This window comes from Arcobacter sp. YIC-80 (assembly GCF_044841725.1).
GTDB lineage: Bacteria > Campylobacterota > Campylobacteria > Campylobacterales > Arcobacteraceae > Arcobacter_B.
Map to the genome: position 1 here is coordinate 57,092 of NZ_JBJBSI010000002.1, position 230,686 is coordinate 287,777.

Annotated in this window: 225 protein-coding genes and 1 tRNA gene (2 of these 226 cut by a window edge); 100 read left to right on the forward strand and 126 right to left on the reverse strand. The window is 27.9% G+C overall.

Annotated elements, in window-relative coordinates; all coding sequences use genetic code 11:
- Nucleotides 1-1,821, reverse strand: the 5' portion of a protein-coding gene (locus ACH5BK_RS04300; RefSeq protein ID WP_404304784.1) for an HD domain-containing phosphohydrolase. The gene continues 177 nt to the left of window position 1, outside the view; the window shows 1,821 of its 1,998 coding nt (coding positions 1-1,821); its start codon is at nucleotides 1,819-1,821; its stop codon lies off the left edge, out of view.
- Nucleotides 1,822-2,013: 192 nt separating this feature from the next.
- Here ACH5BK_RS04300 and luxS point away from each other — a divergent pair, with 192 nt between their 5' ends.
- From luxS to ACH5BK_RS04315, 3 genes are read left to right on the forward strand one after another with little or no spacing between them, the layout of a single operon-like run.
- Nucleotides 2,014-2,529 (forward strand): S-ribosylhomocysteine lyase, encoded by a 516-nt coding sequence (gene luxS / locus ACH5BK_RS04305; protein ID WP_404304786.1) that lies wholly within the window; start codon nucleotides 2,014-2,016, stop codon nucleotides 2,527-2,529.
- A 3-nt stretch (nucleotides 2,530-2,532) separates the two neighbouring features.
- Nucleotides 2,533-2,976 carry a hypothetical protein gene (locus tag ACH5BK_RS04310; protein ID WP_404304788.1) on the forward strand — a complete coding sequence of 148 codons (444 nt, stop codon included), beginning with the start codon at nucleotides 2,533-2,535 and terminating at the stop codon, nucleotides 2,974-2,976.
- A gap of 2 nt (nucleotides 2,977-2,978) precedes the next feature.
- Nucleotides 2,979-3,716 carry a tRNA (5-methylaminomethyl-2-thiouridine)(34)-methyltransferase MnmD gene (locus ACH5BK_RS04315; RefSeq protein WP_404304790.1) on the forward strand — a complete coding sequence of 246 codons (738 nt, stop codon included), beginning with the start codon at nucleotides 2,979-2,981 and terminating at the stop codon, nucleotides 3,714-3,716.
- A 15-nt stretch (nucleotides 3,717-3,731) separates the two neighbouring features.
- Here the strand turns inward: ACH5BK_RS04315 and ggt are convergent, their stop codons facing one another.
- The 3 genes from ggt to ACH5BK_RS04330 form a co-directional block, all read right to left on the reverse strand.
- On the reverse strand, nucleotides 3,732-5,252 hold the full coding sequence (gene ggt / locus ACH5BK_RS04320) for a gamma-glutamyltransferase (RefSeq protein ID WP_404304792.1): 1,521 nt from the start codon (nucleotides 5,250-5,252) through the stop codon (nucleotides 3,732-3,734).
- Complete coding sequence (locus ACH5BK_RS04325) at nucleotides 5,249-6,325, reverse strand: YbdK family carboxylate-amine ligase (RefSeq protein WP_404304794.1); 1,077 nt, start codon at nucleotides 6,323-6,325, stop codon at nucleotides 5,249-5,251. Before ACH5BK_RS04325 ends, ggt begins: the two co-directional genes overlap by 4 nt.
- 107 nt (nucleotides 6,326-6,432) lie before the next feature.
- A complete protein-coding gene (locus tag ACH5BK_RS04330; protein ID WP_404304796.1) occupies nucleotides 6,433-6,927 on the reverse strand; it encodes a hypothetical protein in 495 nt (164 codons plus the stop codon).
- Between the two features lie 167 nt (nucleotides 6,928-7,094).
- Between ACH5BK_RS04330 and ACH5BK_RS04335 the strand changes: the two genes are divergently transcribed.
- Nucleotides 7,095-7,961 carry an AraC family transcriptional regulator N-terminal domain-containing protein gene (locus ACH5BK_RS04335; RefSeq protein ID WP_404304797.1) on the forward strand — a complete coding sequence of 289 codons (867 nt, stop codon included), beginning with the start codon at nucleotides 7,095-7,097 and terminating at the stop codon, nucleotides 7,959-7,961.
- Between the two features lie 9 nt (nucleotides 7,962-7,970).
- On the opposite strand, the gene ACH5BK_RS04340 is transcribed toward ACH5BK_RS04335, so the two are convergent.
- The 6 genes from ACH5BK_RS04340 to ACH5BK_RS04365 all read right to left on the reverse strand — a co-directional run bounded on the left by ACH5BK_RS04340 (nucleotide 7,971) and on the right by ACH5BK_RS04365 (nucleotide 16,202).
- Nucleotides 7,971-9,107, reverse strand: coding sequence for an iron-containing alcohol dehydrogenase (locus tag ACH5BK_RS04340; protein WP_404304799.1), 1,137 nt, complete (start codon nucleotides 9,105-9,107; stop codon nucleotides 7,971-7,973).
- 95 nt (nucleotides 9,108-9,202) lie between these two features.
- Complete coding sequence (locus ACH5BK_RS04345; protein ID WP_404304802.1) at nucleotides 9,203-10,876, reverse strand: sensor histidine kinase; 1,674 nt, start codon at nucleotides 10,874-10,876, stop codon at nucleotides 9,203-9,205.
- Entirely contained in the window at nucleotides 10,860-12,524 is a 1,665-nt protein-coding gene (locus tag ACH5BK_RS04350) for an ABC transporter substrate-binding protein (RefSeq protein WP_404304804.1), read from the reverse strand. The genes ACH5BK_RS04345 and ACH5BK_RS04350 overlap by 17 nt, the downstream gene beginning before the upstream one ends.
- A complete protein-coding gene (locus ACH5BK_RS04355; protein WP_404304805.1) occupies nucleotides 12,517-13,203 on the reverse strand; it encodes a response regulator transcription factor in 687 nt (228 codons plus the stop codon). Before ACH5BK_RS04355 ends, ACH5BK_RS04350 begins: the two co-directional genes overlap by 8 nt.
- A 33-nt stretch (nucleotides 13,204-13,236) precedes the next feature.
- Entirely contained in the window at nucleotides 13,237-13,791 is a 555-nt protein-coding gene (locus ACH5BK_RS04360) for a hypothetical protein (protein WP_404304807.1), read from the reverse strand.
- A 2-nt stretch (nucleotides 13,792-13,793) separates the two neighbouring features.
- Entirely contained in the window at nucleotides 13,794-16,202 is a 2,409-nt protein-coding gene (locus ACH5BK_RS04365) for a molybdopterin-dependent oxidoreductase (RefSeq protein WP_404304809.1), read from the reverse strand.
- Between the two features lie 193 nt (nucleotides 16,203-16,395).
- Between ACH5BK_RS04365 and ACH5BK_RS04370 the strand changes: the two genes are divergently transcribed.
- Nucleotides 16,396-17,565, forward strand: coding sequence for an Opr family porin (locus ACH5BK_RS04370; RefSeq protein ID WP_404304810.1), 1,170 nt, complete (start codon nucleotides 16,396-16,398; stop codon nucleotides 17,563-17,565).
- A 130-nt stretch (nucleotides 17,566-17,695) separates the two neighbouring features.
- Here the strand turns inward: ACH5BK_RS04370 and ACH5BK_RS04375 are convergent, their stop codons facing one another.
- The 8 genes from ACH5BK_RS04375 to ACH5BK_RS04410 all read right to left on the reverse strand — a co-directional run bounded on the left by ACH5BK_RS04375 (nucleotide 17,696) and on the right by ACH5BK_RS04410 (nucleotide 33,256).
- Entirely contained in the window at nucleotides 17,696-19,810 is a 2,115-nt protein-coding gene (locus tag ACH5BK_RS04375) for an HlyD family efflux transporter periplasmic adaptor subunit (RefSeq protein WP_404304812.1), read from the reverse strand.
- A 1-nt stretch (nucleotide 19,811) separates the two neighbouring features.
- Complete coding sequence (locus ACH5BK_RS04380) at nucleotides 19,812-21,149, reverse strand: efflux RND transporter periplasmic adaptor subunit (RefSeq protein WP_404304814.1); 1,338 nt, start codon at nucleotides 21,147-21,149, stop codon at nucleotides 19,812-19,814.
- Between the two features lie 12 nt (nucleotides 21,150-21,161).
- Nucleotides 21,162-25,586, reverse strand: coding sequence for a DUF4347 domain-containing protein (locus tag ACH5BK_RS04385; protein WP_404304816.1), 4,425 nt, complete (start codon nucleotides 25,584-25,586; stop codon nucleotides 21,162-21,164).
- Nucleotides 25,587-25,595: 9 nt separating this feature from the next.
- Complete coding sequence (locus ACH5BK_RS04390; protein ID WP_404304818.1) at nucleotides 25,596-26,318, reverse strand: efflux RND transporter periplasmic adaptor subunit; 723 nt, start codon at nucleotides 26,316-26,318, stop codon at nucleotides 25,596-25,598.
- On the reverse strand, nucleotides 26,319-28,286 hold the full coding sequence (locus ACH5BK_RS04395; RefSeq protein WP_404304820.1) for a TolC family protein: 1,968 nt from the start codon (nucleotides 28,284-28,286) through the stop codon (nucleotides 26,319-26,321).
- Between the two features lie 112 nt (nucleotides 28,287-28,398).
- The gene (gene metH, locus ACH5BK_RS04400; RefSeq protein ID WP_404304822.1) at nucleotides 28,399-31,878 is read right to left on the reverse strand and encodes a methionine synthase; all 3,480 of its coding nucleotides are present in this window, start codon (nucleotides 31,876-31,878) and stop codon (nucleotides 28,399-28,401) included.
- A 90-nt stretch (nucleotides 31,879-31,968) separates the two neighbouring features.
- Entirely contained in the window at nucleotides 31,969-32,565 is a 597-nt protein-coding gene (locus ACH5BK_RS04405; RefSeq protein ID WP_404304824.1) for an SAM-dependent methyltransferase, read from the reverse strand.
- Nucleotides 32,540-33,256 carry a hypothetical protein gene (locus ACH5BK_RS04410; protein WP_404304826.1) on the reverse strand — a complete coding sequence of 239 codons (717 nt, stop codon included), beginning with the start codon at nucleotides 33,254-33,256 and terminating at the stop codon, nucleotides 32,540-32,542. The genes ACH5BK_RS04405 and ACH5BK_RS04410 overlap by 26 nt, the downstream gene beginning before the upstream one ends.
- A 153-nt stretch (nucleotides 33,257-33,409) precedes the next feature.
- Between ACH5BK_RS04410 and ACH5BK_RS04415 the strand changes: the two genes are divergently transcribed.
- Genes ACH5BK_RS04415 through hisIE form a run of 4 tightly spaced genes read left to right on the forward strand, consistent with a single transcriptional unit; the run spans nucleotide 33,410 to nucleotide 36,465 of the window.
- Nucleotides 33,410-34,330: a branched-chain amino acid transaminase gene (locus ACH5BK_RS04415; RefSeq protein WP_404304828.1), complete on the forward strand. Its 921-nt coding sequence runs from the start codon at nucleotides 33,410-33,412 to the stop codon at nucleotides 34,328-34,330.
- A 42-nt stretch (nucleotides 34,331-34,372) separates the two neighbouring features.
- Nucleotides 34,373-35,455, forward strand: a complete 1,083-nt coding sequence (locus ACH5BK_RS04420) for an SPFH domain-containing protein (RefSeq protein ID WP_404304830.1) — start codon at nucleotides 34,373-34,375, stop codon at nucleotides 35,453-35,455.
- Nucleotides 35,456-35,491: 36 nt separating this feature from the next.
- Nucleotides 35,492-35,773, forward strand: a complete 282-nt coding sequence (locus ACH5BK_RS04425; protein WP_404304832.1) for a hypothetical protein — start codon at nucleotides 35,492-35,494, stop codon at nucleotides 35,771-35,773.
- A gap of 8 nt (nucleotides 35,774-35,781) precedes the next feature.
- Nucleotides 35,782-36,465, forward strand: coding sequence for a bifunctional phosphoribosyl-AMP cyclohydrolase/phosphoribosyl-ATP diphosphatase HisIE (gene hisIE / locus ACH5BK_RS04430; RefSeq protein ID WP_404304834.1), 684 nt, complete (start codon nucleotides 35,782-35,784; stop codon nucleotides 36,463-36,465).
- 1 nt (nucleotide 36,466) lies between these two features.
- Here hisIE and ACH5BK_RS04435 read toward each other — a convergent pair whose 3' ends face one another.
- The 3 genes from ACH5BK_RS04435 to ACH5BK_RS04445 form a co-directional block, all read right to left on the reverse strand.
- Entirely contained in the window at nucleotides 36,467-37,318 is an 852-nt protein-coding gene (locus ACH5BK_RS04435; RefSeq protein WP_404304836.1) for a DUF6597 domain-containing transcriptional factor, read from the reverse strand.
- Between the two features lie 3 nt (nucleotides 37,319-37,321).
- Complete coding sequence (locus tag ACH5BK_RS04440) at nucleotides 37,322-37,861, reverse strand: NAD(P)H-dependent oxidoreductase (protein ID WP_404304838.1); 540 nt, start codon at nucleotides 37,859-37,861, stop codon at nucleotides 37,322-37,324.
- 114 nt (nucleotides 37,862-37,975) lie between these two features.
- Nucleotides 37,976-39,160: a P-loop NTPase gene (locus ACH5BK_RS04445; protein WP_404304840.1), complete on the reverse strand. Its 1,185-nt coding sequence runs from the start codon at nucleotides 39,158-39,160 to the stop codon at nucleotides 37,976-37,978.
- Nucleotides 39,161-39,448: 288 nt separating this feature from the next.
- Here ACH5BK_RS04445 and ACH5BK_RS04450 point away from each other — a divergent pair, with 288 nt between their 5' ends.
- Nucleotides 39,449-41,470 carry a TonB-dependent receptor gene (locus ACH5BK_RS04450; protein WP_404304842.1) on the forward strand — a complete coding sequence of 674 codons (2,022 nt, stop codon included), beginning with the start codon at nucleotides 39,449-39,451 and terminating at the stop codon, nucleotides 41,468-41,470.
- Between the two features lie 141 nt (nucleotides 41,471-41,611).
- Here the strand turns inward: ACH5BK_RS04450 and thiC are convergent, their stop codons facing one another.
- Complete coding sequence (thiC, locus tag ACH5BK_RS04455; RefSeq protein WP_404304844.1) at nucleotides 41,612-42,961, reverse strand: phosphomethylpyrimidine synthase ThiC; 1,350 nt, start codon at nucleotides 42,959-42,961, stop codon at nucleotides 41,612-41,614.
- A gap of 149 nt (nucleotides 42,962-43,110) precedes the next feature.
- On the opposite strand from thiC, the gene ACH5BK_RS04460 reads away from it, so the two are divergent.
- Genes ACH5BK_RS04460 through ACH5BK_RS04475 form a run of 4 tightly spaced genes read left to right on the forward strand, consistent with a single transcriptional unit; the run spans nucleotide 43,111 to nucleotide 46,484 of the window.
- Entirely contained in the window at nucleotides 43,111-43,932 is an 822-nt protein-coding gene (locus ACH5BK_RS04460; RefSeq protein WP_404304846.1) for an HDOD domain-containing protein, read from the forward strand.
- Nucleotides 43,933-43,990: 58 nt separating this feature from the next.
- Nucleotides 43,991-45,109 carry a bifunctional 2-C-methyl-D-erythritol 4-phosphate cytidylyltransferase/2-C-methyl-D-erythritol 2,4-cyclodiphosphate synthase gene (locus ACH5BK_RS04465; RefSeq protein ID WP_404304848.1) on the forward strand — a complete coding sequence of 373 codons (1,119 nt, stop codon included), beginning with the start codon at nucleotides 43,991-43,993 and terminating at the stop codon, nucleotides 45,107-45,109.
- A gap of 3 nt (nucleotides 45,110-45,112) precedes the next feature.
- Nucleotides 45,113-46,003 carry a DNA-binding response regulator gene (locus tag ACH5BK_RS04470; protein ID WP_404304850.1) on the forward strand — a complete coding sequence of 297 codons (891 nt, stop codon included), beginning with the start codon at nucleotides 45,113-45,115 and terminating at the stop codon, nucleotides 46,001-46,003.
- A gap of 7 nt (nucleotides 46,004-46,010) precedes the next feature.
- Nucleotides 46,011-46,484, forward strand: a complete 474-nt coding sequence (locus tag ACH5BK_RS04475) for a phosphatidylglycerophosphatase A (protein ID WP_404304852.1) — start codon at nucleotides 46,011-46,013, stop codon at nucleotides 46,482-46,484.
- A 113-nt stretch (nucleotides 46,485-46,597) separates the two neighbouring features.
- Here ACH5BK_RS04475 and carA read toward each other — a convergent pair whose 3' ends face one another.
- Genes carA through ACH5BK_RS04500 form a run of 5 tightly spaced genes read right to left on the reverse strand, consistent with a single transcriptional unit; the run spans nucleotide 46,598 to nucleotide 51,500 of the window.
- A complete protein-coding gene (gene carA, locus ACH5BK_RS04480) occupies nucleotides 46,598-47,722 on the reverse strand; it encodes a glutamine-hydrolyzing carbamoyl-phosphate synthase small subunit (RefSeq protein ID WP_404304854.1) in 1,125 nt (374 codons plus the stop codon).
- 1 nt (nucleotide 47,723) lies between these two features.
- Nucleotides 47,724-48,275 (reverse strand): DUF507 family protein, encoded by a 552-nt coding sequence (locus ACH5BK_RS04485; RefSeq protein WP_404304856.1) that lies wholly within the window; start codon nucleotides 48,273-48,275, stop codon nucleotides 47,724-47,726.
- 4 nt (nucleotides 48,276-48,279) lie between these two features.
- Entirely contained in the window at nucleotides 48,280-49,530 is a 1,251-nt protein-coding gene (locus ACH5BK_RS04490) for an adenylosuccinate synthase (protein WP_404304858.1), read from the reverse strand.
- A 9-nt stretch (nucleotides 49,531-49,539) separates the two neighbouring features.
- The gene (locus tag ACH5BK_RS04495) at nucleotides 49,540-50,385 is read right to left on the reverse strand and encodes an ATP phosphoribosyltransferase regulatory subunit (protein ID WP_404304860.1); all 846 of its coding nucleotides are present in this window, start codon (nucleotides 50,383-50,385) and stop codon (nucleotides 49,540-49,542) included.
- Nucleotides 50,386-50,390: 5 nt separating this feature from the next.
- Nucleotides 50,391-51,500, reverse strand: a complete 1,110-nt coding sequence (locus ACH5BK_RS04500) for a pyridoxal-phosphate-dependent aminotransferase family protein (RefSeq protein WP_404304862.1) — start codon at nucleotides 51,498-51,500, stop codon at nucleotides 50,391-50,393.
- A 214-nt stretch (nucleotides 51,501-51,714) separates the two neighbouring features.
- On the opposite strand from ACH5BK_RS04500, the gene ACH5BK_RS04505 reads away from it, so the two are divergent.
- From ACH5BK_RS04505 to ACH5BK_RS04520, 4 genes are all read left to right on the forward strand, one after another.
- Nucleotides 51,715-51,903 carry a hypothetical protein gene (locus ACH5BK_RS04505; protein WP_404304864.1) on the forward strand — a complete coding sequence of 63 codons (189 nt, stop codon included), beginning with the start codon at nucleotides 51,715-51,717 and terminating at the stop codon, nucleotides 51,901-51,903.
- A 188-nt stretch (nucleotides 51,904-52,091) separates the two neighbouring features.
- Nucleotides 52,092-52,535, forward strand: a complete 444-nt coding sequence (locus tag ACH5BK_RS04510; RefSeq protein ID WP_404304866.1) for a MarR family winged helix-turn-helix transcriptional regulator — start codon at nucleotides 52,092-52,094, stop codon at nucleotides 52,533-52,535.
- Nucleotides 52,536-52,601: 66 nt separating this feature from the next.
- Nucleotides 52,602-53,141, forward strand: a complete 540-nt coding sequence (locus ACH5BK_RS04515) for a DODA-type extradiol aromatic ring-opening family dioxygenase (protein WP_404304868.1) — start codon at nucleotides 52,602-52,604, stop codon at nucleotides 53,139-53,141.
- 2 nt (nucleotides 53,142-53,143) lie between these two features.
- Nucleotides 53,144-53,848 carry a pirin family protein gene (locus tag ACH5BK_RS04520; RefSeq protein ID WP_404304870.1) on the forward strand — a complete coding sequence of 235 codons (705 nt, stop codon included), beginning with the start codon at nucleotides 53,144-53,146 and terminating at the stop codon, nucleotides 53,846-53,848.
- 38 nt (nucleotides 53,849-53,886) lie between these two features.
- Here the strand turns inward: ACH5BK_RS04520 and ACH5BK_RS04525 are convergent, their stop codons facing one another.
- Nucleotides 53,887-54,597: a peroxiredoxin gene (locus ACH5BK_RS04525; RefSeq protein ID WP_404305274.1), complete on the reverse strand. Its 711-nt coding sequence runs from the start codon at nucleotides 54,595-54,597 to the stop codon at nucleotides 53,887-53,889.
- A gap of 203 nt (nucleotides 54,598-54,800) precedes the next feature.
- On the opposite strand from ACH5BK_RS04525, the gene ACH5BK_RS04530 reads away from it, so the two are divergent.
- Complete coding sequence (locus ACH5BK_RS04530) at nucleotides 54,801-55,835, forward strand: glyceraldehyde 3-phosphate dehydrogenase NAD-binding domain-containing protein (protein WP_404304872.1); 1,035 nt, start codon at nucleotides 54,801-54,803, stop codon at nucleotides 55,833-55,835.
- A gap of 39 nt (nucleotides 55,836-55,874) precedes the next feature.
- Here ACH5BK_RS04530 and purM read toward each other — a convergent pair whose 3' ends face one another.
- Nucleotides 55,875-56,870 carry a phosphoribosylformylglycinamidine cyclo-ligase gene (purM, locus tag ACH5BK_RS04535; RefSeq protein ID WP_404304874.1) on the reverse strand — a complete coding sequence of 332 codons (996 nt, stop codon included), beginning with the start codon at nucleotides 56,868-56,870 and terminating at the stop codon, nucleotides 55,875-55,877.
- Between the two features lie 99 nt (nucleotides 56,871-56,969).
- Between purM and ACH5BK_RS04540 the strand changes: the two genes are divergently transcribed.
- Genes ACH5BK_RS04540 through purT form a run of 5 tightly spaced genes read left to right on the forward strand, consistent with a single transcriptional unit; the run spans nucleotide 56,970 to nucleotide 60,815 of the window.
- Entirely contained in the window at nucleotides 56,970-57,515 is a 546-nt protein-coding gene (locus ACH5BK_RS04540; RefSeq protein ID WP_404304876.1) for a spermidine synthase, read from the forward strand.
- Nucleotides 57,516-57,565: 50 nt separating this feature from the next.
- The gene (gene coaE / locus ACH5BK_RS04545; RefSeq protein ID WP_404304878.1) at nucleotides 57,566-58,159 is read left to right on the forward strand and encodes a dephospho-CoA kinase; all 594 of its coding nucleotides are present in this window, start codon (nucleotides 57,566-57,568) and stop codon (nucleotides 58,157-58,159) included.
- Nucleotides 58,156-58,896: a diaminopimelate epimerase gene (dapF, locus tag ACH5BK_RS04550; RefSeq protein WP_404304880.1), complete on the forward strand. Its 741-nt coding sequence runs from the start codon at nucleotides 58,156-58,158 to the stop codon at nucleotides 58,894-58,896. Before coaE ends, dapF begins: the two co-directional genes overlap by 4 nt.
- Before the next feature lie 3 nt (nucleotides 58,897-58,899).
- Nucleotides 58,900-59,649, forward strand: a complete 750-nt coding sequence (locus ACH5BK_RS04555) for a glucosaminidase domain-containing protein (RefSeq protein WP_404304882.1) — start codon at nucleotides 58,900-58,902, stop codon at nucleotides 59,647-59,649.
- On the forward strand, nucleotides 59,646-60,815 hold the full coding sequence (gene purT / locus ACH5BK_RS04560) for a formate-dependent phosphoribosylglycinamide formyltransferase (protein WP_404304884.1): 1,170 nt from the start codon (nucleotides 59,646-59,648) through the stop codon (nucleotides 60,813-60,815). The genes ACH5BK_RS04555 and purT overlap by 4 nt, the downstream gene beginning before the upstream one ends.
- Before the next feature lie 27 nt (nucleotides 60,816-60,842).
- On the opposite strand, the gene ACH5BK_RS04565 is transcribed toward purT, so the two are convergent.
- The 14 genes from ACH5BK_RS04565 to ACH5BK_RS04630 form a co-directional block, all read right to left on the reverse strand.
- Entirely contained in the window at nucleotides 60,843-61,928 is a 1,086-nt protein-coding gene (locus tag ACH5BK_RS04565) for a hypothetical protein (RefSeq protein WP_404304886.1), read from the reverse strand.
- A 9-nt stretch (nucleotides 61,929-61,937) separates the two neighbouring features.
- Entirely contained in the window at nucleotides 61,938-62,936 is a 999-nt protein-coding gene (locus tag ACH5BK_RS04570; protein WP_404304888.1) for an SH3 domain-containing protein, read from the reverse strand.
- 16 nt (nucleotides 62,937-62,952) lie between these two features.
- On the reverse strand, nucleotides 62,953-65,130 hold the full coding sequence (locus tag ACH5BK_RS04575) for a hypothetical protein (RefSeq protein WP_404304890.1): 2,178 nt from the start codon (nucleotides 65,128-65,130) through the stop codon (nucleotides 62,953-62,955).
- Nucleotide 65,131: 1 nt separating this feature from the next.
- Complete coding sequence (locus ACH5BK_RS04580; protein WP_404304892.1) at nucleotides 65,132-65,617, reverse strand: hypothetical protein; 486 nt, start codon at nucleotides 65,615-65,617, stop codon at nucleotides 65,132-65,134.
- Nucleotides 65,614-66,366, reverse strand: a complete 753-nt coding sequence (locus tag ACH5BK_RS04585) for a hypothetical protein (RefSeq protein WP_404304894.1) — start codon at nucleotides 66,364-66,366, stop codon at nucleotides 65,614-65,616. Before ACH5BK_RS04585 ends, ACH5BK_RS04580 begins: the two co-directional genes overlap by 4 nt.
- Nucleotides 66,354-68,075, reverse strand: coding sequence for a GspE/PulE family protein (locus ACH5BK_RS04590; RefSeq protein ID WP_404304896.1), 1,722 nt, complete (start codon nucleotides 68,073-68,075; stop codon nucleotides 66,354-66,356). The genes ACH5BK_RS04585 and ACH5BK_RS04590 overlap by 13 nt, the downstream gene beginning before the upstream one ends.
- A gap of 9 nt (nucleotides 68,076-68,084) precedes the next feature.
- Nucleotides 68,085-69,101 (reverse strand): hypothetical protein, encoded by a 1,017-nt coding sequence (locus ACH5BK_RS04595; protein WP_404304898.1) that lies wholly within the window; start codon nucleotides 69,099-69,101, stop codon nucleotides 68,085-68,087.
- Between the two features lies 1 nt (nucleotide 69,102).
- Nucleotides 69,103-70,758, reverse strand: a complete 1,656-nt coding sequence (locus ACH5BK_RS04600) for a hypothetical protein (protein ID WP_404304900.1) — start codon at nucleotides 70,756-70,758, stop codon at nucleotides 69,103-69,105.
- Nucleotides 70,759-70,767: 9 nt separating this feature from the next.
- Nucleotides 70,768-74,031, reverse strand: a complete 3,264-nt coding sequence (locus ACH5BK_RS04605) for a hypothetical protein (RefSeq protein ID WP_404304902.1) — start codon at nucleotides 74,029-74,031, stop codon at nucleotides 70,768-70,770.
- 69 nt (nucleotides 74,032-74,100) lie between these two features.
- On the reverse strand, nucleotides 74,101-74,817 hold the full coding sequence (locus ACH5BK_RS04610) for a hypothetical protein (RefSeq protein WP_404304904.1): 717 nt from the start codon (nucleotides 74,815-74,817) through the stop codon (nucleotides 74,101-74,103).
- Nucleotides 74,817-75,575, reverse strand: a complete 759-nt coding sequence (locus ACH5BK_RS04615; protein ID WP_404304906.1) for a hypothetical protein — start codon at nucleotides 75,573-75,575, stop codon at nucleotides 74,817-74,819. The genes ACH5BK_RS04610 and ACH5BK_RS04615 overlap by 1 nt, the downstream gene beginning before the upstream one ends.
- Nucleotides 75,572-76,294: a hypothetical protein gene (locus ACH5BK_RS04620; RefSeq protein WP_404304908.1), complete on the reverse strand. Its 723-nt coding sequence runs from the start codon at nucleotides 76,292-76,294 to the stop codon at nucleotides 75,572-75,574. Before ACH5BK_RS04620 ends, ACH5BK_RS04615 begins: the two co-directional genes overlap by 4 nt.
- Before the next feature lie 106 nt (nucleotides 76,295-76,400).
- Entirely contained in the window at nucleotides 76,401-77,081 is a 681-nt protein-coding gene (locus tag ACH5BK_RS04625) for a hypothetical protein (RefSeq protein WP_404304910.1), read from the reverse strand.
- A gap of 64 nt (nucleotides 77,082-77,145) precedes the next feature.
- Nucleotides 77,146-77,724 carry a hypothetical protein gene (locus ACH5BK_RS04630; RefSeq protein WP_404304912.1) on the reverse strand — a complete coding sequence of 193 codons (579 nt, stop codon included), beginning with the start codon at nucleotides 77,722-77,724 and terminating at the stop codon, nucleotides 77,146-77,148.
- 204 nt (nucleotides 77,725-77,928) lie between these two features.
- On the opposite strand from ACH5BK_RS04630, the gene ACH5BK_RS04635 reads away from it, so the two are divergent.
- Nucleotides 77,929-78,570, forward strand: coding sequence for an HPP family protein (locus ACH5BK_RS04635; protein ID WP_404304914.1), 642 nt, complete (start codon nucleotides 77,929-77,931; stop codon nucleotides 78,568-78,570).
- Nucleotides 78,571-78,605: 35 nt separating this feature from the next.
- On the opposite strand, the gene ACH5BK_RS04640 is transcribed toward ACH5BK_RS04635, so the two are convergent.
- The 3 genes from ACH5BK_RS04640 to mqnP all read right to left on the reverse strand — a co-directional run bounded on the left by ACH5BK_RS04640 (nucleotide 78,606) and on the right by mqnP (nucleotide 80,474).
- Nucleotides 78,606-78,682: transfer RNA gene (locus ACH5BK_RS04640), tRNA-Arg, on the reverse strand.
- Between the two features lie 50 nt (nucleotides 78,683-78,732).
- Complete coding sequence (locus tag ACH5BK_RS04645) at nucleotides 78,733-79,536, reverse strand: GGDEF domain-containing protein (protein WP_404304916.1); 804 nt, start codon at nucleotides 79,534-79,536, stop codon at nucleotides 78,733-78,735.
- 80 nt (nucleotides 79,537-79,616) lie between these two features.
- On the reverse strand, nucleotides 79,617-80,474 hold the full coding sequence (gene mqnP, locus ACH5BK_RS04650; protein ID WP_404304918.1) for a menaquinone biosynthesis prenyltransferase MqnP: 858 nt from the start codon (nucleotides 80,472-80,474) through the stop codon (nucleotides 79,617-79,619).
- Nucleotides 80,475-80,592: 118 nt separating this feature from the next.
- On the opposite strand from mqnP, the gene ACH5BK_RS04655 reads away from it, so the two are divergent.
- The 9 genes from ACH5BK_RS04655 (at nucleotide 80,593) to ACH5BK_RS04695 (ending at nucleotide 88,281) form a co-directional block, all read left to right on the forward strand.
- Nucleotides 80,593-80,790: a hypothetical protein gene (locus tag ACH5BK_RS04655; protein WP_404304920.1), complete on the forward strand. Its 198-nt coding sequence runs from the start codon at nucleotides 80,593-80,595 to the stop codon at nucleotides 80,788-80,790.
- A 31-nt stretch (nucleotides 80,791-80,821) separates the two neighbouring features.
- Nucleotides 80,822-81,697: a tRNA (adenosine(37)-N6)-dimethylallyltransferase MiaA gene (gene miaA, locus ACH5BK_RS04660; protein ID WP_404304922.1), complete on the forward strand. Its 876-nt coding sequence runs from the start codon at nucleotides 80,822-80,824 to the stop codon at nucleotides 81,695-81,697.
- 80 nt (nucleotides 81,698-81,777) lie between these two features.
- Entirely contained in the window at nucleotides 81,778-81,975 is a 198-nt protein-coding gene (gene rpmE, locus ACH5BK_RS04665) for a 50S ribosomal protein L31 (protein ID WP_404304924.1), read from the forward strand.
- A 5-nt stretch (nucleotides 81,976-81,980) separates the two neighbouring features.
- Nucleotides 81,981-82,787, forward strand: a complete 807-nt coding sequence (gene rsmI / locus ACH5BK_RS04670) for a 16S rRNA (cytidine(1402)-2'-O)-methyltransferase (RefSeq protein WP_404304926.1) — start codon at nucleotides 81,981-81,983, stop codon at nucleotides 82,785-82,787.
- A 37-nt stretch (nucleotides 82,788-82,824) separates the two neighbouring features.
- Entirely contained in the window at nucleotides 82,825-83,514 is a 690-nt protein-coding gene (gene rlmB / locus ACH5BK_RS04675) for a 23S rRNA (guanosine(2251)-2'-O)-methyltransferase RlmB (protein ID WP_404304928.1), read from the forward strand.
- Nucleotides 83,515-83,523: 9 nt separating this feature from the next.
- Nucleotides 83,524-84,333 (forward strand): hypothetical protein, encoded by an 810-nt coding sequence (locus tag ACH5BK_RS04680; RefSeq protein ID WP_404304930.1) that lies wholly within the window; start codon nucleotides 83,524-83,526, stop codon nucleotides 84,331-84,333.
- Between the two features lie 4 nt (nucleotides 84,334-84,337).
- Nucleotides 84,338-85,552: an LL-diaminopimelate aminotransferase gene (locus ACH5BK_RS04685; RefSeq protein WP_404304932.1), complete on the forward strand. Its 1,215-nt coding sequence runs from the start codon at nucleotides 84,338-84,340 to the stop codon at nucleotides 85,550-85,552.
- An 8-nt stretch (nucleotides 85,553-85,560) separates the two neighbouring features.
- Nucleotides 85,561-86,823 carry a homoserine dehydrogenase gene (locus tag ACH5BK_RS04690; protein WP_404304934.1) on the forward strand — a complete coding sequence of 421 codons (1,263 nt, stop codon included), beginning with the start codon at nucleotides 85,561-85,563 and terminating at the stop codon, nucleotides 86,821-86,823.
- Between the two features lie 102 nt (nucleotides 86,824-86,925).
- The gene (locus ACH5BK_RS04695; RefSeq protein WP_404304936.1) at nucleotides 86,926-88,281 is read left to right on the forward strand and encodes an MATE family efflux transporter; all 1,356 of its coding nucleotides are present in this window, start codon (nucleotides 86,926-86,928) and stop codon (nucleotides 88,279-88,281) included.
- A 17-nt stretch (nucleotides 88,282-88,298) separates the two neighbouring features.
- Here ACH5BK_RS04695 and ACH5BK_RS04700 read toward each other — a convergent pair whose 3' ends face one another.
- The 11 genes from ACH5BK_RS04700 to ACH5BK_RS04750 all read right to left on the reverse strand — a co-directional run bounded on the left by ACH5BK_RS04700 (nucleotide 88,299) and on the right by ACH5BK_RS04750 (nucleotide 99,695).
- Nucleotides 88,299-88,982: a hypothetical protein gene (locus ACH5BK_RS04700; RefSeq protein ID WP_404304938.1), complete on the reverse strand. Its 684-nt coding sequence runs from the start codon at nucleotides 88,980-88,982 to the stop codon at nucleotides 88,299-88,301.
- A complete protein-coding gene (locus tag ACH5BK_RS04705; RefSeq protein ID WP_404304940.1) occupies nucleotides 88,975-89,796 on the reverse strand; it encodes a DUF692 domain-containing protein in 822 nt (273 codons plus the stop codon). The genes ACH5BK_RS04700 and ACH5BK_RS04705 overlap by 8 nt, the downstream gene beginning before the upstream one ends.
- A gap of 18 nt (nucleotides 89,797-89,814) precedes the next feature.
- Nucleotides 89,815-90,141, reverse strand: coding sequence for a hypothetical protein (locus ACH5BK_RS04710; protein WP_404304942.1), 327 nt, complete (start codon nucleotides 90,139-90,141; stop codon nucleotides 89,815-89,817).
- Nucleotides 90,142-90,170: 29 nt separating this feature from the next.
- A complete protein-coding gene (locus ACH5BK_RS04715; protein WP_404304944.1) occupies nucleotides 90,171-90,749 on the reverse strand; it encodes a YceI family protein in 579 nt (192 codons plus the stop codon).
- A gap of 97 nt (nucleotides 90,750-90,846) precedes the next feature.
- A complete protein-coding gene (locus ACH5BK_RS04720) occupies nucleotides 90,847-93,963 on the reverse strand; it encodes an efflux RND transporter permease subunit (RefSeq protein ID WP_404304946.1) in 3,117 nt (1,038 codons plus the stop codon).
- A gap of 9 nt (nucleotides 93,964-93,972) precedes the next feature.
- On the reverse strand, nucleotides 93,973-94,992 hold the full coding sequence (locus tag ACH5BK_RS04725; protein WP_404304948.1) for an efflux RND transporter periplasmic adaptor subunit: 1,020 nt from the start codon (nucleotides 94,990-94,992) through the stop codon (nucleotides 93,973-93,975).
- Between the two features lie 3 nt (nucleotides 94,993-94,995).
- The gene (locus ACH5BK_RS04730; RefSeq protein ID WP_404304950.1) at nucleotides 94,996-96,192 is read right to left on the reverse strand and encodes a TolC family protein; all 1,197 of its coding nucleotides are present in this window, start codon (nucleotides 96,190-96,192) and stop codon (nucleotides 94,996-94,998) included.
- A complete protein-coding gene (locus tag ACH5BK_RS04735) occupies nucleotides 96,192-96,575 on the reverse strand; it encodes a FixH family protein (protein ID WP_404304952.1) in 384 nt (127 codons plus the stop codon). Before ACH5BK_RS04735 ends, ACH5BK_RS04730 begins: the two co-directional genes overlap by 1 nt.
- 59 nt (nucleotides 96,576-96,634) lie before the next feature.
- Complete coding sequence (locus ACH5BK_RS04740) at nucleotides 96,635-97,717, reverse strand: sensor histidine kinase (protein ID WP_404304954.1); 1,083 nt, start codon at nucleotides 97,715-97,717, stop codon at nucleotides 96,635-96,637.
- Between the two features lie 49 nt (nucleotides 97,718-97,766).
- Entirely contained in the window at nucleotides 97,767-98,426 is a 660-nt protein-coding gene (locus ACH5BK_RS04745; protein WP_404304956.1) for a response regulator transcription factor, read from the reverse strand.
- A 72-nt stretch (nucleotides 98,427-98,498) separates the two neighbouring features.
- Nucleotides 98,499-99,695, reverse strand: a complete 1,197-nt coding sequence (locus tag ACH5BK_RS04750; RefSeq protein WP_404304958.1) for an OprD family outer membrane porin — start codon at nucleotides 99,693-99,695, stop codon at nucleotides 98,499-98,501.
- Nucleotides 99,696-99,827: 132 nt separating this feature from the next.
- Between ACH5BK_RS04750 and ACH5BK_RS04755 the strand changes: the two genes are divergently transcribed.
- Nucleotides 99,828-100,481, forward strand: a complete 654-nt coding sequence (locus ACH5BK_RS04755; protein ID WP_404304960.1) for a response regulator transcription factor — start codon at nucleotides 99,828-99,830, stop codon at nucleotides 100,479-100,481.
- A gap of 250 nt (nucleotides 100,482-100,731) precedes the next feature.
- The gene (locus ACH5BK_RS04760; protein WP_404304962.1) at nucleotides 100,732-101,400 is read left to right on the forward strand and encodes a response regulator transcription factor; all 669 of its coding nucleotides are present in this window, start codon (nucleotides 100,732-100,734) and stop codon (nucleotides 101,398-101,400) included.
- A 7-nt stretch (nucleotides 101,401-101,407) separates the two neighbouring features.
- On the opposite strand, the gene ACH5BK_RS04765 is transcribed toward ACH5BK_RS04760, so the two are convergent.
- A complete protein-coding gene (locus tag ACH5BK_RS04765; RefSeq protein ID WP_404304964.1) occupies nucleotides 101,408-103,585 on the reverse strand; it encodes a heavy metal translocating P-type ATPase in 2,178 nt (725 codons plus the stop codon).
- A 75-nt stretch (nucleotides 103,586-103,660) separates the two neighbouring features.
- Nucleotides 103,661-103,861 (reverse strand): hypothetical protein, encoded by a 201-nt coding sequence (locus ACH5BK_RS04770; protein WP_404304966.1) that lies wholly within the window; start codon nucleotides 103,859-103,861, stop codon nucleotides 103,661-103,663.
- A gap of 195 nt (nucleotides 103,862-104,056) precedes the next feature.
- On the opposite strand from ACH5BK_RS04770, the gene ACH5BK_RS04775 reads away from it, so the two are divergent.
- Nucleotides 104,057-106,465 carry a methyl-accepting chemotaxis protein gene (locus ACH5BK_RS04775; RefSeq protein WP_404304968.1) on the forward strand — a complete coding sequence of 803 codons (2,409 nt, stop codon included), beginning with the start codon at nucleotides 104,057-104,059 and terminating at the stop codon, nucleotides 106,463-106,465.
- 59 nt (nucleotides 106,466-106,524) lie between these two features.
- On the opposite strand, the gene ACH5BK_RS04780 is transcribed toward ACH5BK_RS04775, so the two are convergent.
- From ACH5BK_RS04780 to hisF, 6 genes are all read right to left on the reverse strand, one after another.
- Entirely contained in the window at nucleotides 106,525-106,791 is a 267-nt protein-coding gene (locus ACH5BK_RS04780) for an RNA recognition motif domain-containing protein (RefSeq protein WP_404304970.1), read from the reverse strand.
- A 64-nt stretch (nucleotides 106,792-106,855) separates the two neighbouring features.
- Entirely contained in the window at nucleotides 106,856-108,268 is a 1,413-nt protein-coding gene (gene gltX, locus ACH5BK_RS04785) for a glutamate--tRNA ligase (protein ID WP_404304972.1), read from the reverse strand.
- Between the two features lie 100 nt (nucleotides 108,269-108,368).
- The gene (gene rlmN, locus ACH5BK_RS04790) at nucleotides 108,369-109,451 is read right to left on the reverse strand and encodes a 23S rRNA (adenine(2503)-C(2))-methyltransferase RlmN (RefSeq protein ID WP_404304974.1); all 1,083 of its coding nucleotides are present in this window, start codon (nucleotides 109,449-109,451) and stop codon (nucleotides 108,369-108,371) included.
- A gap of 12 nt (nucleotides 109,452-109,463) precedes the next feature.
- On the reverse strand, nucleotides 109,464-110,000 hold the full coding sequence (locus ACH5BK_RS04795) for a purine-nucleoside phosphorylase (RefSeq protein WP_404304976.1): 537 nt from the start codon (nucleotides 109,998-110,000) through the stop codon (nucleotides 109,464-109,466).
- Nucleotides 110,001-110,687 carry an SIMPL domain-containing protein gene (locus ACH5BK_RS04800; RefSeq protein WP_404304978.1) on the reverse strand — a complete coding sequence of 229 codons (687 nt, stop codon included), beginning with the start codon at nucleotides 110,685-110,687 and terminating at the stop codon, nucleotides 110,001-110,003.
- Between the two features lie 2 nt (nucleotides 110,688-110,689).
- Nucleotides 110,690-111,451, reverse strand: coding sequence for an imidazole glycerol phosphate synthase subunit HisF (gene hisF, locus ACH5BK_RS04805; RefSeq protein WP_404304980.1), 762 nt, complete (start codon nucleotides 111,449-111,451; stop codon nucleotides 110,690-110,692).
- Nucleotides 111,452-111,524: 73 nt separating this feature from the next.
- Here hisF and rsmA point away from each other — a divergent pair, with 73 nt between their 5' ends.
- The 10 genes from rsmA (at nucleotide 111,525) to ACH5BK_RS04855 (ending at nucleotide 122,025) form a co-directional block, all read left to right on the forward strand.
- The gene (rsmA, locus tag ACH5BK_RS04810) at nucleotides 111,525-112,319 is read left to right on the forward strand and encodes a 16S rRNA (adenine(1518)-N(6)/adenine(1519)-N(6))-dimethyltransferase RsmA (protein ID WP_404304982.1); all 795 of its coding nucleotides are present in this window, start codon (nucleotides 111,525-111,527) and stop codon (nucleotides 112,317-112,319) included.
- Nucleotides 112,306-114,222 (forward strand): RNase J family beta-CASP ribonuclease, encoded by a 1,917-nt coding sequence (locus ACH5BK_RS04815; protein ID WP_404304984.1) that lies wholly within the window; start codon nucleotides 112,306-112,308, stop codon nucleotides 114,220-114,222. Before rsmA ends, ACH5BK_RS04815 begins: the two co-directional genes overlap by 14 nt.
- A gap of 23 nt (nucleotides 114,223-114,245) precedes the next feature.
- Nucleotides 114,246-115,205, forward strand: coding sequence for an SIS domain-containing protein (locus ACH5BK_RS04820; protein ID WP_404304986.1), 960 nt, complete (start codon nucleotides 114,246-114,248; stop codon nucleotides 115,203-115,205).
- Nucleotides 115,205-116,029, forward strand: coding sequence for a pseudouridine synthase (locus ACH5BK_RS04825; RefSeq protein ID WP_404304988.1), 825 nt, complete (start codon nucleotides 115,205-115,207; stop codon nucleotides 116,027-116,029). The genes ACH5BK_RS04820 and ACH5BK_RS04825 overlap by 1 nt, the downstream gene beginning before the upstream one ends.
- Entirely contained in the window at nucleotides 116,010-117,194 is a 1,185-nt protein-coding gene (locus ACH5BK_RS04830) for a replication-associated recombination protein A (RefSeq protein WP_404304990.1), read from the forward strand. Before ACH5BK_RS04825 ends, ACH5BK_RS04830 begins: the two co-directional genes overlap by 20 nt.
- Before the next feature lie 2 nt (nucleotides 117,195-117,196).
- Nucleotides 117,197-117,721, forward strand: coding sequence for a protoporphyrinogen oxidase HemJ (gene hemJ / locus ACH5BK_RS04835; protein ID WP_404304992.1), 525 nt, complete (start codon nucleotides 117,197-117,199; stop codon nucleotides 117,719-117,721).
- The gene (locus ACH5BK_RS04840; RefSeq protein WP_404304994.1) at nucleotides 117,721-119,118 is read left to right on the forward strand and encodes a PhoH family protein; all 1,398 of its coding nucleotides are present in this window, start codon (nucleotides 117,721-117,723) and stop codon (nucleotides 119,116-119,118) included. Before hemJ ends, ACH5BK_RS04840 begins: the two co-directional genes overlap by 1 nt.
- A gap of 165 nt (nucleotides 119,119-119,283) precedes the next feature.
- Entirely contained in the window at nucleotides 119,284-119,691 is a 408-nt protein-coding gene (locus tag ACH5BK_RS04845) for a hypothetical protein (protein ID WP_404304996.1), read from the forward strand.
- 1 nt (nucleotide 119,692) lies between these two features.
- Complete coding sequence (locus ACH5BK_RS04850) at nucleotides 119,693-121,294, forward strand: FAD-dependent oxidoreductase (RefSeq protein ID WP_404304998.1); 1,602 nt, start codon at nucleotides 119,693-119,695, stop codon at nucleotides 121,292-121,294.
- Entirely contained in the window at nucleotides 121,291-122,025 is a 735-nt protein-coding gene (locus ACH5BK_RS04855; RefSeq protein WP_404305000.1) for a succinate dehydrogenase/fumarate reductase iron-sulfur subunit, read from the forward strand. Before ACH5BK_RS04850 ends, ACH5BK_RS04855 begins: the two co-directional genes overlap by 4 nt.
- 34 nt (nucleotides 122,026-122,059) lie before the next feature.
- On the opposite strand, the gene ACH5BK_RS04860 is transcribed toward ACH5BK_RS04855, so the two are convergent.
- The 5 genes from ACH5BK_RS04860 to ACH5BK_RS04880 form a co-directional block, all read right to left on the reverse strand.
- Nucleotides 122,060-123,127, reverse strand: a complete 1,068-nt coding sequence (locus ACH5BK_RS04860) for a TRAP transporter substrate-binding protein (protein WP_404305002.1) — start codon at nucleotides 123,125-123,127, stop codon at nucleotides 122,060-122,062.
- Nucleotides 123,128-123,199: 72 nt separating this feature from the next.
- Entirely contained in the window at nucleotides 123,200-123,823 is a 624-nt protein-coding gene (gene bluB, locus ACH5BK_RS04865) for a 5,6-dimethylbenzimidazole synthase (protein WP_404305004.1), read from the reverse strand.
- On the reverse strand, nucleotides 123,823-124,125 hold the full coding sequence (locus ACH5BK_RS04870; protein ID WP_404305006.1) for a hypothetical protein: 303 nt from the start codon (nucleotides 124,123-124,125) through the stop codon (nucleotides 123,823-123,825). Before ACH5BK_RS04870 ends, bluB begins: the two co-directional genes overlap by 1 nt.
- Before the next feature lie 53 nt (nucleotides 124,126-124,178).
- Nucleotides 124,179-125,969, reverse strand: a complete 1,791-nt coding sequence (asnB, locus tag ACH5BK_RS04875; RefSeq protein WP_404305009.1) for an asparagine synthase (glutamine-hydrolyzing) — start codon at nucleotides 125,967-125,969, stop codon at nucleotides 124,179-124,181.
- A 1-nt stretch (nucleotide 125,970) separates the two neighbouring features.
- Nucleotides 125,971-126,921 (reverse strand): AEC family transporter, encoded by a 951-nt coding sequence (locus tag ACH5BK_RS04880; protein WP_404305013.1) that lies wholly within the window; start codon nucleotides 126,919-126,921, stop codon nucleotides 125,971-125,973.
- Between the two features lie 31 nt (nucleotides 126,922-126,952).
- Between ACH5BK_RS04880 and ACH5BK_RS04885 the strand changes: the two genes are divergently transcribed.
- Complete coding sequence (locus ACH5BK_RS04885) at nucleotides 126,953-127,336, forward strand: response regulator (RefSeq protein ID WP_404305016.1); 384 nt, start codon at nucleotides 126,953-126,955, stop codon at nucleotides 127,334-127,336.
- A gap of 9 nt (nucleotides 127,337-127,345) precedes the next feature.
- Here the strand turns inward: ACH5BK_RS04885 and ACH5BK_RS04890 are convergent, their stop codons facing one another.
- A complete protein-coding gene (locus tag ACH5BK_RS04890) occupies nucleotides 127,346-128,947 on the reverse strand; it encodes an inorganic phosphate transporter (RefSeq protein ID WP_404305018.1) in 1,602 nt (533 codons plus the stop codon).
- Between the two features lie 238 nt (nucleotides 128,948-129,185).
- On the opposite strand from ACH5BK_RS04890, the gene ACH5BK_RS04895 reads away from it, so the two are divergent.
- The gene (locus ACH5BK_RS04895; protein ID WP_404305020.1) at nucleotides 129,186-129,401 is read left to right on the forward strand and encodes a hypothetical protein; all 216 of its coding nucleotides are present in this window, start codon (nucleotides 129,186-129,188) and stop codon (nucleotides 129,399-129,401) included.
- Nucleotides 129,402-129,413: 12 nt separating this feature from the next.
- On the opposite strand, the gene ACH5BK_RS04900 is transcribed toward ACH5BK_RS04895, so the two are convergent.
- From ACH5BK_RS04900 to accB, 3 genes are all read right to left on the reverse strand, one after another.
- Entirely contained in the window at nucleotides 129,414-130,919 is a 1,506-nt protein-coding gene (locus tag ACH5BK_RS04900; RefSeq protein WP_404305022.1) for a DEAD/DEAH box helicase, read from the reverse strand.
- Between the two features lie 247 nt (nucleotides 130,920-131,166).
- The gene (locus tag ACH5BK_RS04905; RefSeq protein WP_404305024.1) at nucleotides 131,167-132,519 is read right to left on the reverse strand and encodes an acetyl-CoA carboxylase biotin carboxylase subunit; all 1,353 of its coding nucleotides are present in this window, start codon (nucleotides 132,517-132,519) and stop codon (nucleotides 131,167-131,169) included.
- 13 nt (nucleotides 132,520-132,532) lie between these two features.
- Nucleotides 132,533-132,994 (reverse strand): acetyl-CoA carboxylase biotin carboxyl carrier protein, encoded by a 462-nt coding sequence (accB, locus tag ACH5BK_RS04910; RefSeq protein ID WP_404305026.1) that lies wholly within the window; start codon nucleotides 132,992-132,994, stop codon nucleotides 132,533-132,535.
- A gap of 171 nt (nucleotides 132,995-133,165) precedes the next feature.
- Here accB and ACH5BK_RS04915 point away from each other — a divergent pair, with 171 nt between their 5' ends.
- The 7 genes from ACH5BK_RS04915 (at nucleotide 133,166) to ACH5BK_RS04945 (ending at nucleotide 139,858) form a co-directional block, all read left to right on the forward strand.
- Nucleotides 133,166-133,606, forward strand: coding sequence for a deoxycytidylate deaminase (locus tag ACH5BK_RS04915; protein WP_404305028.1), 441 nt, complete (start codon nucleotides 133,166-133,168; stop codon nucleotides 133,604-133,606).
- Between the two features lie 172 nt (nucleotides 133,607-133,778).
- Nucleotides 133,779-134,204 (forward strand): class I SAM-dependent methyltransferase, encoded by a 426-nt coding sequence (locus ACH5BK_RS04920; protein ID WP_404305276.1) that lies wholly within the window; start codon nucleotides 133,779-133,781, stop codon nucleotides 134,202-134,204.
- An 80-nt stretch (nucleotides 134,205-134,284) separates the two neighbouring features.
- A complete protein-coding gene (locus tag ACH5BK_RS04925; protein ID WP_404305030.1) occupies nucleotides 134,285-135,034 on the forward strand; it encodes a (Fe-S)-binding protein in 750 nt (249 codons plus the stop codon).
- Entirely contained in the window at nucleotides 135,031-136,401 is a 1,371-nt protein-coding gene (locus tag ACH5BK_RS04930) for a lactate utilization protein B (RefSeq protein WP_404305032.1), read from the forward strand. The genes ACH5BK_RS04925 and ACH5BK_RS04930 overlap by 4 nt, the downstream gene beginning before the upstream one ends.
- Nucleotides 136,394-136,984 (forward strand): lactate utilization protein C, encoded by a 591-nt coding sequence (locus ACH5BK_RS04935; RefSeq protein ID WP_404305034.1) that lies wholly within the window; start codon nucleotides 136,394-136,396, stop codon nucleotides 136,982-136,984. Before ACH5BK_RS04930 ends, ACH5BK_RS04935 begins: the two co-directional genes overlap by 8 nt.
- A 28-nt stretch (nucleotides 136,985-137,012) precedes the next feature.
- Entirely contained in the window at nucleotides 137,013-139,205 is a 2,193-nt protein-coding gene (locus tag ACH5BK_RS04940) for an ABC transporter substrate binding protein (RefSeq protein ID WP_404305036.1), read from the forward strand.
- 2 nt (nucleotides 139,206-139,207) lie between these two features.
- Nucleotides 139,208-139,858, forward strand: coding sequence for a response regulator transcription factor (locus ACH5BK_RS04945; protein WP_404305038.1), 651 nt, complete (start codon nucleotides 139,208-139,210; stop codon nucleotides 139,856-139,858).
- On the opposite strand, the gene ACH5BK_RS04950 is transcribed toward ACH5BK_RS04945, so the two are convergent.
- On the reverse strand, nucleotides 139,855-140,373 hold the full coding sequence (locus tag ACH5BK_RS04950; protein ID WP_404305039.1) for a GNAT family N-acetyltransferase: 519 nt from the start codon (nucleotides 140,371-140,373) through the stop codon (nucleotides 139,855-139,857). The two genes, ACH5BK_RS04945 and ACH5BK_RS04950, sit on opposite strands and share 4 nt — an antisense overlap.
- Nucleotides 140,374-140,568: 195 nt before the next feature.
- Between ACH5BK_RS04950 and ACH5BK_RS04955 the strand changes: the two genes are divergently transcribed.
- The 11 genes from ACH5BK_RS04955 (at nucleotide 140,569) to ACH5BK_RS05005 (ending at nucleotide 152,480) form a co-directional block, all read left to right on the forward strand.
- The gene (locus ACH5BK_RS04955; RefSeq protein ID WP_404305041.1) at nucleotides 140,569-141,642 is read left to right on the forward strand and encodes a TRAP transporter substrate-binding protein; all 1,074 of its coding nucleotides are present in this window, start codon (nucleotides 140,569-140,571) and stop codon (nucleotides 141,640-141,642) included.
- A gap of 125 nt (nucleotides 141,643-141,767) precedes the next feature.
- A complete protein-coding gene (locus tag ACH5BK_RS04960) occupies nucleotides 141,768-142,364 on the forward strand; it encodes a TRAP transporter small permease subunit (protein WP_404305043.1) in 597 nt (198 codons plus the stop codon).
- Nucleotides 142,361-143,734: a TRAP transporter large permease subunit gene (locus ACH5BK_RS04965; RefSeq protein WP_404305045.1), complete on the forward strand. Its 1,374-nt coding sequence runs from the start codon at nucleotides 142,361-142,363 to the stop codon at nucleotides 143,732-143,734. Before ACH5BK_RS04960 ends, ACH5BK_RS04965 begins: the two co-directional genes overlap by 4 nt.
- 222 nt (nucleotides 143,735-143,956) lie before the next feature.
- The gene (locus tag ACH5BK_RS04970) at nucleotides 143,957-146,797 is read left to right on the forward strand and encodes an FAD-binding and (Fe-S)-binding domain-containing protein (RefSeq protein ID WP_404305048.1); all 2,841 of its coding nucleotides are present in this window, start codon (nucleotides 143,957-143,959) and stop codon (nucleotides 146,795-146,797) included.
- 71 nt (nucleotides 146,798-146,868) lie between these two features.
- Complete coding sequence (locus ACH5BK_RS04975) at nucleotides 146,869-147,693, forward strand: peptidyl-prolyl cis-trans isomerase (protein ID WP_404305050.1); 825 nt, start codon at nucleotides 146,869-146,871, stop codon at nucleotides 147,691-147,693.
- A 50-nt stretch (nucleotides 147,694-147,743) separates the two neighbouring features.
- The gene (gene gatB, locus ACH5BK_RS04980) at nucleotides 147,744-149,171 is read left to right on the forward strand and encodes an Asp-tRNA(Asn)/Glu-tRNA(Gln) amidotransferase subunit GatB (protein WP_404305278.1); all 1,428 of its coding nucleotides are present in this window, start codon (nucleotides 147,744-147,746) and stop codon (nucleotides 149,169-149,171) included.
- 11 nt (nucleotides 149,172-149,182) lie between these two features.
- Nucleotides 149,183-150,076, forward strand: coding sequence for an NAD(P)H-dependent glycerol-3-phosphate dehydrogenase (locus ACH5BK_RS04985; RefSeq protein ID WP_404305053.1), 894 nt, complete (start codon nucleotides 149,183-149,185; stop codon nucleotides 150,074-150,076).
- A gap of 58 nt (nucleotides 150,077-150,134) precedes the next feature.
- Nucleotides 150,135-150,827, forward strand: coding sequence for a TonB family protein (locus ACH5BK_RS04990; RefSeq protein WP_404305055.1), 693 nt, complete (start codon nucleotides 150,135-150,137; stop codon nucleotides 150,825-150,827).
- Between the two features lie 9 nt (nucleotides 150,828-150,836).
- The gene (locus ACH5BK_RS04995; protein WP_404305057.1) at nucleotides 150,837-151,376 is read left to right on the forward strand and encodes a MotA/TolQ/ExbB proton channel family protein; all 540 of its coding nucleotides are present in this window, start codon (nucleotides 150,837-150,839) and stop codon (nucleotides 151,374-151,376) included.
- Nucleotides 151,360-151,758, forward strand: a complete 399-nt coding sequence (locus tag ACH5BK_RS05000) for an ExbD/TolR family protein (RefSeq protein ID WP_404305060.1) — start codon at nucleotides 151,360-151,362, stop codon at nucleotides 151,756-151,758. Before ACH5BK_RS04995 ends, ACH5BK_RS05000 begins: the two co-directional genes overlap by 17 nt.
- Before the next feature lie 59 nt (nucleotides 151,759-151,817).
- The gene (locus ACH5BK_RS05005) at nucleotides 151,818-152,480 is read left to right on the forward strand and encodes an ABC transporter permease (RefSeq protein WP_404305062.1); all 663 of its coding nucleotides are present in this window, start codon (nucleotides 151,818-151,820) and stop codon (nucleotides 152,478-152,480) included.
- On the opposite strand, the gene ACH5BK_RS05010 is transcribed toward ACH5BK_RS05005, so the two are convergent.
- Nucleotides 152,470-152,817: a winged helix-turn-helix transcriptional regulator gene (locus ACH5BK_RS05010; RefSeq protein WP_404305064.1), complete on the reverse strand. Its 348-nt coding sequence runs from the start codon at nucleotides 152,815-152,817 to the stop codon at nucleotides 152,470-152,472. The two genes, ACH5BK_RS05005 and ACH5BK_RS05010, sit on opposite strands and share 11 nt — an antisense overlap.
- A gap of 111 nt (nucleotides 152,818-152,928) precedes the next feature.
- Between ACH5BK_RS05010 and ACH5BK_RS05015 the strand changes: the two genes are divergently transcribed.
- Genes ACH5BK_RS05015 through ACH5BK_RS05025 form a run of 3 tightly spaced genes read left to right on the forward strand, consistent with a single transcriptional unit; the run spans nucleotide 152,929 to nucleotide 155,537 of the window.
- Nucleotides 152,929-153,918, forward strand: a complete 990-nt coding sequence (locus ACH5BK_RS05015; protein WP_404305065.1) for a YhdH/YhfP family quinone oxidoreductase — start codon at nucleotides 152,929-152,931, stop codon at nucleotides 153,916-153,918.
- 60 nt (nucleotides 153,919-153,978) lie between these two features.
- The gene (locus ACH5BK_RS05020; RefSeq protein WP_404305067.1) at nucleotides 153,979-155,211 is read left to right on the forward strand and encodes a glutamate-5-semialdehyde dehydrogenase; all 1,233 of its coding nucleotides are present in this window, start codon (nucleotides 153,979-153,981) and stop codon (nucleotides 155,209-155,211) included.
- Nucleotides 155,211-155,537 (forward strand): putative quinol monooxygenase, encoded by a 327-nt coding sequence (locus ACH5BK_RS05025; RefSeq protein ID WP_404305069.1) that lies wholly within the window; start codon nucleotides 155,211-155,213, stop codon nucleotides 155,535-155,537. Before ACH5BK_RS05020 ends, ACH5BK_RS05025 begins: the two co-directional genes overlap by 1 nt.
- A gap of 34 nt (nucleotides 155,538-155,571) precedes the next feature.
- On the opposite strand, the gene ACH5BK_RS05030 is transcribed toward ACH5BK_RS05025, so the two are convergent.
- On the reverse strand, nucleotides 155,572-155,973 hold the full coding sequence (locus tag ACH5BK_RS05030; RefSeq protein WP_404305070.1) for a c-type cytochrome: 402 nt from the start codon (nucleotides 155,971-155,973) through the stop codon (nucleotides 155,572-155,574).
- A gap of 3 nt (nucleotides 155,974-155,976) precedes the next feature.
- Nucleotides 155,977-156,606 carry a LysE family translocator gene (locus ACH5BK_RS05035; protein WP_404305072.1) on the reverse strand — a complete coding sequence of 210 codons (630 nt, stop codon included), beginning with the start codon at nucleotides 156,604-156,606 and terminating at the stop codon, nucleotides 155,977-155,979.
- Between the two features lie 116 nt (nucleotides 156,607-156,722).
- Here ACH5BK_RS05035 and ccoG point away from each other — a divergent pair, with 116 nt between their 5' ends.
- The 3 genes from ccoG to ACH5BK_RS05050 all read left to right on the forward strand — a co-directional run bounded on the left by ccoG (nucleotide 156,723) and on the right by ACH5BK_RS05050 (nucleotide 159,271).
- A complete protein-coding gene (gene ccoG, locus ACH5BK_RS05040; RefSeq protein ID WP_404305074.1) occupies nucleotides 156,723-158,063 on the forward strand; it encodes a cytochrome c oxidase accessory protein CcoG in 1,341 nt (446 codons plus the stop codon).
- Nucleotides 158,064-158,214: 151 nt separating this feature from the next.
- On the forward strand, nucleotides 158,215-158,691 hold the full coding sequence (locus ACH5BK_RS05045) for a DUF4190 domain-containing protein (RefSeq protein ID WP_404305076.1): 477 nt from the start codon (nucleotides 158,215-158,217) through the stop codon (nucleotides 158,689-158,691).
- A gap of 16 nt (nucleotides 158,692-158,707) precedes the next feature.
- The gene (locus ACH5BK_RS05050; protein WP_404305078.1) at nucleotides 158,708-159,271 is read left to right on the forward strand and encodes a DUF805 domain-containing protein; all 564 of its coding nucleotides are present in this window, start codon (nucleotides 158,708-158,710) and stop codon (nucleotides 159,269-159,271) included.
- Nucleotides 159,272-159,298: 27 nt separating this feature from the next.
- On the opposite strand, the gene ACH5BK_RS05055 is transcribed toward ACH5BK_RS05050, so the two are convergent.
- Together ACH5BK_RS05055 and ACH5BK_RS05060 are read right to left on the reverse strand one after the other, a co-directional pair.
- On the reverse strand, nucleotides 159,299-160,609 hold the full coding sequence (locus ACH5BK_RS05055) for an ATP-binding protein (protein ID WP_404305080.1): 1,311 nt from the start codon (nucleotides 160,607-160,609) through the stop codon (nucleotides 159,299-159,301).
- Entirely contained in the window at nucleotides 160,602-161,282 is a 681-nt protein-coding gene (locus tag ACH5BK_RS05060; RefSeq protein ID WP_404305082.1) for a response regulator, read from the reverse strand. Before ACH5BK_RS05060 ends, ACH5BK_RS05055 begins: the two co-directional genes overlap by 8 nt.
- Before the next feature lie 41 nt (nucleotides 161,283-161,323).
- On the opposite strand from ACH5BK_RS05060, the gene ACH5BK_RS05065 reads away from it, so the two are divergent.
- From ACH5BK_RS05065 to ACH5BK_RS05080, 4 genes are read left to right on the forward strand one after another with little or no spacing between them, the layout of a single operon-like run.
- On the forward strand, nucleotides 161,324-161,857 hold the full coding sequence (locus ACH5BK_RS05065) for a methylated-DNA--[protein]-cysteine S-methyltransferase (RefSeq protein WP_404305084.1): 534 nt from the start codon (nucleotides 161,324-161,326) through the stop codon (nucleotides 161,855-161,857).
- Nucleotides 161,858-161,868: 11 nt separating this feature from the next.
- Nucleotides 161,869-163,278: a phosphomannomutase/phosphoglucomutase gene (locus ACH5BK_RS05070; protein WP_404305086.1), complete on the forward strand. Its 1,410-nt coding sequence runs from the start codon at nucleotides 161,869-161,871 to the stop codon at nucleotides 163,276-163,278.
- Complete coding sequence (locus ACH5BK_RS05075; protein WP_404305087.1) at nucleotides 163,253-163,978, forward strand: carbon-nitrogen hydrolase family protein; 726 nt, start codon at nucleotides 163,253-163,255, stop codon at nucleotides 163,976-163,978. Before ACH5BK_RS05070 ends, ACH5BK_RS05075 begins: the two co-directional genes overlap by 26 nt.
- On the forward strand, nucleotides 163,971-164,420 hold the full coding sequence (locus tag ACH5BK_RS05080) for a low molecular weight protein-tyrosine-phosphatase (RefSeq protein ID WP_404305089.1): 450 nt from the start codon (nucleotides 163,971-163,973) through the stop codon (nucleotides 164,418-164,420). Before ACH5BK_RS05075 ends, ACH5BK_RS05080 begins: the two co-directional genes overlap by 8 nt.
- Nucleotides 164,421-164,431: 11 nt before the next feature.
- Here ACH5BK_RS05080 and ACH5BK_RS05085 read toward each other — a convergent pair whose 3' ends face one another.
- Nucleotides 164,432-164,641: a hypothetical protein gene (locus tag ACH5BK_RS05085; RefSeq protein WP_404305091.1), complete on the reverse strand. Its 210-nt coding sequence runs from the start codon at nucleotides 164,639-164,641 to the stop codon at nucleotides 164,432-164,434.
- A 162-nt stretch (nucleotides 164,642-164,803) separates the two neighbouring features.
- On the opposite strand from ACH5BK_RS05085, the gene ACH5BK_RS05090 reads away from it, so the two are divergent.
- Entirely contained in the window at nucleotides 164,804-165,301 is a 498-nt protein-coding gene (locus ACH5BK_RS05090; RefSeq protein ID WP_404305093.1) for a transglycosylase SLT domain-containing protein, read from the forward strand.
- Nucleotides 165,302-165,334: 33 nt separating this feature from the next.
- Here ACH5BK_RS05090 and ACH5BK_RS05095 read toward each other — a convergent pair whose 3' ends face one another.
- Entirely contained in the window at nucleotides 165,335-165,832 is a 498-nt protein-coding gene (locus ACH5BK_RS05095) for a hypothetical protein (RefSeq protein ID WP_404305095.1), read from the reverse strand.
- The gene (locus ACH5BK_RS05100) at nucleotides 165,832-166,662 is read right to left on the reverse strand and encodes an OmpA family protein (RefSeq protein ID WP_404305097.1); all 831 of its coding nucleotides are present in this window, start codon (nucleotides 166,660-166,662) and stop codon (nucleotides 165,832-165,834) included. The genes ACH5BK_RS05095 and ACH5BK_RS05100 overlap by 1 nt, the downstream gene beginning before the upstream one ends.
- 192 nt (nucleotides 166,663-166,854) lie before the next feature.
- Between ACH5BK_RS05100 and ACH5BK_RS05105 the strand changes: the two genes are divergently transcribed.
- Nucleotides 166,855-168,075 carry an NAD(P)-dependent oxidoreductase gene (locus ACH5BK_RS05105; RefSeq protein ID WP_404305099.1) on the forward strand — a complete coding sequence of 407 codons (1,221 nt, stop codon included), beginning with the start codon at nucleotides 166,855-166,857 and terminating at the stop codon, nucleotides 168,073-168,075.
- Here the strand turns inward: ACH5BK_RS05105 and ACH5BK_RS05110 are convergent.
- Nucleotides 168,072-168,500 (reverse strand): MarR family winged helix-turn-helix transcriptional regulator, encoded by a 429-nt coding sequence (locus tag ACH5BK_RS05110; RefSeq protein ID WP_404305101.1) that lies wholly within the window; start codon nucleotides 168,498-168,500, stop codon nucleotides 168,072-168,074. The genes ACH5BK_RS05105 and ACH5BK_RS05110 overlap by 4 nt on opposite strands.
- A gap of 66 nt (nucleotides 168,501-168,566) precedes the next feature.
- Here ACH5BK_RS05110 and ACH5BK_RS05115 point away from each other — a divergent pair, with 66 nt between their 5' ends.
- On the forward strand, nucleotides 168,567-168,872 hold the full coding sequence (locus ACH5BK_RS05115; protein WP_404305102.1) for a monooxygenase: 306 nt from the start codon (nucleotides 168,567-168,569) through the stop codon (nucleotides 168,870-168,872).
- Nucleotides 168,873-168,952: 80 nt separating this feature from the next.
- Here the strand turns inward: ACH5BK_RS05115 and ACH5BK_RS05120 are convergent, their stop codons facing one another.
- The 3 genes from ACH5BK_RS05120 to ACH5BK_RS05130 form a co-directional block, all read right to left on the reverse strand.
- Entirely contained in the window at nucleotides 168,953-169,693 is a 741-nt protein-coding gene (locus ACH5BK_RS05120; protein ID WP_404305104.1) for a hypothetical protein, read from the reverse strand.
- A 306-nt stretch (nucleotides 169,694-169,999) separates the two neighbouring features.
- Nucleotides 170,000-170,740 carry a hypothetical protein gene (locus ACH5BK_RS05125; RefSeq protein WP_404305106.1) on the reverse strand — a complete coding sequence of 247 codons (741 nt, stop codon included), beginning with the start codon at nucleotides 170,738-170,740 and terminating at the stop codon, nucleotides 170,000-170,002.
- Between the two features lie 28 nt (nucleotides 170,741-170,768).
- Nucleotides 170,769-172,142 carry a sensor histidine kinase gene (locus ACH5BK_RS05130; protein ID WP_404305108.1) on the reverse strand — a complete coding sequence of 458 codons (1,374 nt, stop codon included), beginning with the start codon at nucleotides 172,140-172,142 and terminating at the stop codon, nucleotides 170,769-170,771.
- 154 nt (nucleotides 172,143-172,296) lie between these two features.
- Between ACH5BK_RS05130 and hcp the strand changes: the two genes are divergently transcribed.
- Nucleotides 172,297-173,622 carry a hydroxylamine reductase gene (gene hcp, locus ACH5BK_RS05135; RefSeq protein WP_404305110.1) on the forward strand — a complete coding sequence of 442 codons (1,326 nt, stop codon included), beginning with the start codon at nucleotides 172,297-172,299 and terminating at the stop codon, nucleotides 173,620-173,622.
- A 24-nt stretch (nucleotides 173,623-173,646) separates the two neighbouring features.
- Here the strand turns inward: hcp and ACH5BK_RS05140 are convergent, their stop codons facing one another.
- The 4 genes from ACH5BK_RS05140 to ACH5BK_RS05155 all read right to left on the reverse strand — a co-directional run bounded on the left by ACH5BK_RS05140 (nucleotide 173,647) and on the right by ACH5BK_RS05155 (nucleotide 176,022).
- Nucleotides 173,647-174,573: an AEC family transporter gene (locus ACH5BK_RS05140; protein ID WP_404305112.1), complete on the reverse strand. Its 927-nt coding sequence runs from the start codon at nucleotides 174,571-174,573 to the stop codon at nucleotides 173,647-173,649.
- Between the two features lie 67 nt (nucleotides 174,574-174,640).
- On the reverse strand, nucleotides 174,641-175,060 hold the full coding sequence (locus ACH5BK_RS05145) for an Hsp20/alpha crystallin family protein (RefSeq protein ID WP_404305114.1): 420 nt from the start codon (nucleotides 175,058-175,060) through the stop codon (nucleotides 174,641-174,643).
- A 120-nt stretch (nucleotides 175,061-175,180) separates the two neighbouring features.
- Nucleotides 175,181-175,567, reverse strand: coding sequence for a VOC family protein (locus tag ACH5BK_RS05150; protein ID WP_404305116.1), 387 nt, complete (start codon nucleotides 175,565-175,567; stop codon nucleotides 175,181-175,183).
- A 191-nt stretch (nucleotides 175,568-175,758) separates the two neighbouring features.
- Nucleotides 175,759-176,022 carry a hypothetical protein gene (locus ACH5BK_RS05155; protein WP_404305118.1) on the reverse strand — a complete coding sequence of 88 codons (264 nt, stop codon included), beginning with the start codon at nucleotides 176,020-176,022 and terminating at the stop codon, nucleotides 175,759-175,761.
- Between the two features lie 110 nt (nucleotides 176,023-176,132).
- Here ACH5BK_RS05155 and ACH5BK_RS05160 point away from each other — a divergent pair, with 110 nt between their 5' ends.
- On the forward strand, nucleotides 176,133-176,624 hold the full coding sequence (locus tag ACH5BK_RS05160) for a hypothetical protein (protein ID WP_404305120.1): 492 nt from the start codon (nucleotides 176,133-176,135) through the stop codon (nucleotides 176,622-176,624).
- Between the two features lie 20 nt (nucleotides 176,625-176,644).
- On the opposite strand, the gene ACH5BK_RS05165 is transcribed toward ACH5BK_RS05160, so the two are convergent.
- The 4 genes from ACH5BK_RS05165 to purB all read right to left on the reverse strand — a co-directional run bounded on the left by ACH5BK_RS05165 (nucleotide 176,645) and on the right by purB (nucleotide 181,762).
- Entirely contained in the window at nucleotides 176,645-176,791 is a 147-nt protein-coding gene (locus ACH5BK_RS05165; RefSeq protein WP_404305122.1) for a hypothetical protein, read from the reverse strand.
- Nucleotides 176,792-176,862: 71 nt separating this feature from the next.
- Nucleotides 176,863-177,894 (reverse strand): ribonucleotide-diphosphate reductase subunit beta, encoded by a 1,032-nt coding sequence (locus ACH5BK_RS05170; protein WP_404305124.1) that lies wholly within the window; start codon nucleotides 177,892-177,894, stop codon nucleotides 176,863-176,865.
- Between the two features lie 77 nt (nucleotides 177,895-177,971).
- Nucleotides 177,972-180,356, reverse strand: a complete 2,385-nt coding sequence (locus ACH5BK_RS05175; protein WP_404305126.1) for a ribonucleoside-diphosphate reductase subunit alpha — start codon at nucleotides 180,354-180,356, stop codon at nucleotides 177,972-177,974.
- 77 nt (nucleotides 180,357-180,433) lie between these two features.
- The gene (gene purB / locus ACH5BK_RS05180) at nucleotides 180,434-181,762 is read right to left on the reverse strand and encodes an adenylosuccinate lyase (protein ID WP_404305128.1); all 1,329 of its coding nucleotides are present in this window, start codon (nucleotides 181,760-181,762) and stop codon (nucleotides 180,434-180,436) included.
- Nucleotides 181,763-181,909: 147 nt separating this feature from the next.
- On the opposite strand from purB, the gene ACH5BK_RS05185 reads away from it, so the two are divergent.
- The gene (locus tag ACH5BK_RS05185; RefSeq protein ID WP_404305130.1) at nucleotides 181,910-182,806 is read left to right on the forward strand and encodes an RluA family pseudouridine synthase; all 897 of its coding nucleotides are present in this window, start codon (nucleotides 181,910-181,912) and stop codon (nucleotides 182,804-182,806) included.
- On the opposite strand, the gene ACH5BK_RS05190 is transcribed toward ACH5BK_RS05185, so the two are convergent.
- The 4 genes from ACH5BK_RS05190 to queF form a co-directional block, all read right to left on the reverse strand.
- Nucleotides 182,803-183,210 carry a YqaA family protein gene (locus ACH5BK_RS05190; RefSeq protein ID WP_404305132.1) on the reverse strand — a complete coding sequence of 136 codons (408 nt, stop codon included), beginning with the start codon at nucleotides 183,208-183,210 and terminating at the stop codon, nucleotides 182,803-182,805. The two genes, ACH5BK_RS05185 and ACH5BK_RS05190, sit on opposite strands and share 4 nt — an antisense overlap.
- A 4-nt stretch (nucleotides 183,211-183,214) precedes the next feature.
- A complete protein-coding gene (locus ACH5BK_RS05195) occupies nucleotides 183,215-184,114 on the reverse strand; it encodes a DMT family transporter (protein ID WP_404305134.1) in 900 nt (299 codons plus the stop codon).
- A 314-nt stretch (nucleotides 184,115-184,428) separates the two neighbouring features.
- Entirely contained in the window at nucleotides 184,429-185,088 is a 660-nt protein-coding gene (locus ACH5BK_RS05200; RefSeq protein ID WP_404305136.1) for a DNA-binding protein, read from the reverse strand.
- Between the two features lie 11 nt (nucleotides 185,089-185,099).
- Complete coding sequence (gene queF, locus ACH5BK_RS05205) at nucleotides 185,100-185,477, reverse strand: preQ(1) synthase (RefSeq protein ID WP_404305280.1); 378 nt, start codon at nucleotides 185,475-185,477, stop codon at nucleotides 185,100-185,102.
- 135 nt (nucleotides 185,478-185,612) lie between these two features.
- On the opposite strand from queF, the gene ACH5BK_RS05210 reads away from it, so the two are divergent.
- On the forward strand, nucleotides 185,613-186,626 hold the full coding sequence (locus tag ACH5BK_RS05210) for an NAD(P)-binding domain-containing protein (RefSeq protein WP_404305138.1): 1,014 nt from the start codon (nucleotides 185,613-185,615) through the stop codon (nucleotides 186,624-186,626).
- A gap of 269 nt (nucleotides 186,627-186,895) precedes the next feature.
- Nucleotides 186,896-189,064 (forward strand): methyl-accepting chemotaxis protein, encoded by a 2,169-nt coding sequence (locus ACH5BK_RS05215; protein ID WP_404305282.1) that lies wholly within the window; start codon nucleotides 186,896-186,898, stop codon nucleotides 189,062-189,064.
- A 38-nt stretch (nucleotides 189,065-189,102) separates the two neighbouring features.
- Here the strand turns inward: ACH5BK_RS05215 and ACH5BK_RS05220 are convergent, their stop codons facing one another.
- The 4 genes from ACH5BK_RS05220 to dnaA form a co-directional block, all read right to left on the reverse strand.
- On the reverse strand, nucleotides 189,103-189,513 hold the full coding sequence (locus tag ACH5BK_RS05220) for a DUF3010 family protein (protein ID WP_404305140.1): 411 nt from the start codon (nucleotides 189,511-189,513) through the stop codon (nucleotides 189,103-189,105).
- A gap of 139 nt (nucleotides 189,514-189,652) precedes the next feature.
- Nucleotides 189,653-191,971 carry a DNA topoisomerase (ATP-hydrolyzing) subunit B gene (gyrB, locus tag ACH5BK_RS05225; RefSeq protein WP_404305142.1) on the reverse strand — a complete coding sequence of 773 codons (2,319 nt, stop codon included), beginning with the start codon at nucleotides 191,969-191,971 and terminating at the stop codon, nucleotides 189,653-189,655.
- Between the two features lie 39 nt (nucleotides 191,972-192,010).
- A complete protein-coding gene (dnaN, locus tag ACH5BK_RS05230) occupies nucleotides 192,011-193,081 on the reverse strand; it encodes a DNA polymerase III subunit beta (RefSeq protein ID WP_404305144.1) in 1,071 nt (356 codons plus the stop codon).
- Between the two features lie 170 nt (nucleotides 193,082-193,251).
- Nucleotides 193,252-194,568, reverse strand: coding sequence for a chromosomal replication initiator protein DnaA (gene dnaA, locus ACH5BK_RS05235; protein WP_404305146.1), 1,317 nt, complete (start codon nucleotides 194,566-194,568; stop codon nucleotides 193,252-193,254).
- A gap of 240 nt (nucleotides 194,569-194,808) precedes the next feature.
- Here dnaA and ruvC point away from each other — a divergent pair, with 240 nt between their 5' ends.
- Together ruvC and purN are read left to right on the forward strand one after the other, a co-directional pair.
- Nucleotides 194,809-195,276: a crossover junction endodeoxyribonuclease RuvC gene (ruvC, locus tag ACH5BK_RS05240; RefSeq protein ID WP_404305148.1), complete on the forward strand. Its 468-nt coding sequence runs from the start codon at nucleotides 194,809-194,811 to the stop codon at nucleotides 195,274-195,276.
- 80 nt (nucleotides 195,277-195,356) lie between these two features.
- On the forward strand, nucleotides 195,357-195,932 hold the full coding sequence (gene purN, locus ACH5BK_RS05245) for a phosphoribosylglycinamide formyltransferase (RefSeq protein ID WP_404305150.1): 576 nt from the start codon (nucleotides 195,357-195,359) through the stop codon (nucleotides 195,930-195,932).
- A 3-nt stretch (nucleotides 195,933-195,935) separates the two neighbouring features.
- On the opposite strand, the gene ACH5BK_RS05250 is transcribed toward purN, so the two are convergent.
- A complete protein-coding gene (locus ACH5BK_RS05250; protein WP_404305152.1) occupies nucleotides 195,936-196,421 on the reverse strand; it encodes a MarR family winged helix-turn-helix transcriptional regulator in 486 nt (161 codons plus the stop codon).
- A gap of 103 nt (nucleotides 196,422-196,524) precedes the next feature.
- Here ACH5BK_RS05250 and ACH5BK_RS05255 point away from each other — a divergent pair, with 103 nt between their 5' ends.
- Nucleotides 196,525-196,845, forward strand: a complete 321-nt coding sequence (locus tag ACH5BK_RS05255) for a DMT family transporter (RefSeq protein WP_404305154.1) — start codon at nucleotides 196,525-196,527, stop codon at nucleotides 196,843-196,845.
- Nucleotides 196,846-196,875: 30 nt separating this feature from the next.
- On the opposite strand, the gene ACH5BK_RS05260 is transcribed toward ACH5BK_RS05255, so the two are convergent.
- A complete protein-coding gene (locus ACH5BK_RS05260) occupies nucleotides 196,876-197,328 on the reverse strand; it encodes a hypothetical protein (RefSeq protein ID WP_404305156.1) in 453 nt (150 codons plus the stop codon).
- 67 nt (nucleotides 197,329-197,395) lie between these two features.
- The gene (locus ACH5BK_RS05265) at nucleotides 197,396-198,007 is read right to left on the reverse strand and encodes a trimeric intracellular cation channel family protein (protein WP_404305158.1); all 612 of its coding nucleotides are present in this window, start codon (nucleotides 198,005-198,007) and stop codon (nucleotides 197,396-197,398) included.
- Nucleotides 198,008-198,141: 134 nt separating this feature from the next.
- Here ACH5BK_RS05265 and ACH5BK_RS05270 point away from each other — a divergent pair, with 134 nt between their 5' ends.
- From ACH5BK_RS05270 to ACH5BK_RS05285, 4 genes are all read left to right on the forward strand, one after another.
- Nucleotides 198,142-198,612, forward strand: coding sequence for an RNA polymerase sigma factor (locus tag ACH5BK_RS05270; RefSeq protein WP_404305160.1), 471 nt, complete (start codon nucleotides 198,142-198,144; stop codon nucleotides 198,610-198,612).
- A complete protein-coding gene (locus tag ACH5BK_RS05275; protein WP_404305162.1) occupies nucleotides 198,609-199,586 on the forward strand; it encodes a FecR family protein in 978 nt (325 codons plus the stop codon). Before ACH5BK_RS05270 ends, ACH5BK_RS05275 begins: the two co-directional genes overlap by 4 nt.
- 97 nt (nucleotides 199,587-199,683) lie before the next feature.
- Complete coding sequence (locus ACH5BK_RS05280; RefSeq protein WP_404305164.1) at nucleotides 199,684-201,984, forward strand: TonB-dependent siderophore receptor; 2,301 nt, start codon at nucleotides 199,684-199,686, stop codon at nucleotides 201,982-201,984.
- 20 nt (nucleotides 201,985-202,004) lie between these two features.
- Entirely contained in the window at nucleotides 202,005-203,087 is a 1,083-nt protein-coding gene (locus ACH5BK_RS05285) for a PepSY-associated TM helix domain-containing protein (protein WP_404305166.1), read from the forward strand.
- A gap of 45 nt (nucleotides 203,088-203,132) precedes the next feature.
- On the opposite strand, the gene ACH5BK_RS05290 is transcribed toward ACH5BK_RS05285, so the two are convergent.
- Nucleotides 203,133-204,050: a glutaminase gene (locus ACH5BK_RS05290; protein WP_404305168.1), complete on the reverse strand. Its 918-nt coding sequence runs from the start codon at nucleotides 204,048-204,050 to the stop codon at nucleotides 203,133-203,135.
- Between the two features lie 192 nt (nucleotides 204,051-204,242).
- Here ACH5BK_RS05290 and typA point away from each other — a divergent pair, with 192 nt between their 5' ends.
- Complete coding sequence (gene typA, locus ACH5BK_RS05295; protein WP_404305170.1) at nucleotides 204,243-206,060, forward strand: translational GTPase TypA; 1,818 nt, start codon at nucleotides 204,243-204,245, stop codon at nucleotides 206,058-206,060.
- A gap of 277 nt (nucleotides 206,061-206,337) precedes the next feature.
- On the opposite strand, the gene ACH5BK_RS05300 is transcribed toward typA, so the two are convergent.
- From ACH5BK_RS05300 to ACH5BK_RS05365, 14 genes are all read right to left on the reverse strand, one after another.
- Nucleotides 206,338-208,557, reverse strand: coding sequence for a PAS domain S-box protein (locus ACH5BK_RS05300; RefSeq protein WP_404305171.1), 2,220 nt, complete (start codon nucleotides 208,555-208,557; stop codon nucleotides 206,338-206,340).
- Nucleotides 208,557-209,507: a substrate-binding domain-containing protein gene (locus ACH5BK_RS05305; RefSeq protein ID WP_404305173.1), complete on the reverse strand. Its 951-nt coding sequence runs from the start codon at nucleotides 209,505-209,507 to the stop codon at nucleotides 208,557-208,559. Before ACH5BK_RS05305 ends, ACH5BK_RS05300 begins: the two co-directional genes overlap by 1 nt.
- Nucleotides 209,508-209,601: 94 nt before the next feature.
- Nucleotides 209,602-211,824, reverse strand: a complete 2,223-nt coding sequence (locus tag ACH5BK_RS05310) for a methyl-accepting chemotaxis protein (protein ID WP_404305175.1) — start codon at nucleotides 211,822-211,824, stop codon at nucleotides 209,602-209,604.
- 11 nt (nucleotides 211,825-211,835) lie between these two features.
- A complete protein-coding gene (locus ACH5BK_RS05315) occupies nucleotides 211,836-212,222 on the reverse strand; it encodes a PAS domain-containing protein (RefSeq protein WP_404305177.1) in 387 nt (128 codons plus the stop codon).
- 81 nt (nucleotides 212,223-212,303) lie between these two features.
- A complete protein-coding gene (locus ACH5BK_RS05320; RefSeq protein WP_404305179.1) occupies nucleotides 212,304-213,266 on the reverse strand; it encodes a metallophosphoesterase in 963 nt (320 codons plus the stop codon).
- Between the two features lie 263 nt (nucleotides 213,267-213,529).
- Nucleotides 213,530-214,831 (reverse strand): aminotransferase class V-fold PLP-dependent enzyme, encoded by a 1,302-nt coding sequence (locus ACH5BK_RS05325; RefSeq protein WP_404305181.1) that lies wholly within the window; start codon nucleotides 214,829-214,831, stop codon nucleotides 213,530-213,532.
- A gap of 100 nt (nucleotides 214,832-214,931) precedes the next feature.
- Nucleotides 214,932-216,026, reverse strand: a complete 1,095-nt coding sequence (locus ACH5BK_RS05330; protein ID WP_404305183.1) for a sulfite reductase — start codon at nucleotides 216,024-216,026, stop codon at nucleotides 214,932-214,934.
- Nucleotides 216,026-217,483 (reverse strand): sulfate adenylyltransferase subunit CysN, encoded by a 1,458-nt coding sequence (gene cysN, locus ACH5BK_RS05335; protein ID WP_404305185.1) that lies wholly within the window; start codon nucleotides 217,481-217,483, stop codon nucleotides 216,026-216,028. The genes ACH5BK_RS05330 and cysN overlap by 1 nt, the downstream gene beginning before the upstream one ends.
- 1 nt (nucleotide 217,484) lies before the next feature.
- Nucleotides 217,485-218,399: a sulfate adenylyltransferase subunit CysD gene (gene cysD, locus ACH5BK_RS05340; RefSeq protein WP_404305187.1), complete on the reverse strand. Its 915-nt coding sequence runs from the start codon at nucleotides 218,397-218,399 to the stop codon at nucleotides 217,485-217,487.
- A 61-nt stretch (nucleotides 218,400-218,460) separates the two neighbouring features.
- Nucleotides 218,461-219,165: a phosphoadenylyl-sulfate reductase gene (locus ACH5BK_RS05345; RefSeq protein ID WP_404305189.1), complete on the reverse strand. Its 705-nt coding sequence runs from the start codon at nucleotides 219,163-219,165 to the stop codon at nucleotides 218,461-218,463.
- An 11-nt stretch (nucleotides 219,166-219,176) separates the two neighbouring features.
- Nucleotides 219,177-219,407, reverse strand: coding sequence for a DUF2061 domain-containing protein (locus tag ACH5BK_RS05350; RefSeq protein WP_404305191.1), 231 nt, complete (start codon nucleotides 219,405-219,407; stop codon nucleotides 219,177-219,179).
- Nucleotides 219,408-219,454: 47 nt separating this feature from the next.
- Nucleotides 219,455-220,387, reverse strand: coding sequence for a cysteine synthase A (gene cysK / locus ACH5BK_RS05355; protein ID WP_404305193.1), 933 nt, complete (start codon nucleotides 220,385-220,387; stop codon nucleotides 219,455-219,457).
- 12 nt (nucleotides 220,388-220,399) lie between these two features.
- On the reverse strand, nucleotides 220,400-220,813 hold the full coding sequence (locus ACH5BK_RS05360; RefSeq protein ID WP_404305195.1) for an RrF2 family transcriptional regulator: 414 nt from the start codon (nucleotides 220,811-220,813) through the stop codon (nucleotides 220,400-220,402).
- Between the two features lie 12 nt (nucleotides 220,814-220,825).
- Nucleotides 220,826-222,094, reverse strand: a complete 1,269-nt coding sequence (locus ACH5BK_RS05365; protein WP_404305197.1) for an O-acetylhomoserine aminocarboxypropyltransferase/cysteine synthase family protein — start codon at nucleotides 222,092-222,094, stop codon at nucleotides 220,826-220,828.
- 371 nt (nucleotides 222,095-222,465) lie between these two features.
- Here ACH5BK_RS05365 and ACH5BK_RS05370 point away from each other — a divergent pair, with 371 nt between their 5' ends.
- The 3 genes from ACH5BK_RS05370 (at nucleotide 222,466) to ACH5BK_RS05380 (ending at nucleotide 225,056) form a co-directional block, all read left to right on the forward strand.
- Nucleotides 222,466-222,792 (forward strand): cupin domain-containing protein, encoded by a 327-nt coding sequence (locus ACH5BK_RS05370; RefSeq protein WP_404305199.1) that lies wholly within the window; start codon nucleotides 222,466-222,468, stop codon nucleotides 222,790-222,792.
- 59 nt (nucleotides 222,793-222,851) lie between these two features.
- Nucleotides 222,852-224,081, forward strand: a complete 1,230-nt coding sequence (locus tag ACH5BK_RS05375) for an NAD(P)/FAD-dependent oxidoreductase (RefSeq protein ID WP_404305201.1) — start codon at nucleotides 222,852-222,854, stop codon at nucleotides 224,079-224,081.
- Between the two features lie 153 nt (nucleotides 224,082-224,234).
- A complete protein-coding gene (locus ACH5BK_RS05380; protein ID WP_404305203.1) occupies nucleotides 224,235-225,056 on the forward strand; it encodes a hypothetical protein in 822 nt (273 codons plus the stop codon).
- Nucleotides 225,057-225,258: 202 nt separating this feature from the next.
- On the opposite strand, the gene ACH5BK_RS05385 is transcribed toward ACH5BK_RS05380, so the two are convergent.
- Nucleotides 225,259-225,576: a DUF86 domain-containing protein gene (locus tag ACH5BK_RS05385; RefSeq protein ID WP_404305205.1), complete on the reverse strand. Its 318-nt coding sequence runs from the start codon at nucleotides 225,574-225,576 to the stop codon at nucleotides 225,259-225,261.
- Nucleotides 225,569-225,883 (reverse strand): nucleotidyltransferase family protein, encoded by a 315-nt coding sequence (locus ACH5BK_RS05390; protein ID WP_404305207.1) that lies wholly within the window; start codon nucleotides 225,881-225,883, stop codon nucleotides 225,569-225,571. Before ACH5BK_RS05390 ends, ACH5BK_RS05385 begins: the two co-directional genes overlap by 8 nt.
- A gap of 388 nt (nucleotides 225,884-226,271) precedes the next feature.
- Between ACH5BK_RS05390 and ACH5BK_RS05395 the strand changes: the two genes are divergently transcribed.
- Entirely contained in the window at nucleotides 226,272-226,733 is a 462-nt protein-coding gene (locus tag ACH5BK_RS05395; protein WP_404305209.1) for a hypothetical protein, read from the forward strand.
- Between the two features lie 18 nt (nucleotides 226,734-226,751).
- Here ACH5BK_RS05395 and ACH5BK_RS05400 read toward each other — a convergent pair whose 3' ends face one another.
- Nucleotides 226,752-227,573, reverse strand: coding sequence for a hypothetical protein (locus ACH5BK_RS05400; protein WP_404305210.1), 822 nt, complete (start codon nucleotides 227,571-227,573; stop codon nucleotides 226,752-226,754).
- 103 nt (nucleotides 227,574-227,676) lie between these two features.
- Nucleotides 227,677-227,868: a hypothetical protein gene (locus ACH5BK_RS05405; RefSeq protein ID WP_404305212.1), complete on the reverse strand. Its 192-nt coding sequence runs from the start codon at nucleotides 227,866-227,868 to the stop codon at nucleotides 227,677-227,679.
- A gap of 66 nt (nucleotides 227,869-227,934) precedes the next feature.
- Here ACH5BK_RS05405 and dksA point away from each other — a divergent pair, with 66 nt between their 5' ends.
- Nucleotides 227,935-228,315 (forward strand): RNA polymerase-binding protein DksA, encoded by a 381-nt coding sequence (gene dksA, locus ACH5BK_RS05410; protein ID WP_404305214.1) that lies wholly within the window; start codon nucleotides 227,935-227,937, stop codon nucleotides 228,313-228,315.
- 64 nt (nucleotides 228,316-228,379) lie between these two features.
- Nucleotides 228,380-229,657, forward strand: a complete 1,278-nt coding sequence (locus tag ACH5BK_RS05415; RefSeq protein WP_404305216.1) for a DASH family cryptochrome — start codon at nucleotides 228,380-228,382, stop codon at nucleotides 229,655-229,657.
- Here ACH5BK_RS05415 and ACH5BK_RS05420 read toward each other — a convergent pair.
- Nucleotides 229,650-230,492 (reverse strand): bacteriohemerythrin, encoded by an 843-nt coding sequence (locus tag ACH5BK_RS05420; RefSeq protein WP_404305218.1) that lies wholly within the window; start codon nucleotides 230,490-230,492, stop codon nucleotides 229,650-229,652. The two genes, ACH5BK_RS05415 and ACH5BK_RS05420, sit on opposite strands and share 8 nt — an antisense overlap.
- Nucleotides 230,493-230,665: 173 nt before the next feature.
- Between ACH5BK_RS05420 and ACH5BK_RS05425 the strand changes: the two genes are divergently transcribed.
- Nucleotides 230,666-230,686: the 5' end (the start) of a hypothetical protein gene (locus ACH5BK_RS05425; protein WP_404305220.1), read on the forward strand. 360 nt of this gene lie beyond the right edge of the window; the window shows 21 of its 381 coding nt (coding positions 1-21); its start codon is at nucleotides 230,666-230,668; its stop codon lies beyond the right edge, outside the window.

Sequence of the window (230,686 nt, forward strand, 5' to 3'; positions counted from 1 at the left end):
ATCTGCTACAGCGGTGATTCTTCCATAAATATGAATTTCTTCACCTTTTAGTTTTCTTGGGTATCCTGAACCATCCCACTTTTCATGATGTTCATGTGCTACTATTGCCGCTGTTTTAAGCAGTGGTCTATCTGAACTTTTTAGCATATCAAAACCTATTTGGGCATGATTTTCCATCACTTCCCACTCTTGAGGAGTCAATTTTCCTGGCTTTTTTAAAATATTATCAGGAATTGCTACTTTCCCTATATCATGCATTGGACTTGCTTGTTTTAGCATTTCTGCTTCATTTGCATCGAAGCCGTATTTTAAAGCTAATAGTTCTGAATATAAAGCAACCCTTCTTACATGATTACCAGTCTCTTTTGATCGGCTTTCACCTATTGACCCCATAGTGAAAATTACATCTTTTTGAATTTGTGCTATTTCTTTTATATGAGTTATATCATGTCTTATAGCATGGTAACCTATATGTTTGTTATTTTCATTATATAAAGGATAGATTTTTGCTTTTACCCAATAGTAGGAACCATCTTTTTTTAAGTTTTTTACTTCACCCTTCCAAGACTCTTTTCTTTTTAGTTGTCTCCACATTTGAACAAAGGCTTCTTTAGGCATATCTGGATGTCTTACTATATTGTGAGGTTTACCTAAAAGTTCTTCTTTTGAGTACCCACTTATTTTACAAAAGGCTTTACTTACTTTAGTGATTCTACCACTTAAATCTGTTGTTGAAAAGATTACATTATCATCATAAGCTTTAAGTAGTTCACTTAATTTTCCTTTTTGAGTATATGCTCTTAAGATAAAATAAAAAAGTATTCCTAAAATCAAAAATGCCGAAACTCTTATAAAGTAACTATCTTTTATAGCAGGATAAATAAAAGGGGTATTATTATAAGTTACTATCCATGCTGATAGCTCTTTTGTAACATTTTGAAGGATAGGATAAAAAGATATCACTTTAAAGTCATGTTTTTTATCCTTTGAAATAAGAGAAAATGCTTTTCCTAGTGCTATTTTTTCACGTATTTGCTCTCTTAATTCTGAAATTCTTTCATCAAAATAACTAATTTTATCCATTTGGCTATGTGTTTTTGAAAGTGTTAATAAATAATTTCTATGCTCAGCACTTGGTTCATAGTTCAACACAATATCATTTCTTGACCACATTTTAGAACTAAATATTTTTTTATTTACTAAAAAATGTGAATGTATTTCACTCAATTTATTCAAATTTTCTTGAAGTATTTCACTTGGGTATGATATTTCTATTGCACCTATATGTTTGTTGTTATCATCAAAAATAGGATAAACATTTCTAAAAGCATGAGCTGTTCTTCCTTGGGAAAAACCTCTTATAATCTCTTTTGTTTTATTTACTTTTACAAAATCATGTCTTATATTTGTTAAATCATCACCATATTTGAAGGGTTTGTGCATTCTTAAAAATACTTTATTATTAGGAAAAACAAAGTGATACTGTAAAAGACCTTGTTTTCTAAACTTTTCATACCTATTTTCTAATATCTTGTGTAATTGCGTTCTTAATTCATCAACTCTTTTTGTGTCTTTACTTTGCCATGCTTCACTTAAAATCTTTTTTAAATTTTTTGTTTGCATAGTAGTTTCATAAATTACATCTGCTTTTTGTGATTGTGTAGTAAGAAAAACTTTATAGTTTACTTCAAGTTTGTGCATATTATGATATAAAGAATAATCAATTTTGCTTTGTGTGTTTTTTTGTGTTATATAAAATACAACTAAGTTTAATCCTATAAAAGATAATAATAGTATGTACTTCATTTTTTTAATGCTCATTTTACCAAATCCCTAATTTCAGGCCTAAATTGCTAAATTATACAATAAAGAGCATTACTTTCTTCTTTTATTATAAGATTATATAATAAACACTATATTATAATTTTTTAAATCAACTACTACTTACAAAACTTTTGATACAATCACTCTTTAGAAAATTGAATAATTTATAATAAATAAAAAGGAAAAAACATGCCATTATTAGATAGTTTTAGAGTTGACCATACTATTATGCCAGCACCTGCTGTTAGAGTTGCAAAGACAATGAAGTCACCATCAGGTGATATTATCACTGTATTTGATTTAAGATTCTGTGTTCCAAATGAAAAGATGTTAGGAGAAAAAGGTATTCACACTTTAGAGCACCTTTTTGCTGGATTTATTAGAGAGCATTTAAACTCTGATACAGTTGAGATTATTGATGTATCACCTATGGGTTGTAGAACTGGTTTTTATATGAGTTTATTAGGTTCTCCATCAGAAGAGCAAGTTGGTAAAGCTTGGAGAGCAGCTATGGAAGATGTATTAAAAGTTGAAACTCAAAATGACATCCCTGAACTAAACGAATACCAATGTGGTACATACAAAATGCACTCACTTGAAGAAGCAAAACAAATCGCACAAGATATTTTAGATAGCGAAATTGGTGTTATGTCAAACAAAGAGTTATTTTTATCAGAAGAGAAACTAAACTCACTAGGAAACTAAGTTTTGAGTAAAAAGCTAGAGCTTTTCAAAGAGTTATTTGCTGATTATCCAAATATCGCTATTTTACATGTGGATAACTCTTTGGATTTAGTAACAAATACCCTAGAGCAAGTAAGAGAAAAAAACGACGGAAACATCAAATACATCAAGTTTGAAGATGAAACCTCAGCAAAACTTAGAGCAACAGCTAGAGAGTATGAGTATGTAATCTTAGGGGATATTTTATCTTACTGTCCAAACAAAGATAAAATCTTAAAGCTTATGTATAAGGCTATTGAAAACTCAGGAAATATCATCATCTTAGAGAAAAAGACAAATGATAATCTTCATGAGCTTTTAGAGCTTATAGAAAATACTGGTTTTCAAGCTGTAAATAACATCGATTTATTTGATGAATACAACACAATCACAGCAAAAAAAATGCACCATTGGGACAACGGACTATAAATTTGCAAGAAATAGTAAGCACAATAGATGGGTCAAACACCCTATTCTCAAAAAAATACAATCAGCACTATCATAATATAGATGATGGTGCTGTAAATGAAGCTTTATCAAAACACGTAATTCCAACTTTACAGTTTCAAAAAAACAAAAAAGAGTTAAATATCTTAGATATTTGTTTTGGTTTAGGCTACAACACTTTTACTACTTTACACCATATAAAAAAGAATAAACTTTCACATAAAGTAAATATCTACTCACCAGAACTTGATGGAGATTTAGTAAAATCTTTGGAAAACTTTGAGTTTCCACAAGAGTTTGAGGAAATAAAACACATCATCAAAGAAGTAAGCCTTAACAACTTTTATGAAGATGAAGATATAAAAATAGAGGTTTTTATAGGTGATGCAAGAGAATATATCCAAAGTTTTGAAGATGGTTTTTTTGATATAGTTTACCAAGACGCTTTTTCAAGTGAAGTAAATATGGAGCTTTGGACAAAAGAGTATTTTGATGATATTTTTAGAATCTCAAAACAAGACTCTATTTTATCTACTTATGCTATAGCAACTCCAATAAGGCTATCACTTTATGAAGCTGGTTACCTTATCTATCAACATATTCCAGTAAAAAGAAAGATTACTTTAGCTTTTAAACAAAGCCAAGATGATATTGGGAAATACATAGATATGGAACTAAAAAAGCAAAGAAATAAAGAAGCAAAAGCTATTTACGATAAATAGCTTTTGTTTTTAGTCTTAATCGACTTTTATTACAGCAGCACCACGTCTGCTATCACATCCACCATTTAGGTTTCCATCTACAGCTTGAACTCCACCAAAGAATACATTTAAATCATCGAAGTATTGAAGTTTATAGTGTTTTTCTAACTCATCTCTTATAGCTTGTGAACAATCAGGCTCCATACAAACACTTCCTTTTTCAAAGTGAATTCTAGGACTGTTTATACTCTCATCCAAGCTTTTACCATAATCAAGATTATTTACCATAGTTTGTGTTATGGCTGAACGTATTCTATTACTTCCTGCGCTTCCTAGTATAAGTTCTGGTTTTCCATCTTTTAGTACTGCTGTTGGTGCCATCATAGATGGAAGTCTAAGACCTTCTTCCCATGCAAACCAACCATGTGGATTTAAGTCTTCTTCTCCCATCATGTTATTTAGCATGATTCCAGAACTTGGTATTACATGACCTGAGCCCTCGCCATTTGTAGTAGTAACAGATACGGCATTTCCTAGCTCATCTATTACTGATAAGTGCGTTGTATTTCCCCATAGATTAAGTCTACTATGCATAGTTGTACAGTAGTTTTTGATAAGTCTATCGTTTTGTAAAATATCTTTTAATTTTTCATCATGTAAAAACTCATCTACATGCTCACGTCTAAAATCACTTGTAGTATTAAAAGCTTCAATCATTCCTTTTACATACTCAAAACTTCTAAAATCTTTTAGGTCATACTTCTCTAAGATTTTCATAGTAAAAGCTATAAGTATTCCTCCGCCACTTGGTGGTGGGTTTGTAACTATTTCATAACCTTTATAGTTAAAATCAATAGGTTCTCTTTTGATACATTGATAGTTTTTTAAATCTTCTTTTAAAATAAGCCCGTCATTTTCTTTCATGATTTTCTCTATCTCATCAGCTACAACACCCTCATAGAAAACTTTACTTCCCTCTTTTGCAAATGCTTCTAAGAAGTCTGCATAAGCTGGATTCTTAAACAAATGTGTTTCATCAATAAGATTTTTATCATCTATTCCGTACACATCCATAGAGGATTTAGTAGATGTGAAAATTGGATCTAAAAGCTTCACAAAACTTGCTTGCATAGAAGATAGATATACACCCTGCCTTGCGTACTTTACTGCTGGTTTGATTATCTCAGATAAAGGAAGTGTTCCTTTATCTTTATGAACTTGGTATATTCCTTCCACAAGTCCAGGAATAGCTACACTTCCTGCACCTATATGAAACTCTTGAACAGCTGCTCCAAAATCCACATATATTGGATAAAACTCTGGTTCTTCTACTCTTTTTTTTGGAACTTGTACAAAAAAATCATAAAGTTCAGGCTTTTTGCCTTTTTCAAGTCCAAGAAGAAATCCCCCTCCTCCAAGACTTGTAAATAAAGGTTCTGTTAATGGCGCAGCAAGCATTACAGCAAGTGCAGCATCATAGGCATTTCCCCCTTGTTTTAAAATATCAGCTCCTGCTTGGGCTGAATTTGTATCTCCTGCTGAGACTACACCTTTCATTTAATCACTCCTATTTTTTCAACTTCTTTTAAATCATTTGTATTTTCATAAGCTTCTATCATATCTTGGGCTATTGAATTTTGACTTACTATTTTTTTTGCTTTATCCATAAACTCATCATTTATGATTTGTTTGCTGTAAAGTTCTTCTATTAGTTCATTTAAAACTTCTCTTATATTTTTTTTGTGTTTTTTATATATAAAATTTGCATTCATTGAATATCTTGAAGCTTTCCACATATTCTGTTTTAAAACTTGCATTGGTTCATAAGATATATCTTTTTTTTGTGATAGCTTACAAATACCTCTAAATAAACCAATCATTACTTCTAATCTATCAAAATCATGTATTGCATCACAAACTCTAAACTCTATAGTTTTAAAAGTTGGTTGAATTCTTACATCCCACCATACGTCTTTTTCACTTTGTATTACTTCTGAATCATAAAGAATATTATATACACTTTTCATTTGTTCATAAGACTCAAAATATTCTGGGATAGAAGCCTTTGGTAATCTATCAAAAATTTTTGTTCTATAAGAGTGAATACCTGTATCAATTCCATTTGAATAAACAGAAGATGCAGATAAAGCTACAAATAAAGGCATATAAACCAATGAAAAGTTGTAAGCTTTTAATGCCTTATCAAAGTTTTTGAATCCAACATGAACGTGTAGACCACAAATTGAAAAATCATCTAAAAGTATTTGATGTTCTTGGGATAATTCTTGATATCTTTTATTGGAAGACAACTCTAAATGTTCTTGTTTTAATGCACTTGAACCACTAGATTGAAGTATTAAGTCTTTTTTTTGTGCAAGAGAATTAAGCTCTGCAATAATTTCTTTAAAATAAGTCATTAAATCTGAAAGCTTATTAAATATAGGTGTATTTATTTCAATCATGCACTGTAAAAATTCTGAAGTTATATTATTTTTAAAATTTTCAGATATATTTTCTTTGAAATAATCATATTCATTTGCACAACTTAAATCATTTTTATTTAAAATTCTAATCTCTAATTCTGCACCTAAAGAAAATATGTAGCCGTTTGTAAATTTATCAAATATCAAGTTGCACCAACTTTTATACTAGTATTGTTTACTTTTAATACTAACATAAAAATTATGCAAAGAAAACAAAAATTAATTAAAATCTTTGTTTTTAGAAAGATTTTTTATTAATCAGTAAGATTATCTAAGATATATTTTTCTAAATCTCTTTTTGAGATTTCTTCTTTTAAAGACCTTTCAAAAATTTCTTCGATTTTTTTTGAGTACTCTTCATAAGGGAAAAAAGGGAAGTGCAACTTCCATGATCTCTTAATTAATAAGATTGTAATTGAATCTCTCATTTTTGCTCTAAAAAAATTAAAACCAATAAAAATTAAAGCTGTAATAACCATAGCTCCAATAATTGATACATGAGAATCAATTTTTGCTAATGATTTATGAGTTAATAAAGAAATAGGGACAATTATAGATAAAACAATAGATAAATAAACCATATATGCTCTTGATAATCTAAGTCTAAATCCTAATTTTGCTGGATCAACATGCATACCTTCATTAAACTGTCTATTTGAAATAAGTAAATCTCTTAAAAGTATTGGTTGTTTTGACGTGATATAAATATAGTCTAAAATCTTTTCTTTAAATGTTCTTTTTTTAGGCATTAATTTTCCCTATAAAATTTTATATATATTTTATCTAATAAAAGATAATAATGCGTTAATTTAATTTTTCATATTATTGTTTTTTGTAGAAATAAACATAAAAACAAGCTATATATTTGATTTTTTGATATTTTTTTATAGTATAATACATAAAAAGTGATTTTAAAATGAATAGTGAAATTATAGAAAAAGCTAATAAACTTATAAAACTTGAATCAACAGTGACTCAAACTTTTTTAGATGATGTAAAACTATTTAAAACTTCTAATTTTACAAAAAGAGGTCCTTTAACTTATGATTTTTGTTTAGTTATAGTTCTTCAAGGAAAAAAAATAGGATACTTACCTAATAAAACTTTTATTTATGATTCTAAAAACTATCTTGTAATACCTACAACTTTACCTTTTGAGTGTGAAACTTATGCAAGTGAAGAAGAACCTTTTACTTGTATTTTAGTTAATATAAATAAAACTATTATGAATGATATAATCACAAATATATCAAATAAAGAAGCCCAGAATTGTAAAGAGATAAAACAAGCTGTATTTAGTGACAAGGTTACAAAACCTATAGAATCAGTTATTCTTAGACTTTTACAAGCCTTACAAAGTAAAGAAGAGTCTAAGATTTTAGGAGAATCTTTACTTAAAGAGCTATTTTATAGAATTGCTACAGGTCAAAATGCTTATTTTTTACATAAGATGTTTTTATCTTCAAAAAATGAAGCAAAAATTGCTAAATCTTTAAAGACTATCCATGATAATTTCAACAAACATTTAGATATCCCAACATTAGCAAAATATGAAGATATGAGTGTTTCTTCTTTTCATAATCATTTTAAACAAATAACTACTTATTCTCCTTTACAATATATAAAAAAAATTAGATTAAATAAAGCAAAAGATTTAATACAAAAAGAAAATTTACAAGTTAATAATACTGCTTATGCCGTAGGATATGAAAGTATTTCTCAATTTTCAAGAGATTTCAAAAGTTATTATGGATATTCTCCTAAAGAGGCTAAAGCTCTTTAGGATAGATATTTATTTCATTGCCATTTTTAATATTTCTTCACTTTTTTCAAGTGTAATATTTCCATTTTCTCCAATTGCTGTCATACCATGATTTTCAAGTGCTGTAATGATATTTGAAAGTACTTTATCATCTATATTATAATCATTTAAATTTGTTGAAATACCTAAACTTTCATACATATTTTCAATTGTTACTATAGTTTTTTCTACATCATTTTTAATGCCAAATACTTCTTCTCCCATTTGAAGAAGTTTTTCTTTTTTGTCTTCTATCATAACTCTAAATAATTGAGGTTGAACAACAGCTAAACTTCTTGCATGATCTAAGCCATAAAAAGCAGTAAGTTCATGTCCTATCATGTGCGTTGCCCAATCTTGTGGTACACCTGAACCAATAAAACCATTTAAAGCTTGATTTGCTAAAAGCATTAAGTTTTCTTGCCAAATATATTCATGTCTATCTGACCAAGTTGAAGCTAATTTAACTAGTCCTTTTAAGATAGTTTGAGAATATCCATCATGAAGTAAAGAGTTATTTGGATAAGTTACATATTGTTCACAAGTATGTACAAAAGCATCAACTAACCCATTTGCTAGTTGTCTATCATCTAGTGTACTCATAACACTTGGATCTAACACTGCAAATTTAGGATAAGAATATGGTGAATAGAAAAATCTTTTTTCATTTGTAGCTTTTTTAGAAAGAACTGCTGCTGCATTTGATTCACTTCCTGTTGCAGGTAAAGTCAATACAACTCCTAAAGGTAAAGCTTTTGATACTTGAGCACTTCCATCTAAAAAGTCCCAAGCATCACCATCATATAAAGAAGCTGCAATTAAATATTTACAGCCATCAATAACAGAACCACCACCCACAGCTAAAACAAAATCAATATTTTTTTCTTTTACTAATTGTACTGCTTTATTCATTGTTTCATAAGTAGGGTTTGGTTCAACACCACTAAATTCAAACCAAGTATAAGATTCTAAAGCCTTTGATACCTCATCATAAACTCCATTTTTTTTAATAGAACCACCACCATAAACTACTAATATTTTTTGGTCTTTTGAAATATGATCTGTTATTTTTTTAATTTGACCTTTTCCAAATTCAATTGCTGTTGGATTATGATACGTATATTGCATTTTAATTCCTTTTATTTTTTATTACTTGCATTATAAAAGAAATTTATACTAATTTGAATAGTAAATTCTGCAAATTTCATGCTAATTTCTACAAATTAACTTTTAGCAACCTTTATAGTAAATAAAGCTCCTTTTTCACAATTTCTTATATTTATAAAGCCATTCATATTCCGCTCAATAATATTTTTTGCCATATAAAGCCCTATTCCTGTACCTTGTGTTTTATGTCTTGTTGTAAAATATGGGTCAAAAATTTTATCTAATATCTTTTCATCTACTCCACCTGCATTGTCTTTAATTTTCACAATAGCATAGTTTGCACCATTTTTAATCTCTATATTAATATGAGGATCTTCAACTTTTCTCTCTAAAATAATATCTTTTGCATTACTTATTACATTTAAAACTACTTGTGAGTATTCATTTTTATAGCCTAAAACTTTTGAGTCTTCTATCACATTAAAATCTAACTGTATATTGTGATATTTTAAAGATGATTCAACTATAAAATAAGCCTCCTCACACGCTTTTTGTATTGAGAATAACTCTTTTTCACCTTGTGGCTTAAAGAAATTTTGAAAGTCATTGATTGTTTGAGACATATATGCAGTTAATTTATTAGCTTCTTTTATCTTTTTATCTAAATACTCTTTTGTGAACTTATCAAAATCATAAGTTACTTTCATATTTAGATGTATTGCAGATACTTCTGCTAAAGGTTGTCTCCATTGATGAGCAATATTTCCTATCATCTCACCCATTGCAGCTAATTTACTTTGTTGAATTAATATTTCTTCTTGTTTAAGTCTTTGATTAATTTCTTTTTGAATTTTTTCTTCTAAATTATCAATCATATCATTAATCATATTTTTCATTTCATTTAAAGCTTTATTGTTTGTATCTTTAGATAATCTTGTACCTAAATTTCCACTTTTTATATCTTCTAATACTTTTGTCGCATTTTTAATTAAAGCTTCATTTTGTTCAATATTATTTCTAATATATGAAACATTTTTGTTAATAATTGTAGCCATTTGTCTAAATTCATCTTTAGTATCAATTTCTATTTTATTAACTTTTGTTGTTTTATCATTTAGATATTTAAAGAAATCATTTAAACCATTTTGCACACTATATATTGACTTCAAAATATTACTTGTTACAAGCCAACCTATAATAATCGCAAAAATCAAAATTAAACTCATACTACCTAAAACTTCTAGTTTTATAGCCTTAGACTGTTTTACAGCTTCACTATATGCAATAGTTGCATTACTCAAAGAGTTTTTTTGTAAACTTAATAATTTATCAACTAAAATATCAAATTGTTCTTTGCTTACAGTAGTTACATTTATATAAGCTCCCTCTTCAAAACCTTCTTCTAAATATTGTTTTGTTATAAAGATATGTTCTTTATAACTTTCCCACATTTCATGCAATTCAAGACTATATTCTTTAACATTTACAAAGTTTCTATCAAGATTCAAAAATATTGTATTTAAATCTCTTTGTATTATTTTTCTAATCTCTTTATTTGGAGCCATTACTAAAGATTGGTTTAACTGACGTAAACTATAAAGAGGTGTAATAATCTTATTTTGAAGTGCTAAAACTGCTTGTGATTTACTATGAACTAATTTTAAAGTATCTTTATTTTCTTCACTAACACTAATTGATTTATAACCTAAAATAGCTATTGAAATACATAAGATTACAAATAGTATTCCCAATTTTGTTTTAATATTTATTGTTTTAATTAGCTTTATCATATTTTATTCTTTTTGGTTTTATAGGTTTTTTTAGTTCTTTACTATACTCTTTCTCATCTCTAATAGACCAATGATTATTACTTAATTCTATTTCCCATAAAGGGATAATACCACCTTCATAAGGTTTATAAATAACTTCTTTATTTACAGCTAATACTTTATTTAAAGAGGGTACTCTAAGAGTATAAGCTTTATTTCTTGCTCTATATAATATATTTTTAACAACTTCTTTATACTCTTTTGTTCCAATTTTAGTTATGAATAACTTTTGAATATACTCTTGCATTTTTTTATCTTCTGGGATAGTAGACCAAACACTCCCATTTTCATATATAAAAAAAACTGTCCAAGGATTTTGATAGTACCAGTCATCATCACCCCAAATAAGTAAATCCCAATTGTTAGTATTTTTATTTTTACTTGTAGATAATAATTGCTTATAAATATCTTTTTCACTAGAAGTTATTGTATAGTTAAACTCTACTCCATACTTTTTAAGTTGAAATTCTATTCCTTTAAATAAAAACATAAATCTATCTTGTGTAAAAATATTTAACTTTAGATTATTTAGCAAAGTTTTCAACTCTTCTTGTGAAAACTTTTTATTTTCTTCTTTAAAATCTTTTGCTACTTCTTTTACAACCTGATAATTTATAGAAGCAGTAAAAGGAGAAATTTTACCTTCATTTTTATATACAAAGTTTAAAAGGTTTTCTTGATTTAAAGCCTGATTTAAAGCTATTCTTACATCTTGATTTAATAACTTTTTATTCCCATTTATAAGATTGAAAAATATAACAAAATTATCTGTTGACTTTGAAACTATAAGTTTCGAATACTCAGATAAAATAACTTCTAATTTTTTGTTAAAAGGTATAGGCATTAAATCAAGTCTGCCCTCATGTTTTGTAATATCATGTATAGCTTGGTTTACATCTAATTGAGTATAAACTGTTATTTTCTTGATTTTTGGATAGTTTTTATTCCAATAATAAGGGTTTGCTTCAAGTTCTAATTTATTTGTTTGAGTATCACCTCTTGCATAACCACTTTTTAAAATATAAGGGCCCATACCAAAGTCACCAGGAACTCTATTTGCTGTACCTGTTTCTTCCCCTACAGGGTTTACTTTTTTAATATACTCTTTTGTATAAAAATATACTCTTGCTAAATCTGTTAAAAACATTTCATATTTTTGTTTTAAAACAATTTTTATTTTACTTTCACTTATTTTAAAAACATTAAAATCAATCTTATCAATATTTGTATATAAAAAAGGATTTTTTCTAAAAAACTCTAAATTATAAATTACATCATCTATTGTAAAATTTTCTCCATTTTGAAACTTTAGATTTTTTCTTAACTCAAAAATATACGTAAAATCATCTATTCGTTTATGAGATTTAGCTAAATCATAAACCCACCCTTTTTCATTATCATAAGATCTAATTAATCCTGAGTTTGTAGCTTTTGCGATATATGAGTATGGAATAGAAGGAAGGAATATATTTATATGTGATTTAGGATGTAATCTTACTGCTTTATTTAAAGAAGAATTATCTTCTCTAAACTCTAACTTATCGACAAGATGAGAAGAAGCAAAAACAATATTTATGCTCATAAAAAAAAATATTAGATATTTAAACAAATCTATATCCTGTTCCTGATAAATTAAAAATAATATCTGTTGGAAGTTTTTTTCTTAAGTTTCTTACTAAAGATCTTAGGGCACTATCAGTCATGATATCATCACCCCAAACTTTTTCTTGTAGTTCCTCATAACTTGTAATTCTATTTTGATTAGATATTAATACTTCAAAAAAAAGCATTTCTTTTTTATTTAATAAGATATTTTCACCTTTATACTTAAGTTCTTTTCTATCATAATCATAAGTATAATCTTCATCTGTTTTTAATGTTATTGTTTTATTTAAGTCTAAAAGTTTAGTACATTGTTCTAATGCTTCGAATAAAGGTTCCAATTCTATTGGTTTAACTAAGTATTTTTCCATGTGAAGCTCAACTGCATCAAGCAAGTACTTTTTGTCAGTGTGAGCTGTAATCATAACTATAGGAATAGATCTATTAGTTTGTCTTACTTTTTTGACAAAATCTATTCCATTTAAATTGGGCATGTGAATATCGCTTAAAATAATATCTGGACTTTTTTGCTCATATAATTCTAAAGCTTCTTTTCCATCTGATGCTTCAATTACTTCTTTTACATAATATTGTAAGCTATCAGCGATATTTCTTCTAATACCCTCTTCATCTTCTGCATAAAGAATTTTTAAACCTTGTAATTTCTCTAATAACTCTTTTTGCATGCAAATTCCTTTTTTGTTTATTATAACAAAAAATTAATGTTTTGCTTTTACAAATCCATCAGAAGCATTAGCTTTTAAGTATCTTAAAAGGTATGTTGCTTCTTCTTCATCTAATTTAGCAAAACCTTTCATTGTTCCAAAAATAGCTCCCCATTCCATCATTGAGTGATGAGATACCTCAGGTCCAGCATGACATTGTGTACACATTTCAAAATAGAATTCTTCGTGCTCACCCCATACATCAAGTAAATCATTTGATACTAACTCTTTACTTAAAGTACCAACTAATTGAACTTTATTAGAACCTTTGTTTAATACTTTAAAACCTTTATTTATTTTAGCTACTAAAAGCTCTTTTGAAGATGATGAATAAACTTTATCACCTTTTCTAAATCCTTCAATAGAAACTTTTACTTCTTTTCCCATATCTTTTAAAACTTTTACAGGAACACCTACATAAACATTTGCTGTTTTTCCATTTGCTTTGATTTGTGTATCTTGATAGATAAACATATTTTTTGCACTTACTTGGGAAATTGCCCCAAGTAAGATTAATAATACTGTGATATTTCTAAATAATGCTTTCATAATTATGCTCCTATAATTTTTGGTGGGTTATAAGCAACATTTGGTGTAATTGTTCCAGCTTTTCTAATACTTACAAGTACTGTATTTGCTGTAGTTGCTTGCGCCATTTGTGATGTTGGTCTTGATGATGTTAATACATTTACTTGACCAGAATTACATCTTGTTTTATTTTTTGTTGCATCTTCAGGAGAATACCAAGCACCCTCTTCAATAGCTACAACTCCATCTCTAATAGTATTTGTTACAATAACACCAGCAAGAACACTTCCTCTATCGTTATAAACTTCTACTACTTCACCATCTCTAACACCGAATTTTTTAGCATCATTTGGTGAAATTCTAACTGGTTCTCTACCTTGTACTTTATGTACATTTTGCACCCAAGTATTATCTAACTGTGAGTGAATTCTATATGTTGGGTGAGGAGAAACTAAATGTAGTGGATATTTTTTCACTAATTTTTTATTTCCTAACCATTCTGCTGGTTCAAACCACATTGGGTGACCTTTAAAGTCATCATATCCATAAGAAGCGAATTTCTCAGAATAAATTTGAATTTTTCCAGTTTCAGTTTTAAGTGCATTGTTAACAGGATCTTTTCTAAATGCCTCATGTCTAACAAATTTTCTAGCACTATCAGGAATATCATATTTGATAACTCCATCTTTCCAGAATTGTTCAAAAGTAATTCCCATTTCTCTTTTTGCTGATGATCTTTTAAATAATCTTTTTAACCATTCCATAGGAGTTCTTCCTCTTGAGAACCTTTTTCCTTTACCAAATTGTTCTGCTAATAAAGTAAAGATTTCATAGTCATCTTTTGATTCATATCTAGCATCTACAATTTTTTTCATTGCATAGATTCTATCTGCTGAGTAAGACATAGCTCCTGCGATATCATCTCTTTCCATTGTTGTTGTTGCAGGTAAAACAATATCAGCCATTTTTGCTGTTGGTGTCCACCATGGTTCAACTACTACAACAGTATCTAATGTTCTCATAGCTTCAATTAATTCATTTACATGAGGTTGGTGACCAATTGGAGAACCACCTGCACTTAACATAAATTCAACTTTAGGATATTTAATAACTTTACCTTTGTAAGTTACTGTTTGTCCTGGTTTAGTGATTAAGTCACTCATTCTTGAAGCAGGAATAGCAATTTTTACTTTATCTCCTCCACCTTGACTCATACCACCAACAGTGTTTTTACCAGAGTTTGCATCTCCACCACCTTCATAGTGCATAGAGAATCCAAATCCACCACCTGGAAGACCAATTTGACCAATCATTGAAGCTAAAGTAATAATAGACCAGTCTACTTGTTCACCATGATGTGCTCTTTGTAATGACCAGTTACCTGCAATAAATGTTCTATTAGAAACCATAATATCAGCAAGTTGTTCAATAGTTTTTGCTGGTACTTCTGTAAGTTTCTCTGCCCATTTAGTAGTTTTATCAATACCATCTGTTTTACCAAGTAAATATGGTAAGAATTTATCAAAACCATGAGTATATTTTTTAATGAATTTACTATCATATTTTTTTGATTTATATAAGTAATTCATCATACCCATCATCATAGCAACATCTGAACCTGGTCTGATTTTAATCCAATCAGCTTTAAACTCTTGTGCTGACATAGTATAAATTGGGTCAATTGAAATAAATTTAATTCCTGCTTTTTTATACTCTTCATAAGCATCATAACATCTATGATTTGGAACTGTATAACCCGCTCTATTTGTTTTATACATATCACAACCCCAAAGAATCATAACTTTAGTGTTTTTAATAATTTGTTCATGTGCTGTTTGGATAGAATAAACTTCCATATCACCAACAATTGATGGGTTTACTTGTCCTGCTGCACCATTTGAATACTCACCAGATGTTCTTACAGCTCCACCAATTTGGTTGAAGAATCTACCTGCTAAAGCATTTGGTTTAAATGCACCTGGATGAGCCCAACCACCATAAGATGCGTTATATAGTGCTTCATTTCCACCTTTAGCTTGAGCTTTTTTAATAGATTTAGCTACTAATTTAATAGCTTCATCCCATGAAACTCTTACAAACTCTTCTTTTCCTCTTAAGTCACCTCTTCCTTTACCTTCAAGGAAACTTTTTCTTACTACTGGATATTTTACTCTTGAATCTGTACTATTTCTATCAGCTAAACTTTTAACCATTACAGTTGGGTTAGCATCTGAATCAAGTTGAGATGTTATATCTACAATTTTCCCATCTCTTACATGTGCATGGAATGCACCAAAGTGAGACGCACTTGGAATCTTTTTTGTTCTACTTGCAAACTCTTTTGCGAATGCACCAGTTGCAGTACTACTAGCAGCAATTGCTGCTGAGGCAGCTGCACCAACTTTTAAAAAGCTTCTTCTTGAATTGTTCATCTTCAATCCTTTATTTGATTTATACTGAAATTGTAGCAACAAAAAAGAGCAAAAAAATCGAATTTAATGTAAAAAATTTTCGATTTTTTTGCTCTTTTTTTTTATTAAACTTTCAATCACACAAAAACGAACCAGTATTCAGTTATATATATATGGTTCTACTTGTATATGAAAGTTTTAAAAAGGATTAACAATGAAAAACTTAAAAATAAGTATGATTGCTGCGTTAGCAGTAGGGGCGTGTTCTGTTTCTTATGCAGATTCTTTACAAGATGCATTAACAAATGGTAAAGTAAGTGGGGAAATTACTACAACTTATGAGCAAAGAGATATGGATAAAACAGAGAGTACGTATTATCAAAATACTGGCTATGCTGTTGGTTCATTTGCTTTAAAATATGAAACAGACACTTGGAATAACTTAAGTTTAACATCTAAGTTTAGAGCATATAAAACACTTTTTGAAGATGATGATAATTCAACTACATCACATGGAACAAACGCAGGTGACGCGTCTGAAAGATTTTATGAAGATGGTAAAAATAGAACTGTAGAAGCAGAAGAATTTTTCTTAACATATACTCCTACAAATAATATAACTGTAAAAGCTGGTAGACAATTTATTTCTTCTAACTGGGTTAATAAAACTCAAGATGCAGTAAAAATTGATGCAGCATTTGGAGATACTTCACTTGAAGCTATCTGGTCATTAAGACATGGTAGAGTTTATTCAAGAGATTATAGACCAATGAGTAAATTTAATGATGATAAAGGTGTTTACCAATTTACTTTATCTCATAAAATCAATGATATGATTTCTGTAAGTGCTTATGATGCAATGTATCCAGATGTAAGAGATATTATTGGTGGAAAAGTTAATTTAAAACTTGATAATGTTTCATTAAATGCACACTATGCTACAAGTAAAGAAGATAAAAACACTGTAAAAGACTCAAACTTTTTACATATAACAGCTAGTACATCAATTGCAGGATTTAAACCTTATGCTGGTTATGCAAAAGTTGATGACGATGCCGCATTCCCAGGTTATGCAGGTGAAAATTCTGGTGAAACTAATGTACCATTTGAAGAAGGTGATTACTTCTATAGTAAAGGTGCTGAAACACTATATGTAGGTGTTAGTAAATCGTTTGGTGATTTAAGTGCAACTTTACTTTATGGAATGACTGAATATATTAGTGGTACAAAAAAATTAGATATGGATGAAACTACATTATGGTTAGGATATCCATTAACAAAAGATTTAAAAGCTAATTTAGGTTATACAATAGTAAATGAAACTAGTACAGCACCTCATGGTGACTATAATCAGTTAAATGCTACTTTAACTTATAGTTTCTAGTATATATTCCTCCTTGGAGGAATATATCAGTTAGGTTATAGAACTGCCCCTGTGTCACTTCTCCTTACCCTTATTATGACAAGAGTTTTTTTGTTGATTTCTCTTTCATCAGGGGTAGTTCTATAACCTACTAAAAACCACTTTCTCTGATCAAAATAGAAAGCACTTTTATATATGCTTTTTTTATAATACTTTGAGGTTTTGCCTCAACAACTAAAACCCCTTTTTGCATAAAATCATAATCTTTTTCTAAATTTAAGGCTTTTGCATATACTTTATAATAAGATTTTTCAGCTCTTAATGTATTTTCTTTTGTTTTTGATACAGCAATATCTCCACCATATAAAGAACTTAAAGCTTTGTGATCTATAAAAGATGATGAGATATTAGAGACTTTTACAAATTTTACATCTATGTTTTTTGCATAGTTATCAAATATAAATTTTCCTTTTGCTTTATTTTTAATATATGAATAATCTTCTTCTTTACAATATGCAATAACCTCAAAAGAGTTTGGATTATATATATTTAATAAAGCGTTTTTAGGGTTTATCCAAAGACCTTCATGTAATTGAAAATTTTTTGATACAATACCACTAAAAGGAGCTCTTATTTCAAGGGATTTAGAGATTTTATTTAAGGCTTTTTCTTGTTTAGCAAGTCTTAAAAGTTCTTCTTCTAAAATAAATCTATTCTCTAAAAACTCTTTATTCCCTGCCATTTTATTTAGTTTTACTTTTACTAACTGCTTTTTTAATAAAATTTGTTTTAATTTATACTCATTTTCAAAAGAATGAAGCTTAATAAGTAAGTCTCCTTTATTTACTTTTTCTTTATTTTTTATATAAATCTTTTCAATTTTTGCTTTTATTGGTGAGTAAATTTGACTATAATCTTTTGCTTCAAGGACAGAAGGCATATTAATTTTAGTATTCCAAGGGTATATTAGTAAAAAAACAAACCCTATAAAGATAATAAGACTTACTATATTTCGCATATTTAAACTCACTTCATTAATTTTTTTAAACCAAATTTTTAGTTCATTATAGATTGGTAAGATTATAAACCATATAATTTCTACAATAAAAAGAATAATACCTAAAACTTTAAAAGTAAAATAGTACACCAAAATAGCAATACCTAAAAATAAAAAGAATCTATAAATCCATGTGGCAATACCATAAATAATAAAAAACCTTTGTTTAGACAAGGGTAGATATTCAGGTACTTTTTCATTTGAACCTAAGATATATCTTCTTAAAAACCATCTTGACATAGCAAAAGCTCTTGGTTGAAGATTTTTTGTATTTGTAATATCTGATAATACATAATAACCATCAAACCTCAAAAAAGGACTTATATTGATAAGCAAAGATGTTACTAAACTTGTTGTAGCAACAACAAAAGCAATAGTTTTAAATATTCCATCAGGAAGAAATGACCATAAAAATATACAAATTAATGCTAAATATAACTCAACTTTTACACCTGCTAAAACAATTTGTAGTCTTTTTTTCTTAGGTTTAAGTCTCCATGAATTTGTAGTATCTGTATATAAAACAGGGAAAAGTACTAAAAATGCAACTCCCATAGTAGGAACTCTAACTTTATTTCTTTTAGCCGTAAAAGCATGACCTAATTCATGTAAGCTTTTTACAAAAATAACTGACAATAAATAGTAAAACATTCCCTCATAAGAAAATAAATAAGAAAAAGTATTAATAAACTCTTCATAATCTCTTAAAGCTAATAAAACTCCTATAAAACCTAAAAAAAGAATAATATTACTATAAAAATTTGTATAAAAAAATTCCACTTTATTAAGATTTTTTTCTAAAAATTTATCACATTTAAATAGAGGTATTCTAATAAATAAGTAATTTTTTAAAAGCCATTTTAAAGTACTTGTTTTTCCTTGATTATAAGAAGAATAAAGAAAAGAAATATCATCTTTTGTATTAGTTTTTAAGAGATTATTCTTTTTTAAATAATCAATAAATATAAATAAATTCTCTTCATCTATATCATAATCATTTTTTTTTAGTATTTCTAAAAATATTTTTATCTCTTCATTACTTTGCCATAAACTAATAAGCTTAAAAGTATCATAAGAAATATTAAAATATGTCTCTTGTATTGGATCAAAAATAAGCCAGTTTTTCTCTCCATTTTCACTAACACCAGCTTCTAATAATTGTAATTCTTCTCTTATAAAAGGTAGCTTTGTGTTTTTTTGTTCTAACAACTTACCAACCTACATATTGTCTTAGAGCTGTTATTGGCTTTTTAAATAAATAGAAAAATAGTGTTACCTCATCTGAATATATTTTTGCTGTTCCCCTTATACCAATCATTGGCATTTTTTCCATATTTAAATTATCAAAAGATGCAATAACCTTATATGCTAAAACATCTTCTTGGGTAAATTCAGGTTCATAAGAGATATAATCTACTTTTGCTTTTACTGAATTTAAAGGGTCATTATCAAAAAAAGCTTTAACTAAAGCATTTTTTTCTATAAATATAGCCTCACCTGTAGGTATCATGATTTTTAATTCTATCATATTTCTATTGGCTATCATTATAATTTTTTCACCTACTACAACTGGTTTTCCACTCCATTGACTAGGATTATTTACAATAGCAATACCATCTTTTTTTGAATAAATTTTTGTTTTTTCTAATTGCTTTTTTGTATATTCAACTTCAACTTTTTTTAATTCTACTTGTGCTTTGAGTTCGGATATTTTCTTCTTTTGATTTATATCGTAAAAGCTTGCTTGAGAGGAAGTATAAAGCTGTGCTTGGGCAATATCTAGTGCTTTTTTAGCTAATTCATATTCATTTAAATATTTTATATCATCTAATAAAACTAATAAATCACCTTTTTTTACCTCTTCATTGGGTTTTACTTTTATTTCTTTCACTGCTGTATCTAAAGAAGATGTCACAATAAAAGGATCTTTAGCAACAACTTCCAAAGGGGCTAAAACAGATAGTTTTATAGGGATAAACATACATAAAACAAATATCAAAAATATGTATTTAAAATATCCTTTTGAAAATCCAACTTTTTTTAGTTTTGATTTAAAGCTATTTTTTCTTACTGCATAAAAAAAGTATGCATAAGAAGAAGATAGATGAGCAAGTACTTCAAGATGTTTTTTTTCATAACTTTCATTATTTAATAAAATCATATAAAACTGTATTGAAGCATCATCTTTTTCTATTTTAATCGGTACAAAAACTATATTTTTATAATCATACTCAGTTAAAACTTCTCTTTCATAAGAATCAAGTTGTTTTTGCTTATCTATTTCATGTAAAGTATCATTTATATCTTTTGTTTTATTTACAATACTTTCTAATACTTGAACAAATATTGAATTAGGATTAACTGTTGAAACATCAGATATTGCTTCAACTTTCAAACTATTTTTTAAATCAGGAGCAAAAAATACTGCAACTTTATTTGGTACTAATTTTTTTATTTCATTTACTACTAAATATCTTAGTTCTTCATAGTTTTGTGCATTTCTACAATTATGCTCAATTTGAAGTAAGTTAGCAACATTTAATTTCAAACTCTTTTACCTTTATACATCTTCACTATTAAATAACTGAGAAATTTTTTTACCATAAGATTCTATCTCATTGCTTTGTTTTGCTAACTGTGAAGAAAACCCTGTATCTTGCTCATTTAAAGTAATTTCTATTGGCTTGTCTTTTAAGGCTGATACATCAATTTTTATATTTAGTATTCTAATTTTATTATCAAAGTCATAAGCTTTTATAATAAACTCCATATTATCAGTTAAAGCACCTTTTAAAACTCCACTTTTTTCATCAAAAACTATAGTACTTGGTAGTTTTTCTCCATTTCCTAAAAGAACTTCATAAACTCGTGCTTGTTTTATATCTACAATTTTTAGCTCTAAGTAGTTATTTACATAAGTAAAATCTTCTATGCTTAAACCCAAAGTATCATAAGCTTCTTTTTGTTGTGAAGCAAAGTTTGTTTCCCCTCTTGTATCAAGTGTTATTTCAATTGATCTTAAAATATTAAAACTATTTTCACTTGTAAAGGCTTGTGTTTCATCTATTGTCTGAAAATCTGTATATCCTTTTCCTGTAGAATCTAATTTTTGAAAGTCTTGATTAAATCTATCTTTGCTTTGATTATCTGTAAAAGGATTATCTTTTATAACTCCAACTTCTTCAACTCTTTGAGAATTATCTGCTACTTCTATATTTTCTACAACTGTTGGGTTTTCTATTTCTCTTGGTTTTTCAAAAGTAGGTTCTATTACTTTTGGTGGGCCCAATACATCAATTTGATAAGTTCTTGAAGCTAAAGCTTTTAAAGAAGAAGAATCATAAGTAATTATTGTAACCTCAAAAACACCTATTTCTAAAGGGTTCCCACTAATTAAACCAGATATTTTATCAAAAGTTATTCCAGTAGGAAGACCTGTTGCCTCATAAACTAAGTTATCACTATTATCAACATCTGTAAATAAAAATGCTATTTCTTGTGTATAAGGTTGTCCATAAGTAATAATAGAATCTATATTCTCATTTGAAACTATAGGAGCATCATTTTGTCCTCCAATATTTATAGTAATAGATTGGATATCTTTTTGGTTTTCATTATCTGAAACTTCAATATTATATACAATTCTTACAGACTCATTTTCTCCTAAGAAATCTAGCTTATCCTCACTTATTGTATATTGCCAAGTTATTGTTCCACTATTTGTTCCCTCACCAGTATTTGTAACACTAAAAGCATTTAATAAATCTATTTGCTGTTGTGTTGTTAAAATAAATGTTGTAACTCCATCAGCTCTATAGGCAGTAACAGAATCAAAATAATCACTAATACTTATATTATTTGTTAAATCTAAATCATTAAAATTCAATGTCCCTGTATCTGTATAAATTGAGCTTTCTTGTATATTTCCTGTTGTTTGACTTCCAGTTATTTCAGGATTATCATTACTTCCAGTTATTGTTATTTCTACATCTTGAGTTGAAGTTTGTCCTTGGTTATCTGTAATAGTAATAGTAAAAACTGCTTTTATAGTTTCTGACTTGGCTAAAAAGTTTATATCATTTTCACTAATTGTATAATCCCAAGTAATTGTTCCATTATTAGTATTTGAAGAAAGATTTGAAATAGAAAAGGCATTTTCAATAGCTTGCCTTTGTGTGGCACTTAAAGTAAGAGCTGAATTATCACTTTTAGTGGCATTTATATCTTTCACACTAAACGTTCCTATTGGTTTATCATCCTCATCAATATCAGTGAAATTTATAGAGCCACTATCATTTAAAGTTGTACCTTCTTGTATTTGACCATCTACATCAACTACTGAAATTAAAGGAACATCATTTTCACCAACAATTAAAATAGTTATATCATGACTAGAAGAAGCTCCTGTTTCATCTGTAACTTTAATAGTAAAAGTTAAAGTTATTTCATCTCCTTGACTTAAAAAATCTAATTGATTTTCACTTAATGAATAGTTCCATTGAACATCTGCATTATTAGAGTTGGGGTTTAAGTTTGTGATGGAAAAGGCATTTTCAAGAATTGTTTGATTTGAGGCACTTATACTAATTGGATTACCATTTATATCAACTGAACTTATGCTTGATAAAGTCTCACTTGCTACTGGTCTATTTGTTTTATCAATATCAGTAAATTTTATTGAACCACTATCACTTAAGCTTGAACCCTCTGATATACGACCATTATCATCTACTACTTGAATTTGAGGTTGATCATTTGTTCCTTTTATACTTATAGTTATATTTTGTTGTTTAACACTTCCATTACCATCATTTATTTCAATGGTAAAAACAGCTGTTATAACTTCCCCTTGAGCTAGAAAAGCTATGTCATTTTGATTTATTGTAAAATCCCAATTAACTGAACCAAGATTTGTATTAGAAGAAGCAGAAGTAATTGAAAAGGCATTTATAATAGCTTGTTCTTCTTGTGAATTTAAACTATATCCATTTATACTTGTACCTGCTAAAGAAGCCGTAGGTGTATCTGTTGTATCTGGATCTACAAAATTTATTACACCATTTTGAGTTAAAACACCTTTATCAACAACTTCTCCTGTAACACTTGAAGCATTTACAGAAGGTTCATCATTTGTACCTTCAATATTTATTGTAATTACTTGATTTACACTTGCACCATTGTTATCTGTAACTTGTATTGTAAACTGGGCAATTATACTCTCACCTTTTGCTAAAAAATTCAAATTATTATTTGAAATAGAATAACTCCAATTAAAAGTTTCACTATTGTCAGTTCCAGTACTATTTGTAAAATTAAAAGCATTAATAATTTCATTTCTCTGACTTGCACTTAAAACTAAAGGTGTTGAACCATCACTTTGATATGCTTGTATTGTGTTGATTGTGTAACTTGCTGATAAAGTATCATTTAAATCTTTATCACTTGCATTTATATCTCCTGAAACAGAAGTTACACCATCTTCTTTTAAGTTTTCCAAAGCATCTGCACTATCAATAACAGGAGCATCATTTACTCCAACTACTTCTAAAACTGTTTTTGAAATATTACTATCATTTACACCATCATTTACTTTCCAAGAAAGAGTTCTTTGATTAAATAATGTTTCAGGAGAATCATTTGTAGAGTAAAACCTTATTCCTTTTAAAGCATTTTTATACTGCTCTATTGTTGCTGTTCCATTTAAGCTTAATATTCCAGTATTACTATTATAAGATGAAGATATATTTCCATAAAGAGTATTATCATCATTAGTAAAAGATAAAATATCCCCCGTAGTTAATCCTGAGGAAATAGCTATTTCTGCACTTTCTAAAGTAGTTCCATCATCATTTAAAATAACAAGATTTGTTAATTGAGAAGGAGTTCCTCCTTCTGTATAAGAAAAAGTCGTAATATCAGAACCACCTATTTTAATCTCTGCAACTTCAACAGGTAAAGATAAGCCAGAACCTCTAAGAGAATTAAACTCTACTCTATAATATCTATAAACTTCACTATTTGTAAATTGTGTTTTTACAGAAGCTTCTTGTCTATCTAAGGGAGGGTTTAAATCTCCTGATGCAATTAAACTAAAATTTGTGTTATCATTTGAACCGTAAATAGCAAACCTAGTAGGATCATGATCTATAGGGCCATTTGAAGTTATAATAGAGATTGAATCAACTATAAAAAAACCACCTGCATCAAAACTAAAATTACTACCTGCTCCTGGTTGAAAGAAGTATGAAGTATTTAAATCTCCATCAAAGGCATTTTGTGCAATACCTTTTGAAAAATCACTTGCTGGAATAGAATCAATATTACTTGAAGTTGAAAGAAAAGGTGCATTATTTGCTAAAAGAGTCTCATAATTATCTACACTAATACTTTCACTTTGTATTTCACCACTTTCGTACTCTAAACTCCAATCTCCTTGTAAAATCTTATTTCCTGTTAAGTCATTTGAAGCGGCAATATCTGCACTTGTTAAAGAAGCTAGTTTATCAACAAACTCTTTTCCTTGATTATTTTGGCCAATTGAACATCCATAAAGTAAGATATCTGCTTCTTTGGATAAACTTTTTGATATATTTTCTAAATCTTGTTTGTAAGTATCTAGGTTTTGAGTATTTAAACTTCCATTTGAAAAAAGAATTTCTCCTTGTTTTCCATGGGAAATAATATGTAAAGTATCTATATCTTTTTTATCTTCTAAAATATTTTGTATTTGTTTTAATGCATCACTTTTATCATCTAAATAGTAAACTTCAATATTATCATCTAGTTGTTCAACTATTTTTTCTTTATTTTTTACATTATTATCAATAAAAGCTATTTGTTTTGATTCAAAAGTAGTTGTTGTTGAATCTTGTGTTTCATTGTTTTCAAAACTATTATTATCTAACACATCTACAGCAGTTGCTACTGCTGCACCATCAAATAAAACTCTTGGTTCTAAGACACTAATTAATGGATTTCGTTTCATAATAACTCTTTATTTTTGTATTTCTACTTGAAATATTGCTGTTGCACTCATCCCTGGTATTATTTTTTCATAAGGCTTAGTTAAAGATACTCTAACTAAAACAGTTTGACTTATAGGATCAACAACTGAACCTATTTCTTTCACAACTGCATTTATAGAAGTTTGTGTTTCATCTATATTTAAAACAACTTTCATATCTTTTTTTAATACAGATAACCATGTTGAAGGAACAAAAGTCTTTGCTTCTAAGTTATCTGTTGAAACTATTTCTAAAATCTGTTCATTTGGTTTTATACTTTGATGTTGAGAAACCTCTCTACTTACAACTCTTCCATTGTAAGGAGCATAAATATTACATCTTTTTACATTTATTGAAGCTATTTTATATTCAGCTTCTTGCTTTCTAAACTCTTCTCTTGCAATATCAACTTCAAATTTACCAATAGATTTAAAACTCTCTAGTTTTTTATTTTTTTTATATTTTAAATAAGCAATATTTTTTTCAATTGCTGCTTTTGATTTTTTTGCTTTATAAATATCACAATTAAGTTTTACTAAAAGTTCACCTTTCTTAAAATAATCACCCTCTATTTTTTTTAAATAAATTATATTTCCAGCAAGTTCACTTGAAATAATTGTTTTATCATAAGATGTAATAACTGCTCGTGAACTTATTTCATCTTGTGCAAAAATATATGTGATTAAAAAAACTATTATAAAAATCTTTTTCATTTAATACTCTTCTTCTATATCCATAACTAAGTTACTTATATAACCAAATGATGTTTTATACCAAACATCTTTGTTACTTGAAACTATTTCTTCAATTTTAATTGTTTTATCTTTTGGAAGTAAATATACAATAGAACTTTGCCATGTTGGTTTTGTTCTAATACTTGCATTTTTAAATGCCTTTCCTATAAAAATAGATTTTTCTATTTTATTTATAGAAGCAAAATCTATCTTTGAACTTTGTTTTTCAAGTTTAATATCAACTGCACTTTTATAAATAAAACCAAGAGGTGTTTCAATCCATTTCCCAAATTTATTTTCAAACTCTCTTAAAACTTTTATTTTTTTATTTTTTAGTAAAACAACTGAAAAAGCACTATTTTTATGTGGTTCTTTTCTTAAATAAACATTTTTTGTTGTTAAGGCTGTTTTTACTAACTTTTCAACTTTTGCTTTTTTAACTTCTTCTTTTTTCTTTTGAGTTTTTTTAGGCTTTTTTTCTTTAATTACACTATTTTTTTCTAAAGTTTCTTTTCCTATATCTTCATAAGTTCCAATAGAAGCAAATACTCTTCCATAACTATTTTGAACATTTGCATAAGAAGATGAATGTCTAAGTAAAGCTAAAATATAGTTTAGTTTTTCTTTTATATAAATCAATCTACTATTCATATTTAGCTTATTTGTAACTTCTGTTAATTTATAAATTTCTTGAGCAACATCTAAATATTTTTTTGAAAGATTATACTCTTTTTTTGATTGTTCAAAGTCAGCTAAAGCCAAATGAACTTGTGACAGTACAGCCATAGAAATAGCTAATTTTTGTTCTTTTGCTAAAGCTATTTTTGTTTTTGCTATTTTGTGACTTGTATTTGCTTTAAAGATATTTAATAAGTTCCATGAAATTGTCGCTCCATAAGAAGTCCAATTGTTATTTAATAAATAGTCATTATTATCATAAGAGATACTTGTATTTAACTTTATTCCTGGAAGCATTTGTAAAATTGCTCTAGTTGTTTCTTTATGAGAAATTCTTTGTTTATATCTACTTTCTAAAACTTCTGGTCTATTTTCCAAAGCCATTATTTCCATTTGTTTTAAACCTAAGTTTATTTTAGGAAGTTCATAATTAGCTTTTATTTCTTGTGCAATAGAGAATTGAGTTCCAGCTTTTAAACCCATAAGTTCTGCAAGCTCTACTTTTGCATTCATTAAGCTTCTCTCTAAGGTTTGAAGTGATCTTAATACTTCAAGTAAATCTCTTTGATAGGCTAAAGACTCCATAGGTGAGTTTATTCTTAGTTTTTTAATTTTATTAGAATCATTTAAAGCTACTTGCACATCTTTCATCATAGGAACTATTTTTTTAAGTAAAGCTTGTGCAGAAGCTGCTTTATAGTATGTACGTCTTACTTCTTGAACAATATTATGAATTACTTTTCTTTCATTTTGTTTTGCCATTAAATATTTATCAGCTTCTTGTTGAGCTTTTACATAAGATAATCCAAAATCTAAAATATTCCAACTAAAAGAAATATCAGCATCAATTTTTTCTTTATCTTGAGATACAGAATATGAAGGATCTCCACTTATTGGGTCAGGAGTTCCATTATCAAAAGAGGTACTTGCAGACGCTGCAAACTCATCTCTTTTGGAATATCCTGCACTTGTAGTTAAATTTGGTAACATATCATAATAAACTAAATCAATTTGCTGCTTAGCTAAAGCTGTTTGCATTAATTTTATTTTATTTCTAACATTATTTTTCAAAGCTTTGTTTATTGCTTCATCAATTGTAATAGGTTTAGTAATTATAGGAGAAATTCTATTTATTAGTTTTAAATCTTTACTAGCTTTTAATGCTATTTCTTCTTTTGTTAAAGGTTGAGGAGTTACGGTACATCCACTAATAAAAAATATTAATATTAGTAAAAAAATTGTAGTTGTTTTTTTCTTAAAAAAACCCATTAAAATCCCCATAGTGTAATTATTTTATATATTTTGCCTTATATAAACTTAAATCCCTATCTAATGGGCTTTTATAAATTATTTTAATATTAAAAAGTAGTAAAACTACTTTTTAAATATTATAATATTTTGCTTCGTGATGTGGTACTACTATTGCACAAGTAGTTTGTTCTGGATGCATTTGGAAAGTTTCACTTAATTCAATACCAAACTTTTCAGGATCTAGTAAATCAAAAATATCTCTATTCATAGCTAAATCCGGACAAGCTGCATATCCAGGAGAATATCTACAACCTACATACTGTTTCATTTGAACATCATTTAATGTTGGTCCTTCTTTTGGAACGATATCTAAATCTAGTCTAATTTGTTTATGTAAAACCTCAGCTAAAGCCTCCGCAAGTTCTACTCCAAGCCCATGAATTTGATAATATTTATTAAACTCACCTTTATTGTAGTACTCTCTTTCATAATCAGCTACTTTAAGCCCTGCACTAGCAAGAGTAAAACCAACAACATCTAATCTATCGTTTGCAAAATAATCTGCAATACATCTAAAAGGTTTTCTTTGCTGTCTTGGAAACTCTAAAATTTTTATTGCTTCATCTAGTGAAGGTTTATTATTTCTTGCTTCTTCTTCTGAATTAAATAAATATTTTTTATCAAAAATATAAAGTTTATTATCATAAGACATACAAGGGTAGTATTCATAAATAGCAATTGGATCAAAAATATTTTTACTAATTAGCTCTTCTTTTAACTCTTCATATAAAGGTTTAACAACATCTTCTTCGTGTTTTAAAAAATCAGTACTACTTTGTTTCCCTCTTTTATATCCCCATCTTTGTCTAAATAAAACCCTATGGTTTATCCATTTAAATACTAATTCTTTATCTACCTCATCACCTGTTTTCGCCACTCTGTCCCAAAGTGGAGGAAATGTAAACTGTGTTGGTTTTGGAAGTTCAATTTCTTCATAAGGAGGTATTTCTACTTCTTTTTTAGCAACTCTATCAGAAGTATCAACCTCTTCTATTAAATCAGCTGCTAAAGCAGTGTTTTCTAAATCTCCCTCTTCTATTCTTTGCATAGAAACAACTCCATCAAAGGCATCTCTACAATAGAAAATTGGACCATCATAGATTGATCTACAATAATCATTTACAAAACCTTTTGTAAGTGCTGCACCACCTAAAAGAACAGGAATATCAATACCTTGTTTTTGAAGTTCTTCTAAGTTTTCTTTCATAACTGCTGTTGATTTAACAAGTAATCCACTCATACCAATAGCTTGTGCTTTATGTTCTTTAACTGCAATAATAAAATCATTTAAATCAGCTTTAATTCCAATATTAATAACTTTAAAACCATTATTTGAAAGAATAATATCAACTAAGTTTTTACCAACATCATGTACATCACCCTTAACAGTTCCTAGAACTAATACTGTTTCACTAGCTTTCTCTTCTTTTGGTAAATATGGATTTAAAGCATCAACTGTTGCTTTCATAGTTTCTGCACTTTGTAATACGAAAGGTAATTGCATTTGACCTGATCCAAATAATTCACCAATAACCTTCATACCATCAATTAACCATTCATTTACAATAATTTCCGGATTAACATCATGTCTTAGCTCTTCTACAAGTGGTAACATTCTATCTTTATCACCATCTAATAAAAGTTTTTTAACCTTATCTATTGGTTCTAGTTTTTGATACTCTTCATCACTTTGCTCTTCCATATCCCCAACATTAGCAAAGTGGTCAATAAAGGCAAATAATGGATCCCCATTTTCTTGATTATTAAAAATTAAATCATCACAAGCTTTTCTATCTTCATCACTTATTTTATTTAGTGGCAAAATATGTTTTACATTTACAATAGCTGTTGTTAATCCGGCTTTTACACAATGGTCTAAATATATAGAATTTAAGTAAATCCTAGCTTTTTGATCAAGTCCAAAAGAAATATTTGAAAGTCCTAAAGTAGTCCCAACTTCTGGATGTCTTATTTGAAACTCTTTAATAGCTTCAAGTGTTTCAATACCTGCTGTTCTATACTCTTCATCTCCTGAACCAATAGTAAAAGTAAGCATATCAAAAACCAAATCATCAGGTTTAAATCCATGTCTATTAACACATAAATCATAGATTCTTTCAGCAACCTCAAGTTTTCTTTCTTTTGTTTTAGCCATTCCAACTTCATCAATTACAAGACATACTAGTGCTGCTCCAAATTTTTTTGCTAATAAACAAATCTCATCAAATTTATCTTCCCCATCTTCGAGGTTAACAGAGTTAATAATTGGTCTTCCACCTATTTGTTTTAAAGCAGCTTCTAATGCAGGTATTTGCGTTGAATCTGGCATTAAAGGAAGTGAAACTTTTTGAGAATACAAAGAGACAACTTTATCCATATCTTCTCTTTCATCCCGTCCAGCAAAACCAACTGATACATCAATTACATGTGCTCCTGCTCTTACTTGCTGTTGCCCTACTGTAAGAGTTCCTTCATAATTATTAGCTTTAAGAAGTTCCCTAAAAGCTTTTGAACCCGTAGCATTTGATCTCTCTCCAATAAGTAAAGGTGCTGGATCTTGTTTTAAAGGTACTGTACTAAAAAGTGAAGCTAAAGAAGCTTTTAAAAAGCCACTTGATTTTCTTGGAACCATGCCTTTTATTCCTGCAACTAATGCTTTTATATGTTCAGGAGTTGTACCACAACAACCACCTAAAAATGAAACCCCATTATAATTTAAAAATTCACTTGTAAGTTCTGTAAACTCTTTTGGTTGCATTGGATAATAAGTTTGTCCTCCTTTATTTTGAGGAAGTCCTGCATTTGAATGAACAGACATAGGAAATTTACAAACTTCACTTAAAGTTTTTACATGTTTTAACACTTGTTTAGGCCCTGTACCACAGTTAAAACCTAGTGATAAAATATTGAAAGGTTCCATTATAGCTGCAATTGTCATTGCATCTGTTCCAATAAGCATAGTACCACTAAGCTCAATAGTTACAGATACCATAATAGGAATATTAGGAGCTACGTCATTTAGAGCATGAAGCCCTGCTTTAATTTGTAGAGGATCTTGACACGTTTCTAATAAGAAAATATCTGTACCACCATCAGCAAGACCTTTAGCCATAATCTTATAACCCTCATACATTTCATCATAGCCTATATGTCCTAAAGAAGGAAGTTTTGTTCCAGGGCCTATTGAACCTAATACAAATCTAGGTTTTTGAGGTGTTGAAAATTTATCACAAGAGTCTTTTACAAGTTGTGCTCCAAGTCTTGATAATTCATAAGAAGTTTCAGGGATTTCATACTCATCTAATACCCAAGGCATTGAACCAAAAGTATTTGTAGTAATTAAATCAGCTCCCGCTTCTAAGTAGGCATCGTGAATACCTGTTAAAACGTCTGGTCTTGTTAAATTTAAAAGCTCATTACACCCTTCTAAATCTACACCTTCATACAACCAATCTTCTTGTTTGATATCAGCAATTTGAAGTTGCGTACCCATTGCACCATCAATTACTAATACTCTATTTTCTATTATACTTTTTATTTTTTCTATCATTCTTCTTCACTTTATTATTTAAAATACTTATAATTATTATTCTTAAAAGTTATAATATACCACTTTATAACTTAGGATAAAATTTCTCTTTTAGTTTTCTACCATTACTCTTATAACGCTAGCTTCACCTTGATGTCCTCTTCCTTCATCAAGAATAGTAACCACTTCTTTTATATCATTTTGATAAAGAGCAAAACCTTTTTTAAAATCATCAACTGTATAAAGAAGTTCTTCATCTTTTGGTCCACCACTATCATAGTTTAACTGCTTTGTTGAGAAAAACTCTCCTACAAAAAGGCCATCTGGCCTTAATGAATCTTGAATTTTTTCAAATAATTTAGCCCTATCTTCTTTATATAAATGTAAGTATGAAGCTACTATTACATCATAAGTTTCTTTTACTTCCCAATCTTTTAAATCAACACAAATAGTTTCAACAGTTACACCCTCTTCTAAAGCTCTAAAGTGAAGCTTTGATAATCCAATATCAGATGCATCTATAGCTGTTACTTCAAAACCTCTTTTTGCTAAAAAAACAGCATTTCTTCCTTCTCCTTCACCTAAACACAATACTTTTGCATTTCTTGGAAAAGTTTTAACTTTTGAAGCTATAAAACTATTTGGTTTTGTACCATAAAGGTAACCTTCTCTTGAAAATTTATTATTCCAAAATTCTTGTTGACTCATTCTTAGAATCCTTTTTTACACTACAATTTGTTGTTATTCTATCAATCAAAGTTATATACCATTTACCATCATCTAGTTTATTCAAATGAAAAACAATTTCAGGTGTTAAGATAACTTTATATGACATAAGATTAATCATTTTAGCTTTATGTAAATCTTCTTTTTTAAAAGCATCTTTTTTAAGCATATTTTTTTCTTCCATTAGTTTTTCTAATTTTGTAAAAGTGTTTGTACTTAAAAAAAGTCCATGATTTGTCCAACCATAATAAGCATCATTATATGGACTACAATTAAAAGTGGCATCTGTTTGTATAATAGGTAATAAAACAGCTTTTTTAGGAACTCTTGAAACTAAATCAGAAAACTCTTCTACTTTTATAATATCACCTTGGACTATATTGTAAAATAGTTTTTGATATGTAAAATCTTCAAAACCATCTACTTTATAAAGATTATATACTCCAAACTTCTGATTTATAAACTTTGTGCTTAAAAGTTGTAAATTATTTTGAGACATTGCATTTATTATCTCATGCACTGTTTTTAACAACTCTTGTGAAACAGCAGGTCTGTCATATACAAAAACTTTTTCTTCAGGTTCTGCTACTTTATTAAAATCTTTAACAGAACATCCTGCTATAAATAGTGCAAGAAAAACACTAACTAAAATACTTTTTATAAATTTATTCATACTAAAAAACTAATCCCAAAATTTTTTTTATAATATACCATAAGTAACTATTTAAACCCCTAAAAGAAACCTTATGTTTAAATTATGACCTAAATTTAATATTATCTTAGCTAGAATATAATCAAAAAATTTTAATCATTAGGAATTTATAAGATGACTGAAGCAAAATATATATGGATGGATGGGAAACTTGTAGACTGGCATGATGCTAAAGTACATGTTCTTTCACATACACTTCATTATGGAAATGGTGCTATTGAAGGTACTAAAGCATATAAAACTCATGATGGTAGATGTGCTATTTTCAAACTTGAAGAACATACAAAAAGACTTATAAACTCAGCTAAAATGACACTTATTGATGTTCCATTTAGTGTTGAGGAATTAAATAAAGCACAAATTGAATTATTACAAAAAAATGAATTAACACAGGGTGCTTATATTAGACCTCTTGTTTACTTAGGTTACGGAGTTATGGGACTTTATCATAAAGAAGCACCTGTAAATGTTTCTATTTCTGCATGGGAATGGGGAGCGTATTTAGGTGAAGAAGGTATGAAAAAAGGTGTAAGAGTAAAAATTGCATCTATGACTAGAAACTCAAATACTTCTGGAATGGGTAAAGCAAAAGCTGTTGCTAATTATTTAAATTCTCAAATGGCAAAAGGTGAAGCTGTTGAATGTGGATATGATGAAGCTTTACTAAGAGATGATCAAGGTTATATAGCAGAAGCTTCTGGTGCTTGTTTCTTCATAGTTAGAGATGGTGTTGTAATTACTCCTCCAAATGATAACTCATTAGAATCAATCACACAAGCTACTGTTATTGATTTAGCAAAAGATTTAGGTTATGAAGTAGTTAGAAGAAGACTTACAAGAGAAGAAGTATATATTGCTGATGAAGCTTTCTTTACAGGAACAGCTGTTGAAGTAACTCCAATTAGAGATATTGATGCAAGAATTATTGGTAGTGGACAAAGAGGTCCTATCACAGAAGCTTTACAAAAAGCATACTTTGATGTTGTTCAAGGTAAAAATGAAAAATACACTAAGTATTTAACATACATTAACTAATCTTAGTTAATATTTTAAAATTTAAATAAAATAAGGGAAAAAATGCCAATAGACAACGACTATTTTAAAAACAGACAACAAAATAATGGTGGTGGTTCTAACAACGGTGGTGGTGGAAACTATCAACCACCTTTTGAGCCGCCAGAATTTTTCAAAAACTTTGGTAAAAAAGCAGGATTTATTTATGTAATTATCATACTTATTACTGCATTATTTATCTTTAAACCATTTGTAATTATTGAATCAGGTCAAGTAGGTATCAAAGTTACAACAGGTAAATATGAAGATAGACCATTAACTCCTGGTTTCCATTTATACATTCCTGTATTCCAAAAAGTTATTGTAGTTGATACAAAAGTAAGACTTATTAACTATAGAAGTGTTGAGCAAATGGGTGGATTTGACCAAAGTATTAGATCAAACCCAGCAATTAATATCTTAGATGCCAGAGGTTTACCTGTTTCTATTGAATTAACTGTTCAATATAGATTAACAGCAGATGGAGCTCCAACTACTATTGCTACATGGGGTCTTGGATGGGAAGATAAGATTGTTGATCCAGTTGTAAGAAATATTGTAAGAAATATTGTTGGTGGATTTAATGCAGAAGAATTACCAACAAGAAGAAATGAAATTGCTACTTTAATTGAAAATGGTATTAGAACTCAAGTTGAAGCCTTAGAGGGAACACCTGTAAGTGTAGAATCTGTTCAATTAAGAGAGATTGTATTACCTGAAAAAATTAAAGAACAAATTGAAAGAGTTCAAATTGCTAACCAAGAATCTGAAAGAGTAAGATACGAAGTATTAAGAGCAAAACAAGAAGCTGAGAAAAAAGCTGCACTTGCAAAAGGTGAGGCTGATAAAAACAGAATTGAAGCACAAGGTAGAGCTGATGCTGTAGCTATTGAAGCAAAAGCACAAGCAGAAGCAAATAAAGTTATTGCTAAATCATTAACTGGTGAATTACTTCAAATGCAACAAATTCAAGTTCAAGGAAAATTCAACGACGCACTTAGAGAAAACAAAGATGCTAAAATTTTCTTAACTCCTGGTGGTTCAACTCCAAATATCTGGGTTGATACTAAAGACAAATCAAGAGATACTGCAATTCACAGTAAATAATAGAGTAGATTTTCTACTCTATTAAAACTAAAAATTATGAAAAAAACAACTTTACTTTTAATACTATTTTTTCTATCAATAAGTACAAGTTTCGCACAAAAAAATAGTCTTAAAAATAAAAAAGAACTACAATTAAATCTTCCTGTACAAGAAGATAGATATTCTAAATATACACAAGAAAAATATGCACCTCCACCAAAACTGGAAAAAAATAAAAAATTAAAAGAAAAAGATATTGATTTTGATATGGATGTTGATGTAAATAAAACTACAAAAGAAGTTGATAAATTAAAACTTGATGTAAGCAAAAAATTTTAGGGGAAAAAATGCAAGCAATAGAAAAAATTGACTGGGAAAAAACTAATGGATTAATTCCTGTAGTAACACAAGATGCAACTACTAACGAAGTTTTAATGTTAGCATATATGAATAAAGAAGCATTAGAATTAACTATCAATACAAATTATGCACACTACTTTAGTAGAACAAAACAAAGAATCTGGAAAAAAGGTGAAAGTTCAAACCATACTCAAGAGATTGTAAATATTATGCTTGATTGTGATAATGATACACTTTTATTAAAAGTAAATCAAGAAGGTGTTGCTTGTCATACAGGAAGAAAATCTTGTTTCTTTACTGATTTACAAACAAATGAAGAAGTCTCTAAAATAGAAGTTGATACTACTGCTGCTTATGGAGTTATTGATACTTTATATCACACAATACTTGAAAGAAAAAATGATGATCCAAATAAATCATACACTTCTAAACTTTTAAATGGCGAAGAGAATTCTATGCTTAAAAAAATAGTTGAAGAGTCAGGTGAGTTTACTTTTGCTATAAAAGACAATGATGAAAAAGAGATTATATATGAAGCAGCAGATATTACATATCATGTATTAGTTGCCCTTGCTTCTAAAAATATAAGTCCTGATAGAGTTAAACAAGAATTAGCTAGAAGATTTGGAATGTCTGGAATTGAAGAAAAAAATTCAAGAACAAAAAAATAGCTTAAAGCTCAAATTTCTTAAAATTTAGTGCTTTTGCCATAGATAATTTATTTTTATAATAACTTTTTGGAGTTTCATTCATAAAAGACTTAAACTCTTTTATGAAATGAGCTTGATCAAAAAAGCCATTATTATAAGCTGTACTTGTAAGATTCTCTATATCTAAAGAGCTTAAAGAGTCTCTTACATTTCTCATTCTGATTATTCTTGTAAAAAGTTTTGCACTTAGACCAACCTCTTTTTTGAAAATTCTTTCTATTTGTTTTTTATTTAAAGCAAACTCTTCACATAAACAATCAATACTAATATTTCCTTTATGCTCATTGATAAAAGATATAATTGAAAAAGTATATTTAGAGTTCTCTTTTTTAGAAGCTTTTAATCTTTTTATTAAAAATCTTTCAATCTCTTCTATTCTTTGCTTATGAGTATTCATATTTACTAATTTTTTATATAAAATATCAAAGTTCCAAAAAGACTCATCATAGTTAATATTTTTATCACATAAAGAGCTTATTTCTTCATCAAAGAATTTATATGCTCCTCCTACTTTAAAACGAATTCCAATGGCATTTAAATATTTTTCAAAAGTAATAAACATTGGATACTTTGATTGCCCATTTAATATTACCTTTGCATCACAATAGATTTTTTTTGAATTTAGTGTTATTTCATAAGGATTGCCAAAATTAATTGTAAAGCCTAAACTTCCATCACTTAAGATTTTATTTGTTTTTTTAGAAGTAAATATATTTTTAACTGTAAAATAATTATAAATATAAGGTTCTAATTCTTTACATGGTTCATAAAGCATAAAACCAATATCTTCTAAATCCTTATTGAAATAACTCATTTGCTAACCTATTAACTCTTTTTTTATTATATTTGAATACTTGTTTAATATCTCTTCTGAAAGTTTATCATAAGCTGCACCATAGAAAAATAAAGGTTTTAACTCTTTCATTCCTAACATTTTTGCTGTATAAAAACAAGAGTTTAAACACTCTTTTACACTTAATCTATCTTCACCTACAAAAGACTCTTCTTTTGCACCCATTGTTGCTATTACTTGAAATTTCTTATCTTTTAGTGCTAAGGGAGTAAAAGCTCCATTTTCATCAATTATATAAGAATATCCATAAGAGAAAACCTTATCAATCCAGTTTTTAAGTGCTGATGGAAGACTATACCAATACATTGGGAACTGAAATACAACTTTTGAAACATCTTTTAAAAGTTCTTGTTCTTTTTGAACATCTATGTCATAGTTTGGATAAAGAGCATTTAAATCTCTATATATAATATTTTCTTGATTTTCTAACTCTTTTTTAAATCTACTATTTAATACAGAATTATCCATATCATCATGGGCTAAAATTATTAATGTTTTGTTCATAAAATCTCCTTTATAAAAGAAGTATATAAAAAGTATAAAAATAAAAATTGTAAAAAAACGACAGAAATTAAAAAAGTATATAAAAAGAGCCTAAGCTCTTTTTATAAAATAGAATTAGTGACAACCACATCCTGTACCACAACTACCACCTGATGATTGTTGAGTTTGTTGTGCTGAACCAGCACCTGAAGCAGCTGTTGAACAAGCACTTACACCAGGAGGTGTAGTTGGCTGAATAGATTCATTTGTTCTATTATCATCAACATTATCTAAGAAAGCAATTACTTTTGCTGCTGCTTCCATATATCTTTTTGCAGAAACTGACTCAGGGTTAAAATAAGTAATTGGTTTACCACCATCCCCACCTTCTCTAATTGCTGGCTCAATTGGTAAATTACCTAATACTTGAGTATTATACTGATCAGCTAAATCTTCACAAGTTCCCATTCCAAAGATGTCTGATTCTGTTTCACAAGATGGACAAATAAATCCACTCATATTTTCAACAATACCAGCTACTGGAATATGTAATTTTTGGAACATATCTAATGATCTTCTTGAATCATCTAATGCTACGTGTTGTGGAGTTGTTACATTGATACCAGCTGCTACTGGAACACTTTGTGCTAAAGTTAATTGAGCATCACCAGTACCTGGAGGCATATCAATAAATAAAATATCTAACTCTTCCCATAAGATATCTCTTAACAGTTGTTGGATAGCTTTCATAATCATAGCCCCTCTCCAAATAACTGCTTGACCTTCGTCCATTAATACACCCATAGACATTACATCTACACCATAAGCATTTAATGGTTTAGCTTTTTCTCCAATAACTTCTACTTCACTTCCTTGTAATCCCATCATTCGAGGAATATTTGGTCCATAAATATCAGCATCTAAGATACCTACTTTTTTACCTTGCATTGAAGCTGCAACAGCTAAGTTTACAGTAGTAGTTGATTTACCAACACCACCTTTACCTGAACTTACCATTACAATCTTTTTAATCTGTGGAGCGATGTTTTTACCACTTACAGAGTTAGAGTTTTGTTTTGGGGCTTGTGGCTTATTGAATCCAAGTCTTACCTCAAGTCCAATAGCGTTAATACAGGCATGAATATCTTTTCTTAATTGATCTTCAACCTCTTGTGCACTTGAAGTTATATCTAGTACAATTGAAGCTGTATTTCCCTCAACTTGAACATCTTTTACAAAACCAAAGTCCATAATAGATTTTTCAAATCCAGGATACTTAACTTTTTCAAGTTCTTTTTTAATCTCTTCTATAGTTGCCATAGAAAAATCCTTTTATAATGTTTTATATTTAATTTTTTGTATTATAATTTAAATAGGATAATTTTTGTCTTAATTAAATTAATATTTCTTTTTTTTTGTGAAAAGTAAAGAAATATTTACTTTTCTAAACACTCGTATTTTATCAAAACTTTTTATAATTGATAGAATTTTAAAAGCTTTATATTTATAGTTTTCAAAATTTCTTATTTTTTTATATCCATTTTTTTTAACTTTTTCGTCTTCTTATTTAGAGAATGATTCTCAAAATTAATAATTCAAGGAAATATAATGATTAAAATATCTGTTGTAACTGCTATTTCACTAGCTTTACTATCTTCACTTAGTGCAAATGAGATGGAGAATAAAGATAATACAAAAAAATTAAAAGATGTAAATATTGTAGATAAAATGTATGAGGATTATGCTTCAAAAAATCCAACTTCTGCAATGAAAACAAATCTTGAATGGCTTGAAGTTCCACAAGCTGTATCAATGGTTACAAATACTGAAATTCAAGATAAAGGTGCAACAAAACTTGTTGAAGCATTAGATGGTGTAGCTGGGATAACAAATACATTAGGAGAAGGAAGTAGAGATCAATTTGTAATTAGAGGTTTTGATTCATTAAATGATACATATAAAGATGGATTAAGAGATGATGCAAATTTACAATCATATAGAAGTTTAGCAAATATTGATCATGTAGAAGTTATAAAGGGACCAGCAGGTGCATTATACGGTAGAGGTTCAGCTGGTGGGATTATTAATCTTGTAACAAAAAGAGCCAAAGGTGAAGAGTTCACAAAACTTGCTTTAAGTCTTGGAAGTGAAAATAAAATTGTTTCTCAAATTGACTTCTCTACAGCAATATCAGATAAACTTTTTGCAAGAATAAATCTTGAAAGAAGACAAGGAGATTCCTATGTAAATCATGTAGATTTTGAAGATTACTTTATTGCGCCTACTTTTAGATATAAATTTAATGATAAAAATACATTTGACTTTGATGTTGAATACTCAAAACAAGAATTAGTTCCATATAGAGGTGTTCCATCAAAAGATGGCAAAGCAGTTAATGTTTCGGAAGATACATTTTATGGTAGTAAAAATGATTATCAAGAATCTACTAGCTTAAAAACAACACTTAATCACGAAACAGTTTTTAATGATAATTTAAAACTGAATAATAGAGCATCATATACAAGATTTCAATTAGAACAAAGTGGAACAAGACAAGGAACAGTAACAGGAAATACAGTTACTCAAACAGTTAATAACTTTGAATATGACCCAAGAACTTCAAAAACTGTCCAATCAGAATTAACTTGGGATACAAATAATAATCAATTGCTTGTTGGAGTTGATTACAATGAAATGGATATTGAGCTGAAATATGCAAAAGGAAATTTAGTAGATAAAAATATTTATACTCCTAATGCAAGCAATGTATTAAACCCAGGATTTAATCCTTGGAGATATAATGAAACAAAAAGTACAGGATATTATCTTCAAAATGTGTACAATTTTGGTAGTTTATCTTTAATTGGTGGATTAAGACATGATAGAACAAAATTAATGCAACAAAAAATAGGTAATGCTAAAGAACATTTAGATGATAAAAAAACAAGTTATAGATTAGGTGCTGTGTATAAAATAACACCTGATATTTCTACTTATGTAACTTATGCAAAATCTTGGCAACTTCCTTATGGTGGAATTTATATCAATCCAAAACTTTCTCAATTTTTCTCTACAAAACTTAAAGAAGCTGGAGCTAAAGCTTATTTATTAGATGATGCTCTTATGATAAATGCTTCAATATTCAGAATTAATCAAGAACAACCTCAAACTAATACAAGTGGAGATATTATTAAAAAAATTAAAGCAGAACATACAGGTTTTGAACTTGAAATTAGAGGTCAAATTACAGATAAATTAAGTATTTCTTCTGGATATACGTACTTAGATGCAAAAGATGTTAACAATAAAAAAAGTCCAAATGATGTAGCTGATCAATTATTTTCTATAAGTACAGCATATCAAGCAACACCAAACTTTAGGCTTGGAGGGATGATTAAGTATGTAGGAAATAGATTTGCTGGAAATAATGAAGCTGTAGAATTAAGTGATTATACAACTGTAAATTTAATGAGTGCATATAACTATAAAAAACATCAAATCCAATTAAATGCAAATAATATTTTTGATGAAAAATATATCTTAGGTGCAACAGGAGGAAAATCAGGTAAAAACCAATTGGGATATGGAGAGCCTAGAAGTTTTATGCTTACTTATAAATATACATTTTAATCTAAAATGTTAAAAAGAGTGAAATTTCACTCTTTTTATCTAGCATTTCATCAGAGCATTCGGCTCAATTACGAAATCAAAGATTTCTATTTCGCATCGAATCCTCATAAATGCCGAAAAAAGTGAAACTGTTCACTTTTTTTATCCGGCATTTACCATCGCATCGCCATGATCAGCTACAATTTTTTGTGTGATTTTATATGAACAAAACTTTGGTCCACACATAGAACAAAACTCTGCTTCTTTAAATACATCTTGAGGAAGAGTTTCATCGTGGTACTCTTTTGCTCTTTCTGGATCTAAACATAATTCAAATTGTTTATTCCAGTCAAATGCGTATCTTGCATCTGACATTTCATCATCAATATCTCTTGCACCTTTTCTACCTCTAGCAATATCAGCAGAGTGAGCAGCAATTTTATATGCAATAATCCCCTCTCTAACATCTTTTGCATTTGGTAAACCTAAGTGCTCTTTTGGTGTTACATAACAAAGCATACTAGCTCCATGCCATCCACCAACTGCTGCACCAATTGCAGATGAAATATGGTCATATCCAGCAGCAATATCAGTTGTTAAAGGTCCTAAAATATAGAAAGGTGCCTCATGACAATACTCTTGCTCAATTTTCATATTTCTTTCAATTTGATTTAAAGGAACGTGACCTGGCCCTTCAATCATCACTTGAACATCTTTTTCCCATGCTCTTTTTGTTAATTCACCCATAACTTTAAGTTCAGATAACTGAGCCTCATCAGAAGCATCTGCTAAACATCCAGGTCTTAATGAGTCCCCTAATGATAATGATACATCATATTTTCTACAAATATCTAAAATATCATCAAATGCATCATAGAATGGGTTTTCTTTATGGTAATGCATCATCCATGCAGCCATTAAAGAACCACCTCTTGAAACAATTCCCATTTTTCTTTTTGCAACATGAGGCATAAATTGAAGTAAGAATCCAGCATGAATAGTAAAGTATGAAACACCTTGTTGTGCTTGTTTTTCTAATACTTTTAACATTACTTCTATAGATAAATCTTCTATTTTATTGTTTACATCATGTAAAATTTGATACATTGGAACTGTACCAATAGGAACATTTGAATGTCCAATTACTGCTTCTCTAATTGAATCTAAGTCACCACCTGTACTTAAATCCATAATAGTATCAGCTCCATATTTTAAACATACATCAACTTTCTCAACTTCTGCTTCAATATCAGAAGCTAAAGCTGATGAACCAATATTTGCATTAATTTTACAAGATGAAGCAATACCAATAGCCATTGGTTTTAAGTTTCTATGATTTACATTCGCAGGAATAATTAATCTTCCTCTTTCAATCTCAGATCTAATTAATTCAGGATCTAAATTTTCAACTTTTGCAACATACTCCATATCAGGAGTAATAATACCTTGCTTTGCATAATACATTTGTGTTCTAACTTTATCATTCTTATGATTATCTAGCCAATCTCTCATTTTAAAAATCCTATAATATTTATTTGATTGTAGGTTGATTATATCTAAATTTGTTTATAAAACCTTAATTAAACTAATTAATTTTAATTTATTATTTGTATAAGTTTCTTTTCTATATAATAATTGCAATTAAGAATAACGGGATAATTATGAAAAGTAAAATTAGAGCAAAGATTGATTCATTACCACAACTACCAAATAGTATTATGGAGTTAGAAGAGTTTAGGGAAGTTAAAGATTCTTCACCTACAGAATTAATTAAAATTATTGAAAAAGATCCCCTATTAGTAGCAAATATATTAAAAGTTGCTAACTCTTCTATGTTTGGGTTTAGAAGTAGTGTTGATACATTAAGTAGAGCAATAAATCTACTTGGTATCAATTTTACAATATCCTTAGCTATTGGTTCAATAGTGCAAAATACAGTAAAGTGTAACCTATTAGCTTATGGTATGGTACCTGATAAATTTATTGAACTTAGTGCTTTATCAACTAGACTAGTAAATGAATGGTGTTCAAAAATTGATAAAACCTTAGCTGATGAAATGCTAATGCCAGCTTTTCTACAAGAAACAGGTAAGTTTATTATCGCAAATATAATAGAAAAAGAAAATTTAACACAAGAGTTTAAAGAAGCTTTAAAAAAAGAAAAAAACATAGCAATTATAGAAAATTCTTATACTGGATTTACAACATCAAAAATAACTGCAAGTCTTTTTAAACACTGGGGATTAACTCATAATCTTATATATCCTATTTCTTTTATTGATAATATAGAAGAAGCACCTTTAGAATATAAAAAGAAAACACAAATCCTAAAGATTATAAAAGAGCTTACAAAGTTTGATGAGCCCTTAAGTGACTATACAATAGAAAAAGCACTTGAGTATGCAAGCCTTTATGGTTTTGATGAAAAAATATTAAATAATTCAATTCAAACTATAAAAGCTGAAATTCTAGAAAACTCTTAACTTTTCATAAGTAACATTTAAGTATAATATGTAACTTTTTTACACAAAGGGGATATTGGTGTCTGACGTTACTTTAATTGTCTTATGTGCTGGTAATTCTACGAGATTTCAACACAAAGCAAAAAAGCAGTGGCTTAGATGTGATAATGAACCACTATGGTTAAATGTTACCAAACGACTATCTAGTTTTGCTCAATTTAATAAAATCATTATAACTGCGCATGAAAAAGAGATTAGGTATATGCAAAACTTTAACGATGAATATACTTATGTAATTGGTGGTAATACTAGACAAGAATCAATGGCAAATGCACTCAATGAAGTCACTTCTAAATATGTAATGGTGACGGATGTAGCAAGAGCCTGTGTCCCTAAAAGTGTAATTGATAATCTACTCTGCGAAAAAGATTTTGCTGATTGTATAGTACCTGTTCTTGATGTCAGTGATACTGTAATATATCATGAAGAAACAATAAATAGAGACCAAGTAAAACTTATTCAAACTCCACAACTTTCTAAAACTGACATTTTAAAAAAAGCCCTAAATACTACAACTGAATTTACAGATGATAGCTCTGCTATAAAAGCTATTGCAGGTAAAATCAAATATGTAAAAGGTAGTTCAAAAAGCAAAAAACTAACTAATGGTGATGAAATAGATGATTTACCAGAACTAAAAGCAGCATGTAATAATTTCTTTACAGGTACAGGAATTGATATTCATCAATTTGAAAATGGTAAAAAAATGTATTTAGGAGGAATAGAAATTCCCTCTGATTATGGATTTAAAGCCCATAGTGACGGTGATGTTTTAATTCACTCTATAATAGATGCTTTACTTGGTGCAGCAGGAGCTGGAGATATTGGTGAATTTTTCCCAGATACTGATCCAAAATATAAAGGTGCTGATTCAAAAATTTTACTTAAAGAAATAATTGAATTTATTTATAATGTAGGGTATGAAATAGTAAATATTGATCTTACAATACTAGCGCAACAACCAAAAATCAATCCTTTCAAAAATGATATAAAAAAACAGTTATCAAAACTTTTATTTTTAGAAAAACAATTTATAAATATAAAAGCAACAACTGGTGAAAAAATGGGATTCGTAGGTAGAAAAGAAGGGGTAGCTGTTCAAAGTATTGCTACTTTAAAATACTATAAATGGAAATAATATATGAATATTTTAATAATAGAAAATGAAATTTATTTAGCACAAAAAGTAGTTTCAAGACTACTAGATGATGGACATAGTTGTGATTATATTGAATCACCAAATATTAACAATTTATCAAAAGATTATGATATTGTTCTTTTATCAACTTCTTTACCGTCTAGTTTGTGTAAAAATATAATAAAAAAATATAAAGAAAATGCAATTATTCTTCTTCTAGTTTCTTATATTTCAGATGAAACTGTGACAAATCCTATCAAAGATGGGGCAAAAGACTATATAATGAAACCATTTTTAATGGATGAACTAGTAAGAAAAATCTATCACTACAAAGAGTGTAGAAGCATAAGAAGAGAACTTCAAACACTAAGAGAATATGTTGATTTTATTATGGATGATGTTGATACATCAGATACTTTTTTACCTCCATCATTTCCAACTTTAATTGAATCAAATTCTCAAAAATCTGCAGATAAACTTCTATTTGAATTATCAAGAAGACTAGATATGCCTATTTCTTTTATTTCATTAAACTGTTCTAATTGGCAAAAAAAACTAAATGCTTTAGATAATAAATGTATTATCTATCTTACAGAATATCACAGTTTAAAGAAAACAGCAAAAGACAATCTAATAAAACTTATAGAGCATAAAAACTGCGTAATTTCATCACTTGAAGCAGAAGAAGATTTCCCTTATAGAAAAATAGAGTTCAATAATGAAAATTTATTAATGAGTACAACAAATATCATGACAATAAATGATTATGTAAAACTAATGGTTTTATCATATCAAACAAAATATCCAGATACTGAGCTATCTAAAAAACTTGGTATTTCGAGAAAATCTCTTTGGGAAAAGAGAAAAAAACTTGGAATAGAAAAAAAGAAGTAGGTAAAATATGAATTTAAGAAAATTCTTTTTAACAGTAGGATTTTCAGGACTTTTCCCAAAAGCTCCTGGAACAGTTGGATCTTTTGTATCTTTATTTTTAGGAATTGCTATTTTACAAATTGCTCCTGTGTCAACACTATTTTTATTAGCTCTTCTTGTTACAGTTATTGCTGTAAAACAAATCAACATCTATGAAAAAGAAGTTGGAGTACATGATAGTAAAGAAATTGTGATAGATGAACTAGCAGGTATGTGGATAGCTCTTGCTATATGTAATCCAAATGAATCAAATATGATAATTATGGCTATATTAGCTTTTGTATTTTTTAGAATTTTTGATATTTGGAAGCCTTCAATTATTGGAAAAATTGATAGAGAAATAGAAGGTGGTTGGGGAGTAATGGGTGACGACTTATTAGCTGGAGTAGCTGCTGGTATTTCAGCTGCTGGTGTTTATCAACTAATTGTAAACTTCTTATAAAAAAGTCAAGTAGTAAAAAGAGGCATACTACTTAATTTAAGAATCAATCATATCTAAACAAAAAAGGGAAACTCACATAGAGTTTCCCTTTTTTAATGGCTAAATAAATTAAATTATTTAACTATCTTAGCAAACTCATCAAAGATATATTTTGACTCATGTGGTCCAGGACTTGCTTCTGGGTGATGTTGTACAGAGAAGATATCTTTATTTTTATATTTAACACCTTCAATTGTATTATCAAATAAATTTTTATGAGTAATTTCTGCAATTTGCTCAATTGAATCAGGTACATTATAGTTATGATTTTGTGCAGTTATTTCTACTACATTTGTTTGAGGATTAGCAACAGGGTGATTACCACCATGTTGTCCAAATGGTAACTTATATGTATCATGCCCATGAGCTATTGATAACATTTGATGTCCTAAACAAATAGCAAACATTGGAATATTTGCACTAATTAGTTTTTGAACTTCTTCTTTTTCTTCTGTTAAAGTAAGTGGATCACCTGGTCCATTTGATAAGAAAATTCCACCAATTTCTTTAGCTTCAAATCTAGCTATTAAGTCATCTGCTTTAAATGTTGATGGAACAACTTCAACTTCTAGCCCTGATTGAACTAATTCATTTAGGATATTTCTTTTTACTCCAAAATCAACTACCACAACTTTTTTATCACTCATTACAGCTTTATTATAAGCTTTAATTTGGTGATTCCAAGAACCTGATTTATGGATATAAGTCTCTTTTGTAGAAACTTCTTTTATATAGTTAATATCTTCAATTCTTGGACTTTCACTTAGTTTTTTAGCTAATTCATCTTTATCAGCAATTTCAGTTGATGCAATCATCATCATTGCACCTTCATCTCTAATCATTTTTGTTAAATATCTAGTATCAATTGATGTAATACCTAATACATTATGTTCTTTTAAAAGAGAATCTAAATCACCTTGTGCTCTATAATTTGAATACTCATGATGATAATTTCTAACTAAAACACCTTTACAGTATGCAGTTTTACTTTCCATATCATCTTCATTTACTCCAACATTACCAATTTCAGGCATTGTAAAAGTTACAAACTGTCCAGCATAAGATGGATCAGTAATAATTTCTTGGTATCCTGTTAATGACGTATTAAATACAATTTCTCCAACAGATGTACCAGTTGCACCAAAAGATTTTGCTTCTAAAAATGTTCCGTTTTCTAAGTAAATCCAAACTTTTTGCATTTTATATTAACCCTCTTTTAATTAATTCTTCTTCATATAGTCTATGATAAACTAAATCATAATCCTCAGTCCCAGGTATTAACTTTCTTTTATAGTTTTTAAGTTTAGCTAATACCATTGAGTCTGCTTCTTCAAACCCTTTCATAAATTCATCAATTGATGAGAAAATGATATTTTTTACTTGATTATCTGAACAAGTATAATGAATATAATCCTCTTCCCATAAAAAATCTAAAATTTGATGGGCAATGTCAGAAAATCTATCTTCATTATTTAAAATAACACCAAAATCGTTAGCCAATCTTTTTTTAGTCATCCAAAAAAGTTGTCTTCTATCTGCATTTAAGATCTCGATTTCTTCATCTTGCCCATCAAGAATATCATCAACTTTTTCATCTAATGCAAACTCTTTTTCAATATCTGCATCCATAATTCTTTCAATTTGAGCTTCAATTGAATTCTTATCTTTTCTAACTTCTACAAAGTCACAAGAGATTAAATCTCTTGTAATTCTTCTTGAAATATATGGTGTATGATGTAACTTGATTCTCATCGCTTTACCCTCTTATAATAGTGTCTGCTCTTTCAGGAGATGTCGAAACAATTCCTACTTTTACAGCTGTTACCTCTTCAATTTTTTCAATATATTTTTTTGCATTTTCTGGAAGTTTGTCATATTCTCTACAACCTACAACACTATCCCATCCATCAATTTCAACATATACAGGCTTAACATCTTCTAAATCTGATGGAACATAATCAATTATTTCACCATTTACTTCATAAGCTGTACAAATTTTAATTTTTTCAAAACCATCTAATACGTCAAGTTTCATTAATGCTAGTTGGTCACATCCATTTAATCTTCCTGCATGTTTAACAGCAACTGCATCAAACCAACCACATCTTCTTTTTCTTCCAGTTGTAGTACCAAACTCTTTTCCTACATCTGCCATAGTATCACCATCTTTTCCAAAATCTTCTGTTGGGAATGGACCGTTTCCTACTCTTGTACAATATGCTTTTGTAATACCTGTTACAATACCTATATCTTTTGGATTTATACCAAGACCAGTACAAGCTCCAGCACTTACAGTACTTGAAGATGTTACGTAAGGATATGTTCCATGATCAATATCAAGCATAGTTCCTTGTGCGCCTTCTAATAATACTTTCTTTTCATTATCTAAAGCATTCCAAACCATATTTGTAGTATTTGTAATAAATGGTTCTAATGCAGTTTTGTATTCATTTAATAAAGCTAATAATTCATCTTTATTTGGTGTATTAATATCTAAAACATCAAAAATTGCTCTATTTGTTTCGAAATATTCAATTATATTTACAGCTAATTTTTCAGGGTTTAATAATTCACCAACTCTATGTCCTATTCTATTAATTTTATCAGAATATGCAGGACCTATTCCCTTACCTGTAGTACCAATAGCTTTGTCACCTTTTAATCTTTCTTTTGCTTGATCGATTTGTGCATGGTATGGTAAGTTTAAATGTGCTTTATCTGAAATATAAAGTCTTCCTTCTAAATTTTCAAATTGGCTCATTTCTTTAATAATAGACTCAGGAGATAAAACAACTCCATTTCCAATTACGTTTATAGCTTTTGGGTTTAAAACCCCAGAAGGAATTAAATGAAGTGCATACTTTACTCCATCAACCCAAATAGTATGACCTGCATTATGACCACCTTGGCTTCTACAAACCATATCATAATTTTGTGCTAGCATATCTACTATCTTACCTTTTCCTTCATCACCCCACTGGATACCAACTATTAAATCTGCTCTCATATATTAATCCTAATCCTCTAAAATTTTTAATAAACTATCTGTATAAAGGGCAAACCCTAACGAACACGTACCTTCACTTGAGTACATACCACCCTTACATACTGTTAAATTGTCACTTATAACTCTGTAATAAACACCATTATAATATTTTAATGAACCATAATAAAGTGGTGCAATTACTGTATTTTCATACTTAACTTCACTTGCTTTTTCAAGTAGTTTTTCTAATTCTGTTTTAATAGAAACTGGAACTATTGAAATTACATTTTTTAAGTCTTGTATATTTTTTACTTTAATTAGTTGGTTTAACCAATTACAATCTAATTTAAATAGTGATGCTATTTCACCATTTTTAAATAAATCAATGTCAATATTTAATTCACTTGCCACAAGTTTTGGAATATTGATATTTGATATTTGAAAAACTGGTTGTAAATCAAGTGCTTTTAGAATGTCTGCTGTTAAATTCATCACATCAGAAATATCATCATGACCTATCCACTCACAACCAATTTGATACTCTTCATTTGAAGGGTATGTAAAAATAGGTTGAACATAAAACCATTTTTTATGATCAGTTGTTCTTCCTAACCTTTTTGAGATAATTCTTACTACATCTAAAGTAGAATCAGCTCTTAAAGATACTTGCTCATTATCTTCATCCGAAAACTTAATAAGTTTCTTTTCATCTGCAATTGATTGATGTTGAGAATAAGAAAAATTAGGTGTTAAAATTTCTTCAAAACCATTCTCATCTAATATTTCACAAACTTTGTTTTCTAAAGTTCTTTTTGCTTTTGCTGCCTTTGCGAAATATAATCTACTTCCTTTTGGAATTTCGTGTTCAAAAACCATAATTATTAGTTTCCTTTAAACATTTGTTCTAAGAACACTTTATTTGCAGTTCCATCAAATGTTCTTAAATCTAATTCATCCATAGCAAGTTCAATAGCATTTACAACCCAAGATGCTTCAAAATCTTCAACTAATCCCATGTGATTAATTCTAAATATTAATTTTTTAATATGATCTTGTCCACCTGCAATATTTACATTGTATTTTGTTTTTAAAATATTTCTAATTGCTGGTGCATGCTCTGTATAAATTGTTGTCATAGCATTTGCAGGACTTTGTGGGAATACTTCACAACCTATTGCTTTTAAAGCTTCTCTTGTTGCTTTTGCTCTTAAAGCTGTTTTTTCATATAGTGCTTCATATCCACCATTTTCTTTAATATGTGATAAAATCTCTTTTAATCCAATAATTAAAGTCGTAGCTGCTGTCCATGCTGTAGTATTTGTTTTTTGTTTTTTAATTTCAGTTGCTAAGTTAAAGTAAAAACCTCTAGCTTTTGTTTCAATTTTACTTACTGCTTCATTTGATAAGCCAATTACAGCAAGACCTGGAGGAAGCATTAATGCTTTTTGACTTCCTGTAATAACTGCGTCTAAATTTGAAGTATCAATTTTTTCAACACCAATTGCTGTAATTCCATCAGCTACAATAGTTATGTCTTTATTTATCTTTTTAACTTCTTGAGCAATTTCTTCAACAGGATGTCTTAATCCCCCTGCACTCTCACAAAGTTGAATAAATATTGCGTCAATATCACTGTCATTTTTAACGGCTTCTACTACTGCTTCAACACTTACAGGTACATTCCATTCATTTTTAATTTCAGTATATTCAATATCAAAAGCTTTACAGATTTTTCCGAATCTCTCACCAAACTTTCCTGAGTTAATAGTAAGTGCTTTTTTATGAGTTAGGTTTGTAACACAAGCTTCCATAGCTCCTGAACCACTTGATGCAAGCATTACAACCTCATCCATTCCATATAATTCAAATAGTAATTCTCTAGTTTGTTCAAATATTGCTTCAAACTCTGGCGTTCTATGGTGAATAGTTACATCAGCCATTGCCTTTCTTACAAATTCTGGTACTGGAGTAGGACCTGGAGTTAATAGCATTTCATATCCTTAATTTTCTTTCTTTATAGCAAAACATGATATTTTAGCTAATAGTTTATTATTAAACGGTTAAGCAAATAAAATAACAGAAATTATAGAATTTTTGTTATTTCCTCTTGACAAAATAATTTTTTTAGTATAGAATCTCCATAATTTATTACTTTTAACTAGAAGTAATAGTTTAAAACCATAAAAATAACAAAGGAAGTAACAAATGGCTAAAGAATTAAAAGAAAAAAAAGTTGCAAAAATCGCTAAAAAAGCTACTAAAAAAGTTGTATCAAAAAAGAAAGATGTAAAAAAAGTTGCTAAAAAAGTTACTAAAAAAGTTTTAAAATTAAAACCAACTAAAGTAAAAGAAGCAAAAATTGCTGCTAAAAAAGTTGCTAAAAAAGCTGCATAATTAATAAATAAAAAGAGCTAGATTTTAAAGTTTAGCTCTTTTTTAATACATAAAACCCTTATCCTTCACTTTAAATTATAAATTTACTCACAGTCCAAATACAAATATATAAAATTAATAGAAATTTTAATTCCTTAAAACTTGACATTTAATACTAATTAGTACTATAGTTTCAACAAGGAGTAATTATGAATAAAATAAGTTATGGAAAAAGAACTGACAAATCTATGAAAGCAGTCGTTAGACTTGAAAGACTTAGATTAAAAATACATAATAAAACTGTTAATTACTTAAATGAGTTCAACCTTACATTTAATCAATTTAAAGTACTTGAAGTACTTTATCATAGAGGAAATTTAAATATTAGCTCAATTACAAAACTTACCATGAGTACTCCTGGAAATATAACTGTTGTAGTAAGAAATCTAAAAAGAGATAAATGGATTACATCTATTTGTGACCCCGAAGATAAAAGAGCTTCAATTTTGACACTTACTCCTAAAGGTGTTGAAGTAATTAAATCAGTTTTTCCAAACCACGCGCAAAATTTACATAAGTCACTTGAGGTATTAAGTGATGAAGAATTAGACACTTTATACAACTTATTAGACAAAGTTTATAAAGCCAATTAAAAATTTTAAATAAATAGTACTAACTAGTATAAACTAGAAAGTATCTTAAAAAAATAAGGATATATCATGTACCCATCACTATTTATTTCACATGGAGCAGCAAATATAATATTAGGTAACTCCTTTTCAAAGAAAAATATAAAAAAGTTTGCTAAAACTCTTGAAAAACCTAAATATATTATAATTTTTTCTGCTCATTATATAACTAATGACTTAAAAATTTTAGATTATGAAAAGCCTGAATTATTGTATGACTTTTATGGTTTTGAAAAAGAATTATATGAATATGAATACGAAATAAATAGTGATAAATTTTGTTCTCTTAAAGTTTTGAAGCATTTAGAATCTAATAATTTAAATGCTTCAATACACAAAGGTAAAAATAATTTTGATCATGGAGTTTGGACAACTTTATCTATGATGTATGAAAATTTAGATATTCCTGTTGTTCAAATAAGTCTACCTAGAAGTTTTAGTGATGAACACTTTCTACCGTTATTTATTGCATTTGGTAGTGCTTTAAATAAAAAAGGAACTTCATTTAATAAAGAGATGGTTTACTCAAATATCTCAATGGAATGTTTTGCTTTTGATATAAAGGATTAAAAATGTTAAAAAAATTACCAAAAGAAAATATGGGAACTTCAAATTTAGGTTGGTTAGAGAGTAGATTTCATTTCTCATTTGCAGAGTATAGAAACCCTGAAAATGTAAATTTTGGAGTTTTAAGAGTTTTAAATGATGATATTGTTCATCCCAAAAGTGGCTTTGATACCCATCCCCATGAAAATATGGAAATTATTTCATATATAGTTGATGGAGAGATTACACATAAAGACTCAATGGGAAATCAAGAGACTTTAAAAAGAGGCGAAGTTCAGTATCTAAGTGCCGGAAATGGTATCTTTCATAGTGAGCATAATATTCATGAGACAAAAGACTTAAGACTTTTACAAATTTGGATTTATCCACCCCAAAAAGCTTTGCCTAGACTTTATGGTTCACAAAAATTCACTAAAGAACAAAGAGAAAATAAGCTTTTAAATATTGTTTCATCTCAAAAAGGAAATGCACCAATAAAAATCTACCAAGATGTCGAAATTTATGTAAGTGAACTTGAAAAAGACAAAATAATTGATTATAAAATAGAAGAAGGTAAACAAGTCTACTTTGCATTGATTGAAGGAACTGCTTTTATAAATGGTATTGAATTAAACGATGGGGATGCAATGGAAATTACAAAAGAGAAAAAACTTGAAATTAAAGCTATAGAAAATGCACATTTTCTTTTTATTGAAATGGAAGAACAATAAGTAGAAGTAAAGACTTCTACTTACCAAAACATTTAAAATTAAGATAAAATTTCATCTATTGTAATATAATCTCCAACTCTACCTGTCATTTGTTCAACATCTGTATTTACAGGAAGTGTTTTTTTACCAGGAACCCACCCAGCAGGGCAAACTTCACCAGTTTTTTCTGCATGTTGCCATGCTTTTACTTGTCTTAAAAATTCATTTACATTTCTTCCAACCATTGGAGCTTGAACTTCTTGAGCTACTACTGTTCCTTCTGGATTGATTAAAAATCTTCCTCTTAAAGCAACTCCTTCTTCTTCAATCATAACACCAAAAGCTCTACTTACTGCACCAGTACTATCAGCTCCTATTGTTAATTTTAATCCTTCTAATAAAGGTTCTGTTTCAACAAATCTTTTATGTGAAAACTTTGTATCAGTAGAAACAGCTAAAATTTCAACATCTAACTCTTGAAATTCATCATATTTTGCATTCATTGCTGCAATTTCAGTGGGACAAACAAAAGTAAAATCAGCAGGATAAAAACAAACTACATGCCATTTACCTTTATAATCTTCACTTTTTACTTCTACATAATGTCCTGATTTTGAATCATACGCTTCCATCTTAAACTCTGGGGCTTTTCTTAAAACTAAACTTGAACTCATTTGATTTTCCTTTTTATTATTTTCTTGTATTTTATTTTCATTGTTAATAACTGTTTTATTCTCTTCAATTGGTTTTGAACCTGTATCACAAGCCATTTTACTTCCTTTAACTTGATTCACAAAGGATAATATTTTTCCTTTGATAAAAGAATTCTATACTAAAACATTTTAAATATTGCTTAAAATTATAATTATAATTTATTTTAAATATATAATTTTTACTTATAATAAAACTCTTTGAAAATCAACTAATGTAAGATATGATAAAATAAAAGCATATAAAATACAGGTCATAAAAAATGAAACATAAAATACTATTAAATGGTGTAGGTAGAATTGGAAAAGCTATTTTAAAACAATTACTTGATAATTCTGACTTTGAAATAGTTGCGATTAATGAAATAAATCCATATATAAAAAATATAGTTTATTCAATAAACTATGATTCTACTTACGGAAACTTAGATGATAAGTTTAAAGTTATAGATAATAACTTTATAAAAAATAGCTTTACAAAAATTAAAATCTTAAATTATAAAAGCTTATTTGAAATAGATTTAAAAGATATAGACTTTATAATAGATGCAAGTGGGGTAAAACATGATAATGATAAGCTAGAAAAACTTGATGTAAAAGCTATCTTTTTAACACATGCAAATCAAAATGCCCATAAAAATATTATCTTAGGAGTAAATGAGCAAGAACTTGATATAAAAATACATAAAGTAATCTCTACTAGCTCTTGTAATGCCACAGCTTTACTTCCTGCACTTAAAATAATACATGATAAAAAAGAGATTGTTTGTGGAGATATTACTACGATTCATCCTTTATTAAATCATCAAAGAGTTTTAGATGGTAATTTTGTAGGAAGTGCCACAAGAGATGTAGACTATAATTTTGAGTTTGGTAGATCAGCTACTCAAAATATTATTCCAAATAATACTACAACTATAAAAGCCTGTTCTTATGTGATGACAGAAATAAACCATGATTTAATCTCTTCAAGCTCTCTTCGGGTTCCAACAGATACAGTAGGTGCTATAAATGTATGTTTATTTACAAAAGAAAACACATCAAAAGAAGAAATTATCAACATATTTGAGGAGTTTGAAGAAAATCAAAAACATCCTATAGTTTTAAACAACTACGAACCTCTTGTATCAAGTGATTTTAAGAAAGAAAAATTTACAACTATAATTGATCACAGATATACAGATGTTAAAAATAAAAAAATGATAAAACTTTTAGTTTGGTATGACAATGAATGGGGATATGCTTCAAAAACAATAGAGATTTTAAAATACTATATAAATAAAAAAAGGGTAAGTTAAAAACTTACCCTTTTTTGTATCTTGACAAAGGTGTTTATGCTAAATAAACTCTACACCCTTTTCACCCTCAGCAATTTCACCAATTACATAACCATCAGTGTTTGCTAAAACTGCATCTACATTTGCAGGATTTACAACTAAAACCATACCAACACCCATATTGAATGTTCTGTACATCTCTTCTAATTCAACGTGTTGTGACATAAATTCAAAGATTGGTAAAACTTTGATTGAATCTCTTTTTACAACAGCTTTTAGGTTATCAGGTAAAACTCTTGGTAAGTTCTCAGTAATACCACCACCAGTGATGTGAGCTAATGCGTTGATATTTTCTTTATTTGCTTTGAACTCTTTTACATAAATTCTTGTTGGCTCTAATAATACATCTTTTAAAGGTTGACCTTGGAAGTCATCATCTAATGTCATTCCAAGTTTTTCTAATAATAGCTTTCTTACAAGTGAGAATCCATTTGAGTGAACTCCTGAAGATGGTAATGCGATTAAAGTATCACCAGCAGCAATTCTTTCAATTCTGTTTAATTCTTCTTTTTCAGCAATTCCAACACAAAAACCAGCTAAATCGAAATCACCTTCTTTATACATTCCTGGCATCTCAGCAGTTTCACCACCAACTAAGGCACACTCAGATCTAATACAACCCTCTGCAATTCCTTTTACAACATCAGTAGCTTCTTCAACTTCTAATTTTGCAGTTGCATAATAATCTAAGAAGAATAATGGCTCTCCAAAGTTACATAATAAATCATTTGTACACATTGCTACTAAGTCAATACCAACTGTATCAAATTTTTTAGCATCTATTGCTAACTTTAATTTTGTACCAACTCCATCAGTTCCTGATAAGATTACTGGTTTTTTATAACCTTCTGGTAATTCAAATGCACCTGCAAATGAACCAATTCCACCTAATACACCTGGTATCATAGTTGATTTAACATGTGGTTTAATGTTTTCTACAAACTGATTCCCAGCATCAATATCTACACCAGCATCTTTGTAACTAACTGTTGCCATTTTTCACCTTTTTTCTTACGAGTTTTCTAATATCTAACTTAGTTTAAAATTTTTTTGGTATTATAACAAAATGTTTATAAATATTAAGGATTATATATAATGAATAATAACGCATTTAATGAAATGATGGTACACCTACCATTATGTACACATAAAGAAGCTTCAAATGTATTAATTATCGGTAGTGCAGATGAAGAATTAAAAGAACAGGCTGCTAAACATAATAAAGTTTCAAACATTGAGTTTGGAGATAAATCACTTTTAACATCAAAAAATGAAAAAGATATTGATGTAGTTATTTTAACAGATGTTGAAGTAGATGAATTATTATTAGCAAATATTGAAAGAGTTTTAAAAGATGATGGATTAATCACTTTTGCCACTGAATCTTTCTCTAAAAATGAAGAAAAATTAAAAGCTGATTTAAAACTTGTAGGTGAGAAATTCTGGATTGCTATGCCATTTAGATTTGGTCATCAAACATCTATTTTAGCTTCAAAAAGATACCATCCTACAGCAGATATTGTATTACAAAGATCTGATTTATTAGATGATTTACAATACTACTCAAGTGAAATTCATAATGCTGTTTTTGTATTCCCAAAAGCTGAACATGTAGCACTTACAGGTATCGCTAAAAGATAAAATCTCACATTAAATTTTAAATAAATCATTATTATAGTAGAATCATTTACATGAATAGTGATTTATTTAAAAATGCAATAGCCTTAACAGGCGGAATTTCCACTGGAAAAAGTACAGTTTGTAACCTTTTTAAACTACATGGTTTCTTAATTATTGATGCAGATAAAATAGCTCATAAACTCTTAGATGAGAATAGTGCTAAAATTGCAGAAATGTTTGGATCTCAATATGTAGATAGTGATAATAAAGTAATCAGAAAAGAGTTAGGTAAAATAATCTTTAGTAATGAAGAAAATAAGTTAAAACTTGAAGCCTTACTTCATCCACTTATCAAAGAAGAGATTATTAAGTCATCAAGACTTTTTGAAAGTCAAAATAAACCTTATTTTATTGATATACCTTTATTTTTTGAGAAAATGCACTATCCAATTCCTAGATCTTTAGTTATATATACTCCAAGAGATATACAAATTCAAAGATTAATGAAAAGAGATGATATCAATGAAGAAGAAGCTATTTTAAAAATCTCAAATCAATGGGATATTGAAAAGAAAAAAGAGTTAGCTGACATGGTAATAGATAACTCAAAAGATTTAAAAAATCTTCAAAGAGAAGTAGAAAGAATTATGGAGGAGATAATATGACATACACTAAATATAGTGCAAGTGGAAATGACTTTGTAATTTTTCACACTTTTGTAGAAAAAGACTACTCAAAAGAAGCTATAAAATACTGTAATAGAAATGAAGGAATTGGAGCTGATGGTTTTGTGGCACTTGTTCCAAGTAGTGAAGCTGATTTTAAATGGCTTTTTTATAATAGCGATGGAAGTGAAGCTAGTATGTGTGGAAATGCTACAAGAGCAGTTGCACACTATGCTTATAACAATGGTTTAGCAAACTCTTCAATGAAATTTTTAACACAAGCTGGTTTAATAGAGTCAAATGTAAATAAAGATATTGTTGAAACTCAAATGACTAAACCTATCATCATTAAAGAAGCTTTTGAACAAGAAGGATATACTTGGTATTTAATTGATACGGGAGTTCCTCATTTAGTAACTTTAGTTGATGATTTGAGAGAATACAATCATGACTTATGTGCAAAAATGCGATATGAACATAATGCAAATGTAAATTTTGCTAAAGTTGAAAGTAATGGAACTTTAAAAGTTAGGACTTATGAAAGAGGTGTTGAGGGTGAAACACTTGCTTGCGGTACTGGAATGGTTGCGTGTTTTTTAAGAGCAAATGATCTAGGTTTGGTTGAGCAAAAGACATTTGTTTATCCAAAAAGTAATGAAGAGCTTACAATCTCTAAAATAGATGAAAAAATCTATTTTAAAGGTGCTGTAAAAAAAGTATTTACTACAACAGTTTAATATATGAAACTACTAACAATAAAAAAATTACTTATAACTTTAGGGTTGGTAACCACCACTATATTAAGTGGTGCCTTACCAAAAGAGTATTATAAAATATCTTCAACAAAAGAGTCAAAAAAATACTTTTTTGAATACTTTTATAAACTAATTGAAAATGAAAATATTGCTATTTTACAAGAGCGTGCTTTTGTAAAAAACTATTTAAAAACTAATATTTTAAATATAAATTTTAAATCACCATCTTTTAAAAAGCTTCTTGAAATAAAGAGAAAATATCGAATCAAAAACCTATATTCACTTGAAAATTATCTAAGAAAAATTGATATTGTTCCTCCTTCTATGGCATTAGCACAAGCTGCTGTTGAAAGTGGCTGGGGTAAAAGTAGATTTATAAAAGAAGCCAATAATGTATTTGGGCATTGGACTTATAATGCAAAGATAGGAATGATGCCTCTTCAAAGAGATGAAGATGCAACTCATTTTATTAGAATTTTTAAAACTATACAAGATTCAATTAGTGCATATATGTTAAATCTTAATAGAAATAGAGCTTATAAACTCTTTCAAGATAAAAGATATGAACAAAGACAAAAAGGTATAATTCCACAAGGAAAACAGTTATCTCAAACTATGCTCAATTATTCAGGAATAGGACATAACTATTTAGATATTTTAAACAATGTAATAAGTAAAAATAATTTAATCAAATATGATGAAAAATTCTATAAAAAAATAAAGGAAGAAAAATGATATTTACAGCACCTCTAAAGTCTGATTCTATAAAAATCATGTTATTAGGAAGTGGAGAGTTAGGAAAAGAAGTTGTTATTGAAGCACAAAGATTAGGGATTGAAACAATTGCCGTTGATTCATATAACAATGCACCTGCACAACTTGTGGCAAATAAAGCTTACACAATAAATATGAAAAACAAAAATGAAGTTTTAGATATTATCAGAAGAGAAAGACCTGATTATATTTTACCTGAGGTTGAAGCTTTAAGTATTGAAGCACTTTTTGAAGCTGAAAAAGAAGGTTTTAATGTAATCCCAAATGCTGATGCAGTTAATAAAACAATGAATAGGAAAAACATTAGAGAGTTTGCAGCAGTAGAGCTTGGACTTCCTACTTCAAAATATGAGTTTGTAACAACTTTAGATGGATTAAAAGAGGCTGCTGTTAAAATTGGTTTTCCTTGTGTAATCAAACCTGTAATGTCTTCATCTGGTCATGGACAAAGTATTGCAAAATCTATTGATGATATTGAAAACTCTTGGGAATTAGCAAAAGAAGCTAGAGGTGATGCTAGTGAGTTAATTGTTGAAGAGTTTATTACATTTGATTATGAGATTACATTACTTACAGCTAGAAATGAAAAACAAACAGTATTTTGTGAACCAATAGGTCATATCCAACAAGATGGTGACTACATTTTCTCATGGCAACCAATGAATATGAGTGAAACTGCAAAAGAAAAATCTAAAGAAATAGCTAAGAAAATCACTGATGGTTTAGGTGGTAGAGGTATTTTTGGTGTTGAACTTTTTGTAAAAGGTGACGAAGTTTATTTTTCAGAAGTAAGTCCAAGACCACACGATACAGGAATGGTTACTATGATTACTCAAAGTGCTAGTGAATTTGCACTTCATGTAAGAGCTGTATTAGGTCTTCCTTTAGATTACATTGATTATGGTTGTGGAGCAAGTGCAGCATATAAAGCAAAGGCTGATAGTTTTAACCCTAAAATTGATATTTTTGATTCATCTTTTACAAAAGAATCAATTATTAGAGTATTTGGGAAACCTCAATCACATGAAGGAAGAAGAATGGCAGTTGCTTTAACTTATGATAAAGACTCATCAGATAAAGCTTTACAAAAATCAAAAGAGATTATTGGAAATTTTTTCGATAGTTAAATAATAACTAAAAGCTTAGGCTTTTGGTTATTTGATTTTTAAATCAAATATATATTGCATTCCTGTATTTTCTAGAGTGGAAATATCTACTGTTCCTCCCATCATTCTAGCAAGGTTTCTTGACTTAACTATATAATTATTTACAGAATTAGCAGAACCTAAATACATTGTATGTATATCTTTTTCTTCAAAACCATTATTTCTTACAGCCAATTGTACACTTGTATGAGTTTGAATGATTTTTATTTCAATAATTTTAGATATTTTTCCTCTTTTAAGTTCTTTTTTTATTAAATCTAAGCAAGATTGTTCAATAAAATTAACAATTATATTTTCTAAATATGCAATACTTAATTCTATAGGTTTTTTTAATTTTTTTATTTGATTATCATATTCTAAAAGGATCTTATATCTTACATTATCGTAAACATAATTATCTATTCTTCTTTGTACAAGTTCTATTGGGGAACTAAATAAACTAAAGTCTTTAGTCTCTTTATCAAAGTTATAAAAATTCTCTAAAATATCATCAAATCTTTTTAGTCCTTCAAATTGTAAACCATAACTATCAATTAATTCAAAAATGAACTTATTATTAATTAAATCGTCCATTCCTAATTTATTTAAGTACTTATTTAAATAAGAAGTATCAAACATAGAAATAAAATATCTTATATTATGTATTTTATTTTTATATTCTGTTAAGGTATCTAAACTATCTACTAATTGTACTTTTTCATTTTCTTCTAAATTTACTAACTCTAAATCCATTTTAAATAACTCATAAAAACTTGCATCATCATATACAAGTTCTTTATCTAAAACGATATCTTTAAAACCATTTTCATCTAATACTTTAACAATAGTATCTCGTATTTCTTCTAATACAACAGATAATATACTGTTAATTTGATAGATATTATTTTTTATTTCTCCATGTACTTTGTTATAAAACTTTCTATTAAGCCTAGTTTTTCCACTGCTTTCAGTAGTAAACATATTTTCAAATATAAATAATGAAGAATAAAAAGAGTTTATTTTTTCTACTTCATTTTTTACATCTTTAAGCATTTTTTTTATTGATATATTGATATCATTAAGTTTATCATTCAAAACATTACCTTATAAGCATCTATTATCAAAATCAACAAATTTACCTAAAACTCTTACCCAATTATTTTCATCTTCTAAAATCATTACATCACCAGATTTATTTTTATAAAGAGTATTAATCTTAACCCAATCACCTTTTTTACTTTGAATTGTAAATTCATCATTTTTTCTTAAAACTCTAACTATTGTTGCGTCTGTACTAGTATCATTTCTAACATTTAAACTACTAGTCTTTACTCTAAATAAACAATCGTTTATATTTTTTATTTCCTTTTTATTAGATACTTCTTTAAACTTTATAAAGTCTTTTGTTTCTTTGTCTATTAAAGATTTAGTGATTTCTTTTTTCTGATTCTTTAAAACTTCTTTTTGTTTTTTTTCAACTTTTTTTAAGTCACTTACAGAAATACCATAATTACTAAGTATTATATAATAACCGTAATCCTCATCAAGTTTTTTATAAAGTGTTACTGTTTTTGTCTGTGTATTAATATCAACTATTTTATGAGTTAAAAGATCATCTCCTTTTTTATATCTTCCTTCAATTTTTAAACTTGCTTCTTTATTTTTTTCAGCTTCTTTTTCATCTTCTACAAGTTTTAAGACAACATATTTATTTGAATTGAAACTATACATACTTTTAATTTTTATATCTTTTAATTTTTTAGTTCTAGTAAAATCCGTTGTCAAACGTGCCATTTCATTTTCATATTGAAAAACATTTTTTGCATACTCTTCTTGAGAAACTTGATTTTCAACAATAATTTGATTATTATTTAATGAATTTGCATTTTGATTAGATAAAGCAGGAATTGATTTTTTTACCTTTTTATCTGCTTTCTTTTTTATATCTACAATTTGTTTTTCTAAATAATCTTTTTCTAAACCAGTTATTGCTTTAAAGAACTCTTTTGACTGTTTATCTAAAAGATCAAGTTTATCTTCTGCATTAAGATTATTATTTAAAAAAATAAATACGCATAATATATATAATAAATTTTTGTTCATCATTTCCCTTTAATTTCTATTTAAATTCAAACTCATAATTAAATCCTCCAAAGTAAGTAGGATATTTTATAAAATACTCTTTCTTTTCACCTTTTTCCCAATCACCAGAAGTCATATTTGTTACATTTTTACTACCTTCAAAAGTATCTCCCCCCTCTGCCATAAGAAAATCTTTATTTTCATCATGTAAATTTGCTGTAAACATTGGTAACATGAAAGTGTTCCCAGCATTATTTTCTCCACCAAAAAATGTCATATCTCCCCAACAATACATTTGATTATTTGTATCAATACCACACATACCATTTTGATCTTCTACAACTCGAATCATTTTCCATTTTATTTTCTTTATTGCTTCTTTAAAAAAGTTATCATCTTTATTATCAGAGGTAAAATAATCACCTTTTAGTTCATTTTTTTTATTAACCCAAACTATTCCTTCCCCATATTCAAGAGTTCCACCACTATTAAGTTTACTTGATAAATCAGCTGATAAGACTTCACTATCATTTTCTAAGTCATAATCACTGTAGTTTTTAATAAGATCATTAATTTTATCAACTTTTGCCAAGCCACCATAAGAGCCTACTTTTTTTTGAGTTATCCTATAAAATTGTCCTTCATCATCCCTTGCAATAAAACCTTGTTGTCCACCTAAAATTGAAATAAAATTAACATCACTTTTTACCTTTTGTGGTTCACAAAAGTTAATATTCCCTTCACTTGTATTTTGAACACAAACATCCATTTTAGTTATTGAATTATCTAATCCCCAAGTATATATATCTCCATCTAATGTTATTCCAGCAACTCTTCTAAATGGTTCAGAGATTGTATAAGTTAAGTCTATAAATCTTATTTTAGATTCATTTTTAGGTGTTGTTACTTTTTCTTTTAAATTATTTCCTGTTGCTCCATATCCTCTTGTATTATTATTTCCCCAATAATAAACAAGATATCCAGCTTGAGTATCAGCTACTTCTTTTCCCAATGCAATATATGTTGCCAACAAAGAAAATACTTTTTTTATTTTAAAGTCTACACCATTAAAGAACTTACTTCTATATAAAAGTTCAGAAGAACTACTTTTCCCTTCAAATTCAATATTATTGTTCCAGTCTGTTCCACCACAATACAATTCACCTTTTATTGAAACACCACAAGTACTATGCCAAACATCAGAAGTAAAATCAATGAATTTGGGTCTTAAAGGAGAAGAAAAGTATTGTTTACTATCAATATCATTTTCATAAGTAACTGCTTTAGCTTTAACTAAAGTATTAATTACAGGATAACCTTTTCCTATTTCACCATTTTTTGTAGTATATGTATTTTTACCAATTCCCACAACTTGCTTTGCATTATTTCCCCAAGTATAAATATCTCCATTTACAATCATTCCTCCTCCCCGTCTTGTAAACTTCAATATAGTTTCACCTAAACTTCTTCTAGTTTCTCCTACTTTTATTATTTTACCTTTTTCTCCTAGGTTTAAATATTCTAAAACTTTATTTTCTTTTGTATGAAATATTTGCAGTCCTGTATAAAGAACTTTTTTAGATTGAAATAAAGATTTAAATGATGAATCATATAAACCTGTTATTTCATCAAAAATATTTACACTAGAATCAAGAATCAGATTTTTCCCATAAGAGAACTTATAATTATTACTATTATCATACCAATGTAAAACTCCATGTTCATCTAAATAATATTTATTTCTCGCCTCTGTTTTATCTGTAGTAATCTGATCTTGAAACTCTATAATATATTTATCTTCTTCTGATAACTTGATTTTTATACTTTTATTATGACTTGTAATTGGGGCAATAGTATAAACTCTATTCTTATTTGAATAATAATACTCATAAACATTTATTTTTTCTTTTAAAACTTTAGGTAAATCACTATTTAGTTTAACTTCTATTTTCGTATTTTCTATATTTGTTAAAGTTATTGGTTTATTAAAATAATTTAAAGTAGTAAAACCAGCAGGTAAAATTTCTGATTTGTCTTTTAAATCCTTCATATTAGTAGGTGTTTTACCATATTTATAAATATAGTTTTTATAAGCTTTTGCTATTAGCTCTTCTTTTTGAACCAGCTTTTTAATTTTTTGAAAAGTTATATTATCTATATATGCATTAGCAGTTAAAATATTTATAGAAATGATTAATAAAATAAATATTCTCATTTTAATCCTTTGGGCTTGCTACATAATCTATATAATATAAAGTATCACTAGTTTCACTTTTTTTTATTTTCCCTAAATATGATAATATTCCCTCACCAGCTTCTCTTCCTTTGTCACTATTAGCTGTTAATTGTGCAATTATTATATATCTATCAATACATAATTTTTTAGAGCTAAGGTATTTTAAATTATAGTCAAATATAGACATTCTTTCAAATATTTTTGTAACTCTTTTAGAAAGTTCATCTTGAGAAATATAGCTATCTTTTATTTTTTGAGTTTGTTCTTTTACTTTTTTAACTTCATTTCTAAGCTTAGTAAATTCTATTTTTTTATCTCTTAACTCCAAAGTCAAACGTTCTTTCTTCATCTGTGTTTGATAATATGAGGTTGCTTTAATAGCTAAGAAAGAAACAATATAAATAAAAAGAATAAGTATAGCAATTTTTGAAAAAGCTTTTATTTCTTTATTACTAAAACTAATCATTTTAAAACTCCTTTCTTAGTTACACACTGTACTAATTCATTTTGTTTTCTTTTTGCTGTTCTTAAGAGTATTTTCTGTCTTAAAATAGATCTTTTTTGTACTTTTATATTATTTTCTAAAGAAGATAAAGAGCTTTTTTTAATATATTTTTTCTCAAAAGCAGGTAATGCAAAAAAGACAATTGAAACTATAAATATTATTAAGCCTAGCATATATGAACTTTTTAAAGTATAAGTATTTAGAGTATCCAAAGGAGAAAGTTCATCTACTAACTTATCTACATCTCCTAATTTTTTTGCAATTATCTCTCCATTATCTAACTTAGTATTCTGTATAAATATATTTTCAATTGCACTATCATATTTTGAATTTAAAACATAATATATATTTTCAATATCCCCACCACTTGAAAGCATTGCTATATGTTTTGTAATTAAAATTGATTTTGTAATATCATCTGTAATAAAATTTGGATTAATTTTTGCTGTATAAACTGTTTTATGATTAAAAAGAATATAATACTCTTCATCTGCTATATGTACCAAAATCTGATTATAATCTAAATATTTTTTAGATAAAAGATTTAAAGAAAATACCTCATTACTAGTTTCATATTTTGATAAAAGAACACTATGCTTTTTAAAAGAACTATACGTGAACATATTTTGTAAAACATCAAATTCATCATTAATATAAAAATCTTCATTCTCTTGTCTTGATGAAAAATCAGTTATAACTAATCGTACCATAATTCTTCACCTCTTATAATTGCCGTTGCATCTTCTTTTGTAATTAATCCCTCATTATATTGAGCCATACAAGCTTTCTCAACAGTCATATATTCAGCAGGATTATCAAAGTCACCTCCATATCCAACTTTGAATCTTACTACCTCAGCAATAGGAACCCTATCTTTAAATCCTATGTTATTACACTCTTCACAACCAACATTTTTATATCCACCCTCTCCATCAGGTTTTTTACAAAAATCACAAAGCTTTCTAACTAATCTTTGAGATACAATACCTCTTAAGTTATCTACAATATCTCCTTCATTTATACCTAAAGAACTAGTCATTCTTGATACAGTTGCAGGAGCTGAGTTTGTATGCATCGTAGAGAATACTAATTGTCCTAAGTTTGAAGCATTTACCAACTGATATGCTGTTTCTGGTTCTCTTGTTTCTCCAATAAGAATAATATTTGAATCTTGTCTTAAGATATCAACAACAGCTTCAGGGTAACCATACTTAAACTCTTCACTCGCACTAGCAAACTCTGATAAATCAATTTGGAAGAAAGAATCATCTACATACTCAACAGGGTCTTCAATTGTAACTATATATTGTTGCTGTTGTGCAAGTTTTTGTAAAAGAGCATACATTAAGTGTGTTTTACCAGAACCTACTTGTCCTGTAATCAAAATCATACCATTTGCATATTTTGTTAAATTATTTAAAATATTCACTGTTTCTTCTGGATAATTTAAACCTCTTAGATTATGAGAAACAACACCTTTTCCTCCAATCATTCTCATTACAAGTGAAAAGTTCATTTTTGAGTTGATAAGACCTAGTCTGAATTTTATATTCTTTTTACCATATTCATAATTTATCATACCATTAATTGATTCATAATCTGAATCCTCTTGATCAGCCATAGTAACCAGTCTTCTCTTTAAAGTTTTTGCTAATGCAATTGGCATAGTACCCATATCTTGTTTTATACCATCAATTCTAAACCATAAAGAAGCTGATCTTGTATTTTTTTGAATATGTATATCCGAAGCACCTAATAAAACAGCTTGTCCCATCATCTTTTCAAAATATTTATTAATTTCATCATCATTATCTACATCATCTTGAGAAGTAAAAACAATCTCTCTATCTTCACCAAATACAGAAGATAAAACCCCCTCTCCTAAAATAACAATCTTTGTAAAATAAAACTTACTTAAAATATCAAATTCTAAGTTTACTACATCCCTAATACCTAAAACTTTATTTTTATTCTTTTTATCTTCTAAAGTGATAATATACATATTTGTACAAAGTTCAAGTTTTTCTTCATTTAACTGATATGATGTATCTTGATATTTTTCTGATAATTGTGCATAAGAAGGATAATATTCATATCCTAAACTCTCTACAAACTCTTTGTATTTATTTTCATCTGCTATTAAATCTCCATATCCACCAATAAGCTTATACTTATTTTTTATCATGTTTTCTATGGTTTCTGATAAATTTCTTTCATCTTTATTTTTTTTACTTATATACTTATTTGTTTTTTCTTTAAAATTTTGTATATTTTGTTTTATATTATATTTACTATTTTGATTATCTTCTGGAAGTAAACTTTTACTTATTTTTGTTTCTGTTCCCAGTAAATTAGTTAAAGATATCAAAGATATCTTTTTAGTACTCTTTTTAAAAAAATCTTTTATTATATTTTTCATCATAAACTCTTATTGATATAAAGTTTTAAAAGTAAACGTACTAATAACTAAATTAATAATATCTGAACCTATAACAACCGTTACAAGCATAGCTATTAACCAAAAAAAGAATCTCCATTGAAGAACCATATAAGCAATATTCTTTTCATACATAGTATCACAAGTTTGATATAAAGCTTTTGTTACAGCTGAATAACTAGTTTTACTTAACTCTGATAGTTTTATATCTGCTGTTATAATAGTAGGAAAATTATATTTTTCAAAAACTGTATAAAGTTTTTTATTTTTTTGTATTACATCTGCTAATTCTCTAAAAAATGGTCTATGACCAATTTTAAAATAATCTTTTGATAAAATTAAAGAAGTCTTATGAAAAGAAATACCAGCACTTAACATACCATTTAAAATCCTAAACATAAATCTACCATCTGAAAAAGCTTGTGTTTTAAATACTTTATATAACCATGCAGGTCTAAGCTTTTCAGTATAAACATATCCTATTAAAATAAATAAAGTAATAAAAATTGATATACCTAAGCCCATATAAGCTATTTCATGGGTAAAATAACCAGGTATCCCTAAAAATTGTTCTACATCTGGATTTAACTTTCTTAAATTAACTAACTCTTTTTGAAGCATATCTATATACAAACCTAAGCCATAAAAAGTTGAGATTATTATTCCCATTGGCACAAAAATAGGATTTATCATTTTTACTAAAAGATTTGAATTAGCTTTCTTAAAGGACAAAACTAATTTCAATCCATCAATAGTATTAGTACTATTAACTACTAAACTATATTGAAAAGAGTTTAAAAACTTATTTCTATAAAGAATTGCTTCAAGTTTATGTTTTCCTAACTCCATATCTCTTATTGCAGCTTCAAGTCTTTTTTTAAAGTTTGTTTCTCTTGTAATTTGCTCTTTATATAAAAGCAAAGCTTTTCTTGTATTAGAACCATTTTCCAGCTTTGTCACTAAATAATCAAGAAGAAATTGTTCATAAGGATCTTTAAACATACTCATATTAAAAACCTTTTATATCTTTTACCGTAACAATATAAACAATTTCTCTTCTTACATATTTTTTTGAATCTGTACCACCTACAGCAAATCCCTCTAAAGGAATAACACCTTGATAATCTTTTGTATCATCATGAACAATTATAGAACCAACAACTACTGTTTCACCTAAAGAAACTTCTCTTGAAATATTATAACTTTGATCTTTATATTGAGGAAGTTGAATATCTGCATCTCCAATCTTTTTAGAATCAATTTTTATAAGTTTTTTAATATTTGGAGTTATATTTAAGAAAATCTTATCCCTTAAAATTTTTGCCATTGCTGTAATAGATGTACCATCTTTTATAGTATTTACAGTAGCCTCAGAAGTAATATTTCCATTCTCATCTTTTGTTGTTTCAATCTTTTCTATATAATCAGTATTTTGACTAATTGACTGAACAGAAGGAATATTGTTTTTTAAAACAATAACATTTTTACTATAATTTAAGATTTTCCCTACTTCATTATTTGCTGTTCCAGTTAAATTTAAAAGTCTATTTGCATTATCACTTACAAAGGAAAAAGTTCCTCCATCATTTATATTTTTTACAACCCCTGCATTTGCATTTGTTTGTCTATTTGAAGATAATGTTCCTATTCCGTACTCTCTACCTTTATTTAAGACTAACTCAATTCTTTCAAACTCTATTGTAGTTTCTTTAGAAAAGCTCTCTTCATAAGCTTTTACAATTGTTCTTACAGCATTTTCTACAGATTTTGTAGACTTTAAGAAAATCAATCCACTTGCTTTATCAATATGGTAAGTTGAAATTTCGTCATTTGAGATTATATTTTCAAGCATTTTATTTAGTTCATCATATAAAACAATTTGAGAACTATTTTCTATAGTACTTTCACCTGATGTTTCTTTTGTCGATGTTTCATTTGTTGTTTTAAGATTAAGTACAGGAATATTTAGTTCAACAACAACATCTTTATATCTTTTTATATTGATTACTTCTTTATCATAATCTATATCAACATAAACATTTTTTGAATTAGCAATAGAGTCTATTGCATCTATCAAATTTTTCGTATTTACTGAAATAATACTATCTTGGAATTTTTGAGTATCTTCAATATAAGAACCAATTGATATTTCATACCCAGATTCTGATGTAATAAGTTTCATTAACTCTTCAACGGAAATCTCTCCATCTAATTTAAAAGCAATTCTATCGATTGATTGTCTTTTTGCTTCACTCTTACTTAATAGCTTCACTAAATATATAGAGCCACTTTTTTTAATAAATAACTCTTTATCTAAGACAGCATTTAAGTATTGGTTTAATTCTGACATATTATGAATTTTCATTCTACTTTTAGGAATCAATAAATCACTACTTTTTAAAAAGTAAAAGTTTCCATCTATAAGCTCTAACTCTTTTAAAACAGCTGATAATGACTTCTCATTTGAGATATCTATATAATCTCTTTTATTTGTTTTTTCATTAACTAAAGATTGGGAATAAGACTCTTTTATATTTATCAAACTTTTTTTATTTACACTTTTTTTAGCACGTGTCATCATCTCATTATGATAATTTTGAGAACAACCTGTTCCAAATAATATACTCAATAAAAAAATACTTATAATCTTTAATTTTTTCAACATCTAATTCCCTTACTTAAAATAAAATTCATAATCAAAGCCACCTATATACGTAGGATATTTTAAGAACAACTTTCCGTCATTAAAATATTCATCGTATGACATTTGTTGTTTTTTGTCAATATCTTGTGTAATAAAAAGTTTATTTATTGTATCAATTTTTGTTACATCATACAATGAAGTATTTATAATAGGAATACTTCTAGCAACATTTCCCCAACAATACATTTGTGAAGCACTTTCAAACCCAGTCATTGCACAAACAAATTTTTTATCTGTTTCTTTTAACTTAATTTTTAAATTATCTATACCCCAAGATTCATTATTTACGTCTTCTATAGTACCTCTATTATACCACTTATCTGACCATTCATTTGCATAAAAAGGGTCTGTTTTCTCTAAAGAAGTTTTAAAAGTTAATCTCAATCTACCATTAGAATCTAGCTTCGTTCTTAGTTTATATCTATACATTTGATCTTCGGCATAACCTGTTTCAGGTCTAATATTATCTTGTAAATCTATACCCGTAATATTACTATCTTTTACATATTGTTGAAAATCCTTTACAAAATGGTCTTTTGCCAATAACTCTCCATTTGCGAAAAACTCAAATCTTTCTCCATCCCAACTATCAATTTCATAAAAATCGAACTCTATTTCTACTTCATAATTTGCATAACCTGGGAAAGAAAAGGTTTTATTTAATGAAAAAGAATCCTTAGAACAACTTATTACCCCTTCTCTACAGTCAACAATAGGAAATCTACCTAAAAATGTAGTTGCTGGTATTTGTGTAGTATCCCCATTATCTAAAATTCTTGTTCTACTTTTATTACTCCATCCAATTGTATCATCTTCATAATCTTCTTTTGCTAATACTTTACCATCAGAACTTCTTAAAATTTGTAAATTATCAATCCCCCAAGACTCTTCACTTACTTTTCCATTTAAGGTAGTAGAAAAGCCAAGTTTTATTTTTCCAGCTGAATTAAGTGTTGTATTTATTAAAATAGCATGTTTTTCAGTAGGTCCCCACCAACCACTTTGTCCATCAACGTTTATTTTAATACCACCATCATCAAAAGTATCATCTAAATCTATTCTATATTGTTTTTCAAATACTTTCACATCATTTGCATATACTCTAAAATATTCTCTATCCCAAGAATCAATTTCATAAAAGTCTAATTTTATCGTCACACTTTCATTAGCATAAGAGCTTCCAAAGTTAAATGTTTTATTTAAAAAATCACTATTTGAACTTTCTCCTGAATATCTTCCTAAAAATCTTGTAGCTTCCTCTCCACCATTATAAACATTTTTTTTATTCCATCCTATGGTATCATCTTCATAATCTTCGTTTATTTCTTTTATATTGTGATCTAACTTAAAAATTGATACATTTGAAAAATTTGCATATTTTTTATTATTTATTATATTTTCTTTTGTATTTAATTTATTAATTGCTTTTTCAAATAACTTATCTGATGTCACACAGTTAGTGCCATTTGGTTTTTTACATGTTAAAAGTGAAGAATCTCCTTTTAATTCAAGTTCTTTATTGATATAAAGAATAGATTCTTTACCCGTATTTTCTTTATAATAAGAAACACTTATTGCATCTTCTGGTATAGTACTTGAAGAAATTTTTCTTATATCATCTTCTTTATCATCTTCTTTTATAGTTCTATAAAAATAGTTATCTAATCCTTTTAAAACAAACTCATTTGTATTTACAAAAATAGCATCAGGATTAAACTTCGTAGATGAAATTCTAGTTGGTTTACTATAATTAGTTCCATTTCTTTCACCCCATATCCAAAAGTTTTTATTTGTATCTATTGCACCAAAAGTTCTTGTATCTCTTAATGCAAAAATTTTTTCAAAATCTATCCCATCAGCTAAAACTTTAATAGGAGTTAAAGAAGTATAAAAAGTATCATCTTTGTTAATACCTAAAGCCTTATTATAGTTTTTCCCTATTGTATAAATCTCTCCCTTATCAGATAGTACAGCGATGATATCTTCAACCATTACTAAATCTTTTAGATATATTGCATTTGAATTATCTCGTTTATCATCTTTCCCTCTTGCGAAGAACTTATTTCTTTTTAAGATTGAACTTGAATTTATTTGAGTTTGCATGTCTTCATAATAAGTAGAGTTTATTAAACCATTACAATATAAATCTCCACCAAACTTGTAAGTAATACCTGATTGAAAAAAATTAAAGATAGGAGAGATTGCACATACATTAGTACTGTTTAAAGACATTTTCTCAAATTTTATTCGATAAGGATTGTTATACCATTTTTTATCTCTTCTTGATTCACCACCAATTTTTTGTTCATCATCAATTTGAACTTTTAACATAACAGGAGTATTTACATAATCAGGACTTAAAGTTTTATCTATTTGACCAAAAGAATTAATCCCTACTTTTTTATAATCATTATTCCCCCAACAAAAGATATCACCATTTGCTAACATACATCCACCATCTCTTCTAATAACTAAATCTTTAGAGTTTGGTATATAAGAAATAATTCTATCTTCAATATCCTCATCTTCACTTTGATTATTTAAAGCACTACCTGTTGCTACAGGAACCCATGGTATTTCAACATCACCTTGATAATAATACTCAAACCATTGTCCATTTTTTAAAGCATAAGCTTTGTCTCCAATTTTTGCTTTTATATGAAGTAAATTATTCACATCCTCAACATAAACTGGCTCTTCTTGATATACTTCAAAATGATTATTTATACTTTCACAATATTTATAAACAAGACTACTTCCTTTTAATTCATAGTAGTTTTTACCCTCAGGACATTTTTTATTATCTAAAACTACTAATTGATTATCATTTAATAAATTTACAATTTGTTTTTGTGTTTTATCATATAGAACTTGTGAACCTTTTAGAATTTCCATTTTAGTACTATTTTTAGGAGCTTGTGTATTTACTCTAAAAATTCTATTTGTATAAAAATTATAAAAGTATCTATTATTCTTATTATAATTTTTATTATCTACTAATGCACCTTTAATAAAACAGTTATTATTTTCATCAAATTTTACATCAATATCTGCATTTGTTAGAGGATTGTTTTTATCAAACTTTAAACCTAAATAATCTTTATTTAACAATAAACTCCAGTCTAATACTCCTGTGTTTTCATTTTTAGGAATTTTTCCTGTATGTAAAATGTATTTATTAATAGCAAGAGCAATATATTCTTCTTTTTGAATAACTTTTTTTACGGCATTCATTACGGATTGTTTTTCATTACTTGAAAAAACAATGCTAAAAAGAACTAATATTAAAACTAAAGCTTTGATTTATTCCACCTTCATAATTTGATTATTTGCTAACTTAATATACTTAGAACCATTTTCCTCAAAAACAAATACACCAACCTTTAAGTTATTTAGTTTTGAGTTTGTTTTTCCTACATTTTTTATAGTTATATTTCCCTTTGTAAAAAGTTTTTTATTATATTCTATCCAACTAGAATCATTGAAATACCATCTAATTGAGTGTTTATTTATACTACAAAACACATTTGTTTTATTAGTACCTTGACAATTCTTCCTTATAATATACCCATCTTTTAAAATACTATGAATAGTTTTTGCTTTTTCATCTTTTAGAATAATTTCTACATAAGATTTTGATAAATCAATACTTGTATTTGTACCATCCATATAAACAGAAGTTCTATCACGATATAAATCTCTTTTATAAATTTCTACCATATAATCTTCGGCTTTTCTACTTATCCCAAATTTTAATTTTAAATTTTTTGCATCTTTAAAATCAATTTGTTCTCCCATAAGATTTTTATCAGAAAAATTTGTCCCTAGAAATTTATCATTGACTAAATCACTCATTGTTGGAATCTTAAAATTAGTCAAAAGATATCTTTCATACTCTTTTGCTAATTTTTCTTCGAGATTTACCAAGTTTTGAGTATATAAAACATTTCGTTGCTCTATATATTTTTCATTTGAAAAACTAAAAGTACAAAAGATAATAAGTAAATATACTATTTTCATTATTTTACCTTTCTTATTGTACTTTTAGTTTTAAGATATTTTTCCCCTTCAAAATCATACAATACCACTCCAAGAGGAAGTTCTTTAAATTCAATATTATCATAAAAAGAAATATCATCTATTATTACAATAGGCCCTTTTTCATAATTTTTAGGATAATAGTACATCAAAAGTCTATTTTTTAAACTTGTTTCATAGATGTAAATATGATCTTTATTAATGCCCGTTAAATCTTTTTTTATACAATATTTACCAGAAAGAGGATTATCACATGAAATCAAATTTTTATTTTGTGTATTTATAAGATTATAAATATTTTTAGCAAGATTTGATTCAAGTATTATTTGAATTTTATTATTATATATAAAAGTTTTTTTTCTAAAAGTATCACTCTCATACATATTTTTTAAAAAAGTATCTTTTTCAATAAGACTTGTCAATCTATAATTTATACTTTTTTTTGCTCCATCTAATACTATATTTTTAAAATAATCTGAGTTGTTTTCCAAAATCATTGAGTTCAAACTTATCCCTAAAACTGAACTCAAATCGGTAAAAGAAGCGGGCCTTTTATAGTTTTCCAATAAATAAACTTCATAAGCTTTAGCAATAGACTCTTCTTGTTGAATAACATTTTTAAGCTCTTGTAAAACTTCTTGTCTTTGCTCAAAATCAAAAGTTCTTGTATCTACTTCATTTGTATTAGCAACTAAAGAAGAACAAATAAAAATAGATATAAACATATAGATTTTTATCATAATTCATCCTTTAATTCGTTATATATTTTCATATCTCTTGAGTTTTTACTAGATAGAAGTTTTTGTTTTATTCTATTTTTAAAGTAAGCCTCTTTTCTTTCTTTCAATTGTGATTGAGTCAAGCTTTCACTATCTAAGTTTTTCATATCTTGATAAATAACACTATAAGGAGTATTATTCTCTATCATCTCTACAATAGAAGATTTACTATTTGAATTTTGCATAGCAAGAGATATTAACTCTATAGTCTTTTCTACTCTATTTTGAACTATTTCATCTTCATGTAAAGAGTTTTTATTTGTCATACCAATTTGAAAGTTTATTTCTGTTCCATTTTGAGTAGTGCTTGTTTGCATACCATACTCTTTAAGCTTCGCTTTTAAAGCAAGAAGTTTTATCTTTTCATTTTCATCTATGATAAATTCTGCATTTTCATTTAATAAAGAATCATTATGAATATTACCACTTCTTCTATCGCTTAAAAGAATTTTTTCCCAGTTTTTACCTTTTGGTAAGAAAGCTATAATCTCATCCCTAGTAATTTGACTTGGGTCTTTATTGTACTGCTTGGAAATAAGTTCTTTTATTTCTGTAATTAGTTCAAAACTTTGTTGAATATTTTTAGCATTTTGAATATCTTCATAAGCTTTATAAGAAACAGATGCAGTAAACACAAGAGTAATAGCAATAGCTGAGGATACCCATATATTTCCTATCATCTTTTATCCTTTCTTATGTTAAAGAACTAAAACAAAGTATGTATTAATACTCTGATTTAGTTTTTTAGAGGTTAAAACCAAAAGGCTAAGCCTTTGGTTTTTATAATTAGTTTTGCTCTACGTTTGCAGGCATATCTTTGAAATAAATAGTAAAAATTCCATCATCTAAATTATCTGCTGCTGTACCTGCTGCTGTACCTGCTGGTACAGTAACATCAGCTGGTCTATTAGCAGCAGGTACATTTCCATTCCCATCTAATACTACAGGTGTACCATCTGTAGTAGTTCTATCAATTGAAGCAATAGCTTCTAAATCAGATGCAATTTGACTTTCTAAAAAAGCTACATTGTTTTGTAATTCTCCAAGTAGTCTTACTCTTAATCCCGGTCTATTTGATATATTGTCTGCAGTATCTGCTGTATTATCAGTTACAAGATTTATAATCATTCCTGGATTATCCTCTCCACCGAATGAGATTGCACTATAAGCATTGTCTTGAGTATTTCCATTCCCTGCTACATTGTTATCATTAATTTCATTATTAATTTGATCAGCAAAATATCCTAATTCTGCTAAATTCCTTAATGTAGTTGTAGTAGTACCATCATTAGTTATATCTCCTGCTCTAACTGCTAATTGTACACCATTTCTAATATTGTTAATTTCAGTAATAATACTTGTCTTTTGGGCAATCCCCTCAATCTTATCACCAGTTCCCCCGAATGTTTGGAACATATAAATCATTGCTCCAACTACTACGATTACCATTGCTATCAGTTGTGGCATTTTAATCCTTTATTTTTAATTTTCATTACCTACCTACCACCCTTAAATAATATAAACTCAAGCTCTACTTATAAATAATACAAGCTAAAATACCATCACTATTATTACCTGTGTCAGCTATTTCTTTTGTTGTACTATTATACGATACAAAATCATTTCTAAATGTTCCAAAAAGATTGTTTTCACAATACTCTCTCCCTATAAAACTTTCAGAAAATCTGTTTTTTGACATCAAAGTTGAATCACTTGTAAAGTTCATAAATAATATATAAGAGCTAGTATCAAAAGTAATACTTGGAGTTAATGAAGCTCCATTATTTACCTCTGATGAAGGTACAATCCTCCAAGTAACGCCACTATTTTGAAAAGTAATTGTAGTATTTACACCAGCCCCTGTTGAAGGATTTGGATTAGTTTCAATACTATCATATAAGATATCATCTTCATCTAACGCTTCAAAATTTGCAGTAGTCACACTCTCACCAGATTCAATATAAACATTTACAAAACCATCAATCAAACTAAACATAGATTCTACTCTTTTAAGTTCAGCTTGGATAGTACTATCATCAGCTTCATATCTAGTAAGCATAATAATCATAGCAGATGAAACAGCTAAAATAGACGCTACTAAATATGGCATAAGAGTTCCTTATTACTTGCATTTCACTTTATTATACTATATATTTTTTAAAAATGTATAATTTTTTAAAAAAAATAATTTTAATTTACTAAAAATTATCAAAAATAACAAATCAATAATTTTTAAATAAATTTATTTATAATTTATTAAGTTAACCTTTTATTAAATAATAAATATTAAGATATAAAAAACAAAGGACATATTATGTTTGCAATCTATAATAGCGGAAGTGTTGGTTTTAGAAGTACAGCAGACAACTTATATGAATTGAAAACTACAGATGCACCAGGAGAAGTTAGATTAAAACCTGATGATGATACACTTTTTCAAGAATATATGGATTCAAAAAATAAAAAAAACTCTCAAGAAAATCCAAACTTACAAGCAATAAATAGCTATAAAAAAATGGCAAATATAGATACAAATGAACCAGTTTATCACGTAAAAGATATTATGACAGAAAACTGTATTTATATAAAAAATAAAGCCACACTAGATGAAGCTTATAAAGTATTAAAAGAAAACAAAGTAAGTCAAATACCAGTAGTAAATAATGAAAAAAAAATATATGGATTAATAAATAAAAAAATCATCTTAAATGAAATAATGCAAGAACCTGATGAAGCAAGAATAATTTTACAAAAAAGAATTATAGATATTCAAAATGATGAACTAATCGCAACCGATCCAATATCAGATATAAGAAGAGTTTCTAAAGTAATGATTGATTTTAAGTTAGACGCTATACCTGTTGTAAATGAAGATGATGTACTAGTAGGAATAGTATCAAAAACAGATATTATAAAAGCTGTTTCAAATATCCCATCTTTACAATTGTGGGGATGATATAATATTTTGATTAAATATGTATTTGTTTTAAATGGCACGCCTGGTAGGATTCGAACCCACAACCCCCGGGGCCGAAACCCGGCGCTCTATCCAGTTGAGCCACAGACGCTTGTGTTTTAAGATTGGAATATTAACATAGGTAAACTTAAAAAATTTAAGCTACCTATTTTTTTGTTTATTTTCATACATTAGTTCATCTGCTTGCTCTAATATATTTGATATATTATCACCTTTTTTAAAATCAACTATTCCATAAGAAAAAGAAAATTGTAAGCTTTGAACTTTTGCAGATTTTAGTTTTTGTTTTGATAATTTTTCTTGAGTTTCTTTCATAGTTTTATTTATGTCTAAAGAGTTTAAACTATCACCTGTAAATAGTACCATAAATTCATCACCTGCATACCTAACAACATCTACACCTTTATGATTTAATTCATTTAAAAGAAATTTTACTAGATATTTTAAAACTTGATCTCCTAAAAGATGTCCATAAGTATCATTTATAATTTTAAATTTATTTAAATCAATAAAGCAAAGTTTCCCTGACTCTTTAAAGCTTTCATTTTCTAAAAAATAATCCATAAACCATTTTCTATTATATGCTGATGTTAAACTATCTGAAAAAAGTTCTTTTTGTAAAAACTGTATTTGCTTTTGCATTTGACTTAATTCATTTGTGATTGAATTTAAAGCTTCTCCATCTTTATTTTCAATAGCAACTTTAGCTTGTTTTGTAGATTCTTTTATATTATCAAGGTTTTCATTTGTACTTTTTACAATTTTATCTACTATATTAGTATCATATTGTAACTCTTGTAATATTGTATTTTTATTATCAATATCTACTTTAAGTTCTTTAGCAAATTGAGCAAATGTTTTTGAATAATCTCCAGGAAGAACTATGTCATTATTTTTTAAATTTTTTACAGTTAGATATGTTACTTCTCTTAGTTTTTCACTCATAAATATTTATTCCTTACAATATTTTTTAATATTATACATAAATAATACAAAAATTTATATTATATAACAAATAATATAACTTATAAAAGATTATCTACTATAATGAAAATAAAAAATACTATTCCTAAATAACCATTTACAGTAAAAAAAGCTCTATCTATTTTAGTAAAATCTTTATTCACTAAATAGTGTTCATAAGTAAGCATTATAGCACTTATTAGTACTGCTAAATAAGCGAATAAACCACTTTGAGATGTAATAACAAACAGTAACCAGAAAATAACTGTTAAAATATGAAACACTCTTGAAATAAACATAGTTTTTTGTGCACCAAACTTTGAAGGAATTGAGTGTAATTTTAATTTTTTATCTACTTCCATATCTTGTAATGAATAAAGTAAATCAAACCCTGCTACCCAAAACATAACCCCAATACTTAAAAGTATAGTCCATAAAGGTATAGTTTCACTTACAGCAACTACTCCTGCTATGGGAGCTAAAGCTAAAGATATTCCTAAAATTACGTGAGCTAAATATGAAAATCTTTTAAAATATGAATAAGAACCAATTATTATTAATATTGGAATTGATAAATAAAAAGCTAAATCATTTACAAAATAAGCTACAGCTATAAAACCTAAAGCATTTGCTATATTAAAAATAAGCATAGATTTTACAGAAATTCTTCCGTCCACATTTGGTCTATTTTCTGTTCTGGGGTTTAAAGCGTCTATATCTCTATCCATATATCTATTGAAGCCCATAGCAAAGTTTCTTGCAGTTAAAGCAGCTAAAATACCTAAAATAAGAAGTTTAAAGCCAAACCAACCTTTTGCTGCTACAACCATCGCTATAAATATAAATGGTAGTGAAAAGATTGAGTGTTTAAACATCACTAGTTCATTGAAGTCGTTAATTTTTTTTATAAGTTTTTCCATGGGAGAATTCTATCAAATTAATTAAAAATGTAAGTTTAAAATATTATTTAAAATAAACTCAGAAAATATAAGTATAATGAGGGTATTAAAATTTTATATTACTGAAAAAAGAAGAAAAATGAAAAAACTATTAACACCTATTTTAATTATTTTAATTTCTATAAGTTTTACGGCTTGTGTAACAAAATCACAAACAGATGTATTAGATTCAAGTAAAGAAGATGTTTCAGACTTATTATCACAACTAATTGAAAAAGAAAAAGAAATAAACAAGCTTAATAAAAAACTAGAAGCTTGTAAAGAAGCCTCAAAGTAATCTTTCACAAAAACTTAGCTAGAATGAAAATATGAAAGAAATAGCAATTATTGGCTCAACTGCCTCAGGAAAAACTGGCTTATCAATTGAGATAGCTAAAAAAACAGATTCTATTATATTATCACTTGATTCTTTGAGTGTCTACAAAGAAATTGATATTGCTTCTGCAAAACCTACAAAAAATGAAAGAGATAATATTATCCATTTCGGGATAGATGAAGTTTATCCAAATGAAGAATTTGATGTAATAGAATTTATAAAACTTTATAAAAAAACAAAAAAATATGCCCAAGAAAATAATAAAAGTTTAATCATCGTAGGTGGAACAAGTTTTTATTTAAAAACATTAATTGAAGGTATGTCTATTGGTGTAAATTCAAAAATAAAACTTGATATACCTGTAGATGAAGCTTATGATTTACTCTATTCTTTAGACAAAGAATATATGCAAAAAATTGAGAAAAATGACAAATACAGAATAGAAAAAGCTTATGCTATTTATAAAGACTCAAAATTAACACCAACTCAATACTTTAAAGAAAATCCCAAAAAACCAATAGCTCCAGATCTTAAAATATTTGAGATTTTATGGGATAGAGATGAGCTTAGAAGAAGAATAAGTCTCAGAACAAAGCAAATGATAAAAGATGGTTTAATTGATGAAGTAATTTACTTAGAAAATAAATATACAAGAGAACCAAACTGTATGAGTTCAATTGGAATTATTGAAACATTAGAATATCTTGATGGAAAAATAAATAAAGAACAATTAGAAGAAAAAATATCTTTAAATACAGCTAAGCTAGCAAAAAGACAAAATACTTTTAACAAAGGACAATTTGAAAACAAAACTTCAAATATAATAGAAAACTTAAATTCAGATATTATTAAGTATTTTTCGCTATAATCCCGCTTTACAAGAGTTTAATAAAGGACAACATAAGATTTGATCTTTTATTTTACATTAATTAATATAAGGAATATGGCGTGAAAAAAGATATCCACCCAGATTATAAAGAGTGTACAGTATCTTGTGCTTGTGGTAACTCATTTGTAACTAAATCAAATGTTGAAACTATGAGAATTGATATTTGTTCTGCTTGTCACCCATTCTTTACTGGTGAGCAAAAAATTGTTGATGCTGCTGGTAGAGTTGAGAAATTCAAAGCTAAATATAACAAATAATATTTATGCTTACTTTAGTTCCAACTCCAATAGGAAACCTCGAAGATATTTCTTTAAGGGCTTTAAATGTTCTATTGGAAGCGGAACTAATTTTTTGTGAAGATACAAGAGTCACAAAAAAACTTCTAAATTTACTAGGTGAAAAAAATAACCTAGACTTTTCAAACAAACTTTATCAATCTTTTCATTCACATAATGAAAATCAAGTATTAAAAACTTTATCAAAAGAAGCTTTTACTAAAAATGTTGTTTATGTAAGTGATGCTGGAATGCCTTGTGTTTCTGATCCAGGAGCAACACTTGTAGATTTTTGTATACAAAATGACATAAAATATGATGTATTACCAGGGGCCAATGCAGTTTTAACTGCTTATGCAATGAGTGGGTTTACACATACTACTTTCGCATTTCATGGTTTTTTAGCCCATAAAGGAAGTGAAAGAACTTCAAAACTAGATGCTATTTTAAACGATGATAAACTAGCAATACTTTATGAATCACCCCATAGACTTCTAAAACTATTAGAAGAACTATCTAAAAAAGATGAAAATAGAACAATATTTTTAGTAAAAGAAATATCAAAACTTTATCAAACTTCATATAAAGATACAGCTTTAAATTTATTTGAACAGCTAAAACAAACTCAAATAAAAGGCGAATGGGTAGTAGTGATAGAACCTATAGCAAAAACGGGAGAAGCTCTGAGTCTAAAAGATATTGAAGATTTAGATATAGCACCTAAAATAAAAGCTAAACTTTTAGCAAAAATGACAGGAAGAAAAACTAAAGAAATTTACCAAGAACTAATGTAAAAGAGGTTTATCAAGATTTTTTAGATAAAATCTAGCCATGATAATATACGGTAAACAAATTGTACTTTATGTACTAGACAAACACCCCCATTTAATTGAAGAAGTAATGTTTTCTAAAGAGATAGATAAAAAGCTATTCTCTAAGTTTTTAAAACTTGGTAAAAAGATTATCAAGCTTGATAATAAAAAAGCTCAAGGCCTTTCAAAAGGTGGGAATCATCAAGGCTTCTTTTTAAAACTAAAAGAGTTTGAATATACTGATATCAAAGATATCAAAAATATGAACTTTATTTTAGTATTAGATGGATTAACTGATGTAGGAAATATTGGAGCTATTGTTAGAACAGCTTATTCACTTGGAGTTGAAGGAATTGTAGCTTCAAACGTAAGAACCCTAAATAACTCAGGAATCTTTAGAACAAGTGCAGGTTCTCTAATAGATGTACCTTTTGCACTTTATCCAAAAAGTGTTGATTTAGCAAATGAACTTCAACAATGTGGTTTTGCACTAATTGGTGCAACAATGGATGGAACTGATTTAAAAAAATATGGAAAAATCGAAAAAACAGATAAGGTAGCTTTATTTTTAGGAAGTGAGGGAGAGGGAATATCTCCTAAAGTCCAAAAGAAACTTGATCTAAAAGTATCTATTGGAATGGAACACGATTTTGACTCATTGAATGTATCAGTTGCAGCAGGAATATTAATTTATAACTTAAAAAAATAGAGATTAAAAATGATAAAAAAATTAGTTTTAATAATTGCATTAAGTATTACATTAAGTGCAAATTTAGATATAAAAATTGAAAATTTATTAGGTTCAAATACTTATAATACTCATAAAAACTTAATAAATTTTATTTTTTCAAAAAAAAGTGATTACTATCAAAATGGTAAATTAAACTATACTTTAGTAACACAAAAATTAAGTAATAACAATTTATTAAAACTAAAATACTCTTCTACAAAATATATTGATATAGAATTCAAACTTATAGGAGAACAAAAAAAATCTCTACTTATTGTAAAAGATATCTTGAAATCATTGGGACACTATTATTATTTTACGCAAGAAGCTAAATACGAAAAAAATAAATTACTATGGAAAATAAAATTAAAAACTGATGTCGCCATCAACCCTCTTAGATTATCACAGTCTCTTGATAAAACAAATAGCAAGATACTAAATATAATTAAAGAGGGTAGCTCTAAATTTACTTATGTAATTGATTTTACAAATAGTAAATTAGCAAAAGTTGAAGACTTAACTATTAATAATGATGTTATTTTAAAAAAACCTATTAAACCTTATATAATAAGTATAGCCAATGCTTCTACTTTAAATATAGAATCACATACAGGTAATAGATGGCATCCTAATATTACTTTTTATGATAACAATATGAATATTATAGAAATTATTAAAGAAAATAGTCAAAAAAGAAGTTTTAAAGTTGATGTACCAACAGATACATCCTATATCAAAATAGATGATTTATATTCCCTTACAAATTTAAGAAGAGGGATTAGTATAACTAAGGAGTAAAAAAGTGTTTCCTGAAATAGAGTTTGAAAGAATGAAAAGACTTCCTAATTATGTGTTTGCAGAGGTAAACAATATAAAAATGGAAGCAAGAAGAAATGGTGAAGATATTATAGATTTTTCAATGGGAAATCCTGATGGACCTGCACCAAAACATATCACTGATAAATTAACAGAAGCAGCACAAAAACCAAAAAATCATGGTTATAGTGCAAGTGCAGGTATTTATAAATTAAGACTTGCTATTTGTAATTGGTATAAAAGAAAATATGGAGTAGAAGGGTTAGACCCAGATAAACATGCTTGTGCAACTATGGGATCTAAAGAAGGTTATGTGCATTTAGTACAAGCTATTGTAAATGTTGGAGATACAGCTGTTGTACCAGACCCTACATACCCTATTCATTCTTATGCTTTTATGTTAGCAGGTGCAGGTATTCATAAATTTGAATTAAGTTTTGATGATGAATATAAAGTTGATGAAGATTTATTTTTTGAAAGATTACAAAAAACTTTAGACGAGTCAATACCAAAAGCTAAATTTGTGGTTGTAAACTTCCCACATAATCCAACGTGTGCAACAGTTACACCTGAATTTTACCAAAGACTAGTTGATTTAGCTAAAAAAGAAAGATTTTATATCATCTCTGATATTGCTTATGCAGATATCACATTTGATGGTTACAAAACTCCATCAATTTTCCAAGCAAAAGGTGCTTTAGATGTAGCAGTTGAATCATTTACTTTATCTAAGTCTTATAATATGGCCGGATGGAGAGTTGGATTTATCACAGGAAATGAAAAGCTTGTAGGAGCATTAAAAAGAATCAAGTCGTGGCTTGATTATGGTATGTTTACTCCAATTCAAGTTGCAGCTACTGTAGCACTTGATGGACCACAAGATTGTGTAGAAGAGCATATTGAAAAGTATCATAAAAGAAGAGATGTTATGTTAGAAGCTTTTGCAGATGCAGGATGGGAAATGAATACTCCAAATGCTTCAATGTTTATTTGGGCAAAAATTCCAAAATGTGCTCAACATTTAGGAAGTATGGAGTTCTCAAAACAACTTCTAACAGAAGCAAAAGTTGCAGTAAGTCCAGGTATTGGTTTTGGAAAATATGGTGACCAATATGTAAGAATTGCTTTAATTGAAAATGAAAAAAGAATTAGACAAGCTGCAAGAAATATAAAAAATTATTTAAAAACTTTAGAAAAATAGGAATAAAAATGTTAAAAGTAGGAATTATCGGTGTAGGAACTGTTGGAGCTAGTGTTGCAAATATTTTAAGAGACAATAAAGATATTATTACTGCAAGAGCTGGTACACAAATAGAACCTGTACTAGGTGTAGTTTCAAACTTAAATAAAGATAGAGATGTATCAATAAAATTAACAGATAATGTTGATGAAGTATTAAACGATGAATCAATTGATATTGTTGTTGAATTAATGGGTGGAATTGAAAAACCTTATGAAATTGTAAAAAAAGCACTTGAAAAAGGTAAGGCTGTGGTTACTGCTAATAAAGCATTATTAGCATACCATAGATATGAATTACAAGAAATAGCTGGTGATACTGCATTTGAATATGAAGCAGCTGTTGCAGGAGGTATTCCAATTATTAATGCCTTAAGAGAAGGTTTAACAGCTAATAATATTGATACTATTAGAGGTATCATGAATGGTACTTGTAATTATATGTTAACTAAGATGATAAATGAAGGTGTTGATTATGACACTATCTTAAAAGAATCACAAGAATTAGGTTATGCAGAAGCTGACCCAACATTTGATGTTGGAGGATTTGATGCAGCTCATAAACTACTAATTCTTGGATCAATTGCTTATGGTATAGATGCTAAACCAGAAGATATCTTAATTGAAGGTATTGAAAATATTGAACCTGCTGATATTGAGTTTGCAGGGGAGTTTAACTATTCAATTAAACTTTTAACAATTGCTAAAAAAGTAGGAAACCAAATCGAACTTAGAGTTCATCCTGTATTTATTCCAAATGATGAAATGATTGCTAAAGTTGATGGAGTAATGAATGGTATTTCTGTTATAGGAGATAGAGTTGGTGAGACTATGTATTATGGTCCAGGTGCTGGTGGTGATGCTACTGCTTCTGCTGTAATTGCTAATATCATTGATGTTGCTAGACGAGGTAAAGGATCACCAATGCTTGGATTTGAAACTCCAAATAGTGAAAAACTTTCTTTAATGAAAAAAGATGATATCCAAACAAAATACTACCTAAGACTTACGGTTGAAGATAAAGCTGGAGTTCTAGGAAAAATAGCAAATATTTTAGGAGATAAAAATATTTCTATTGAAAAAATGATTCAAAAACCAATTGACGATGAAACAGCACACATATTACTTTCAACGCATACATCTGTTGAAAAAAATATCAATGATGCCATTAAAACATTAGAAGATACTAGTGTGGTTACTAAAAAACCTATGATGATTAGAATAGAGGACTAAACTCCTCTATTTTATAAATTTTATTATTTACTTCTTTTTTTCTTTATAATTAAACTTTTTACACTATAATCCATTTTATTCTATTTTACAGGATATACTATTTTGAAACAAACAAATGAATTAACAACGAAAGAAATTCCCTCTTTAATTAAACAACTTGCCATACCAGCAAGTACAGGGATGTTTTTTAATACCATGTATAATGTAGTTGATACATTTTATGCTGGTCTTATCTCAACACAAGCAGTTGCTGCATTATCTTTATCCTTTATGATATTTTTTACTATTATTGGCTTTGGATATGGATTTTCATCGGCAACAACTGCACTTATTGGAAACCACTTTGGTAAAAAAAGATATAAATTAGCTTCTTTATATGCTCAAAAAGGTTTAGTATTTATTCCTTTAATTGGAGTGTTTTTAACTATTTTAGGGATTATTTTCGCTCCTAGTTTATTTATACTTCTTGGAGCTAAAGAAGCCTACTTACAAGATGCCATGACATACATAAACCCTATTTTATATGGAAGTATTTTCTTTATGGTAAATTTTGCTTTAAATGCAATACTTGTAGCCAAAGGTGATACAAAAACATATAGAAATACTTTGATTTTTGGTTTCTTTGCAAACTTGGTTTTAAACCCTTTATTTATTTATGGATTTTTATTTATTCCAGCATTAGGACTTCAAGGTATAGCAATAGCTACTGTTTTAATCCAAATAATAAATATGTTTTATATGCTTTACAAAGTAAATCAAACAAATATTATAAGATATGATAGACTTGATTACTTTTTACCAAATATAAAAGTATATAAAGATTTTATAAACCAAGGTTTACCTGCTAGTTTAAATATGCTTATTATGTCCATAGGTTCACTTATACTTACATATTTTGTGTCACATTATGGTATGGAAGCAGTAGCAGGATATGGTATAGGTTTTAGAGTAGAGCAACTTATGCTTTTACCAGCACTAGGACTTAATACAGCTGTTTTAACTCTTGTATCCAACAATTATGGTGCGAAAAAATATGATAGAGTAATTGAGACTTTAAAAGTTGCTATAAAATATGGATTTATAATTTCAACTTTTGGAATAGTATTCCTAAGTATATTTGGAAGATTGATTATCTCACAATTTGACTCAAATGAGATAGTTGTAAACTATGGTTTAGATTACTTACTTATTGAAGTTTGGATTTTCTATGCTTATGTGGTTTTATTTATTTGTGTATCTACACTTCAAGGAATAAAAAAACCAAAAATGATTTTATATATAGCTTTATATAGACAAATTTTTGCTAAATTTATAATTGCTTACTTAATAGTAAAATATTTTGAAATGAGCTTTGCATCACTTTGGATAGGTATCTTTATAGTTATAAATTCAGCAGCAATATTTGCATACTTTTATACAAACAACCTTCTTAAAAAACATTGTCATAGAACTTTATAGTTCTATGATTTAAATACTTAAATTACTCTAAATCCAATTAACTCTTTTAAAGGTTCTTCTAAAACTTCCATAGCTTCATTTAAGTTAATATCATTTTGTTTACAAAGTTTTTTAAGTGTTTTTTTAATTGATTCTTTTTTATTTAGATTTTTTATAAGAGCATATAGAAACTCATTTATTTCTCTAAATAGTACCTCATCACTTGAAAAATCATAATATATTACTGTAAAATTTTCTCTTTTTTCTTCATAGTTTGTATTTATAATATCATATTTAAATCTCTTAATTCTTGCACTTTGTTTTAGAGTATAAGAATTCTCCCACGAAAACTCTTTTATTTTTTTTGTTTTATACTCTTTCATTAGAAGTTCTAATTCAATCCAATCAAAATATAAAAGCTCATATAAAAATTTTCTATCATGAAATAGCTTCTTTTTTTTCACCATTTTTCTATAATCATCTGCTATTTGCCAAACAAAAGGCGTTGAGGGAGGATTTTTTAAAAATAAAAATATACTCTCATCTAATTCTTTTGGAGATACATATTTTATAAATAAAGGAAAGGTATTATTTATAATTTCTTCATATCTATAAAACACCAATTTTTGGTAAATTCCATAAGCATTTGAGCTTGGATTTTCTTGTTGTTTTGAAATGATATCAAAAAATCTATTTTCTACATCTCTTTCTAATTTAGCCATTTCTAACTTCTTTATAAATTTTTTTCATTTGTTTATATTCAGTTATTAACTCCTCTAAAGGAGGAATATTATTATCCCTCTCAATCATTACAGGAGCATCTACTTGCTTTAAAGTATACTCTAAAAGTTTCCATACACCTTTATCTATTGGCATTCCATGAGAATCTATTTTCATATTTGCTTCTTCATCAAAATAATGCCCTGCTGTATGCATATAAGCAACCTTACTTTTATCTATTTGATCTATAAATCTTCTTGCTTTAAAACCATGATTTACAGAGTTTACAAAAACATTATTTACATCAAGTAGCATTTTTGCACCTGATTTTTCCATTACTTCATTTATAAAATCAACTTCTGCCATTTCACTGTAAGGTACTAAATAATAAGTTGCATTTTCAAGTATCAAATTTCTTTGAATAATATCCTCAACCTCTTTAACTCTATCACTTATAACTTCAATCATTTTTTTAGTCATAGGAACAGGTAATAGCTCATAAGATTGTTTATTATCTAATGATGAAAAACTTAGATGTTCAGAATAGTATTCGATATTGTATCTATCTAAAAAAGTTTTGATCTGTTTAACAAACTTTTTATTAAGTTTGTCAACAGACCCAATTGATAGTGATAAACCATGGGCTATAGTTGGTCTTTCAAAAACTGCTTGCTCAAAAGCTTTTTCAAAAAGTTTTGGCATAAACATCCAATTTTCAGGAGTAACCTCCCAAAAATCAGGTCTAAATTTTGTATCTTCTAAATCAAGCAGAAAATCGCTTCTAAGTCCTAAGCCACAGCCTTTTAAATTTATCATCTAATCATCTTCTCCGTTTCATCCACATTTACCAGCGCCACAAGCACCAGTTGCTTTTTTCTCAGTTTTTTTCATGTCACCACCACATTTACCAGCACCGCATGAACCTTTTTTCATTTCTTTTTTCTTCATGTCACCGCCACATTTACCAGCTCCACAAGAACCTTTTTTATCTTTTTTCATATCGCCACCACACTTACCAGCACCGCATGAACCTTTTTTCTCCATTTTCTTAGTTTCACCACCACATTTACCAGCTCCACAAGATCCATTTCCTGCAAATGCTGCTGTTGTTGTTAACGCTGCCCCTAGCATAATTCCTGCTAATGTCATTTTTTTACTCATTTCTTATCCTTTTATTTAAATTTAATTTTTTATTTTTCTACTGCTTGTACTTCTACTTGAATTTTTACATTCTCACCAACTGCTACACCACCAAGCTCTAAAGCTTTATTCCATTTTAGGTCATAATCAAATCTATTGATTTTACCCTCAAGAGTGAAACCAACTCTTGTATTTCCTTCAAAGTCTTTGATTGTTGCTAAATCATCAACTTCTAAAGTAACTGGTTTTGTAATACCTCTAATAGTTAAGTCTCCTTTCATTTCCCCTTCATCACCATCAGCTTTATATGATTTCATCACAAAAGTCATTTTAGGAAATTTTTCTGATAAGAAAAAGTCTTCACTTTTTAAGTGATTATCTCTTTTTACTATTCCTGTATCAACAGATGATGTATCAACTGTTGCTTTAAAAGTATTAAAAGTTTTAGTTTTGCTATCAAAATCTATTACGGCATCGTATTTCTTAAAATCACCCTTAACATTAGTAATCATTAAGTGTTTTACAGAAAAACCTACACTAGTATGAGAGCCATCTAAACTATATGGTGCTGCAAAAGCTACACCTGTAGATAAAACTGCTGTTGCTAAAAGTTTACTAAAAAACTTCATTCTGTCTCCTTTTATTTAACCCTTATTTGTTATCGTAAGAGAATTTTATATGTTTTTTGTGTAGTTAATGTTAAGAATAACTAGCTTTTTATTAAATTTAATGATTTACTGTAATATTTTTTAGTTTTTCACCTTTATAAATAGCATATATATAAAATATTGCTGGTATGATAATAAGTGTCAGTAAAGCTGAACTTACCATACCTCCTATCATAGGAGCTGCAATTCTTTGCATAACTTCACTTCCTACTCCATCTATATACATAATAGGAATAAGTCCACCCAAAATAGCAAATAATGTCATAAGTTTAGGTCTTAGCCTTAAAACTGCTCCTTTATAAATCCCATGAAATATATGCTCTTTTGTAAACTCAACTTGCTTTTTAACTAACTCATTCATAGCTTCATGTAAATAAACAAGCATTACAATAGAAGTTTCAGCAGCAACTCCTAAAAGAGCTAGAAAACCAACTATTACAGCAATAGAGATATTAAAGTTTAAATAATCCAAATAGAATATTCCACCTGTTAATGCAAATGGCAATGTAAAGAAAATTATTACTGTGTATGTAATATTTCTTAATGCAAAATATATCAAAATAAAGATAATCACAAATGTTAAAGGAATAATATAAGTAAGTCTTTTCATAGCTGACTCAAGATATTCACTTTGTCCTGCCCACTCAAGATAATACCCCTCAGGAAGCTTTATATCTTTTAATATACTAATAGCTTCATCTTTATACTGTTTTGATGAAATACCATTTTTTGGCGTGATATAAATAAAGTTTACATTTAAAGCCTTCTCTGATTTAATCACAGATGGCCCTTCTTCATAATATAATTCTGCAAACATCTCTAAAGGTTGAAAACCTAGTTTTGTTTTTACTTGAAGATTTTTTAATGCTGTAATATCTTCTCTTTGAGCTGTTTCATATCTTAGACTTATTGGGTATCGCTCTAAACCATCAATAAAAGTTGAGATTTTACTTCCTGCAACTCCTAAACTTATTGTTGATAAAATATCATTTTTTGTAATCCCATATCTTGATAAAAGCTCTTCTTTTACATCAATATTTAAATAATATCCAGAATTAATTTTATCAGTTGATACAGATAAAGTTTTATCAAAAGCTTTTAATTTTTGCTCTATTAATCCTGCTGTTTCTTCTAACTGCTCATGTCCACTACCATAAAGCTTAATTCCAAGAGGCGTTCTAATACCTGTTAAAAGCATATCAATTCTTCCTCTAATAGGGTATGTCCAAGAATTAATAAGCCCTGCTACTCTTAGTTTTTCATCCATTTCTTGCATAAGCTTTTTGTATGTCATACCCTCTCGCCATTGATCTTGAGGTTTAAAAGTAATAATTGTTTCAATCATAGCAAGTGGTGCTGGGTCTGTTGCACTATCAGCTCGACCTGCTTTTCCAAATACTGTATCAACCTCAGGGAAAGACTTGATAATCTTATCTGTTTTATTTGTAAGTTCTCTTGCTAAATCAACACCTATACCATAAGGAGTTACAGGCATATACATAAAAGTTTGTTCATTCATCATTGGCATAAATTCCCAGTTTTGTTTTTTGTAAACTGGATATGCAGCTATTAGTGTTCCTATAAAACCTAAAACTATTAAGTATCTCATTCTAAGAGATGTTTTTAAGATAGGAGAATATAAAAGAGTAAAAAATCTATTTAAAATGTTTTTATTCTCACTTAGTATCTTTCCTTTTATTAAAAACACCATTAAAATAGGCACTAAAGTAATAGATAAAATAGCTCCTGCTATCATGGCAAAAGTTTTTGTAAAGGCAAGTGGAGTAAATAATCTTCCTTCTTGTCCTGTTAAAGCAAATATTGGTAAGAAAGATACTACTACTAAAATAAGTGCAAAAAAGATTGGACGCCCTACTTGTTTTGCTGATTTTATTATAATCTCTACTCTCTCTTTATTAGAAATATCCTCTTTTCCTTGTAGATACTTATGAGCATTTTCTACCATAACTATTGTTGCGTCTACCATTGCTCCAATAGCAATAGCAATACCACCTAAACTCATAATATTTGAACCCATTCCAAATAGTTTCATTAGTAAAAAAGTAATTAAAACAGTAATAGGTAAAGTAATGATAATAATCAATGCACTTCTAAAGTGGAATAAAAATAAGGCACTAACAATAATAACGATAATAGACTCTTCAATAAGTGTATTTTTTAAAGTATCAATAGCCTTATCAATAAGTGATGTTCTATCATAAGTTTCAACGACTTCAACACCCTCTACTTTTAAAGTCTCTAGCTTTTTCTTTACAGCTTTTATTACAGCATAAGGGTTTTCACCATATCTTACAACAACTATTCCACCTACTGTATCACCCTGCCCATTTAAATCAGCCATACCTCTTCTATTTGAAGAAGTTATATTTACATCAGCTATATCTTTTATTTTTAAAGGTGTGTCATTAAAAGTTTTGATTGTGATATTTTCAATATCAACAACACTTTGCAAATAACCTTTGGCTTGAATCATTTGTTCAAAACCATTCTCTAAAATTATTCTTCCACCTTTTTCATCATTGTTTGAAGTTAGAGCTTTTTTTACTTCGCCAATACTTAAATCATATTGTACTAGCTTATCTTGGTTTAGGGTAATCTCATAGTTTTTTATAAAACCACCAATTGAAGCTACTTCACTTACACCATCAACACCTAAAAGTGCATATTTATAATAGTAATCTTGTAAGGTTCTTAATTCATCAAGGGATTTAGTATCTGATTTTAAAGCATATTCATAAGCCCAACCAACACCTGTAGCATCTGGACCAATAGCCACATTTACACCATCAGGAAATGTTCCTTGAAGCTGTGATAACTGCTCTAAAATTCTATTTCTTGAATCATATAAATCTGTACCATCTTTAAAAATGATATAAATCAAAGCATTTTGAAAAGAACTCATAGCTCTTACAGTTTCAATATTTGGCAAACTCATAAGATTTGATATCAAAGGATATGACACTTGCTCTTCAATTGTTTTTGGACTTTGTCCTGGCCATTTAACTTGTACAATTACTTGAGGTGGTGATAAATCAGGAATTGCATCAAGAGATGTATTTTTAACTGCCCAAAATGAAGCAAAACTTAGAACTATTACAGAAAATAAAATTAAAAATTTATTTTTTATACTATATGAGATTATATTTTCAACCATGATATATTCCTACCAGTCATCATCTGTATCTGAGTCATAAAGTGCATTTGTAATTGCATCTGAATCCAATAAGAATAATGCATTGTTTATTACTTCATCACCTTCTTCTAAACCATCAAGTATTTCGTACTTATAAGAAGAGAGTCTTTTTGCTTCAACCTTTACAGGTTCAAACTCTTTTTTTGAAATAGGTTTAAATACATAATATTCACTTCCTTTTGATAAAACTGCTGTTTTAGGAAGAGTAAGCATTGTTTTTTGTGTAGATTTTAATTTTATTGTTCCAAACATATTTGGATAAAGTTTTAAATCTTTATTATCAACTACAAATCTTACATCAATACTTTTATCTTTTTCATCAACATTTGGATAAATATAATCAAGTTTTGTTTTAATAGGAGTAGTTAATCCATCTACATAAACTAAGGCTTCCATCTTATCTTTTAAAAACCCTAAATCTTTTTGATAAATATTTGCTATAAACCATAGTTTTTCTATATTTGCCAACTGCATTAAAAGGTTACCTTTTCTAATGGCACCTTTGTCATTTATATTTTTTTGTAAAACAATAGAATTTATAGGAGAATATACTTTTATTCCTTTATAAGAAAGCTTTGCATTTTTTATTTTCTGCAACTCTTTTTTATTTATATCTAAAGCTTTCAACCTCTCCATAGTACTTAAATAAAGGCTTTTATTAACTCTTTTTGCGACTTGTAACTCTTTTTGAATTGAATAAATCTCGTCTGAATAAACTTGAAAAAGTTCATCATTTTTATTTACTTTCATAAAAGTTTTATTTGCATTTAAATTTGTGATAAATCCATCAAATCTAGTAACCACATCAACTACTTTTGATTCATCAATTGCCATCTTTCCATAAAAGCTTTTTGTTATTGAAACCTCTTCTTGTTTTACTTTTACTGTTTTTCGATTGAAAAGCTGTTCTACTTCTATAATTTTTGCATTTAAACTTGTAAAAATAAATAGTGATAAAAAAATCGCACTTTTAATATAATATTTTTGCATTTATTAGTCCTCTAAAGTATAGTATTTTGTTTTAGCATAGTTTGAAAAGTACTCAAACTTTTCATCAAGGGCTTTTATCTCAAACGAAATTAATTCATTTAGATTTTTAATTAAAGCTTGTGGCTTAACCTTTGAAAAACTATTATAGTTTTCAAGGTTTTTCTGTATCTTTTTTTTAAGTGGTAAAATTTGCTTTTTTATAAGTTTATAGTTTAAAAAAGCACTATTTGCACTATTGACGTATGTTTTAAGTTCTGTTTGTAAAACTCTTTTTGTATCATCAAGTTTTGAAGTGATTTTATTTGACTCAAACTTTGCTTTTAAAGAGTTCAATTTTTGAGTATTATTTATAGTTAAAGGTATATTTACAGAGATATTCGCATAATCTTCAAACTTGCTATCCCTATTAAAATAAGTCACATTTACTTTAATATCAGGTATTTGTTTTGCTTTTTCAAGCTTTGAAAGATATATATATTTTTTTGATTTTATATACTCTTGTTTTAAAACTGGATGTTTATCACTATTCATATTTAAAACTAGCTTTTTTAACTTGTTTATATCACTTTGTGAAATTTCATCTATTTTCATATAAGAAATTTGCTCTAGCTTTAAATATAAATTATCAATTAGATTTTTTAACTTTTGTTTTTGAATCTCTACATTAAAAAAAAGTACCTTCGCGTCTATTACTTCATTTTGTGTAGTTTTCCCCAACTCATAAAGAGATTTAGATAAAGACTCTAGTGTTTTGATATTTTTTTTATACTCATCAAGTAGTTTTAGTTTGTTTTCTAAAACTACTATTGAGTAAGCTAACTCATAAATCTTTGCTTTTAACTTTAACTTTTTATTTTCTAGTACTAGAGTTTTGATTTGCATATCTTTTAAAGCTATTTTTTCTTTTATTTCTAATTTCCCATTTGTAGGAACAACTTGAGAAAGCCCAATAAAAGTAGCCTGCATTGCTTCTTTATCTCTTTTAAAAGGTTCATCAAAATGAATATCATTAAATCCAAAACTAAGTACTGGATCACTCCATTTTGAAGCAAGTTTTATATTTTCATTCGCAACTTTAATAGAGTGATTTAAACTTCTTAAATCACTACTATTTTGTAAACTATTTGATACAATTTCATCAATTGTTACTGCAAAACTTAAAGATGTGCAAAGACTTAGAGTTAAAGCTAACTTTTTCATTATATATTCACGCTTCCTCTTACAGTATGAACTTTTCCTTCTTTCGTTTTAAATTTAAGTTGATACTGCCAAGTTCCACTCATAGTAAAATTAATCATCATTTTATATTTACCATTTACTAGTTTTGCTTTATCTTTATATTCCATATATGGCATACCTGGCATTTCGGGCATAAAAAACTTTGATTTTACTTTTGCGTTTGTTACTGTTTGTCCATCTTTAAAAAGTTCAACAAAAATATCATTTTCTCCAACTACTAAAGATTTTTCAGACGTAAGTTTAATAGTATAACCACCTTTTTCTCCTGTTTGAGAAATAGGTTGGGCATTTAAAATACCTACTGCAAATAACATTGCTACAATTACTTTGAAAATTGATTTCATTTAAGACTCCTATTTTTATTTTAAGAATCTTAGCTATTTTGTATGGAGTTTGTGTGGAGTTAAAACTTTAGTTCAAAAATTGTATATTCTTGATTTTGAGAGGAAACATCTATTTTAATATTATAATATTTACAAATATCGCTAACTATATTTAATCCAAGACCAAAACCACCTTGTTGAGAGGTTGCTCTATAATATCTTTTAAAAATATCATTTATTTTTTCTTTTTTTATTCCTATACCTGTATCTTTAATAGTTAAAGTATTTTCATCTAAAGTAATATAAATTTTCCCTTTTACTTTATTATATTTTATGGCATTTGAAATAAGATTATTTACAACTCTAATAAAATCATCTTTATCAATTTCAAAATAAAAATCTTTTATATCTTTTTTTATTTCAATTTTTTTCTTACTTGATAATGGAATAAAATACTCAAGTTGTTCTTCTATTAACTCTTTTAGATTATGTTTTTTTATATCTCTATTTTTATCTTTATTTTGTAAAAAAATATATGTTAAATCTTTATATATCTCAGATACTCTTTGGGCACTAAGTCTTATTCTTTCAATCTTTTTTTCATTTAAAGTTTTATTTTCAGTAGACATCATAATAGCACTAATAGGAGTATTTAACTCATGTGTAGTATCTTTTATAAAGTTATTTAACTTAACTCTTTCTTCTTTTATTGGTTTTAAAAAAAGCTTTCCAAGATAAAAACCAACGAGACATATAAACAAATAAATAAAAGAAAAAAATACTAAAATATTTAGTTTTAAACTATCTATTTTCTCATGATAGGAATTATCTTCAATAGCTAAAAAATAGACCCCTAAATGTCCAAATGTTGAATCATCAACTAAAATTAAACTTTTTTTTGTTTCTATAACTTTTTTTTCTAAATTTAATTTTGTATTGAGATTACCAAAAAGCTTTTTTTTGTTTTTATCATAAAAAGCTATTTTATAAGTTTTATTTTTTAAAAGATTAGAAGTATCAAACTTGCTATTTGACATGTGAGCTAAAGTGATTTTAGAAGATAGCTTTGATAAATTATTTTGCATTTTTGATTTTGTTAAATCTAAATAAAGTCTTTGTTCATTTTGAAAATAAAAAAAAGCCAAAAATAAAATCAAAATCAAAGAAGAACCTAAAAATAGACCAACAAATCTATAATAAGTACTCTTTTCACTAGCTGTTAAATCTATAGCCTACTCCTCTAATATTTGAGATCAAATCCTCATTTAAAATTTTACGTAAATTTTTTATATATGTTCTTATTGTTGCAGGACTTGGATTATCTTCATAAGCCCATACATTCATACTTAGTTCATCTACACTTACAGCAACATTTTTTCTTTTCATTAAGTATAATAACACATCACTCTCTTTTTGTCTAATGTGAATTTTTTCATTATCTTTTATTATTTCTAAATTATTTACATCAAATTTTATATCTTCACTAATTTTTAAAAGTTTATTAAGAGAAATATTATGAAGTCTGCAAACATTTTTAATTCTTAAATCTAACTCTTTTAGCTCAAAAGGTTTTTTAATATAATCATCACAACCCGTTTTAAAACCTTCTTCCACATCCTCTAATAAATTTGCAGATGTGATAAAAATTGTTGCAGTATTTATATTTTCATCTCTTAAATGCTTTAATAATTCAAAACCATTTAAAGAAGGTACATTAACATCAAATAATAATATATCATAGTTTTTAGAATAAATAAGTTCTAAAGCTTCATTTCCATCATAAGCACAGTCTACATCGTGCCCTTTCTCTTCTAAATGCTCTTCTATTATCTCATTTAGTAATAAATCATCTTCTAATAATAATATTTTCATATAATTCCTTATGAAAAAATTATAACATAAATATTATTATATAAAGAGATTACTAAAGTAATCTCTTTTAATTTAGAATGAATAAATTAATCTTGTTCTTAAATCAGTAGCATCTTTAGCATCATCTTCATAATCTAAAATCGAATAATCCAATTGAGCTTTTAATGAGCTATTAAATTTATACTCTAAATTTAATGTAGTTTCATCTAAATCTGCATTAATTGAAGGTAAATCAAAACTAGAATATCTTAATTTTGTTTTTAAATCTGCAAACTTATAAGCAGCTCCAATTTGCCATGAATCTGCTCCTGCTTTAAATGCTTTAGAACCAGCTGTTTTAGTTGTAGCAGTATAGTGAGAATAAGCTCCTTGTCCAATACCTCTAACTACATCATTATCATCATCTGTTGAAGTATATCCTGCAAATAATGAAACATCTGAAATATTACCACCAATTTTAAATCCATACATTGAAGAATCATTAGATGATGCAGCATCATAATTTGTATTATAATATTGAGCAGCAATATAAGCAGGTCCTAAATCATATTTAGCATCTGCATAAATCCCTACAGCTACATCAACTACATCTGCATATTGTGCTTGAATAGTTAGATTTGAAATAGAATTGTTCTTTAAATAAATTGTTCTAACACCATCATTACCAATTTTATAAAAATCACCTGGTTCACCTGTTCCATTTGAATCAAAGTTAACAAAAGAGTTATCACTATATGAAGACTTATCAGTTCTTGTTTGATATTTTGTAATTAATCCTGCTACTAATGTAGTATCAGGAATATCACTATTAACTAATAAATATGCTTCAAAAGATTCTTTAATAAGTCTTGAGCCTGAACCTGCTAATAAAGGCGTTTTTACAAATTGTCTACCACCTTTAAATGTAGTATTATTATACGTGTATTGTAAGTAAGACTCTGATAATACAGATCCTTGTGCGTCCATACTTCCTGCTGTTTTACCATCTTCATCATCTATACTTGTTACATGAGAAGTTTGTAGAGTAGCACCTAACACTAATCCATTATATGAATCTGTAACAAAATTTAAAGATCCACCATTTGCCCAAATTGAACTATCATTTTTATTAGCACCATCAAAATTTTGTGCAAAATAATATGACTTAAGTTCTCCTTTTAATTTTCCATTTGAAAATGCTTCTGAAATTGAATCAGCTGCGAATAACTGTGAGCTAGAACTAACTACTGCCACTGCAGTAATTAAACTTAATTTCATTATCTTTTTCATTTCTTCTCCTAATTTTATTAATTTACAAAACACTGGTAGTTTAACTCACAAAGATGTAGTTAGCATGTAGTTTTACACCTTGGTTCCATATTTAAAATATATCATTCAATGAATATATAAAAAGGAATAAAAATGAAAATATTATTATTAGAAGATGATATTATTCTTGCTGATTTATTAAAAGAGTATTTAGAAAAACAAGTTTATAGTGTAACTCATTTTTATTCAGGGGAAGAGGCTTTAGAAGAACTTTTTTTTAATAAATATGATTTATTAATCTTTGATATAAATGTTCCTGATATAAATGGTTTAAAAGTTTTTGAAAATTTTTCAAATGAAGGGTTTAACACACCAATTATTTTTATAAGTGCCTCTACAGACTTTAAAGAATTTGAAAAAGCATATAAAATTGGTGCAAATGATTTTCTTAGAAAACCTTTTAAATTAGAAGAATTAAAACTTAGAATTGAATATATTCAAAAGAACCTTTTATATTCAAAATTTTTCATTTTAAATGAAAATATTAAATTTGATTTTTATAATATGTGCTTAGAAAAAAAAGGGAAAAAAATAAAACTTCCTAAAAAAGAAGCTGAGATAATTAAATATTTTTTAACAAATAGTAATAGAATTATCTCTATAAATGAATTAATAGTTAATATTTGGGATTACTCTAGTACTCCCTCAATTGCTACAATTAGAACATATATAAAAAATATTAGAAAAAACCTTGAGTATGATTTTCTTGAAACTGCTAAAGGCTTAGGATATATATTCAAAATTTAAAGCTACACGTTAACTACATTTAAAAAATATATACTTTTTAAAAGTCAATTCTTGACTTTATTATAATGCCGAAGTAAACTCCTAAATTTTCGAAATCTTTTAAAATGCGAACCTTATACCTTCTCTTCGGCATTATTTTTTCCACACACAGTCCACACGATTTATATAAAATAGTATCAAATAAGATAAGGAGTTCCTATGTTCTCATGTTATAAAAAAATTAAAAAAATACTAATTCAAGAAAACTAAAATGAAAATTTTACTTTTAGAAGATGATATGATTTTAAATGAAATTGTTGAAGAGTTTTTGATATCTTTAAATCATGAAGTAGTTTCAGTTCATGATGGGCAAGAAGCTCTTGAAATGATTTATGAAGAAAAGTTTGATCTTTTTTTATTTGATGTTAATGTACCAAATATTAATGGCTTTGATTTATTAAAAGAATTAAAGAAAGAAAATATAAATACAGCAATAATCTTTATTACTTCAAGAAACTTGCCCGAGGATTTAAAAATTGGTTTTAGTTTAGGATGTGATGACTACCTAAAAAAACCTTTTGAATTAAGTGAACTTCAATTAAGAATAGAAAATATAGCTAGATTAAGACAAATAAATACTTATGGTTTAATCAAAATTGATGAAAATATTCAATACAATTCCCAATCAAAAACTATTATAAAAAACTCTACAGAATATAACTTATCAAATATTGAATCAAAAATATTTGAATATATGCTAAAAAATAAAAATAGACCTTTATCAATTGATGAAATTTCCATTAATATATGGCTCTATGATGAAATACCAGAAACTACTACAATAAGAACTTATATTAAGAACTTAAGAAAAAAACTAGAGAAAGATAGTATTACAACAATAAAAAATATTGGATATAAATTAAATATAAAAGTAGATTAAACTACTTTTATATTTTTTTAAGTTTTAGTCTTAGAGAGTTTAATACTACTGTAACAGAACTAAAACTCATAGCAATTCCTGCGTACATAGGACTTAACATTAGTCCCCATACTGGATATAAAACTCCTGCAGCAAGTGGAATTCCAACAGCATTGTAAATAAATGCCCAAAATAAATTTTGTTTAACTATTTTCATAGTTTCAACAGATAAATTTAAACTTTTTATTATGGAATTTAATTCATTGTTGATTAAAATAATATCTCCTGCATCTTTACTTATATCAGAACCAGAGTTTAAAGTAATACCTATATTAGCTTTTTTTATTGCGGCAGCATCATTTATACCATCACCAGCAAACATTACTATTGCATTTCTTTGTAACTCATCTATAATCTCATACTTTTCAGTAGGGATAACTTCACTATAAACTTTTTCAATTCCTAAATTATTTGCAATACTTAATGCTGTAGTTTTATTATCACCTGTTAATAATACAGGAGTAATTCCTTTATTTTTTAAACTTATAATTAATTGTTTTGCACCTGTTTTTAGTTCATCAGCTAAAGAAAAAGATCCTATAGAAAGTTTATTTATTGCAGCTAAAATAACTCCATTACCTTTTTCTAATTCTTCTAAATAAAACTCTTTATGTTTTTTATGTATTTCAATATTATTTTGCTCTAAAAGTTTTATATTTCCTATAAAGATTTCATCATTTTCATAAAAAGCTTTCACTCCTTTTCCAGGTAAAACCTCAATATTTTCAATTTTTATATCTAAGGGTATTTTTTGATTATCTAAATACTTTACAACTGCTTTTGAAATAGGATGTTCACTATATTTTTCAAGAGAACCTAATAGTTTAAAATATTTTTCTTCTATATCAGTATTAACAACTGAAATTTCTCCTTTTGTTAATGTTCCTGTTTTATCAAAAACTGCATATTTTATTTCTTTAATTTGCTCTAATATTTCTGGGTTTTTGATTAAAATACCTTCTTTTGCTCCTCTACTAACTGAACTAACTATTGCTATTGGTGTAGCTAGTCCTAAAGCACAAGGACAAGATATAATTAAAACACTAATACTCGCAAGTATTGCATTTTGGACATTTCCTAGCATTGCCCATATAATAAAAGTTAAAATAGAAGTTATAATTACTAAAGGAACAAAAACATTAGCAATTTTATCAGCAAATCTACTTATTGGTATTTGTTTACTTTGTGCATTTTTTAAAAGATCAATAATTTTGGATAAAGTTGTATCATTTGATTCTTTTAATACTTTTACTTTTAAAACACCATCTGTATTTAGAGTACCACTTAATACTTCATCATTTATTTCTTTATAAATAGGTAAAGATTCTCCTGTTATCATTGAAGCATCAATATTTGCAGATCCTTCTAGTATCAAACCATCACAAGGAACTTTTTCTCCTGTTTTTACCAAAACTATATCATTAACTTTTAATTCTTTTATTAAAACTTGTTTTATTTCCTTTTCATTCAACACCAAATTTGCATATTGAGGTGCTAACTTCATCAAATTTTTTAAGAATGTACTAGCTTTTTGTTTGGAGTTTTCTTCTAAATATTTACCCAATAAAACAAAACTAATAATTACAGCAGCCCCATCAAAATATAAAAATCTTAAATTCTCAGGAAATAAAGAGGGAAAAAACACAACAAATGTCGAATAAAAATAAGCAGCACTTGTACCTAAAGCTACCAATACATTCATATCATAGTTACCATTTTTTACAGACTTATAAGAGAGTTTATAAAATCTAGCTCCTGTATAAAACTGAACTATTGTTGCTATTAAAAATATTAAATAATTATTTGTAGGTTCATTAAAGAAACTTGAGAAAGCAATGATAAATATAATGATAGTTAAAGATATAGATATAAAAAAGAGTTTTTTTAATTTTTCAAAAGCCATTAACTGTTCTTTTTCTAAGGCTTGAAGATTTTTCTCTACTTTATATCCAAGATTTTCTATTGAGTTAATTAGTTTATCTTCATCAAATTTACTTTCATCAATTTCAAAGTAACCTTGGGAAGAAGCAAAACTTACCTTAGAAGAAATGACACCTTTTTGTTTATTTAAAAATTTTTCTATTCCATTAGAACAGTTTGCACATGTCATTCCTAGAATATTCAAATTTACTTTTTTCTTAGGCATGTTATATCCTTATTAATTTCAAAATCTAATTCTTTCATTATAATCATGTCTCTTAATTGAGACATGATTAATTTATTAATCTAAATCCTCTTCTGGATAGATTGCATCTAATACACTTTGAGGAATTAAAGATTTTTCAACCTTTTTACTTTCACTTTTATGAAATTCTTTATGCATATTCATACACTCTTCTTTGCTCATATTGTGACTATCATTTGCATATAAACTTCCTGCTACTAAACCTAAAGCTAAAACTGATAATACTAACTTTTTCATTTTTTGTCCTTTGTTTTTTGATTTAACGTATTATAAATAACAAAGATGGAAGCAACGTGTAATTTGAAATCTGTTATATTACTAAATACATTAAATAAATTATTTTTTTTAAATTTGTTTGTTTTATAACAATTCTTATAACAGAAATAAGGGTTTTTATTGGTATAATTTAACATAACGTAAGAAAGGATTAATATGGAAAAGAAATCTAGCTTTGGTAAAAAGCTTTTACTTCAAGTTTTAGGTGCAACAATACTTGTTTTTTCAATTACAATGTATTTTGTATCAAGCTATTCATATAAAACATCACAACAAGATGCAGAAAAATACTTACAAGAACTGTCAGGTAAACATGCAGAAAGTATTAGAGGTGAAATTGAGCAATCAATTACTGTTACAAGAGGTTTAGCTTCAAAATTTGAACAAGCAATCAATCATGATACAAGAATGCATGAAGAAGAAACTATTGAGTATTTCAAATCTATTTTAGATTACAATGAAAGTATTATTGGAATTTGGTTTAAAGTAAAAGAAAAAGGACAATTCTTTGATGTTTTACCAGAAGGTCAAACAAAAAAAGGTTATGATAAAACAGGTCAATTCAATCCTTATGTAGTTAGATCAAAAGATTCTTATGCAGTTGATACAGGTTCAGTTTATAGCGATGATTTAGAATGGATAAAAGGACCACGAGAATCAGGTAAAACTTTTATCACAAAGCCATATATGTACCCTGTTGATGGCGTAGAAGTATTAATGACAACAATTGCACTTCCTATTTATAAAAATGGAAAGTTTATAGGTTCTATTGGTGTAGATATTGTACTTGATACTTTTGCTAAAATGGCAAATTCTATTAAAGTATTTGATACTGGATATACTTTTATTCTTGATAACTATGGAACTGTATTAGGACATAAAAACAAAGACTATTTAGGTAAAGATATTTTAGATATTACTAAAAACTCTCCTCATTATATAAATTTAATGAAAAATGCTAAAAATGGTGAATCATATTCTTACTCAAAAGTATCAGAGAACACAGGAAAAGAATCATTTTATTATTCAACTCCATTTGAGCTAAAAGGTACAGATACATACTGGAATTTTATTGTTATGGTTCCAGTTGATGAGTATATGGGAAATGCTATTTTCATAAGAAATTTCTCAATTATAGCAAGTATTATAGGTCTTTTATTAATAGCTGGAGTAATTTATTTATCAGTTAGAAAATTAAACTTAAATTTAAAAGAAATTTCTATAGGAGTTGAAGGTTTCTTCAAATATCTAAATAAAGAATCATCAGATACAAAAGCAATTTCAATTGCAGGAAATGATGAATTTGGAGTAATGGCAAACTCTATAAATACAAACGTTGAAAAAATTAAATTAGGTATAGAACAAGATAATGCACTAATTGAAGATGTAAAACAAGTAGCAAATAGAGTAAGTGATGGTTACCTTGAAAAAAGAATATCTAAATCATCATCAACAGAGTCTTTAAACGAATTAAAACAACTATTAAACTCTATGTTAGATACATTAGAGAATTTAGTTGGTAAAGATTTAAATAAGATTAGTGAAGTATTAGGTAAATATACAAATAGAGACTTTACAGCAAGACTTGATTCTTCAAGCTGTGGAAAAATTGGTAATGAAATCATTCAAATGAACAGAATGATAACAGGAATGCTACAAGATAGTGAAGAAGATGGTATATCATTACAAAATAGCTCAACTGAATTAACACAAAATGTAAGAACATTAAGCAATAATGCAACATCACAAGCAAGTTCACTTGAACAAACAGCAGCTTCAATTGATGAGATAACAAGTAATATTGAACAAACAAATCAAAAAGCACAGCAAATGCTAAGTATTTCTAATGAAACAAAAACTTCAGCTAGTGAAGGTCAAAATCTAGCAAATGAAACTGTTAAATCAATGGATGAAATCAATGATACAGTTCTTGCTATTAATGATGCTATTTCAGTTATTGACCAAATAGCATTCCAAACAAATATCCTTTCTTTAAATGCTGCTGTAGAAGCTGCAACTGCTGGAGAAGCTGGTAAAGGATTTGCAGTTGTTGCTCAAGAAGTAAGAAACCTAGCAAGTAGATCAGCAGAAGCTGCTAAAGAGATTAAAGATTTAGTTGAAACAGCAACTGTAAAAGCAAATACAGGTAAAAGCATCAGTAGTAAAATGATTGAAGGCTTTAATCAATTAGATGAAAAAATTGTAGAAACAAGTAAACTTATTGATGATGTTACTCACGCAGCAAATGAGCAAACAATTGGTATGACTCAAATTGCTGATGCTGTAGGTCAATTAGATCAATTTACACAACAAAATGCAGCAATTGCAGATAAAACAAACTCTATTGCTCAAGAAACAAATACAATTGCCCAAGAAGTAGTAGAAGCCGTAAATAAAAATAACTTTGAAGGGAAAGGAAAAGCTAAAGTAAAACAACCTATTTTAGACTCTTCTAAAATTGAAGTAAAAGAAGTAAAACCAATTAAAATTAATAAAACTAGTTCAAGTAGTGCTCCAATAAAAAGTAATACAAATAGTTCAGATGATGAATGGGAAAGTTTCTAAAATAAAAAAGCCTTAGATACTTTGTATCTAAGGCTTTTTTTATGATAAGAAAAATAAGACTAGTATTGTCTTCTAGGTCTTTCTTCTCTTGGTTTAGCTTCATTAACTCTTAAAGTTCTACCTTGGCAATCATTTCCATTTAATGCTTCAATAGCATCACTTCCAGCTTGTGCTGTTTGCATTTCAACAAAACCAAAACCTTTCGATCTTCCAGTTTCTCTATCCATGATAACTTTTGCACTTTTTACTTCGCCAAATTTAGCAAAAACTTCTTCTAAATCCTTATCTGCCATTTGATATGACAAATTTCCAACATAAATGTTCATCTTAATTCTTCCTTTATTTAAGTATAAACATTATGCCTTATTATGAAATAATAATCAAGAGAAGTTAAACTTCTTTACCAAAATTTTTTTCTATTGCGTTATTTATTCTATCTTTTACTTCATCTAATCCTAAAATTGCCATAATATCATATACAGAAGGAGCTTGTGTTCCACCTGTTAATGCAATTCTAATTGGTTGGAATAATTGTGGGAATTTTAGGCCCTTTTCCTCAATAAAAGGCTTTGTCACAAGCTCATAATCAGGAGCAAGATGTAAACTATCTTTATTTTCTTCTAATAAAGATAAATAGTTTTCTAACATTTCTATAGTTCCCTCTTTTACAAACTTCTTTGAACCTTTAGCTTCATAAGATGTAGGAACATTAATAATTTTTTCAATAGCTTCTTTTAATTCTATTAGTGTTTGAGCTCTTTCTTTTGATAAGTCTAATAGCATTTCTTTTTTATCATGTCCATGTAAATAACAATCAAAAGCTTCAAGCTCTTTAGCTAATCTTTCATTTGATACATTTTTAATATAGTGAGCATTTAACCATAATAATTTTTCTGCATTATAAGCTGATGCTGATTTATTAATATTATTTGGATCAAATAACTCTAACATTTCATCCATTGAGAAGATTTCTTGATCTCCATTAGACCATCCAAGTCTAACTAAAAAGTTAAGTAATGCTTCTGGTAAATATCCATCTTTCTTATATTGCATAACATCCATTGCACCATCTCTTTTAGATAGTTTTTTACCTTGTGGATTATTAATCATTGGCATGTGATAGAATTTTGGTACATCAAAACCTAAAGCATTATAAATTACTATTTGTTTAGGAGTATTTGATAAATGGTCATCACCTCTTAATACATCAGTCATTCCCATTAAATGATCATCAATAGCAACAACAAAGTTATAAATAGGCATTCCATTTGCTCTTGCAATTACAAAATCATCAACTTGAGAAGCATCAAAACTCATTTTCCCTTTTACACCATCTTCAAACTCAATTGTTCCCTCAGTTGGTGCTTTGATTCTAATAACAGGATCAACACCTTCAGGAATTTGAGGTAATACTTTACCCTCTTCTGGTCTCCATGTACCATCATATCTAGGGTTTTCTTTAGCGGCTTCTTGCTTGGCTCTTAAAGCATCAAGCTCTTCTCTACTCATGTAACATTTATAAGCCTTACCCTCTTCTAATAATTGAGCAATATATTTTTTATAAATATCTATTCTTTTTGATTGATACTCTATTTCACAGTCACTTGGCATTCCAACCCACTCAAATGCTTCTAAAATAGCTCTTACAGCATCTTCATTATTTCTAGCATTATCTGTATCTTCAATTCTTAATTTAAACTCACCACCAGTTTTCTTAGCCCATAAATAACTATATAAAGCTGTTCTTAAACCTCCAATATGTAAATATCCTGTTGGGCTTGGTGCAAATCTTGTAATTGCCATTTTAAATTAATTCTCCTCTTCTTTATCTTCTTTATTACTTATATAAAAACCTATTGCTGATACTACTACAACTACTACAATAAAAGCTAAAAGTGATATCTCAAGTGTTCCCATTTGCTTCCTTTTCTTTTAATTGACCACAGGCAGCTGATATATCAAGTCCTTTAGATTCTCTAATCGTACAAATAAGTCCTCTATCATTTAAAAAATCTTTGAATTTTATCATATCTTTTTCTTCTGGTCGCTGATATGTAGTTCCAGGGTATGGATTAAAGTAAATTAAATTTACTTTTGCATGAATACCATTTAATAAGCTTAAAAGTTTTCTAGCTGCCTCTATAGAGTCATTTTTACCTTTAATTACAAGATATTCAAACATAACTTTTTTTCTTGTATCAACTGGAAATTTTTTAACAGCATCTATAATTGAAGCAATATTATAAGCCTTATTCATAGGAATAAGTTCACTTCTTAATTCATCATCAACAGCATGTAAAGAAATAGCAAGTTGAATTCCTAAATCTTTTTCACCAAGTTTTTCAATCTTTGAAGCAACTCCTGATGTTGAAACAGTTTGTCTTCTCCTATTTATCGATAAACCATCTTCATCTGAAAATATTTGAACAGCTTTAGTAAAATTATTGAAATTATCTAAAGGTTCTCCCATTCCCATGTATACGATGTTTAATGATTTGTTTTCAGGGATATTATTATCTCTTTTAATATTTACAATTTGAGCGATATACTCCCCAACTGTAAGGTTTCTTACAAAGCCACCCTTTGCTGTAAGACAGAATGTACACCCTACTTTACAACCAACTTGAGAAGAAATACAAACAGTGTATTGTTCACTTCTTTGAATATTTCCATCTTCATCAATTTTCTTCTTTTTCATTAAAAGCAATACAGCCTCAACTGTATGCCCATCTCTTAATTTAAATAGATATTTTATACTTCCATCGCTACTTTGTTCTTTTTTCACAATTTCCATAATATCTATTGGGTACTCATTTTCTAATGTTTGTTTTAAATCATTAGGAATATTTTTCATCTCATTGTATGATGAAGCATAGTTTTTATATAACCAGTTATATACTTGTTTTGCTCTAAATGCTGGCTTTAAAGTGCCTTTTAATTCATCTAAAGTAAAGTCATATATTGATGGTTCTGCAAATTTTGACATATTTTCTACTTTTTATTTTATAATTTGTTTTTCTACTAAATAATTAGTTAATTTTTCCATTGCTACTTTATGATTTTTCATAAAATCTTCATGAGCATTTTCATCTGTGAAGTTTGTAACTACAAAAATTCCTGCAACTGGAATTTCAAACTGTTTTGCCACTGATAATACAGAAAAGAATTCCATATTTTCAATACCTATTCCATACTCTTTAAAGTTTTTTGTAAGTTCACTATTTGTTGATATATAGTTTGATGAGTTAACAATAGTATCATTTCTAGCAAATCTATTTTCAGACTCTAAAACATTATCTAAAGGTGTATATGAACTATTTGTTAAAAAACTAAGTTCTATATTAGCTGCTCTTTTTGACTCAATAATATCAAATATTTTATGCTCACCATAAGAACCTGCACTTCCTATAAATAGTAAATATTCAGGCTTATCAAATAAACATTGTCTTGTTAGATTTATGGCTGATTCTATTAGCCCTACTCCAATAGTTGTAGCAAAAGGAAATACTTCATTTCTTCCAGCACAAACAATCATTTATTTACACTCCATTAAAAAATTTGGGTTTAAAGATATAGTTTTGTCACTATTTACAGGGGCTAAATCAGAAACTGTTTTTGCATTCATTGACATAGCTTCACTTCTAAAAAAATTGTTTCTTACTACATTGTTTATATTTATGTTTTTTACTTCGCAATTCTTTAAAAGTTTTGTACTTAAATTTTTACTATATTTATTTGCCCAAGTAATAACTTCAATTCTTAATAAATCAACAGATTTTTCATATAAGTTTTCACTTATTTTCCATGATAAGTTTGAAATATTTACTTTTACTTCTCTAGCATCAACTCTTTTCTTTAAAGCTATTAAATCATCTATAAATTTATTTATTTTTTTAGCATCACTTGATTGAATCTCATATCTTAATGTACCTACATATCCCATAAACTCTTGTTTATTCTTATAATATCTATATTTTGGGTTTAAAATAAATGAACCATTTTTCTTAATAATAGTATCGTTATCTTTTATAAAATTGTTAAATCTATCTATATTTCTATTTATATAGTTTTCATCATCATTCTCAACATTAATTGAAATAAATGTTTTAAGAATATCAGGAGTTACAACCTTTGAAAACTTTTTATTAAAACTAATTTCGTATGCAAATAATTGTAATGGTAATAGGGCAAATAATGCCATCATTGTAATTTTTTTAATCATAATTAAATCCTTACGGGTATATTGTTATTTCTTAAATATCTTTTTAAATCCATAATATCAATCTCCTTAAAATGGAAAATAGAAGCAGCTAAAGCAGCACTAGCTCCATAATCAAAGGCTTCTTTTATATGTTCCATAGTTCCAGCTCCACCACTTGCAATAACAGGAATATCAACTAGCGATGATACTTGTTGAGTGATATTAAGCTCAAAACCTGTTTTAGCTCCATCTGTATCCATAGAAGTTAATAGGATTTCACCTGCACCTCTATCATAAACCTCTTTAGCCCATTGTAATGCATCAATTCCAGTATCTTCTCTACCACCTTTTACAAAAACATGGTAAGAGCCATCTTCTACTTTTTTAACATCAATAGCAACTACAATACACTGAGAACCGAATCTTTTTGCACCTTCATTAATAAAGTCAGGATTTGAAACAGCCGAAGAGTTAATTGAAACTTTATCACAACCAACATTTAAAAGCTTATAAATATCATCTAGTTTTCTAATTCCTCCACCTACAGTTAAGGGAATAAAAACCTCTTTTGCTACTTGCTCTACTATATCAACTATAGTTCCTCTATTTTCATGACTTGCAGTAATATCTAAAAATGTTATTTCATCAGCACCTTCATTGTTGTATCTTTTAGCTACTTCTACAGGATCTCCTGCATCTCTTAGACCTACAAAGTTTACACCTTTTACTACTCTTCCGTTATCAACATCTAAACATGGTATTATTCTTTTTGCAAAATTACTCAAATAAATTCCTTTACTATAACTAGTAATTATCTTATCTAATTGTAAGTTAAAAACAGATATACTCTTCGCAATTATGGAAAAAGTAAAAGCAAAGAAAAAATACGGACAAAATTTTTTAATAGATTCATCGATTTTAGGAAAGATCATCCAATCGATGCCCAATAACAATAATCATGTAGTAGAAATTGGGCCTGGATTAGGTGATTTGACTAAATACTTAGTCAAGTACAAAGATACAACTGCTTATGAAGTAGATACCGATTTAATTGGTATTTTAGAATCGAAATTTAAAGAGCAAATAGAGCAGGGGAAACTAAAACTGATCCACACTGACGTTTTAGAGGCTTGGGATAAGCAAGGAACCCTGTTTGATGGTAAATATGACATGATTGCAAACTTACCATACTATATTGCAACAAATATTATATTAAGAGCATTAGAAGATGACAACTGTGAACATATCATGGTAATGATTCAAAAAGAGGTTGCTTTAAAGTTTACAGCAAAAGTAAACGATAAAGAGTACTCATCTTTAGGAATTATAAGCGAGCTTTTATCAAGTGAATCAAGGATACTATTTGATGTACCTCCTGAATCATTTGATCCTCCACCAAAAGTTATGTCTTCTATACTTTATATAAAAAAAGATATGAATAAATCTATTGATAAAGAATTTAAAAAGTTTTTAAAATCTTGTTTTACACAACCAAGAAAAAAACTTTCAAAAAATCTATTATCAGTATTTGATAAACAAACTCTATCTTCTATATATGAAGAGCTAGAATTAGATTCTAATATAAGACCTCATGAAGTAAGTTCATCTTTGTATAGCCAAATGTATACAAAGGTTAAAAATGGAAGAGACTAAGAAAGAAGAAACTAAACAAGAAGAGACTGTTGTAGCAAAAGAAGAAAATAAATCTGCTCCTAAAAATCAAGAAAAAAAAGAACAAAGAAAACCAAATCCACAAAATAAAAAAAGAAAACCCCGGCCAAAACAACAACCATTAAAAGGGCAAGGTTGGATAAATGATCTTAAAAAAGCACATTTAATAAATGAAAAAATTCATAAAGATAGATTAAATCCACACTATAAATTAAACTTAAATACTAATGCAAAAGTTAGAATTACGCCACTTGGTGGTTTAGGTGAAATTGGTGGGAACATGATGGTAATGGAGACTGAAAAGTCTGCAATTATTGTTGATGTTGGTATGAGTTTCCCTGATGATGATATGCATGGTGTTGATATTTTAATTCCTGATTTTACTTATATTAGACAAATCAAAGATAAAATTGCTGGTATTGTTATCACACATGGACATGAAGATCATATTGGTGCAATGCCTTATTTATTTAAAGAAATGCAATTCCCTGTTTATGGTACATCTTTACCATTAGAAATGATTGGTTCTAAATTTGATGAACATAAAATGAGAGAACATAGAAAACTATTCAGAGCTATTCAAAAAAGAACACCTATCAAAATAGGGGACTTTGAAGTTGAATGGATGCACATTACTCACTCAATTATTGATTCATCTGCTATTGCTGTTAAAACAGAAGCAGGAACAATCATTCATACGGGTGATTTTAAAATCGACCATACTCCAATTGATGGATATCCAACAGATTTACATAGATTAGCTCATTATGGAGAAGAGGGTGTTTTATTATTAACATCAGATTCTACTAATTCTCATTCACCAGGGTTTACAAAAACTGAAAAAACAGTTGGGCCTACATTTGAAAGAATTTTTGCTTCTGCAAAAGGTAGAGTTATTATGTCTACATTCTCATCAAATATTCATAGAGTTGCTCAAGCTATTGAAAAGGGATTAAAATATAATAGAAAAATCTGTGTTATTGGAAGATCAATGGAAAAAAACCTTGATTTAGCAATGAGTTTAGGTTATATTAAATTCCCTAAAGATCAATTTATTGATCCACATGAGGTTAATAAATATAAAGATGATGAAGTACTAATTGTAACTACTGGTTCTCAGGGTGAATCAATGTCAGCACTTTATAGAATGGCTATTCATGAACATAGACATATCAAAATTAAACCAACTGATCAAATTATTTTATCTGCAAAAGCAATTCCTGGAAATGAAGGAAGCGTATCTGGAATAATTAATCACTTATTAAAAGCAGGTGCAAAAGTTGCATATCAAGATTATGCTGATATTCATGTTTCAGGTCATGCAGCACAAGAAGAACAAAAATTAATGTTAAGATTAGTTAAACCTAAATTCTTTATGCCAGTTCATGGAGAATACAATCATGCATTAAGACATGGTCAAACAGGTGTTGATTGTGGTATTTTAGAAAGAAACTTATATATCATGAGTGATGGTGAGCAAGTTGAAGTATCTCCAAAATATCTTAAAAAAGTTAAAACAGTTAAAACAGGTAAGGTTTATATCGATAATCAATTAAACCACAAAATCTCTGATGATATTGTAATTGATAGACAAACAATGGCAAATGAAGGTGTTGTAATGATTGTAGCACAGGTAAATGAAAGTGATAGAACATTAGCACAAAAACCAAAAGTTGCGTCATTTGGTTTAGTACCAGATAAACAAGATAGATTCTTTGCAAAAGAAATTGAAGACTTATTAACAACTTTCCTTACAAATGCAAAACCAGGAATTTTCAAAAATACAAGAGTTTTAGAAGATGAATTAAGAAAAGTAGTAAGAAAACACTGTATTAGAAAATATAAAAAATATCCTATGATTGTACCAACTGTATTTGTACAATAATTTACTTAAAAGGAGTAGGGCAAATGAATTTTAATGAAATAATCAAAGATGTTTTATTAACTGAGGCAAGAGAATTAGAGAAAACAGCGAATAGTTTATCTTTTGATATAGACAAAGCTGTTGATATGATTATTAACTCTAAAGGAAAATTAATAGTTACAGGTGTTGGAAAATCCGGCCTTGTAGGTTCAAAAATTGCTGCTACACTTGCTAGTACAGGGACTTCATCATTCTTTTTACACCCAACAGAAGCTATGCATGGGGATTTAGGAATGATAGGAGAGAATGATATTGTTCTTGGTATTTCTTATAGTGGAGAAAGTGAAGAATTAGTTCAAATTCTTCCTCATTTAAAAAGATTTAATATTCCATTAATTTCAATGGCTAGAGATGAAAACTCTACTCTAGCTAAATACTCTGATGTTTTTATTAATATTTCAGTGGATAAAGAGGGCTGTCCATTAGATACAGCTCCTATGTCTTCTACTACATTAACAATGGCAATGGGAGATGCACTAGCTGTGTGTCTTATGAAAAAAAGAGATTTTAAAAAAGAAGACTTTGCTTCATTCCATCCAGGAGGAAGTTTAGGTAAAAAACTTTTTGTAAAAGTCGATGATTTACTAAGAAAAGATAGTCTTCCTATAGTTTCACGTGAAACTAAACTTAAAGATGCAATTGTAGTTATGAGTGAAGGAAGACTTGGAAATGTAATTATCACTGAAAACAATAAAGTTATTGGTCTTTTAAGTGATGGTGACTTAAGAAGAGCCTTAATGAATGAAGATTTTAGTTTAGATTGTAGTGTTGATAAAATAGCTACTTTAAATCCAAAAACTTTAAAAAACAAAAACTTATTAGCTAGTGATGCCTTATCTATAATTGAAGATTATAAAATTCAATTATTAGTAGTTACACAAGAAGATGATGAGCTTGTGGGTGTATTACATATACATGACCTAATTGAAGCAGGAATAAAATAATGAAAGAAAACAATAATTGGGTTAGTAACAAAGAAGAAGTTACTGATCCAGTAAGATTAAATAAATATATATCTCATAATAGTAACTACTCAAGAAGAGAAGCAGATAAGCTAATAGAAGAGGGTAGAGTAAAAGTAAACGGGAAAATAGTAAGCAATTTAGCTACAAAAGTTTTACCTACTGATAAAGTTCAAATAGGTAAGCAAAATATTAAACATGAAAAAGATAAATTAATTACTGTAATTGTTTATAACAAACCTAAAGGTGAGATTGTTTCTAAAAATGATCCACAAGGAAGAAAAACTATATTTGATTCACTAGGAAGAAAATATAAGCACTTTTTACCAGTAGGTAGACTTGACTATGCAAGTGAAGGTTTATTGCTTTTAACGGACTCTGTAGAGGCTTTAAATGCACTTGTTCACTCTAATTTAGAAAGAGTATATAAAATCAAAGTAAATGGTGAAATTTCTAAACAAGTTGAAGAAGCTATGCAAAATGGCTTAGAATTAGAAGATGCAAGTGTAGGTGCTCATAAAAACTCTAAAATAAAAGAAATGAATTTTAAACCTTTCTTAGCTTATGATATTCAAAGAAATGAGTCAAACTTTTCAAGAATAAAAGTAGTAATAAATGAAGGTAAAAATAGAGAATTAAGAAGATTCTTTGGACATTTTGGACTAGATGTTTTAGATTTAAAAAGATTAGAATTTGGTGGTATTTCATTAAATAACTTACCAACAGGAAAATCAAGATTTTTAACAAGAGAAGAGTATAGAAACCTAAGACATTTTTTAAACGAAGATGATAGATCTAGCAAATAAACTAAGACCAACAAATCTTGAAACTTTTGTTGGTCAATCTCATATAATAGCAAAAGACAAAGCCCTTTACAAACTTATCAAAAAAAAAGATATTCCTCATTTATTCTTTTATGGTAAACCAGGAACTGGAAAAACTACATTAGCAAAAATTATTGCAAAAGAAATCAACACTGATTATTACTACTTTAATGCTACATCTATAAAGGTTGAAGATTTAAGAAAAGTATTTGATAGATATAAAAATGCTTTAATAAAACCCTTAGTTTTTATAGATGAAGTACATAGACTTTCAAAAAATCAACAAGAAGTTTTACTTCCAATTATGGAAAACTATGATGCTATAATCATAGGAGCAAGTACTGAAAATCCATTTTTCACTTTAACAAATGCAATAAGATCAAGATCATTTCTTTATGAATTTAAAGCTTTTACAAAAAATGAAATGATAAAAATACTTGATATTGCTATTAATGAAGTTGATATAACTTTGAGTAAAGAAGCTAAAGAGTATTTAATTACATCAAGTAGTGGTGATGCAAGAGCAATGCTTACTTTATTAAATTTTTCATATAAAGTATCAAAAAATATAGATATCGATTTACTAAAACAGTTAAGAGAAAATGTAATAGGAGACGGGGTATCCTCATCAGATACACATTATGATTTAGCTAGTGCTATGATTAAATCTATAAGAGGCTCAAATGTTGATGCAGCTTTATATTATCTAGCTAGACTTATAAATGGGGGAGAAAGCGTTGATTTTATTACAAGAAGACTTGTAATATTTGCTAGTGAAGATATAGGTAATGCTAATCCAAATGCTTTAAATTTAGCAGTTAGTACAATGCATGCTTGTAATAAAATAGGATACCCAGAATCAAGAATTATGTTGGGTCAATGTATTATATATTTAGCAAGTTCACCTAAGTCAAATAGTGCTTATAAGGCTATAAATAAAGCCCTTAATGAAGTAAAAAATGGTAAAATACTTGAGATACCAAAACATTTAGATTCACAACATATAGGCTACAAATATCCACATGATTATGGTGGATATGTAGAACAACAATATTTAGATAAACCCTTATCCTTATATGAAAGTTTGAATATAGGTTTTGAAAAAACTTTAAATGATTGGCTAAATAAAATCAAAAATAAGGACTAAAAATGCAATACTATAGTTGGGTACTAACTTTTCATATAATGGCTGTTATGTCATGGATGGCATTGTTATTCTACCTTCCAAGACTATTTGTTTACCATGTAGAGCATAAAAATAAAAAAGACTTTACGGATGTTGTGAAAATTCAAGAACTTAAAATATACAAAGTTATTGGTGCACCTGCAATGTGGGCTTCTATAATTAGTGGTGCTATAATGCTTTATTTAAACCCTTACTTGCTATCTTCAGAAGCAGGGGGATGGATGCACGCAAAATTATTAGTTGTATTCTTTCTTGTTTTATATACTTTTTCATTAGAAAAATACAGAAAAGATTTAGAAGTTGATAAATTTGAAAAAAGTGGTAACTTTTTTAGAGCATACAATGAAGTACCGACAATTCTATCTTTACTAATTGTTGGATATGTAATCACAAAAACTTTTTCTATATTATTTACGGTAATAACTCTTTTAATAGGAGCGTTTATAATTTATAAAGTATTAAAACAAACTCCTAAAGAAGCTAAATAATGTTTGAAAAATACTATATACTAGATACAAATATTTTACTTGAAGATGCAAATAATATCTTCAAACTTTCACAAGAAGGTACAAATTTAATAGTTTTACCTGAAACAGTATTAGATGAAATTGATACAAAAAAAAGTGGTTTTGATGAAATAAATTTTCAAGCAAGAGAATTTGCAAGAATATTAGAAAACTCTTCAATTAACTATTCTAAAAGTGAAGACTTATATAAAATTATAAGAATAACAATCAATAAAAATACTATAATTGATATCATCTCAAAAGATATTTATGATGTGAAATCAAATAGTACTTCTTTAAATATAATAAATGATAGAAAAATACTTGAAGTAGCTTCTTTTGCTAAAAAATATTATGATCAAGATATAGAATTTATATCACTTGATATAATGGCTAGAACAAGAGCTATATCACTTGATATAAAAACAGACTCGCTTACAGCTTCTCAAAATGGAGATTTTGACTTTAATTTTATTAAAGAAATATCAATAGACTTTAATCAACAAGAAGAACTTGATAATGAAGAAATTACTAAATTTGATAAAGAATACCAAGTACATAACTACTCTTACTGTTTTAAAATAAAAGACTCTGATCAAGTTATATTAGCTACTATTCAAAATAAAAGAATTAGACTTTTAGATGAAGGTGAAGTAAGAAATCAAATAATTACACCATTGAATAAAGAACAATTGTTCTTTTCAAGTGCTTTATTAAATCACTTTTATAATATCTTAATAATTGAGGCAAAAGCAGGTTCAGGGAAAACACTATTGGCATTAAGTGCAGCTTTAAAACTTGTAAGACAAAAAAACTATCAAAAAATCATTTATATAAGAAACTCAATTGAATCACTAGATAAAGGTGAAGATGTTGGTTATCTTCCTGGATTTGAGGAAAAATTTAAAATATATAATCATCCTTTAATGGATAGTTTAGAATATATAATTAGAACAGATTATAAAAAAAAGAAATCAAAAAAGAATCCTGAAAATACACCTGAATTAGATGAAAATGAAGTTACAACAAGAATTGAACAAATGATTACAAATTATAGTATAGAAACTATGTGGGTAGGAGAGATGAGAGGTAGAACACTTACAAACTCATTTGTTATTATTGATGAAGCACAAAATATGTCAAATAAAACAATGCAAATGGTATTATCAAGAGTTGATAATACATGTAAAGTTGTTGTATTAGGTTCTAATAAACAAATCGATAACTTCTATGTGAATAAATATACTAACTCATTAACGACTCTATTAAAGGCTACAAGCAAAGAAAATAGTTTAGTTAACACTTTTGCTATAAAACTAGAAAAAGTCCTTAGAGGGCCAATTACTGAATGGGCAGAGCAAATCTTTTCAAATAAATAAAAAACTTCTCTAAGATGTATTGAAAAACAATTTTTAATACATCTTAAAATCTGTAATGTTACTATTATTCAAAAATAAAAAAAGAAATATCTAAGTAAAAAAGAAAATATATTAAGTACTGTAACTTGTGTTATAATACATATTATTATATGTATAGGAGTTATAATGAACTTATTACAATACACATCAAAAGAAATGTTTTCATCTACAGAACTTATTAGAAAAAGTAAAATGGTTTTTGATAAATTATCAAATAATGAGATAGAAAAAGCAGTAATTCTAAGAGATGGTAAACCAAGTTTTATTCTACTTGATTTTGATAAGTATGAAACAATTATAGAAGATTATGAAAGACTTCAAAAAGAGAATAAAAAATTAAAAGAAAAAAAGAATCAAATTCCTCAACCTAGTAAAGAGAGTGATAACAATATTCTAAAAAACAAAAAAGAAGAAGAGATATCTAGTGATGAACTAGAAAAAGCATTAGCCCAAATTGACAAACTAGATATGGATTTAGAAAAGAAAATTGAGTCAAATCAAAAACAAGAAGCTTTAAAAGATTTTTGGGAATAGTATGATTTATGATGTACTAATAATAGGAGCAGGGGCAGCTGGCTTAACGGCAGCATTAAATGCTAAAAAAAACGGTGTAAACGTAGCAGTAATAACAAAAACACTTCCAACACATTGTCAAACAGTTCAAGCTCAAGGTGGGATAAATGCAGTTTTATATGAAGATGATGATAGTGTAAAACAACATATCGAAGATACATATAAAGGTTCTTATGAAATTGCTAGTAAAAAAAATATATCTTTTATGTGTAAAAAAGCAAAAGAGACTATTAACTGGTTAGATTCAATAGGAGTACCTTTTACTAGAAATTCTAAAAATCAAATTGCACAAAGAAAATTTGGTGGTACTTCAAAAATTAGAACTTGTTATAGTAGTGACTATACAGGACTTAAAATAGTACATACTCTTTATGATCAATGTATATCTAATGACATAAAGTTTTTTAATGAGCATCAAGTTCTTGACTTACTTGTTATAAATAATGAGTGTTATGGGTGTTTAGCTTATGATATAGTTGATGGTAAAGTTAAACAATTCATATCAAATAATACAGTATTAGCAACAGGTGGATATGCAGGAATTTATAAAAACTATACTACGAATTCTCTTTCTACTACAGCTGATGGAGTTGCATTAGCATTTAAAGCAGGTGTAAATTTATCAAATATAGAGTTTATTCAGTTTCATCCAACAACACTTAAATCAAGTAATATTCTTATAAGTGAAAGTGCTAGAGGTGAGGGTGGATATTTACTAGATAAAAATAAAAATAGATTTATTAATGAATTATCAACAAGAGATGAAATAGCAAGAGAAATATATAAAAGAACTGTAAAAAATGAAGAAGTTTATCTTGATTTAAGACACATTGATAAAAATAAATTAGAAGAATTACTTCCACAAGAAATAAGATTAGCCAAAGAGTTTTCAAATATTGATATAAAAAAGCAACTTTTACCTATAGTTCCAGCAGCTCATTATAGTATGGGTGGGATAAAGACAGATTTGAATTGTAAAACATCAATTAAATCCTTATATGCTTGTGGAGAATGTGCACAAGCAGATATTCATGGAGCAAATAGACTAGGTGGGAATTCTCTTTTAGAAATAGTAACTTTTGGAAAAATAGCAGGGATAAATGCTTCAAAAAATATAAATAAGGAAGAAATTAATTTTGATAATCAAGTAAAAGAACTTGAAATTAAAATTCAACTTCTTCTATCAAGAGATAAATCTCTAAACAATGTATACGAATTAAAAGATAAGTTAGGTAATCTTTTGATTGAGAAAGCTGGTTTATTTAAAAATGAGGATATGTTAAAAGAGCTAAAAGAGGAATTAGATAATATGAAAATAATTCTAAATAGAGTTTCTATTGAAGATAAATCAAAAATCTATAATAAAAATCTTGTTGAATATTTTGAACTTGAAAATTCACTTCTTATAGCACAAGCTTTATGTTTAAGTTCTTTAAATAGAAAAGAAAGTAGGGGTGCTCATTTTAGAAATGATTACAAAGATAAAGAATCTAAATACCAAAAACCCTCGATAATTAAAATATTTAATAAAGAAATATCTTGTAGTTTTGAGGATATAATATGAAGATAAATATTAGGAAATTCACACAATTAGAACAGAAAGAGCAAATAAAAGAGTTTAAAGTAGAACAAGATAATTTATTAAAAGCATTAGAAGAAATAAAAAAAAATCAAGACTCTAGTTTAGCATATAGATATGGTTGTAAAAGTGGAATTTGTGGCTCGTGTGCCATTAGAGTAAATGGAGTAGAAAAACTTGCTTGTAGAACTACAATTAAAGATGGAGATTTAATTGAACCTTTAAAAAATTCAAAAGTTATTAAAGATTTAGTTGTAGATGTTTCACATGAAACATTGTTAATTAAAAAAACAAATAGTGCAATAAAACAAAAAAAAGAAAATCTTACTTTAACTCAAAAAGATGTATTAAAGATTGATATACAAAGCAATTGTATCTTATGTAATGCCTGTTATAGTTCATGTCCTGTTTATGATGTAAATAAAGAGTTTCTAGGGCCTTTTGCATTAACAAGAGCACTAAGATATGAAAATGACAAAAAAGGGCAGAATGAACAGATAATAAACAATATACAAACAAATGGTATATGGGATTGTACTTTATGCAGTGCTTGTACTTTTGTTTGCCCTCAAGGTATAGATCCTAAAATGGATATTATGCAACTTCAAAATATATCTATTCAAAAAGGATACAGTAATCCATATATGAATACTTTTGATAATAATATGGGATTTGATAGTAATGATTTTGGATTTGATCCTAATGGAAGTTTTTAGTATTTAAGAGCAGAAAACTGCTCTTAAATTGATATTATAAATTATCTTTTAAATATAAATAGTCTGACATCTTAGTCCACTCTCTAGCTTTTTTCATATAAGCATCTTGTGAGTCTAATACTTCTTTTAATAAAGGATTTTTTGAAGACATCTCTTCTCTTAAATCTTGGTTTGCTTTTTTCATAGCATTCATAACTTCTTTTGGGAAAGTTCTAACTTTTATATTTGGTTGTTCTTTTTTCATCTTATCCCAAGCAGTTGTATTCATATCATAGTTTTGAATATACATATCATAAGCACTAACTCTAATAGCTGTAGTTAAGATAACTTGTAAATCTTTTGGTAGTTTATTAAACCTTTTCTTATTTACAATAACTTGTAATTCTGATGCTGGCTCATGCCAACCTGTGTAGTAATAAGGAGCAATTTTATGAAATCCCATTTTAATATCCATTGATGGTCCAACCCATTCTAAAGCATCAATTGTTTTTCTACCTAATGAAGTATATAATTCACCTGGTGCAATATTAGTTACTTGAACACCTAATTTAGCCATAACTTCTCCTGCAAATCCAGGAATTCTCATTTTTAAACCTTTTAAGTCATCAAGTGTATTAATTTCTTTTCTAAAAAAACCACCCATTTGTACACCTGTATTTCCTCCAGGAAATGATAAAATATTATGTTTTGCATAAACTTTTTGCATTAACTCTAAACCACCACCATAATAGAACCAAGCATATTGTTCAGGTGCAGTTAATCCAAAAGGCATTGAAGTAAACGGTAAAGTGTTTATATCTTTACCTTTCCAATAATAAGAAGCTGTATGACCCATATCATATTGTCCACCTTTAACCATATCAAGTACACCAAGTGGCGCTTTATGTTTATTTGCTGAATCAACTTTTATTATAAGTCTTCCGTTTGACATTTCTTTTGCAAGATTAGATAGATTGTGTGCAGTATCAATTAGTGGAGTTGCACTTTTACCCCATGTTGTAGCCATCTTTAATTTATATGTTTTTTCTTTTGCTTGCGCTGACATTGACATTGCAATAAGTATTACAGATGTTACACCTAGTTTTCCGATTAATTTTTTCATAAATACTCCTATATATAAAATTTGTTTGGAATTATATATTTATAGCAGTATCATTTAGCTTATGTGATAGTATCAGTTATGAAGAAGACAATCTTTAATTTTATTTGTTTTATTCCACTTTATTGTTTTTAGTTCTGGCTCTTTATAAAATTCTTTAACATACCCAAAACATAAATATCCAATAAATTTATATTCACTTTTATCAATATTAAATATTTTATTTATCTTATTAGGTTTTAAAATAGAAACCCAACCCATACCAACATTTAAGGCTCTTGCAGTAAGCCACATATTTAAAATAGCACATACAACAGAGTATTCACCTGTTTTTCTCATATAAGTTTGTCCCAAAATATTCTCTTTTGGTTTTTTATAATAAACAGCTATATTTATATTTGACTCTTTTATTCCCTCAAGTTTAAGTGAATTGTATATAGGTCTTTTTTTAAACTTCTTTTTGCTTTTTTCAAAAGACTTTTTAAAATGTTTATATACTTTACGTTTTTGTTTATCTTTCACAATTACAAATCTCCAAGGTTGAGAATAACCAACAGATGGAGCTTGTATTGCAGCTTCTAATATTTTTTTTAATTTTTTTTGTGAGATCTTTTTTGAAGTAAAACTATTACCTCTAACATCACGTCTTGAGGCAATAATTTTTTTAAGAGTTTTTTGCTCTTTTTTAGTAAAATTCATTAAACTGTAAAATCGTGTAAGTCTTTAAATAAAAAGGCTTCTACAATCTCATCTATACTTTTTTGTGTTGGAGCAATTAAAGCAATAATTCCTTCATCCATAAAAGGCCAAACATATTCTTGCTCATTTATTACAACTACAGCATCTATCCATTCTAAAATATCTTCTCTTCTATCATAAAACTCAACATCAGTGATTTTACCTTCATCTAAAGAAATAAAAGCCCAAGCTTTATTTTCTTCCATAGATGCGATAGTACATTCATGTCTACTTTTATTATCAACAGGTATTAATACTGTCATACTATCCTCTTTTATATCATTTTCTTTACATGAGGATTTTACAATCTTTTATCTTAAGATAAAAACTCTTTTTTATACCATAAAGAAAAAACATAAAGTGAATAAAGATGTTGTTTAAATTTTCTTTGTTTAGATAACTCATAAATATGCTTTACATACTCATCATTAAAAAGCTTTGTATGTTTATTTACATCAAGTATAGTCTCTAATATTGAGTTTCCATACTCTTGATTTAGCCATTCATTAAAAGGTGAATTAAAACCTTTTTTAGTTCTATTGATAATTTGTTCAGGTATATATTTTGAAGCAATTTTCTTAAGTAAATATTTGTTTGTATTTCCAACTTTAATATCTGAATCAATACTAAACATATAGTTTACTAAATTAAAATCTAAAAATGGTGTTCGAACTTCCAAAGAGTTTCTCATTGAGATTCTATCAACTTTTGAAAGCAAGCCTTCTCCAAGCCAAATTTTCAAGTCAATATAACTCATCCAATCAACTGGATCTTTTTTTGCTTTTTCATTTTTAAAAGTTGGAACTTTTTTAAAAAGTCTCTTTTTTTGAATATCTGTATAAATTTCCCCAAAAGAGTTATAAAGATTTTGTTTTTTAACTATTCTTCTTAAATACTCACTCTCTTTAGTATTATTTTGCAATGCACCAATAATATCATCTAAAAACTCATTTTGCTCATTTGATAATGTTTTTTCAAAACTATAATATTTTAAAAACTTTGCATAATTGTCATAACCTAAAAAAATCTCATCACTTCCTTCACCTGATAAAACAGTTTTTATTCCACTTTGATGAATCTTTTTAGTTAATATATTTAAAGGGATTGCAGCAGAATCACCATGTGGCTCTTCTAAAGCTCCTAAACTATCTTCAAAGTGTTCAATAAAATCTTTTTTAGATATTTCAACTGGATTGTGATTTGAGCCAATATAATCAGCTGTGATTTTTGCATAATCTAATTCACAATAGTTTTTATACTCATTGTAACCAACAGAAAAAGTATTGATCTTCTTTCCAGAGATTTTAGTGTAAAGTGCAGATACTAGTGAACTATCAATTCCACCACTTAAAAGTGAAGCAACTTCAACATCAGATGTAAGTCTTGACTCAACAGCATTAAATAAAAGCTCTTCAATCTTCTCTAAAGCCTCATTTTCATCTTTTACGGCTTTATAAGTGTTTATCTTATAGAAACGCTTCTTTTTAAGCTGAGCGTCTTTATTTGGCTCATAAACCATATATGTTGCAGCTTCTAGTTTAAAAATGTCTTGAAAGAAAGTATCCTCACCAAAAGAGACAAAATATTGCATATATTTTGAAAGAGCTACTTTGTTTAGTTTTGGTTTGGAATCAAGTAAATTTACTACAGACTTAATAGAAGAAGAAAAAATAAACTTATTATCTTTGAAGTAATAGAAAAATGGTTTTTTTCCATATCTATCCCTAGCACAAAAATATCTATTCTTTTTTATATCATATAAAGTAAAAGCAAACATACCATTTAGCTTATTTAAAAAATCAAACTCATATTTTTGATACAGTCTTATTAAAACTTCACTATCACTTTTTGTTTTACACTCTAACTGTTCATCAAGTATAAGTTGTTTATAGTTATAAATCTCACCATTAAAAACTAAAACAATATCATCAAAAACCATAGGTTGATTTGCTTCTTCGTCTAAATCAATAATAGCAAGTCTTGTATGTCCAAACTCTTTATCTTCAATTTTTATAGAGCTTTGATAATCTGGCCCTCTGTTATTTAATATCTTCAAGGAAGATGAGAAATTATTACTTAAAAAATTTGTTCCTAAAATTCCACACATATTACAATCCAAAAAAACTATTTATAATTAAAATATAAAAATACATTAAAAGTACAAAGAAAGACGAGCTAACTAAAACAGAAAAAGTTGTATCTATTGGTTTACAATTATATAAAGCCGATAAATTCACATTATTCACTGCAAGAGGTACAATAAGTTCTAAAAATATAATGGCAGAAACAAAAGGATCTATTTTAAATAATAAAATAATATATAATCCAATTATAGGTAAGATTATATGCTTGAAAAGAGTTATATTTAGTGATAATTTCCAATTTGCAGTTCTTATTTTAACTTGAGACATAAATATACCAAAAATTACAAGTTGCATAACAATTGCAGCATAAGCCCCCATAGTAAACACTTTATCAAAGTTATTACTTAATTCAAAACCATAATAATTAAAAGCCAAAGCAGCAACAGCAAACCAAATAGCAGGTATTTTAAATATCTCTTTTAAAGCATCAATAAATTTAAACTTATCTCCTGCAAAGAAATATACAGAAAATATATAAATAAAGAAAATATTTGCAATATTCAAAATAGAAGTATAAGGAACACTTGCTTCACCAAATAAAGCTATTCCTAATGGTATACCAAGATTTCCTGTATTACCAACAAGTGCAGATGCCATAAAAATTGATTTATCTTGATAATCATTTCTAAACATTCGTAAAGAATAGAAAAAAGCAATTCCCATTGTAATAAAAATTGCTATAAAGTAAATAAAAGGTGAGATTATAAACTCATCGTTTATTGGTGCTCTTGTAAGTCCCCAAAAAATAAGAATGGGCTGAAGAAAATATAAATTTAATAGAACAAAACTTCTTTCATTTACATCACTTTTAAAAACTCTTTTAAAGGTAAAACCAATAATGATAAATATATAAATAGTTGCGACAGATACTAATGCTTCGATTTTATATCCTAATCTTTTTTTGAATTTTATCATAATGTAATATAATCTTAGCTATATTTTTAGAATGTACGAAAATTTAAAAAACAAAACAGTTTTATATATTGAAGATGATCAATTTATTAGAGAACAAACAGCTTCTTTACTAAATGTAGTATTTGAAAATGTCCTTACAGCAAACAATGGGGAAGAAGGCTTACAACTTTTTAGTAAAAATTCTGAAAAAATCCATGCTATTGTAACAGATATTAATATGCCAATTTTAACAGGTATTCAAATGAGCAAAGAGTTAAAAAGTGATAAAAACTTTAATACTCCAATAATTGGTGTATCAGCTTATTCAGATGATGATAATATGTTAAATGAAGCTAATGATTTATTTACTTTATATTTAAGAAAACCTATTGAAATAAAAGATTTAATAGATGCAATAGAAGAAGTGATATTATAGGATAAAAATTTATCCCATAATACCTTTAATCATAAAGAAAATACCTGCTGATAAAATACCTGCGGCTGGCACTGTAATAATCCAAGCTGCAACTATTTTTTTAACTGCATCTCTTTTTACATATTTTGTACTTTTTGCTTGCTTTACATCTCTTTTTTCTTGTTTTACAATCTCTTGTTTCTCTTCTAAACCTTTATATAATTCAACAATTCTTACATAATCAGATTTAGACTTCTTTTCTAATGATTCAAGTTGTTCTAACTCTTTTGTCATAGAATCTAACTCTTTTTTATGCTTTTTAAATTTTTTTCTAAGATTTTGTAAAGCTCTTGTTTCATGATTATCTAAATACTCTCTTAAGAAACCAACCCCAAATACACCACCAACTGCAATATGTGTTGAAGATACAGGAAGTCCTAATTGAGAAGCAATAATAACAGTAATAGCAGCTGCCATAGCAATAGAATAAGCTCTCATCTGATCAAGTTCAGTGATTTCAGAACCAACTGTTTTAATAAGTCTTGGTCCATATAAAGCAAGTCCTATAGCAATACCTATAGCTCCAACTGCCATAACCCAAAATGGAATATCAACCTTTGTAGAAATTCCTGAATTCATAACTGCATCATTAATCGCAGCTAATGGTCCAATTGCATTTGCCACATCATTTGCACCATGTGCAAAAGAAAGTAGAGCAGCCGCAAAAATTAAAGGAATTGTAAATAATGAATTTACGCTATCTCTATCATTTGATAACTTTTGTGAGGCTTTTAAAATAAGTGGTTTTACTAATATATAAACAATAACAGCAATTACTAAACCAATTGAAGCTGCTGTTATAAAATCAAGTTTAATGATTTTTTTAACACCTTTTAAGATAAGGTAAGTTGAAAAAGCCCAAGACATAATTGCAACTAAATAAGGAACAATTTTTTGTGAGGCTTCAATCATATCTTTTTTATAGACTATCTTGGTCTTTATTATATAAAGAAAGGTTGCTGCAATAATTCCACCAAGAACAGGTGAAATAACCCAAGAAGCGGCAATTTTTCCCATAGTTCCCCAAGAAACAATAGCAAAACCAGCAGCAGCAATACCAGCACCCATTACACCACCTACAATTGAATGAGTTGTTGATACAGGAGCTCCTACAGAAGTAGCAAAGTTAAGCCATATTGCAGCAGATAATAAAGCCGCTGTCATTGCCCAAATAAAAATATCTGGATTTGATATTAAAGCTGGATCAATAATACCTTTTTTAATCGTTTTTACAACATCTCCACCTGCTATTAAAGCTCCCATTGCTTCGAATATTGCAGCTATAACAATTGCCCACATTAAAGTCATTGCTTTTGAACCAACAGCAGGTCCAACATTATTCGCAACATCATTTGCACCAATATTCATAGCCATATAAGCTCCAAATACTGCACCAATAATTAAAAACGTATTATTAGGCATATCCCCATGTGAAGTATATGACCAAAGAAAAACCACTAGCATAAATAGAAGTGCTAGGGACAATTTTGCGAAACCAGGAAGCGTTTTTTCTGCTGCCTTGTCAAATGAATCGATTGTCTTAATATCCAAAGTAACCCTTTTTGTAACCATTTTGTAGCTTAATAAGACTAATATTTTAATGGATACTTCCTTACTTATTATTTAAGTAAACTTAAAGTTATTATGACTAAAATACTTAACTTAAGTCATTTCTCTATATTATATTCTTTGTTTTTTTCTAAATTCTTTTAAATACTTATTCTTTTATATGTTACATTTCATTTGACAAATATACTTCTTTTATGTATAATAGTCATAAAATATAGATAATATACATAAAGGAGACAGTATGAAAGTTACAATTCTTTCAAAAAATGATCTTCCAAATATTGAAAAAATACAAAATGAATTTGACATCTTTAGAGTAGTGAAAGTTAAAACTAGAGAAAAGCTTGATATGATTGAGTTTTTTAATAAAGATGGTGTATTTAGAGGATTTGGTAAAGATACTAAAGCAGCTTATAAAAAAGCTAAGAAAGCTCTAAAAAGCTATTATAATAATTAATAAAAGAAGAGATTAATCTCTTCTTCTATTTCTACTTCCACCACTTGAGTTTCCGCCTCTTGAACCTCTTGAGTCTCTACTTCTAGAATCTCTTCTTCCGTTGCTTCCACCTCTTGAACCATTTCTTGATCCACCTCTATGTCCACCTCTTGAGTTTCTATTTCCACCTCTTCTATCAGAACCACTACTATTTTTAGCTCTTTGAATTAATCTTTCAATATCATTCTCAGATTTACCAATTTTGTTATTACCTTTAACATAAGTAGATTCTGAAATCATTGAAGCTAATTTGAATGCAATAGTTGAAATATCGAACTCTTCTTTTAAATCTTCAACAAGTTGTAAAGCATGATCTTTAACATCTTGATTTGTAATCTTTTGTTTTAAATCAGTTACTTTTTTCTCTTTTACAGAAGAGATATTTGGAACTTGTTTACCTTCAAGTTTAGAACCAGTAGTTTTTTCAATTTTTTGAAGCATTCTAAATTCGTGTGGAGTTACAATTGAAACTGCCATACCTTCTTTTCCTGCTCTACCTGTTCTACCAATTCTATGTACATAAGACTCAGAATCAAATGGTAAATGATAGTTAAATACGTGAGTTACATCACTTACATCAAGTCCTCTTGCTGCAACATCTGTTGCGATTAGAATCTCTAATTTAGATGTTTTAAAAGCTCTAATAGCTTCTTCTCTTTGTCTTTGCTCCATATCACCATGAAGCCCCTTAGCCATATATCCTTGAGATACTAAAAATGTAGATAATCTATCAACTTCTTTTTTTGTTCTACAAAAAATAATTGATTTATCTGGGTTTTTAAAATCAAATAGTCTAATTAAAGCATCATCTCTTTCATGCTCATCAACTACATAATATGTTTGAGTAATTTTAGAGTTAGTTACTTCTTTTTTTGTAATAGTAATAAACTCAGGCTCAACTAAAATTGTTTTAGCTAGATTTTTAATTGCATTAGGCATTGTTGCAGAGAAAAGAACTGTTTGTCTTGAAGCTGGCATAAAAGTGAAAATCTCTTTAATGTCATCTAAGAAGCCCATATCTAACATCTCATCAGCTTCATCTAAAACTACATAAGATGGTTTAATATCTATTTTCTTGTCTCTTAATAAATCTAAAAATCTACCTGGTGTCGCAATAATTACACTTGCGTTTGCAATGTGTTTTAATTGTCTTGAATATGATTGTCCACCATAAACAGTTGCTGTGTTAATACCTAAAAATTTTCCAAACCTAAAAATTTCATCAGAAACTTGCATCGCAAGTTCTCTTGTTGGAACTATTATAACTGCTTCAACCGAACCATCACACTTCATCATATTTAATATTGGAAGACCAAAAGCTGCAGTTTTACCAGTACCAGTTTGAGCTTGTCCTACAATATCCTTACCGCTTAAAACTACAGGAATTGCTTTTTCTTGAATAGGACTTGGCTCTTGAAAACCAGCACCGTCTATCGCCTTATGTAAATCTTCTTTGAAATTAAATTCGTTAAATGTCATTCGTTACCTTAGTATAATTTATAAAATTGATACACAGGTTTATATATTTATCTTCTCAATAAAATTTAACATAAACATTTGTAATAATGTGTTGTTCTTTTGTGAGTAGGTCAGCTTATTATAATATTCTTTTCGTACAAAAGAATTAATAGGGTATATAAAATGTGTATAATTTCACTCATTATACTTAATTTTATATAAATTTAAGCTTTAAAGAAAAAAAGGAGCTTTTTTTGCTCCTTTTAATTTAGATATCGTCTAAGCTTTTGTAACCTTCAAGATACTTAGTATCATAGTTATTTGAGATGAAATCTTCATTTTCCATCATTTTTTGGTGGAATGGAATAGTTGTTTTAATTCCTTCTACTTCAAACTCATTTAAAGCTCTTTTCATAATATTAATTGCTTTATTTCTATCTCTTCCCCAAACAATTAGTTTACCAATCATTGAATCATAATGAGGTGGTACAACATAGTTTGTATATACATGAGAATCAACTCTTACATTTCTTCCACCTGGTACAAACCATTGAGTAACTTTTCCTGGACAAGGAAGGAATGAGTTAGGATCTTCAGCAGTAATTCTAACTTCAATAGCATGACCTCTGAATTTGATTTTTTCTTGAGGAGGTAATTCTGCACCTTCTGCAACTTTAATCATTAATTCAATAATATCAATTCCTGATACCATTTCAGATACAGGGTGTTCAACTTGAAGTCTAGTATTCATTTCCATGAAATAAATATTTTGTTTATCATCTGCTAAGAATTCAAAAGTACCAGCACCTTCATATTTTAAATATTTAGTAGCTTTTACAGCAACATTATGTAAATGAGCTCTCGTTTCATCATTTAATAAAATTGCAGGTGACTCTTCAATAACTTTTTGGTGTCTTCTTTGTAAAGAACAATCTCTCTCACCAATATGAATAGCATTACCATGAGAATCTCCAACAACTTGAACTTCAATATGTCTTGGGTTGTTAATAAATCTCTCTAAATACATAGTACCATCACCAAATGCAGCTAATGCTTCTGATGATGCAGCCATGAATAATTGGTCGAATTCAGACTCATCTGTAATAAGTCTCATTCCTCTTCCACCACCACCAGCAGATGCTTTAGCCATAATAGGATAACCAATTTCAGCAGCTACTTTTCTAGCTTCTTCAAGTGTATGTACAGCACCATCAGAACCAGGAACTACAGGAACACCAGCTTTAATCATTTCTTCTTTAGCTTTAGATTTATCAGCCATTTTCTCCATTACATCAGTAGAAGGCCCAATAAATTTAATACCATGAAGTTTACAAATTTCTACAAAGTCTTGGTTTTCAGATAAGAAACCATAACCAGGGAAAATTGCATCACATCCAGTCATTTCTGCAGCTGTAATAATTGCAGGAATATTTAAATATGAGTCAGATGATTTTGCACCACCAATACATACTGCTTCGTCTGCATGTTTTAAATATGAAGCATTTTTATCTCCAGCAGAATAAACAGCAACAGATTTTTTACCCATTTCTCTAATAGTTCTAATAGCTCTTTGAACTATTTCACCTCTATTAGCGATTAATATTTTTTTAATTTCTGCCATGTCTTAGCTCTTACTACGCTTTTTCAACAACAAAAATTGGCATATCGTATTCTACAGGTTCACCATCTTTAACTAAAATATCAATAATTTTACAATCATATTCAGCTTCAACTTCATTCATAATTTTCATAGCTTCTAAAATACATAAAGTTTGACCTTTTTTAACTGTATCTCCAACCTTAACAAATGTTGGTGCTTCAGGAGATGGAGAAGCATAGAATGTTCCTACCATTGGTGATTTAATAGTTTCACCTGAAATATTACTTGTAGCTTCAGCAGCAACAGGTGCAGGTGTAGCAGCAGGAGCAGCAACAGGTGCAGCTTGTGTGTAAACTGGCTCAGTTGAAGTAACAACAGTATTAGATTCGAAACCTTTTTGCATTGCAATTTCAAACTCACCTTCTTTTACTTTAAGTTTGTTAAGTTCACTCTTATCAAATACTCTTATTAGTTCTTTTATTTCTTTAAAATCCATAATTAGCCTTTTAATTCGTCAAATTTTTTAAATATCTTAGCAAAAAATAGATTATAAGTATATTTTTAACATATAATAAAAGCTTCGTTTAAGAAAAAGAACTGATTTTTTTATTGATTTTATATTATTCAATATAATTTGCTATAATTTTAAAAAAATTATAGGAATAAAATGCTAAATGATCAAACATTTATAAACATAGCCCATGAAATAGCAAGTGCTTCAAAATGTGTTTCAAAACAAGTTGGAGCTGTTATCGTAAAAGATGGAAGAATTCTATCAACAGGTTATAATGGTACTCCAACAGGTTATACAAACTGTAGTGATCATTGGAAGGGTGAATATACAAAAGATCACCATGACTGGTCAAAAACTTATGAAATTCATGCTGAGATGAATGCTCTTATTTGGGCTGCAAGAAAAGGTATTTCAATAGAAGGTGCAACTATATATGTAACATTAGAACCATGTAGTGAATGTTCTAAAAACTTAATAGCAGCAGGGATTAAAAGAATAGTTTATGATAGAGCTTATGAACACACAAACTCAGAAGTTGTATCTAAATTTATCAAAGATAACAATGTCATAATAGAGAAGGTAGTAAAAAATTAGTTGGAATAGTAAATACAAAATAGGAAGTAAATACAATCATTCTTTTTATAATCATGTTATAAAAAAATATGGAATCAGTCATCAAGCTGTACATTGGCAATCAAAATATACACAATATAAAAGATTTGAAATTCTAATATCTTTTATAATTGATGATATTAAACAAAGTACTCTGGTAGATGCAGGATGTGGCTTTGCAGAATTATATGTTTATCTTTTTAAAAATGATATCATTCCTAAAGAGTATATAGGTTTAGATATGGAAGAGCAGATGATAAATTTAGCAAAAAAAAGACTAGCTGAGATTGAACTAAAAGTAACTAATATCTTAGAAGATACATTAATAGCAAAAGATTATTATATTTGTAGTGGAGCTTTAAATATATTAACAAAAGAAGAGATTCTAATCTTTATTAATAAGTGTTTTAACAATTCAAATAAAGGTTTTATTTTTAACTTTTTAAAAAAAGATACTCTAAATGATGTTGATTATAGCGAAGTTATCGAATTTTGTAAGACATTACCTTGTGAGATAAAAGTACAAAATGGTTACTTAGATAATGATATAAGTGTGTACTTAAAAAAATTACTTGACTAATTAGTTAAGTAAAATGCAAAATATCATATATATTTCATACGTAAACTATAAAATTATCTTATAACAACAAAGGAGTATGTATGAAAGTTGGTCTATTTATTCCATGTTTTATGAATGAGCTATATCCAGACATTTGTAAAGCAACATATAAAATATTAAAAAAACAAGGTTTAGAGATTGAGTACCCAATGAGTCAAACTTGCTGTGGACAGCCTATGGCAAACTCTGGTTGCTCAAAAGATATAGAAACATTAGCAAAACAATTTATAAAAAACTTCAAAAACTACGATTATATTGTAGCACCTAGTGGTTCATGTGTATCAATGGTAAAAGAACATTATGCACCATTTTTTAACAATGACTCCGACTATAATAAAGTAAAAGCTTCTATTTATGAAGTATGTGAATTTTTACATGATGTAATAGGTATAGAAAACTTAAAAATTGATGTATCTTTTGCACATAAAGTAGGACTTCATAACTCATGTCATGGACATAGAGCTTTAAAACTTGGAACTGCAAGTGAACTTAATGTTCCTTATAATTCAAAACTTGAAAATATATTAAATACAGTAAAAGACATAGAACTAGTAGAATTAAAAAGAAAAGATGAATGCTGTGGTTTTGGTGGTACGTTTAGTGTTGCAGAAGAAGATGTATCAGTTGCTATGGGTAAAGATAGAATTAAAGATCATTTAGATTCAGACGTTAGAGTTATGACAGGTGCTGATATGTCATGTCTTATGCATATAGATGGTCTAATTAATAGAAATAACTATCCAATTAAAGTAATGCATATTACACAAATTTTAGCAGGAGAAGAACTATGAGTACACATCCACAAAATGCAAAAGAGTTCGTGGCTAATGATGAAAGAATGCACTGGCATGATGAAGCTTTATGGTTTGTAAGAGCAAAAAGAGACTTAGCTTCTAAATCTATTCCTGAATGGGAACAATTAAGAGAATATGCTAATCAAATAAAAACTCATACAATGGCAAATCTTGATAAATACCTTTTAGAATTTGAAAAAAATGCAAATGCCAAAGGTATTACTGTTCACTGGGCATCTGATGCGAAAGAGCACAATGAAATTGCATACAAACTTCTAAAAGAAAAAGGTGTAAAAAAGTTAGTAAAATCTAAATCAATGCTAACAGAAGAGTGTCACTTAAACCCTTTTTTAGAAGCAAAGGGAATTGAAGTAATTGATACAGACTTAGGTGAGAGAATTGTTCAGTTAAGAAATGAACCTCCTTCACACATCGTATTACCCGCAATTCACCTAAAGAAAATGGATGTTTCTGATACTTTCCATGAGAAACTGGGTACACAAAAAGGAAATGATGACCCAACTTATCTAACAAGAGCAGCAAGAGCAAGTTTAAGAGAAGATTTCCTAACAGCTGATGCTGGTATGACAGGTGTAAACTTTGCTATTGCTAATACAGGTGGGGTTGTTGTTTGTACAAATGAAGGAAATGCTGATATGGGTGCTTCTGTTCCTAAATTTCATATTGCTTCTATGGGAATGGAAAAAATTATTCCAAGATTAGAGGATTTATCAGTATTTACAAGATTACTTGCAAGAAGTGCTACAGGGCAACCTATTACTTCTTATACTTCACACTTCCATGGTCCTGTTGAAGGTGGAGAAATGCACATAATTATTGTAGATAATAAAAGAAGTGAGTTTTTAAGTTCTACAAAATATAAAAAAGCTCTAAACTGTATTAGATGTGGGGCTTGTATGAATACTTGTCCTGTTTATAGAAGAAGTGGAGGGCACTCTTATGAATATACTATTCCTGGACCAATTGGATCAATTTTAGGTTCTGTAAAAGAGCCAGAAAAACACAATAGTTTACCTTTTGCTTGTACATTATGTGGGTCATGTTCTCATGTTTGTCCTGCTAAAATCGACTTAGATGCACAACTTTATGCAAGAAGACAAGATTTAAGTGAAATGAAACTTATTGACCCAAAGAAAAAAATGGCTATGAAAGTTACTGCATGGCTTATGAGTAAACCAAAACTATTTGATTTTGCAGGGAAAATGGCTAGAAAAATTGTTCCAAAACTTCCAAATTCACTTATTTATAATAAAGCAAATGTATGGGGAAGACAAAGAGATTTACCAAAAATGCCAGAAAAAAGTTTTAAAGAAATGTTTGAACAAGGAGAATTAGATGACTAGTAAAGAAAAAATTCTAAATAGTATTAGAAAAAATAATGTAGTTGAAAATGTTGAACTTCCAAACTCTTATGAAAACTTTGGTATTACTTTTGAAGATAAGTTTGAAAAATTTTCTACTATGATTGAATCAGTGGGTGGGAAAGCTTTGTTAATTGATAAAAAAGATTTAGAAAAAACAATAAATGAACTTTATCCCAATGAAAAAATCATAGCTTCAAATATTGAAAACTTCTCACTTAAAAATTTTGATTCAAATGAACAAGATGATCCACACAAATTAAAAGATATTGATTTAGCTGTAGTAAAAGGCAACTTCGCAATTGCCGAAAATGGAGCAGTTTGGATGAAAAATGAAGAAAATAGACATAGAGCCTTATACTTTATAGCTCAAAATATTGTAACTGTCTTAGATGAAAAAGATATTTTAAATAATATGCATGAAGCATACACTAAAATCAATTTTGAAGATAGTGGTTATGGGGTGTTTATTTCAGGGCCTTCTAAAACAGCTGATATTGAACAATCACTTGTAATTGGTGCACATGGTCCAAAATCTGGATATGTAATTTTTACTAAATCTTGATATAATAGCTAAATAGAGGAATATTTAAATGAAAAAAATTATACTATTTAGCTTACTAATAATAAACTTTTTATATGCAAATAATACAAAAGAAGTCTTATTACTTCACTCATATCATAAGGGGTATGTTTGGAGTGATGATATTTCAAAAACTATAGAAAAAGAGTTTTCAAAAAATAAAAATATAGAACTTACAACTGTTTATATGGACACAAAACATATAGCTGATCCTGTTTATTTAGATAAATTAGCTGCTTTGTATAAGGAAAGATTTAAAACTAGAACCTTTGATTTAATCATAGCAAGTGATAATAATGCCTTTGATTTTACTATAAGATACCATAATTATCTTTTTGAAAATTTACCTGTACTTTTTTGTGGTATTAACAATTTTGATAAAGCCTTACTTGATGAAAACAATATGAAAAAATATATGACAGGAGTAGTTGAACAAGTAGATTTAGAAAAAAACTTTGAACTTATAAAAGATTTACATCCAAATATAAACAAACTTCTTATTATAAATGATAGATCAAAGACAGGTCTAGCTGTAAAAAGAGATCTTAGACCTATTATCAAAAAATATAAAAAAGATTTTAAAATTGAATACGTAGATAAAATGGAAATAGAGAATTTAAAAAATAAAGTTTCAAAGTTAGGTAAAAATGATGTTATTTTATTTGTACTTCTCTTCAAAGATACTACAGGTAAATACTTTACATATAAACAAAGTTTTTTACAAATAAAAGAAGCTAGTAAAGTTCCTATATATGGACTATGGGATTTCTATTTAAATTATGGAATTGTAGGTGGACTTTTAACCTCTGCTATAGCACAAGGTGAATCCGTTTCAAAAATGGCTATTGATGTTTTAAATGGAAAAAAAATACAAGATATTCCTATTATAGATAAGTCTCCAAATAGATATATGTTTGATTTTAAAGAGTTAGAAAAGTTTGATATTGAAGTAGACAACTATTTAAGTGATTATATCATCATAAATGAACCAAATACAGTATATAGAAAGTTTATAAAGTTTATAGTGTTTGCTGTAATTATAATTATGATTTTAAGTATTATCGTTCTGATTCTAAGAGCAAATATTAAAAGAAGAAAAAAACTTGAACTTGCTTTATCAAATCAACTTGAATTTGATAAAGTTCTTCTTGATACTATCCCTAATCCTATATATTATAAGAATGTTGAAGGAAAATTTCTTGGTTGTAATATAGCTTTTGCTAATTTAGTTAGTAAAGATAGAAATGAAGTTATAGGAAAAAGTGCTTTTGATTTTTTCCCTTATGAAATTGCTTTAAAAAACACAAAAATAGACCAAGAGTTAATGCAAACTTTTTGTACAAGTACTTCTGAATTTACCTTTTATACACCATCAAATAATATGAAACACATTATTTTAAATAAAGCAGTATATAAAAATATTGATGGAAGTGTTGGTGGGATTGTTTGTATTATGGATGACATTACTGAAAGAGTACAACAAAAACAGTTTTTAATACAACAAAGTAAATTAGCTGAAATGGGAGATATGGTCGCAGCAATTGCCCATCAATGGAATGAACCTCTAATAGAGTTATCAGCTCAAGTTCAAGATATTCAAACTTCATATCTTTTAAATGAACTTAAAGATGTTGATGTAAAAGATTTTGTAAATGACTCTATGATTCAAATAAAATATATGTCAAGAACTTTAAATGATTTTAGAAACTTCTTAAAACCCTCTACAAAGAAAAAACTCTTCTCTATTTCAAAAGCGTTAAATGAGATAAATGAAATTATAGGAAAACAAATTTTTTACTCAAATATAAATATGACATTTAACTATAAAAATAAAAATGAAGAACTTTTAATTTATGGATATGAAAATGAATTTAAACAAGTTTTATTAAATTTAATAAATAATGCTAAAAATAAAATCATGGAAAACAATATCTCTCATAATAAAAAAGGTAATATTGAAATTAATATTCAAAGAGATAAAAATTATAATATAATAGAGATACTAGATGATGGTGGAGAAATTGAAGATAAGATTATTAACTCTATTTTCGAACCATATTTCACAACAAAAGAAGATGGAACTGGCATTGGACTATATATGGCTAAAGTTATAGTAGAAGATAAAATGAGAGGTTCAATCACAGTAAAAAATGACCATGGTAACGTTGTTTTCACCATAAAACTTCCACATAAAAAGGTATAAAAATGAGAATTTTACTTTTAGAAGATAATAAAAAACTAAATGAAACAATCAAAAAAAGATTAAAACTAAAGGGTTATACAGTTGAAGCTTATATTGATGGAGCTGAAGCTTATGAAAAAATAACTGATGGCTATAGCTGTTTTATTTTAGATATAAATGTCCCAAATGTTGATGGAATAAAGATTCTAAAAAGAATTAGAGAATTTTATGAAACTATTCCAGTAATAATCATTTCAGCAAGTGTTGAACTTGATGTAATAAAAGAGTCTTATGACTTTGGCTGTAATGACTATCTAAAAAAACCATTTTTTATAGATGAACTAGAGATAAAAATTGAGAAGTTATGTAACATTCAAGACGATTATTTACATTTTGATAAAGACTGTTATTTTGACTATAAATCTTCTACAGTTGTAATTGATGGAGAAGAAAATAGGTTAACAAAAAAAGAGCGACTTTTAATGAATCTTTTCTTAACTAAAAAAAATCAAGTCTTATCTTATGAAAGTATTGAAAATTATGTTTGGGAAGGAAGTTTTGCTTCATTAGAATCAATAAGAAGTTTAATAAGACGTCTTAGAAAAATTCTACAAAAAGACTATATCCAAACTGTAGTTGACACAGGATATATCTTCAAAGTAGAATCAAACTAAAAAGAAAGAGACTCTTTCATTTGCGAATATAATTTTTTATATTCATCAAAAGAAAGTTTTCTTTTATAAGATAAAAGTAATAACTCTAAATCCTTTTGATTTTTCCTAAAAGGTACTTGATAGTGCTTAAATTCATTTATTTTAAAATCAAATTTTTCATAGAACTTTAGCCTTTTATGGCTAATTTCATCACTTATTAACTCAATCTCAAGAATAACATCTTTTTTATCTTGTAAAAAGTTCTCTAAAATTTTTGAACCATAAGACATTCCTCTTAATTTATCATTTACTGCAAAATGTTCTATATAACTATAAGGTTTAAAATCCCAATAAAATAAAATAGCTATGATGATATCATCTTCAATAAAAGCTAAAGGTTTATATTTTTTATTGTTCATTAAAGTCTCTTGCTCTAACAAACTTCTCTTTTCAATACTAGGAAAAGAGTTTTCATAAAGACTCCAAGCTTTTGTAAATAAATCCTTATCTTTGATATCAATTATTTTTAAATCCATTCTAATTACCTATTTAATGAAATTTTACGTACTTTATCCAAATAAGAGTTAAACCATAATTTAAGACGTTATATTTATATAAATTAAAAATTTTAGGCTGATTTCATACATAAAAAATACATTTTATCAGTAAAAATATCATATCATTATCATTTCTAAAAGTTAGAATTTAAACATAACAAATCAAAGGAGAGAATGATGATGTTAAAAAACACAACAAAATTACTTTTAACTTCTGCACTTGTTGCAGGTTTAAGTACAGCTGCTGTAGCAAAAGAGAAAGTGTACAAGTGGAAGCTTGCTACTACTTGGGGTTCAACACTTACACCATTTATTGATGCACCAAAAAATATGGCTAAAATGGTTAAAGAAATGTCAGATGGAAGATTAGTAATCAGAGTTGACGCTTCTAATAAACATAAAGCCGCACTTGGTATTTTAGATATGGTTAAAGGTGGTCAATATGATATGGGTCACTCAGCTTCATATTATTGGAAAGGTAAAGATATCAATACTTTACCATTTAGTACAATGCCATTTGGTATGACTACACCTGAACAATATGCATGGTTCTACCACGGTGGTGGAATGGAACTTATGAAAAAAGTTTATAAAAAACATAAAGTATTATCATTCCCTGGTGGATCAACTGGAAATCAAATGGGTGGATGGTTCAGAAAAGAAATTAATACTGTTGATGACTTAAAAGGTCTTAAAATGAGAATTCCTGGGTTTGCTGGTGAAGTTATGGCAAAATTAGGATTAACTGTTACAAATATTGCTCCAGGTGAATTATATACTTCACTTGAAAGAGGTACTATTGATGCACTTGAATGGGTTGGACCTGGGATGGACATCAAAATGGGATTCAACAAAATTGCACCATACTACTACACAGGATGGCATGAACCAGGTTTAGATTTACAATACCTTGTAAATGAAAGAAAGTTCAAAAAGTTACCAAAAGATTTACAACAAATCTTAGTTACAGCAATGAGAGTAAGTGCTTATGATATGTATATTCAAAACTATCACATGAGTGCTGAAGCATGGGCAAAAATTGAAAAAGATTTCCCAAACATCAAAATCAAAACTTTCCCAAAACCAGTAATGGACGCTATGAAAAAAACAAACAAAGAATTAATAGCTGAGAAAACAAAAAATAATCCATTATTAAAAGAGATTTTAGATTCTCAAGCAGCTTACCAAAAGAAAGCTAGAGAGTGGACTAAAATGTCAGATTACTTATACTTAAAAGACAACTTATAAGATATATGTTATAACTCCCTTTCTTGGGAGTTATAATCTTCAAGATTCACAAGTTTAATAGGTCTTGTAAATATATTCATAAGTTTATGTTTATTTGACTTATTTGTAATTTCAAAAGGATTTTTATGCTGTTAAAAATAGAAAAGGCATTTGATAAATTTGCCGATATTATAGGATATATTACTGCATTTACTATGGTGCTTATGATATTAAATGTATTCTATGATGTAATTATGAGATATTTCTTTAATACTGGAAGTATCGCAATGCAAGAGATGGAATGGCATCTATTCTCGGTAATTATTCTTTTAGGTATTTCATATACTTTAAAAGAAGATGGTCACGTTAGAGTTGACTTAATTTATGATAGATTAACTGATAAGAAAAAAGCCATTATTAATATGGTTGGGGTGTTTACTTTTATTTTACCAATTGCTTTACTAATTGGTATTGGCTCAATTGATTATGTAATTGAAGCTTATACATCAAATGAGCAAAGTGGTGATCCAGGTGGATTAACAAATAGATGGATAGTAAAATCATTGATTCCATTATCATTTTTCTTACTAATTATTACATCTGTTGGTTTCTTTTTTAAGAATCTAAATATTTACAAAGGTTTACACCAATATAACGAAAGTGGTTTAAAAAGTGAAATTGATCACTTAAGACAAGATATTCAAGACCACAAACACAATATCGAAGAAGGAGATAAAAAATGATTGGTATTATAATGTTCTTTACTGCATTGTTTATGCTTCTTCTTGGATTTCCAGTAGCATTTACTTTCGCAGCTGTATCTGTAGTATTTGGACTTATTGCAGGTGTTTATGAGATAATGTCTTATGCAGATGAGGGTGCAGAGCTTATGCCTTTACTTGCAGAAGGGATTGATGAAGGTATAGCAATGTTTGATTTTATGCCATTTAGAATTATGTCAATTATGCAAAATACAATTCTTATGGCTGTTCCAATGTTTATTTTCATGGGTATTGTTTTACAAAAAACAGGACTTGCTGAAAGATTATTAGAATCTATGGGATTCTTATTTGGTGAAATTAGAGGTGGAGTTGCTATTTCTACTGTATTAGTTGGTGCATTACTTGCAGCTTCTACTGGTGTTGTTGGAGCTTCTGTTGTTGCTATGGGTGTTATTTCACTTCCTGTAATGATGAAATATAAATATAATGTTCCACTTGCCTGTGGTACTATTTGTGCATCAGGAACTTTAGGACAAATTATTCCTCCTTCAATTGTATTAATTATTTTAGGTGATGTATTCCAAGTTCCAGTAGGAGATTTATTTAAAGCAGCTGTATGGCCAGGTCTTGCACTTGTTGGAGCATATATTTTATATATTGTTATCTTAGCATTTATCAACAAAGAAACAGCACCTGCTATTCCACCTGATCCATCAAGAGGTTCAAAAGGTAAACAAGTTGTTAGAGCTTTAATTGATATCATCCCATCATTAACTCTAATTTTATTAGTACTTGGTTCAATTTTTGCAGGTGTAGCAACACCTACTGAATCAGCAGCAGTTGGTTGTTTAGGTGCAGTTGGTTTATCTTTACTTTATAAAACATTCTCTGTTGGCATGGTAAAAGAGGCTTCATTAGAGTCTGTAAAAATTACATCTATGGTATTTGGTATCTTAATTGGTGCTACAGCATTCTCAATGGTATTCTCATACACAGGTGGAGAAGAATTAGTTGAACACTTTATGTTAAGCTTACCAGGAGATGAAAAGTGGGGATTCATTATCTTTACTATGATTGCAATTTTAATTTTAGGATTCTTTATTGATTTCGTTGAGATTTCATACATTATTGTTCCTATTCTAGTTCCAATTGCTATGAATTTAGATATTAACCCTGTATGGTTCGCAATTTTAATTGCTATGAACTTACAAACGTCATTCTTAACACCGCCATTTGGTTTCTCACTGTTCTACTTAAAAGGAGTTGCTCCTGCAACAGTTAGAACAATTCAGATTTATAAAGGTGTTATACCGTTTATTGCAATTCAAATAATTGTACTATTATTAGTTGCATTCTACCCAGAAGTATTTGGTATTAATCCAAATAGTTAAGGATTATTAAGAGTAAAAGCCTTGGCTTTTACTTTTTAATGTAGGAGTTAACCTATGAGAAAAGATTTAAAAAAACTAATTTCAAATATTATATATAAAGCAAGAGATAAAATGTTTAGCTTTATTTATGATCCACAACAAAGAATATATACAGTACCTAGACTAGAATAGTAGACATCCTTTTCAAAAAAAATTATAATATTAAATATAAAAGGATATAAAATGTTAGAAGGTAAATATCAAGATTTTTATAATCAAATTAGTACTCAAATTAAAAAAGAAAACATCTTTACAGATAAATTACATACTTTAGCGTATGGAACAGATGCCTCTTTTTATAGGTTAATTCCTAAAATTGTTATTAAAACAGATAATGCAGACGAAGTTCATAGTATAGTAACTTTAGCAAATCAAATGAATTTAAGTGTAACTTTTAGAGCAGCAGGAACTTCTCTTTCTGGACAAGCAATTTCTGATTCAATCTTAATCATTACATCAAGAAAATTCTCTGATTTTAGAATTTCAGATGATAAAACTGAAATTTCATTACAACCAGCACTTACAGGAGCTCAAACTAACAATTTACTTGCACCATTTGGTAAAAAGATTGGTCCAGATCCAGCTTCTATTAATGCAGCTATGATTGGTGGTATTGCTGCTAATAATGCTTCTGGTATGTGTTGTGGTATTTCTCAAAACTCATACAAAACATTAAAATCAATGAAGCTTATTTTTGTAGATGGTGCAAGACTTGATACAGCTTGTGAAGAGAGTAAAGAAGCCTTTAGAAAATCCCATGCAGAATTTTTAGCAGGTTTAAAAAATATCGCTCAAGAAACAAAAGATGATAAAGAATTAGCTGCTTTAATCAAGAAAAAGTTTAAAATCAAAAATACATGTGGTTACTCAATAAATTCACTTGTTGACTTTGATGATGAATTTGAAATTTTACAACACTTAATTATTGGTAGTGAAGGTACACTAGCCTTTATTGAAGAAATAACTTACTATACAGTTGAAGATTTAAAAGATAAAGCTAGTGCTTTAATTTACTTCAAAGATGTAAAAGAAGCCTGTAATGCAGTTACAAAACTAAAATTAGCAAGAGATGCAAAAACTATAGTTGTAGATGCAGTTGAACTTATGGATAGAGCAGGTCTTGCCTCTATTGAAAATGATCCTGCAATGCCTAATTTTATTAAAGATTTTGATGAGAACGTAACAGCATTATTAGTTGAAACAAGAGCTATAAATGACAAAGAACTTGATGTTCAGATCTCACAATTAGAAGAGCTTTTAGAAGAGTTTGATGTTGTAAGAGATATTTACTTTACAAAAGATGTAGCTGAATATACACTATATTGGAAAATTAGAAAAGGTTTATTCCCTGCTGTTGGTGCTGTAAGAAAAGTGGGAACAACTGTTATTATTGAAGATGTTGCATATCCTATTGAAAGCCTTGCTGAGGCTACATTAGAACTTCAAGCTTTATTTAAAAAACATGGATACAAAGAGGCTTTAATCTTTGGACATGCACTTGAAGGAAACTTCCACTTCGTATTTACACAAGATTTCAGTGATGAAAGAGAAGTAAAAAGATATGATGAATTTATGAATGATGTAGTTGATTCAGTTGCTGTAAAATACCAAGGAAGCTTAAAAGCTGAACACGGAACAGGTAGAAATATGGCTGCATTTATTGAAGTAGAGTGGGGAAGAACTGCTTATTCAATGATGAAAAGAATCAAAGATTTATTTGATCCAAAAGGTCTATTAAACCCAGGTGTAATCATCAATGATGATGCCCAAGCCCACTTAAAAAATCTAAAAGCAATGCCTGCAACAAACGATCTTGTTGATAAATGTATCGAGTGTGGATTCTGTGAACCTACTTGTCCTTCAAATGATTTAACATTAACTCCAAGACAAAGAATTGTAATAAATAGAGAAATATCTCAATTAAAAAGAGCTGGTGAAGATGAAGAAGCTCAAGAGTATTTAGATCTTTATCAATATGATGGTATTGAGACTTGTGCAACTTGTTCTTTATGTTCTAGTGCCTGTCCTGTAAAAATTGATACAGGAAGTCTAACAAAATATCTAAGAGCAGAACAAAACAGCCCAAGAGCAAATGGTGTTGCTAATTTTGTAGCAAATAATTTTTCAACAACTCTTACAGGGATGAAAGTAGGACTTCATGGGGCAAATTTAATGCACAAACTAGTTGGTACTTCTAGCATGGAAAGTATTACTGATACAATTAGAGATTGGACTAAAGGTAAAAGTGCTAAATGGACAACATCTATGCCAAAAGCAATTACGATAGATACTAAATTTGAGCAAAAAGCAAGAGATAAAAAAGTAGTATATTTCCCTTCATGTATAAATAGAACTATGGGAAGAAGCTCTGTATCAAAAGAAGAAAAAGAGTTATTTGATACAACTGTTGAACTACTTCAAAAAGCAGACTACGAAATAATCTTCCCAGAAAACTTAGGAAACTTATGTTGTGGTATGCCATTTAGTTCAAAAGGTTTCAATGATGCTTCAAAACAAAAATCTCAAGAACTAGAAAAAGCTTTAAATAAAGCAAGTAAAAATGGAACTTATCCAGTACTTTGTGATACAAGTCCATGTACTAAAAAAATGATGGAAAGCTTTGAAAATAAAATTGATATTTATGAACCAATTGAGTTTGCACTAGAATTCTTAGCAAAAGACCTAGAATTTACGCCAATTGATGAACCAATTACTATCCATACAACTTGTAGTTCAAGAAAAATGGGATTAGAAGGTAAGTTTAAAGAGTTAGCAAATTTATGTTCTACAAATGTAATAATTCCAGCTGATGTACAATGTTGTGGATTCGCAGGAGATAGAGGATTTAATTTCCCTGAATTAAATAAATCTGCTCTAAGAAACTTAAAAGCCCAAACAGCTGGTGCTAAAATGGCATTTTCAACTTCTAAAACTTGTGAAATTGGATTAAGTGATGAATCAGGGCTTGATTATAATTCAATTTTCTATCTTATAAATAAAGTAACAACTGCTAAAAATTCATAATCTTTTTTTAGTCAAAACAGATATTTACCATTTTTTTGGTAAAATGTCTGTTTTATTAAAAAGGATTTTTAATGTATAAACTTTTATTATCCCTATTATTGGGTTCAACACTAAGTTTTGCTGGAGTTATTAATGCTGTCGCAATTACAGTAAATGGTGAGCCTATAACTCTTTATGATATAGATAAAACAATGGTTCAAAAAAATGTATCGAAAAATAAAGCTGTAAATGACCTTATTGATGAAATACTATTTGAACAATTAGTAAAAAAACACAATATCACAGCAGATGTATTTGATGTAAATAATTATATAGAAAAATTAGCATCTACAAATGGTATGGATGTCTACTCATTTAAATCTATTATTAGACAACAATATAGAGATTATGATGTTTTTGAAAATGAAGCTAAAAAAGCAGTAATTAGACAAAAATTAATTGATAAACTAGTAAGAGGTCAATTAAAAATTGCTACAGAAGAAGATTTAAAAATCTACTATGAAAACAATAAAAAGCAGTTTACAACAGCAAAAACAATAGAAGTAACACAATACTCATCAAAAAGTAAAAATGCTTTATTAAATACTATTAAAAACCCTTTATTAGTATCAAATGAAGTATCAAGAAGATCTTTAAGTTTAGAAAGTACAAAACTTAATCCACAAATGCAATTTCTTTTAAATAAAACTAAAGAAAAAAGCTTTACACCTATTTTTACAGCAAATAGAGCCTACAACACTCTTTATGTGTCAGATAAAAAAGGTACTGCTATTTTAGATTTTGAGATTGTAAAAGGAAAAATCTTTAATGATGTTATGAAAGTTAGAGAAAAAAAATACTTAAAAGACTATTTTGAAAAAGAAAGACTAACTGCAAATATAAAAATAGTTAGATAAATAGCAAATAAAATAGGAAAAAATTAAAAGGATAAAAACTTATGTCAGATATGTTTGAAGTAATTATTGGTTTAGAAGTACACGCTCAGTTAAATACAAAAAGTAAACTATTTTGTTCTTGTGCAACAAGTTTTGGAGAAGAACCAAATACTAATGTATGTCCAACTTGTTTAGGACTTCCAGGAGCACTTCCTGTATTAAATAAAGAAGCTGTACATAAAGCAATTATGCTAGGAACTGCTTTAAAATCACAGATTAATCAAAAATCAATTTTCAATAGAAAAAATTACTTCTATCCAGATTTACCAAATGGATACCAAATCTCTCAATTTGAAGTACCAGTTGTGGGACTTGGTGAGTTAGTTATTGATTTTGAGGATGGAACTTCTAAAACTATTGGTGTTACAAGAGCTCACTTAGAAAATGATGCAGGTAAAAGTATTCATGCAGGAAATGAATCTCATGTTGATTTAAATAGAGCTGGAACTCCACTACTTGAAATCGTATCTGAACCAGATATGAGAAGTGCAGAAGAAGCTATTTTATACCTTAAAAAACTTCACTCAATTGTAAGATATTTAGGTATAAGTGATGCAAATATGCAAGAAGGTTCATTTAGAGCAGATGTAAATGTATCTATTAGACCAAAAGGTGATGATAAGTTATATACAAGATGTGAAATCAAAAATATGAACTCATTTAAATTCATTGAAAAAGCGATCAAATACGAAGTAAATAGACATATTGAAGCGTGGGAAGATGGAATACATGACACTGAAATAGTACAAGAAACAAGACTATTTGACCCTGAAAAAGGTGAAACTAGATCTATGAGAGGGAAAGAAGACGCAGCTGATTATAGATATTTCCCAGACCCAGATTTATTACCTGTAATTATTACAGATGAAATGATGGAAAAATATACACAAATTCCAGAACTTCCAGATGAGAAAAAAGCTAGATTTGTAAATGACTTTGGTATCAAAGAGTATGATGCATCAGTTATTACTGCAAACTTAGAGACTGCAAACTTCTTTGATGAAATGATGAAAGAAGGAATTACAGGTAAAACAGCAGCTACATGGCTAACAGTTGAATTACCTGCAAGATTTAGTGAAGGAATGACACTAGAAACTTCTCCTGTACAAGCTAAAAAATTAGCTCAAATTGTAAAAGCAATTGAAGATGGAACAATCTCAGGAAAAGCTGCAAAAGAAGTTCTTGATTTCCTAATGGAAAAACCTGAAAGTGAAATAGATGCAGTGATTGATGAACTTGGATTAAAACAAGTATCTGATGATGGAGCTATTTTAGAAATCATTGATGGAATTCTAGCAGCTAATCAAGATAAAGTAGAACAATACAAAAGTGGAAAAGATAAACTATTTGGATTCTTTGTAGGACAAACTATGAAAGCTTCAAAAGGTAGTGCAAACCCACAAAAAGTAAATGAGCTATTAAAGCAAAGATTATCGTAAGAAAGGCATAAATGAAAGGTTCAATAGCAGTAATTGGGGCAGGTAAGTGGGGTCAAGCCTTACACTTTGCACTATCTCAAAAACAACAGTGTTTAATCACATCAAGAACAAAAAGAGATATTGAAAACTTTGTTGATTTAGATACTGCTTTGAAGTGTGACTATCTTGTAATAGCAATACCAGCTCAAGAAATTAGAGCATGGTTAAAAGATAATTTCAAATTCAATAAGCACAAAATTTTAGTGGCATCAAAAGGTATAGAAGCAAGCTCAGGAGAGTTTCTAAATGAGATTTATGCAGATTTTGTACCAGAACAAAACATAGGATTTATCTCAGGGCCATCTTTTGCAGCTGAAGTTATAAAAGGTCTTCCTTGTGCTTTAGTTTTAAACTCATCTTCAAAAGAGCTTTATGATGAGTTTGAGCCATTTTTTCCTAACTTTATAAAAACATACTACAGTAATGATGTAATAGGTGCTGAAGTTGCAGGAGCCTATAAAAATGTACTTGCTATTGCTAGTGGTATTTGTGAAGGTTTAAATCTTGGAAAAAATGCACAAGCCTCACTAATCTCAAGAGGTTTAGTAGAAATGCAAAGATTTGGTAAACACTTTGGAGCTAAAAAATCTTCTTTTGTGGGTCTAAGTGGAGCAGGGGATTTGTTTTTAACTGCTAGTTCGACTATGAGTAGAAACTTTAGAGTAGGTCTTGGTCTTGCAGAAAATAAAAGTTTAGAGACTATTTTAGAAGAACTTGGGGAAGTAGCTGAGGGTGTTAAAACAAGTGAAGCTATTTATAATCTATCTTTAAAACATGAAATCTATACACCTATAGCAAAGGAAGTGAAACTAGTACTTGATGGGAAAAATCCCTTAGATAGTTTAAAAGACTTATTAAGTAATTAATAGTTTTTTAACACTTCTTTACTAAAATATGCCTAATCAAAAAAGAAAAACGGCAATCATGAACTTACAACTACTTATAATATCTTTTTTATCAATAAGTGCGATTCATTACTATTTATTTAGTATGGAAATACCACAAAATAAAACAATACCCATCAAACAAGAAATTATAAAAGAGCATAAAGTAAAACTCCAAATGGCTCAAATACAGAAAGTTATGCCAAAACCTGAAACAATTATTGAAAAAACTATACAAAAACAAATAATTAAAAAAGAAGCTATTAAAAAAATTCCCATTAAAAAGAAAACTATAAAGAAAAAATCAAAAATAAAGAAAGTTAAGAAAAAAATTCAAAAACCTATAGAAAAAATAGTAAAAAAAGAACCTATTAAACAAACAAACAAAATAGTAAATCCTCAAAAGCAAGTAAATAAACAAAAAATAAAAGAAGAACAAAATAAACTAAAAACACAATATTTATATGCCTTAAGAGCTAAAATAAATGAAAATAAGCATTATCCAAGAATATCAAAAAGATTAAAAGAACAAGGGATATCAACTATATCTTTTAGAGTTTTAAAAAATGGAAACTTTATCAATATAAAAATATCTAAATCAAGTAAGAAAAAAAGACTAGATAAAGCTGCTTTAGATGCCATAATATCTACCAACTCATTTATTCCTTTTTATAAAAAAATAAATGTAGCTTATATGGATATTACAATACCAATAGAGTTTAAAATACAATAAGGAAAGCCCATGCAACACTCACTAATTGAATATATCCATCTAGGTGGCTATGTTATGTATATTTTAGTATTTTTAAATATAGTAGGTCTTACTATTTTACTTTGGAAGTTTATTCAACTTCAAGTTGAAAAAAGAAGAGCACAAAAAATAGTAACAAATATCTTCAATGAAGTTCAAAAAGAACACTCAACAACGTTTATTCACTTAGAAGATGAGATATACAACAAAGCCTCTAAATATTTACTTTCTTGTGAAAGTGGTATGAATACAATCAAAATTATAGCTACTATTGCTCCTATTTTAGGACTTTTAGGAACTGTAATAGGTGTGCTTTCATCTTTTGAAACAATAGCTGCAACTGGTTTTTCAAATGGAGCTAACTCTTTTGCTTCAGGTATTTCCCTAGCACTTATAACAACTGTAGGAGGGCTTATCGTTGCACTTCCACACTACATAGGATACAACTACCTTCAAGGTGCTTTTACAAAGCTAGAAGCTAAATATGAGTCTTTAATCGTACATAGGATAACTCGTGAGAAGATTAGTTAAAAAAAGAGAATTAATCTCAATGGATTTAACACCACTAATTGATGTGGTGTTTTTACTTCTAATCTTTTTTATTGTAGCAAGTGAATTCAAAAAAAATGAAACTATTTTGAACCTTAGCCTTCCTGCTTCACAAAGTAGTTCACAAATTGTAAAAAAAGAAGAGATAGTAATAGAAATTTCAGAAGACAAATTAGCTTTTAATAGTAAAGAAATAAACTTTTTAGAACTTGAAGAAAGCCTAAGAAGTATGGATAAGAAAACAGCTTTAATAGTTAGAATAGATAAAGAAGTAAAATATGAAAGAGTTGTAAAACTACTTGACTTATTAAATAAACTCTCACTATCAAATCTTTTACTAGTTACAAAAGAAGATAAAAAGTAAAATTCTTTTACAATAAGTTTATGCAAACAATTCCTTTAATAAACTTATTGTATTTACTTTTGCCACTTGTTATAGTTTGGTACTTTTACAAAGCATGGGTTGGTAATCAAACAGAGATTCTATATGCAACTATTAGAATGGTTATACAACTTCTAGCAATTGGCTATTTACTTTTAATACTTTTTGAAAATAAACATATCTATATGGGAATAATTGTTTTATCTTTTATGCTTATTGTATCAACTTGGATATGTATTAGAAACCTAAGAACCAAAACAAAAAATGAATATTTATATATTTTTATTGCATTTACTATTTCAAGTATTATTCATCTAATACTTATACTCTATTTCGTATTACAGTTAGAAAATATTTACGAACCACAGTATGTAATACCACTTGCGGGAATGATCTTCGCAAACATTATGAATGGCCTATCTTTAGCTATTGAGAGATACGAAAGTGATTTTGAAAGAACAAAAGATTTTATAAGTTCAAGAAGAGATGCTTTTAAAGCTTCAATGATACCACAAATCAACTCACTATTAGCAGTAGGATTAGTATCACTACCTGGAATGATGACAGGTCAAATCCTATCAGGAGTTGACCCTCTAATAGCAGTAAGGTATCAAATCATGATAATGTCAATGCTTTTATCAGGAACAGGACTTAGTATAGTTATTTATTTTCTTCTAAAACAGAGAGACTTAATTAAGAGTTAAATTTTTCCTTATGTATCTCACCCCATAAATACATCTGTTTTAAAATAGGTTTTAAACTCTCTCCATATTTGGTCAAAGAGTATTCAACCTTTGGAGGAACTACTGGATAGACTTCTCTATGAACTATTCCATCCTCTTCTAATTCTCTTAATTTTTGAATTAACATCTTTTGTGTTGTTCTTGGAAGAAGTTTTTGTAATTCATTAAATCTTTTTTTCTCACTTCTTAAGTACCACAAAATTAAGATTTTCCATTTTCCTGCAAGTACATCAAGTGCCGTTTCTACTGGGCATTTATCAATACTTTGTTCTATATTTTTATCTATTTTTTTAGTCATTTTAATACTCCATAGTATCTTTTTAGTAAGTACCTATCTTTTTTGTTAGTTCTTGCTCTTTAGATATATTTTAGCTAAACTTTTAAAAATATCAAAACTAAGGATTAATATATGAAAGCATTAGTTGTAGAAAAAATAGCAGATAAAGAGTTTAGTACAGAACTTAGAGAAGTGTCTATGCCAAAATGTGAAGATAATGAAGTAATTATTAAGGTTAATTATTCGTCATTAAACTATAAAGATGCATTAAGTTCAGTTGGAAATCCAGGAGTTACAAGAAACTTTCCACATATTACAGGTATTGATTTAGCTGGAGAAATTCATGAATCAAAATCTCCAATTTTTAAAGCAGGAGAAAGAGTACTTGTAACTGGTTATGATTTAGGAATGAATACAGATGGTGGACACGCACAATATGCAAAAGTACCAGCTTCTTGGGTTGCTAGAACACCTGATTCAATTTCAGATAAAGATATTATGACATTTGGTACAGCAGGTCTTACAGCAGCACTTTCAATCAATGAATTAATTGATAATGGTATTAAAGCAGAAAGTGGCTCTATTTTAGTTACAGGAGCAACTGGTGGAGTTGGATCTATTGCTGTATCTATTTTAAGTAAAGCAGGGTATAAAGTAGTTGCTATTTCAGGTAAATCAGAAAAAGTTGATTATTTAAAAAGAATTGGTGCTAGTGAAGTTATATTAAGAGATGAATTCAATGAAGAAAGCTCAAAAAGACCTCTTTTAGGTGAAAAATATGCAGGTGTTGTGGATACAGTTGGTGGTGAAGTTTTAGCAAACGCTTTAAAACTTATCAAATATGATGGTGTTGCTACTTGTTGTGGACTTACATCTTCTCATGAGTTAAATACAAATGTATTCCCATTTATTTTAAGAGGTGTTAGACTAATTGGTATTGATTCTGTTGAGTGTAAATTAGAGAAAAAACAAGCAGCTTGGGAAAAGCTAGCTAGTAAATGGAAAATTGAAAATCTAAAAAATATAACAAATGAAATAAGTTTAGATGAAATAAAAAAAGCCTATGAACAGTTACTTGAAGGGAAAGCTGTAGGAAGATACGTAGTTAAAATTAGTGATTAAAATAATTAATAGTAAAATTTGCTATAATATCGCTAATAAAATAAAGTATAGGGATATATAATGCAACAATTTTTAGAAGAGGCTAAAAAAGCTAGCCGAACTATTGCGAACCTTAGTACAAAAACAAAAAATAAAGTACTAAATGAAATGGCTGATGCATTAATGGCACATTGTGATTATATCGTAGATCACAATAGAAAAGATATGCATGAAGCAAATATGAATGATTTAAGTGAAGCCTTACTTGACAGACTTCTTCTTACAGGAGAGAGAGTTGAAGCAATGGCAGAGGCGATTAGACAAATTGCCTCACAAAAAGAACCTGTAGGAAGAATGCTTGATGGATGGGTTACAGAAGATGGACTTAACATTCAAAAAGTATCAATTCCAATTGGTGTAATTGGGATTATTTATGAAAGTAGACCAAATGTTACATCTGACACAGCAGCACTTTGTTTTAAAAGTGGAAATGTTTGTGTTTTAAAAGGTGGTAAAGAAGCTCAATATTCAAATAAAGCTATCGCAAATGTTTTAAGACAAGTATTAGCAAAAAATAAACTACCTGAACAAGCTGTTTCATTACTTCCTGATTCAAGTAGAGAGGGTGTAGCTAAACTTATCAAACAAGATAAATATGTAGATTTAATCGTACCAAGAGGTGGAGAAACACTTATAAGATATGTAAGTGAAAACTCATCAGTTCCTGTAATCAAACATGATAAGGGACTTTGCCATATTTATATTGATAAAGATGCTGCTCATAATAGAATTATTGATATTGCACTAAATGCCAAGGTTCAAAGACCAGGTGTTTGTAATGCCATGGAAACACTACTAGTTCATCAAGAAATTGCTCCTTATATTTTACCTGGACTTTATGACGCATTTATGGAGTATGGAACTGAACTTAAAGGGTGTAAAGAGACTGTTAAACATCTTGATATTCAGTGTGCTACACATGAAGATTATGATACAGAATATTTAGCAAATATTTTAAATATTAAGGTAGTTGAAAATGTAGATGAAGCTATATCGCATATTGCGAAATATGGTTCTGGTCATTCAGAAGCTATTTTAAGTGAAAATTATAGTGTTGTAAATAAATTTTTAGACAATGTAGACGCAGCTTGTGTATATGCAAATGCGAGTACAAGATTTACGGATGGTGGAGCTTTTGGACTAGGGGCTGAAGTTGGTATTTCTACAAATAAACTTCACTCAAGAGGGCCAATGGGTATAAATGACTTAACTACATTTAAGTACAAAATTTATGGACAAGGACAAACAAGATAATGTCAAAAAAAGTATATTGTGTTGCTTCATTTAAAGCAAAAGAGGGAAAAGACAAAGAACTAATCGAAGTTCTACAAGCTTTAGAGCCTAAAACTACAAGAGAAGATGGATGTATTCAATACATAGTTACAAAACATTTTGAACATCCAAATGCTATGGGAAAATCTTTTCCTATAGTTTTTAATGAAATTTGGGCTTCAAATGAAGCTTTTGAAGAGCATTGTCAAAAATCATACATCACAGAATTTTTTGAAACTCACTGCGTAAATCCTAATGGTTTAGTAGAAGATTTCAATGTATGTGTTTATACGGATGAAGTAAACTAAATTAAAACAAGAAACTACAAAACTTTGTAGTTTCTTATTTTGAAGTCATAATCTCATAACTAATATATTTTGATATTTGTTTTATTTGTTCTTTTGTATATTTACTCATCTGATAATTCATTGCTAAAGATTTAATTTGTTTATTTTTATATGCAAAAAGTAGTGTTTCAATCTCTTTTTCACTCATATCTTTTACTAATCTTTCTCCATCTGTTGAAACATTCCACTTTTTACCATGACAGGTCTTACAATCTTCAACAAGCATATATCCTTGAGTTATAAATTCAGAAGAAGGTTTTATATCTTTTGCTATTTTATCATAACAAGCTAATCTTTTTTTTGAGCCTTCAAAAGATGAACACTTTTCTATTTCTTCTTTTAGAGAAAGAGAAAAAGCAAAGGAAAGTAAAACTAATGATACTACTAAAATCCTCATTTTTTACCTTTGAGATAAAGCTAGTTTAATTCCTAAAGAAACTAAAACAATAGAAGTTAAAATATTCATATACTTTACAATACTTGGATTTTCCATAAGTCTTTTACTTAATAAATTCCCAGCTATTCCAATACTTGAAAAGACAATTATAGTTAATGCCATAAAAATAGCACCTAAAAGTAGCATTTGCATAGGTATATTCCCTGCTTGTGTATTTACAAACTGAGGAAGAAAAGCTAAAAAGAAAATAGATACTTTTGGATTTAAAATATTCATAATAAAACCTTTAAAATAAAGCTTTTTAAGCTCTTTTGTAGAGTTTTGAATACTTAAATCAAGTTTTTCATTTCTATATTTAAAGGCTTGATATGCAATATAAAGTAAATAAGCAGCACCTACAAACTTCACAATATTAAAAGCAAGTTCTGAAGTTTGGAAAATAACTGATATTCCTAAAGCAGCAGCAGATGTATGGATAATAAGACCTGTTGCTAAACCTAAAGTAGTAACAATCGCGGCTTTCTTACTTCTTGTCATACCTTGTGTTAGCACATAAATATTATCAGGACCTGGTGCTAAACAAAGTAAAAATGAAGCTACTATAAACATATAAATTTCTGTTATTTCTATCATAAAAAAAGCCTTGCTTTATAAAATTAATGTGAAATTATATCTAAATAATGGAAAAAAGTTTTTTATACCACCAAATGAACACCAATTCCTAATAAAATTTTTTAAAAGGAGTTTTTATGAAATATACAAATAAAAGATATCTTACTTATTCTATTATAAGTATTGTTGTTTTTATTTTGCCATTTATTAAAATTAATGGTAACCACTTATTGCTTTTATCTTTTGAAAAAATGCAATTTCATTTTATGGGATTTGCTTTTAATGTAAATGAGCTTTATATAATGCCATTTTTATTAATGTTTTTATTCATAGGTATTTTTGCTATTACATCTATTTTTGGTAGATTATGGTGTGGTTGGGGCTGTCCTCAAACAATTTTTAGAGTTATATATAGAGACTTAATTGAAACAAAACTATTAGGATTAAGAAGACATAAAAATAAGCAAAAAGATATTGACTATTCAAAAAAATCAAATCAATTTAAAAAATATCTAGCTATTTTTATTTGGGGGGTCTTATCTTTAGTTGCTGCATCTAACTTTATGTGGTATTTTGTTCCACCTGAAGATTTCTTTGCATATTTACTAGATCCTATAAATCACTCTATATTAATAATGTTTATTCTAAGTATTGCCATGTTCTTAATCTATGATATAGTGTTTATGAAAGAGAACTTCTGTGTATATGTATGTCCTTATTCAAGAATTCAATCAGTACTTTATGATGATGATACAAAACAAGTTGTTTATGATACAAATAGAGGTGGAGAGATCTACAAAAACAATGTTAAATCTATTTTTAAAATGAAAGAACTTGATAAAAACGATGAATGTACTACTTGTGAAGCCTGTGTTAAAGTCTGTCCTACACATATTGATATTAGGAAAGGTTTACAAGTTGAATGTATCAACTGTTTAGAATGTAGTGATGCTTGTGATACTGTTATGGGTAAAATGGGTAAAAAATCACTTATTAACTGGGGGAGTACAAATGAAGTAATAAAAAAGAAAGAAACATCAATCTTCTCTAAAAGAAATATGGCATATTTTATTTCTTTACTTTTATGTATTGTACTAACTGCTTCTTTTGCATCAACGAAAGAGTATTTTTTAGTAAACATAAATAAAACTACAAAACTATATAGCATAAAAGATGAAGGAAAAGTTTCAAATAATTATATATTTACTTTCCATAATACTAGTGATAAAGCTTATACATTTAATCTTGAAGCAGAAGATGAAAACTTTTATATTAAGAGATTTAAACCTTTTAAACTAGAAGCAAATAAAAGAGTAAAAAAAGTTGTGATTTTAGAGACTAAAAAGAGACTTTTTATCTCTGATAAAAAAGACACTGCTTTAAATATAAAGTTAAATATCACAGCTCTAGAAAATAAAGAAGCAAAACAAACAAAAGAATTATCTTTTATTTATCCTAGAAACTCACTTTTTAAATAAAATTATGCAATTTGCTGCTAATTTTTAATTCACTTAGAATATTTTATCAAAATGAAAAAATATTCTAAGTTGAAGATAAATATTAACAGTTTTTAATTATTTATTAATTACTTATTAATTACAATAAAATAAATAATTCAAAAGGAATAGATTGTTAGGAATTATACTTGATTATGATACAAATAATCAAAAAGGTTATATTTCATCAAATAATGAAAGGTATGAATTTCATATTAAAGAGTGGAAAAATAAAAATCAGATGCCTAAAAATGGTGATGAAATAGATTTTATTTTAGAAAACGGTATTGTTAAAGACATCTACCATATTTCAAATATCTCAGGAATAAAAAATACAGGATTGATTCAATCAAAAGAAACGCCTGCTATTGCTATTATAAGTTTAATTTTTGGAATTCTTGGATTTATGGGCTCATGGTGGAGCTTAGGAATTCCTTCTATTGTAGCAGTTGTTACAGGACATATTGCAAAATCTATAATATCAAAAAACGAAGAAACAATGACAGGGAAAGGACTAGCAACTGCTGGTTTAATTATGGGTTATTTCATAATTATTGTTTATTTACTAGTAATTACTTTTCTAGCTTCTGCACTTTCATTGAATTATTAAAACATAAAGGAAACAAATGACAGGTAAAATTTTAAATATTGATACCGAAACAAACTCTGGCGTTATATCTGCACAAGATGGTAATAGATATAATTTTAACATTTCAGAATGGAAAACTAATAATAGACAACCAGCAATTGGATTAGAAGTTGACTTTACTATTCTTGATGAAATGGCTAATGAAATTTATTTAATAAATCAAGCAGTAGCAGATTTTGATGTTGAACATCAAGCAAAAGGAGCTTTTAATCACTATTTAGATGCTTTTAGAAATTATGCTACTTTCTCAGGAAGAGCAAGTAGAAGTGCATTTTGGTACTTCCAATTATTTAACTTCATTATGGGAATATTAATTACTGTTGTAACAGCAGTAATTCCAATCTTTGCTTTTGTATCTTTAATTTATTCTTTAGCTGTGATAGTACCAAGTTTTGCACTAGGAGCAAGAAGACTACATGATACAGGAAGAAGTGGTTGGTGGCAACTGTTAATTCTTATTCCACTAATTGGTATTATAGTATTAATTATATTTTGGGCACAACAAACAAAACAAACACAAACAAAATATGATCTTAACTAAAATCATATTTTAATTGAAAAAAGCAACTTAATTTGCTTTTTCCAAAAAGAGGGTAAATAAAGCTCCTTCTTTTTGGTTTATTACTTCTATTTTTCCTTCAAAACTATCTTCTATTATTTGCTTTACTAAATAAAGACCTATACCTAAGCCTTTATCTTTTGTAGTATAATAAGGTTCAAAAATTTTATTTATATTTTTTATACCACCTGCATTATCAGCTATTTTTATTACTACCTCAGCACTTGATGAAACAAGTTCTAAATTGATTTTTGGTTCTTCTAAGTTGATAAGTTCATCTTTTGAATTAGTTAAAAGAGATAAAATCACTTGTGACAATTCATTTGAAATACCAAAAACTTGCATATTTTCATTTGATTTTATAGTAAAATCCAATTGAATATTGTGTTTTTTTAAATCTGGCTCTATTATAGTTATAGCTTTTTGTATTGCATCTTTTACAAAAAAGTTTTCTTTATTTTTTGAAGGAGTATAAAAGTCTCTAAAATCTTCTATTGTTTTTGATAGATATTGTAATTGTTCATTTGCTTGCTGTGTTTTTTTATAAAAAAACTCTTCATCCAACCTATTGTTTTCATATCTTTTTTTTAGGTTCATTAAAATATAAGAAATATTATTTAAAGGTTGTCTAAACTGATGGGTAATATTTTGAAGCATCTGTCCTGTTTTGGCAAGTTTTGATTGCTGAAAAAGCATTTCTTCATAGTTTCTACTTTGTAATTTTAAACTATTATATCTATATGCCACAGACATAGTAAATAAAACAGCTTCAATAGCAAAAGCTACTAAAACTAAATCCATATAACCATTTGTAGTATAAAAGCCTTTAAAGTCTCCTACAAAAAGGATTAAACAAAAAACTGACCAACCTAAAACATAAACTAAAGTTGGTTTAAAACCTTGCTTTAAATTAAAAATCACTGATATAAATAAAACAGCATAAATAATAGTATAAGGCAAATACTCAAAAAGCATATAATGATAAAAAGCTGTAAGAATAACTATATTTAATAAAAAGGTATTTAATAAAAGCTCTTTATAATTTGTGATACTTGGTAAAAACTTACCTTCATAAAAGTTTATAGCAAAAACCAAAGCACTTAAACTAGCAATAACTAAAGCTAACTCTTGAATAAAAACACTTATTTCAAACAAAGCACTATAAGCTACTATAAACACTAAAGAAGCTACTTGCATTATGCAGTAACTTATATAAAATATTTCTCTTGAATATATATACCTAATCAAAGTATAAACTATTGTCATCAAAACAATACCAAAAGTTATACCATAAGTTAAAACAAGAGCTAAATCATACATCTATTTTATAACCCACACCCCATTGATTTGAGATAAACTCTTTAGGGATTTTTGTCTTTAGATTTTTTACTAAAGTTTTTAAAGCATCTTTACTCATAGAGTCATCTTTCCAAACATAGTTTTCAATCTCATTATAAGTTACATATCTATTTTTATTTTTAAGAAGTAAAAAAATAAAATCAAGCTCTTTAGCTCTTAACTTTATAAGCTCATCATCTTTAAATAAACTCAAATTAAACGTATCAAAACTATAGTGTTCATCTAGCTTTATTATATTTGACGTGTCATCATTTAAAGCATTTATACAAAGACTAAGTGCCTCATCAAACTTCTTATCATCTATAGGCTTTACTAAGTACTTCACAAGCTGTAACTCAATAGCCTTAAATAAATAGTCCTTATCACAAAAAGCAGAGATTACTATAACTTGTACTTTCTTATCTTTTTTTCTTATTTTTTGTATAAACTCTAAACCATTTAGCTTTGGCATTTGAATATCAGTGATTATAATATGAGGTTGTTCTTTTTCATAAAGCTTTAAAGCCTCTAAAGCATTAGAAGCTTCAAATACAAAATCAAAATAGTTTTCTAAATACTCAACACCATTTTGTCTTGCTATATCATCATCTTCTACAAATAAAACTTTTATATTTTTAGTATCAATATTTTGCATATTTGTATTATATCTTAATTTCTTTATGATAAAATCCAACTATGAGAGAATATAAAACACAATCTAAAGAGATTATTTTAACAACAACGATTGATACGCCATTAGGACAAATGTTTGCAGCAGCTTCAAAAAAAGGTATTGTGATGTTATGTTACTTCACACCTTTTAATATTGAAGCTAGAATAGATACATTAAAAAAAAGTTTTGATGTGGATGTTATCCCATCAAATTGTGAATATTTTGATATGCTAAGAGTACAACTTGAAGAGTACTTTAACAACAAAAGAGAATGTTTTGAATTACCTATGCAATTAGTTGGTACAAACTTTCAAGTACAAGTTTGGAAAGAGCTTCTAAAGATTCCCTATGGAAAAACTGCTACTTTTGAACAAATAGCCTCACAAATAGAAGGTCTTAAATCTAAAAAAGCACTAGAAAGCCCATGTGCTCAAAATATGCTAAATATTATAGTTCCTTGTCATAGAGTAATGAAAGAAGAGGGTATTTCAAATATCTATGCAGGTGGAGATAGTAAAAAAGAGTTTTTACTTAATTTAGAAAAGAAAAATTATTAAGAAGTGAAGAATTGATAGATAAAAATATTTTTAGACAGTATGATATTAGAGGAGTTGTAAATAAGCAACTTACAAAAGAAAATACAAAACTTATAGCTTATCATTTAGGTTTACAAATACAGAAAAAAAGCTGTGAAAATGCCTATGTCGTAGTAGGGTATGATATAAGAAAGCATTCAAAAATGCTTTTTAACTCTTTGATTAGTGGTCTTAATGCTTCTGGCTGTAGAGTTTTAAACTGTGGCTTAGTCGCAACTGGAGTTAACTACTTTGCGTCTTTTCAAACTTTTAAGATAAAAAAGCAAAAGATAAAACCAAATGCTTCTATTATGATTACAGGAAGTCATAATGCTAAAAAATATAATGGTTTTAAAATTACAGTAAACAATGAACCTTTTTTTGCAGATGATTTAATAAAAGTTTATAAACAAATCAAAAAGAATCCCGATATTAAAATCAAAAAAGATTTAAGTTATGAAAAAATCAATGCAAGAAAGTTGTATGTAGATTATATGGTTAAACAGTTTTCACACCTACAAGGCTTTAAAGAAAAGTTTGCCATAGATTGTGGAAATGGCGTTGCTAACACTGTTATTTGTAAGATACTTGATAGACTTGATTTAAAATACAAAGCACTTCATACCATCCCAGATGGAAACTTTCCAAACCATCATCCAGATCCATCAAAGGAGAAAAACTTAGCTAGTTTAAAAAAACTTCTAAAAAAAGATACCAACCTTGGCTTTGCTTATGATGGAGATGCAGATAGAATTGCAGTTCTTACTCAAAAGCATAATATAAAAGGAGATACCTTAGCTTATCTTTTCTCAAAAACTATGAAAAACCCTGTGATTATAGGAGAAGTTACATACTCTCAAAATATTTTTGATGAAATAAACAATCATGGTAAAACCGTTATGGATAAAACAGGTTACTCAAATCTTAGATTAAAACTAAAAGAGCTAAATGCAGACCTAGCAGCAGAAGTATCTGGACATATTTTCTTCAATGACAGATATTATGGTTATGATGATGCTATTTATGCAACACTTAGGGTATTAGAACTTGTATTTAAAGGTGTAAATCTTGATAAAGAGATACAAAAACTTCCAGGTGTTTATACAAGTGCTAATATAGAAATGTTTATAAAAGAAGATATAAAATTTGATTTAATTAAAAAACTAAAACAAAAAATAAAGAAACATCAAAGAGGTTTTCCTATAATAAAAGACATCATAAAAGTTGATGGTATTAGAATAGTATTTGAGTATGGATGGGCATTAGTAAGGGCTTCAAATACTGAACCCAAAATAGTTACAAAATATGAAGCTACATCTCATGCTACAGCTATTAGCTACCAAACAGCAGTTGAGAATTTAATAAAAGAGGTATTAGATGAACTTAATTACACTTCAAGTTAAAACAAGTGAAGATTTTCAAAAGAATTTAGAGCATTTAAAAAGTTTGATTTTACAATGTGAAGAAAACTCTATTATTTTAGCACCAGAGATAGTTCTTAGTGGATTTTGTTATGCTAGAATGGAGGAAGCCTCGCAATTTAGTATAAAAGCTATAGAAGAGATAAAAGAACTAGCTATTAACAAAACTATAGCTTTGACTTTTATCACTAAAAAAGATGATAAATTCTACAACACTTTATATGTATTCCATAATCAAGAGATTTTACATACTCAATCAAAAGTAAAACTTTTCCCTTTAGGAAATGAACTAGAGCATTTTGAAGCAGGAAAAGAAGAAGATATAAAAATCCTTGATATAAATGGTTTAAAAGTAGCCACTTTGATTTGCTTTGAGCTTAGATTTCCACAACTTTGGGAAAAAGTAAAAGGTGCTGATATTATTTTAAATCCAGCTATGTGGGGTCTTAAAAGAAAAGACCACTATGAAACTATCTCAAAATCCCTTGCACTTGTAAATCAATGTTTTGTAATAGCAAGTAATAGTGCAGATGATAATATGGCAAAGGGAAGTGCTATTATCTCACCTTTTGGAAATATGTTAAAAGATGATGATAAAGAGATTATCAAAGTAAATGCCAATTTAAGTGAAATAAAAAAAGTTAGAAAATATATAAATATAGGATTAGATGAAAATGAGTAAAATAAAATCAATTATCTTTGTTTGTCTTGGAAATATCTGTAGATCTCCAATAGCTCAAGGAGTAGGGCAAAGATACGCAAAACAAAACAATTTAGATTTAAACGTTCAAAGTGCAGGAACAGGTGATTGGCACATAGGTGAGCCTCCTTGTGAAAACTCTATAAAAGTTTGTAAACAAAATGGTCTTGATATTTCAAAACAAAGAGCACAACAAGTAACTATAGAAGACTTAAAAAATTATGATTTAGTTGTAGCTTTAGATGACTCAAATATAGCAAATCTTAAAAAACTAGGTGCTAAAAATGTCTTAAAACTAGGAGATTTTGGATTTGACGGACAAGATGTACCTGATCCATATTTTTTTGAAGGATTTGAAGGTTTTGACAAAGTTTATGAGATGATTGAGATTTGTGTAGAAAACCTAATTAAAGAAAAATACTAAAAGATAGATTTTTAATCTATCTTCATAGCTTCTTTGATTTCTTCGAAAGATATACCATTTCTTTTAGCCATTAAACCCATGTTTACTATTCTTACGATGTGATTTGGTATATTTTTGTATGTTGTAAAAGTTGTAGCTTTTACACCTATATTTTCTGCGAAACTCTTCTGAGAAGAGAAGCCTATTTCTCTAATTGTTTTTTTAAATTCTCTTTTTTCCAATTTTTATAACTCGTTAAAATTTTTTCGGAATTATATTCTTAAAAGCTAAATACTAGATTAAATTAAGGCATAATCCTAGTAATTTATAGTAAGAATTTGACAAATAATAGTTTTTTATATATAATGCGCGCCAAAATTAAGTGAAAATAAAGGAGACCTTTAATGAATTTGAAAATAATTCTATTTGTTTCACTGTTAATTAGTAGTATCTTTGCAAATAATTTTAACCCTTCAAAACTATCAAAAGAAGATATTAAGATGTTAAAAATGATTAAACAACAGGGTGAAAAATATGGTTTAAGTTACTCTTTAATGGCAATTGCAATAAAAGAGTCATCTTTAGGTAAATACCTTGTAAACGTAAATAGTAAAGACTTTGGACTATACCAAGCAAACATAAAAACTGTTATAAGTAGAGCAAAAGTAAGAGACACTTCATGGAATAGAAATAGATATGCAATGAAGTTAATTTCAGACTTTAGTTTTGCTACAAAAAATGCAATTGCTGAGTTAAAATATTGGAAGAAAGTTCACAATAATAATTGGCGAAGAGTATGGAGTAGTTATAATGGTGGTTGGAGTTATAACTCAAAAAGAGCTAGAAAATACTCAAGAGATATTGCTTCAATTGTTAGAAAATTAAAAAAAGCAAATGTTTAAAAACTTTTAAATATAACTAGAATCTAGTTATATTTAATCAACTTCTACTTCCTTATCTTCAACTTTCTGAGAATAAATCGTTTCTTTTCCTGATGACAAAATCCTAGCTTGATCTACCCACTGATATTTCTTAACACAACCTGGCAATTGAAGAAACTCTTCTATCCAATCTGCATTTTTACTTGTCCATTTTGCAATTTGATCAAAATGAAAAATACCAATATTATTTAAATCTTTTTCAATTTTAGAGTTTACACCTTTTATTTTTTTAAGATTATCTTTTCCTGCTTGTCTTGGACTTGATAAAATTAAAGGTTTATTATCTACACTTGAATTCTTCTTAAAAATAGGATTGATATTAGACCTTCTAGCATTTGGCTGTAAACTCGCACCGTCATCTATTCTATCTGTATTATCTACTGGTGGCGAATATGAAACTTTTGAGGCTCTTCCTAAAAAGAATCCTATTAACATTCCAATAAATGCTGCTATTATTAAGTTTACAACTATTAAAGAAGCTATCTCTAACATCAGTTTTCTCCTATTATATTAATCTCAACTCTTCTATTTATTTCTGATAAACCATTTTTATCATCTTTTGCTATTGGAAATTTTTCTCCATATCCAACGGCTTTTAATCTATCTTTATTTACTCCTAAAGCTATTAGTTTATCTTTTACACTATTAGCTCTATTTTGAGATATTCTTTGGTTTAAAGAAGCTCTACCTCTTGAGTCAGTATGTCCTGCAATTTCAACTTTTATATTTTCATTTTCCATAAGAAGAGTAGCTATTTTTTCTACACTTAAAGTAGATTCTTTAGTAATATCAACACTTCTTCTTTTAAAAACAATCTTATTTTGTTTTAAAATATCATTTATTTGTATTTGCAATTGTTCAGGAGTAGGCTTTTCTTCTATTTCTTCTATTTCTTCTTTTTCTTTAGTTTCTTCTATTTGCTCTTGTATTTCTTCTTGATTTATCGATTCTTCTTGACTTGATGTAAAATCTGTTGTTTCTTCTTCTTTATTATCTTTTGTTAGTTCTTTTTGAATAGCCTGTTCATCGACAATAATTTCTTCTTCTATGTTAATAGGTTTATTTGTAATCACTTCTTCTATGACTTCTTTATTTGAAGCATCTTTAAGTAAATCATCTTTAATCTTAAGAGCTTTTATTTTCATGTTTTCAATATATTTAGAAATAGATTGAGTATTAAAATTCATAAATAGTTCATCTGAGTTTAGCAAAGATTTTGAATATTTATCTTCAACTTTGCTGTAATCAAAACTAATTACAGTATAAAAAATAAATACGATTAATATAATTAATAATGAAAAAATTTTTGTACCCAATGACATATTTTGTTCCCTTAAAAAGGTAAGTTATTTAAAACATATATTATATATAAAATTTATAAAAAATAACTGTAACAATGAGTTTTTTTAAAATAAATTTTTACTTATATTATAAAAATAGTTTAAAAATTTTACATTATTATAAAAATATCATACATTAGCTATAATATATAAAAAATATAGCAAAGGATTTAGATGCAACATATTATAAATTCAGCTCAAACATGTTTAGACTGTAAAAAACCAAAATGTCAAAAAGGATGTCCTGTTGGAACTCCAATTGCTGAAATGATAAGATTATTCTTAGCAGGAGACATAAAAGAAGCAGGACAAAAAGTATTTGAAAACAATCCCTTATCAATTATTTGCTCACTTGTTTGTCCCCATGAGAAACATTGTGAAGGTCACTGTGTTTTAAATAAAAAGCATACTCCTGTAAATGTAGGTGGAATTGAAAACTATATTTCAACTTACTATATGAATTATAGAGAATTTGAAAAACCAAAACAGCTTGGAAGAAATATAGCTATTATTGGTTCAGGACCTGCTGGTATAAGCCTTGCTATGATTATGGCTTTAAAAGGCTATAGTGTCACTATGTATGAAGGAAATGATAAGATTGGAGGAGTTTTAAGATTTGGTATTCCTGATTTTAGACTTGATAAAACAATCCTTGATAAAATAGAAGAAAATCTTCTTAAAATTGGTGTTAAAATTAGAAAAAATATTATGATTGGTAAAAATATCACTATTGATGATTTATTTAGAGATGACTTTGATGCTGTGTTTATAGGTACTGGTGTATGGAGACCAAAAAAACTAGGTATTAAAGGTGAGAGTTTAGGAAATGTACACTTTGCTATTGACTACTTAAAAACTCCAAAATCTTATGACCTAGGAAAAAAAGTTATAGTTGTAGGTGCAGGAAATGTTGCTATGGATGTTGCTAGAACAGCTATTAGAAGTGGGGCAAGAGAAGTTCAAATCATGTATAGAAAAGATGAAGAAAATATGCCTGCTGAAAGAATAGAAATTGAACATGCAAAAATAGATGGAGTAAAATTTAATCTATTTAAATCCCCTTTAGAGTTTACGCCAGAGGGAATAAAATATGAAACAACAAACCCTCAAGAAGAAAAGATACAAGGTTTTGAGCAAGCTGATTCAATTTTAGTTGCCATATCTCAAACAGCTAGAGATTTAATTGTAAAAAATAATGCTGGTTTATACTTAGGAGATGATGGTCTTTTAGAAAGTGATGAAAATGGTTGTACTACAAGAAAAGGTGTTTTCGCCTCAGGAGATGTAGTAACAGGTGCAAGAACAGTAGTTGAAGCTGTTGCTTTTTCTAAAAAAGTTTCTGTAGTAATAGAAGAATATATATCTACACTTCCACCTAAAAATAAAGCTTCTTAAGCTTTATTTTTTTCATTTAAAAAATCAAAAATTTTTGATTGAACTTCAATATATTTTTCTAAATCTTCTTTTCCTATAAGTTTAGAAAGATTCTTTTGAGTTTCTTCAATAAACCTATCTGCTTTTTCAATTAAAACCTCACTTTTATCAGTCAATAAAATAGATTTTTCTTTTTTGTTTACTTGTTGAACAAAGGTTAAATAACCTAATTCTTCAAGTTTTTTGAGATTTTTATGCATTGCTTGTCTTGAATATCCAAGCTTTTTTGCTAAATTTGAAATAGAAATATTCTCATACTCTTTTATATATGGAAAAATCAATATAAGTGAACTTGAAAGGTCTAAAAAACCAACTTTTTCTAACTCTTTTAAAATCAATTCATTAAAAACTTTTCCCGTTTCTAAAGATAAAAAACATAGTGACATTTGTAAACCTAGTTGACAATTTAATACTTTTTATGTATCATTACAATAAAACTTTAGGAGTATAACATGAAATACCTTATGCAAATTGACTTTCCTCATGAAGGACCTTTTAGTGATGAATTAACTACTGCTATGAATGATTTAGCAAAAGACATAGCAAATGAAAATGGATTAATATTTAAATTATGGACAGAAAATAAAGATACAAAAGAAGCAGGAGGAGTTTATCTTTTTGATAATCTTGATGATGCAAAAAGATATTTAGAAAAACACACAGCAAGACTAGAAGCTTTTGGATACACAAATCTAAGAAGTAAGATTTTTGAAGTAAATGAAGAGTTAAGTAAACTTAGCAAGTCTACTTTTCTTTAGGAATTAAAATCTAAAATAGGTGTAAAATACTATTTTTATATTCAATCTAAAACATACACCTATTTTAAGATTATTATATACTACTCACTGTAGTTAACATAGTTATTTAATACTTTTGTATAAAAATCACTTACCTCTTTATACTGTTTAAATATGTCTATATTATCTCTAGTACTATTCATATCTTGTTGAAGTCTTGCTGTATAGTTATATAAAAATTCTTCAAAGTTGATATTTACATCATCTTTATTATGAGGTCCAAACCCAGCAAAGTTTCCTATTGATGCTCCTTCTTGGAAACTAGGTAAAGCCTCCTTCCCTGAAGCAAGTTGAGATAAGTTCATTGCTAACATACTAAAATAATTACTTCTAACTCTAGGATCTTCGGTTTCATTCATCGTTTTATATAAAACCTTATTAAACTTATCATCTCCTGTATAAGTAGCTGCTGCTAATAAATGAAAAGATTTTCCTTCTAATACTCCTATTATTGGTAAATCCATATTACCTGACCAATCTCTTAAAACAACCCCATGCATTGTTTTTGTTTGTTCAAATGATAACTTTTTCATATCTTCATCATCTAAACTACCATCTGATAAAAGCTCTCTAAATAGTTTTGCATCCTCTTCATTTAAACTATCAAAGGCTTTGTGTTTATCTAAATACTCTAATATCTCGCTTTTCTCTTCAACTTTTTCACTATCCATAAGTGATGAAAATGTTTGTGTTTCTTCTGCTTTTGCATTAGATTCACTTTGGTTTGCTGAAACTTGACTATTTATTGTTTGATAACTATTATATGTAGTTCCTATTTGCATTTCAATATCCTTATTTAGTATTTTTATATTTTATAATATTATATATTAATTTACTTACTTCTTTATTTGTTTTAATATTAAATAGAAGTATAAATGCTTACTTATGAGAAACTATGACTATTAAAAGGATTTTATTTCATGAAAAATATAAGTTTTTTGTTCCTAAAATCCCTGTTAGTTCTGTATCTTCTATAACAGATGTAGATTTAAAAGATACCCTAAAAGTTTAGGATGGTACATCTCTAAAATTTGAAGCAGGTATTAAGTAAAAATAAACATAAGGTGAAAGCCTTATGTTATTTATCTTTACTCACTGTAGTTAACATAGTTATTTAATACTTTTGTATAAAAATCATTTACCCTTTTATACTGTTTAAATATATCTATATTATCTCTAGTACTATTCATATCTTGTTGAAGTCTTGCTGTATAGTTATATAAAAATTCTTCAAAGTTGATATTTACATCATCTTTATTATGAGGTCCAAACCCAGCAAAGTTTCCAATATTTGCTCCTTCTTGAAATCCAGGTAAAGCCTCCTTACCTGAGGCAAGTTGAGATAGGTTTAACCATAACATACTAAAATAGTTACTTCTAACTCTAGAATCTTCGGTTTCATTCATCGTTTTATATAAAACCTTATTAAACTTATCATCCCCTGTATAAGTAGCTGATGCTAATAAATCAAAAGATTTTCCTTTTAATACTCCTATTATTGGTAAATCCATATTACCTGACCAATCTCTTAAGACAATCCCATGCATTGTTTTTGTTTGTTCAAATGATAACTTTTTCATATCTTCATCATCTAAACTACCATCTGATAAAAGCTCTCTAAATAGTTTTGCATCCTCTTCATTTAAACTATCAAAGGCTTTATATTTATCTAAATACTCTAATATCTCGCTTTTCTCTTCAACTTTTTCACTATCCATAAGTGATGAAAATGTTTGTGTTTCTTCTGCTTTTGCATTAGATTCACTTTTATTTGCTGAAACTTGACTATTTATTGTTTGATAACTATTATAATTAGTTCCTATTTGCATTTTAATATCCTTATTTAGTATTTTTATATTATTTTTTAATTTTAATAATAAAACAAGCACCTTTATATTTAATACCTTCATATTCAAACTCGTGATTTTTTGCACTAATTGAGCCTTTTAACTTTTCCATAATTGTTTTACTCATATAAAGACCAATTCCTGTACCATCTTTTTCTTTTTTAGTACTAAATTTATAATCAAAAATCTTTTCAATGATACTATTTGGAATTCCTCCTGCATTATCAAAAATATTTAAATATATATACTTTTCATCATTTGTAGTCTCAATTTTTATGAGTTTTTTGCTATTTTTTATCTTTTCTAACTCATCAATTGAGTTATTTAAAATATTCATTATTACTTGAACTAATTCATTTTCTCTTCCTAAAATTATATAGTCCTTAAATTTAATATCTAAAACTATATCTTTTTCATTGAGTCTTGAGCTTAATAGAGATTGTGTTTTTTTTAACATATTATCTAAAGAAAAATCTTTTTTTTCATCACTTTTATAAAACTCTCTAAATACATCAATAGTAGAATTTAAATGACTTACAGCTTTTGAAATTTTGTCTAAAGAATAATCAATAATTTCATCATCTAATTCATTAAAACTTTTTTTTAATTTCATTCCTGAAACTGAAGTTCCTATAATAGCTAGAGGCTGTCTCCATTGATGAGCTATATTTTCTAGCATTTCTCCTAATGAAGCTAGTTTTGATTGTTCTATCAAGATTAAATCTTTTTTTCTTATGTTTGATACTTGTTCTTTTACTTCTTTTTCTAATTTATCATTATTAAATATTAAATGCTTAAAAATATAGTATGAAAAAAGAAATATTAGTATTATAAAAAATATAATAACTGTTGAAAATATTGTTATATTCTCATCAAAATCTTTTTCTATTTTATTTGCTTCATTATTTAATAAACTTAATGCTTCTTCAAGAGAAGAACTATATAAATTTTTAGCTTCAATATACTCTTTAGAAAATAAAAAATCTTTTGCCTCTAAATGTTTTTTATTTATTGCTAATCGTAAAGCTTTTTCTTCAAATTCAACTAATTTTATATTAGCTTCTTCTACTTCTTTTAATTTATCCTTAACAATAGGCATTTGTTTCTCTATTTGAGCTATTATTTTATCAAGCTTTTTTACATTTTTATAATATCTATCTGTCCAATATAAAGTATTATCATATAAAGCAATTCGTGAGGACATAGTAAGAACCTCATCGTAGTAACGAACTTTTTCAGATAAAACTATAATATTATCAATATCTTTTTGATTTTCTATATTTTCATTGATTCTTATTATTGAAAAAATTGAAATAAAAAAAGAGATACAAGATAAAATTATAAAAAGTAAAATTTGGTTTTTATAAACATTTTGATAAATCATAATTAACTCCAATATTAAATAATTATTTTACTATAATAAAAAATATAATTCAACTTTATAATTGATATTTCATTGATTAATATCAATGTTTTCTTCTTACAATACACATATAATTTCATAAAATTTAAAGATAATAAATAAAAAGGATTAAAATATGAGTATGTTTTGTTATCAATGTGAAATGAGTCAAAAGGGTGGTTGTGGTAGCACTGGTGCAACTGTAGGTACATGTGGTAAGGATGAAAACTTAGCAAGATTACAAGATATTATGATTTTTGGTCTTAAAGGTCTTAGTGCATATAGAGAGCATTTAAATACTTTTAAACCAGAGCAAACAAAAGAGATTGATGATGTAATGTCTGAAACATTATACTTCACACTTACAAACGTAAACTTCAACTTCCAAGATCACGTAAATCAACTTATGAAAATCGGTTCTGCTGGTGTTAAAGTAATGAACCTTTTAGGTGAAGCGCACACTAACAAATTTGGTATCCCAACTCCTGTAGTTGTACCTCAAAACAAAGTAGAAGGTAAAGCTATTTTAGTTTCTGGTCACGATTTAGAGTTCTTTGAAAAACTATTAATTGCTACAGAAGATAAAGGTATCAATGTTTATACTCACTCTGAAATGTTACCAGCTCACGGTTACCCAGAGTTAAGAAAGTTCAAACACTTAAAAGGAAATGTTGGTAAAGCATGGTTTGACCAAGCAAAACTAATGGAAAAATTCCCTGGAACATTTGTAGTTAATACTAACTGTATTGTACCGCCAAAGAAAAACAGCACTTATATTGATAGAGTATTTACTCACAAAATCGTAGGTATTGAAGGTTCTACTCCAATTGAAGATTACAACTTTGATGAATTAATTGAAAAAACTTTAGCCTGTCCAAGCGCTAATGGTATTGACTTAAATGAAGATACGACTTTAACAACAGGTCATAACTACAAAACAGTTCTTACACTTGCACCTCAAATCTTAAAAGCAATAAAAGAGGGTAAAATCAAGAAATTCTTCGTAGTAGCAGGATGTGATGCTCCAGGTAAACCAGGTGAGTACTACAGAGAATTAACTGAAAACTTACCAAAAGATACAGTAATCTTAACTTCTTCATGTGGTAAGTTCAGATTCAATGATATTGACTTTGGAGAAATCGAAGGTACAGGAATTCCTAGATACTTAGACTTAGGACAATGTAATGACTCTTATGGTGCAGTAGAAATCGCAAAAGCATTAAGTGATGCATTAGATACTCCAATCAATGACTTACCAGTATCAATCGTATTATCATGGATGGAGCAAAAAGCTGTAATTATCTTACTTGCATTATTCTCTTTAGGTGTAAAAGATATTTACTTAGGGCCAAAACCTCCACAATTTGTAAATGAAGATATTTTCAACTTCTTATCTGAAAACTTCAACTTAACACTTACAACAAATGCAAAAGACGATTTGAAAAAACTTCTTTGCGCATAAATAAAAGAGCTTAGGCTCTTTTATTTAAAACCCTCCGTATAAAGCTAAAACTACAGGAATATATAATATTGATACAATTGTACTTAATATAACAGTAAAACTAGCCTTTTGGGGTTTTGCATTTAAAAGTACTGCTAAAGTTACTGTATTTCCTGCAAGAGGTACTATAGAAAATAAAAACAAGACTTTATATAAATCTTCATTTAAAAACATGACATAAGTTTTATCTATATAAATTACTGCAAGCATTGCTAAAGGCCAAAAAATAAACTTCAATATAAAAGTAATAGAAATAAATTTTGTATCTAAATCACTTCCTCTTTGAAGACCAATAAGTCCCATACCTAACATCATCATTCCTAAAATTCCATAAGCCCCTTTAAATTGCCCTGTATATGCACTAATAGCCTCAGGTATTTGAACTCCTATTAAGTTACAAATTATACCTAATACAAAAGCATATAAAATAGGAAGTCTCAACATTTTCATAATTGATTGTTTTACTGTAAAATTGCCTTTTGCTGTTACATAAAAACCACTTGTGCTTTCATATAAAAGTGAAGCTAAAACAGTAAATATATAAATATCAGCTAAATGGGGAGGGAAGAATATAATAGCTAAAGGAATACCAAAATAACCAGTGTTTCCAGTTCCTGCACTAAATGCTAAAATATTTCCTGTTGGGTCATTCCATGATTTACCCCAAATAAACAGAGACAAAAAAGCAATGATAGAGCAAAACAGATATAAAAAGACTGGTAAAAACAGAATTGATAAATCAATCTTTACACTAAGGGTTGCTGAAAATACAACAATAGGACCTAAAATATAAATCAATATATTAGCAATTGACTCTCTTTTTACATCTAAAAATTTTGTAGATATATAGCCTAAAACTATATTTATATAAAGTGGAAAAATCTTAAGTAAGATTATAAAAAACAGTGACATACTCTCTCCTAACTTTGACTATACAGTCAAGGAAAGAATATATCACATTTTTTATACATAAGTCAAGTTATTTAATTTCTATTTTTCTTTTTGTTTCATCTTCATTAATCTTTGGTAAAACTACTTCTAGAACTCCATTTTGACTTGAAGCACTTATATTTTCTACATCTATATTGTCAGGAAGTGTAAATACTCTTTGAAATTTACCAAATGAACTTTCAACTTTATAATAATCTTCTTCTTTTACTTCATCTTTAAAAGTTCTTTCTCCTGAAATTGTAAGAGTTCTATCTTTAATATCAATATTAATATCTTCTTTTTCCATACCTGGTAAATCAACATCAATATGATAAGCATATTCACCTTCTCTTGTGTTTACACTTGGAGCAAAAGTACTGATTCCTGTATCATTACCTTTATTATTGTAAGTCATAAGACTTGGCATATTCATAAAATCTTTAAATGGATCAAATTTAGTTACTAACATTTCTATCTCCTTTTATTAACTTTATATGAGTTTTATCAACTCTTGATGAAATATTAACAAATTTTTTAGCACTTGTCAAGAGTAAGTGCTAATATATTTAGCAATTAATTAAAATGAGTGCTAATTAATGTAATTTGATAACTCTATTAAATTTTTATCTGGATCTCTTAAATAAATAGAATTTATCAAACCTTTTGCACCTGTTCTTTGAACTATTCCTTCTTCTATTTCAATACCTAAAGATTCAATATATAATTTTGCTTCTTCTATTTGAGTATCAATAATAAAACATAAATCTGCACTACCTTCTTTCACATTATAAGCTTTAGGCTCAAACTCTTTCCCTAACTGATGTAAGTTAATTTTAGAATTTCCAAATCTCAAAGCAACTCTATTTTCTTTGAAAATCTCTTTTTTCATACCTAAAACTTTTTCATAAAAATCAACTGTTTTATCGATATTTTTAACAGTCAATACAAAATGATCTAAGCTATTTATATTAATCATTTTTTATACCTTATATTAAAAAGCTATTGAAAGATATCCCATAAATATACCAAAAGAGTATACTCCTGCACATAAACCAAAAAACTTCATATTTTCATAACTTGTCATTTGTATTCCTTTGTTAATAAATACTAGTATTATAAAGTATTTTGGTTTCATATTGATTACCCAATAACTATTTAGTTATAAATTTATATTTTACTTTCTTTAGTTATTTCAATCCAAAAAAACTTATTTCCACTTCCTTTTTCAACAGCTTTCCAACCAAATGATGTTGAATGAAAGTATAATGTATCTTTAATAATTTTAAATGTAGTTTCAATATCTACTTGCTCTCCAAAAGCCTCATTAAATATCACATACAAATACTCACCATCTTCTTCAAAGTCATATCTAAAGTTTGTAAAATCTACTAATTGTTTATCTAAAAAGTCTTTTACTTTTTGTTTTATCATCATAAATCCTTATTTCTATTAAATATTTGTATTTTATGTTTTTATACCTTGAAGCTATATAATATAGTAATTTACTCATGTTTATGTTAGAATAATTAAAAGGAGATACTATGAAAACATTGCTTACAATAATAGTTTTAATAAGTGCTGTTTTTGCTTCCCCTCCTGAAGAGTTTGATAGAAAGCTTTATAATCAAGGGGAGCAGATATTTGATAAAAAATGTAGTGAATGTCATAAAAAGTCTATGAATATAGGTTTACTTATGAAAAATTTCGTAGAAGAAAATAATAAACTTTTAAATCTAAAAGCCCCAACAGGAAATGAAATATCATATAGATTAAAAAGTCAAATTGGAAGTAAAGATGATATAGAGTTTCAACTTATGGAAACAGGTGATTTTTTAGTGGATTATCTTTATAACCCTGATATTAAAAAAACTATATGCTTAGAAGCTGTAATAAGACACTTTGATACTATGCCAAGTATGAAGGGTAAAATTACAGAAGATGAAATAAGAACAGTAGGTCACTTCTTATACTTCCTTGAGGGATTTAATGGAATTAACAAGTACTATCACAATATAGATAAAGAGTTTGAATAAAGAAGAATAGATTTTCTTCTTTACTTCTTTTGAGCCGGCTGTTGTCCTAAAGCCTTTTGTTTTTGCTGTTGTTCTTGTTCTATAATAGTGTTGTATTTATTAACTAAAATATTTACCATATAACCCATAGATACAACAATCAAAAGAATTACAAATATATTTTTCAAACTCTCTCCTAAGTACTGCTTCAATGCAGAGTTTGCTTAAATTTTTACACTCCCTTTGAGAAAAAGACCTATTAAAAATCGTCGAAGTCGATTGAACCCTTAGAATAGTTAACAACATTCCCTTCAAAGAAGTTTGTTCTTTGGTCATTAAATGAAGCATAACCATCTACCCATGGAATAGGGTGTTTTACATTGTATTCTGGTTTATATCCAACTGCTTCTAATCTTCTATCTGCAAGATACTGAATATATTGAGTGATAATAGCATCTGTAAATCCTAAAATCTGCCCTTGAGTGATATATGCACCCCAAGAAGCTTCTAGTTCTACGGCTTTTCTAAACATACCTCTTACAGTTTGTTCTAATTCAGGTGTAAATAAATCAGGTCTTTCTTTTCTAACAGAGTTAATCATATTTTGGAATAAAAGTAAATGTGTTACTTCATCTCTTTGAATAAATCTAATCATCTGAGAAGAACCAAGCATTTTTCCTGATTTTCCAAGAGCATACATTGCTGCAAAACCTGCATAGAAGTATAAACCTTCTAAAATCTGATTAGCAAACATAGCAAGAAGAATTTTTTCATCAGTAATTTCTTCTCCATCTCCTGCTGTTAAACTTTTATATACATCAGCTATATAATTGTTTTTTTCTCTTAATTTTAAATCTGTTTTCCACATATTATAAATTTCATCTGTATTATCAGAAATTGACTCTACCATTACAGCATAAGATTTAGAGTGGTTTGCTTCCTCATAAGATTGTCTTGATAAACAAGCATTAACCTCAGGAGCTGTGATATAAGGGTTGATATTATCCATTAAGTTGTTTGTTTGTAATGAATCCATAAAAATTAATTGTGATAATACTAAATCATACATTCTTTTTTCAGGAGGAGTAAGATACTTATAATCTTTTGCATCACCTGTCATTTGAACTTCTTTAGGGAACCATGTATTTGCTTCCATTGTATCCCATAAGTTTAGTGCCCACTGATACTTTAACTTTGTAAAGTTAATCATACCATCTGGATTTCCTCCAAAAATTCTTCTATCTGTTAAGTTTTCATTTGATTGTGGGTTATATATCGTTTTTCTATCCATTAGGATTGTCCTCTAAGTTTTTAATCTATTTTATAAATTTCTTTTTATTTTTTGTATGAAAAAAGTGTAAGGTTATCTTATTGACAACCTGCACACTCCATACTTCTATCTTCAACATCATTATTAGCTTCAGGAGATTGACTTCTTAGGTAATATGTTGATTTAAGACCTAGTTTCCAAGCTAGTGTATAGATTTCATGTAAATATCTACCACTTGCTTTATCTAAACTCATAAAGATATTTGTTGACTGACCTTGATCAATCCATTTTTGTCTAATTGCAGCTGCTCTAATTACATTTAATTGATCAACTTCAAATGCTGGCGTATAATAAGACCATGTTTCAGGGCTTAATTTAGGTACAACTACAGGAATTAAACCTGATAAATTTTCTTCAAACCATTTTCTTTTATATACAGGCTCAATTGCTTGAGTTGTACCAACTAAGATTGAAATAGATGAAGTAGGTGCCACTGCCATTAGGTAACCATTTCTCATACCATCTTTTTTAACTTTTTCTCTTAACTCTTCCCAATCATAAGCTGAGTCAAATAAGTCTCTATTTACTAATGCTTTAACAGCTTGAGGAGAATGGTCATGAGGCATAATACCTTGACTCCATTTAGAACCTTCAAAAGTAGGGTAAATACCTTTTTCAGTAGCTAAATCAGAAGATGACTTAATAGCATTATATGAAATTGCTTCCATAATTTGATCAATCTTTTTAAAGTGTTCTTCGCTTCCCCAAACTAATTGATGTTCAGCTAACATTTGAGCTTCACCCATTACTCCAAGACCTATTGATCTTGATTTTAAGTTAGTTGCTTTAACCTTTCTTAATGGATAAAAGTTTAAATCAATAACATTATCAAGCATTCTTACTGCAATAGGAACAACTCTTTCAATGTCTTCTTTTGTATTTATTCTTGATAAGTTTACAGAAGCTAAGTTACAAACAGCCGTATCACCATCTGTTTTATCTTTTTCTACGATAAATATTCTTTTTCCATTGATTGAATCAAGTGCTGTTACTTTGTTGGCTTTCTTTTGAATTCCACCATCAACAGTAATTAAGTCTTCTTCTTCATAAGTTTCAATAGAACCATCTTCAAACTCTAACTTAATTTTATAGTGGTTAGGGTTTGTATTTTGGAAAATTTCTGTACAAAGATTAGAAGATCTGATATGTCCTACATGAGAGTTTGGATTTGCTTTATTTGCATTATCTTTAAAACAAAGGAATGGAGAACCTGACTCAAAATAAGAAGTTAAGATTTTTTTCCATAAATCTTTTGCTTTCATTCTATCTTTTGTGATATTTTCATCTTCTTCATATTCTAAATATTTAGCTCTAAAAGCATCACCATGAAGTTCTGATAAATCTTTTACTTCATAAGGATCAAATAAAGTCCAATGAGAATCTTCTAAAACTCTTTCCATAAATAAATCAGTTATCCATAAAGAAGGGAATAAATCATGTGCTCTTCTTCTTTCTTCCCCAGAGTTTTTCTTAAGATCAATAAAATCTACTATATCCATGTGCCAAGGTTCAAGATATACAGCAATAGCTCCTTTTCTAGTACCTAGTTGATCAACAGCTAAAGCTACATCATTTGTAATCTTTAAGAATGGAACTGTACCACCAGCAGCACTTTTATGGTCATCAATAACACCACCTAAAGATCTAACTTGGTTCCAATCCCAACCAATACCACCACCATATTTAGATAATAGTGCCATTTCATGATATGCGTCAAAAATCCCTTCAATATTATCAGGTGTTGAACCAATATAACAAGAAGATAATTGATGTCTATTTGTTCTTGCATTTGATAAAGTAGGAGTTGCTAGCATAACTTCAAATTTAGATACTACATCATAAAAGTCTTTAGCTGCTTGTTGTTTATTTTCTTCATTTTGAGCTAAGAACATAGCAATTGCCATGAACATTTGTTGTGGTAATTCAATTGGATTACCATATTTATTTTTGATTAAATATCTATCATATAAAGTCTTAATTCCAAGGTAATTAAAAAGATAATCTCTTGAAGGATCCATGTGATTATTTAAGTCATCTAAATCATATCCCTCACCAAGATTAGGAATTAATCTACCTGCTTCTTTTCCATATTTTAGGTAATCTTTTAAATGGCAATAAGGCTCACCTTTGATACCATGAGTCTCTTTTCCAACTCTATGATATAGGTCAAATAAATATAATCTTGCAGCAACAAATGTCCAGTTTGGAACATCTATATCAATTTTTTCTACTGCTGTTTTAATTAGTGCATCTTGTACATCAGAACTTTTCATTCCGTCTACAAATTTAATTTGTGAATCAAGTTCTAATTCACTTTGAGATACTCCATCTAACTCTTCAGTTGCTTCAATAGTCATTTTTTGGATTTTAGTAATATCTAAAACCTCTTTTCGACCATTTCGTTTTTGAATCATAATTGCCATTTTTATTACCTTCTAATATTTAAAATTTGTTTGTATTTTTATAAATTATTTGAAAACTTTTTTATTTAATAATTTGATTACTTAAAAACTCTCTTGAAAATTGCATTTACATTTTTAGTATAGTAATCATAGTTGAAACATTCTCTAATTTGCTCTTCACTTAATTTTGCTCTTAAATCTTTATCAGCTAATAAGTGTCCTAGGTATAAAGACTCACCTTTTTTATTTACTGTAGGTTTACCTTCTTTAATCTCTGCCCATACTTTCATAGCATTTCTTTGAACAATTTTATAAGCTTCTTCTCTTGAAACACCAGCTTTTGGTAATTCTAATAATACTCTTTGAGAGAATACTAAACCACCAGTTAAGTTTAAATTTTTCATCATATTTTCTGGCATTACAGTTAAGTTCGCAATTACATTGTTCATTCTATGAAGCATAAAATCAGTTGTAATAAATGCATCTGGTAACCAGAATCTTTCATTTGATGAGTGTGAGATATCTCTTTCATGCCATAACGCAACATTTTCCATTGCAGGGTTTGCATAAGCTCTAATTGTTCTAGCAAGTCCTGTAATATTTTCTGTTAAAATAGGATTTCTTTTATGTGGCATTGCAGAAGAACCTTTTTGACCTTTTGCAAAATATTCTTCAGCTTCATAAACTTCTGTTCTTTGTAAATGTCTTACTTGTACAGCAAATTTTTCGATAGTTGATGCTAATAAGGCTAAGGCTGTTGCAAGTCTTGCGTATCTATCTCTATGTACAACTTGATTTGAACAAGGTTCTGGTTTTAAACCTAATTCTTTCATTGCATACTCTTCAAGTTCTAAAGGAGCATGGGCAAAGTTACCCATAGCACCAGAGATTTGACCAACAGAAATTACTTTCATTGTTTCTTTTAAATTTTTAAGATGTCTAGCCATTTCATCATACCATACACATAAAGTAAGACCAAATGTAATAGGTTCACCATGGATACCATGAGATCTTCCTACCATTAGAGTATATTTATGCTCTTTTGCTCTTTTTTTGATTGATTTCATAAGCATTTTTACATCTTTAATTACAATTTTTAAAGAATCTCTCATTTGTAATGCAACACCTGTATCAACAGCATCAGAAGAAGTCATTCCATAGTGAAACCATCTTGACTCATCACCTAAAGATTCTGAAACACTTGTATTAAAAGCAATTAAATCATGTTTTGTAACTGCTTCAATCTCTTCAATTCTTTCAACTGAAAAAGTTGCATTTTTTACAATCTTTTCACAATCTTTATCAGGAATAAGTCCTAATTTGTTCCATGCTTTTACAGCTGCTTTTTCAACTTCAAGCCATGCAGCATATCTTGCATGTTGCGTCCAATGTTTTGACATCTCTTCTCTTGCATATCTTTCAACCATCTACAAATCCCTTATTATCAATGTTTTATATTTTTATTAAATTTTTCTGTTAATTTATGTATGATATGTTATCTAAATTAGACAAAAATATAGCTAAAAAAAAGATAGATTTTACCCTATTTAGAAAAAAATTATAGGATAATAAATTTGCCGTTTATTTTAAAAAAAATTGAAGCACAAAAAGGTAAAAAGCTTAGTCTTTTTCTACTCCAAAACTTAACAATACATCATACAAAAGCCCAAAAATACGCGTCTCGTGGAAGAATATTTGATGAAGACATGAATGTTTTAAAACCAAAAGATTTAATCCCTACAGATTACATATACATGGCTGTTTTTGAGGGTGCTACAAGGGGTTTAAAGCCTTTAATTGAGTTTCAAAACTTTGCTATTTTTGATAAGCCAACAAACCTTATGGTACACCCAATTTCAAAGAATACTAAATATTCATTGTTAGATGAAATAAGGTATCATTTTGGAGAAGATGCAAACTTAATTCATAGAATAGATGCTGAAACATCAGGACTAGTAATTGTAGGAAAAAACAAAAAATCAGAGAAGCAATTAAAAGATATGTTTGAAACAAAAGAGTATCATAAATCATATCTTGCAATAGTTGAGGGTGAAATAAAAAATAAAATAACTATAGATAGTAAACTTCAAAAAGAAGGAAAAAATATTGGTGTGAGAATGAGTGCGGGTAATGAAGGTAAAGAATCCTGTACTATTATAAAACCCATTAAATATAATGAAGAAAAAAATATCACTTTAGTAGAAGCTCAACCCATAACAGGAAGACAACATCAAATTAGAGTTCATTTATACTCAATAGGGCATAGAATTATTGGTGATCCAATTTATGGAGTTGATGATGATATTGCAGAGGGATATTTAAATAAAACTTTAGAACAAAGTATAAGAGAAAAAGAAACAAAAGGTTCAAGACTTTGGCTTCATGCTAACTATTTAGAGTTTACATTCCAAGGCGTGATTTATAAAATCTTCTCTAAAAATAAAGATATTCTAAATGAGTTTAACTCTTAAATCAAAAGTACTATAAAAGCATATCTTGAAAACTTAGCAATAACAACAAGTAAAATAAAGAGTTTTAAATTAAATTTTAAAACTCCTGCTATAAAAGTAATTGGATCACCTATAATAGGAACCCATGAAAGTAAAATACACCAAGCTCCATATTTATCAAAATAGTTTTTTGTATTTAAAACTCTTTTTTCATTTAATAGCTTCTTTTTTACTAGAAACTGCTCACCTTTTAAACCTAAAAAATAGTTTATAATTGAACCTAAACTATTTCCAAAAGTAGCAAAGAAAAGCAATAAATAAAGGTTATACCCCTCTTTAATATCATAAATTAATAAAGCTTCACTTCCAAAAGGAATAAGTGTAGCAGATACTAATGCTGATATAAAAAGAGTTAAATATACCATCAAACTAAGCTTTTTTCTTCCTTTTTAAAGGTGGCATTTGAGAAAGAATTACTCCTGCTAAAATTACAGCTGATGCAGTTAATTCAAAAGAAGTTAATTTTTCTCCTAAAATTAAAAATGCTAAAATTAAAGTAAATACGGGAATAAGGTTAACAAAAACAGCAGTTTTTGAAGCATCTACTTTTGTAAGAGCAAAATTGTATAAGCCATATCCCCCTAAAGTTACTACAACACCTAAATAAATTGTCCAACTTAAAGCTTCCACTGAAAATACCATAGGTGTAGTAAAATACTCAAAAAGGAAAAAAGGAAAAAAGAATATACAACCAATAAAAGCCTGAATTGCAGTAATAAATAAAGCTGAAAATTTATGAGTTAAGTATTTTGCAACGATAGTATAACCAGCTGCACAACTCATAGCTAAAAGCTCTAAAAAGTTACCTAACAAAGGATTTGGAGCACTTACACTTGTACTTGCATTTACACTTAAACTAATAACTCCAAGCATTGCTAAGGCTGAACCTAAAATAAGCTTTCTTGTAATAATCTCTTTTAAGAAATAACCAGCTGCCATAGCTGTTATTAGAGGCATTAAAGAAGCTATCATTCCTGCTTGTGAAGCTGATGTCAGCTGTAAAGCCTTTGCTTCAAAAATAAAATATAAACAAGGCTCAAATAAAGCAAGTAAAAGAATATATTTTATATCTTTTTTTGAAAAATCATACTTCAAAAAGCTTTTTATGAAATACACAAAACATAATGAAGCAGCAAGCATTCTTATAAATATTACAGTAAAAGGAGCTAAATCATTCATTGCTGATTTTAAAGCAATAAATGAACTACCCCAAATAAACATCGCAAAAATAAGCGATAAAACACCAATCAAATTAAAATTTTTTGTCAATTTTTATACTTTATATATGAAATTTTTTTGAAATTATATCTTATATTCCAAATAAAAAAATAAATTTATAAAAAGTTAAAGTTTTATTGAGTATAATTTCAGCTCTTAAAGAGGAACACTGAGAATATTTTAAATATTTTGAGTGCTCTTCTTTAGACCCTTACAATCGTTATGTTGAGATAACGCCCCAGGGTGGGAACACAGCAAGGCACCTCTCTTAATGGTGTGTTTGGGTATCTGGAGAAGAGTACTTTTTTTAAAGTACTCTTTTTTTTGCACTATCACAAAATCTAATAACAATTAATTTACTAAATTTAAACTAAATCTTTAAAATCAGACTTTAAAATTAAAAGTTTTTTCTCTTTTTTATTATATATAAATCTATTATCACCATTTTGAATGGCTTTAAAGATAATAAGTTTTATCTCTTTTTGAGTTTTATTGTATTTTTTCATAAGAACAGAAAATTCTTGGAGTGTAATAAGTTCTAAACTATTACTTTTTGAAGTATTATTTTCATTTGCTACTTGAAAATTTTGTAATGGTACTGGTTGATTTTTGTAAATTGTTCTCATTTCATGAAAAGCACTTTGTAGAAGTTTAATTTCTGAGTTAAAAACCTTAACTATTTTCTTTTGATTCTTTTCAAGTCTATTGATCTCTGATTTATATTGTTTTTTCATCCATTTCATAGAATCTTTTAAAAGTAAAATTTGTTCATTTTTTACTTCAATTATAGACTGAATATGTTCTTCATTGGCTCTATTTTCTTTTTGAGTAGAGTTTTTAACTGCTTCAACATTGATATTACTTGTTGTTGAAGCAGTTTTTTCCATCTCATCAGTTATATAAACATAAGTTCGTCCTGATTTTTTGATAGATTTTAGTTGTTCTTTTTTTATTCTATAGTGTACACCTTGTAAAGAAAGACCCAATATTTGGGCAGCTTGAGAGGTAGTAACTAATCTTTCCAAGGTTTTATTCCTTACATTTTTGCACTATCGATTTCAATTACAGTATGAACATTTCCTCTTGGTTTAAAATCAGCAATAACCTTCATCCATTTAGGTTGTAATTTTTCATATAAAGTATCAAAAATTTCATTTGCCGAGTTTTCATGAGAAACTTCTCTATACATAAAAGTATTTATATAAATTTTTAAAGCTTTTAATTCAATTACTTTTTCATTTGGAGTATACTGAAGTTTTATTGTAGCAAAATCAGGATATCCACTTCTTGGACATTTTGCCATAAATTCTGGTAATTCAATATCTATTATATAATTTTTTTTATTTGTATTTGGCCAAAAGTGTTCTTCTTTATTTATATCAAATTCAATAATTTCTTTTTCACCATATTTCATTTCCATATCTTTTATAACCTTTATAATAATTAATTTAAGCAGATTTTATCAAAATCTTACTTACAAATGTTACTAATTGAAAAAAAACGTGAATTTAAGTATAATCCACAAAATTTAAGAATATAAGAGAGTATTATGACAAATAAAATATATGATATTGTAATTATCGGTGGTGGTCCAGGTGGTATTGGAACTGCTATTGAAGCTTCAGCTCATAATGTTGGAGAAATTTTACTTATTGAAAAAACAGATAACCACTCTAATACAATTAGAAAATTTTATAAAGATAATAAAAGAGTGGATAAAGATTATAAAGGTCAAGTAACGGAACTACAAGGAAATGTATCTTTTTTTGATGGTACAAAAGAAACAACTTTAGATTATTTCGATGACTTACTAGATACTGAAAAAATCGATTCTATGTTTAATACAGAGGTTGAAAAAATTGAAAGAGTAGATGAACTTTTACATATTCATACAAGTGCAGGACTTGTAAAAAGTAAAAATGCAGTAATTTCTATTGGAAAAATGGGAAAACCAAATAAACCTTCATATAAGATTCCACCATCAATAAAAGCAAATGTAAACTTTAACCTTGATAAGTGTTCTTCAAATGAAAAGATCTTAGTTGTTGGAGGAGGAAACTCAGCAGCTGAATATGCTTATGATTTAGCTGACCAAAACAATAATGTAACTATGGTTTATAGAAAAGCTGAATTTTCAAGATTAAATGAAACTAATGAAGAGATTTTAAATAAATATCATGGTGAAGAAAAACTAAGACTTAGAATGAATACTGATATTGAATCTTTAGAAAATGAATCAGGAAAAGTAAAAGTTAATTTCAATGATGGGTTTTCAGTAATTTATGATAGAGTAATTTATGCAATTGGTGGAACAACACCTGTTGATTTCTTAAAATCATGTGGTGTAGAAGTAAATGAAAATAATCAACCAATTTTTGATGAGCACCAAGAAACATCAGCAAAATGTGTTTATGTAGCAGGAGACATTGCATTTAAATCAGGTGGATCAATTGCTATTGCTTTAAATCATGGATATCATATTGTAAATAATATTATTAGAAAAAGAGGAAGAATATTCTCTCATACTGAAAAAGTAGCTAGCGTTTTAAATACTTCAAACTAAATTTAGATAAAGCACTAGGTGCTTTATCTCTCATAAATTAATTATTTTTATAAAAATTGTAAATTTTACTCATATTTGTTACTAAAAAGATACTATTTTAAGGTATTATTCTATCTTTATTTTCAACATAATAAAATTATTTATAAAGGATAAAGATGGATTATCTTAAAAAATCAGTAATTAGAAAATTACTCTTTGTTTCAATAGCTACTATATTATTATCAATGAGTTTACAAACGTATCTTATAGTTGATAATACATTTACTTCTATGAAAAACAATACTAAAAAGTCTATTCATGAAGAAGTTTCACTATTAACTCAAAATATTGAAATATTTAATAATGTCACTAAATCAGGTGCTGATAAAATGGCCTCTATTTTTATGGGGATGATTGAAAAAGTTGAAATTAATCAAAATGATTTAATTAAAGTGGATACTTTAAAAACACCTACAATAAAGATTAATAATCAAATTGTAAATATGAATTTTGAATTAGTTGATAAATTTACTGAAATGACAAATGGTTCTGTTGCAACAATATTTGTAAAAAAAGGTGAAGATTTTATTAGAGTATCAACAAGTTTACAAAAACAAAATGGTAAAAGAGCAATAGGTACTAAGTTAAATAAAAACCATCCTGGCTATAAAAAAGTGTTACAAGGAAAAGATTATTTAGGAAAAGCTATTTTATTTGGAAAAGCATATATGACTAAATATATTCCTCTAATAAAAAACAATAAAATTATAGGTATTGCTTTTATTGGTTTTGATATCACAAAAGATATTAAAGATTTAGAAGAAAAAATTGAAAAAAGAAAAGTTGTTAAAACAGGATACTATTATATTGTAAATAGTAAAAAAGGTGATTCTTACGGCCAATTTATCTTACATCCTACTTTAAAATCAAAATCAGCGCTTGAGTTAAAAGATAAAAATGGTGATTATTTTATAAAAAATATGCTAGAAAAAAAACAAGGTTTCTTAGAGTATGAATGGGAAGACGATATAAAATATGTATTTTTTCAAGAGTTTAAAGAATGGAACTGGTTGATAGTTGCAGGGACAAAAGAACATGAAGTTTTAGAAGAAGCAAATAAAACTATGTATATGATAATTGGCCTATCAATATTATCACTTATTTTAATTTCAACATCTATTTTTACTACTTTAAAACTATCTTTAAAATCCTTAAGTAATATAAATAATGGACTTAATTCATTTTTCAAATATTTAAATAGAGAATCAGACTCTATTGAAAAAATTAATATACATACTAAAGATGAATTTGGTCAAATGGCAAATATAATAAATAAAAACATTGAAAAAACTCAAAAAAGTATTCAAGAAGATAGACAACTAATTGATGAAACAATTGAAGTTTTAAGTGAATTTGAACAAGGTGATTTATGTCAAAGGCTTAATATTAGTGTAGATAATCCTGCTTTAATGCAATTAAAAGATGTATTAAACAAAATGGCAGATAACCTTGAAACAAATATAGATAATGTTTTAGATGTTTTAGAAGATTATACAAACTATAACTACTTAAATAAAATTGATAAAAAAGATTTAAAAGAACACTTATTAAAACTAGCTGATGGAGTAAATAATCTAGGTGATTCAATAACTGAAATGTTACTTGACAATAAATCAAATGGTTTAACACTTGATGATAGTTCAGATATTCTACTTGTAAATGTAGATAAATTAAATGAAAGTTCAAATGAAGCTGCAACAAGTTTAGAAGAAACAGCTGCCTCGTTAGAGCAAATTACAAGTAATATTAGGCATAATACAGAAAATATTACACAAATGTCTAACTTTTCAAATGAAGTAAATAAATCAGCTAATAAAGGTGAAGAACTAGCTAAACAAACTACTTCTGCAATGGATGAAATAAATCATCAAGTAAGTGCAATCAATGAAGCAATTACTGTAATTGATCAAATTGCCTTCCAAACAAATATTTTATCACTAAATGCAGCTGTAGAAGCAGCAACAGCAGGTGAAGCAGGAAAAGGCTTTGCAGTTGTAGCTCAAGAAGTAAGAAACCTAGCAGGAAGAAGTGCTGAAGCTGCAAAAGAGATTAAAGATTTAGTTGAAAATGCAACACAAAAAGCTTTAGATGGGAAAAATATAGCTGCTGATATGATAGAAGGATATAAACTTCTAAATGAAAATATATATCAAACAACAAACTTAATTGATGATATCAAAAATGCTTCAAATGAACAGTTATCAGGCATTGAGCAAATAAATGATGCAGTAATAAGTTTAGATAGACAAACTCAACAAAATGCACTAGTTGCATCACAAACACATGATGTTGCTGTGCAAACAGATAAAATTGCTAAGTTAGTTGTAAGTAAAGCAAATGAAAAAGAGTTTGAAGGTAAAAATCAAGTAAAAGCAAAAAGTTTTAATAAAGATAGTTAAGAAAGTTCATACTTTCTTGACAAAACTAGATATTTAAATTAAGCTGCTGCTAAAGCGGTAAGATATGCACCTTCTTGGTATTTTTTTAATTCTTTTGGAAATTCAATCATATTTTTCTTTTCAAAAGAGTTTACACTTTGAGATGAAACTAAAGTTACATCACAAATATCATTTAACTGAATAATTCCTTCCATTTTAAAAGTAACTGCACCACCTGCAAAGTTACCTTTCTTTGCTCGTTTTTTTATAAATACTTTTTCTATTTTATTATCTTTTAAAAAGTCATTTACATTATTAGAAAAAGTTTTTATATCTTCAAAAGATTCATCATCATCTAAAGTGATTTTTTTTATTTTAAGATCAATATAAATTACTATATCATCATCATTTTTTTCAAATACAGAAAAAATTGCATTATTTGCTTTTAATTCTACTCCACATAACTTCATATTAAATCCTTTTTTGAAAAATATAAAGAGATTATATATTAAAAAAGTAAATGATTGGTTTTTTATTTCAATTTGTAATATTTTTAAAAAGAAGACTTTTTAGAGACTTTAAAAAAGTCTCTATTTAGTCTCTAATAGATTAAACGTCTAAGTGTTCAACGTCTTTTGCGTGTTCTTCAATGTAGTTTCTTCTTGGTTCTACCTCATCACCCATAAATAAAGTAAAGGCATCAGAAGCAGCTTCTGCATCTTCAATTTTAACTCTTAAAAGTCTTCTATCCTCAGGAGTCATTGTAGTTTCCCATAATTGCTCAGGGTTCATTTCACCTAAACCTTTATATCTTTGGATATATGCACCTTTTTTAGCTAAACCTTCTACTTCATCTAATAATTCAATTAAATCTCTTCCATCAAACATAGAAATATCTCTCTCAACAAGCTTAGAGAAGATATACGTGGCTTCTGAGAAGTAAGGTGATGCAAACAGTTCATCATCAATGATTAGCTCTTCTAGCCCCTCGTTTGTTTGAACAAACAGCTGAATCATATCTTCATTTATATTTTTTGTAAGAATATTGTAACCTTTGTCTTCTAAGAAGCCTTTTACTACTTCATATAAATCCATTTGTTCAAGTTTTACTAAATCAGGGTTTTCAATTAGATGTTTTAATACTTCAACTAAAGAGTATCTTTTTTCTAATTGTTGTAACATATCTCTATATCTAGAAACTGTTTTAAATAAATCAATCATATCATTAGTTCCTAATCCAGCAAAAGAGAAGTTTTCAACTCCATTTTCGATTAAGAAATTTGATAAAGCTGTATCATCTTTTAGATAAATTTCATTTTTACCTTTTTTATATCTATATAATGGCGGTTGAGCGATATATAAATATCCTTTTTCAACTACTGGTCTTAAGAATCTAAAGAAGAAAGTTAAAAGTAATGTTTGAATGTGCGATCCATCAACATCGGCATCGGTCATGATGATTACTTTATGGTATCTGATTTTTTCTTCATTGAAATCTTCACCAATACCACAACCCATAGCTGTAATCATATTTCTAATTTCATCAGATTTTAAAATCTTATCAAGTCTTGATTTTTCAACATTTAAAATCTTACCTTTAAGTGGTAAAATTGCTTGATAAACTCTATCTCTACCTTGTTTAGCTGAACCACCTGCTGAATCCCCTTCCACCAGGTATAATTCTCTAACTTCAGGATCTTTTGATTGACATTCTGCAAGTTTTCCTGGAAGTGTTCCAACTGTCATAGAATCTTTTTTTCTAGTAAGTTCTCTCGCTTTTTTAGCAGCTTCTCTACCACGTGCTGCCATTAATGCTTTTTCCATAACTGCTTTTGCTTGAGCAGGATTTTCTTCAAAATATCTATCTAAACACTCACTTGTTAGTTTTTGACATAAAGGTTTTACATAAGAAGAACCTAATTTACCTTTTGTTTGTCCTTCAAATTGTGGTTCAGGAACTTTTACAGAAACAATAGCAATTAAACCTTCTCTTACATCATCACCTGTAATTTTTGTATCTTTTTCTCTCGCATTTGCATTATGATTTAAATATTTAACAATACTTCTTGTAAGTCCTGCTTTAAAACCTGCTTCATGAGTACCACCATCAATAGTTCTAATATTATTTACAAAAGAAATAGTTTTTTCTGTATATGTTGAGTTATACATAAGTGCAATATCAATTTCTACATCATCAGCTTTATCACTAAATGCAACTGCATCACATACAGGTGTTTCTTTATTTAAATCTGTTACAAATTGTTTAATACCACCTTCAAAATGATAAACTTCTTTAGTTTTAGTTTTTTCATTTTCTAAAGTTATAGAAATAAAAGGATTTAAATATGCAACTTCTCTAAATCTTTTTGCTAGAGTTTCAAATTGATATTCAGTTACTTCAAAAATAGAATCATCAGCTAAAAATTCAATAGTAGTTCCTGTTTTTCTTGGAGCATCACCAATCACTTCTAATGGAGATTTAGGAATACCTTTAGAGAATTCTTGATAGTGAATCTTTCCTTCTCTATGAATTGTCATTTTAAGCTCTTTTGATAAGGCATTTACAACAGATACACCAACCCCATGTAATCCCCCTGATACTTTATAAGTATCTTTATCGAATTTACCTCCTGCGTGAAGTACTGTAAGTACAACAGTTGCAGCTGACATTTTTTCAGTAGGGTGTTCAGATACAGGAATACCTCTACCATCATCTTCAACTTTAATCCAATTATCTTTAGTCATAGTTACTTTAATATTTCTACAGTAACCAGCCATAGCTTCATCAATAGAGTTATCAACAACTTCATAAACCATGTGATGTAAACCATTGATATTAGTATCACCAATGTACATTCCTGGTCTTTTTCTAACTGCTTCTAAACCTTTTAAAACTTTAATATTACTAGCGCCGTATTCTTGACTCATCTATTTTTGTCCTTATTTCTATTTTTTATATATTTAAATCTATTTTTCTAAAACAATTGGCATTACAATTGTAAAAAACTTTTCATCTTCTAAATAAAATGGTAAATTAGATTCATTAAATCCAACAGTTACATTTTCATTATTTGTCATACTTAAAAAGTCTAATAAATATTTTGCATTTACAGCTAGATAGAAATTTTCTTCTATATTTAAATTTATATCTATTTGAGTTTGTGATTCACTATCTTCATCTAAAGATTCAAAGATAATCGCATTTGATGTAAATGTAATTTTAATATTAGAAAATAAAGATGTAACTAATTTGATTGATTCAACTAATAAATTTTTAGGTAATGATAAATTATATTTTAAATTTGTTGGTATGATTCTTTCATAATCAGGAAACTTACCATTTATTAGTTTAGTAAAAAATTTAGAAGTTGCATTTTGTATTATTAGATTTGTTTCATCATAAGAGATAGTTGCATCATCTATAAAAAGTTTTTGTATTTCAATAATAGCTTTTTTAGGAATAATAAATTGAGATTCATTATTTGAAATATTTTGAAGATGAGATATAGCTAATCTTCTAGTATCAGTTGCAACAAAATTAATTTTATCATTTTTAACATCTATTAAAGCACCATTTAATTCAAACTTAGGATTATTGTTATCTACAGCAGGTGTTATTTTTCTAATAGAGTTTATAAAGTTTAATGTAGATATCTCTAATTTATGTAAATTATCATTTTTTAACATATCAGGATATTCTGATGCATCATACATAGGTAATTTAAATATTGATTTATTTTGTTTTATAACTAGATTATTACTTGTAGTTTCAAATATAATATCTTCATTTTTTAATCTTTTTATAATACCTAATAAATTAGAACCATTTACAGTTGCTTTACCTTCTTCTATTTCATTTATACTATCGATATGAGACTCTAATCCTATTTCATAATCAGTAGCTTTTAAAATTAATTTTGTATTTGCAATTTCTAAATATATATGTGATGTAATTGCACTAGCATCTTTTTTTTCTAAAAAAGGTTGCATTGAAGCTATTACATTTTCAATGATATTTTTTGTAATTATAAACCTCATTTTATATCTCCTATTATTTATATATCTTTAGTGGCAGTAGTAGTGTGTGTGAAAAGATGAAAATACATTCAAATCGACGACTGTATCGAAAGACTTTCATGTGATATAACGAAATGAAATATTCACACCTTTTCACACAATATACTCAAACTTTTTTTTTTGAGTTACCTTTACCACTCCTTATTTATGATTTTATTTTTTAAATTTTCAATGATTAATTTAAAGTTTTCATCTTTTTCTATTAACTCATTCGCTTTCTTAATATTATGAGAAATTGAAGAGTGATCTTTCATTCCTAAGAATTTTGCTATATCAGGCATTGAGTTATGTGTAAGTTCTCTTGCTAGATATATAACAACTCTTCTTGCATTAGCAACTGTTGCTGTTCTTTTCTTAGATTTAATGTCGCTTGGTTTGATATTTAGTTCACGTGCAACTATATCAATTACATCAGGTAATTTGATGTTTTCTTTTGTTTCTTTTATTTGCTCTTTTAATAATCCTTGCACCATTTCAAGGGTAATATCTTGATTTAGAAGTGATGCAGAGGCATTAATTCTAATTAAGACACCTTCTATTTCCCTAATAGAATTATCAAGGTTTGTAGCAATAAAGTTAATAATTTCTCTTGTTAATGCAATACCATTTAATTCAGATTTTTTCTCAATAATTGCTATTTTTGTTTCTAAACCTGGAATTTGAATATCAGCTGTTAAACCCCATTCAAATCGAGATTTTAATCTATCTACTAGACCTGCAATTTGTGATGGTAATCTATCACTTGTCATTACAATTTGTTTTTTTGCATTATGTAATTCATTAAAAGTATGGAAAAACTCTTCTTGAGTTTGCTCTTTTCCACTTAAGAACTGAATATCATCAATTAATAAAACATCACATTTTCTATATTTAGATCTAAAGTGTTCCATATTTTTATTTTTAATTGAGAATGTAAAATCATTCATAAATTGTTCAATTGTTACATAAATTACAGTTTTACCCATTTCAATTGCAGAGTTTCCTACTGCTTGTAAAAGGTGTGTTTTTCCAAGTCCTGTTCCTCCATAAATAAATAAAGGATTATATTGAGTTCCTGGTTTATTTGTTACCGCAAGTGACGCATTGTAGGCCATCTGGTTTGATGGACCTACTACAAATGAATCAAAAGTATACGATGGATTTAGTATCGTACTTTCGGCAGTTTCATTTTTAATTTGTTCTTTAATGATCTCTTTTTTAGATTTTTTTTCTCCAGCAATTTTAATTTCAATTTTTGGTTTTGTTCCATCGTATTGTTCGAAACAATTTTGTATTAAATTAGTGAATTTACTTTTTATCCATGAAGCTATATATTTATTCGATACTTCAAATACAGCAAGCTTCTCATCCGATGAGATTTTCTTGTATGTAAGTTGTTTTAAGTATCTATCATAATCAATAGAAGTAGCTTCTTTTTGAATAAGTGCTAAAAAATCTTTATTTGTCATTTATTATTAACTCTTTATTTTATAAATAGTAGCTATTATAACGAATTTTTAATAAAAGTTATTCACATGTTAAAAATAAGTAAAAAATAAAGTGAATAAAATGATGAATAAATGTTGTTCACATAGTGAATAAGTAGTGAATAACTGTGGTTTTTTAAGTGAATATTTAGGTGAAAAATACCATTATACGGTACTTGAAAGTATGTGAATAAAAATAAGACAAAAAAAGAGTAATTTAACGTGAAAATATTAGGAATTGACCCAGGTACAAGAAACTGTGGATATGCAATAATTGAAAAGAATGGAAGAAATCTAAAGCTTATTGAAGCAGGGCTTATAAAAATTAAAACAAAAGTATTACAAGAACAAATTGTAGAGATGACAGAGGGCTTTGATTTGATATTTGCTAGGCATGAAATAGATGAGGTATCAATTGAAGATATGTTTTATGCTTTCAACCCTAAAACAGTAATTAAATTAGCACAATTTAGAGGTGCTATTTCATTAAAAATCTTACAAGTTTTTGGTAATTTTGCAGAATATACTCCTTTACAAGTAAAACAAGCTGTTACAGGAAATGGTAAAGCAGATAAAACTCAAGTGGCTTTCATGGTAAAAAGATTACTCGGAATTAAAAAAGAGATAAAACCTCTTGATATTACAGATGCAATAGCAATTGCTCTAACTCATGCTCAAAGAATAAGATAATTGGTAAAAAAGATTTAACTTATATTATAAATACTTTATATTTGTTATAATTCGGCCTTAATTATTAGTAGGAATAAAAAATGAAAAGAATAGGTATTTTAGCCTCATATAATGGAAGTGGTTTTCAAACAATTCAAAAAGCAATAGATGATAAAATTTTAAATGCTAAAATAGTAGTAGTAATTTCAAACAATTCAAATGCAAATGCTTTAAATACAGCAGAATCATTTGGTATACCAAATTTTATTATAAATGATAAAAGGTATCCAGGTCAAGACTGTGATGATAAAATAGCTAGATTGCTTTTAGAATTTGATTGTGACTATATTTTTTGTTCTGGTTATATGAAAATGATAGGTCCTAAATTATTAGAGGCATTTCCAAAAAATATTATAAATACTCATCCTGCACTACTACCTTCAAAATATGGAGGAAAAGGTATGTATGGAAGATATGTACATGAAGCTATTATTAAAAATGGTGAAAAAAAATCAGGGGTTACTATTCATTATGTAAATGAAAAATATGATGATGGTGAGATTATTCTTACTAAAGAGCTTTTATTAGATAAAAATGAAACAGTTGAGTCTTTAGAAGAAAGAATCAAAGATTTAGAATCAATTGCGATAATTGATACTTTTAAAAAACTACTTTAACTTTTAATCAAGGAGTTTGTTTAAAAGTCTAGCAAACTCTTTTTGCTCTTTATTATCAAGTTTACAGAAATAATCATCCTCAAAACTTATAATTCTATCTAAAGCTCTAATCATGATATCTATACCTTTTTTTGTTAACTGAACATTTTTAACTCTTTTATCTTCTTTTGAATCAACTCTTTTTATTAGTTCTTTTTCTTCAAGTTTTTTTAGAAGTTTTGTCATTCCTCCTGAAGAAAAAAGCATAAATTCATAAAGTTGTGTAGGTGTTAAAATATGATTTGCATCTTTATAGTAAAGGCATGATAAAACATCTACTTCACTTTGTGTTAGGTTAAATTTATCTTTTAATATAAATTCACCTTTTTCAAATAATAGTTTATGAAGCCTAAAAAATGGTAATGTTATGTGTAGGGTAGGTTTATAAATATTAGGAGTCTTATCTTTTAATATTTTTATACTGTTTTGGTTAAATTCTTTTAATTGCATTTTTTATAATAGCATAGGTATATTTAATTTTATCTTTCTAAGAAAGATAAATATAAGTAAAAATAAGGTATCTTTCCAAGAAAGATATTTTAAAGGATTTATTATGAGTGCATGGTTATATTTAATATTAGCGGGATTATTAGAAGTTGGTTTTGCTTCTATGTTAAAATTAACAGAAAACTTTACAAAATTGATACCAACAATTATATTTTTAGTATTTGCAAGTAGTAGTTTTTATTTTCTAACTAAAGCAGTAGAATCTATTCCTATTGGTACAGCTTATGCTGTATGGACTGGAATAGGGGCATTTGGAACTATTTTAATAGGAATTTTATTTTATAATGAACCAGCAGGTATTTTAAGATTATTTTTTCTATTTACTTTAATAAGCTCAATTGTTGGCTTAAAACTTGTATCATCTTAAGAGTAACTATTAGCCATTAGGCTAATAGTTTTATTTAAATACAGCGTCTAATTCTTCAGCTGTTTTGATAAATTTAACATTTGTAACTTTTCCATTCTCTACAGAATAAATAGTGATTTGTCCTTCTTTTTTAGTAAAAGATTTTGATTGTTCTTCATTTACTAATAAAATAGAGAAAGGATATTCTTTCATTTTTGGTAGTGCAAAAAATTTAGTAATTAAACTTGGCATACCTGAAATATCAGCTACATAATAAGAGTTATTAGCTTCAAGAAAACCTTTTTCTTTTTTAAGTAAGTAATCTCTAATTACTTCACTTGCATCTCTGTCTCCTGCAACAATGATATTTTTAGTATCTGCTTTGATAGTATGTTTTTTTTCAAATTGATCTTTGATTTCAAAAGCTGGAGTTGAATCTCCAATATTTAATGCATTAGCGAATGTTGCAACAAGTAAGGCAGCAACGAATAAAATTTTCTTCATTTTTTCTCCTAAATTTAAATTGCGAAATTTTACCTATAAAAAGTAAATGAAAGGTTAAGCAAAAAATTTATTTAGATAAAGTTGGAAGATGCCAGTTTTTATAATAAGCAAGTAATCTTAGAGCAACACCAAAAATAAATACAATAATAAGTGAGTATATATTTTTTAAATCAAGTAAGTATAAACCATAAGTTATAAGACCAACTATAATTGCTACAGTTGCATAAAATTCTGATACTAAAATAGATGGTACCCTATTTATTAAAATATCTCTAATTGTACCACCGCCAACAGCTGTAATAAAGGCTAAAATTAATACACCTAAAAAGTTGAAATTATTTTCAATTGCTACAATCGAACCCGTAATAGCAAAGGATACAAGGCCTATTGCATCAGAAATTATAAAAGCTGTTTTACCTTCTAAATCATCAATTTTATGAAGTTTCAAAACAAGTGATACTAATACAGTGGCTACCACTAAGGTTACTGGAAGTGTGTCTGTAAATACATAAGGTGTTTTATTAGCAAGTACATCTCTTGTCATTCCTCCACCAAGAGCTGTTAAAAATGCAGAGATAAAAACACCTAAAATATCAAGTTTATAATGAACAGCAATTAAAAAGCCTGACAATGCAAAACAAATTACACCAATAATATCTGCTAATTCTAATGCTGTCATATTTATAAATCCTTATTTTCTTTCTAATAATTTGAATTATACTTAAAAATATATTACAATTGTGTTTTGAAAGATAAATCCAAGTTATATATAATATTGATTTTGATAATATATATCAAAAAATAAATAAAAAGATGTTAAAATATTATAATGAATTAGTTTATTATGTTCAAAGAATGATAGGTGATAAAGAACAAGCAGTCGATATTATTCAAGAAACTTATACAAAGACAATAGAAAAATCTAAGCAATTAGATATAAAAAATGAGAGAGCTTTTTTATATAAAGTTGCTAAAAATCTAGTTATAGATCAATCTAGAAAGAAAAAAAATAGAGATAATATAAGTTTTGAAGAAGAGAACTTTTCAATACCAAAAGAAGAACAGCCTGAACACTTAGCAATTAAGCATTTAGAAGAAGAACTACTTATTGAAGCTTTAAATTCTTTACCTAAAAGATTAAAACAGGTGTTTGTATTACATATTTTTGATGGATATAGTAAAAAACAAATAGCTTCAATGATGGACTTAAATTTAAATACAGTTCAAAAATATGTAATAAATGCAACTAAGAAATTATCTGATTATATAGAAGAAAAACAATGAAAAAATATAATAACACTGAATTAATAAAATTAAAAGCTGCTTTTTATTTATCCTGTATTAGCGATGGTTTTTCATCGAGCAAAGAAGAGAGTGAGTTTAATGAATGGATAAAAAAAAGTGAGCATAAAAAAATATTTGAAAGCTTAAAAAGTATTCAGAATTCATATTCTAATATCTCTTTAGATACTAAAAGTAAAATTTCTGCCCAAGTTCATAGTGAACTAAAAAGGGAAAGTGTATTTAGAAAACTAAAAGTTTATAGTATAGCTGCTGCTATGGTTTTTATAATAGCTATTGGAGCTTTTCAAGTTGATGATTATATGAACTTTATACAAAAACAGAATTACTCTACACAAATGGCTTCTAAGAATATAACTTTACCAGATGGATCAAATTTAATTTTAGATGCAAAAACATCAATATCAACAAAGTTTTTTGAAGATAAAAGAGTTGTTAGCTTAGAGAGTGGAAGGGTTTTATTTGATGTAAAGAGAAATATAAAAAGACCTTTTATAATAAATACAAAAGCAATTCAAATAAAAGTTTTAGGTACAAGTTTTGAAGTAAAAGAAAATAAGAATAATTTAGAAGTAAATGTAATTAGTGGTTTAGTAAGTATTTCTAAAATTAATAATAATTCAGTAACAGAAATAACAAAACTATCAAAAGGAAAGCAAATTCTTTTTGATAAGATAGCTAATAATTTTCATATAGATAAGGTTGATATACAAAGTATTGCTTCTTGGAAAGATGGAATGCTTCACTTTAAAAATAATACTTTAAAAGAAGTAGTACAAGAGTTTAAAAAATATAAAAATCTTGATGTTGTAATACAAAAAGATATAGAAGAACTTTCTATTTCAGGTTTATTTTCTATAGATAATTTTGATAATTTCTTATATGCTATAGGTGAGATATACTCTTTAAAAAGTACAAAAAAAGGTAAAAGAATCTTTATTTTTAAAAAAATATAAAAAAAACTCTATTTATATATCCATTTTTTTCAATTTATGCGTCTTATGATATGAAGAACAATTCTCAAAATCATTTAAAATGTAAGGAGCAATCAATATGGGTATAAAATACTCTAAGATGATAGGAATTAGTTTAGTACTTTCTTTAAACTTATATGCACAAAATAGTTTTACTTTAGAAAAGCAAAGTTTAGAAAATGCAATTAAACAAATAGCATTAAAATCAAAAATGTCTTATATTGCTGATGGGAAGTTACTAAAAGGAAAACTTTCAAAAGAAATAAAAGATATAAAAGGTGTACAAAATGCTTTAGAAAAAGTACTTTTAAATACAAATTTAAAAGCAGTAATTAAAAACAACGTAATAGTTATTATAAAAAAAGAAGAAAAACAAAACTTAAAAGATAACAATTTAACTAAAAAGAGTTTAGGTGAAGTAGAAGTTTATGGAGATTGGTTAGGAAATTCAAAAGAAGAAGCTGTAAAGGATTATAGTGGAGCAAGAACTATAATAACATCTAAAACTTTACAAAAAGTAGCTGCAAAAAACCTTGAAGATACTCTAAGAGTAGTTCCTGGTGTTCAAATTCAAGATGAAACAGGAACAGGAGTATTACCAAATATTTCTTTAAGAGGTTTAAAACCAGGAAGAAGTGCTTATTTAAATGCTTTAGTAAATGGTGTACCTGCTGCTATTGCTCCATATAGCCATGCAAGTTTTTCTTTATTTCCAATTACAATGGAAACACTTGAATCTATTGATGTAGTAAGAGGTGGAGCAGCAGTACATTATGGTCCAAATAATGTTGGTGGTGTTGTAAATTTTATTACAAAGCCTATTTCTACTGAACATAGTTCGACAATTAAAAATAAAATAGATTTTGCTGATAATGGTAATATTTTAAATGACATATATTTAAGAACAGGTGGTTTTGTAAATAATGATTTAGGATTACAACTACAAGTTAATAGTATAAATGGAGAATCTTTTAGAGAACATTCTCAAACAGACATTACAAATATCATTTTAGATTCAGAATATTATCCTAATGATAATAGTGAACTAAAGGCAAATATTCAATACTATGATGCAGATGCAGATTTACCAGGGGCTTTACTTCCAGAAGCCTATGAAAAAGATAAAAGCAAATCACAAAGAATTTTTGATAAATTTGAAGGAGAAACAACAAGAGCTTCTTTAAGATATAAGCTAAATCCTAATGAAAATAGTGAGTTTAACTGGATTAATTTTGCCCATAAAAGTAAAAGAAAGTTTCAATGGGGTTGGAATACTACTGGTTTAGGTTTTACTCCAGCTCAAGAAGATTCACTAAGAACAGCAGATAGAGAAATAGTTGTTTTAGGAACAGAACCTAGATGGACTTATGAAAAATCTAATCATAAATTTACAGTTGGTGCTAGATATGTAAGAGAAGATGTAGATTATTTATTAGATCAAAAAAAGTTTAGTAGTAATCTAACAAATACTATAAGAGACTGGAAGATTAAAACTGATGCTATTGCTACTTATGTAAGTGATACTATAAGTTTAATGAATGGAGATTTAAAAGTTACACCAGGTTTAAGATATGAAATGGTTGATACAGACTTTGGTGATAATATTAATTCAAATCCAAATGCAGATAAAAAGAAAAATATGAGATCATGGTTACCAGGTTTAAGTATTGGTTATCAAGCAAATAAAGAGTTGTTTTTATTTACAAATGCCCAAAGGTCACTAAGAGCTCCTCAAGTTGCACAAGTTAGAAAAGATGGAGATTTAGCTGCTGAGTTAGCTTGGAATTATGAAGTAGGGTTAAGATATACACCTAATGATATTTTTAGTATGAATTCAACTTTATATAGAATAGATTATGAGGACCAAATTGAATATATAAGTAGTACTCAGTCTTTTAAAAACTTAGGAGAAACAAGACATCAAGGTATTGAAACACAAATAGTTTTAAAGCCGACAAACCAAACAGCTTTAACACTTGGATACACATATTTAGATACAGAACAATTAACAGGAGCTAATAAAGGTAAGAAACTTCCTGGCGTATCAACTCATCAGTTAAGTGTATCTGGAGATTATTCAATTTCTAATAATGATTTTAATATTACAGGTGTTTATTTAAGTGATGCTTTTTCTGATAGTGCAAATACTAAAGAAGAGTCTGCAAATGGTCAAAAAGGAAAGGTTCCATCTTATATGTTGTGGAATGCAAAATACTCTAGGATGATACCTTTAGATAATAAACTAGATGCAAAAGTTAGTTTTGCTGTTAATAATATTTTTGATGAAGATTATTACTTTAGAGGTGTAGATGTGAGTCCAGTTGGAAGAGTTCCTGGACAAGGAAGATCATTTAGTCTTGCTTTTCAACTAGATTTTTAGAGTAATATTAAAGTTTAAATTTGAGAAAAAGTTACTTATATAAAGCACATTTATTTTTTGGTTTATTATCAGGAACTATTTTAGTCATTATTTCACTTAGTGGTGCAATAATGGCTTATGAACCACAAATAAAGAAATATTTAAATAAAGATATTTATGAAGTACCTTTATTAAATAAACCAAAAATTTCAGTTGAAAAAATATTAGAAGATTTTAAAACAAAAGTTAATGGAGAAATACAAGCAGTATCTTTTTCAAATATAAAAACATCTTCTTTCGCTGTAAAAGTCAAAATTGATGGAAGAAAAAAAGCTGTTACATATTATGTAAACCCTTATACTTTAGAATTTTTAGGAGAAGCTAAGGCAGAAAATTTTTTTAGAACAGTTGAAAATATTCATAGAACACTTTTATTAAAAGAGTTTGGAAGACAAATTATAGGGATTTCATCTATACTATTTTTGATTTTACTTTTTAGTGGCTTATATGTATTATATCCTCGTTTAAAAAATAGATTTTTTAAAAATTTTAGTTTTAGTTTTAAATCAAAAGGTAGATTTTTTTTAAGTTCTATTCATTCCTCTTTAGGCCTTTGGTTTATGCCAATATATTTTGTTTTGATAATAACTGGTTTGACTTGGACTTATCCTTCATATAGTAAAGCCATTTATAATTTGGTTGGTTTAGAAAAGCCAGCAAGAATTATTGATAAATTAAAGATAAAAAGAAGTAAAGATACTTTTTCTAATCTTGATTTAGCAATAAAAATGTTTAATGATAATATTAAACATAAATATCAATTTTCATTTGTTAAAATACCTAAAAAAGGCACAGTTTATAACTTTATATATCTCGATGAGAGCGCGACTCAAAGAAGAGAAAGAAATAAACTAATCTTAGATATCAGTACAAAACAAATAATAAAGCATGAAAGATATGAAAAAAAAGGTTTAAATGAACAAGTTATGATGTCTATTTTAACAATACATACAGGGGAATATTTTGGACTTATAGGTCAAAGTATTATGTTTATAGTTTGTTTATTTGTTCCTATGTTTTTTGTTACAGGTTTATTGATGTATAGAAAAAGAAAAAATAAATAAGATAATTCTGATAACTTTTGCGATTTAGTTATCAGAATTTTGATTTTAAAAAATAGATAAACCTGTTTTTTTAGCAAACAATTCTAAAGCTTTTGTTCCAGCAAGAGAGTTTCCATAAGAGTTTAGTCTTGGTGAGTAAACACAAATTGCCATTTTTTTAGGAACAATAGCAACTATTCCTCCTCCAACTCCACTTTTGCCTGGCAGCCCAACTTTATAAGCAAAATCACCAGAAGCATCATAATGTCCACAAGTTAACATTAAAGCGTTTACTCTTTTTGCTTTATTTTCATTTATTAATGATTCTTTTGTAATAGGATTTTCTCCATGATTTGCTAAAAATAGCATAGATTTTGCAAGTTGTTTAGTACTCATTTCAATTGAGCATTGTTTAAAATATGTTTGCATAACACTATCAGTGAAATTTTTAATATTTTGAAAACTTTTCATTAAATTTATTAAAGCTAAATTTCTATATCCATGTTTTAGTTCTGATTTATATACGTTTTTATTATAAAAAATAGTATCATCATTTGCAGTACTTTGAATAAAATGAAGAATATACTCAAAAGTGCTTTCTTTATATAAAGATATTAAAGCGTCAGTTGTGACAATAGCTCCTGCATTTATAAAAGGATTTCTAGGAATACCATTTTCATATTCAAGTTGAACTAGTGAGTTAAAAGGATCCCCTGATGGTTCATGTCCCACTCTTTTATAAAGTTCTTTACTATAGTTTTGTAAGGCTAAAGCAAAAGTAAATACCTTTGAGATACTTTGAATTGAGAAAGGCTTTTTATGTGAGCCTACATGATACTCATTTAAATCCACATCTATTATACTCATAGCAAAATCATTTTTCTTTACTTTTTGTAAAGCAGGTATATAATCGGCTACATCACCTTTTTTTAGATAAGGTTTAATTTCTTCATTAATCTCTTCTAATATTTCTTGATAATTCATATAATCCCTTGAAAATTTATTAATATATTGTATCAAACTTTGGGAAGATAAAAAGTGTATATGTAATCATTTTGTAATTACTTATACAATATATCTATAGTTTAAGCTTTTTTTTAGTATAATCGCGAAAACTAATCAGGAAAATTTTAGCTAAAATTAAAAATTCCTTCAAAATTATTATAAAGAGAATAAATGAGAGATATTAGAAACATTGCAGTTATCGCACACGTTGACCATGGTAAAACAACACTTGTTGATGAGTTACTAAAACAATCAGGTACTTTTGCAGCTCACCAAGAAGTTGATGAAAGAGTTATGGATAGTAACGATATCGAAAAAGAAAGAGGGATTACAATTCTTTCTAAAAATACTGCTATTGATTACGAAGGTGTAAGAATTAACATCATCGACACTCCAGGACACGCCGATTTTGGTGGAGAAGTTGAGAGGGTTTTAAAGATGGTTGACTCAGTATTATTACTAGTTGACGCTCAAGAAGGTGTTATGCCTCAAACAAAATTCGTTGTAAAAAAAGCACTTCAATTAGGTCATAGACCAATCGTTGTTGTAAATAAAATTGATAAACCAGCTGGTGAACCAGATAGAGTTGTTGATGAGGTATTTGACCTATTTGATCAAATGGGTGCAGATGAAGAGCAACTTGAATTCCCAGTAATTTATGCAGCAGCTAGAGATGGTTATGCAATGCACGCTTTAGAAGATGAAAAGAAAGATTTACAACCATTATTTGAAACTATTCTTACAGAAGTTCCAAAGCCAAAAGGAAGTGAAGAAGAAGGACTTCAACTTCAAGTATTTACACTTGATTATGATAACTTCATCGGAAAAATCGGTATTGCTAGAATCTTTAACGGAACTATCTCTATGGGTGAAACTGTTGTTTTATGTAAAGCTGATGGTGAGAAAGTTAAAGGTAGAGTTTCTAAACTTATTGGATTTAAAGGTTTAGAGAGAATCGAAATTGATAAAGCAGGAGCAGGTGATATCTGTGCTGTAGCTGGATTTGAAACTATTGATGTGGGTGATTCACTTTGTGATCCTGCAAACCCAATGCCATTAGATCCTATGCACATTGAAGAGCCAACACTTTCTGTAACTTTTGCAGTAAATGATTCTCCATTAGCAGGAACAGAAGGTAAGTTTGTAACTTCAAATAAAATTGATGAAAGACTTGCAGCTGAAATGAACACTAACATTGCTATGAATTATGAGCAAATTGGTGAAGGTAAATTTAAAGTAAACGGAAGAGGTGAGCTTCAAATTACTATTCTTGCAGAGAACATGAGAAGAGAAGGTTTTGAGTTCTCTATTGGTAGACCAGAGGTTATTACAAGAGAAGAAAATGGTGTAACTATGGAGCCATTTGAGCACTTAGTTATTGATACTCCTGATGAGTTTTCAGGAACAGTTATTGAAAAACTAGGAAAAAGAAAAGCTAATATGACAAATATGGTACCAATGGGTGCTGGATTTACAAGATTAGAGTTTGAAATTCCTGCAAGAGGATTAATCGGTATTAGAACTGAGTTCCTAACTGATACAAAAGGTGAGGGTGTTATGAACCACTCATTCTTAGAGTTTAGACCTCACTCAGGTACAGTTGAAAGTAGAAAATATGGTGCATTAGTATCTATGGAAAATGGTGAAGCTTTAGGTTACTCAATCTTTAACTTACAAGATAGAGGAGTTATGTATATTAAGCCTCAAGATAAAGTTTATACAGGAATGGTTATCGGTGAGCATGCTAAATCAAATGACTTAGATGTTAACCCAATCAAAGGTAAACAACTTACAAACGTAAGATCTTCGGGTGCTGATGATGCTATTAAGCTTATTCCACCAAGAGAAATGTCTTTAGAAAATGCACTAGAGTGGATTGAAGAAGATGAGCTTGTAGAAGTAACTCCAATTTCCGTTAGAGTTAGAAAAAGAGATTTAGATCCAACAGTTAGAAAAAGAGCAGCAAAGAAAGCTAAGTTCGCTGAATAATAAGATTTTATAAACAATCTTATACAGGGGAAGAGCTTTTGCTCTTCCCCTTTTTTTATGCAAAAAAATTAAATAAAAGGAAAAATTTTATGTCCGATGATATGTGGCTTAGGATTTCAAACAGTTTAAAAATAAATTTATATTGGTAGGAGATTTTTTTCTCCTACTATAAGGAGAAAAAAATGAAAAACAATATTAATACAAATAAAAAAGATTATATAATTTTAATAACAATATATTTTTTAACAATTACTACTAGTTTTTTAGCTATTGCAAACTAATTATTAAAAGATATTAAGAACTTAGCACCTGTATATTCTTTATCATTATAAGTATAGGTGCTATTTGAAGCAATAATTTTAGCATCATGGTGTTTTGTTATGATTTGATAAGTCATAGACAATCCAATCCCTGTACCAATATTTTTATGTTTTGTAGTAAAATATGGTTCAAAAATTTTATTTAATATCTCTTTTTTAATTCCACCACCATTATCTATGATAGATAAATCTAATCCAGTAGAAGTCTTTTTTGTTTCAATTATAATAAGTTTTGTTTCATGTTTTTTAATATTCTCATTCATAGCATCTTTAGAATTATTTATAATATTAATTAGAGCTTGAATTAACTGATTTTCAAAAGCAGGAATTTCAATATCTTCATTACTATTTAAAATCAAATTAATTTCATTACTATTTAAAGTAGCTTTTAAAATATTTATAGTTTTATTTATTACATGAGAAACTAATACTATTTCTTTTTGCTCTTTATTTCTAATAAAATCTCTAAAGTCTTCAATTGTATTAGATAGATATTTTGCTTGTTTTGTAATATTGTCCATACTTTTATATAAATCTTCTTTACTTAATCTATTAACTTCATTTTTTAGAATGGTTGCACTTGAAATAGAAGTTATTACACTTAAAGGTTGTCTCCATTGGTGAGCTATATTACCTATCATTTCCCCCATTGAAGCTAGTTTAGATTGAGATTCCATTACTTTATTTTGAGTAATATCCCTTGAAATAGCTAGATATCCATAGATTTCATTATTTTTGTTTTTTAGGGCTGTTACATTTAAACTTACTGGTAAATGTTTACCTTCTTTAGTTTTATATGTCCATTCTCTTTCACTATTTTTAAGAAGTGACTTTGCAATAAATACACTAAAATCTGCTTCTATATTTTCTCTTAATTTTATACTAAACTCTTTTGCTATTTGTTTTAACTCTTCTTCTAAATGGAAAATTAATAAAGTTTGTTTATTAACTAATTCTTCTTGAGTATAACCTGTTGTTATTTCTACTTCTTTATTTATTTGTTTAATTAAACCTTGTCTATCAGTTCTAATAATCATATATCCTGAGTTATCAAAAATTGTAGTTTGAAGTTCTAATGCTTCATATAATCTATTTTCACTATTCTTTTCATTTGTTACATCATAAAACCAACCAATAACTGCATCTTCATTATCAAAATGTATATTCATATAAGAAGCTAATGCCCAAATTCTTTTTTTATCAATATTTAATTCAATTAGTTTATTGTAAATTGTTTCATTTGACTTTAATCTATTTAGGATTTTTTTATATTCTTCTTTATCTTCATAATAATTTAGAGGTTTTTTAAAATTATTATTTTTTTTGATTAGTTTTTTATAAGCATGATTAGCAAATACTACATCTTCACTATTACACTTTGCAATTCTAACTGCAATAGGACTGTTTTGTAGTAAATATTCAAGTTTATTTTGTTCATTTTTTAGATTTTCAGTAGATTTTTTAATAGTGTTTATCATATCATTAATACTACTTGATAGATTGTCAATTTCAATAAAAGCATTATTTTCAAGGAGTTTTGTAGGAATTCCATCTTTATCCATAGTTTTTAATGTTTTAGTAATATTTGAAATAGGTTTTAGAATAAAAGCTTTAATTGTTAAAAATAAAAATAGTATCATAAACAAAGATAAAATAAATGTATTTTTGATATTTTCAATAATAATTTCTTTTAATTCTTTATTCATTTTTTCATCAGAAATATAAATACTAATAGTTCCAATCTCATTTCCAAAAGAAGAAGTTATTTTATATGTATCTGAATAAAAAGAGTTTTTCAATTCTTTGTTTTGTTTTTTGTTCAAGGGATCATAATCTATGATTTTTCCATTGTACTTAATTTTTCCACTAGAAAGATATTTTTCTCCTAATATTTTACCCATATTGTAGTCGTTTATTATAATGGCAAAGATATCTTTTCTACTTAGTTCATTGTAAATAAGGTTATTATATTCATTTATCGCATAAGCTGAAATAAGGTTTTTGATATTGTCTTTTAATGATAAAATAGTATTTCTTGAATCTATTTTCATATTCTCAATAATTTTGTTTTTTGTATTTATATAACTATATGTAGAGTTTATGCTCATTGTTAAAACAACTGTAGAAATAATTGTAAGAGCTAGTGCAAAATATAAAGATAATTTTATTTTTTTCATTATCTTTCTATTCCTAATACATTTAGATTAATTGTAGATTTTTTCTCTTCTATATTTTTAGTTGAGACTATTAAAATAGGAACTTGAATATCTTTAATAACTTTTTTGCCAATAAAGTGTTTATGCATAGAAATAGCAGCTTTTTGTCCCATAAGGTAAGGTTGCTGCATTCCTGAGGCAATAATAGTATTTTGACTAATAAGTTCAACAAATTCAGGCTCTGCATCAAAAGCAATAAGCAAAATTTCATTCTCTTTTTTCATATCTTTTATGGCAGAAATAGCACCTTTATAAATATTTGAAGTTTGAATCCAAATAGCACCTAAATTAGGAAATCTGTTTATCATATCTTTTGTATATTTATAAGTTTCTTCATTACTCCAATTAATTAGCTGTTTTATATCAGCACCTTTTATATTGGCTTGGTTTAAAGCTTCCATAAAACCTGCTGTTCTTTCTTGTCCATTTAATCTTTTTTGGGGTATTGCTATAATTCCAACTTTTTTATTATGAATATTTCTTTTCTTCATTTCTTCTGATAATACTATACCTAAGTTATATGAACCTAATTTATTATTTGATGAAATATAAGAAACATAATCACCCTTATCTGTTCCAACATCAGCAATTATTACTGGAATATTTGCTTTTTTTGCAAGTTTTAAAATAGTAACACAAGCAGATGAATTTGTAGGGGATAAAATTATTCCATCTACTTCATCTTTTATAGCTTTAATAGTATGCATAAGCTCTTTTTTTGCGCTATTTTGTGAGTCAAAAATTTTAAATACATAATCTTGTTTTTCAGTAATATTATGAATACCTTTTGACATTATCTTCCAAAAAGGAATATTCATATCAGCTGTGATATATACTATTTTTTTAGAGTTAGCATTTAGCATCAAGGTACTTAAAAGAGTGAAAATCAATAGAATTTTTTTTAAGTTCATAGTATACCTAAAGTTATTTTTTTAGTTATACATTGTACATTTATTTATTTTTATATTTTATTAAGAATGATGACTAAAAAGAGAATATCTCTTTTTAGTTAAATTTTTTGCTATTTGTATTTTTAATAATTTCTATAGCAATATCATTTGTTTTAGCTGCAATATCTTTTGCATTATTAGCTACTTTTGCATTTTCTTGTGTTAATTGGTCTATTTTTGTAATAGCTTCATTGATTTGTGAAATTGTTCTACTTTGTTCTTGTGTAGAGTCTGTAACAGAGGCAATAATATCACTTGTATTTTCAATTTTTTCATTTAGTTTATTAAAGCCTTCAATCATTTCTTCTGAGCTGTTTTTACCCTCAGCTGCTTTTTCTTTTGCTTTTTCAACAAGTTCTTGTATCTCTTTTGCAGCTTCAGCACTTCTTCCTGCTAGGTTTCTTACTTCTTGAGCTACAACTGCAAAGCCTTTCCCTGCTTCACCTGCTGTTGCTGCTTCTACAGCTGCATTTAGTGATAAAATATTTGTTTGGAAGGCAATTTGATCAATAATTGTAATAGCTTCATTTATTTCTTGAGTTGCATTATTTATCTCTTCCATAGAGTTTTGAGTTTTTCTAGCTAAGTTTTTACCATCATTTGCATAAGTTAAAGTCTCTTTTGATAATTGTTGCATATTTATAGCCTGAGAAGAAATCTCTCTTATTGAAGCAGTTGTTTCTTCTATTGAAGCAGCTGTTTCTTCAATAGATGCAGCTTGAGATAAAGCAGAGTTACTTAACTGTTCCACATTAGATGATAACTCTTTAGAGTTTTCATTTAAAAGGTCACCATTGTTTTTGTTTTCTCTTAGCATTGCAGTTATTGCTTCACCTAAAGCATTAATTCCATCAATTAATTTTTTTGTTTCACCATGGATATTTTTATTATCTATTTTTGATAAATAGTCATAACTTGTATATTTATTTAATTCATCTAAAATATTATTCATAAGCGCTTCTTGATTTTGAAGCATCTTATTAATTGTTTTAGCAAAGGTTCTTATTTGAGGATTAGCAGGCATTGACATTACTTGATTATGATAATTTCCTTGTTCTAGTTTATTTAGAACTAAAATAGCTTCTCCTACACATTTCATATCTTGTTCAAGCTCTATTTCCAAAATTTCAAGATTTTTATTTATAAATTGAGCTATCTCACCTAGCTCTCCTCTTGATGTAACATCTATATGGTCAAAGGTATTTCTTTTTCTATTCATGAAATCAAAGAATACTTCAATTCCATGTCTAATTTTCATAATCGAGTTAATAATTGTTTTTGTATTATAAATAGCAATTAATGCAGTAATTAGGATAATTACTATAACAAAGATAGATAGAAGAAGGAATTTATTTAAAGCTTTATCTTTTTTTATGATTGTATCAGTTATCACTTCATTTGAAATATAATCATCTATTTTTTTAAGAAGATTAATTTTATTAGTAATTGTTTTAAACCAATGAGTTGCATCTATATTAAAATTCCCTTGATTACTAGAAATAATAACTTCTCTTAATCTTTTTACTTCTTCTATAGATTTACCTTTAAGATTTTCATTTTTAAATTTTATAAAATTCTTTTTTGCTAAAGAATTAAAAGTTGACATATAGGCATCTTGTTGTGCTATTAAAGTAATAAATTTAGCTTGAAATCCAGGAAGTAATTTATTTGCTGCAAATATTGCTGAACCTACTGCTCTTTCAATTCCAGCTCTTTCTTTTGCTTCTAGAAATGCATAGTAAGACATAGTTTCCATAGTTATTTCACTATTTAAAGACTGTTTTGATGTTATTGTAATATATTTTAAGAAAATTGAATTAAGGTTTGTATAATAAGAAATAGCATCTTTTAAAGGAATATCAAAACTACTTACTTTAGTTCTAATAGAGTTTATTTTTGATATTTCATTTAAAATTGTATCTAGGTTTTCTTTTTCATTACTATTAATTAAAGTAGTTAACTCATTATCTTTTATAAAGAGTTTTAGTTCATTTAGTTTCTTATTTGTTAAATCCCTTTGTTTTGATAAAATATCTTTGAATTTAACACCTTTGCTTCCTAAAAAACCTGCCGTTGCACCTCTTTCTTTTTGTGTTTCATGTACAAGGTGAGATATTTTAGAATTAAATTTCATAAGTATTTCAAGTTCTTTTAAATTATTATATTTTGTATATCCTTGAAATAATAATATTGAAGAGACTATTAATATAGCTATCATTGGTATAGTTATAGTTACTAATAGTTTACTTTTAATAGGTAAATCTTTTAAAAAATTCATCGTAGCTTCTCCTAGTTCATTGTGTTATAAAGCTCTTTGGCTTTTTGTATTTCATCTCTTGAAGCTACTTTTCTACAGGACATATAACCTTTAGAACCATCACTAGACTCTAAAGGATAAATAGTTGCATAAACCCAATAAAAATTATTATGTTTTGTTTTATTTTTTACAAAACCTTTCCAAACTTTACCTTTTTGTATAGTTTTCCATAAATCTTCAAAAGCTGCATTAGGCATATCTGGATGTCTTAAAATATTATGTGGTTTTCCAATTAGTTCATCAAGAGTAAACTCACTAATCTCGCAAAACTCATCATTTGCATACTTTATAAAGCCTTTCTCATCTGTTTCTGAAACAATAAATGAATTATTATCTAGTAGTATTTCTTTACCACTCATTAACTTCCTTTTATAAATAAATAGCGCATTATATAATAAGAATTATTAATAAATAAAAGGAAGTTTTTTTGAATTTTTATTCTAAGATAATTTTAAGTAACTAATTTCAGAACTAGCACCAAGTCTCATGGGTGGTCCCCAAAAGCCTGTGCCTTTGTTTACATAAACTTGGGTAGTTTTGTTGTGTTTATTTAAACCTCTTACATAAGGTTGTTGGAGTTTAACAAGATAATTAAATGGAAAAATTTGTCCACCGTGAGTATGCCCACATAAAATTAAATCAATATCTTTTGTATCTATATCATTTACATATCTAGGTTGGTGTGCAAGTAAAATAGTAGGAGAGTTCTTTTTATCTTCTAATGCCTTATTTATATTGGGAATAAAATCTCCATATCTATGCCCAAAAACATCATATACTCCTGCTAGATTGAAGCCTTCATTCTCTTCTCCAACATATACCGATTCATTTTCTAAAACTTTTATACCAAGAAAATTTACATAATCAATAATAGGCTTTACCCCATGAAAATACTCATGATTTCCAACTATAAAATATGTACCATATTTAGATTCTAGTTTTGCTAATTCATTTAAAGCAGGTTTTGCGAACTTTAGTTTAGTATCTACTAAATCACCTGTAATTACAATAACATCAGGGCTTAGCTTATTTACCTTTTTTACAAGTTCTTCTATAAAAGTTTTATCAATAAGTCCCCCAATATGTACATCACTTAGTTGTACTAGATTATAAGGTTTTTTTAGATTTTTTATTTTTATATTAATATTTTCAGTTTCTATGGTTTTTGCATTTTGCATAGCTTTGGCATTTGTTCCAACAACAAGTGAAACAGCACCAATATCCAAGGATTTTTTTAAAAAATTTCTTCGATTTTCTTTGAAAGGAGTTTTCTTTACCCCATAAGAGATGATTTCATGAATAATTGTTATGATAAATGTAAGAAAAATCACCCCAATAGGTAAAGATAATAGGAAATATAACCAGTTGGGTACAACTGGATAATATCTAGCAAATGGGTACATACATACCCCAAAAAATGTTATATATAAAAATATGCTAAGATATTTTTTTGTCTTATCACTAAAGTCTAGTTTATTAATAAGACGTTTCTTTATTATAAAAGTTTGAAGAGCAAACACTAATATGAAAATTGTCATAAATATTATAAAACTCATGGGGAATTATATACAGCAAAAATTAATAGATATTTAACAAAAAATAAAAATTATATTAAATGAGAAAATTTATTGTTTAAGTAAAAATACACCAATTAAAAGGTGTACTTTTATTTACTTTGTTTGCTAATACAGTTTACTAAATTTCTGATTTCATCAGGAGTTTGTGTATAATGAATAGAGATTCTAAGCCAGCCTGGTTTATTTGATATATCTGGATCGTTTATTCCCAATAAATCATGTCCATAAGGTCCTGCACATGAACATCCAGCTCTAGTTTGGAAGCCATCTGTTGCTGATAATTTAGCACAAAGTTCATAAGGATCTATATTGTTTATATTAAAAGAAACAATACCAATATTATCCTCACCTTGATGCCCATAAATTTCACAGTTTGGTAGTTTTTTAAGCTCTTCAATAAAAAGTGTTTTTAGTTTTGTTTTTTGTTCATTTATAAAATCAAAACCAACTTCATTTCTTAATTGATAAGCTAAAGAAGCTCTAATAAATTGTAAAATTCCAGGTGTTCCTGCATCTTCTCTTATTTCTATATCTTTTTGGTAAACTTGACTTTCTTTATTTACATATTCAACTGTTCCACCTGCTGCAAAAGTAGGAGATAGTTTTGTATCTATTAAAGATTTTTTTACTATTAAAAGTCCACAAGAACCAGGGCCTCCAAGAAGTTTATGAGGCGACATAAACATAGCATCATAATATTTACTTGGTACATTCATATAAGGTGAGCTAGCAGCTGCATCAAAACATACTAAAGCTTTATATTTTCTAAGAAGTTTTGAGATTTTTTTGTAAGGTGTGATGATACCAGTTACATTTGAAGCAATACAGAAAGAACCTATAATTTCTCTTCCTTCATTTTTCTTCAAAATCTTCTTTAGATGTTTCATGTCGATTAAACCTTCATCATCAAGTTTAACCCTTTTGATTTCACAAAGTGCTTCTCTAAATGATACTTCATTTGAGTGATGTTCATAAGGTCCAACTATAACTAAAGGTAACTTTTTTTTATCTACTTTTATTTTATATCTCTTTTTAGTTGCAGGAGGAATATAAAGTCCAAGTAATTCTTGTAGGTGTTTAATAGCAGCAGTTGTACCACAGCCACTTGGAAGTATGGCAAAATCTTCATTTACTTCAAGGTTTTTTGCTAGATTTGCTCGTGCTTGTTCATAATAATATGTTGTTGCTTTTGCATTAGTTGATTCCATAGAATGGGTATTTGCATAAGTTTCTAATACATCTCTTATTCTATTTTCAATAGGTCTAAAAGCAAGTCCTGAGGCTGTATAGTCAAAATACTCACTTTTACTTTTTCCTATTGTATTGTATTTTAAAAAGTCTAATTTTTTAGTATTTTCATTAAAAAAAGGTTTAAATATATCTCTTGTCATTGTTTGCTCGTTAAATTAGTTAGGATTATTAGTTTTATAATTTTAAGTTATTTATCATAAGAGTTTGCTTGTACATTGTGTAAACCTCTTTGTAGAGGTCTTACACTAAAGCATTAAACTCAATTGTTTTTAAGTCTTTTACAAAATTATTTGCTTCATTTGTTGGTGCGTCTAAAACGATAACATTTGCTTTGTGTGTTAATTTTATTTTAGAGGCACCATATTTTTTAAGTAAACTTATAAGCGTTTCTATTTTTTTTGAACCTATATCTAGTGTTTTTAGTTTACATCCAATATAACTTTGTCCTTCAACTTTACTCTCATTTATTCCAAGTCTTGGTGCTTTGCCTTCTACAAATTCTTCATCAATATCAAAATCTTTTATTCTAAATGTTACTGATGAATCTAAAATATCAAAGAATTTACTAAAGCCCCAAGAACCAACTAGATATTGGAAAGTACTATCTTCAATATCATCTCTTATTCCAAAATCTTTATATATTTTGGCAATTGCTCTTGCTGTTGGAACTATCTGTGATGAAGTTATAAAGCCTAAATGCTCACCAATTACTCTTAATGAATAAACAACCTTACCTTTTTCATTTTTAGTTGCATTGAAACTTATATCAGGTGTATAAGTCAAAGCACAACCTTGTGCATAGCCACTTACAGCAATTGTTAATTCATTTGGTAAATTAGAAAAGTTTTTATTCCCAATAAATGTTTCATTTAATTTTTTTGCAATATCACTTACATCAGCTATTTGTGTTTTATCTATTCCATTTACAGGACAAGTAATGATATTTTTTACATTATGTCCTGCTTCAAAAATAGTTTTTAATCCAACACCTTGTAAAAGATTAAAAACTTCTGGTAGATTATGCATTTTTAGCCATTTTAACTCAACTTTTTGGTAAGTATCAAATAATAAACTATTTTTTGCATATTTTTTTGATATAGTTAACAAAGTTTCTAATTGTTCTAGGTTTAACTCACCTAATGGCAAAGGAATTTTTAGTCTAAAATATTCTTTGGTATCTTCTTGTTTATGAATACCGTACCATTTAAATCTAATTAAATCCTCTTCACTAGCTTTCTCACCTAAAACAGCATAGATGTAGATATCACTTAAGACATCTAATCCATCTTTATTTTTTTTTATTTGTTCTATATCCATAGCTAAATTCCTTGACATTAGATAGCCTTACAATTCCATTCAGGGTAGTTTTTTCTAATGAATTCGTTTAATTCAATTTCAGCTTGACTGTAAACTTTTTTCTCTTCTTCTAAATGGGCAAAACCTTCAATTGATGATATAATCATACCTGCACCAACTGTAGAATTAGTGTATTTATCAATAATGATAAAACTTCCAGTATATCTATTTTCATGATATGGATCTACAGCAATTTCCCTATCAAGTGAGATAGTACATTTTGCAATATCATTTAACTCTAATTTATCTGCTTTAATTTCTTCAAAAGTATTAATATTTTTCTTAAACTCAATACTATTAAACGCTCCATTTAGTACAGATGTTGCTCTTTTAATTACATAGTTTTGATTTAGAGTTAATGGTTGCTCATCCATCCATACTACCATAGCTGATAGATGATTTGATACTTTTGGAATATCATCTGATTTTACAATCATATCCCCTCTACTTATATCAATCTCATCTTCAAGTGTAATTGTTGTCGCCATTGGTGCAAAGGCTGTATCAATAGTCTCTACAACTTCATCTTTTCCAATTGGTCTTAAATCTTTAATATCATTTGATACTATAGATTTAACCTTAGAAGTTTTTCTTGAAGGTAGTACTGTAATCTCATCACCAACACTAATACTACCACTAGCAATAGTCCCAGAAAAACCTCTAAAGTTTAAGTGAGGTCTAATTACATATTGAACTGGTAATCTAAATGACTTAGACTCTTTTTTATGAATCTCAATAGTATCTAATAGCTGCATTAATGGCTTATTTGTATACCAAGGAGATTTCTCTGAGTTAGTTAGGATATTATCTCCATCTAAAGCAGAAATTGGAATGAATTCAATATTTAAATCTTCATTATGTGGAAGATTTGGAATAATTTCATTGTAATCGCTTTTGATATTTTCAAATACTTCTTGTGAAAAATCAACTAAGTCCATCTTATTAATAGCCACGATTAGGTTTTTAATTCCTAACTGTGATGCAATATAAGAGTGTCTTTTAGTTTGTGTTAAAATCCCTTGTCTAGCATCAATTAAGATAATCGCAACGTCTGCTGTTGAAGCACCTGTTGCCATGTTTCTTGTGTATTGCTCGTGACCTGGAGTATCTGCAATAATAAATTTTCTTTTATCAGTTGAGAAAAATCTATAAGCAACATCAATTGTAATACCTTGCTCTCTCTCACTTGCTAATCCATCAACTAAAAGTGCTAAGTCAATCTTTTCACCAGTTGTTCCAACTTTTTTACTATCTTTTTCAATAGCTGCTAATTGGTCTTCAAAAATCATTTTTGAATCATAAAGTAATCTTCCAATTAAAGTTGACTTACCGTCATCAACTGACCCACAAGTTATAAATCTTAAAATCTCTTTGTTTTCATGCTCTTTTAAATATTGTTCAATATTTTCTGAAATTAAATCTGATTGATGTGCCATCTTAAAAATACCCTTCTTGTTTCTTTTTCTCCATTGATGCGTCACCATCACTATCTATTAGTCTTCCTTGTCTCTCACTTGTTGTACAAACAAGCATTTCTTGAATAATCTCTGGAAGAGTTGTTGCTTCACTTTCAACTGCTCCTGTTAGTGGATAACATCCAAGTGTTCTAAATCTAACCTTCTCTTTTTTAGCAGTTGCTCTTAAATCAGCAGGAACTCTATCATCATCAACCATGATTTTTGTACCCATGTATTCTACAACTTCTCTTTCTTTTGAGAAGTATAAATCAGGAATTGGAATTTCTTCTAAATAGATATATTGCCAAATATCAAGTTCTGTCCAGTTAGACAGTGGGAATACTCTAATTGATTCACCTTGTGTGTGTTTACCATTGTAAATATTCCATAACTCAGGTCTTTGATTTTTTGGATCCCATCTATGGTTTTTATCTCTAAATGAGTAGATTCTCTCTTTAGCTCTTGATTTTTCTTCATCTCTTCTTGCACCCCCAAATACAGCATCAAACTTTTGGATATTTAAAGCATTTTTTAATCCCTCAGTTTTCATGATATCTGTATGTAAAGCAGAACCGTGTTCAAATGGAGAGATATCCATTTCAATTCCTTTAGGATTTGAATAAACAATTAATTCCATTCCTACTTCTTTAGCTCTTCTATCTCTAAATTCAATCATTTCTTTGAATTTCCATTTTGTGTCCACGTGCATTAAAGGTAATGGAGGTGGAGCAGGGTAGAATGCTTTTTGTAAAAGATGTAGCATTACAGAAGAGTCTTTACCTACTGAGTAAAGCATTCCAGGGTTTGAAAACTCTGCAACTACTTCTCTCATTATATGCATAGATTCTGCTTCTAGTTGTTTTAAATGTGTTAATCTCTCTTGGCTTATTTCCATTTTTTATTCTCCATTAATTTCGACTAGCTCAAATTAAAAGTTTGAATTAATCTGTAAAAATTTATTTTTTGTGTAAACCACACTCTTTATGTTCTGGGTTCTCCCACCACCATCTACCGGCTCTTATATCTTCACCGTCCCGTACGGCTCTGGTACAGGGTGCACATCCAATACTTGGGAAGCCTTGGTCATGTAACTTGTTATATGGAACTTTGTTTTCTTTGATGTAGTTCCATACATCTTCTTCACTCCAGTTGATAATAGGATTTACTTTGATAACTTTAAAAGCTTCATCCCATTCAATTACTGGCATATTTGTTCTTGTTACACTTTGAGCTGCTCTAAGTCCTGTAATCCAAACATCTAAATCTTTTAGTGCTCTTTTTAAAGGCTCTATTTTTCTAATACCACAACAGTTTTTTCTCTTCTCAATACTTTCATAGTGTCCATTTACACCTTGTTCTTGATATAACTCTTGAACTTTTTGGCTATCTGGAAAAAATACATCTATTTTAATATTGTATTTTAGATTTGTTGCATCCATAACATCATAAGTTTCAGGGTGCAGTCTTCCTGTATCAAGTGTAAAAATTCTAGCTTCTTTATCTTGCTTTAGCATGATATCTGTAACAGCTTGATCTTCTGCTGCTAAACTAGAACTTAGAGCAACTCTACCTTTATAGTTTTCTAAAAAGAAAGCTAATACTTCTTGTGTTGATTTGTTTTCTAAATCTTTATTTAATTTATCTACTATTTCTTTACTCATAAATACCTTACCTAAATTTGATAATCATTTTCTGCTGGTTTAACTCTTCCAAGATTTATCTTATTCCAAGCTCTTTCATGGAAATAATATAAAACCATCTTAGTAACAAGTTCAATAGAACCAATTGAAGCTGCCATTGCTAAGTTTCCAGTAATAAAATAAGAGATGATTATTGTGTCAAGAGTTCCTAGAGTTCTCCAAGATATAGTCTTTACGACAGATCTATAAGGTTTTTCGTGCATTTTAATTTCCCTTCTTTATTAAAGGGCTATATAATGATGAAGAGTTTCTACTCTTCATCATAGTTATATAGTCCTGAACTTAAATATCTTTCACCTGTATCACAAAGAATTGTAACAATTGTTTTTCCTTTATTCTCAGGTCTATTTGCGATTACATCCGCTGCATAAGCATTTGCTCCTGCTGAAATACCAATTAATAGACCTTCTGTTTGTGCAAGGTTTCTTGATGTTTCAATAGCAGTTTCATTTGCTACTGTAATAACTTCATCAAATACATCTGTATTTAATACATCTGGAACAAATCCAGCTCCAATACCTTGAATCTTATGAGGACCTGGTTTTCCACCACTTAATACAGGTGATGCTTCTGGCTCAACTGCAATTACTTTAATATCTGGATTATGTTGTTTTAAAACTTCACCAACACCTGTAATAGTTCCACCAGTACCAATAGCAGCAACTAAAATATCAACTTTTCCATCTGTATCTTTTAAAATCTCTTGTGCAGTTGTTTTTCTATGAATATCAGGGTTTGCACCGTTGTTAAACTGCTGAGGAATGAAAGAGTTTTCTGTTTGTTGTGCTAATTCATTTGCTTTATCAATAGCACCTTTCATACCTTTTTCAGGCTCTGTTAATACTAAATCAGCACCTAAAGCTTTTAATAATCTTCTTCTTTCAATACTCATTGATGAAGGCATAGTAAGAACTAATTTAATTCCTAAAGCTGCACAAACAGAAGCTAAAGCAATACCAGTATTACCAGAAGTTGGTTCAATTACAGTTGTATCTTTATTGATTAAACCTTGCTCTAATGCTGTGTTAATCATGTTTGTACCAATTCTATCTTTAACAGAATGAGAAGGGTTCATAAATTCACATTTTCCTAATACTGTTGCACCACTTTTGTTACTTGAACCTTGTAGTTTTACTAGTGGAGTGTTTCCAATTAATTGTGTTAAGTTTTCAGCGTAATTCATAATTTATTTCCTTTATATACTATAATGTAAAAATTCATTGTATTTATCTTGATATTCATCTAAACCTGCTAGAGTCACATCAAATATTTTTTTCATGCTTTGCTTCGAATCATCAAAAAAGATATTCAAAATTGGATTTGAAGCTTTTGCATCAACAATCTTTAAATCATCCTCTAATGCTATTAAGATATCAACAACTTTAATATCTTTAGCATCATGAGCTAGGATATATCCACCCTTAGCACCTCTAATACTCTTTACAAGTTCGGCTCTTCTTAACTTACTTAGAAGTTGTTCCAAGTAGTTTTGAGGAATGTTTGCATTTGAAGAAATCTCCTTGATTTGCATAGGAGTTTCTTTATCATGCTTACTTAGTTCGTACATGGCTGTAAGACCATATACACCTTTTGTGGATATTAACGGCATTTTATTTCTCTCTTAATTTAATGCTTGATTTAAATCTTCAATTAAATCAGCAGGATTTTCTAAACCAACTGATAATCTAACCGTAGTAGGGTTTACACCAGCTTTTGCTAACTCTTCAGGGCTTAACTGAGAGTGAGTAGTTGATGCAGGTTGTACAATAAGTGATTTTGAATCACCAATATTTACAACAACACTAAATAGTTTAGTACTATCAATCACTTTTTTCGCATCTTCATAACTTTGAGCTTCAAAAGAGATAAGACCAGAAGCTTTTCCACCTTCAAAATACTTTTGTGCTTTATCATAGTATGGACTTGACTCTAATCCAGGGTAGTTAACTGATTTAACTTTTGGATGAGACTCTAAGAATTTAGCAATCTCTAAAGAGTTTTTAGAGTGTTTTTCCATTCTAAGTTCTAAAGTTTCAATAGTTTGTAATAGTAACCAAGATGTATTTGGAGATTGACAAGCTCCAATATCTCTTAGTAATGCTAACCTAATTCTTAAACAAAAGTTTGGTAATGGCACATCAGTGTAAACTAAACCATGGTAACTTGCATCTGGTTGCACAAAGTGATAGTACCTTTTAGAGTTTTCTTTAAAGAAATCTGCTAAACCATCTCTTTCAATAATAGCACCACCAACAGCAGTACCTTGACCATTGATAAACTTAGATGTAGAGTGAACTACTACGTCAACTCCCCATTTGATTGGATTAAATAAAGCTGGACTTGCTACTGTGTTATCACAAATAGTTAAAACTCCATTTCTTTTACCAATCTCTACGATTTTTTCCACATCTGCAATTGCAATTTGTGGGTTTGATAAAGACTCAAAGAAAATCGCTTTTGTCTTATCATCAATTTGCTCTTCTAAATTTGAAGCATCGGCACTTTTAAATACTTTTGCTGTAATTCCAAATCTTTTAATAGTGTGAGTTAAAAGTGTAACAGCTCCACCATATAATTTATCAGAGATAAGGATATTGTCACCTGCTTCTGCTACGTTTGAAATAGCGTAAAAAATAGCAGCTTGACCACTAGATACACAAATAGCTCCAGCTCCACCTTCAAGTTGAGCAAGTCTTTGCTCTAATACATCAGTAGTTGGATTTGTCAATCTAGTATAGATTGAACCTAACTCTTTTAATGCAAATAAGTTTGCAGCATGCTCTGCATCTCTAAATGCGTACGCAGTTGTTTGAGCAATTGGCACAGACATAGTACCCCAACCCTCTTTATTGTTGTAGCCTCCATGTACTGCAATTGTTTCTTTATGCATTTTGTATCCTTTATATTTTTCTTCTTTCTTCTTTTTGTATGTTGAAATTGTAATATATTTTAAAATCAATGTCAAGTGATTTAATCATAATTAACTTAATATTCTTTACTAAATTACTATTATTTAGGGTTTTTGAGCTTATTATGGCTAAAAAACATCAATCTTTAATAGATTACTAAAGTACCATAAAATGGTACTTACAATACTATTTTATCAAGTTAAATACAATCTTGAGTAAAAAAATAGACAAAATATAGAAAAATTTTAAAAATTAGTGTAAAAAAGTAAAGTTGATTAGATTACTTTGGAATAAAATCACTTAAAAAAGCTAAAAAAATGATATAATCTATACTAAATAAGAAAGGTTATATATGGAAAAAAGTTCTATTTTAGATGATATAGACAAAAATGCCAAAGAAGAAAACTTTAGTGATTTAGTAAAGAATAAAAATGTAAGAATTGAAAGAATAGTGTCTACAGGACAAACAAGCCCAAAAGATTTTTGGTATGACCAAGAAGAAAATGAGTTTGTTTTACTTTTAGATGGTGAGGCAATCTTGGAATTTAAAGAAGATGATAAAGTAAAAGAAGTGAAGTTATGTAAAGATGATTATATAGATATAAAGGCTCATGTGAAACATAGAGTTAAATATACAGATACAAAAAAACCAACTATTTGGCTAGCAGTATTTTACTAAACCTTGCTGTCATCATATATAAAGTATAATTCCATCAAGAAATAAAAAGAGGATAGATTTTGAAGATAGCGATTATTGGAGCAGGTGCTGCTGGTATTATGGCAGCAATTACTGCTAAGAGATTAAATAAAGATTTAAATATAGATGTATTTGATATAAACAAAGGAATTGGAAAAAAGATATTAGCATCAGGAAATGGAAGATGTAATATCTCAAACTCAAATATCACATATAATAACTATATTGGAGAAAATCCCTCTTTTGTAAAAGATGCCCTAAAACAGTTTACTTTTAATGACTTTGAAAAGTTCTGTAAAAGTATAGGACTTTTACTTGATATAAAAGAGACTTGTAAAGTATATCCCCTATCAAATGAAGCAAAATCAGTAGTAAATTTACTTGAAAGTACATGTGAGTCTTTAGATATAAACCTAATTTTAGGTGTAAAAGTAGAAGATATAGAAAAACAAAATGATAAGTTTGAACTAAAAACAGAAGAGAAAAGCTATAAAGAGTATGATAAAGTAGTTATCAGCTGTGGTCTAGCAGCAGCTCCACAACTAAATGCAACTGAAAAAGGAATAGACTTTGCTTCAAAGTTTGGGCACTCTTCAAATCTAACATATCCATCACTTGTAGGGCTTCATACAGATTATGAGCAAAAAAGCAGACTTCAAGGTGTAAAAAAAGAATCAGAAGTTACACTTTATATAGATGGAAATAAAGAGGCTTCTATAGTAGGTGATGTGTTATTTACAAAATACGGAGTATCAGGTTTTGCTATACTAGATATATCTCAATATGCAGTATATCCTCTAAGTTTATACCAAGATGTACAAATAGCAGTAAATCTTTTTCCAACTATAAATAGAAATGAACTTTTAGCCTCAATTGAGAGCTTACTAAAATCTCTACCAAATCAAAATGCCTCACTTTTACTAACAGGACTAATCTCAAATAAATTAGCTCCAATAATCCTAGAAAACTGTAAAATCCCAACAGAAACCCTAGCAAAAGATATAAACGCAAAACAAATAAGAACAATAGTAAACAACCTAATAAATTGGCGATTCAAAATCACAGACACCCAAGGCTTCAAACACGCAGAAGCCAGTGGAGGAGGGGTTAGAACCGATGAGATAGACCCAAAAACTTATGAAAGCAAAAAATGTAAAAACCTATACTTCGCAGGAGAGGTACTAGATATAGTAGGAAATAGGGGTGGTTTTAATCTACACTTTGCGTGGGCGAGTGGGTACTTAGCTGGAAAATCACTGGGAAGAAAATAGTAACTTTTGCTAAATTTCGACGTTATCGTCGAAATTGAAATAGTCACATACTAGAAGTATACTCCCACTTCAATTTCTCCTCTGGCCTTGAACTTTAACAAAATTTACTATTTTAATGAGTATAATATACAAATTTATTATTTGAGAGAATTTATGGCACAACTTAAAACAATTGAAAAAAGATATTTTGAAGATTTATTTGGAATGGACAGTGGTTACGTTTTAGATTTCTCAAATCAAAGTTTTGCACAATTAATTTATGATATTACGAATATTAATATATATGATATTAAATATGAGTATATAGGAAATTCAAAAGCAAAAAGGTTAAGAGCCTTCTGGGAACAAGAATCAGACTTGATAGTAGGAAAAGTTTTAAATGAAATACTTGAAGTTTGGAAATTTGAACAATTAAAAAAATCACAAACTATAGATAGTTATTCGTATAAAGAATGTAAAAATATTGTGGATAGACTATTAGGTAAAAAAGAAAAGACAGAAAAAGATTTTTTAGATATAAAATTTGAAGAAATTAATCTTAGTCTTCTAGAATTAGATTATCAATTTGAGAATATTATAAATCAAAGAATCAAAGAAATACAAAATTGTCTATCCAATAATTCTCCTTTATCTGTAGTCTTTTTATGTGGAAGTACATTAGAAGGTTTATTAATAGAGAAAGCATCTAGACACATAAAAAGTTTTAATATGGCAAAAAGTGCACCAAAAGATAAGAATGGCAAAACAAAACAATTAAATGATTGGACATTAAGTTCTTTGATTGACGTAGCTTACGAATTGGAATTTATAGAATTAGATATAAAAAAATTTAGTCATGATTTAAGAGATTTTAGGAATTATATTCATCCTAGAGTTCAAGCTATACAAAATTTTAATCCTGATAATCATACAGCAGAAATTAGTTGGAAAGTTTTGCAAGCTACTATATCAAGTTTAAGTGGATTAAGAAAGTGAGTATTTTCAAAATTGCGTAAAGAAAAATCTATATAAATTCGTGAAAAAGTTTTGACTGTTTGAGGTGAGGTACAAGCCGAGTTTCAAAACTTTAGAATTTAGATATATTTTTTAGCTATTTTGGAACTTCGCTCACGCTTTTCTTTTGCTTCTTTTCTTTAATAAAAAGAAAAGAAAGAAGTATCAAAACAAAGATATCTTTTTACAACTCTTTAAGAAGTTCTTCTTTCAAAGGTTGAAGAAGATTTCTAACTATATTTTCTATTAGTGCTAGATTTATTCCCTCATAGTCATGAGCTATAAAGTTTCTTACTGCATAAGCTCCTTTTACAGCATCTTTTAGATTTTCATTTGAAGAGTCTAGCTTATTTAGATTTTCACCTATTTGCATAAGACACATTAGTAAAGAGTGTTTTCCTATTCTATCTTCTAGGGTATTTACAACTCCATTGTAGTTTGAAACTATATATTCAATATCATCTATATATTTTAAAATAGTCTCAATTCTTGCTTTAGACATATACTAAATCCTTTAATATATATCTATTAGCAATGTGATTTAAACTAGATTTATCTACAAAATCTACATCTCTATTTAACTCTTTTTTTAAAAGCTCTTTTGTTTCTACTATATGAAGAATACTATCCCATCCAGAGTATTTTTTTAGATACTCATTTGTGTCTTTTATTTGATAAAGTATATCTATGTCACTATCAAGTTTTTCTTCATTTCTAGCAAATGAGCCAAAAACACCGATTAACTCAAAGCCTTCATTTTGAAGTTTTGGTTTTAGTTGTTTGAGTTTTTCTAAAACTTGAGCATTCATACTTTATCCTTTCATTTTAATCAATAATTACATTATACTAAAAAATAGATATATTAATACAAAAAGATATTTTCTTAAATAAAAGCAATATCTCTTACAAAAAACCAAAAATAAAATAGCAATTCAAGCTATAAACATAACTTATATTTATCAAATCATAAAAATTCACTATAAATCAACTATAAATCTAAAATTAAAAAGTAAAATTTTTTATACTTTTTCTATTTTTTATCTTATAAGTAATATATAAATTTACTAACTAATAATGAGATTTATTATAATATTTTAAAATAAGCCTTTATTTACAAATTATAAATTATAGCAGTTTTGCGACACATATATTGCCTTAATCATGGTAAAATACACTATACAAACATAGGAGCGACGAATGAGTCTTAGAATTATTGATAAGAAAGTATATCTTAATAATACGATTATCAGCACAAAAGATTTTACAGATCAAAGTATAGTAGAAGTAGTAAGTATTCAAAAAGAAAATATAAGTGATTTTTATAATTTAAAAAGTTCAGATATATGTGATAATATTGAAGTTTATTGCAATGAGGATACTTATTCATTAAATATGTTCAAAGAAGGAAATAAAGCATTTGTATCAAAGGCTATTGAAATTATTGATAAAGATGAAGTTATTTCAATTGAAGATTTTAATAATTTAGTATTAAATGAGTTTTCAAAAATAAATGAAGTAGAAGTATTTGCAGATGATGATTCAATTGAAGATAGTTTAAATTTAGTTTTATCAACACAGTTAAGTGATACTGAATCTATAGAAGATGCAAACAGTAAAATAGACAGTGCATATAAAGAGTTAATAAGAAAAATCTTTTAATTTTTTATTTGAGTGGGATTATTCTACAATCCCACTCATACAAGTTACTTCAACTCCATCTTTTCTCCAAGCTTTTACAATTTCAAGAAGTCCTATACTATCACTTGGCATGTGAGGTGCTATGATTATATTTCCTATATTCTGCTCTATTACAGCTTTTTTAACATCTTCTGGAATATGCATAGCTATTATAGTTCCAACTCCTGCTTCAAAATATGATTTATAAACTTCTACCCCACCATTTGTACCACCAGCCATAAGTACTTCGATTCTTCCTGCATAATCGTCATTTGAACCAACTCTAATAACTGGTTGTGCTACTTTATTTTGATAATATTCCCATGAATTAAGTTCTTCAATAATATCCTTTAGTTTAGTTTTTGGCTTATCTTCAAAGGCTTTATTTAGTCTTGTTTGAACTATTTCTTCTGTAATAAAATCAGCAGGAATATGTATATTTAAATAGGGCATATTCATAAGTCTAGCAGCTGAACTTACTCTGTCATAGTTTAGTGCATGACTTCCTAAATCTACACTTGCTTGCCTTTTCTTTAATACTTTTTGAGCTTTATTTATTGGAACACCAGCTTTTACCATTCTATCAATTTGTACATCCATTACTTTTGCGAAGTCTACAAGTGAAGCATCTGCTTTTGGATGATGTGATACAACACAATCATATCCTAGTTCTTTTGCTAAAAGTAGTTCAGGTGTTTCCATATCAATACCAATAAGAACTTTCTTTATATTTTTTCCTTCTACTATGATATTTGTATCATAAGGTATTTCATCTAATTTAGCTAGTTCTAAAGCTTTATTCATTAATTCATTTGTGTTCATTTTTCACCTTTTTAATTAAATGTATAAAAAACATACAAATATATAACAATATAACAAATAAAAATAGTATAATTCCATCACAAAAAATAGTGATATTCAAAAATCAAAATTTTTCTTTTAAAATAGTAAGTTTTTTAACTTTCGATAATTCAAAAGTTCCTTTATTTGAATGAAGAGTTTTATCTTCTACAATTTTAAAGGCTTGAATTTTTTTATATACTTTATTTTCATAGGAAAAATTTATATAGTTTTTGTCATTTATTGCTTTTTTTATAAAATTTATAAGTATATTCATAAGATCTTTCTTTATATGCAACTAAGTTGCACTATAGTAAAATATAAAGAAATTATAGGGAAAACAATGCCAAAAAGAGCTTTAAGCAAAAAACATATAGAAGAAGTTAAAACTCTTCTTTTAGAAAATAAAGCAAAAATAGAAGCTACTTTAAATTCTATTTCTAATGACCATGAGTCTTTAAGTAATATGGATTTAAATGATGATGCAGATTTTGCTGCAGCAAGTAGAGATTATTCAAATGACATTCATATTAAAAATCAGCAAATGAAAGAGCTTACTTTAATAAATCATGCTTTATTTAAAATAGAAAAAGGTACTTATACAGGCCTTTGTGAAATGTGTGATAGCGAAATAACAATGAAAAGACTTAGAGTTAAACCCCATGCAAAATATTGTATTGATTGTAGAAGTTATATAGATAAAGAAAAAGTTTCAATCGCATAAATAAATACTTTTGAAAGACATTTTTGCCCTATCAATTAAAAGGGATTTATATTAAAATATTTCTATGAAGTTAGCCATAGTTATATTTAGAAATAATCTTCGAATAGAAGACAACCCAAGTTTATTTTATGCCACAAAAAGCAATGATAGAGTTTTAGGACTTTATAGTTTTGAAATTTTAGAAGGTAATCTCTATGGATTTAAAAAGTGTGAGAAATATAGAGAAGCCTTTGTAAAGGATTCGTTGTTAACTTTAAAAGATTCTTTACATCAGTATGGTATAAATTTGTGCTTTACAAATGATTTTTCAAGTACACTAGCTAAACTATCCCAAAAATTTGATATAAGTATTTATTTTGATGAAGAAGTAGGTTTTGAAGAACAAAACTTACAAAAAGTTTTTACAAGATATAAACATAAAAGCTATTTTAATCAGACTATGATTGAACCATTTAAATTTGATTTTACAAAAAGTTTTAGTCATTTTAGAAACAAAGCTGAAAAATTAGAAATTCCAAAACCCTTAGGATTACCAAATAGAGTTAAAACAGTAGAGTTTGAATCAGTGCAGTTTAGTAAACCTATGATTACATACCCTAAAAATGCCATATTTTTTAAAGCAGGTGAACATAGAGCTAAACAGAGATTAGAAGATTATATGAATAATATCCATAGCTATAAAGAAACTAGAAATGCTATGAGTGGTTTTGATAACTCTACTAAGTTTTCACCTTATTTATCAGTAGGTAATATATCAGCAAGAATGATTTATTATAGGTTAAAAGAAGAAGAAAGAAGAGGTTATCAAAGTCAATCTTCTTATTGGATTTATTTTGAGCTTTTATGGAGAGATTTTTTTCATTTAGTAATGTTATATTCTCAAAATAGGCTTTTTTTAAAGTCTGGGATAAAAGGCATAGACTTTACTTTTAGAACTGATAGAAAAAGTTTAGATGAGTTTTTTACTGCAAATACAGGAATTGATATTATAGATGCAAGTATTATGGAGTTAAAAAGTTCTGGTTGGTTGTCAAATAGAAATAGACAGTTAGTTGCTAGTTATTTTGTTAAAAATTTAGGCTTAGATTGGCGTGTTTGTGCAGCTTTTTTTGAAAGCTATTTAGTAGATTATAACCCAGCTTCTAACTATGGTAACTTCGCATACCAAGCCTACGTTGGAAATGATAAAAGATATAGAGTTTTTGATCCTTTAAAACAAGCAAGTATGTATGATGGAGATAAATATATAAATATCTGGTTACATAGAAAACAAAATATGAAAAATATCAACTATGAAAAGTTAGCTCAAAAAGTTAAAGAAGAGGTTTTTCATATTAAATAGTTTTATTTTGTTGCCATTTAATAATTCTTCTATCTTCTTGAATTATATGTTGAACTAAAACTAGTTCTATAATTATAGCTAACTCTTTTTCAAAAGTTTCTGCTTTTACTTTTGGTAATTTTTTTACAAATTTATTTAACTCTTTTATAATTTGTTTATGAATAAGTTTATGATTTTCTAGTTCGGGATAATCAACTTTTTTCATGTATTCTTCTTCATCATTAAAATGTGTTTTCATATAATCATAAAGGTCTACTAAAATAGTTTTTATTTTATTTGTTCTATCTTTATCATCAACTGTTTTAAAAGCTTCTTTTGCTATATCAAAAAGTTGTTTGTGTTCTTGGTCAATTTTTGAATTATTAACACTATAAATATGTTTCCATCCAAAATTCTTTCTTAATTCTTCCATAGGTGTTTGCCAAAGTTGAATCTTTTTATCTTCTAAAATGATATGCTTAATAAAATAGTTATCAATAAATTTAAAGAGTTCTTTTTCTATTTGAGATGTTTCAAGTTCATTAAAATCTTTTATGATCTGTTTTAACATACTAATCATTTTTTTATGTAGTTCTTTATGCTCTTGAAGGTGAGGGTATTTAATTCTTTCCATATATTTTTGTTCATTTGAGAAATGATGACCCACGTATTCAAAAAGTTCTGAAACTATTATTTTTAGTTCTTTATGTTTATTTTTTTCATCTTTAATTTTATTGATTTTGAAAGCTTTTCTAGCTAAATCAAATAATTGTTGATGTTCTTTATCTATTTGTAAATTTCCAACATTGTATTCACTTTTCCATGTTAGTTGATCAAGGTCTATTTCATTATTCATAATACATATCCTTTTAATAAAAGATAATACTATTATATAACAAGATTTTAAAATAATAATAAAATAAAATAGTTAAATTGTATTAATTTTTTAATTAAGTAATCTTTTTATCCTTATTCTTATTTTTATTGTATATAATTACAAAATTATTATAGTAAATTAAAAGGTATTTTATGAGTGGTGAAATGATACAA

What these genes read in the sequence shown, in the direction of transcription:
- ACH5BK_RS04880 (WP_404305013.1), bottom strand. Translation starts at nt 126,921, where the DNA reads ATGATAAAATTCAAAAAAAGATTAGGATATAAAATCGAAGCATTAGTA.
- ACH5BK_RS04775 (WP_404304968.1), top strand. Translation starts at nt 104,057, where the DNA reads ATGGAAAAGAAATCTAGCTTTGGTAAAAAGCTTTTACTTCAAGTTTTA.
- accB (WP_404305026.1), bottom strand. Translation starts at nt 132,994, where the DNA reads ATGGATTTTAAAGAAATAAAAGAACTAATAAGAGTATTTGATAAGAGT.
- ACH5BK_RS04490 (WP_404304858.1), bottom strand. Translation starts at nt 49,530, where the DNA reads ATGAGAGCAGATTTAATAGTTGGTATCCAGTGGGGTGATGAAGGAAAA.
- ACH5BK_RS04715 (WP_404304944.1), bottom strand. Translation starts at nt 90,749, where the DNA reads ATGAAGTTTTTTAGTAAACTTTTAGCAACAGCAGTTTTATCTACAGGT.
- ACH5BK_RS04365 (WP_404304809.1), bottom strand. Translation starts at nt 16,202, where the DNA reads ATGAACAATTCAAGAAGAAGCTTTTTAAAAGTTGGTGCAGCTGCCTCA.
- ACH5BK_RS05130 (WP_404305108.1), bottom strand. Translation starts at nt 172,142, where the DNA reads ATGATTTATCAAAATGTTTATAAAAACCAAATTTTACTTTTTATAATT.
- ACH5BK_RS04570 (WP_404304888.1), bottom strand. Translation starts at nt 62,936, where the DNA reads ATGAACAAAAATTTATTATATATATTATGCGTATTTATTTTTTTAAAT.
- ACH5BK_RS05280 (WP_404305164.1), top strand. Translation starts at nt 199,684, where the DNA reads ATGGGTATAAAATACTCTAAGATGATAGGAATTAGTTTAGTACTTTCT.
- ACH5BK_RS05190 (WP_404305132.1), bottom strand. Translation starts at nt 183,210, where the DNA reads ATGGTATATTTAACTCTTTTTATATCAGCATTAGTATCTGCTACACTT.
- asnB (WP_404305009.1), bottom strand. Translation starts at nt 125,969, where the DNA reads ATGTGTGGAATTTTAGGAACAAATTTTTTAAGTAATAATTTCTCATCT.
- ACH5BK_RS05080 (WP_404305089.1), top strand. Translation starts at nt 163,971, where the DNA reads ATGAGTAAAATAAAATCAATTATCTTTGTTTGTCTTGGAAATATCTGT.
- ACH5BK_RS04825 (WP_404304988.1), top strand. Translation starts at nt 115,205, where the DNA reads ATGAAAGAAAACAATAATTGGGTTAGTAACAAAGAAGAAGTTACTGAT.
- ACH5BK_RS04625 (WP_404304910.1), bottom strand. Translation starts at nt 77,081, where the DNA reads ATGCCACAACTGATAGCAATGGTAATCGTAGTAGTTGGAGCAATGATT.
- ACH5BK_RS04755 (WP_404304960.1), top strand. Translation starts at nt 99,828, where the DNA reads ATGAAAATATTATTATTAGAAGATGATATTATTCTTGCTGATTTATTA.
- ACH5BK_RS05145 (WP_404305114.1), bottom strand. Translation starts at nt 175,060, where the DNA reads ATGTTAGTAACTAAATTTGATCCATTTAAAGATTTTATGAATATGCCA.
- ACH5BK_RS05100 (WP_404305097.1), bottom strand. Translation starts at nt 166,662, where the DNA reads ATGTCATTGGGTACAAAAATTTTTTCATTATTAATTATATTAATCGTA.
- ACH5BK_RS04745 (WP_404304956.1), bottom strand. Translation starts at nt 98,426, where the DNA reads ATGAAAATATTATTATTAGAAGATGATTTATTACTAAATGAGATAATA.
- ACH5BK_RS04580 (WP_404304892.1), bottom strand. Translation starts at nt 65,617, where the DNA reads ATGATTAGTTTTAGTAATAAAGAAATAAAAGCTTTTTCAAAAATTGCT.
- ACH5BK_RS05150 (WP_404305116.1), bottom strand. Translation starts at nt 175,567, where the DNA reads ATGATTAATATAAATAGCTTAGATCATTTTGTATTGACTGTTAAAAAT.
- ACH5BK_RS05035 (WP_404305072.1), bottom strand. Translation starts at nt 156,606, where the DNA reads ATGATAGAAATAACAGAAATTTATATGTTTATAGTAGCTTCATTTTTA.
- ACH5BK_RS04725 (WP_404304948.1), bottom strand. Translation starts at nt 94,992, where the DNA reads ATGCAAAAATATTATATTAAAAGTGCGATTTTTTTATCACTATTTATT.
- ACH5BK_RS04425 (WP_404304832.1), top strand. Translation starts at nt 35,492, where the DNA reads ATGAAAAAAACAACTTTACTTTTAATACTATTTTTTCTATCAATAAGT.
- ACH5BK_RS04900 (WP_404305022.1), bottom strand. Translation starts at nt 130,919, where the DNA reads ATGACATTTAACGAATTTAATTTCAAAGAAGATTTACATAAGGCGATA.
- ACH5BK_RS05155 (WP_404305118.1), bottom strand. Translation starts at nt 176,022, where the DNA reads ATGATAAAACAAAAAGTAAAAGACTTTTTAGATAAACAATTAGTAGAT.
- ACH5BK_RS05215 (WP_404305282.1), top strand. Translation starts at nt 186,896, where the DNA reads ATGAAAAACAATACTAAAAAGTCTATTCATGAAGAAGTTTCACTATTA.
- ACH5BK_RS04950 (WP_404305039.1), bottom strand. Translation starts at nt 140,373, where the DNA reads ATGGATTTAAAAATAATTGATATCAAAGATAAGGATTTATTTACAAAA.
- ACH5BK_RS04855 (WP_404305000.1), top strand. Translation starts at nt 121,291, where the DNA reads ATGAAGATAAATATTAGGAAATTCACACAATTAGAACAGAAAGAGCAA.
- ACH5BK_RS04635 (WP_404304914.1), top strand. Translation starts at nt 77,929, where the DNA reads ATGTTTGCAATCTATAATAGCGGAAGTGTTGGTTTTAGAAGTACAGCA.
- ACH5BK_RS04800 (WP_404304978.1), bottom strand. Translation starts at nt 110,687, where the DNA reads ATGATTAAAAAAATTACAATGATGGCATTATTTGCCCTATTACCATTA.
- ACH5BK_RS04705 (WP_404304940.1), bottom strand. Translation starts at nt 89,796, where the DNA reads ATGATAAATTTAAAAGGCTGTGGCTTAGGACTTAGAAGCGATTTTCTG.
- ACH5BK_RS05275 (WP_404305162.1), top strand. Translation starts at nt 198,609, where the DNA reads ATGAAAAAATATAATAACACTGAATTAATAAAATTAAAAGCTGCTTTT.
- ACH5BK_RS04605 (WP_404304902.1), bottom strand. Translation starts at nt 74,031, where the DNA reads ATGAATGCCGTAAAAAAAGTTATTCAAAAAGAAGAATATATTGCTCTT.
- ACH5BK_RS05405 (WP_404305212.1), bottom strand. Translation starts at nt 227,868, where the DNA reads ATGAATATACTTATAAATTTTATAAAAAAAGCAATAAATGACAAAAAC.
- purN (WP_404305150.1), top strand. Translation starts at nt 195,357, where the DNA reads ATGAAAAGAATAGGTATTTTAGCCTCATATAATGGAAGTGGTTTTCAA.
- ACH5BK_RS04830 (WP_404304990.1), top strand. Translation starts at nt 116,010, where the DNA reads ATGATAGATCTAGCAAATAAACTAAGACCAACAAATCTTGAAACTTTT.
- ACH5BK_RS04720 (WP_404304946.1), bottom strand. Translation starts at nt 93,963, where the DNA reads ATGGTTGAAAATATAATCTCATATAGTATAAAAAATAAATTTTTAATT.
- ACH5BK_RS04970 (WP_404305048.1), top strand. Translation starts at nt 143,957, where the DNA reads ATGTTAGAAGGTAAATATCAAGATTTTTATAATCAAATTAGTACTCAA.
- ACH5BK_RS04945 (WP_404305038.1), top strand. Translation starts at nt 139,208, where the DNA reads ATGAGAATTTTACTTTTAGAAGATAATAAAAAACTAAATGAAACAATC.
- ACH5BK_RS04540 (WP_404304876.1), top strand. Translation starts at nt 56,970, where the DNA reads ATGAATAATAACGCATTTAATGAAATGATGGTACACCTACCATTATGT.
- ACH5BK_RS05030 (WP_404305070.1), bottom strand. Translation starts at nt 155,973, where the DNA reads ATGAGGATTTTAGTAGTATCATTAGTTTTACTTTCCTTTGCTTTTTCT.
- ACH5BK_RS04615 (WP_404304906.1), bottom strand. Translation starts at nt 75,575, where the DNA reads ATGATAAAAATCTATATGTTTATATCTATTTTTATTTGTTCTTCTTTA.
- ACH5BK_RS04360 (WP_404304807.1), bottom strand. Translation starts at nt 13,791, where the DNA reads ATGAAAGCATTATTTAGAAATATCACAGTATTATTAATCTTACTTGGG.
- ACH5BK_RS05365 (WP_404305197.1), bottom strand. Translation starts at nt 222,094, where the DNA reads ATGCATAAAGAAACAATTGCAGTACATGGAGGCTACAACAATAAAGAG.
- ACH5BK_RS04485 (WP_404304856.1), bottom strand. Translation starts at nt 48,275, where the DNA reads ATGAGAATCAAGTTACATCATACACCATATATTTCAAGAAGAATTACA.
- cysK (WP_404305193.1), bottom strand. Translation starts at nt 220,387, where the DNA reads ATGAATTACGCTGAAAACTTAACACAATTAATTGGAAACACTCCACTA.
- ACH5BK_RS05345 (WP_404305189.1), bottom strand. Translation starts at nt 219,165, where the DNA reads ATGAGTAAAGAAATAGTAGATAAATTAAATAAAGATTTAGAAAACAAA.
- ACH5BK_RS05260 (WP_404305156.1), bottom strand. Translation starts at nt 197,328, where the DNA reads ATGAAGAAAATTTTATTCGTTGCTGCCTTACTTGTTGCAACATTCGCT.
- hcp (WP_404305110.1), top strand. Translation starts at nt 172,297, where the DNA reads ATGAGTATGTTTTGTTATCAATGTGAAATGAGTCAAAAGGGTGGTTGT.
- ACH5BK_RS04515 (WP_404304868.1), top strand. Translation starts at nt 52,602, where the DNA reads ATGTACCCATCACTATTTATTTCACATGGAGCAGCAAATATAATATTA.
- ACH5BK_RS05075 (WP_404305087.1), top strand. Translation starts at nt 163,253, where the DNA reads ATGAACTTAATTACACTTCAAGTTAAAACAAGTGAAGATTTTCAAAAG.
- ACH5BK_RS05220 (WP_404305140.1), bottom strand. Translation starts at nt 189,513, where the DNA reads ATGAAGTTATGTGGAGTAGAATTAAAAGCAAATAATGCAATTTTTTCT.
- ACH5BK_RS04700 (WP_404304938.1), bottom strand. Translation starts at nt 88,982, where the DNA reads ATGGCTAAATTAGAAAGAGATGTAGAAAATAGATTTTTTGATATCATT.
- ACH5BK_RS04985 (WP_404305053.1), top strand. Translation starts at nt 149,183, where the DNA reads ATGAAAGGTTCAATAGCAGTAATTGGGGCAGGTAAGTGGGGTCAAGCC.
- coaE (WP_404304878.1), top strand. Translation starts at nt 57,566, where the DNA reads ATGAATAGTGATTTATTTAAAAATGCAATAGCCTTAACAGGCGGAATT.
- ACH5BK_RS04710 (WP_404304942.1), bottom strand. Translation starts at nt 90,141, where the DNA reads ATGAGTAAAAAAATGACATTAGCAGGAATTATGCTAGGGGCAGCGTTA.
- ACH5BK_RS05090 (WP_404305093.1), top strand. Translation starts at nt 164,804, where the DNA reads ATGAATTTGAAAATAATTCTATTTGTTTCACTGTTAATTAGTAGTATC.
- ACH5BK_RS04750 (WP_404304958.1), bottom strand. Translation starts at nt 99,695, where the DNA reads ATGAAAAAGATAATGAAATTAAGTTTAATTACTGCAGTGGCAGTAGTT.
- ACH5BK_RS04525 (WP_404305274.1), bottom strand. Translation starts at nt 54,597, where the DNA reads ATGGCTTGTGATACAGGTTCAAAACCAATTGAAGAGAATAAAACAGTT.
- ACH5BK_RS04415 (WP_404304828.1), top strand. Translation starts at nt 33,410, where the DNA reads ATGACTGAAGCAAAATATATATGGATGGATGGGAAACTTGTAGACTGG.
- rlmN (WP_404304974.1), bottom strand. Translation starts at nt 109,451, where the DNA reads ATGTCAAAATTTGCAGAACCATCAATATATGACTTTACTTTAGATGAA.
- ACH5BK_RS04935 (WP_404305034.1), top strand. Translation starts at nt 136,394, where the DNA reads ATGACTAGTAAAGAAAAAATTCTAAATAGTATTAGAAAAAATAATGTA.
- ACH5BK_RS04595 (WP_404304898.1), bottom strand. Translation starts at nt 69,101, where the DNA reads ATGAGTATGTTTAAAGATCCTTATGAACAATTTCTTCTTGATTATTTA.
- purM (WP_404304874.1), bottom strand. Translation starts at nt 56,870, where the DNA reads ATGGCAACAGTTAGTTACAAAGATGCTGGTGTAGATATTGATGCTGGG.
- ACH5BK_RS05065 (WP_404305084.1), top strand. Translation starts at nt 161,324, where the DNA reads ATGAGAGAATATAAAACACAATCTAAAGAGATTATTTTAACAACAACG.
- ACH5BK_RS04925 (WP_404305030.1), top strand. Translation starts at nt 134,285, where the DNA reads ATGAAAGTTGGTCTATTTATTCCATGTTTTATGAATGAGCTATATCCA.
- ACH5BK_RS05060 (WP_404305082.1), bottom strand. Translation starts at nt 161,282, where the DNA reads ATGCAAAATATTGATACTAAAAATATAAAAGTTTTATTTGTAGAAGAT.
- ACH5BK_RS04965 (WP_404305045.1), top strand. Translation starts at nt 142,361, where the DNA reads ATGATTGGTATTATAATGTTCTTTACTGCATTGTTTATGCTTCTTCTT.
- ACH5BK_RS05395 (WP_404305209.1), top strand. Translation starts at nt 226,272, where the DNA reads ATGAGTCTTAGAATTATTGATAAGAAAGTATATCTTAATAATACGATT.
- ACH5BK_RS04385 (WP_404304816.1), bottom strand. Translation starts at nt 25,586, where the DNA reads ATGAAACGAAATCCATTAATTAGTGTCTTAGAACCAAGAGTTTTATTT.
- ACH5BK_RS04860 (WP_404305002.1), bottom strand. Translation starts at nt 123,127, where the DNA reads ATGAAAAAATTAATCGGAAAACTAGGTGTAACATCTGTAATACTTATT.
- thiC (WP_404304844.1), bottom strand. Translation starts at nt 42,961, where the DNA reads ATGAGAGATTGGCTAGATAATCATAAGAATGATAAAGTTAGAACACAA.
- ACH5BK_RS04330 (WP_404304796.1), bottom strand. Translation starts at nt 6,927, where the DNA reads ATGCCTAAAAAAAGAACATTTAAAGAAAAGATTTTAGACTATATTTAT.
- mqnP (WP_404304918.1), bottom strand. Translation starts at nt 80,474, where the DNA reads ATGGAAAAACTTATAAAAAAAATTAACGACTTCAATGAACTAGTGATG.
- ACH5BK_RS04940 (WP_404305036.1), top strand. Translation starts at nt 137,013, where the DNA reads ATGAAAAAAATTATACTATTTAGCTTACTAATAATAAACTTTTTATAT.
- typA (WP_404305170.1), top strand. Translation starts at nt 204,243, where the DNA reads ATGAGAGATATTAGAAACATTGCAGTTATCGCACACGTTGACCATGGT.
- ACH5BK_RS05025 (WP_404305069.1), top strand. Translation starts at nt 155,211, where the DNA reads ATGTCAAAAAAAGTATATTGTGTTGCTTCATTTAAAGCAAAAGAGGGA.
- ACH5BK_RS04765 (WP_404304964.1), bottom strand. Translation starts at nt 103,585, where the DNA reads ATGCCTAAGAAAAAAGTAAATTTGAATATTCTAGGAATGACATGTGCA.
- ACH5BK_RS05265 (WP_404305158.1), bottom strand. Translation starts at nt 198,007, where the DNA reads ATGACAGCATTAGAATTAGCAGATATTATTGGTGTAATTTGTTTTGCA.
- ACH5BK_RS04410 (WP_404304826.1), bottom strand. Translation starts at nt 33,256, where the DNA reads ATGAATAAATTTATAAAAAGTATTTTAGTTAGTGTTTTTCTTGCACTA.
- ACH5BK_RS04780 (WP_404304970.1), bottom strand. Translation starts at nt 106,791, where the DNA reads ATGAACATTTATGTTGGAAATTTGTCATATCAAATGGCAGATAAGGAT.
- carA (WP_404304854.1), bottom strand. Translation starts at nt 47,722, where the DNA reads ATGCAAAAAGTTTGGATTTACTTAGAAAACGGAACATTTTTAGAAGCA.
- ACH5BK_RS04975 (WP_404305050.1), top strand. Translation starts at nt 146,869, where the DNA reads ATGTATAAACTTTTATTATCCCTATTATTGGGTTCAACACTAAGTTTT.
- ACH5BK_RS04845 (WP_404304996.1), top strand. Translation starts at nt 119,284, where the DNA reads ATGAACTTATTACAATACACATCAAAAGAAATGTTTTCATCTACAGAA.
- ACH5BK_RS04390 (WP_404304818.1), bottom strand. Translation starts at nt 26,318, where the DNA reads ATGAAAAAGATTTTTATAATAGTTTTTTTAATCACATATATTTTTGCA.
- ACH5BK_RS04850 (WP_404304998.1), top strand. Translation starts at nt 119,693, where the DNA reads ATGATTTATGATGTACTAATAATAGGAGCAGGGGCAGCTGGCTTAACG.
- gatB (WP_404305278.1), top strand. Translation starts at nt 147,744, where the DNA reads ATGTTTGAAGTAATTATTGGTTTAGAAGTACACGCTCAGTTAAATACA.
- ACH5BK_RS04575 (WP_404304890.1), bottom strand. Translation starts at nt 65,130, where the DNA reads ATGAGAATATTTATTTTATTAATCATTTCTATAAATATTTTAACTGCT.
- ggt (WP_404304792.1), bottom strand. Translation starts at nt 5,252, where the DNA reads ATGAAAGGTGTAGTCTCAGCAGGAGATACAAATTCAGCCCAAGCAGGA.
- ACH5BK_RS04520 (WP_404304870.1), top strand. Translation starts at nt 53,144, where the DNA reads ATGTTAAAAAAATTACCAAAAGAAAATATGGGAACTTCAAATTTAGGT.
- ACH5BK_RS05015 (WP_404305065.1), top strand. Translation starts at nt 152,929, where the DNA reads ATGAAAGCATTAGTTGTAGAAAAAATAGCAGATAAAGAGTTTAGTACA.
- ACH5BK_RS04335 (WP_404304797.1), top strand. Translation starts at nt 7,095, where the DNA reads ATGAATAGTGAAATTATAGAAAAAGCTAATAAACTTATAAAACTTGAA.
- ACH5BK_RS05055 (WP_404305080.1), bottom strand. Translation starts at nt 160,609, where the DNA reads ATGTATGATTTAGCTCTTGTTTTAACTTATGGTATAACTTTTGGTATT.
- ACH5BK_RS04505 (WP_404304864.1), top strand. Translation starts at nt 51,715, where the DNA reads ATGGCTAAAGAATTAAAAGAAAAAAAAGTTGCAAAAATCGCTAAAAAA.
- ACH5BK_RS04870 (WP_404305006.1), bottom strand. Translation starts at nt 124,125, where the DNA reads ATGACAGTATTAATACCTGTTGATAATAAAAGTAGACATGAATGTACT.
- ACH5BK_RS05170 (WP_404305124.1), bottom strand. Translation starts at nt 177,894, where the DNA reads ATGGATAGAAAAACGATATATAACCCACAATCAAATGAAAACTTAACA.
- ccoG (WP_404305074.1), top strand. Translation starts at nt 156,723, where the DNA reads ATGAAATATACAAATAAAAGATATCTTACTTATTCTATTATAAGTATT.
- ACH5BK_RS04960 (WP_404305043.1), top strand. Translation starts at nt 141,768, where the DNA reads ATGCTGTTAAAAATAGAAAAGGCATTTGATAAATTTGCCGATATTATA.
- ACH5BK_RS04530 (WP_404304872.1), top strand. Translation starts at nt 54,801, where the DNA reads ATGAAACATAAAATACTATTAAATGGTGTAGGTAGAATTGGAAAAGCT.
- ACH5BK_RS05255 (WP_404305154.1), top strand. Translation starts at nt 196,525, where the DNA reads ATGAGTGCATGGTTATATTTAATATTAGCGGGATTATTAGAAGTTGGT.
- ACH5BK_RS04730 (WP_404304950.1), bottom strand. Translation starts at nt 96,192, where the DNA reads ATGAAAAAGTTAGCTTTAACTCTAAGTCTTTGCACATCTTTAAGTTTT.
- ACH5BK_RS04340 (WP_404304799.1), bottom strand. Translation starts at nt 9,107, where the DNA reads ATGCAATATACGTATCATAATCCAACAGCAATTGAATTTGGAAAAGGT.
- ACH5BK_RS05305 (WP_404305173.1), bottom strand. Translation starts at nt 209,507, where the DNA reads ATGAACTTAAAAAAAATTCTATTGATTTTCACTCTTTTAAGTACCTTG.
- ACH5BK_RS04890 (WP_404305018.1), bottom strand. Translation starts at nt 128,947, where the DNA reads ATGGTTACAAAAAGGGTTACTTTGGATATTAAGACAATCGATTCATTT.
- purT (WP_404304884.1), top strand. Translation starts at nt 59,646, where the DNA reads ATGATATTTACAGCACCTCTAAAGTCTGATTCTATAAAAATCATGTTA.
- ACH5BK_RS05250 (WP_404305152.1), bottom strand. Translation starts at nt 196,421, where the DNA reads ATGCAATTAAAAGAATTTAACCAAAACAGTATAAAAATATTAAAAGAT.
- ACH5BK_RS04610 (WP_404304904.1), bottom strand. Translation starts at nt 74,817, where the DNA reads ATGAAAATAGTATATTTACTTATTATCTTTTGTACTTTTAGTTTTTCA.
- ACH5BK_RS04555 (WP_404304882.1), top strand. Translation starts at nt 58,900, where the DNA reads ATGAAACTACTAACAATAAAAAAATTACTTATAACTTTAGGGTTGGTA.
- ACH5BK_RS05010 (WP_404305064.1), bottom strand. Translation starts at nt 152,817, where the DNA reads ATGACTAAAAAAATAGATAAAAATATAGAACAAAGTATTGATAAATGC.
- cysD (WP_404305187.1), bottom strand. Translation starts at nt 218,399, where the DNA reads ATGGAAATAAGCCAAGAGAGATTAACACATTTAAAACAACTAGAAGCA.
- ACH5BK_RS05310 (WP_404305175.1), bottom strand. Translation starts at nt 211,824, where the DNA reads ATGAATTTTTTAAAAGATTTACCTATTAAAAGTAAACTATTAGTAACT.
- ACH5BK_RS04795 (WP_404304976.1), bottom strand. Translation starts at nt 110,000, where the DNA reads ATGATTGTTTGTGCTGGAAGAAATGAAGTATTTCCTTTTGCTACAACT.
- ACH5BK_RS05420 (WP_404305218.1), bottom strand. Translation starts at nt 230,492, where the DNA reads ATGAATAATGAAATAGACCTTGATCAACTAACATGGAAAAGTGAATAC.
- ACH5BK_RS04905 (WP_404305024.1), bottom strand. Translation starts at nt 132,519, where the DNA reads ATGGCAGAAATTAAAAAAATATTAATCGCTAATAGAGGTGAAATAGTT.
- ACH5BK_RS04405 (WP_404304824.1), bottom strand. Translation starts at nt 32,565, where the DNA reads ATGAGTCAACAAGAATTTTGGAATAATAAATTTTCAAGAGAAGGTTAC.
- ACH5BK_RS05095 (WP_404305095.1), bottom strand. Translation starts at nt 165,832, where the DNA reads ATGTTAGAGATAGCTTCTTTAATAGTTGTAAACTTAATAATAGCAGCA.
- gltX (WP_404304972.1), bottom strand. Translation starts at nt 108,268, where the DNA reads ATGGCAATTACAAGATTTGCACCAAGCCCAACAGGATATTTACATATT.
- ACH5BK_RS05330 (WP_404305183.1), bottom strand. Translation starts at nt 216,026, where the DNA reads ATGTCAAGGAATTTAGCTATGGATATAGAACAAATAAAAAAAAATAAA.
- ACH5BK_RS05385 (WP_404305205.1), bottom strand. Translation starts at nt 225,576, where the DNA reads ATGTCTAAAGCAAGAATTGAGACTATTTTAAAATATATAGATGATATT.
- ACH5BK_RS05140 (WP_404305112.1), bottom strand. Translation starts at nt 174,573, where the DNA reads ATGTCACTGTTTTTTATAATCTTACTTAAGATTTTTCCACTTTATATA.
- ACH5BK_RS05350 (WP_404305191.1), bottom strand. Translation starts at nt 219,407, where the DNA reads ATGCACGAAAAACCTTATAGATCTGTCGTAAAGACTATATCTTGGAGA.
- ACH5BK_RS04885 (WP_404305016.1), top strand. Translation starts at nt 126,953, where the DNA reads ATGTACGAAAATTTAAAAAACAAAACAGTTTTATATATTGAAGATGAT.
- ACH5BK_RS04445 (WP_404304840.1), bottom strand. Translation starts at nt 39,160, where the DNA reads ATGGCAACTATAGAAGAGATTAAAAAAGAACTTGAAAAAGTTAAGTAT.
- ACH5BK_RS04395 (WP_404304820.1), bottom strand. Translation starts at nt 28,286, where the DNA reads ATGGGTTTTTTTAAGAAAAAAACAACTACAATTTTTTTACTAATATTA.
- ACH5BK_RS05270 (WP_404305160.1), top strand. Translation starts at nt 198,142, where the DNA reads ATGTTAAAATATTATAATGAATTAGTTTATTATGTTCAAAGAATGATA.
- ACH5BK_RS04600 (WP_404304900.1), bottom strand. Translation starts at nt 70,758, where the DNA reads ATGTTGAAAAAATTAAAGATTATAAGTATTTTTTTATTGAGTATATTA.
- ACH5BK_RS04370 (WP_404304810.1), top strand. Translation starts at nt 16,396, where the DNA reads ATGAAAAACTTAAAAATAAGTATGATTGCTGCGTTAGCAGTAGGGGCG.
- ACH5BK_RS05380 (WP_404305203.1), top strand. Translation starts at nt 224,235, where the DNA reads ATGGCACAACTTAAAACAATTGAAAAAAGATATTTTGAAGATTTATTT.
- dnaA (WP_404305146.1), bottom strand. Translation starts at nt 194,568, where the DNA reads ATGACAAATAAAGATTTTTTAGCACTTATTCAAAAAGAAGCTACTTCT.
- ACH5BK_RS04995 (WP_404305057.1), top strand. Translation starts at nt 150,837, where the DNA reads ATGCAACACTCACTAATTGAATATATCCATCTAGGTGGCTATGTTATG.
- ACH5BK_RS04735 (WP_404304952.1), bottom strand. Translation starts at nt 96,575, where the DNA reads ATGAAATCAATTTTCAAAGTAATTGTAGCAATGTTATTTGCAGTAGGT.
- rlmB (WP_404304928.1), top strand. Translation starts at nt 82,825, where the DNA reads ATGATAATATACGGTAAACAAATTGTACTTTATGTACTAGACAAACAC.
- ACH5BK_RS04440 (WP_404304838.1), bottom strand. Translation starts at nt 37,861, where the DNA reads ATGAACAAAACATTAATAATTTTAGCCCATGATGATATGGATAATTCT.
- ACH5BK_RS04895 (WP_404305020.1), top strand. Translation starts at nt 129,186, where the DNA reads ATGAAAGTTACAATTCTTTCAAAAAATGATCTTCCAAATATTGAAAAA.
- cysN (WP_404305185.1), bottom strand. Translation starts at nt 217,483, where the DNA reads ATGGCACATCAATCAGATTTAATTTCAGAAAATATTGAACAATATTTA.
- ACH5BK_RS04840 (WP_404304994.1), top strand. Translation starts at nt 117,721, where the DNA reads ATGTTTGAAAAATACTATATACTAGATACAAATATTTTACTTGAAGAT.
- ACH5BK_RS04450 (WP_404304842.1), top strand. Translation starts at nt 39,449, where the DNA reads ATGATTAAAATATCTGTTGTAACTGCTATTTCACTAGCTTTACTATCT.
- ACH5BK_RS05390 (WP_404305207.1), bottom strand. Translation starts at nt 225,883, where the DNA reads ATGAATGCTCAAGTTTTAGAAAAACTCAAACAACTAAAACCAAAACTT.
- metH (WP_404304822.1), bottom strand. Translation starts at nt 31,878, where the DNA reads ATGATAGAAAAAATAAAAAGTATAATAGAAAATAGAGTATTAGTAATT.
- ACH5BK_RS04770 (WP_404304966.1), bottom strand. Translation starts at nt 103,861, where the DNA reads ATGAAAAAGTTAGTATTATCAGTTTTAGCTTTAGGTTTAGTAGCAGGA.
- hisIE (WP_404304834.1), top strand. Translation starts at nt 35,782, where the DNA reads ATGCAAGCAATAGAAAAAATTGACTGGGAAAAAACTAATGGATTAATT.
- ACH5BK_RS05360 (WP_404305195.1), bottom strand. Translation starts at nt 220,813, where the DNA reads ATGCCGTTAATATCCACAAAAGGTGTATATGGTCTTACAGCCATGTAC.
- ACH5BK_RS04690 (WP_404304934.1), top strand. Translation starts at nt 85,561, where the DNA reads ATGTTAAAAGTAGGAATTATCGGTGTAGGAACTGTTGGAGCTAGTGTT.
- ACH5BK_RS04585 (WP_404304894.1), bottom strand. Translation starts at nt 66,366, where the DNA reads ATGGTACGATTAGTTATAACTGATTTTTCATCAAGACAAGAGAATGAA.
- ACH5BK_RS05325 (WP_404305181.1), bottom strand. Translation starts at nt 214,831, where the DNA reads ATGACAAGAGATATATTTAAACCTTTTTTTAATGAAAATACTAAAAAA.
- ACH5BK_RS05110 (WP_404305101.1), bottom strand. Translation starts at nt 168,500, where the DNA reads ATGTCACTATGTTTTTTATCTTTAGAAACGGGAAAAGTTTTTAATGAA.
- hemJ (WP_404304992.1), top strand. Translation starts at nt 117,197, where the DNA reads ATGCAATACTATAGTTGGGTACTAACTTTTCATATAATGGCTGTTATG.
- ACH5BK_RS05210 (WP_404305138.1), top strand. Translation starts at nt 185,613, where the DNA reads ATGACAAATAAAATATATGATATTGTAATTATCGGTGGTGGTCCAGGT.
- ACH5BK_RS04420 (WP_404304830.1), top strand. Translation starts at nt 34,373, where the DNA reads ATGCCAATAGACAACGACTATTTTAAAAACAGACAACAAAATAATGGT.
- gyrB (WP_404305142.1), bottom strand. Translation starts at nt 191,971, where the DNA reads ATGAGTCAAGAATACGGCGCTAGTAATATTAAAGTTTTAAAAGGTTTA.
- ACH5BK_RS05050 (WP_404305078.1), top strand. Translation starts at nt 158,708, where the DNA reads ATGACAGGTAAAATTTTAAATATTGATACCGAAACAAACTCTGGCGTT.
- ACH5BK_RS04915 (WP_404305028.1), top strand. Translation starts at nt 133,166, where the DNA reads ATGCTAAATGATCAAACATTTATAAACATAGCCCATGAAATAGCAAGT.
- ACH5BK_RS05290 (WP_404305168.1), bottom strand. Translation starts at nt 204,050, where the DNA reads ATGAATTATCAAGAAATATTAGAAGAGATTAATGAAGAAATTAAACCT.
- ACH5BK_RS04645 (WP_404304916.1), bottom strand. Translation starts at nt 79,536, where the DNA reads ATGAGTGAAAAACTAAGAGAAGTAACATATCTAACTGTAAAAAATTTA.
- ACH5BK_RS04495 (WP_404304860.1), bottom strand. Translation starts at nt 50,385, where the DNA reads ATGGTTTTTGAACACGAAATTCCAAAAGGAAGTAGATTATATTTCGCA.
- ACH5BK_RS04620 (WP_404304908.1), bottom strand. Translation starts at nt 76,294, where the DNA reads ATGATAGGAAATATATGGGTATCCTCAGCTATTGCTATTACTCTTGTG.
- ACH5BK_RS05370 (WP_404305199.1), top strand. Translation starts at nt 222,466, where the DNA reads ATGGAAAAAAGTTCTATTTTAGATGATATAGACAAAAATGCCAAAGAA.
- ACH5BK_RS04475 (WP_404304852.1), top strand. Translation starts at nt 46,011, where the DNA reads ATGAATTTAAGAAAATTCTTTTTAACAGTAGGATTTTCAGGACTTTTC.
- ACH5BK_RS05125 (WP_404305106.1), bottom strand. Translation starts at nt 170,740, where the DNA reads ATGCAAATAGGAACTAATTATAATAGTTATCAAACAATAAATAGTCAA.
- ACH5BK_RS05320 (WP_404305179.1), bottom strand. Translation starts at nt 213,266, where the DNA reads ATGTACCCATTTGCTAGATATTATCCAGTTGTACCCAACTGGTTATAT.
- queF (WP_404305280.1), bottom strand. Translation starts at nt 185,477, where the DNA reads ATGAAATATGGTGAAAAAGAAATTATTGAATTTGATATAAATAAAGAA.
- ACH5BK_RS05415 (WP_404305216.1), top strand. Translation starts at nt 228,380, where the DNA reads ATGAAGTTAGCCATAGTTATATTTAGAAATAATCTTCGAATAGAAGAC.
- ACH5BK_RS04955 (WP_404305041.1), top strand. Translation starts at nt 140,569, where the DNA reads ATGATGATGTTAAAAAACACAACAAAATTACTTTTAACTTCTGCACTT.
- ACH5BK_RS05175 (WP_404305126.1), bottom strand. Translation starts at nt 180,356, where the DNA reads ATGGCAATTATGATTCAAAAACGAAATGGTCGAAAAGAGGTTTTAGAT.
- rsmA (WP_404304982.1), top strand. Translation starts at nt 111,525, where the DNA reads ATGGAAAAAGTAAAAGCAAAGAAAAAATACGGACAAAATTTTTTAATA.
- ACH5BK_RS04500 (WP_404304862.1), bottom strand. Translation starts at nt 51,500, where the DNA reads ATGCTATTAACTCCAGGTCCTACTCCAGTACCAGAATTTGTAAGAAAG.
- ACH5BK_RS04680 (WP_404304930.1), top strand. Translation starts at nt 83,524, where the DNA reads ATGATAAAAAAATTAGTTTTAATAATTGCATTAAGTATTACATTAAGT.
- miaA (WP_404304922.1), top strand. Translation starts at nt 80,822, where the DNA reads ATGAAAGAAATAGCAATTATTGGCTCAACTGCCTCAGGAAAAACTGGC.
- dnaN (WP_404305144.1), bottom strand. Translation starts at nt 193,081, where the DNA reads ATGAGGTTTATAATTACAAAAAATATCATTGAAAATGTAATAGCTTCA.
- ACH5BK_RS04510 (WP_404304866.1), top strand. Translation starts at nt 52,092, where the DNA reads ATGAATAAAATAAGTTATGGAAAAAGAACTGACAAATCTATGAAAGCA.
- ACH5BK_RS05115 (WP_404305102.1), top strand. Translation starts at nt 168,567, where the DNA reads ATGAAATACCTTATGCAAATTGACTTTCCTCATGAAGGACCTTTTAGT.
- ACH5BK_RS05105 (WP_404305099.1), top strand. Translation starts at nt 166,855, where the DNA reads ATGCAACATATTATAAATTCAGCTCAAACATGTTTAGACTGTAAAAAA.
- ACH5BK_RS04990 (WP_404305055.1), top strand. Translation starts at nt 150,135, where the DNA reads ATGAACTTACAACTACTTATAATATCTTTTTTATCAATAAGTGCGATT.
- ACH5BK_RS05400 (WP_404305210.1), bottom strand. Translation starts at nt 227,573, where the DNA reads ATGAACACAAATGAATTAATGAATAAAGCTTTAGAACTAGCTAAATTA.
- luxS (WP_404304786.1), top strand. Translation starts at nt 2,014, where the DNA reads ATGCCATTATTAGATAGTTTTAGAGTTGACCATACTATTATGCCAGCA.
- dksA (WP_404305214.1), top strand. Translation starts at nt 227,935, where the DNA reads ATGCCAAAAAGAGCTTTAAGCAAAAAACATATAGAAGAAGTTAAAACT.
- ACH5BK_RS04655 (WP_404304920.1), top strand. Translation starts at nt 80,593, where the DNA reads ATGAAAAAACTATTAACACCTATTTTAATTATTTTAATTTCTATAAGT.
- ACH5BK_RS04760 (WP_404304962.1), top strand. Translation starts at nt 100,732, where the DNA reads ATGAAAATTTTACTTTTAGAAGATGATATGATTTTAAATGAAATTGTT.
- dapF (WP_404304880.1), top strand. Translation starts at nt 58,156, where the DNA reads ATGACATACACTAAATATAGTGCAAGTGGAAATGACTTTGTAATTTTT.
- ACH5BK_RS04355 (WP_404304805.1), bottom strand. Translation starts at nt 13,203, where the DNA reads ATGCAAAAAGAGTTATTAGAGAAATTACAAGGTTTAAAAATTCTTTAT.
- ACH5BK_RS04820 (WP_404304986.1), top strand. Translation starts at nt 114,246, where the DNA reads ATGAATTTTAATGAAATAATCAAAGATGTTTTATTAACTGAGGCAAGA.
- ACH5BK_RS04930 (WP_404305032.1), top strand. Translation starts at nt 135,031, where the DNA reads ATGAGTACACATCCACAAAATGCAAAAGAGTTCGTGGCTAATGATGAA.
- ACH5BK_RS05120 (WP_404305104.1), bottom strand. Translation starts at nt 169,693, where the DNA reads ATGCAAATAGGAACTACATATAATAGTTATCAAACAATAAATAGTCAA.
- ACH5BK_RS05315 (WP_404305177.1), bottom strand. Translation starts at nt 212,222, where the DNA reads ATGAGTGGTAAAGAAATACTACTAGATAATAATTCATTTATTGTTTCA.
- ACH5BK_RS04815 (WP_404304984.1), top strand. Translation starts at nt 112,306, where the DNA reads ATGGAAGAGACTAAGAAAGAAGAAACTAAACAAGAAGAGACTGTTGTA.
- ACH5BK_RS04435 (WP_404304836.1), bottom strand. Translation starts at nt 37,318, where the DNA reads ATGAGTTATTTCAATAAGGATTTAGAAGATATTGGTTTTATGCTTTAT.
- ACH5BK_RS04470 (WP_404304850.1), top strand. Translation starts at nt 45,113, where the DNA reads ATGAATATTTTAATAATAGAAAATGAAATTTATTTAGCACAAAAAGTA.
- ACH5BK_RS05160 (WP_404305120.1), top strand. Translation starts at nt 176,133, where the DNA reads ATGAAAACATTGCTTACAATAATAGTTTTAATAAGTGCTGTTTTTGCT.
- ACH5BK_RS04460 (WP_404304846.1), top strand. Translation starts at nt 43,111, where the DNA reads ATGAAAAGTAAAATTAGAGCAAAGATTGATTCATTACCACAACTACCA.
- ACH5BK_RS05300 (WP_404305171.1), bottom strand. Translation starts at nt 208,557, where the DNA reads ATGAAAAAAATAAAATTATCTTTATATTTTGCACTAGCTCTTACAATT.
- ACH5BK_RS04630 (WP_404304912.1), bottom strand. Translation starts at nt 77,724, where the DNA reads ATGCCATATTTAGTAGCGTCTATTTTAGCTGTTTCATCTGCTATGATT.
- ACH5BK_RS05020 (WP_404305067.1), top strand. Translation starts at nt 153,979, where the DNA reads ATGCAACAATTTTTAGAAGAGGCTAAAAAAGCTAGCCGAACTATTGCG.
- ACH5BK_RS04590 (WP_404304896.1), bottom strand. Translation starts at nt 68,075, where the DNA reads ATGAAAAATATAATAAAAGATTTTTTTAAAAAGAGTACTAAAAAGATA.
- rsmI (WP_404304926.1), top strand. Translation starts at nt 81,981, where the DNA reads ATGCTTACTTTAGTTCCAACTCCAATAGGAAACCTCGAAGATATTTCT.
- bluB (WP_404305004.1), bottom strand. Translation starts at nt 123,823, where the DNA reads ATGAATTTTACTAAAAAAGAGCAAAAAACTCTTAAAAAAATTATTGCC.
- purB (WP_404305128.1), bottom strand. Translation starts at nt 181,762, where the DNA reads ATGGTTGAAAGATATGCAAGAGAAGAGATGTCAAAACATTGGACGCAA.
- ACH5BK_RS04345 (WP_404304802.1), bottom strand. Translation starts at nt 10,876, where the DNA reads ATGATAAAGCTAATTAAAACAATAAATATTAAAACAAAATTGGGAATA.